The organism is Glycomyces albidus, assembly GCF_009451885.1.
Taxonomy (GTDB): Bacteria; Actinomycetota; Actinomycetes; order Mycobacteriales; family Micromonosporaceae; genus Glycomyces; species Glycomyces albidus.
Map to the genome: position 1 here is coordinate 1 of NZ_WIAO01000002.1, position 227,821 is coordinate 227,821.

The window sequence follows — 227,821 nt, forward strand, 5'->3', positions numbered from 1 at the left end:
GGCCCCACCCCATGGAGGGGGTGGGGAGGTGATCGGGCGGGGGATCGACCGGTCGGGATCACCCCGCCGGCGGCAGTGCTCCAACGAGGCACAAGTCCGGCAAGGCCATGGGAGACGACACTGACACAAGCACGACGGGCATGATCGGCACTCGCCTCGCGCCAGGGTCTGGCACGGGCATCGCCGGTAACCGACCGATGTCGCTGCTGCCCTTCACAACTCAATAGGGGATGCACCAACAAGCGCCGCAGGGTGCGCGCAGAGTGGATGCGCGCCGGGTGGATGCGAGCAGGGCTGCGCCGGGTCTGGTGCGAGGCCGGGGCGGTGATTCGCGCGAGCGTGCGCTCAGGCCGCACCGGATCGCCACAGGTGCTGAAGCGACCGGGACCCAGAGCAATTGGGGCCGGCGTTGCCGCAGTGCGTTTGTGGCTGGTGAGTCGGCGTCCGCCGGGGTCGGCGCGGGTGCAGCTGAGCTGGACGGGTCGCGGATCCCGGCCGAAACGGGTCTGGGTCGGTGCGGAAGCTGGTGCGCGAGCGTGCGCTGAAGTGCTGAGACCGAACCGCCGCGCCTGCCGAAGCGGCAGGGACGGAGCGGGATCGGTCCCGCGCCTCCCGAGTGCGCTGGGGCCAGGCGGCCGTGGTTCACAGGGACCACCCGAGGCGAGGGGCGATCGGAGCGATCGCCGCTCGCCAGTGCTGGCCGGTTCGGCGTCAGACTCGCTGCACGGACGCGGAACGCCAGGCGACACCAGTGCAGCGGACGAGTTGCGGGGATGACGAACGCGCGGGCCTGCCGTGAGGCGTTGCACGCTGCTCTGGCGCGATGTGAAGCGGTGCCGAGCAGTCAATGCCGAGCAAGGATTGCCGGGCCCGGTCACCTCGGGCCAGATCCGGCCAGGGCGCAAAGCGTGATCGTGCCAGCGGCGGACCGAACTCCGTTCGCAGGCGACCGCATCGCGGCCGGCCGAAGCGGACCCGGCCGCGGCAACGCTTCCGGGTGCGGGCGGCTCTCTCCGTCATCGGTGCTGTTGTGGACCTGTGATGGATCGGGACCAGAGTCCTGGAGCGCACCGCAACCGCACACGCATCCGGTCGTCGCCGCCCGATCGAACACCGGCACCGACGAGACCAGGGGTTGACCGGGCACCGGTTCACAGGCCGTGGATGGGGTTGGGCGCCGGCCGAAGCAGTGCCCGGCCACAGCGACGCGCCTTCGTCACGTGCGGCTGAACCCGTCGTCGGTGCCCGTGCGGACTTGGTACGGATCGCGACTCGAGGCTCGGAGCGCGTGCCCGCAGCCGCGCACGTACCCGGTCGTCGCCGTCCGAGCGGACACCGGCCACGACCGGACACTGCCACGGCAACGCCACACCTACAGGGCATGTCCGTGCTCCCGTTCGCACGCAATTGATGCAGTTACGCCGGCCCAGCCAGACCCGGCCACGGCAACCCGCCTCCGGTGCGTGCGGCTCGCTCCGTCATCGGTGCTTTTGGGGACCTGTTTTGGATCGGGACCCGAGCCCCGGCGTGCACCCGCATCACGCACCCACCTGCTCGTCGCCGCCTGATCGAACACCGGCCCCGACGCGACCCGATACGACGAACTCGTCGTCGGCTACCTCGCTACCACCGTCCACGTCGCCAGCCTCAGCAACTGACTCCACGACATCTCGACAGGGCCTGGCCTGGCTTGGCCTGGCCCCCTTGGCAACCGGGGTCCATCCCCGAGGGTCCGGGCGACGGTCGGCGTGCCCCGTCATTGCGGGGCCAGCACTTGGCTCCTGAAGGTGATCGGGGTCGTTCCCGTCCGCTGGGCGAAGAACTTGTTGAAGTTCGTCGGGCTCGAGAAGCCGAGGCGTTCGCCGATGCGGGCGGCCGGGATCGGGGAGCAGGCGAGCATCCGCTTGGCCTCCAGCACCACCCGCCGGTCGATGAACTCCTTCGCGGGCATCCCGACCGCCGCGATCGTGGCGCGCGAGAGCGTCCTGGGGGAGCAGGCGAGGGCCTCGGCATAGTCGCTGAGCGTGCGCGTGTTCGCGAAGTCGCGCTCCACCGCGTCGCGGAAGGCCAGATACACCTCGCCCTGCTCGGGGCCGGCGGGCACGCCCGGCAGGCTCGCGATGCGCAGCACGAGGACCGCGAGCAGGTGCCGCAGCACCTGCCGGCGCGTGTCGGGCGCGAGCCGGTCGGCCGAGTGCTCCCACTGGAGCTGCGTGGTCGCCGCGCGCAACAGCGCGTGGTCCTCGGCCGCGGGGGAGCGGAGCACCGGCGCGTGCGGGTCGTCCGCGCACACGCCGATCGCGGTGTCGGGGTCGAGGCAACCGGTCGTGAACCGGATGACGGTGCCCTCGGCGCGGTCGAGGTCGCCCCACTGCTGCACCTGTCCGGGCCGCGCCCACAGCCACTGCCCCGGGGCGACGGCGTGCTCGCGGAAGTCGACGGCGTGCCGCAGCGCGCCGGAGGTGAGCGTGATGAGGCAGTGCCGGTCGGGCCTGAAGGGCTGCGAGCGGCCGGCGCCGCCGGCGCGCAGCCGCGAGATCGTGACGATCTCGAGCGACGGGGCCGGGGCACCGAACGAGTCGGCGGGGCACTCCGCGGTGGTCGGGAATGCGCGGCCCGTTATGTCATCTTGTCGTGTATTCACCAGCATCGAGCGGTACTTTATCCGTTTTTCCGGTCTCGCGAGGCGACTCCCGGCCATCGGGACGCCCTGGGGACTAGTTCAAATTTGAAGTACGCTGGTGCCCATGACCGAATCCAAGACCGTAGACTTCTGGTTCGACCCCGCCTGCCCCTGGGCCTGGATGACCTCCCGCTGGATCATCGAGGCGTCCAAACTCCGCGACCTCGACGTGCGCTGGAACGTCATGAGCCTCTTCGTGCTCAACGAGCCGAACCTCGACGAGCTCCCCGAGTTCTACCAGGACCTCATGCCGAAGACCCTCCCCGCCGTCCGGGTGGCGACCGCCGTCGCCGAGCAGTACGACAACGAGACCCTCGGCCGCCTCTACACCGCCCTCGGCAACCGGATCCACCTCCGCAAGGAGAAGGACTCCGCGGTGTACATCGCCTCGGCCCTCGAGGCCGTCGGCCTTCCCGCCGAACTCGCCGGGGCCGCCAAGACCGAGGAATGGGACGAGGCCCTGCGCGCCTCGCACCAGCGCGGCATCGACCTGGTCGGCACCGACGTGGGGACCCCGGTCGTCGCGGTCGAGAACGACGAGGGCGTCAAGGTCGGCCTCTTCGGCCCGGTCGTGACCCCCGCCCCGCAGGGCGAGGCCGCGGCGAAGCTGTGGGACGGCGTCTACGCCGTGACCACGACGCCGGGCTTCTACGAGCTCAAGCGCTCGCGCACCGACGGCCCGAACTTCGACAACCTCGTCGACGACCTCTAGGCCGCCCGGCGGACTCCTGTCCAAAGCGGAACGCCCGCAACGCGATCGCGTTGCGGGCGTTCCGTTCGTCGTTCGTCCGGCCTCGGGCCTAGCTGACCTGGGAGAGCCAGGACTGCTCGGTGCCGCCGGAGGACTGCCGGTACGGCGCGAGTTCGCGCTCCCAGTCCAGGCCGAGGAGCTGGTCCAGTCCGGAGCGGAGCGCCTCGGCGCTCGTGGTGGTCGCCAGGAGCGCGCGGATGCGGTCCTCGGCGATCATGATGTCGCCGCTGGCGCTCATCGCGGCGCGGTAGGCGCCGCGGCCGGGGACGTGCATGATCCGCTCGCCGTCGACGCCCGCGCTCGGGTCCTCGGTGACCTCGAAGCGCAGCATCGGCCACTGCGCCAGGGCCTTCGCGAACTCGGCGCCCATGCCGGCGTAACCGGTCCAGGGGCGCTCGGCGCGCATGGTGCCCCGCTCGGCCTCCTGCGGGGACCAGCCCAGCTTCACCGTTCCCTGCCGCGAGGAGCCGCCGGAGCTCTCCAGGACACGCCCGATCGCCCACTCAACGTGCGGGCACACAGCCGGCGGGCTGGAGTGGATGTAGATCACGCCGCGTGTCTGCATCGCGCACCTCCTTGGCAATCGGCGTATCTGAGTACTGGCTCACTCCTTGTGGTCATTTGGCTACGACGTGAAGTCGCCCAACGGGTATCGGCCGGGCCGATGAAGGGATGAACTCGGACCCGGCGCGCTATTCCGCTCTGTTACATACTGACAGCTTCGAAAGCATCGCGCTAGGCTTAAACGGCTCCGGGCGCTCACTTTTTCGATCATTCGATGTGTCACACCTGGTGTATGTGCTAGTGGTCGCACGGCGCACCTGAGCTACACTTGCGCATGACCGGCATACTGTCGGTTTTCTTTTGTGGTCCAACCCAGGTTCAGTGCCAGTCCTTCGGCTGCTCTCTTCCTGCGTGAGGCCGAAAGTTCGTCTACACGACATGGTGAGGAGACCGGCGTGGCAGCCAACACTTCCAAGACAGCACGCGCTTCCGTCAAGGCCGGCCAGGGCAAGGGCACCGCGGGCCTCAGCGTCCTCGGCGAGTTCAAGTACCTGATCCCGCTCAACGGCGGCAAGCACGTCTACCTGCGCAACCTGACCACCGGCAAGACCCTGCACCTCGCCACCGGCTCCGAGGCGTTCACCGAGGCCCTCAAGGGCCTGGCCGCCGCCGGCCACGGTGAGAAGCTCAAGGCCGAGATCGAGGGCCTCGCGGCCAAGCTCCCCGAGCAGGGCTGGGACACCACCCTCAAGAACCTCGAAGAGGCCGGCGTCTTCTCCGCCGAGGCCGTCGCCGCTTAGGTTTCGCACCAGCGACAGCCGCGCTCCATGCCCCTCCGGGCGTGGGGCGCTTTTCTCATGCCCGCGGGAATTGGTCGATCAAATGTTCGACACCGCTTTTCGTCGGTCTTATCTGCAACTGCGGAATGCATTCCCCGATTGGGTACGCGGAGTGGAGCGGCTCACCCGATCGGCCGAACCGATCGGGCAATCGGTCAATCCCCGAGATCGCCGGTGCACACCGGTTCGGACATCGGCACCCGGTCCACCGACCAGAGCGCGCTCACCTGGAAGCAGTACTCCTGGTCCGGACTGAACCCGCCGGTCGTGAACTCGGTCTCGAGCGTGCCCTCGGTGTTGAGCGCCTCGGCCTTCTCGTCGCCCACGCGCTGCGCGAATACGATGTACCGCAACGTGTCCGTGGCGCCCTCGGGCGCGTCCCACGCGAGGGTCACCTCGCCCTCGTTCCACGACTCGATCGTCAGGCCCGTCGGCGCGCCCTGGCCGTCCGTGTTCGCCTGGTCGAGGTCGTCGCCGTCCTTGTTCGGCATGAGCAGCCACAGCCACAAGGTCATGACGAGTCCGAGCACGACCGAGATCGCCAGCCCCAGGTACACGTACCCCTTGAGGCTCCGCCCGTCCGCCTGCTTCGGCTGGGACGGCTTGGAGGGCTTGTACGCCTTGGTCTTGCGCTGCTTCGCGCCGTCCCGGCCGATCACCGGCGGCGCGAACACCTGCGGTTCGGGCTGCGCGGGCGCCGGCGGAGCCTGCTGCACCGCCCACGGGGACGGCGGCGGCTGCATGCTCACCGGCGCCTGCGGCGGCGCCGAGTACGGCGCCACCGACGCCGGGGCGCCGGAGAACGGGGCCGCTGACATCGGTGCGCCCGAGAACGGCGCCGCCGAGACCGGCGGCGCCCCCGTCTGCCCGTTCAACTGCGCGTAGCGCGGATCGACCGCATGCCCGAGCTGCGCACCGAACCCGCCCGTGCCGCCGCCGGTCATCCCTCCGGCGGTCGAACCGAGCGTGTTCCCGTACTCCGAGTGCGGCATCGGCGGCACGACGGGCGCGAACGGGTCGAGCGGCACCCGCGTCCCCCGCGAGGCCACCTCGGGCCGGTAGACCGTCTCCTCGTTCGAGACGTCCCCGATCACCGACGGGGCCGGGGCCTTGCCGATCCCGCCGCCGTACATCCCGCGCTGGAGCTCCTCGGCGAACGCCTCGCACGAGGCCGGGCGCCGCGCCGGATCCCGCGAGAGGCTCCGCACGAGCAGGTTCTCGAGCCACTCGGGGACGTCGTCGCGGGGGATCTTCGGCGGGGGCGCGTCGGAGGTGACCCGCTGGCGGTGCGTGTCGGGGTCGGTGCCGCCCTCGGGGTTCGCGAACGGCGCGAACCCGGCGAGGAGGTGCCACATGCTGGACGCGAGGCTGAACAGGTCGCTCGCGGGCGTCTGGGCCTGCCGCAGCAGCGCCTCCGGCGACGCGTGGAGCGGGGTGAGTTTGTCGATCGCGGCCGTCGCGGCGAGGGCCGCCGGGGTCCGCGCGATCCCGAAGTCGGCGAGCGCCGGACCGTACTGGCCGCGGAGGATGTTCTGGGGCTTCACGTCCCGGTGCAGGATGTCCGCCTGGTGGGCGGCCTGGAGCGCCTGGCCGATCTTGACGCCGACGTCGATGACGTCGGGGACCGGGAGCGGGCCGTTCGCCTTGAGGATCGCCGAGTACGAGCCGCCCTCGCAGTACTCCATGACGATGAACGGCTGCCCGGCGTCGGTGTGCCCGGTGTCGATGATCGAGACGATGTGCGGGTGGTTCGAGACCGCGACGGTCGCCTCGAGCTCCTTCTCGACCGAGTCGGCGGTGGTCATGTCGTCGTCGACGAGCAGGACCTTGACGGCCACGGTCCGGTCCAGCCGCTCCTGGACGGCGCGGTAGACGAACGCGGTCGACCCGTGCGCGACCATCTCGAAGTCGCGGAACCCGGGGATGGCCGGATGGAAGGAAGGAGTGGGGAGGCTCAAGGCGGGGGCTCTCTTCCGGGGACGGTGATCCCGTCCAGATTAGCCCCCGCCTTGAAACCTTCTCAGATGCGTCCGGCCTGCCCGTTCAGCAGGTTCGCGACCCGGATGAGGCCCAGGTGCGAGTACGCCTGCGGGTGGTTGCCCAGGCCGCGCTCGGCGATCGGGTCCCACTGCTCGGGCAGCAGCCCGGTCGGGCCCGCGCACGCGAGGATCTGCTCGAACAGCTCCTCGGCGTCCGTGCGGCGGTCGACCTGGAGGTACGCCTCGGCGAGCCACGCGGCGCAGATGATGAACCCGCCCTCGGTGCCCGGCAGGCCGTCGTCGCGGTGGTAGCGGTAGACCGTCGGGCCCGAGCGCAGGCCGGCCTCGATCTTGAGGACGGTGCGCAGGTACCGCGGGTCGTCGGGCGGGAGCAGGCCCGAGAGGCCGATCCACAGCGACGCGGCGTCGAGGTCGTCGTGCCCGTACGCGGCCGTGTAGGCCCCGATCTCGTCGTTCCAGCCCAGCTCGAGCACGTTCTTCGCGATCTGGTCGCGCAGCTCGGGCCACTCGGGCTTGTACTCCATGCCGAACTGCTCGGCGATCTTCAGCGCCCGGTCCACGGTCACCCAGCACATGACCTTCGAGTAGACGTGGTGCCGCGGGGCCTGGCGGGCCTCCCAGATGCCGTGGTCGGGCTCGTGCCAGCGCTTGGCGACGGCCTCGACCATGTTCGCCATGACCCGCTCCTCGAAGTCCGAGAGGTGCCCGCGGCGCTGGGCGACGGCCTCGATGAGCATCGCGACCGGGCCGAACACGTCGAGCTGGACCTGGTTCGACGCGGCGTTGTTGATGCGCACCGGCCGCGCCCCGGCGTACCCGGGCAGCGTGTCGATGATCGCCTCGGGGCTCGGCGGCTGGCCCTCGATGTCGTAGAGCGGCGCGAGGCGCTCGGGGTGCCCGGCGGTGCGCTCGATGATCCCGGCGACCCACGCGAAGTACGACTCGGCCTCCTGGAGCGAGCCGAGGTCGACGAGCGCGTTCGCGGTCATCGCGGCGTCGCGGATCCAGCAGAACCGGTAGTCCCAGTTACGGACGCCGCCGAGCTCCTCGGGCAGCGAGGTGGTGCCGGCGGCGAGGATCGCGCCGGTGGGCTGGTAGCACAGGGCCTTGAGCGTCAGGGCCGAGCGCGAGACCGTCTCGGACTCGATGCGCGGCAGCTTCAGCGAGTCCGACCAGTTGCGCCAGCCGGCCTCGGTGGTGCGGCGGCGCACGTGGACGGGCGGGCGCCACTCGCCGAGGTCGTCCATGCCGGCGCGCATCTCGAGCACCAGGGACCCGCCGATCTGGGCGAGGTCGACCGTGGCCACGGCCAGCGAGTGCTGGCCGTCGTACTCGATGTGCCATTCGACGCCCGGCGACCGCAGGCTGATCGGCTCGCGCCCGCCGAGGACCTTCAGGCCGTCGTCGCCGACGGGCTGGAGCTGCACGGGGAGCTGCCCGAACTCCGGGCGCGGCGCGAACGTGATCCTGACGGGGATCTCGCCGGTGATCTCGCGGACGAGCACCGTGGCGTTGAGGTCGCCGCGGCGGCGGGGCGTCGAGTCGAGCCAGTCGGTGACCGACAGGCCCGACCAGCGGGTCTCGACGGTCATCGTCCCGGCCACGTACCGCTGGCCGAGCGGGATGCCCGCGTTGACCGGCTGCACGGTGAAGTGGCCGGCGTGGTCGCCGCCGAGGAGGTCGGCGAAGACCGAGCCGGAGTCGGGCTTGGGGTGGCACATCCACGTGACGCGGCCGTCGGGGGTCAGCAGCGCGTGGTTGGCGCCGTCGGCGATCATCGCGTGCCGCTCGATGAGCTGCGCGGACTCGCCCTGGAGCCAGGCGCGGCGGGTGTCGACCAGGCGCGCGAGGAGCTTCGCGACCTCTTCGGGGTCGGAGATCCGGTAGGCGGCGCGGGTCGGGCCGGGCCCGACCCGGACGCCGACGTCGGGGCCGTGGAGGTGCGCGAACGCGTTCTCGTCGGTGACGTCGTCGCCCAGGAACAGGACTGCGGACGCGCCGAGCTGGTGCCGGAGCTGGTCCAGGGCGTCGCCCTTGTGGGTCGCGACCACCGACAGGTCGATGACCGCCTTGCCCTCGGTGGTCTGGACGCCGTCCCAGGTCGAGGGGCCTTCCCGGACGTCCTCGACGGCCTGGAGCGCGGCAGCCTCGGTGGCTTCGCGCACGTGCAGTGCGGCGCCGGCGGGTTTGGGCTCCACCCGGGCGCCCTCGTAGCGTTCGGCGATCGCGGACAGCTCGGCGACGAGCTTGTCGCGCAACCGCTGGTCCTCGCTGGAGAGCGCCCGGGTGAAGCCGATGTCGAACTCGGATCCGTGGGATCCGACCAGGTGCACTTCGGAAGGCAGGCGGGACAGGGCCGCCAGGTCGCGCAGGGCGCGACCCGAGATGACTGCGACCTTGGTCTGCGGCAGGTTCGCGAGCGTCCGCAGGGCCGACACCGATTCGGGGATCGGTTTGGCCTGCGAGGGATCGGTCACAATGGGAGCGAGCGTGCCGTCGTAGTCGCACGCGATCAGCAGCTGCGGAACGCGGGCGAGCAGAGTGAGGGCCGAGCGGAGCTCTTCAGAGGAGCCGGGGCCCTCTGGAGCACGGCCCTCTGGGCTTGGTGCGGTCATCGTGGCGTATCTCTCCAACACCGTCGTTGTGGAATCTGTGTGCCTACCGGCCCCTGCCTGCCGTTTTCAGTCGGCGGAGGGCAGGCTGCCCGGATCATACGCCGCGCTGCGCTCCGGAACACCCAGCGCCGTAAGGAAGCTGCGCGCCCAACGGGAGACATCGTGCTTGCGCAGGTACCGCCTCATGGCGCGCATTCTCTTCATCTTATCGTCGTCGGACGCGGTCGCCGCTGTCACGAATCCGTCTTTCAGGTCTGTCAGATCGTGCGGATTCACCAGGAACGCCTGCCGCAGATCCCCTGCGGCACCGGCGAACTCGCTGAGCACGAGCGCGCCCCGGTTGTCGATCCGGCTCGCGACGTACTCCTTCGCGACGAGGTTCATACCGTCGCGCAGCGGTGTCACGGCCATCACGTCGGCCGCCTGGTACAGGGCCGACAGCTCGAACCGGTCGAACGACTGGTGCAGGTAGTGCACGGCCGGGAGCCCGACCTGGCCGTACTCGCCGTTGATCCGCCCGACCTCCCGCTCGACCCGCTCGCGCAGGGCGATGTACTGGTCGACGCGCTCGCGGCTGGGGGTCGCGACCTGGATCATGACCACCCGCGGCACCTCGAACCGGCCGTCCTCCAAGAGCTCGCGGAACGCCTTCAGGCGCTGTTCGATGCCCTTGGTGTAGTCGAGCCGGTCGACGCCGAGGATGATCGTCTCCGGTTCGCCGAGTTCGGCCCTGATCTCCTTGGCGCGCTGGCGGACCCGCTCGGTGTTCGCCACTTCTTCGTTCGAGGCGGTGTCGATGGAGATGGGGAAGGCGTCGGCCCTGACGAGGCGGTTCGGGCGGGGGATCGACCGGTCGGGATCACCCCGCCGGCGGCAGTGCTCCAACGAGGCACAAGTCCGGCAAGGCCATGGGAGACGACACTGACACAAGCACGACGGGCATGATCGGCACTCGCCTCGCGCCAGGGTCTGGCACGGGCATCGCCGGTAACCGACCGATGTCGCTGCTGCCCTTCACAACTCAATAGGGGATGCACCAACAAGCGCCGCAGGGTGCGCGCAGAGTGGATGCGCGCCGGGTGGATGCGAGCAGGGCTGCGCCGGGTCTGGTGCGAGGCCGGGGCGGTGATTCGCGCGAGCGTGCGCTCAGGCCGCACCGGATCGCCACAGGTGCTGAAGCGACCGGGACCCAGAGCAATTGGGGCCGGCGTTGCCGCAGTGCGTTTGTGGCTGGTGAGTCGGCGTCCGCCGGGGTCGGCGCGGGTGCAGCTGAGCTGGACGGGTCGCGGATCCCGGCCGAAACGGGTCTGGGTCGGTGCGGAAGCTGGTGCGCGAGCGTGCGCTGAAGTGCTGAGACCGAACCGCCGCGCCTGCCGAAGCGGCAGGGACGGAGCGGGATCGGTCCCGCGCCTCCCGAGTGCGCTGGGGCCAGGCGGCCGTGGTTCACAGGGACCACCCGAGGCGAGGGGCGATCGGAGCGATCGCCGCTCGCCAGTGCTGGCCGGTTCGGCGTCAGACTCGCTGCACGGACGCGGAACGCCAGGCGACACCAGTGCAGCGGACGAGTTGCGGGGATGACGAACGCGCGGGCCTGCCGTGAGGCGTTGCACGCTGCTCTGGCGCGATGTGAAGCGGTGCCGAGCAGTCAATGCCGAGCAAGGATTGCCGGGCCCGGTCACCTCGGGCCAGATCCGGCCAGGGCGCAAAGCGTGATCGTGCCAGCGGCGGACCGAACTCCGTTCGCAGGCGACCGCATCGCGGCCGGCCGAAGCGGACCCGGCCGCGGCAACGCTTCCGGGTGCGGGCGGCTCTCTCCGTCATCGGTGCTGTTGTGGACCTGTGATGGATCGGGACCAGAGTCCTGGAGCGCACCGCAACCGCACACGCATCCGGTCGTCGCCGCCCGATCGAACACCGGCACCGACGAGACCAGGGGTTGACCGGGCACCGGTTCACAGGCCGTGGATGGGGTTGGGCGCCGGCCGAAGCAGTGCCCGGCCACAGCGACGCGCCTTCGTCACGTGCGGCTGAACCCGTCGTCGGTGCCCGTGCGGACTTGGTACGGATCGCGACTCGAGGCTCGGAGCGCGTGCCCGCAGCCGCGCACGTACCCGGTCGTCGCCGTCCGAGCGGACACCGGCCACGACCGGACACTGCCACGGCAACGCCACACCTACAGGGCATGTCCGTGCTCCCGTTCGCACGCAATTGATGCAGTTACGCCGGCCCAGCCAGACCCGGCCACGGCAACCCGCCTCCGGTGCGTGCGGCTCGCTCCGTCATCGGTGCTTTTGGGGACCTGTTTTGGATCGGGACCCGAGCCCCGGCGTGCACCCGCATCACGCACCCACCTGCTCGTCGCCGCCTGATCGAACACCGGCCCCGACGCGACCCGATACGACGAACTCGTCGTCGGCTACCTCGCTACCACCGTCCACGTCGCCAGCCTCAGCAACTGACTCCACGACATCTCGACAGGGCCTGGCCTGGCTTGGCCTGGCCCCCTTGGCAACCGGGGTCCATCCCCGAGGGTCCGGGCGACGGTCGGCGTGCCCCGTCATTGCGGGGCCAGCACTTGGCTCCTGAAGGTGATCGGGGTCGTTCCCGTCCGCTGGGCGAAGAACTTGTTGAAGTTCGTCGGGCTCGAGAAGCCGAGGCGTTCGCCGATGCGGGCGGCCGGGATCGGGGAGCAGGCGAGCATCCGCTTGGCCTCCAGCACCACCCGCCGGTCGATGAACTCCTTCGCGGGCATCCCGACCGCCGCGATCGTGGCGCGCGAGAGCGTCCTGGGGGAGCAGGCGAGGGCCTCGGCATAGTCGCTGAGCGTGCGCGTGTTCGCGAAGTCGCGCTCCACCGCGTCGCGGAAGGCCAGATACACCTCGCCCTGCTCGGGGCCGGCGGGCACGCCCGGCAGGCTCGCGATGCGCAGCACGAGGACCGCGAGCAGGTGCCGCAGCACCTGCCGGCGCGTGTCGGGCGCGAGCCGGTCGGCCGAGTGCTCCCACTGGAGCTGCGTGGTCGCCGCGCGCAACAGCGCGTGGTCCTCGGCCGCGGGGGAGCGGAGCACCGGCGCGTGCGGGTCGTCCGCGCACACGCCGATCGCGGTGTCGGGGTCGAGGCAACCGGTCGTGAACCGGATGACGGTGCCCTCGGCGCGGTCGAGGTCGCCCCACTGCTGCACCTGTCCGGGCCGCGCCCACAGCCACTGCCCCGGGGCGACGGCGTGCTCGCGGAAGTCGACGGCGTGCCGCAGCGCGCCGGAGGTGAGCGTGATGAGGCAGTGCCGGTCGGGCCTGAAGGGCTGCGAGCGGCCGGCGCCGCCGGCGCGCAGCCGCGAGATCGTGACGATCTCGAGCGACGGGGCCGGGGCACCGAACGAGTCGGCGGGGCACTCCGCGGTGGTCGGGAATGCGCGGCCCGTTATGTCATCTTGTCGTGTATTCACCAGCATCGAGCGGTACTTTATCCGTTTTTCCGGTCTCGCGAGGCGACTCCCGGCCATCGGGACGCCCTGGGGACTAGTTCAAATTTGAAGTACGCTGGTGCCCATGACCGAATCCAAGACCGTAGACTTCTGGTTCGACCCCGCCTGCCCCTGGGCCTGGATGACCTCCCGCTGGATCATCGAGGCGTCCAAACTCCGCGACCTCGACGTGCGCTGGAACGTCATGAGCCTCTTCGTGCTCAACGAGCCGAACCTCGACGAGCTCCCCGAGTTCTACCAGGACCTCATGCCGAAGACCCTCCCCGCCGTCCGGGTGGCGACCGCCGTCGCCGAGCAGTACGACAACGAGACCCTCGGCCGCCTCTACACCGCCCTCGGCAACCGGATCCACCTCCGCAAGGAGAAGGACTCCGCGGTGTACATCGCCTCGGCCCTCGAGGCCGTCGGCCTTCCCGCCGAACTCGCCGGGGCCGCCAAGACCGAGGAATGGGACGAGGCCCTGCGCGCCTCGCACCAGCGCGGCATCGACCTGGTCGGCACCGACGTGGGGACCCCGGTCGTCGCGGTCGAGAACGACGAGGGCGTCAAGGTCGGCCTCTTCGGCCCGGTCGTGACCCCCGCCCCGCAGGGCGAGGCCGCGGCGAAGCTGTGGGACGGCGTCTACGCCGTGACCACGACGCCGGGCTTCTACGAGCTCAAGCGCTCGCGCACCGACGGCCCGAACTTCGACAACCTCGTCGACGACCTCTAGGCCGCCCGGCGGACTCCTGTCCAAAGCGGAACGCCCGCAACGCGATCGCGTTGCGGGCGTTCCGTTCGTCGTTCGTCCGGCCTCGGGCCTAGCTGACCTGGGAGAGCCAGGACTGCTCGGTGCCGCCGGAGGACTGCCGGTACGGCGCGAGTTCGCGCTCCCAGTCCAGGCCGAGGAGCTGGTCCAGTCCGGAGCGGAGCGCCTCGGCGCTCGTGGTGGTCGCCAGGAGCGCGCGGATGCGGTCCTCGGCGATCATGATGTCGCCGCTGGCGCTCATCGCGGCGCGGTAGGCGCCGCGGCCGGGGACGTGCATGATCCGCTCGCCGTCGACGCCCGCGCTCGGGTCCTCGGTGACCTCGAAGCGCAGCATCGGCCACTGCGCCAGGGCCTTCGCGAACTCGGCGCCCATGCCGGCGTAACCGGTCCAGGGGCGCTCGGCGCGCATGGTGCCCCGCTCGGCCTCCTGCGGGGACCAGCCCAGCTTCACCGTTCCCTGCCGCGAGGAGCCGCCGGAGCTCTCCAGGACACGCCCGATCGCCCACTCAACGTGCGGGCACACAGCCGGCGGGCTGGAGTGGATGTAGATCACGCCGCGTGTCTGCATCGCGCACCTCCTTGGCAATCGGCGTATCTGAGTACTGGCTCACTCCTTGTGGTCATTTGGCTACGACGTGAAGTCGCCCAACGGGTATCGGCCGGGCCGATGAAGGGATGAACTCGGACCCGGCGCGCTATTCCGCTCTGTTACATACTGACAGCTTCGAAAGCATCGCGCTAGGCTTAAACGGCTCCGGGCGCTCACTTTTTCGATCATTCGATGTGTCACACCTGGTGTATGTGCTAGTGGTCGCACGGCGCACCTGAGCTACACTTGCGCATGACCGGCATACTGTCGGTTTTCTTTTGTGGTCCAACCCAGGTTCAGTGCCAGTCCTTCGGCTGCTCTCTTCCTGCGTGAGGCCGAAAGTTCGTCTACACGACATGGTGAGGAGACCGGCGTGGCAGCCAACACTTCCAAGACAGCACGCGCTTCCGTCAAGGCCGGCCAGGGCAAGGGCACCGCGGGCCTCAGCGTCCTCGGCGAGTTCAAGTACCTGATCCCGCTCAACGGCGGCAAGCACGTCTACCTGCGCAACCTGACCACCGGCAAGACCCTGCACCTCGCCACCGGCTCCGAGGCGTTCACCGAGGCCCTCAAGGGCCTGGCCGCCGCCGGCCACGGTGAGAAGCTCAAGGCCGAGATCGAGGGCCTCGCGGCCAAGCTCCCCGAGCAGGGCTGGGACACCACCCTCAAGAACCTCGAAGAGGCCGGCGTCTTCTCCGCCGAGGCCGTCGCCGCTTAGGTTTCGCACCAGCGACAGCCGCGCTCCATGCCCCTCCGGGCGTGGGGCGCTTTTCTCATGCCCGCGGGAATTGGTCGATCAAATGTTCGACACCGCTTTTCGTCGGTCTTATCTGCAACTGCGGAATGCATTCCCCGATTGGGTACGCGGAGTGGAGCGGCTCACCCGATCGGCCGAACCGATCGGGCAATCGGTCAATCCCCGAGATCGCCGGTGCACACCGGTTCGGACATCGGCACCCGGTCCACCGACCAGAGCGCGCTCACCTGGAAGCAGTACTCCTGGTCCGGACTGAACCCGCCGGTCGTGAACTCGGTCTCGAGCGTGCCCTCGGTGTTGAGCGCCTCGGCCTTCTCGTCGCCCACGCGCTGCGCGAATACGATGTACCGCAACGTGTCCGTGGCGCCCTCGGGCGCGTCCCACGCGAGGGTCACCTCGCCCTCGTTCCACGACTCGATCGTCAGGCCCGTCGGCGCGCCCTGGCCGTCCGTGTTCGCCTGGTCGAGGTCGTCGCCGTCCTTGTTCGGCATGAGCAGCCACAGCCACAAGGTCATGACGAGTCCGAGCACGACCGAGATCGCCAGCCCCAGGTACACGTACCCCTTGAGGCTCCGCCCGTCCGCCTGCTTCGGCTGGGACGGCTTGGAGGGCTTGTACGCCTTGGTCTTGCGCTGCTTCGCGCCGTCCCGGCCGATCACCGGCGGCGCGAACACCTGCGGTTCGGGCTGCGCGGGCGCCGGCGGAGCCTGCTGCACCGCCCACGGGGACGGCGGCGGCTGCATGCTCACCGGCGCCTGCGGCGGCGCCGAGTACGGCGCCACCGACGCCGGGGCGCCGGAGAACGGGGCCGCTGACATCGGTGCGCCCGAGAACGGCGCCGCCGAGACCGGCGGCGCCCCCGTCTGCCCGTTCAACTGCGCGTAGCGCGGATCGACCGCATGCCCGAGCTGCGCACCGAACCCGCCCGTGCCGCCGCCGGTCATCCCTCCGGCGGTCGAACCGAGCGTGTTCCCGTACTCCGAGTGCGGCATCGGCGGCACGACGGGCGCGAACGGGTCGAGCGGCACCCGCGTCCCCCGCGAGGCCACCTCGGGCCGGTAGACCGTCTCCTCGTTCGAGACGTCCCCGATCACCGACGGGGCCGGGGCCTTGCCGATCCCGCCGCCGTACATCCCGCGCTGGAGCTCCTCGGCGAACGCCTCGCACGAGGCCGGGCGCCGCGCCGGATCCCGCGAGAGGCTCCGCACGAGCAGGTTCTCGAGCCACTCGGGGACGTCGTCGCGGGGGATCTTCGGCGGGGGCGCGTCGGAGGTGACCCGCTGGCGGTGCGTGTCGGGGTCGGTGCCGCCCTCGGGGTTCGCGAACGGCGCGAACCCGGCGAGGAGGTGCCACATGCTGGACGCGAGGCTGAACAGGTCGCTCGCGGGCGTCTGGGCCTGCCGCAGCAGCGCCTCCGGCGACGCGTGGAGCGGGGTGAGTTTGTCGATCGCGGCCGTCGCGGCGAGGGCCGCCGGGGTCCGCGCGATCCCGAAGTCGGCGAGCGCCGGACCGTACTGGCCGCGGAGGATGTTCTGGGGCTTCACGTCCCGGTGCAGGATGTCCGCCTGGTGGGCGGCCTGGAGCGCCTGGCCGATCTTGACGCCGACGTCGATGACGTCGGGGACCGGGAGCGGGCCGTTCGCCTTGAGGATCGCCGAGTACGAGCCGCCCTCGCAGTACTCCATGACGATGAACGGCTGCCCGGCGTCGGTGTGCCCGGTGTCGATGATCGAGACGATGTGCGGGTGGTTCGAGACCGCGACGGTCGCCTCGAGCTCCTTCTCGACCGAGTCGGCGGTGGTCATGTCGTCGTCGACGAGCAGGACCTTGACGGCCACGGTCCGGTCCAGCCGCTCCTGGACGGCGCGGTAGACGAACGCGGTCGACCCGTGCGCGACCATCTCGAAGTCGCGGAACCCGGGGATGGCCGGATGGAAGGAAGGAGTGGGGAGGCTCAAGGCGGGGGCTCTCTTCCGGGGACGGTGATCCCGTCCAGATTAGCCCCCGCCTTGAAACCTTCTCAGATGCGTCCGGCCTGCCCGTTCAGCAGGTTCGCGACCCGGATGAGGCCCAGGTGCGAGTACGCCTGCGGGTGGTTGCCCAGGCCGCGCTCGGCGATCGGGTCCCACTGCTCGGGCAGCAGCCCGGTCGGGCCCGCGCACGCGAGGATCTGCTCGAACAGCTCCTCGGCGTCCGTGCGGCGGTCGACCTGGAGGTACGCCTCGGCGAGCCACGCGGCGCAGATGATGAACCCGCCCTCGGTGCCCGGCAGGCCGTCGTCGCGGTGGTAGCGGTAGACCGTCGGGCCCGAGCGCAGGCCGGCCTCGATCTTGAGGACGGTGCGCAGGTACCGCGGGTCGTCGGGCGGGAGCAGGCCCGAGAGGCCGATCCACAGCGACGCGGCGTCGAGGTCGTCGTGCCCGTACGCGGCCGTGTAGGCCCCGATCTCGTCGTTCCAGCCCAGCTCGAGCACGTTCTTCGCGATCTGGTCGCGCAGCTCGGGCCACTCGGGCTTGTACTCCATGCCGAACTGCTCGGCGATCTTCAGCGCCCGGTCCACGGTCACCCAGCACATGACCTTCGAGTAGACGTGGTGCCGCGGGGCCTGGCGGGCCTCCCAGATGCCGTGGTCGGGCTCGTGCCAGCGCTTGGCGACGGCCTCGACCATGTTCGCCATGACCCGCTCCTCGAAGTCCGAGAGGTGCCCGCGGCGCTGGGCGACGGCCTCGATGAGCATCGCGACCGGGCCGAACACGTCGAGCTGGACCTGGTTCGACGCGGCGTTGTTGATGCGCACCGGCCGCGCCCCGGCGTACCCGGGCAGCGTGTCGATGATCGCCTCGGGGCTCGGCGGCTGGCCCTCGATGTCGTAGAGCGGCGCGAGGCGCTCGGGGTGCCCGGCGGTGCGCTCGATGATCCCGGCGACCCACGCGAAGTACGACTCGGCCTCCTGGAGCGAGCCGAGGTCGACGAGCGCGTTCGCGGTCATCGCGGCGTCGCGGATCCAGCAGAACCGGTAGTCCCAGTTACGGACGCCGCCGAGCTCCTCGGGCAGCGAGGTGGTGCCGGCGGCGAGGATCGCGCCGGTGGGCTGGTAGCACAGGGCCTTGAGCGTCAGGGCCGAGCGCGAGACCGTCTCGGACTCGATGCGCGGCAGCTTCAGCGAGTCCGACCAGTTGCGCCAGCCGGCCTCGGTGGTGCGGCGGCGCACGTGGACGGGCGGGCGCCACTCGCCGAGGTCGTCCATGCCGGCGCGCATCTCGAGCACCAGGGACCCGCCGATCTGGGCGAGGTCGACCGTGGCCACGGCCAGCGAGTGCTGGCCGTCGTACTCGATGTGCCATTCGACGCCCGGCGACCGCAGGCTGATCGGCTCGCGCCCGCCGAGGACCTTCAGGCCGTCGTCGCCGACGGGCTGGAGCTGCACGGGGAGCTGCCCGAACTCCGGGCGCGGCGCGAACGTGATCCTGACGGGGATCTCGCCGGTGATCTCGCGGACGAGCACCGTGGCGTTGAGGTCGCCGCGGCGGCGGGGCGTCGAGTCGAGCCAGTCGGTGACCGACAGGCCCGACCAGCGGGTCTCGACGGTCATCGTCCCGGCCACGTACCGCTGGCCGAGCGGGATGCCCGCGTTGACCGGCTGCACGGTGAAGTGGCCGGCGTGGTCGCCGCCGAGGAGGTCGGCGAAGACCGAGCCGGAGTCGGGCTTGGGGTGGCACATCCACGTGACGCGGCCGTCGGGGGTCAGCAGCGCGTGGTTGGCGCCGTCGGCGATCATCGCGTGCCGCTCGATGAGCTGCGCGGACTCGCCCTGGAGCCAGGCGCGGCGGGTGTCGACCAGGCGCGCGAGGAGCTTCGCGACCTCTTCGGGGTCGGAGATCCGGTAGGCGGCGCGGGTCGGGCCGGGCCCGACCCGGACGCCGACGTCGGGGCCGTGGAGGTGCGCGAACGCGTTCTCGTCGGTGACGTCGTCGCCCAGGAACAGGACTGCGGACGCGCCGAGCTGGTGCCGGAGCTGGTCCAGGGCGTCGCCCTTGTGGGTCGCGACCACCGACAGGTCGATGACCGCCTTGCCCTCGGTGGTCTGGACGCCGTCCCAGGTCGAGGGGCCTTCCCGGACGTCCTCGACGGCCTGGAGCGCGGCAGCCTCGGTGGCTTCGCGCACGTGCAGTGCGGCGCCGGCGGGTTTGGGCTCCACCCGGGCGCCCTCGTAGCGTTCGGCGATCGCGGACAGCTCGGCGACGAGCTTGTCGCGCAACCGCTGGTCCTCGCTGGAGAGCGCCCGGGTGAAGCCGATGTCGAACTCGGATCCGTGGGATCCGACCAGGTGCACTTCGGAAGGCAGGCGGGACAGGGCCGCCAGGTCGCGCAGGGCGCGACCCGAGATGACTGCGACCTTGGTCTGCGGCAGGTTCGCGAGCGTCCGCAGGGCCGACACCGATTCGGGGATCGGTTTGGCCTGCGAGGGATCGGTCACAATGGGAGCGAGCGTGCCGTCGTAGTCGCACGCGATCAGCAGCTGCGGAACGCGGGCGAGCAGAGTGAGGGCCGAGCGGAGCTCTTCAGAGGAGCCGGGGCCCTCTGGAGCACGGCCCTCTGGGCTTGGTGCGGTCATCGTGGCGTATCTCTCCAACACCGTCGTTGTGGAATCTGTGTGCCTACCGGCCCCTGCCTGCCGTTTTCAGTCGGCGGAGGGCAGGCTGCCCGGATCATACGCCGCGCTGCGCTCCGGAACACCCAGCGCCGTAAGGAAGCTGCGCGCCCAACGGGAGACATCGTGCTTGCGCAGGTACCGCCTCATGGCGCGCATTCTCTTCATCTTATCGTCGTCGGACGCGGTCGCCGCTGTCACGAATCCGTCTTTCAGGTCTGTCAGATCGTGCGGATTCACCAGGAACGCCTGCCGCAGATCCCCTGCGGCACCGGCGAACTCGCTGAGCACGAGCGCGCCCCGGTTGTCGATCCGGCTCGCGACGTACTCCTTCGCGACGAGGTTCATACCGTCGCGCAGCGGTGTCACGGCCATCACGTCGGCCGCCTGGTACAGGGCCGACAGCTCGAACCGGTCGAACGACTGGTGCAGGTAGTGCACGGCCGGGAGCCCGACCTGGCCGTACTCGCCGTTGATCCGCCCGACCTCCCGCTCGACCCGCTCGCGCAGGGCGATGTACTGGTCGACGCGCTCGCGGCTGGGGGTCGCGACCTGGATCATGACCACCCGCGGCACCTCGAACCGGCCGTCCTCCAAGAGCTCGCGGAACGCCTTCAGGCGCTGTTCGATGCCCTTGGTGTAGTCGAGCCGGTCGACGCCGAGGATGATCGTCTCCGGTTCGCCGAGTTCGGCCCTGATCTCCTTGGCGCGCTGGCGGACCCGCTCGGTGTTCGCCACTTCTTCGTTCGAGGCGGTGTCGATGGAGATGGGGAAGGCGTCGGCCCTGACGAGGCGGTCGTCGACGTTGACGTAGTGCCCCCTCGGCCGGTAGCCGAGCAGGTGCCGGGTGAGCGCGAGGAAGTTCTGCGCCGCGAGCGGGCGCTGGAAGCCGACCAGGTCGGCGCCCAGGAGCCCCTTGAGGATCTCCATGCGGTGGGGGAGCTGCATGAACAGTTCGACCGGCGGGAACGGGATGTGCAGGAAGAACCCGATCCGCAGGTCGGGGCGGCGCTCGCGGAGCATGCCGGGGACGAGCTGGAGCTGGTAGTCCTGGACCCACACGACCGCGCCGGGGGCGGCTTCGGCGGCGCACACCTCGGCGAACCGCTCGTTGACCTCGTAGTAGGACTTCCACCAGGAGCGGCGGAAGACGCGGGGCTCGACCGCGTCGTGGTAGAGCGGCCACAGCGAGGCGTTCGAGAACCCCTCGTAGTAGCGGTGGATCTCGTCCTTGCTGAGCTCGACCGGCAGCAGGGTGACGCCGTCGGACGTGAAGCGCTCGGGGGCGGCGCCGGGGATGCCGGCCCAGCCGATCCAGGTGCCCTGGTTGGCCTGGAGAACGGGTTCGAGGGCGGTGACGAGGCCGCCAGGGGATCGGCGCCAGGTTCGGTTTCCCTCTTCATCGACGACTGCGTCGACGGGGAGGCGGTTGGCCACGACGATGAACGATGCGTTGCTCAATTCGTTTTCCTCCTTTCCGCAAGCCTAGCGGGGGAGGGGTTTCCGGTGGCGGTGGTGACGCACACGCGCCCGGCGAGGCCCGATTGGCGGAACGCCCAGCGCACTTGACATCATTGGTACCGGTCAGTTCAGTACAGCTCGTCGCAAAGCGAAGGATCAGCGTGGCGCAGTTCATCTACACCCTGGAAAAGGCGCGCAAGGCGCACGGTGACAAGGTCGTCCTCGACGACGTCACCCTGTACTTCAACCCGGGTGCGAAGATCGGCGTGGTCGGCCCCAACGGCGCCGGCAAGTCGAGCCTGCTCCGGATCATGGCCGGGATCGACCACGTCTCGAACGGCGACGCCAAGCTGGCGAACGGCGCGACCGTGGGCCTGCTGGCCCAGGAGCCGCCGCTGACCGAGGGCAAGACGGTCATGGAGAACGTCCAGGAGGCCGTCGCGCCGATCCAGGCGAAGCTCGACCGGTTCAACGAGGTCGCCATGGAGATGGCCACCGACTACACCGACGAGCTCATGGCCGAGATGGGCCGCCTCCAGGAGGAGCTCGACGCCGCCAACGCCTGGGAGCTGGACTCGAAGCTCGAACAGGCCATGGACGCCCTGCGCTGCCCGCCCGGCGACGAGACCGTCGACCACCTCTCCGGCGGTGAGCGCCGCCGCGTCGCGCTGTGCAAGCTCCTCCTCGAAGAGCCCGACCTGCTCCTGCTCGACGAGCCCACCAACCACCTCGACGCCGAGTCGGTCCTGTGGCTGGAGCGCCACCTGGCGTCCTACCCGGGCGCCGTCGTCGCGATCACCCACGACCGGTACTTCCTCGACAACGTCGCCGAGTGGATCCTCGAGCTCGACCGCGGCCGCACCTACCCGTACGAGGGCAACTACTCCACCTACCTGGAGAAGAAGGCCGAGCGCATGAAGGTGGAGGGCCGAAAGGACTCCAAGCTCCAGAAGCGCCTCAAGGACGAGCTGGAGTGGGTCCGCTCGAACGCGAAGGCCCGCCAGACCAAGTCCAAGGCCCGCCTGGGCCGGTACGAGGAGATGGCGGCCGAGGCCGACAAGACCCGCAAGCTCGACTTCGAGGAGATCCAGATCCCGCCGGGGCCGCGCCTGGGCTCGACGGTGATCGAGGTCAAGGACCTGTACAAGGGGTTCGACGGCAACACCCTCATCAACGGCCTGAGCTTCAGCCTGCCGCGCAACGGCATCGTGGGCATCATCGGCCCCAACGGCGTCGGCAAGACCACGCTGTTCAAGACCATCGTCGGCCTCGAGAAGCCCGACGCGGGCGAGGTCGTCGTCGGCGGCACCGTCCAGCTCTCCTATGTGGACCAGAACCGGGCCGGCCTGGACGGCGACAAGTCGGTGTGGGAGGTCGTCTCCGACGGCCTCGACTACCTCATGGTCGGCAAGGTCGAGATGCCCAGCCGCGCCTACATCGCCGCGTTCGGCTTCAAGGGCCCCGACCAGCAGAAGCCCGTCAAGGTCCTCTCCGGCGGCGAGCGCAACCGGCTCAACCTGGCGCTGACCCTCAAGGAGGGCGGCAACGTGCTCCTGCTCGACGAGCCCACGAACGACCTCGACGTCGAGACGCTCTCCAGCCTCGAGAACGCCCTCCTGGAGTTCCCCGGCTGCGCCGTGGTCATCTCCCACGACCGGGCCTTCCTCGACAAGGTCGCCACCCACATCCTCGCGTGGGAGGGCGACCCGGCGACCGGTGCTCCCGCCTGGTTCTGGTTCGAGGGCAACTTCGAGTCCTACGAGAAGAACAAGGTCGAGCGCCTCGGCGTGGAGGCGGCCAAGCCGCACCGCGTCACCCACCGGAAGCTCACCCGGGACTAGCAGTGGCCCGCTTCACGGTCGACGTCGCCCTGCGCTGGTCCGACATGGACGCGTTCGGGCACGTCAACAACAACCAGTTCATGGTGCTGCTCGAAGAGGCCCGTGTGGCGATGACGTTCGGCGTCGCCGCCGACGCCGGCCTCGTCGGCTTCCGCGAGGGCATCGTCGTCGCCCGGCACGAGGTCGACTACCTCCTGCCGGTGACGGTGCCCGCCGAGGTCCGCGTCGAGCTCTGGGTCGAGCGGATCGGGAACTCCTCGTTCACGTTCGCGTACGAGCTCTTCGCGAACGACAAGCTCGCGCTGAAGGCCAGGTCGGTCATGGTCCCGTTCAACACCGAGACCCAGCGGCCCCGGCGCGTCACCGGGCCCGAGCGGGCCTTCCTCGAGCAATGGACCGACTGAGCGCCGGCGACGGCCCCGCCTTCGCCGCCCGCGTCGCCCGCCTCGACCCCGACGCGCCCGTGCTCGTCCGCGAGGGCCGCCTGTGGGCCACCCTGCCCATCGGCGTCCTCGCGGTCCGCACCGCCGACGGCGACCTCGCCGAGGGGGTCTACCGCGCCGCCGACCTCGCCGCCGGCACCCCCGCCGCGCAGCCCGAGGCCGCCTGGCGCGGCCGTCTCCCGCAGCGGCCCTGGACGACCGTCGAGACCGTCCCGGCCGCCGACATCGCCGACATCGACCGCAAGGCGGCAGCGGCCCTCAGGGAGCGCCGCGGCGCGGGCGTCGGCGACCGCCGCCTCCGCGACGCCATGCTCGACCACGTGGCCCTCACCGTCGAGCGCGACGGCAGGCTCTACCCGGTCCAGGTCCGCCTCGTCGCGGCGCTGTGCCGCATGGGCTTCCTCGGCGACGACCCGGTCAGGGTCCTCCGCGCCGGCCGCCGTCTGGGCCTCTCGGGCACCTACGGCGCCGTCTGGGAACGGGACCGCGGCTTGCCGCTCCTGTGACACCGTCGACGGTCACGCCGTTCAGTGACTGATTTCCGACGTCCGGAGGATGGGACGGCGCTTCCGACTCTGATACATATGAAACCCGTGACAGTACCCCGCGCATGCCTGCGAACAAACGCGCGACGGTTCATACTTTTGGTCAGGATTGGCTGACGGTTGTGCCAAGTCGTACCGAGTCCCTAGTCTGCTCACGGGAACCCGACGTAACTTGGCTGTGCCCCCGCGAAGCACAACCATTCACAACCAATGGCACGGTCCAACAGGAATGCCAACGAAGTACCCAAGCAATGCCAGTGATTCGCATTTGGGTGGGAAGGCGGACAACACCATGGCATGGTGGCGCAGCAGAAAACGCGACGCGCAAGACGACAACCCGGTGACCGAGGCGGTCGCGGAACCCGACAGCGAGCTCGGCGGCGCAGCCGAGCGCGCGCAGGCCCGCGGCAGCCAGCCCAGTGCGGTCCCGACTCCGCGCGCCGAGCGGCGCGAGGAGGCCCCGGGCGGGCTCGAATTCGAGCTCGACCTGCACCGCGAGCTCACCGCCGAGCAGCTCCTCCTCGGTCCCGAAGAGGAGCAGATCTCCGAGGTCGAGCGCTGGCACCTCATCAAGCAGGACCTCGCCGAGATCGACCCCGAGTTCATCTCCGACCTCGAGCAGATCGCCGCCGACGCACGCGACGAGGCCGCCCCGCTGGCCTCCGACCGCATCATCGCGGCCCTGAAGAACCTCGACATCCGCTACCTCGTCGACGAGAACGGCGGCATCGTGGCCCTCTGGGAGCGCCACATCGTCCAGGTCCGCGCCGAAGGCCCCGACGCCGACATCCTGGTCCTGCGCGCCCGCGCCTACCAGACCGTCCCCCGCGAGTGGGCCGAGCGCGGCTACGCGGCCATGAACGAGTGGAACCGCACCCGGCGCTTCCTCAAGGCCTACCTCGGCGAACCCACCGAGTCCGGCGCGCTCCCCGTGTTCGGCGAGATCCAGGTCCCCGTCCGCCCCGGCATCACCACCGCGCTCCTCGAGGAGCTCATCGACTGCGGTACCGCCATCTCGGGCACGTTCGTGGAGTGGCTCGAAGGCGAGCTCCTCTAACCCCCCGGCAGTACACGAAACGGGGCCGGAACGCATCAGCGTTCCGGCCCCGATCTCGTTGTCCTGCTAGGAGTTCCGCATGTCGGTTGCGCTCTTGCTCGTTCCGCATGCCGTTCCGTCTGTCATGCGTTCCGCACGCCGTCCATCCGTCACGCGTTCCGCATGAAGTCAGCAGCGCGCTCCATGTACTCCCACATCACCTGGTCGTACTCGGGCGCCAGCGCCACCTCGTCCATCGCGTGCCGCATGCACTTGAGCCAGGCGTCGCGCTCGCGCTCGCCGATCACGTACGGCGCGTGGCGCATCCGCAGGCGCGGGTGGCCCCGCTCCTCCGAATACGTCTTCGGGCCGCCCCAGTACTGCTCCAGGAACATCTTCAGGCGGCGCGCCGCCGGGCGGAGGTCCTCCTCGGGGTACATCGGCCGCATGATCGGGTCCTCGGCCACCTGCGCGTAGAACGCGGTCACCAGGCGCTCGAAGGTCTCCTCGCCGCCCACCGCCTCGTAGAAGGACTGCGTGGGCGCCGGCTGTCCAGTCGGCGTGAGGGGCACCACGGCCCGCGGGCTGTCAGTAGGCATACGCCAATCGTGCCAACCGCGGCGCGCCCTGGAAAGGCGATCCGGCACGCGTCACACCGAATGGGCGGCATATCACGTATGGGAGCCGCACGTCCGGGCTGCTATGCGGTCGTCCCCGCGGCTCCCGCCGCGCCGGCCGCCCCGGCCGCCCCGGCGGCGCGGTTCGCCACCGTGCGCGGCACGTAGATCCTCCCGGCCGCCGCCAGGTCGATGATCCCGGCCTCCCGGAGCGCCTCCGTGACGCGCCGCCGCAGCTCGCGCCCGGCCGCCCACTGCTGGTCCGAGGTCGTCCGCACTCCCAGGCGGACCTTGATCTCGTCGATCGTCATCTCGATCGGGCCGAGGTACTCCGGCTCCTTGAGGATGTGGTCGCTCCACTCGTCGTCCTCGGCGAACGACGTCGCGACGTCGGCGATGATCTCCCCGGCCCGGTCGATGTCCGCCGTCGGCGGCAGCGGCGTGTCCACCACCACGTACGCCCAGCTCTGGCTGGAGTTGCCGACCCGCAGGATCTGGCCGTTGCGCACGTACCACAGCGTCCCGTCGAGGGACCGGAGCGTGGTCACCCGCAGGCCCATGTCGACCACGGTGCCGGTGGCGTCGCCCACGTCGACGTTGTCGCCGACGCCGTACTGGTCCTCGAGGAGGATGAAGATCCCGGCCAGGTAGTCCTGGACGAGGTTCTGCGCGCCGAAGCCGATCGCGATGCCGGCGATGCCCGCGCTGGCGAGGATCGGCGCCAGGTTGACGCTGAAGGCGCTGAGGACGAGCATGAACGCCACGCTGTAGATGACGATGCCGGCGACGTGCTGGAGCACGCCGGTGAGGGTCTCGGCCCGCTTCTCGGAGCGGTCGCCGAGCAGCTCCTCCCGGCGGGAGTTCGAGGAGCCGAGCTTGTCGGCGAGCTCGGCGATCGACTGCGGGCCCTTGATGGTGGTGACCTGCTTGATGATCCGCGCGATGGCGCGGTTGACGATCCAGCGCAGCAGGGCCGCCGCGAGGACGATCAGGAGCACCTGGCCGATCTTGTCGAGGACGACGCCCGCGTCGACCGAGAACTCCTCGCTCCCGGTCATCTTGAACAGCATCGTGCAGGCGTTGAACCCCGCGTCGCAGGGCGAGGCCGACTCGGCGGCAGCAAGCTCTTCCACGTTCATCCTTCTCAGCTTCCGCCCCTGGTCGGAGGGCGCCGGGACCGCACCATCGGACGCCACCGGGGGTTCGATCAGACGATATTCGTTCGTCATTCAAGATCCCACGGAACCAGGGTGCAATTTTCTGAGATATAGGTCAAACTTGACGGGACCGATGGCTTGGAGGTACGTCACCGTGATAGGTCCTCGACATAGGAGCACGCTCGACAGCGATGACCCTTCCCCAGGGGTGCATCCCAATCTCTTCACGCACAGCGTCGGTCTCGGATCGGCGCTGGTGCTCAACCAGAGCTACGAGCCGCTGTGCGTGATACCGGTGAAGCGGGCGGCGGTGCTGCTGCTCACTCGCAAGGCTGAGACCGTCACTCCCGGTGACGGTTTTCTGCGCTCCGAAACCATGCACATCCCCGTCCCCTCGGTGGTCCGGTTGAACCGCTACGTGGCGATCCCCCGCCAGGTGGGCGCCAGCCCGTCGCGGCGCGGCGTGTTCACCCGCGACGACTGGCGCTGCGTGTACTGCGGGAAGTCCGCCGAGACCATCGACCACGTGGTGCCGCGCTCGCGCGGCGGGACCCACACGTGGGACAACGTGGTGGCGGCGTGCGCGCCCTGCAACCACCGCAAGAGCGACAAGACGCTCGCCGAGCTCGGCTGGCGGCTGCCGCGCGTCCCCCGGCCCCCCTCCGGCTGGCAGCTCCGCGGGTTCCGCGGCCAGCGCCGCCCGGACCCGGCCTGGGAGGCATGGCTGCCGCGCCACGGGAAGGAGCGCGCCCGCCTCTCATAGCGCTCTCCATCGGACGGGCGGGGCCCGCCGGCCAGGTCCTCGGACCGCCGGCGGGCCCTCCCCGTATCCGATGCCCGTCCCCCCTTGGGAACCGGGGCCGCACGCGTCCCGCGGCGCCGACCTCCCACCTGCGGGGATGTGAGGGGCGCAATTGGATTAGGCTGAGAGCCGGTCACAGCGCCCGCCTGCCAGCTGTAGATTGGCGCGGTCACCCTGTCTCTGCAACTAGGGGAGCAACAACAATGACATTCCAGGACTGGCTGATCCTGTTCGGCGCCCCGATCCTGGTCGTGGTCGCCGTCTTCGCCGTGGTCTTCCTGCGGCACCCGCGGCCGCAGTCCCGCTACCGCGCGGGCCGCCCCTACGACTTCAAGCCGGTTTGGTTCGTCGCCCGCAACGGAGCGGTGCCCGGCGACTCCGGTTCGCACGCGGCCGAGCTCGAAGCCGCCCACGGCGAGGCCGTCGCCAGTGGACCCAAGGGAGGCTCCCATGGCAAGTGGTAACCAGGTCGCCGTCGGCACCATCGTCGAAGGCGTCGACCGCAGCCCCGAGCACGTGCGCCAGCCGATGCTCGAAGGGCCCTTCGACGTGAAGGAGCTCCTGCACCTCGACGAGGCCCTGTCCGTCGCCGAGCGCGACGGCGGCGGCCTGCACTACAGCGTCTACGTCGGCCCGCTGCACGACCCGGTGCGGGGCGCGGCCGAGGCGCTGCACGACAAGCTCGCCGACCCGGACCGGTCCGTGCTCGTCGCCGTCTCGCCCGAGCAGCGGCAGCTCGAGATCGTCACGGGCCGGATCGCCCGCGAGAAGATCCCGGACCGCTCCGCGGCCCTCGTGGTCTTCTCGATGGAGGCCGCGTTCGGCGCCGGCCAGCTCGCCGGCGGGATCATCACCGGCCTGCGGATGCTCGCCGAGACCGCGCAGCAGCACTAGCGCCCGTACACGCAACGGCGGCCGGGGTGCCCAGCACCCCGGCCGCCGTTCTGCGCGTCTCAGTCGCGGTGCTCGGGGAGCCGCCGCTCGAGGAGCGCGTCGGCGTCGGTGAGTTCGAGCTTGCCGATGAACTCGACCCAGGAGAGGGTGTCGGCGACGGTCTCGCGGATCGACAGGATCGTCGTCCCGGGGATGCGCATGGTCAGGGTCGCGGGGGTCCCGATCTGCTTCTGCGCCAGGACGGCCTCGGTCGGGTGGCCGCCGAGGCCCTTCGCGAGCTCGAACACCGCGGACTCGTTCTCCTCGGCCTTCGGCACCCATTCCATGTCGCGCTTGAGCATCAGGGCCGCGCCGATCGGCTTGCCGTCGGCTTCGCCGTTGTAGGTGAGGATGATCCGGTTGGCGTCGCCGCGCGCTCCGGTGAGGTTCCAGGCCGCGTCGGTGACGTCGACGAGCTGGCCTTGGAAGCGCCGCACCGAGGTCCGCACCTGCTTGGCCTGGCGGCGTTCGGCGACGGGCTTGGCGATGATCCGGAAGAACACGACGAGCGCGACGAGCACGAGCAGGCCGATGCCGGCGGCGGCGAGTTCGTGGAGGCCCGCGTCGATGCTGCCGATGATCGCCATCGGCACGAGGACGCCCGAGGCGAAGCCCAGGAGCGGTTTGAGCCAGAACGGCCCGGATCCGCCGGGGAGGCGCAGCGGCGCCATGAGCCCGACGACCGCGGCCACGACCAGGGCGACGCCGGTGAGTTCGGGGGCGGGGGCGTCGTAGCGGCGCAGCCATTCCACGGCCCACCACGACAGGAACACCGAGCCGATGGCGACGGTGGGGATGAGCAGGATGACCGCGAAGATCAGCTGCTGGGGCTGCGGGCGGGTCCGCGAGGCGAGGACCGGTCCCAGGAGCAGGAGCGGCAGGACGACGCCGAACAGCGCGACCAGGGTGGCGCTGAGGACGACCACCGGCAAAAGCGCGGACAAGACTGCTCTCTCCATTCATCCCCAGGACGGGCGCGCCGCGGCTGCCGCCGCGACACGGCGAGCTTACCAACGCCGTGAGGAGCGCTCGGGGCTCCGGGACCGTCCGCTCAGCGGACGGTCCCGGAGCCCCGAGCGGCTTGCTACGAACGCGAGTCGAGCTCCTGGCCCTTGAGGGCCCGGGCGAGGTCGGCGCGGCCTTCGGCGACGCCGCGCTTGATCGGCGCGGGTCGGTCCTCGGCGAGCCACGCGTCGAGCACCGCGAGGGTCTCGGCGTCGATCAGGTTCGACGGGAACGCGTACTTCGAGTACTCGACGGCCTGCTGGGCGCCGAGCTTCTCCCACAGCTCCGGCACCGCGTCCAGGTACCGCCGCAGGTACGGGCGCACGAGTTCGGCCTGGTCGAGCGGGGCGAACCCGAGCATCGAGGAGCGGCGGACCCAGTTCTCGGAGTTCGGGTCGGTGATCCGCTCCCAGGCGCGCGCCTTGGCCTCGGCGGTGGGGACCACCGCGCGGGCCATGAACGACAGGCGCTGCCCGTCGGCGGTCGAGTCGCGGTCGAGCTCGGCGTCGACGGCGTCCTCGTCCGCGGCGCCGTTGGCGACCAGGACGGTGAGCAGCGCCCACCGCAGGTCGGCGTCGACGGCCAGGCCCTCGGGGACGTCGCGCCCCTCGAGCCAGCCGCTGATGCGGGCCAGGTCGGCCTCGGAGCGGGAGGCCGACGCGTACGCCTTCGCCCAGGACCGCTGCGGGTCGGAGCCGGGCGCGGCCGCCTCCATGGCGGTCCTCGCGGCCTGGGCCCACCGCTCGCGCAGTTCGGCCCGGCGGGACGGGTCGGCGTAGGCGAGCGCCCCGCCGACCTGCCGCTGCGCGACGGTGACGATGTTGATGTCGTCCTCGGCGGTCAGGCTGCGGCAGCCCAGCTCGATGAACTGCGACGCGGGCAGCTCGGCGTCGCGGAGCATGTCCCAGGCCGCGGCCCAGATCAGCGCCCGCGCGAGCGAGTCCTCCAGCGCCGAGGTGTGCGCGACCGCGGTGGCGAGGCTCCGCTCGTCCAGGCGCAGCTTCGCGTACGTGAGGTCGTCGTCGTTGAGCAGCAGCAGGTCCGGCTGCTTGACGCCCGCGAGCTCGGGGATCGCGGTGGCCTCGCCGGCCACGTCCACTTCGATCCGGTCGCGGCGCTTGAGCACGCCGTCCTCGAGGTCGTACAGGCCGATCGCGATCCGGTGGGTCCGGTGCGTCGGGTGCTCGGCCGGGACCTCCTGGAGGACCGTGACGCTCGTGTAGTTCCCGTCGGTGTCGACGGCCACGTCCGGGCGCAGGGTCGAGACCCCGGCGGTGCGCAGCCACGTGTCGGCGAAGTCCTTGAGCGGCTTGCCGGACGCGGCCTCGAGTTCACCGAGCAGGTCCGAGAAGACCGCGTTCGCGAACTGGTGCTTCTGGAAATACGCGCGCAGGCCCGCCAGGAACGGGTCGATGCCGACGTACGCGACGAGCTGCTTGAGGATCGAGGCGCCCTTGGAGTAGGTGATCCCGTCGAAGTTCGCCTGGATCTCCTCGGTGTCGCCCGCGTCGGTGTACACCGGGTGCGTCGTCGGCTGCTGGTCGGCGCCGTAGCCCCAGTTCTTGCGCGCCGACAGGAACGTCGTCCACGCCCCGTCGAACCGCGTCGCCTCCACGTTCGCCCAGTGGCTGGCCCACTCGGCGAACGACTCGTTCAGCCACAGGTCGTCCCACCAGCGCATGGTGACCAGGTCGCCGAACCACATGTGCGCCATCTCGTGCAGGATCACGTTCGCGCGCTGCTCCAGCTCGAAGTCGGTGACCTGCGAGCGGAACAGGAACGACGCCTCGGCGATGGTGATGCAGCCGAAGTTCTCCATGGCCCCGAAGTTGTACTCCGGCGCGAACACCTGGTCGTACTTCGGCAGCGGGTAGCGCACCCCGAACTTGTCGTGGAAGTGGTCGAAGCCCTGGCGGGTCACCTCGAAGACCCCGTCGGGGTCGAGGTACTCCTTCATGGACTGGCGGCAGTACAGGCCCAGGTCGATCCCGTCGTGGACCTCGTGCACCCCGAAGTACGGGCCCGCGCAGATCGCGGTGATGTACGGGCTCATCCGCACCGAGGTCTCGAACAGCGTGACCTTCGTCGCGATCGCCTCGACGACGGTCTCGGTGGCCGCCGGCATGTTCGAGATCACGGTCCAGTGCTCGGGCGTGCGCACCTGGAACGTGAAGGACGCCTTCAGGTCCGGCTGGTCGAAGCACGCGTACACGCGCTGCGCGTCGGCCACCTCGAACTGCGAGTACAGGTACGTCTCCTTGTCGACCGGGTCGACCATCCGGTGCAGGCCCTGGCCGTCGGTCGAGTACGCGCAGACCGCGTTCACCACCAGCTCGTTCTCCGCGGCCAGGTTCGTGATCCGCAGGCCGGCCTTCGGGTCGTAGCCGGAGATGTCGACGGGCTCGCCGTTCAGGTACGCGTCCTCGATCCGCTCGGCGGCGATCTCGATGAACGTCTCCGCGCCCGGTTCGGCGCATTGGAAGACCACCGCGGTCCGCGAGCCGAAGGTGTCGCCCCGCTCGTGCCCGGTCAGGTCGAGCTCCACGGTGTAGGAGTCGACGGTGAGCAGCTCGGCGCGCCGCTCGGCCTCGTCTCTGGTGAGAATGTGCGTAGCCGGCACGATGCCTCCAGTCTCAAGGGTCGGATTATGAAAGAAGTGTGTCACATCGCGAGAGTTCACTCGGCGGCCACGGGAGCCGCGAACACGGTCGATTACGCTCGGGGCGTGACTGCTGCACACCCGATCGATCTGGCCTGGCTCTCCACCGGAGGCACGGGCGCGAAGAACTACGACGAGTTCCCCGACGAATCCGAGATCACGCGGATCATCGAGGCGAACCCGGCGTCCATGCTGGGCGTCGAGATGCCCGCCCACACTCCCGAGGCGGTGGCCGCGGGGCTGTCGTTCGAGGAGGCACTGCCGGCCGCGGCCGAGCGGCTCGCCGCGCTCAAGGACGCCGGCCGCTTCGCCGCGTTCGGCGACGTGGCCGTGGCCTACCGGATCTCCGGCGGCGAGGAGCCGGTGGCGTACGGCGTGTACTGCCTCGTCGACACCGCCGAGATCTCCTCCTCCGCCGAGGAGCCCGGCAAGGTCATCCGCAACGAAGACGTCTTCATCGAGAAGGTCAAGCAGCGCAACGAGCTCAACCAGCGCCTGCGCCACCTGCTCAGCCCCGTCCTGCTGCTCCAGTCCTCCAAGGGCGACGAGCTGCACGCCGCGATCGAGGCCGCCATCGCCGGCGCCGGCGAGCCCGTCGCCGCCGACACCGACGAGTCCGGCCGCGCCCACGAGATCTGGGCCGTCGGCGGCGAAGCGGGCGAGGCGCTGGCCGCGCTCGCCGGGGACGGCGACCTCATTGTCGCCGACGGCAACCACCGCTCGCTCGCGGCGCAGGTCGGCGGGCTCGAGCGGTTCCTGGCCGTCATCACCACGCCCCAGTCGGTCGTGATCCGCCCCTACCACCGGCTCGTGAAGGGACTGCCGGGCTCCGCGTCGCAGCTCGTCGAGCAGATCGGCCAGATCGGCGCCTCGGTGACCGAGGTCGACGGGCCGCCCGAGACGCCCGCCGAAGGCGGCACGGTCGTCATGTACGGCCAGGGCCGCACCTGGGAGGTCGCCTTCGGCGACGTCGAGGGCTCCGTGGTCGACCGGCTCGACCACACGCGGGTCGAGAACGAGGTCTTCACCGCGCTCCTGGGCTGGGACGCGGGGGACAAGCGCATCACCTACGTCGGCGGCGACTACCCGGCCTCGTGGCTCGCGGCGCAGGTCGACGAGGGCAAGGCCGACCTGGCGATCCTCATCGCGCCGGTCACCGTGCCCGACTTCATCGACGTGAACCTGCAGCGGCTGAAGATGCCGCGCAAGTCGACCTGGTTCGTGCCCAAGGCCCGCGCCGGTCTCGCCATCGCCGAGCTCCCGAAGGGTTAAGGTCTGTCATCGTGCGCATCTATCTCGGCTCCGACCACGCGGGCCTCGAACTCAAGGACCACCTGGTCAAGCACCTGTCCGGCCGCGGCTTCGAGGTCGTCGACGTGGGTCCGCACCAGTACGACCCGGACGACGACTACCCGCCGTTCTGCCTCCACGCGGCCTCCAAGGTCGTCGCGGACCCCGGCAGCCTCGGCATCGTCGTCGGCGGCTCGGGCAACGGCGAGCAGATCGCCGCGAACAAGGTCCCCGGCTGCCGAGCGGCCCTGGCGTGGAGCGTCGAGACCGCCAAGCTCGGCCGCCAGCACAACGACGCGAACGTCGTCGCCATCGGCGGGCGGATGCACTCGCTGGAGGAGGCGACGGCCTTCGCCGACGCGTTCGTCGACGAGCCCTTCTCGGGCTCGGAGCGCCACCAGCGGCGCATCGACATGCTCACCGAGTGGGAGTCCACCCACGAGCTCCCCGAGCTTCCTTAGACGGCAAGGCTTCCGAACGGCCCGGGCTCCGGCCCGGGCCGTCGCGCGTCCGCCGCGGGCGCCCGCGTGAAAACCAGGAGCATTCGGAAGATCGCACCTGGAGTTATTGGACGCGTGTCGGTATCGTCAATCCATGTCTAAGGGTTTTCGCGTGCTCCTCCAGATCTTCCAGGTCATCGGACTGCTGGGGACGCTGCTGTTCCTGGCCTCCTCGCTCGCCTGGTACATCGCCGACTTCGACCTGACCGGCCTCGCCGAGGACGCGCCGATCGAGCAGTGGGCGATCGGCTTCGGCGTCCTCACCCTCGCGCTCTCGCCGGCCCTGTGGTCGCTCGGCCGCACCGGCGGCGCCGCCGCGACCGCCGGCGCCCCGGCCGGCTCCTTCGACCGGGCCCCGTTCGAGCCCGTCGTCTCGCCCCAGCCGCAGTCGCCGAAGCCCGGCGGCGTCTTCGAACCGATGAACCCCTCCGCCGCCCCCGCCCCGCCGGCCAGCTCGTACGGCCAGCCGTCCGCCGGGTTCGGCTCCTCCCAGCAGGGCGACAGCCCGTGGGGATCCGGGCGCTGACGCCGGGTTGCCTCCCAAGCGTTGCTGAGATGATGCGAACAGCGGGCCCTCCGGGGACCGCGAAGGGTGGATTCCGGGCGTTACGCTAAGGGCTCAGCCTGAATTCGCGAAGGACCACTCAATGTCGAACGCCACCGTTGACCTCGTCTGCGGCCCGGCCGACCCCCTCCCGGGGTCAGAGCAGAGCTACCGGCTCACCGGTCTGCTCGGCTCGGGCGGCCAGGCCGACGTGTACCAGGCGGTGCGCGTGTCGGCCGGCGTCTCCTCCGCGCCCCTGACCGTCAAGGTCTTCCGGCCCAACCCGCAGGACACCCGCGAGCACCAGTTCCGCTCGTGGGACAAGGGCGACGCCGTCCTCATGGACCTCCACTCGCGGGGTGTCGGCTCGATCTGCCGCCGCATCGACGCCTTCTACGGCCGCGCCCCCCACCCGGCCGGGCGGCCCCCGCAGGGCGACCCGATGCCGTTCCAGGTCCTCGAGTACCTTCCCGGGCACGACCTGCGGCAGCTCCTGTCGCAGCGGCTCGGCCGCGTCGACGCCGCCCGGACCCTCCGCTCGGTCGTCGAGGTCATGAACGCGATGCACCACCCGCCAGTCGGCGCCCACCCGGTCCTGCACATGGACCTCAAGCCCGCCAACGTGATCATCGGCCCCGACGGGTCCGCGAAGGTCATCGACTTCACCGGCGCCCGCTACTACACGCCCGCGCACCTGACGACGATCGCGTACACCCGCGAGACCGCCGGGCCCGAGGCCCACCAGGGCACCGTCGGCCCCGCCTACGACGTGCACGGCTTCGGCTCGATCGCGTTCTACCTCGTCACGGGCGCGACCGCCCGCACGGACTCGCCCGGGCACGAGCAGAGCGTCCCGTGGGCGCGCCTGCGCCGCCACCCCGTCCTCGAGTCGAACCCGCGCCTGCGCGACCTGCTCACGGCCCCGCTCGACGACAACCCCGAGAACCGGCCCCGCACCGAAGAGCTGCCGCGCTGGATCAACGAGCTCGTCTCGGTGGTGTCCCGCTCGAACCTGCCCGACCTCGGCGTCGACTGGGTCCCCGTCGGCAGCGCCGCGGCGGCGGACGCGACGCGGCGCATCGGCGCGCCCGCCGACGACCGGACCCGCCGCATGGTCCCGGCCGCGATGCCCCCGATCCCGCAGACCCAGGTCGTCCCGCAGCCGCCGGTGAACGGCACCCGCGTCATGGACGCCTCCGCCGCGCCGGCGCCGGGCCCGGACAAGCCGATCGCCGGCCGCGTCCGCGTCCCCGAGCAGGGTGCGTTCTCGCCGGGCCGCTCCGCCGGCCCCGAGGAGCCGCGCGGCCCGCTGCCGCGGCTGCGCCTCGCCACCGACCCCGAGGAGCCCAGCGAGCGCGACCTCGAGAAGCAGCACCGGGCCCCGCTGCTCGGCCCGCCCGGATCGCTCGCCAAGGGCTTCGAGCTGTCGGTGATCGGCGGCCTGTTCTCGCTCATCATGTGGCTGCTGCGGACCGTCACCTCCGGGATGCAGTCGCTCGACACCCAGGTCCTGAGCTACCTGTTCGTGCTCGCCGTCGCCGTCGGCCTGTTCTTCCTGGTCCGCATCTCCGGCGGCATCCTGTGGGGCCGCTGGCTGCACGCCAAGCGCAAGACCGCCCGCCTGGCCCACCTCGCCGTCGGCATCTTCCTGTTCATGGTCGGCATCGACTACCTCGGGGAGCTCAACTGGAGCTTCCTCGATTTCGACTTCAGCTGGTTCGACGGCATTTCAGACTTCTTCGGACAGTGACACCCCGTCCGAATAGCGATGAAACCGGCCGAATTCTTGTAGTTCTCCATTGATCTTCGAGAATTTCTCCAGCGCTCTCGAACCGATCCCACCTACGATTCCGGTAATCAGTGCCGCCGAAGCTTGCCTGAGCTTTCCGAATTCGGCGGTGCAACCAACTCGGGCGGACGACGCGTCTAGCTGACGACAGATCCCCCTGGATACCGGAAAGGCATTGAGATGACCGCAGTGACATCGGTCGGTGCCGCAGCTCTCAGTCCTGAGCAGCGAGAAGCCTTCGATCGGGACGGCTACATCATGATCCGCGGCGCCCTCGACGCCGACGAGATCAAGCGGTGCTCGGACGCCCTCGACAGGGTCTACGAAATCGAGAAGGCGGCAGGGCGGCTCAGCCCCGAAGGTGCGATGCACCGCCTCGACGCCGTCACTTCCTGCCCGGAACTCGCGTTCCTCCTCAACCATCCCCGGACCTTCCACTATGTGTGGTCGATCCTCGGATGGAACTTCCACGTCTACCACTCCCACGTGGACAAGCACCCGCCCATCGAGGGCAAGCGGCCGTTCCGCTTCGAATGGCACCAGGACGGCGGCCGCCAGAACCGCGAGACCGAGACCGACCCGCGCCCGCGCCTGTCGGTCAAGCTCGCCTACTTCTTCACCGACCTTTCCGAGGAGGGCCGTGGCAACACCAAGATCGTGCCCGGCTCCCACAAGTGGAACCGCATCGACGGGCCGCCGCGCCGCGACATGGAGTGGCCCGACCCCGAAGGCGCCATCGAGGTCACCGGCAACGCCGGCGACGTCTTGTTCTTCGACCGCCGCATCTGGCACGCCCGCAGCGACAACTACTCGGACCTGACCCGCAAGGTCGCGTTCTTCGGGTTCACGCCGCGCTGGATCCGCGCCCGCGACCTCGTCGACGACCTGCCGAACCAGCCGTGGTGGAACGACCTCGACCCGGTCCAGCAGCAGATGCTCGGCGGGCACATGCCCACCGGCGACCACGGCTGGGGCCACTATCCGAAGGAGACGCCGCTGTACAACTGGCTGGCCGAGCGTGACCTCCTCGACCCGTCGTACCCGCCGCTGCGCCCGTAACGGCCCGGACATGGCAGTCTGATCGCATGAGTCACGACGACCTCGCCCGCGACATCTTCAACCGCTCGCACCTGACCGGGGAGTTCACGCTCCGGTCCGGGGTGGTCGCGCACGAGTACTTCGACAAGTACCTGTTCGAGTCCGACCCGGTCCTGCTGCGGCGCATCGCCGAGGCGCTCGCGCCGCTGGTGCCCGCGCACGGCGTGGACGCGCTGGCGGGCCTGGAGACCGGCGGCATCCCGATCGCGGTGATGCTGTCGCAGGTGACGGGCCTGCCGGCCCTGTTCGTGCGCAAGGAGGCCAAGACGTACGGCACGTGCCGGCTGGCCGAGGGCGGCGAGGTCGACGGCCGGCGGCTGTTCATCGTGGAGGACGTCGTCACCTCGGGCGGCGCGGTCCTCGACGCGGTCGGCGAGCTGCGCACCCGCGGCGCGATCGTCGAGCGGGGCGTGTGCGTCATCGACCGCGAGTCGGGCGGGTTGAAGAACCTGGCCGACATCGGGATCGAGCTCCAGGCCCTGTTCACCATGACGGAGCTGAAGGCCGCCGGAGCGAAGTAGACGGCGAGCGGAGGGGCCGGGCGCGTCAGCGCCCGGCCCCTCCGGCGTCTCATGCGGCCCGGCTCACCCGGCCCGCCTCACTGGCTCGCCTCACTGGCCCGCCTCGCTGGCCCGTCTCACCTTGCCCAGAGCCAGATCTCGGAGCCCTTCGGGTGCTCGCTGCCGGCGTCCAGGGACTGGTCGAACACCGTCCCGGTGAACCAGATCTGCGCGGTCTTCACCGTGAACCCGAGGGATTCGAGCTCCTCGGTGGCCTCCTCGATGTCCATGCCGACCACGTCGGGGACCTCGACCGGCTCGGGCCCGTCGCTGACGACGAGGCCGACCTCGTCGCCCGGCCCGGCCGGCGCGGCGGCCGCCGGGTCCTGCTCGATGACCGACCCTTCGGGGATCGTGTCGCTGTGCCGGCGCGTCACGTCGCCGACGACGAGGCCCTCGGCCTCCAAGGCGGCGGCCGCGTCGGCTTCGGAGAGCCCGACCACGTCGGGGACGTTCAGCGGCGGGAACCCGTCGGAGACGTACACGGTCACCGGCGTCCCGGCCTTGACCTCCTCGCCCGCGGGCGGGTCGGTCCGGGTCACCTGGCCGGCGCCGAAGTCGACGCTGTACTCGTGCACGACGGTGACCTCGGCGTCGAAGGCCGCGAGCGCCGCCCGCGCGTCCTCCTCGCTCTTCCCGGCGAGCTCGGGCACCGGGTACCGCTCGGGCCCCAGCGAGACCACCACGGTGATGGTCGCGCCCTGCCGGATCCGGTCGCCCACCTCGGGGTCCTGCGAGACGACCTCGCCGATCGGCACCGAGGCGCTGTAGTCCTCGACGAGCTCGACGTCGAAGCCCCGCTCCTCGGCGTACGCCTCGACGGTCTCGGCCGTCTGGTCGAGCAGCGACGGCGTCGAGGTGTACCGGCCGATCCCGATCCACCAGCCGGCGGCCGCGACGGAGACGAAGAGGGCCGCGAGCGCCGCGAGCGTGGCCAGCGCCTTCCAGTTCCGCCTCGGCTTCGGGTGGTCGACGACCATCGTGGTCTGGACGGCCCGGGTCGGCCGCGGCACCTGCCCGGTGGTGCCGGGGACGTGCCGCAGGTCGACGGCCTGGAGCCGCCGCAGGAACGCGCCGGCGTCGACCGGCCGCGCGCCGGGGCGCCGGGCGGCCGCGGACGCGACCAGCTCGGCCAGGCCCTCCGGCACGTCAGGGGCCTTGAGCTGCGGGGACGGGACATCCTCTTCGACGTGCCGCCGCGCGACCGCGGCCGCGTCGGGGCCGTCGAAGGGGACTTCGCCGGTGAGCAGCTCGTACAGCAGGATCGCGGTCGAGTAGACGTCGCTGGCGGTCGTCGCGGGCTTGCCGCCGACGAGCTCGGGGGCGACGTAGGCGGCGGTGGCGACGAGCGGCCCGGCGGTGTCGCGGTCGCCGTGGACGGCCTCGGCGAGGCCGAAGTCCACCACTTTGACGCGGTCGCCCCGGCCGCCGTTCTTGAGCAGGATGTTCTCGGGCTTGATGTCGCGGTGGACCAGGCCGGCGTCGTGGGCGGCCTGGAGGCCGTCGAGGAGCTGCGCGCACAGCTCCACGGCCTCCTCGATGCGCAGGCGCCGGCGCCGGTTGAGCAGGTCCCGCAGGGTCGTCCCGGGCACGTACTCCATGACGACGTACGGCAGCCCGTTGTAGATGCCCTGGTCGAAGACGGCCACGATGTTCGGGTGGGAGAGCCGGGCGATGGTGCGGGCCTCGTGCGTGAACGCCGTGAGGTCGAACCCGTGCGCGCGCCCGGCGGTGATCATCTTCACCGCGACGGTGCGGTCGAGCCGCTCGTCGTCGGCTTCGTAGACGTCCGCCATGCCGCCTTGGGCGATCAGCCGCTTGAGCCGGTAGCGCCCGTCGACGAGCGCACCGGTCAGGTCCCCGGTCGTCGTTGTCAACCCGCACCTCCTCCACACACCTGGTGACAGTGTAGGAGCACCGGGCCTGGTTTTCGGCCCGCAAGCCCGCCGAGTGCGCGCGCCTACAGGACGGGCCCTACAGGACTTCGGCGCCGGGGAAGACCGGCTTGTCGGGGGCGACGACGCCGAGCCGCTTCGTGGCTCGCGTGAGCGCCACGTACAGGTTCCGCAGCCCGGTGGCGGCGACCGCGTCCGGGTCGACCACGATGACGCTGTCGAACTCGAGCCCCTTGGCCTGCTTGACGGTGAGCACCGACGCGTCGGCGATCCCGGCCAGGCCCGCGGCCCGCTCGGCGGTCGTCACGACGGCGACCGAGCCCTCGCCGACGATCCGCTTCTCGGCCGCGACCTGCTCTTCCACGACCTCCTCGAGGTGCTCTCCGGCGACCTCGAGCCACGGCTCGTGGCCGGACTCGCGCACCGAGCGCGGCCGGGCCGCGTCGACGCCGATCGCGTCGAGCACGCGCACCGCGACGTTCATGATCTCCTTCGGCGTCCGGTAGGAGACCGTGAGCTGCTCGGCCCGCCAGTCCAGGCCCCAGCCGCCGAAGACCTCGGCCCAGCTCGAGGGCGCGGCCGGGCCCGCGGCCTGCGCGAGGTCGCCGGCCACCGTGAACGACCGGGTGACGCAGCGGCGCAGCAGCGCCCGCCACTCCATCGGCGACAGCTCCTGCGCCTCGTCGACGATGACGTGCCCGAAGATCCACCGGCGGTCCGCCGCGGCCCGCTCGGCCACCGACACGAACCGCTCGTCGACCTGCCGCTCGCCGAGCCAGAACTCGTCGATGACGTCGGTCGCCTGGAGCAGCTCGGACTCCTCGTCCTCGAAGTCGAACGACGCCGAGCCCTGGGCGATGGTGAGCACGTCCTGCGCGTAGGCGATCTGCTCGGCGCTGGGGCCGCCGGCGCGCTGGCCGCGCTCGATCTCGCCGAGGTGCTCGGCGGCCTCGTCGAGCAGCGCCACGTCCGCCTCGCTCCAGCCGCCCGGCTTCCGGTGCAGGAGCGCGCGCTCCTCGGGCTTGAGCACGGCCGCGGCGGAGGCGATCCGCTCAGGCGAGGCGAACAGGTCCTCCAGCAGCTCCTCGGCCGTCAGTTCGGGCCACAGTTCCTCGATCTGGCGCCGGATGACCGGGTCGGAGGCGATCTCGACCGCGAAGTGGGCGCGGTCCTCCAGGCCCATGAGGTTCTCGCCGCCGAGCGGGTCTTCGCCGATGATGTCGGCGTACTGGGTCGCGAGGTCGGCGATGACCCGCTTGTGGAAGGTCTCGCGGGCTTCGTTGTGGGTCAGGCCGGTCTCGCGGGCGACGTCGCGCGCGGCGGTGATCTTCTCGGGCCGCAGCCACAGCTCCTGGCCCTCGAAGTCGACCGGCAGCGGCTCGCGCGGCACGACCTGGCGGTCGGCGACGGCGCTGGCGATGACCCCGGCCATGACGGCGCGGCCCTTGAGCGCCGCGGCGGCCTCGGTCTCGGGCCGGTCGGCGACGATCCCGGGCACGAGCTGGGAGGGCGTGCGCAGCAGGACGTCGGTCTCGGCGAGCCCGGGCAGGACCTCGGAGATGTACCGCAGGAACTGCTTGCCGGGGCCGATGATGAGCACGCCCTGGCGCTTGAGCCGCTCGCGGTGCTCGTACAGCAGGTAGGCGGCGCGGTGGAGCGCGACGGCGGTCTTGCCGGTGCCGGGGGCGCCGTCGACGATCATGACGCCCTCCAGGGGCGCCCGGATGATCCGGTCCTGCTCGGCCTGGATCGTGGCGACGATGTCCTTCATCGCGCCGGTCCGGGCCGCGTCGAGGGCCGCCATGAGCGCGCCTTCGGATCCGATCGTGGAACCGGAGTCGGCGGCCGCGTCGAGGTCGAGGACCTCGTCGTTCACCGAGCGGATGCGGCGGCCCTTGGTGTGCAGGTGGCGCCGGCGGCGCACGCCCGCGGGGGCCGCGGCGGTCGCCAGGTAGAACCGGCGGCCGGCGTCGCTGCGCCAGTCGACCAGGAGCTGCTCGCCGCCTTCGGCGTGGACGCCGATGCGCCCCAGGTACATCGGGGGTTCGCCGGCGTCGATGTAGTCGAGCCGCCCGAAGCACAGGCCCTCTTCGACCGCGTCGAGGAGGGCGATGCGGCGGCGGTACAGGAGCGTCTCGGCGTCCCGCTGCGAGCGCTCCTGGTCGTTCTCGACGTGCTTGCGGCCGGTCTCGGCGAGCCGCTCGGCGGCTTCGTCGCGGAGCCGGTCGACGCGGGCGTAGAGCCCGTCGAGGCGGATCTGCTCGGCCTTGACGGCCGGGGTGATGGCAGCGGACACGGCTCTCCTCGGATACGGAGCGGATGGATTGGGGGCGCAGACGGCGCGCCGAGCGTCGCGCACTGCCGATGGACGGCTCGCTGATCCGCCGAGCGGTGCCGATCGCAGTGGAACTGATCAACCTTACCGCCGCCCGGGCGCCTCCGTCTCGTCCTGGAACCGGACCCGGTCTCGGTCACGCCTCTGCAACGGTCATTTGACCAGCTCTATGCACGCCACTATGGTTAGCCCGAAATGTGCCCGAACACTGCGTGACTGGAGCGAACGATCCATGGTGAGAGAGAACTGGGGGTCGAGGCTGGGGTTCATCCTCGCCGCCATCGGCTCGGCGGTCGGACTCGGCAACATCTGGCGCTTCCCCGGCGTCGCTTACGAGAACGGCGGCGGGGCGTTCCTCGTGCCCTACCTCGTGGCCCTGACGACCGCGGGCATCCCGCTGCTGATCATGGAGTTCACGATCGGCCGCCGCTACAAGGGGTCCGCCCCGGTCGCGTTCCGGCGGGTGAACCGGAACGCCGAGGCGATCGGCTGGTGGCAGGTGGCGATCTCGATCGTCATCGCCGTCTACTACGCCGCGATCATCGCCTGGGCCGGCTGGTACGGCTGGTTCTCGATCTCGCAGCAGTGGGGCGAGGACCCGAGCACCTTCCTCATCGCCGACTTCCTGCAGGACAGCGGCGGCTTCGGCGACTTCGGCTCGTGGCTGCCCGACATCGGCATCGCCATGCTCGCGGTCTGGGCGTTCACGCTCGTGGTCATCGGCGCGGGCGTCAAGAAGGGCATCGAGACCACCAGCAAGGTGTTCATCCCGCTGCTGCTGGTCATGTTCGGCATCCTGGTCGTCCAGGCGCTCACCCTCGACGGCGCGGTGGAGGGGCTGAACGCCTTCTTCACGCCCGACTGGGAGGCCGTGCGCGAACCGGGCGTCTGGCTCGCCGCCTACGGCCAGATCTTCTTCTCGCTGTCGATCGGCTTCGGCATCATGATCACGTACGCCTCCTACCTCAAGCACAAGTCGGACATCACGACGTCGGCGTTCACGGTCGGCTTCGCGAACTCCTCGTTCGAGATCCTCGCGGGCATCGGCGTGTTCGCGGCGCTGGGCTTCATCGCGTTCGAGTCCGGCGTGCCCATCGCCGAGCAGTCGTACGCGGGCGTGGGCCTGGCGTTCATCGCCTTCCCGACGATCATCAACACGCTGCCGTACCTCGCCGGCCTGTTCGGCGTGCTGTTCTTCGCCTCGCTGGTGGTGGCCGGGTGGACCTCGATGGTGAGCATCGTGCAGGTCCCGGTGGCGGCCATGGAGGACCGCTTCGGCTGGGGCCGGGTCAAGGCCACCGCCGTCGTCGGCGGCGCCATGGCCGTCGTCTCGCTGGTCCTCCTGCCGACCGCGAGCGGCCTGATGTTCCTCGACGTCACCGACTACTTCATCAACCAGTTCGGCATCGTCGTGGCGGCACTGGTGAGCATCGTCGTGACCGTCTGGGTGCTGTGGCGCTGGAAGGAGCTGCGCGACGACGCGAACGCGACCTCGACGTTCAAGGTCGGCCCGATCTGGTTCGTGTGCCTCGGCGTCATCACGCCGGTGATGCTGGCGGGCATCCTGTACCTCAACGTCCGCGACCTGCTGGACGCCGTGCCGGGCCGCGAGGTCTACAACCAGTACCAGGCGTTCGGCTGGGCGCTCGCCGGAGGCGCCCTCGCGTTCGGCGTCGTGATGGCGCTGATCCTGCGCCGCAGGGACGTCCCGGCGATCGAGACCGAAGAGGAAGCGGAAGAAGTGGAGGCGACCCGATGAGCGCGAGTGCGATCACCATGATGATCATCGCGATCCTGGTCATCGGCGGGGGACTGCTCGTCTCCGCGACGGTGCTCATGACGCATCCGGACGAACCCGAGGACGACTGACCGTCCCGTTCCCGCGGCCGCACACGTTTCGTGTGCGGCCGCGGTCGTTCGTGTGCCGTTTCGTGCGAAACCGTGACGCTCTTCGGAAAAGGCCGGAAAACCGCGGCCGAGGCCCTTGTGTCGGTCGACACAAACTGTTAGGTTACTTTTTAATTGATGTCGTCGCAGGTAGGAAGTGTTGCGACATCGATGACAATCGCTACCGACCCGATCGACCCGACTTCGATGGGAGACGACGATGCGCACGTCGCGCAAGCTCATCCTGTCCATCGCCGGCGCCGCGACCCTCGCGGTCTCGGCCTCCATGGCCGCACTGGCCTGGGGGCACGGCTACACCTCCGACCCGCCCTCCCGCTCCGCGCTCTGCGCCGACGGCGAGGTCACGAACTGCGGGGCCATCTCCTATGAGCCCCAGAGCGTCGAGGGCCCCAAGGGCTTCCCCGCCGCCGGACCCGCCGACGGCGAGATCTGCTCCGCCGGCCACGACTCCTTCGCCGAACTCGACGACCCGCGCGGCGGCAACTGGCCCACCACCCCGGTGAGCGCCGGACCGAAGACCTTCACCTGGACCATGACCGCCAGGCACGCCACCGCCACGTTCGACTACTACATCACCAACGCGAACTACGACCCGGCGCAGCCGCTCACCCGCGACGACCTCGGGCTCACCCCGATCGCGTCGTTCCGCATGGGCGGCGCCCAACCCGACCACACCATGACCCACACCGTGACGCTCCCGGCCCGCACCGGGCAGCACCTGGTCCTCTCGGTGTGGAACATCGCCGACACCGCGAACGCCTTCTACTCCTGCATCGACGTCGACTTCGGCGGCGACGGCTCCGGGGACCCGACCGACCCGCCGACCTCAGGCGACCCCGGCGGCACCGGCTGCGACGCCCCCGCCTGGTCCTCCGGCTCGGTCTACACCGCCGGCGACGAGGTCACCCACGGCGCCGCCGCCTACCGCGCCGCCTGGTGGACGCAGGGCGAAACGCCCGGCACCACCGGCGAATGGGGAGTCTGGAGGCGGACCGCCACCTGCTGACCCTCCGCACAAGTCCACGGGCCGCCCGGCTCCTTCCCATCCCGGCGAAGTCTCCATGCTCCGCTTCGCCGAGCGGCCGGGCGGCCCGTGGCGCGCGTCTCCCTTGACAGCCGATCCGGAGCGCGGCTACCGTTGTCCCCGTCCTTGTTCCCGACGTTAGGCACTCACTTGAAGCTCTAGGTCGTAGACATCGCGCCAGCACGTCTCTGCGCACGTGCCCGGTGTGTCTTCGATCAAGAGGGTGCCCATTCCCGGGGAAATCGGGATATCCCCTTCTCGCCGCCCAGGCGCGATGTCTCTCATGTCGGTCCAGTTCCGCATCGCACCTGAGAGAAGGTCTCATGACCACCTTTATCAACGTCCAGCAGCTCCGCTTCGCCTGGCCCGAAGGCGAACGCGTCTTCGACGGCGTGGACGTCGTCTTCTCCGACGGGCGCACCGCCCTCGTCGGCGACAACGGCACCGGCAAGTCGACCCTGATGCGCCTGGTCGCCGGGGCCCTCGCCCCCGAGTCCGGGTCGATCACCGCGTCGGGCCTCATCGAGTACCTGCCGCAGGAGCTCCCGCTGCGCCTCGGGGACACCGTCGCCGACCTGCTCGGCATCGCCGAGAAGCAGCGGGCGCTGGCGGCCATCGAGGCCGGCGACCCGGGGGAGGAGCACTTCGCCGCCATCGGCGACGACTGGGACTTCCTCGACCGCTCGCGCGTCGCCCTGGACGAGCTCGGCCTCGACCACGTGGGCTTCGACCGGACCGTCGCGACCCTGTCCGGCGGTGAGTCGATGCTCGTGGGCCTGGCCGGCCGGCTCGTGCGCCGCCCGGACGTGCTCCTGCTCGACGAGCCGTCGAACAACCTCGACGCCTCCGCGCGCGCCCGCCTGTACCAGGCGATCCGCCGCTTCAACGGCACGCTCGTGGTCGTCAGCCACGACCGGGCGCTCCTGGAGCACGTCGACGCGGTCGCCGAGCTCTACAAGGGACGCATCCGCGTCTTCGACGGCGCCTACGGCTCCTACGAGGCGGTCATCGCCGCCGAGCAGGAGGCCGCGGCCCGCGCCGTGCGCGACGCCAAGCAGGACCTCACCCGCCAGCGGAAGGAGCTGGTCTCGACCCGCATCCAGAACGACAAGGGGGCGGCCGCGTGGAAGCGCGAGCGCGACCGCGGCGGGACGCCGAAGATCCTGCTCAACGGCAAGAAGAACGCCGGCGAGGTCTCGTCGGCGAAGATCCTGCTCGCGAAGCAGGAGGACGTCGCCGAGGCGCGCGAGCGGCTCGACGCGGCCGAGGAGGCCGTCCGCGACGACGGCGCGATCTCCGTGGACCTGCCCGAGACGAGCGTCTCGACGCACCGCGAGATCGCGGTCCTCAAGGGGCTCAAGGCGGGCGACCTGTACGGCGAGGGGCTGGGCCTGCACCTGCGCGGGCCCGAGCGGGTCGCGGTCACCGGCGACAACGGCTCGGGCAAGACCACGCTGCTGCGCGCGATCGCCGACGCGGCGCGCGTCCCGCACGGGTTCCTCACGCAGCGGCTGGAACTGCTCGACGAGGACGCGAGCGTCCTCGACAACGTCCGCGCCGCGGCCCCGGAGGCCGAGCAGTCGGTGCTGCGGACCCGCCTGGCCCGCTTCGGGATGCGGCGCGACGCGGTGTTCCAGCGGGTCGGCACGCTCTCGGGCGGCCAGCGGCTGCGGGCGGCGCTCGCCACCGTCCTCTCCTCGCAGCCCGCGCCGCAACTGCTCCTGCTCGACGAGCCGACGAACAACCTCGACATGTCCTCGATCCGCCAGCTCCAGCAGGCGCTGACGGCCTTTCAGGGCGCGCTCGTGGTCGTCAGCCACGACGAGGCGTTCCTCGACGGCCTCGGCCTGACCCGCCGGGTGGAGCTGGTGCGCGGCGAGGGCATCGTGACGGACGTGCCGGTGGCGGCCGCGGTCTGAGGCGGCGGTGAGCGGCCGGGTTCCGGACCTCCGGAGGCCGGCCGCTCACCCGTCGAGCCGCTGCGCCGGGCTCGGCCGTTCACCGGGTTCGCGGCGGCCCGCCGAGCAGCCGAGCCGCCGCGCGACCGACCGGGCCTGCCGTGCATTCAGCGGGCCTTCGGAGCCGGCACCCGTGGCGTGCTCGGCGGGGGGACACACGGGCGGGCGCCGGAATCCCGGCCGTGCGGCCGCGGCGGGCCGATACTGGGCGGGTTCGAGCGATCAACGAAGGAGCGCCAATGCCGTCCCACCGCGCCGCCGCCGTCGCGTCCGCAGCCGTCCTGCTGTTCCTGTCCGGTTGCGGGAGTGAGGAAGAGGACCCCGCCGACGCCTCCGGCGGCACGTGGACCGCGACGCTCGACCTCACCCCCGGATGGAGCGCGGCCGACCCGCGCGCCACAGGATCGGTCGACATCACCTCGACCGGTGAGACCTCGGTCCGCGTCACCGCCACGGGCCTGCGCCCGAGCACCGAGTACATGGCGCACGTCCACGACGGCGAGTGCGACGAGAACCCGCCCGGCGGCGGCCACTGGCTCGCCGACCCCGGCGGCGAGGACGCGGCCGGGAACATCATCGAGCTGTCCTTCACGACCTCCGAGTCCGGCGTCGGCTCGGCGACGGTCGGCAGCGACCTCGTCCTCGACGACCGCGCCGAGAGCTTCGTCGTCCACGCCCCCGACGCGCTGACCGCGGCCGAGGGCATCGCCGACAACCGGGTCCTCTGCGGCGACCTCGACGACGACTGACCCGCCCGAGGGGGCGGCTCGGCCACAGCGGCCGTTAATCCATGGCGCGGAGGGGAGGCGTCCGCGTATCCTTGCCTATCGTCATGCCCAGCAGCGCCTCGAAATCCCGTCCCAGCCTGCGCGAGCGCGTCTCCGCGCTGCGCACGGCCGATCAGCGCGCCCTGAACCGGCGCATGCGCGAGGCCCGCGACCTCGAGGGGCAGGCCCGCAGCGACGCCTACGCGAAGATCGAAGCGGACGTCGAGGCGAAGGAGGCCGCGCTCGCTGCCCGCGCCGCGGGAGTGCCGAAGATCGTCTACCCCGAAGAGCTGCCCGTATCGCAGCGCAAGGACGACATCCTCGAGGCGATCCGCGACAACCAGGTCGTCATCATCGCCGGCGAGACCGGTTCGGGCAAGACCACCCAGATCCCGAAGATCTGCCTCGAACTCGGCCGCGGCGTCCGGGGCATGATCGGGCACACGCAGCCGCGCCGCATCGCGGCCCGCGCAGTCGCCGAGCGCATCGCCGACGAGCTCGGCTCGCCGCTCGGCGAGGCCGTCGGCTGGAAGGTCCGCTTCACCGACCAGGTCTCCGACGCCAGCTACATCAAGCTGATGACCGACGGCATCCTGCTCACCGAGATCCAGCACGACCGGCTCCTGAGCGCCTACGACACGATCATCATCGACGAGGCCCACGAGCGCAGCCTCAACATCGACTTCATCCTCGGGTGCCTGCGCCAGATCCTCCCCAAGCGCCCGGACCTCAAGGTCATCGTCACCTCCGCGACCATCGACCCCGAGCGGTTCGCGAACCACTTCGGCAGCCCCGGCAGGCCCGCCCCGATCCTCGAGGTCTCCGGCCGCACCTACCCCGTCGAGATCCGCTACCGGCCCCTCCGCGACGAGGAGGGCGACGAGGACCGCGACCAGATCGACGGGATCCTCGACGCCGTCAACGAGCTCTCGCGCGAAGGCGACGGCGACATCCTCGTCTTCCTCTCCGGCGAGCAGGAGATCCGCGACACCGCGGACGCCCTCGAGAAGGCCAGGCTCCGCCACACCGAGATCCTGCCGCTGTACGCGCGGCTCTCGGCGCAGGAGCAGCACCGCGTGTTCTCCTCGCACACCGGCCGCCGGATCATCCTGTCCACCAACGTCGCCGAGACGTCCCTGACGGTGCCGGGCATCCGCTACGTGATCGACGCCGGGTACGCGCGCATCTCCCGCTACTCGGCCCGCACGAAGGTCCAGCGACTCCCGATCGAGCCGATCAGCCAGGCCAGCGCCAACCAGCGCGCCGGGCGCTGCGGCCGCGTCGCCGACGGCATCTGCATCCGCCTGTACTCCGAAGACGACTTCAACGCCCGCCCGGAGTTCACCGACGCCGAGATCCTCCGCACCAACCTCGCGTCCGTCATCCTCCAGATGACCGCCGCGAAGCTCGGCCGGGTCGAGACGTTCCCGTTCGTCGACGCCCCCGACTCGCGGAACATCAAGGACGGCATGGACCTCCTGGTCGAGCTCGGCGCCCTCGAGGACGTCCGGTCGGGGGAGCGGCGCCTGACGAAGGCCGGCCGCGACATCGCGCGCCTGCCGATCGACCCGCGCCTGGCCCGGATGATCCTCCAGGCCCGCGAAGAGGGCTGCGTGCACGCGGTCGCGGTCATCACCGCCGCCATGTCCATTCAGGACCCGAAGGAGCGGCCGGCCGACAAGCGGGCCCAGGCCGACCAGTCCCATGCGCGCTTCAACGACCCCGACTCCGACTTCTCGGCGTTCCTGAACCTGTGGCGCTACCTCGAGGACGAGCGGCGCTCGCGCTCCTCGAGCGCGTTCCGGCGCATGTGCAAGCAGGAGTACCTGCACTACCTGCGCATCCGCGAATGGCAGGACCTGGTCCGGCAGATCCTCGGGGTCCTCAAGAGCCTGAAGATCCCGATCGAGCCGGCCGGCACCACCCCCGACCCCAAGCGCGTCCACACCGCGCTCCTCGCCGGGCTGCTCTCGCACATCGGCGTCAAGGAGGCCGACACCCGCGAGTACCTCGGCGGCCGCAACGCCAAGTTCGCGATCTTCCCCGGCTCGGGGCTCGCCAAGAAGCAGCCGCGCTGGGTCGTCGCCGGCGAGCTGGTCGAGACCAGCCGCCTGTGGGGCCGCGTGTGCGCCAAGATCGAACCCGAGTGGGTCGAGCCGCTCGCGCAGCACCTCGTCAAGCGCACCTACTCCGAGCCGCACTGGTCCAAGAAGGCCGGCGCCGTGCTCGCGTTCGAGCGCGTCACGCTCTACGGCGTCCCGATCGTGGCCCGCCGCAAGGTCAACTTCGGACGCATCGACCCCGAGACGAGCCGGGAGCTGTTCATCCGGCACGCGCTCGTCCAGGGCGAGTGGGAGACCCACCACAAGTTCCTGGCGCGGAACCTCGCGAAGATCAGCGAGGTCGAGGAGCTCGAGAACCGGGTCCGGCAGCGGGGCCTCCTCGCCGACGAGCAGACCCTCTTCGACTTCTACGACGAGCGCCTCCCCGCCGGCATCGTCTCGGGCCGCCACTTCGACTCCTGGTGGAAGAAGGAGTCCGACAAGACGCTGCTCGACTTCGACGAAGCCCTGCTCCTCGGCGACCGCGCGGAGGCCGTCGCCGCCGACGCCTACCCCGAGGTGTGGACCTCCGAAGGCGCCGACCTCGACCTCGACTACGAGTTCGAGCCCGGTTCGGCCCGCGACGGCGTCACCGTCGCCGTGCCGCTCCCGGCCCTCCAGCAGCTCGACCAGGACGCCTTCACCTGGCAGGTCCCGGGACTGCGCGCCGAGTTCGCCGAGGCGCTCATCAAGAGCCTCCCGAAGTCGCTGCGCCGCAGCTTCGTCCCGGCCCCCGACTTCGCGAAGGCCGCCGTCGCCCGCATGGCCCCCGCCCCGGGCCGGCCCATGATGGCCGCGCTCGCCGACACCCTCAAGGCCATGACGAACGTCCACGTCCCCGAGGACGCCTTCGACCTCACGAAGGTCCCCGGGCACCTGCTCATGACGTTCCAGGTCAAGGACGAGGCCGGCGAGGTCCTCGCCGAGGGCAAGGAGCTCGGCGCGCTCCAGCGGCAGCTCGCCCCCAAGACGCAGGAGGCCGCGGCCGAGGCGTTCGACCTCGAGCGCACCGGGCTCACCTCCTGGGACTTCGACGAGCTGCCGAAACTCCACGAGACCCCGCGCAAGGGCTACACCGCGAAGGCGTACCCGGCGCTGACCGACGAGGGCGCGACCGTCGGGATCAAGGCGTTCCCGGACCCGGGCTCGCAGGCGGCGAACATGTGGGCGGGGACGCGTCGCCTGCTGCGCCTGAACTGCCCCGACCCGCACCTGAAGGAAGTCCTCACCCGCAACGAGCAGCTCGCGCTCGCCACGGGCCCGTACGCGAACGTCGACGCGCTCCTGGCCGACTGCGTCCGCACCGTCCTCGACAAGGTCCTCATCGAAGGCGGTGGCCCCGCCTGGGACCGCGCCGGATTCGAGGCGCTCCTCAAGCGCGCCCGCCCCGAGGTCGCCGGCGAGTCCGCCGCCGTGGCCCGCAAGGCCGCCGCGGTCCTCACCGCGGCCCGCGAGGCCGCGCGCCTGCTCGAAGGCAAGTTCGACTTCCGCCTGCTCGAAGCCATGAGCGACATGCGCCGCCAGCTCGAAGGGCTCGTGGGCGCCGACGGGTTCGTGGGCGCGACCGGCTGGTGGCGCCTGGACGACCTGCACCGCTACGTCGAGGGCATCGCCTACCGCGCCAAGCGCGTGGTCGCCGACGTCAACGGCGACAAGGGAAAGATGGACGTGATCCACTCCCTCGAAGCCGAACGCGACTCGCTCGCGCGCACCCGCCCCGCCGCGCTGCGCTCCGGCGAGGGCCGCGAAGTCCGCTGGATGCTCGAGGAGCTGCGCATCAGCTTCTTCGCGCAGCAGCTCGGCACCCGCTACCAGGTCTCCGAGAAGCGCATCAGGAAGCTCCTGCAGTCCCTCTGACCTCCGCTTGCGACAACTGTTCGCAGAACCGGCGCCCGATGTCGGACCCCGGGTGCATGATCGAGTTGCTACGACCCTCGCATGAGCGCGAAATACCGCGCTGGGGTGATGCCAATTGGGCGTCAATCTGACATCATGTGTGGTGGCCCATCTTCGACATCGGCCACCACGAAACCAAAGCCTTGAACCACTGCGAACGCTTCCCAAGGAGACGACGTGTCGCATCCCGGAACCACCACCGACTACGCCATAGAGACCGAGGGGATCACCAAGCACTTCGGCGACCTCGTGGCCGTCGACCGCATCGACCTGAACGCCCGCATCGGCACCGTGCTCGGCGTCCTCGGCCCCAACGGCGCCGGCAAGACCACCCTGGTCCGCATGCTCGCCACCCTCTCGCAGCCCACGGCCGGCACGGCCCGCGTCGGCGGCTACGACATCGTCCGCGACGCCCCCGAGGTCCGGTCCCTCATCGGGCTCACCGGCCAGTTCGCCGGCATCGACGAACTCCTCACCGGCGAGGAGAACCTCCGGTTCATCGGACGCCTCCTCGGCATGCCCACCCGGGACGCCAAGGCCCGCGCCCGCGAGCTCCTCGCCCAGTTCAACCTGTCCGACGCCGCCGACAAGGCCGCGAAGGCGTACTCCGGCGGCATGCGCCGCCGACTCGACCTCGCCGCCAGCCTCGTCGGCCGGCCCCGCATCCTCTTCCTCGACGAGCCCACCACCGGACTCGACCCCAGGGCCCGCGGAGAGCTCTGGGAACTCGTCCGCGGCCTCGTCGCCGACGGCACCACCGTCCTGCTCACCACCCAATACCTCGAAGAGGCCGACCAGCTCGCCCACGAGATCGCCGTCATCGACCACGGCAAGGTCATCGCCACCGGCACCCCGACCCAGCTCAAGGCCAAGATCGGCGGCCAGACCCTCCGCATCCAGCCCGAGGACCACGGCCGCCTCGACGACCTTCGCGCCCTCGTCACCGAGCGGTTCCCCGACCTCGACCCCGTCGTCTCGGCCGGCGCCGTCACCATCGGCGTCAACGACGACGGCATCATGCCGGGCCTCGCCGCCGAACTCCGCGACCGCGGCATCGCGCTGACCGATTTCCACCTCGGCCTCTCCAGCCTCGACGAGGTCTTCCTGACCCTCACCGGGCACCGCACCGAAGCCGACACCGACACCGACCAGACCGAGGAGGCCGCCCGATGACCGCCGCCACGATCGAAGCCCCCGCGCTCGGCCGCCCCGGCTTCGGCGCCACCGTCAGCCAGATCCTCTCCATGGCCTGGCGCCAGATGGTCCGCATCAAGCACAACCCGTTCGAACTCGTCGACCTGAGCCTCAGCCCGATCATGTTCCTGCTGCTGTTCGTCTACGTCTTCGGCGGCCAGATGGCCGGCTCCACAGCGGACTACCTCCAGTACGTCCTCGGCGGCCTCATCGCCCAGAACGCCATCTTCCTCACCATGTACACCGGCACCGGCATCAACGCCGACCTGCGCAAAGGCGTCTACGACCGCTTCCGGTCCCTCCCGATCGCCCGCTCCGCGCCGCTGGCCGGGAAGATCTTCGCCGACATGTTCAAGCAGGTCTGGTCGATCCTGATCATGGTCGGGCTCGGCCTGCTCATGGGCTTCGAGCTCCGCAGCATCGGCTACGCCGTCCTCGCGACCGTCGTGCTCGTCGTCTTCGCGCTGGCGATCTCGTGGGTCTCGGTGCTCATGGGGGTGGTCGCGGACTCCGAGGAGAAGGTCCAGATCTACGCCTTCGTGATCATCATGCCGCTGACGTTCACCTCCAGCGCGTTCGTCGACATCAACACCATGCCCGGCTTCATGCAGGCGTGGGCCAAGGTCAACCCGGTCACCCACCTCGCCGACGCCATGCGCGGCCTGCTGTCGGCCGGACCCATTGCCGAACCGCTCATGTGGACGTTCGCCTGGGCCGCGGTCATCCTCGCGGTCACCGCCCCGCTCGCGATGCGCGCCTACCGGCGAAAAATGGTCTGACCCTCGCGTGTCGCATCCGCTCACGTTCGTGGCGCTGGCGATCGAGCACGGGCTCACGATCGCCAGCGCCGGTGTCGGATTCGGCGCTTTCGACGGCGTTCGCTGGACGGACCCGACTCGGAGTTGAGGCGTTCACGACCGGTCTACGGTGCCGCCTTCGGCGCTCCAGGGCATCAGGCCGCGCTGGTGGTGCGTCGCCGGCGGCGCTCGTGCCCGCCTTCTAGTCGGCCACGGTGAAGCGGCCCCTGCGGTGCTCGGGCCGCTCCAGTTCGTCGATGACGGCTACGGCGAGGTCTTCGACGGAGATCCGCGAGACGCCGGCCGCATCGGTGATGAGCTCGTCGGTGCCCTTGCGGTACTTGCCGGTCCGCTTTCCGGGAGCGAGGATCGCGGGCGGGCTGAGGTAGGTCCAGTCGGCCTCGGCGTCCTCGACGCACCGGTGGTGCTGGGCGGCGCTGGCCTCGGCGGCCGCCCGCCATTCGTCGGAGACGTACCGGGGGTCGTCGAGAACCAGCCCGCCGCCGTCCGGCACTCGCAGTGTGGCGGCGCCGCCGACGATGAGCAGTCGGATGCCGGTCTTCGCGGCGCCTCTGAGGAGGGCGTCGGTGGCTTCGAGCTGCCGACCGCCGTCGGCGCGGACCGCGCTCACGGCTGCATCGTGGCCTTCGGTCAGTCGGATGACACTGTCGGGGTCGGCGGCGTCGCCGACGGCGACGGTGGCCCCTCGGGGCAGTTCGCGGTCGGGGGAGCGGACGACGGCGGTGACTCGGTGGCCTCGGCTGAGGGCCTCGGCGGCGGTGCGGTAGCCGACGCTGCCGGCGGCTCCGAAGACGATGATGCGCATGGTTCTCTCTGATCTTCAGGCGTGGACGAGGGTCTTGGGTTCGGCGGTCTCGACCGGCGGCAGCGGCTTCGGCTTGTTCTGGAGCTGGGCCAGCAGGGTGGCGCCGAGGGCGGCGGCGAAGCCGACGGTCTGGAGGACGGTGAACGTCTCGCCGGCGAGCAGCCAGCCGACGGTGGCGGCGGTGAGCGGCGAGAGCAGTCCGAGGAAGCTCAAGGGCACCACGGAGAGCCGGCCGATGCCGCGGAACCACAGCCAGTAGCCCAGGGCGGTGTTGACCAGGCCGAGGTAGAGGTATCCGAGGACGTTGGCGCCCGTCAGGGTCGGGATGCCGCCTTCGGCGAGGAACGCGAGCGGGGCGAGCATCAGGCCGCCGGCGGTGAGCTGCCAGCCGGCGAGGGCCGCGGGTCCGGTGCCTTCGGGCAGGCCCCACTTCTTGGTGAGGACCACGGCGGTCGCCATCGAGATCGCGCCGCCGACGCCGGCGAGGGCGCCGACCAGGTCGAGCCGCGCCTCGGCGGTGAGGACGACCATCGCGACGCCGGAGACGCCGGTGATGCCGAGCAGCCACGTCCGCAGCGGGACGGCGGTGTGCAGCACCAGGATCGTCAGTCCGGCGGTGACGAGCGGGCCGACCGCGCCGAGGACGGCGGCGACGCCGCCGGGCAGCCGGTACGTGGCCATGAACAGGAACGCGAAGAACACCGCGATGTTCAGCAGCCCGATGACACCGGCCTTCCACCACCACGAGCCCTTCGGGAGCCTTCGTGACAGGAGTACGAGCAGGAGGCCCGCAGGGAGCGCCCGGAGGAGCGCGGTGAGGAAGGGCCGGTCGGCCGGGAGGAACTCGGTGGTGACGAAGTAGGTGGTGCCCCACATGACCGGCGCGAGGGCGGTGAGGAGCAGGTCCTTGGTGCTGCGGTTCACGACGACTCCTTGAAGTAGCTTGTCACTGATTAGCTTACATCAGAGTAGCTTGAAGTCAAGATACTTGAGTCTGAGTAAGATGGCCGGCAGGTACTTTCGCGGTCGCACCGTAGGGGAGAATGTCGCCATGACCGAGGACACCGTCGACCGCATCATCGCGCAGTGGCGCCGCGAGATGCCCGAACTCGAGGGGCTGGAGTCGATGGCGCTCTTCGGGCGGATCCACCGGATCTCCCAGAAGCTCGGCGCCCGCCTCCACGAGCTGCGCGCGCGAAAAGGACTGGGGCGCAACGAGTTCGACGTCCTCGCGACGATCCGCCGCTCCGGCGAGCCGTACACGCTCTCGCCCAAGGAGATCAGCGCCGCCATGATGCTCAGCTCGGGCGGGCTCACCGGGCGGCTCGACAAGCTCGAGGCCGCCGGGTTCGTCGAGCGCCTGCCCGACCCCGGGGACCGCCGCGGCCTGAAGGTCCGCATGACCGACCTCGGCCGGGAGGTCATCGAGGACTCGGTCCGCATCGGGATCGAGGCGCAGGAGGAGGCCCTGTCCGTCCTCACCCGCGAGGAGCAGGCGCGGCTCAACGAGCTGCTGCGCAAGCTCCACGCCGGCTTCGAGGACCAGCCCTTCGACTAGGACCGGCCGCTAGTTGCCGGTGAGGTCGACGCTGTAGTCGAAGAAGTCGTAGACGACGACCGGCGGCGGGAGCGTCCGCGCCGGCTCCGGCTGCGGCGCGGGCTCCGGAGGCGGCGGCGTCAGCTCCTTCCAGCGCGCGATCGCGGTCCGCATGGTGCCGGGCGGGAACGGCCCGTGCTCGGCCGCCTCGTCCTCGGTCAGGAACCCCTGGGCGACCTCGGCGCAGAGCCGCGCGACCTCGGCCAGGTCCCGCGCCTGCGACCGGGCCCACCAGTAGTCGCCCGGCTCGCCGTGGCCGGGCACGACGATCCGCGGCTTCCAGCTCAGCAGGTACTCGACCGCCTGCGGCCACTCGATCGGGAACGCCGAGTCGTACGAGGGCGGCGCGCCCTGCTCCAGCAGGTCCCCTGCGAACAGCACGCCCGCGTCGGGGACCTCCACGACCATGTCGTTGTCGCTGTGCGCGGGCCCGACCTGCCGCAGGACCACGGTCCGGCCGCCGAGGTCGAGCCCGACCGCCCCCTGGACGCGGCAGTTCGGCGGCACCAGCCGCGAGGCCGCGATCCGCCGGGCGTCCTGCTCGCGCCCGTCGAGCCGGTACTTCGCGGCCCACTTCCGGCGCTGCTCGTCGCCGAAGCGCACGTAGTGCGCCCCGTCGGCGACCGCCCAGACGGCCGACTCGCCGAACGCCGCGGTGCCGAACCAGTGGTCGAAGTGGTCGTGCGTGTAGGCCACCTGCCACGGCAGGTCGGTCAGTTCGCGGATCGCGGTCGCGTACGCGAACCCCGCGTCCGCGCTGACGCCGGTGTCGAGCACCAGGCAGCTCTCGTCGCCGACGACCAGGCCCAGGGACTGGTCGAGCTCCTCCAGCCGCCGCACCCACACCCGGTCGGCCACTTCGATCCAACGGTCGTTCATGTCCGCAATGGTATGCGGGCGGCTCCCGGGGCCCGATGCCGGAAGCGACGGGCCTCGCTCGGGGGAGGGGGCGCCGCCGACCGTCCCGAAGGGCCGTTCTACCTTCGGTTCGGATCATTTCCGATTCGTTCGCGCGGTCGATGCAACCGTTCGAAATGCGGGTCGTAATATGGCTCTGGTCCTGATTTCTCCCCAGTTCAGGACACGGATTGATCACGGAAAGACCCAGTTGTCGGGGGTTTCGCACGTGTTAGTTTCGGGGGTGATACGAACCCCTCTCGTGTACGAAGGAGTACCACCCTTATGCACCTCAGTCGTCGTGGCCTGCTGTACGGATCGGCGGGCGCTGCAGCGGTGTCGCTCGCCGGATGCGGAGTCGGCGGTGAAGAGGAACGCAACCTGACCGGCTTCACCGGCATCTCGATGCCCACGGACACGTCCGAGCGCTGGGTGATCGAGGGCCAGGCGCTGGAGGAGAACCTCACGAACCTCGGCTACGAGGTCATCCACCAGAACGCCAAGGACGTCGTCGAGGACCAGATCGCGCAGATCCAGTCGATGGTCGCCGAGGGCGTGGAGTTCCTCGTCATCGCCGCGATCGACAACAAGTCCCTCGGCCAGGTCCTCGCCGACGCCAAGGACCAGGGCGTCACGATCATCGCCTACGACCGCCTCATCCTCGAGACGCCCGACGTCGACTACTACGCCTCGTTCAACAACTACCAGGTCGGCGTCCTCCAGGCCACGCACATCATCGAGCGGCTCGGCATGCGCGACAACCCGGGCCCGTTCAACATCGAGCTGTTCTCGGGCGACCTGGGCGACAACAACTCCCAGTACTTCTTCATGGGAGGCCTCGACACCTTCGAGAGCTTCATCTACGAAGGCCGCGTCCACGTCCCCTCGGGCCAGACCGAGCAGGAGCCGACCGCGACCCAGGGCTGGAGCGGCGACGTCGCCCAGGCCCGCATGACCCAGCTCCTCGAGGACTACTACTCCGACGACCTCGAAATCCACGCCGTCCTCTCGCCCTACGACGGCATCAGCCGCGGCGTGGTCGCGGCCCTGGTCGAAGCCGGCTACGAACCCGGGGCCGACGACTTCCCGGTCGTCACCGGGCAGGACGCCGAGGCCGCGTCGGTCAAGGCCATCAAGGACGGCACCGGCCAGACCGAGACCGTCTTCAAGGACACCCGCCAGCTCGCCTCCACCGTCACCGGGATGGTCCAGGCCATCGTCGAAGGCGGCGAACCGGAGGTCAACGACCTCGGCACCTACGACAACGGCTTCAAGTTCGTGCCCTCGCTCCTGCTCGACCCGGTCGACGTGACCGCCGAGAACTACCAGGAGGTCATCGTCGAGAGCGAGTACCTCACCGAAGAGCAGATCGACGCCGGAGAGGCGTAGCCGACCCGTCGCGCGACGGCCGCGGCCGGTTCGACCCGATCCGCCGGGACTGCGCACGGCGCTGCGAATCCCATGCGTCGCACCGGGTGACGGCAGTCCCGTTACGAGATCGTTATGCGACCCTTCTTCGGGTCGCGGCGTGTCTCATTTGGTACGGTGCCCGGGCCGGTCGGACTAACCCCCCGATCGCCGGCGCCCCCCTAATCCCCCCAACCCAACAGTCATCTACTTAGGAGAGACATGAACCGTACCCTCAAGCGGGTGCTCGGACTGGCCGGCAGCGCCGTCCTGGGCCTCGCCGGAGCGGTCACCTTCGCCTCCGCAGCCCAGGCCCACCACGTCGAGTTCGAGGGCACCGCCGTCTGCGTCGACGAGAGCACCTGGACCGTGACCTGGGAAGCCACCGACTGGGAAGGCAAGCCCGCCGACATCGGCGCCGGCTTCATCGAGTCCTACTCGGTCAACGCCGGCGAACTGACCGGCGACCTCGCCGTCCCCAACGCGGTCCTCCCCGAGTTCGGCGCCTCCCCGATCACCGGCGTCCAGACCCTGAGCACCGACGAGACGTCCGCGACCCTCACCCTGAACGCGGCCTGGCCGAACGGCCAGAAGAACACCGGTTCCTCCACTGTTTCCCAGCCCGAAGGCGGCTGCGCCGAGGAGCCCGAGGAGCCCGAGCCCTCGTACGAGTACGGCGGCTTCTACGAGTGCACCAGCGTCTACGCCTGGGGCGAGAACTACTCCGAGGACGCGCTGGCCGAGTTCACCTTCGTGTCGAGCGACGGCGAAGAGATCTCCGGCACCCCTGAGGTCGGCGACTGGATCGACTACACCTTCTTCGTCCAGGACTTCGAGGCCGGCCTCTCGGTCGACATCCTCGTCGACGGCGAGCTGGTGGACACGATCACCTGGGAGCCCAACGAGCTCTGCGCGTACATCTCGGTCGAGAACGACTGCGACAGCCTGACCTTCACGCTGTCCTCCCCTGAGGACGGCGAGGACGCGTACTTCGAGGTGTGGACCAACCTCACCGAGGACGAGTGGACCTTCGACCTCGCCCCGGGCGAGTCCGAGACCATCGACATCCCCGGCCAGGAGGGCCTCCAGGTCTACTACTACATCGAGACCCAGAAGGACGCCATCACGGGCGAGGTCCGCTGGACCCCGTGCCCGCCGGAGACCCCCAGCGAGTCGCCTTCGCCGAAGCCCGAGCTGCCCAAGACCGGTAGCTCGCTGACGATCATGGTCTCCTCCGCCGCCGCGCTCATCGTGGCCGCGGGCGTGATCTTCTTCCTGATGCGTCGCCGCCGCGCCGCGCAGGACTGGTAGCCGAACCCTGAGGGGTACGGACTCCAGTAGAGCTGAATAGGTGAGGGCCGCGCAGCGCGAGCTGCGCGGCCCTTCGGCGTGTCAGGCCACCCCCGCGAGCCGCAGCAGTGCGGTCGTGCCCGCCGCGGCGACGACGACGAGCGCGAGCGGCGCCTTCCGCCACGCCAGGACGCCGCCGACGAGGACGCCGGCGGGGAGCGCCCAGCCGGCCCAGGCGCCGTCGACGAGGACCGCCGAGGTCGCCACGAGCGCCGCGAGCACGACGGTGGCGCTGCGCCGCAGGATCGTCTCGACCCGGTCGGTGACCTCGACCCGGCCGCGCAGGAACGGGCCCGAGAGCCGGATCAGGAACGTGCCGACCGCGAGCGCGGCCACTTCGAGCCAGCTCACCGCTGCGCCTCTTCCGGTTCCTTCGGCGGCCAGGCGAAGGCGAGCCCGGCCAGGGCGAGCAGCACCGGGAGGCCTCCGGTCAGGAACGGGCTGGTCGCGAGGGCGATCGCCGCGCCGACGGCGCAGGCGAGCAATGTGGACCGGTCCCGCAGCGCGGGCAGGACGAGCGCGAGGATGATCGCGGGGAGGGCCGCGTCGAGCCCGAACGCCTCGGGCGAGGCGATCTGCCTCCCTGCGGCGATGCCGGCGAGGTTGCCGGCGATCCACGCGATCGCGTTCCCGGCCCCGGTGGTCCAGTAGGCGATCTTGGCGCGCCGCAGGTCGTCGCCTTCGGCGAGCGCGAACGCGGTGGTCGTGTCGAGCAGGTTCTGGGTCCCGAGCAGCCGGGTCCACCAGCGGTCCCAGTACAGGTGCCCGACCGACAGGCCGTAGGGGACGTGCCTGAGGTTGAGCACGAGGCCGGTGGCGACGACGGCGAGCGGCCCGCCTCCGGAGGCGGCGACGCCGAGGGCGGCGAACTGGGCGGTGCCGGCGTAGACGAGGACCGACACGGCCATCGTCGTCCACCACTGGAGGCCCTGCGCGGTCGCGAGCGCCCCGAACGAGGCGCCCGCGACGGCGATCCCGACGCTGTAGGCGATCGTGTCGCGCAGGAGGTCGCGGCCGACGAGACCGGTGAGCCGAGCGAACATCGGCGCGGGGTACCCGGCGCGCGCGGCCTCAACCGGTCGTTCGCGGTGCGGGTCAGTCGATCCCGGCGAGGCGGAGCAGGGCGGTCGTCGCAGCCGCGGCGACCACGACGAGCGCGAGCGGCGCCCGGCGCCAGGCGAGGACGCCGCCGACGAGGACGCCGGCGGGGAGCGCCCAGCCGGCCCAGGCGCCGTCGACGACGATCGCCGAGGTGGCGACCAGGGCCAGGAGCACGACGGTGGCCCCGGCCTTGAGGACCGCTTCGGCGTGCGCCGAGAGGCTGATGCGCTCGCGCAGCAGCGGCCCGGAGAGCCGGATCAGGAACGTCCCCGCGGCGAGCACGAGGATCGCGATGAGCATCTTCACGCCGCCTCCTCCTTCGGTGCCGCGCCCTTCCACATGACGACCAGGCCGACGAGGGCCAGCAGCACCGGCAGGCCCGCGGGCAGGAGGAAACTCGCGGCGAGGGCGACGGCGGTCCCCAGGAGGCCCGCTGCGAGCGTCCGCCGGTCCTTGAGGCTCGGCATGACGAGGGCGAGCAGGATCGCCGGGAGCGCGGCGTCCAGGCCCAGGACGGCGGGGTCGGCGATGAGCTGCCCGGCGAACGCGCCGATGACGGTGCCGGCGTTCCAGACCAGGAAGAGGCTGATCGCGACGGTCCAGTACGTGTGCCTGGCCTTGCGGGCGTCGTCGCCGGCGGCGAGGGCGAACGCCGTCGACTGGTCGGTGAGCAGATGGGTGCCGATGATCTTGGCGCGCAGGCTGGTCCAGTAGACGCCGCCGACGGCCATGCCGTAGGGGACGTGCCGCAGGTTGAGGATCAGGCCGGCCGCGACGCCCGCGACGAGGCCGCCCCCGGCGGTCATGATCCCCATCGTCGCGAACTGCGAGGCGCCCGCGAACACGAACACGGACATCGCCGTCGACTGCCACCACGGGACGCCTTGCGCGGAGGCGATGGCGCCGAAGGAGAGGCCGACGATGAAGATCCCCGCGGCGAGCGCGGCGATGTCGCGCAGCAGCGCCCGGTCGAGGTGCTTGAAGGCTGGAGGCACCGCACGAGTATGACGCGGACCCGCGGGCCTGAACAAACGCTCAAGGGCGCGGCCGCCGCGTTCGCGGGCTCGCGAGAGCCCTGGCGAACACGGCGGCCGCGCCCTCGGACGCGCGGTCTCACCGGGCGGTCGGACCCGGTGGGACGGCTCGCACCTGGAGGCTGCGCCTTCGGTGCTCCTCGTCGCCCCTGGCCGGGCCGCGCGGTCGGTCCTCCTCGCTACACCTCGTAGTACAGGTCGAACTCGTGCGGGGTCGGGCGGAGGCGGATCGGGTCGATCTCGTTCTCGCGCTTGTACTGGATCCAGGTCTCGATCAGGTCGGGGGTGAACACCCCGCCCTCGGTGAGGAAGTCGTGGTCGGCCTCGAGGTTGTCGAGCACCCTGTCGAGCGAGCCGGGGACCTGCTCGATGTCGCCGTACTCGTCCGGGCCGAGCTCGTACAGGTCCTTGTCGACCGGCGCCGGCGGTTCGATCTTGTTCTTGACGCCGTCGAGGCCGGCCATGAGCATGGCCGAGAACGCCAGGTACGGGTTGCTCGACGGGTCCGGCACGCGGAACTCGACGCGCTTGGCCTTGGCGTTGGAGCCGGTGACCGGGATGCGGGTGCAGGCGGAGCGGTTGCGCTGCGAGTACACCAGGTTCACGGGGGCCTCGAAGCCCGGCACGAGGCGGCGGTAGGAGTTCACGGACGGGTTGGTGAACGCCAGCAGGCTCGGGGCGTGCTTGAGCAGGCCGCCGATGTAGTGGCGCGCGGTGTCCGACAGGCCCGCGTAGCCGGTCTCGTCGTAGAACAGCGGCTCGCCGTTCGCCCACAGCGACTGGTGGGTGTGCATGCCCGAGCCGTTGTCGCCGAACAGCGGCTTCGGCATGAACGTGACGGTCTTGCCGGCCTGGGTGGCGGTGTTCTTGATGATGTACTTGAACTTCTGGACGTCGTCGCCGGAGTGCAGCAGCGTCGAGAAGCGGTAGTTGATCTCGGACTGGCCCGCGGTGCCGACCTCGTGGTGGGCCCGCTCGATGGTCAGGCCGGCCTCGATGAGGTTGGTGACCATGCGGTCGCGCAGGTCCGCGAAGTGGTCGACCGGTCCGACCGGGAAGTACCCGCCCTTGTGGCGCGGCTTGTAGCCGAGGTTGGCGCCGTTCTCCTCGGCGCCGGTGTTCCAGGCGCCCTCGACCGACCCGATGTGGTAGTAGCCCTCGTGGGCGTTCTGGTCGAACCGGATCGAGTCGAAGATGTAGAACTCGGCCTCGGCCCCGAAGTACGCGGTGTCGGCGATGCCGGAGCCGGCCAGGTACTGCTCGGCCTTCTTCGCGATGTTGCGGGGGTCGCGGCTGTAGGCCTCGCGGGTGAAGGGGTCGTGGATGAAGAAGTTCAGGGCGAGCGTCTTCTGCTCGCGGAAGGGGTCGATGAAGGCGGTGGCCACGTCCGGGAGGAGCAGCATGTCCGATTCGTGGATCTGCTGGAAGCCGCGGATCGACGATCCGTCGAACGCCAGGCCCTCCTCGAGGAGGTCGTTGTCGAAGGACTCGGCCGGGATGTTGAAGTGCTGCATGACGCCGGGCAGGTCGCAGAAGCGGACGTCGATGAACTTCACGTCGTTGTCGCGGACGTAGCCGAGGAGCTCTTCAGGGCTGGAGAACACGAAGGTATTCCTCTCGGTAGGTGAGGTGCCGGGAGGACCGTGGCGCGGCCCCGCCCAGCGGGTCCCGGATCGTCGAAAACCCGACCCGGTCGGGCCGACCTCGCTGTCGACGCCTTAGCTTATTAGGCGAAACGCTAACCGCGATCAATTGCCTCACCGTAAATCAATTGTTTCGCCCGTGTTACTTGCAAGATGCGTGCCTGTTCACAACCGATTGAATTCACTGCTCACGAAGGTGAGGACGGCGCCTCCGCGAACGCGCCGTACACTCGCGCCATGACGAGCGACCGCCGCGCGAACACCCCCGAGGCCACCGGCTCCGGCCAGGACCTCGCCCCACTCAGCGCGCGGTTCGTCGCGCTGGTCATCGACTGGTCGGCCTGCGTGCTCCTGGCGTACGGGCTCCAGTGGGCCGGGGTGCTCGGTCCCGACCCGTTCGGCCTCAACCTGGCGATCGCCCTGCTGTTCCTGGTCTACTACGCCTGCTGCCTGGCCGCGGGCACGCAGAGCCTCGGCATGGCGCTGATGCGGATCGCCTGCGTGTCGGCCCGCGACGGCGGCCGGCTCGGGCCGGTCCCGTCGCTCGTCCGGGCGGTCCTGCTCTCGCTCATGGTCCCGGCGCTGACGGCGTTCTTCCACCCCTACAACCGCGGCCTCCACGACCTCGCCGCCCGCTCGGTCATGCTGAGGGTCCCCGGGAAGTAGGCGCTACCCGCGCTGGATCCACCTGACGAGGATCGGCGACGGCACCGGGTAGGCGCCTTCGCGCCGCACCCGGTCGGCGACCTCCTGGTCGGAGGACACGACGATCACGGGCCGGCCCTCGGGCTCGACCCGGGCCAGCTCGACCACGACGTCGTCGGCGATCTGGCCCTTGGCGCTGAACAGCACCCGCACGCCCCGGGCCGACGGCTTCGCGCCGAAGATCGCGTCGGCGCCGTCGAACACCACCGTGATCTCGGCGTTCGTCTGCGCCGCGACCGCGCCCAGGCCCTGCACGAGCCGGTTGCGCTGCTGCTCGAGCGTGAGCGTCTCGCCCCACGCCGCGATGGTGACGTTGTAGCCGTCCACGATGAGGTGCGGGTTCGGCATCCCCAGGAGGTGGTCGAGGCGCTGCGGGTCGGTCTGCTCCAGGCCGCGCGAGCCCTCGAACGCCCGCTCCTCGGGGTCGTCGCAGTACTCCTCGGCGATGTAGTCGGCGGGCCGGTCGTCGACCGGTTCGAGACCGAGCTCGCGGCGCAGCCCGGTGGCCGCGCCGGTGAGGGTCTCCATGAGCAGCCACAGCCGCGCCGACGCGAGCCGCTCGTGTTCGCGGTCGGCCTTGCGGGCCCGGTCGAGCCGGCCCCGCAGCGACTCCACTTCGGACTCCAGGCGGCGCCGCTCGGACCGCCGCTCGGCATCGGCGTGCCGGAGCCGGCCCTTCTCGGCGGCGAGGTCCCCGGCGGTCTTCGCGGCCCGCTCCTCGGCCTCCTTGAGGTCGCGGCGGGCCCGCCGCAGCTCCTCCTGGAGCGCCGCGGCGGCCGCGCGCTGGTCGGCGAGGGCGCCGCGGAGCTTCCCGTTCTCCTTCTCCAAGGCCGCCAGGCGCTTTCGGCTCGCCTCGTCGGGGCCGGCCGGCGCCTGCGGCGGCTCGGGGGCCTCGGGGATCGCGTCGACGGCGGAGGCGATCAGGTCGCGCCAGCCGTCCGGGCGGATGAGGTAGGTGAGCGCGGCGACCTCGACCGGGTCGGCCATCGGCGACACCGCGTCACCGGCGGCGATGGCCTTGACCAGCGGCGAGTCGGTGGAGGCGAGCACGTCGGCGAGCCCGGACCGGAACGGCTCGTCCCGGTCGAGGGCCGCCGCGAGGTCGCCTTTGGCGAGTTTGGCGCGCTTGGACGGGGAGAACTTGAGGAATCGGCGCAGCCGGGCCGGGACCCGTCCCGGCGGCAGCCCCGACATGGCGACCGCGGCGACCTCGACGGCCCTGCGCCGCACCGGTTCGGTGAGGAACACCATCGGGCCGGGGTCGGATTGTTCGGAGGGGTCCCCCTCGGTCGAGCCGTCGCCGCCGGCCTCCCCGGAGGCGTGCGCCTCCGGACGGCCGGCGTCGGGCCCTGCGCCGCTGGTCTCGTCGCCGCTGCTCATGTGCACCAGTGTGCCATCGCAGTCACACCCCGGGTCTGCCGACCGCTGCTCTTCACTCCCCGGTCATCCGGGAACGCCTCGCCCGTGCGCCCGCCGTGGCAGACTGGTTCGATCATCAAGGGGGTCATGATGAGCCGAACACTGCTGGTGACCAACGACTTCCCGCCCCGCCGGGGCGGCATCCAGACCTTCGTGCACGGGATGGCGCTGCGCCTGCCCTCCGACGACCTGGTCGTCTACACCTCGACGTCGCCCGGCTGGGCCGAGTTCGACGCCGCCCAGCCGTTCACGGTCGTCCGCGACCGCACCTCCATGCTCCTCCCCACGCCCCGCGTCGCCCGCGCCGTCACGGCCCTCGCCCTCGAGCACCGCTGCGACCGGGTCTGGTTCGGCGCGGCCGCCCCGCTCGGCCTCCTCGCCGCAGAGCTGAAGCAGCGCACCGGCATCGAGCGCGCGATCGCCCTCACCCACGGGCACGAGGTCGGCTGGGCCGCGATGCCCGGCACCCGGGGCCTGCTGCGCCGGATCGCCGCCTCGCTCGACGTCATGACCTACCTCGGCGACTACACGTACCGGCGCATCGCGCCCGTCGCCGCCCCCTACACGCGCCTCGAGCAGCTCACCTTCGGCATCGACACCGAGACGTTCCACCCGGGCGTCGACGGGACGCCCGTGCGCGCCCGCCACGGCCTCGGCGACCTCCCGGTCATCGTGTGCGTCTCGCGCCTGGTGCCCCGCAAGGGCCAGGACATGCTCATCGCCGCCCTCCCGCACGTGCGCGAGCAGGTGGGGAAGGACGTGCGGCTCCTCATCGTCGGCCAGGGCCCCTACGAGGCGCGGCTGCGCGCCGACGCCCGCCGCCACGGCGTGGAGGACAAGGTGGTGTTCACCGGCGGCGTCCCCGAGCACGAGCTGGCCGCGCACTTCGCGGCCGGGAACGTCTTCGCGATGCCCTGCCGGACCCGCCGCCGCGGCCTCGACGTGGAGGGCCTCGGCGCGGTGTTCCTGGAGGCCGCCGCCTGCGGCCTCCCGGTGATCGCCGGGGACTCCGGCGGCGCCCCCGACACGGTCCTGCACGACCGGTCCGGATGGGTCGTCGACGGCCGCGACCTCGGCGAGATCGCCTACCGCCTCACCCAGGTCCTCGCCGACCCGGCGCTCGCGCGCCGGCTCGGCACGGCCAGCCGCGAGTGGGCCCTCGGCGAGTGGACCTGGGAGCGGCAGGCCGAGCGCCTCGAGGGCATGCTCTACGGCGAGACCGTCTGAGCCTCGGCGGCGCCGTCCCGGTACGGACCGCTAGAACTTCGGCTGGTCGGGGGCTTCGAGCAGACCGAGCTTCAGGGCCGTCATGAGCGCCTGCGCGCGGTTGCCGGCGCCGAGCTTCTCGTACAGCTTCGAGATGTGGGTCTTCGCCGTGGACTCGGAGACGTAGAGCTGCTTGGCGATCCCGGCGACCGAGAGGCCGTCGGCGAGGAGCTTCAGGACCTGCGACTCGCGCGGGGAGAGCTGCGGCCCGGTCGGGGTGAGGCGCCGCTGCATCGCCTCGGCGAGGTCGGCGGCGCTGAACGCGGTCGGGTTCGCGGCGGCGTGGCGCGCCGCGGAGACGACGTCGTTCGCGGGGGCCGACTTCGGCACGAACGCCGAGGCGCCCGCGTCGAGCGCGCCGAAGAGCTGGTCGTCGCCGGCGTACATCGTCAGCACCACGATCCCCATGTTCGGGTGGGCCTTGCGGAGCTTGCGGGTCGCGTCGAGACCGGAGCCGTCGGGCAGGCGCAGGTCCATGATCACCACGGACGGCATGAGGGACGCGGCCTGGCGGAGGGCGTCGGCCGCGGTGTCGGCCTCGCCGACCACCTCGAACTCGGGGTCGCGGTCGAAGGCATGCCGGAGGCCCTTGCGGATCAGATCGTGGTCGTCGACGATCAGGACGGTCGTCTGACCGGTCGTCTCCAGCGCGTCAGCGTTCATGCGTGCTCTCTCCTCATTGGCGCCCACGGCCACCACCGTGGTCAGGCCGTCGGGCCGGCTGTTCAGTTCTGGCGCGGTCGGCGGCCGCCCAGGCCTCCGACCCGGGGCGGAGCGTCTCGGCCCTCGGGGTGGGCCGGGCGCCCGCGTTGAGCACCACCGCGACGGTCGTCCCGTGCGGCTGGTGCGGTCGGATCTCCAGCGAGCCGCGGATGCGCTCGGCCCGCTCGCTCATGATCGCCAGGCCGTACCGCCCCTCGGACGCCTCGCCCGAGAGCCCCTGGCCGTCGTCGGTCACCTCGATGCGGGTGTAAGGCGGGTCGACCTCACACGTCACCCACAGGTTCTCGGCCCTGGCGTGCTTGCGGGCGTTCGTGATCGCCTCCTGTGCGATCCGCAGCAGCTCGGCTTCGGTGCTCGCGGGCAGCCGCGCTCCGCCTTCGTCCAGGGACAAGTGGACCCGCAGTCCGGCGGAGGCGCCCACAGTACGAGCATAGTCCGCGATCGCGGACGCCAGTCCACCCTGACGGTCGACGTTCGAACGCAGCTCGAACAGGGAGAACCGCAGCTCGGTGACGAGCCGCGTCACCTCCGAGCGCAGGTCCTCGAGCTCGCCCTTGGCCTCCCCGGCCTCGGGCGGGAGGATCGCCATGGCGTTGTCGATGCCGTAGCCGAGCATCGCCAGCTCCTGGGCGATGCCGTCGTGGATCTCGCGCGCGAGGCGCTGGCGCTCCTCGGTGGTCGCCATGGACCTGACGTCCTCGAACAGCAGCGCGGTCTCCAGTCGCAGGGCGGCGCCCTTGGTGCGGTCTTCGGCGGCGGTGATGGCCTCGGGCCCGAACGCGGCGGGGTCGTCGGACTCGATCGCGACGAGCCCGACGGTGCGGCCCTCGGCGACCAGCGGGATCACGAGTGACGCGACGGGACCCTGCGTGGAGCGCGACAGCGGGACCTGCCCGGCCTGGGGCTTCTGCCCGGCCCAGGCGTCGGCGAGGAGCGAGTTGAGCTGCGGCGAGGTCTCCCAGTCGACGCGCTCGTCGGCGTGCTCGGCGAGGACGACCAGGCGCCGCCCGGAGGCGGCCGAGAGGACGGCGGCGCGTTCGACGCCGGGGATGCGCGCGGCGGTGTCGACGATCTCGGTGGCGATCCCGCCCGGGTCCAGCGTGGACCCCGGGAGCTGCCTGGCGACGACGCGGAGCTGCGTGAGCAGGGCCGCGGCCTCGGCGTACGGGAGCTGCGAGTGGTGCATGTCGGAGGACCGGGACCGGCGCAGCCACCAGGCGCCGACCGCCGAGGCGAGGCCGAACGCGAGGGCGACGGCTGCGGTGGAGACGTAGGTGCCGCGGTTGAACTCGGCGACGCGGGGCGCCTGGGCGATCAGCCCGACCGCCGCCAGGGCGACGAGGGCGGGCGGGCCCCAGGTGCGCAGCCAGGCGCCGCGGTCGCCGTCCTCGCGGTCGTCGGAGGGCGGCGCCGCGGCGTCGAACGCGGCGGCCGCGAACGGCGCGATCAGGTACGGGAGCATCCAGGCGGGGAGCCCGCCGGTGGCGAGGGTGCCGAGGACGACGACGGCGACCTCGGCGAGCCGCCCGGCGGGCGCGAGGAGCCGGTGCCGGGGGAGGACCACGCCGGGGAGCGCGGCCAGGGCGAGGATCCCGCACCAGGTCGCGGCTTCGGCGAGGCCGACCGTGGCCCAGCCGAAGACCGCGACGAGTGCGAACAGGGCCCCTCGCAGCGCTACGGCGGGCAGTCGCCACTGGCGCTCCAGCACCGCCTCTTCGCCCACAGGGCCCCCTCGCCGACTAGCTCTTCTGCCGCGCTTCCTCGTACAGCGCATTGACCTCGCTTGAGTATTTTTCCATGACGACGTGTCGTTTGACCTTGACCGAGGGAGTGATTTCCCCGGCGTCCTCGCTCAATTCGACCGGAATGACCCGGAATCGCTTGATCTGCTCTGCTTTGGAGACCGTCGCATTGGCCTCGTCGACCTTCTCCTGGAGCTCGGCCAGGAGCTCCGGATCGCCGGTGAGGTCGGCGATCGGGGTCGCCGGGTCCTTGCCGTGACGCGAGAGCCAGTCGGGGAGGATGTCGCCGTCGATCGAGATCAGGCACCCGATGTAGGGCCGGCCCTCGCCCACGACCAGCGCGTACGCGATCAGCGGGTGGGAGTCGAGGATCTTCTCCAGCGGCCCGGGGGCGACGTTCTTGCCGCCGGCGGTGACGATGATGTCCTTCTTGCGGCCGGTGATCGTCACGTACCCGTCGTCGTCGATCTCGGCGATGTCACCGGTCTTGAACCAGCCGTCGGCGTCGAGGACCTCGGCGGTCGCGGCGTCGTTGTTCCAGTAGCCGGGGAAGACCTGGAGGCCCTTGGCCTCGAGCTCGCCGTCGTCGGCCACGCGCAGCGCGGTGCCGGGGATGGGCCGGCCGATGGAGCCGACCTTGATCGCGGTCTCGAGGTTCAGCGAGAGCACCGGCGAGGTCTCGGTGAGCCCGTAGCCCTCGAAGATGGTGATGCCGACGCCGCGGAAGAAGTGGCCCAGCTCGGGGCCGAGCGCGGCGCCGCCGGAGACCGCGGTCGTGCACTCGCCGCCGACCGCGGCGCGGATCTTCTTGTAGACCAGCACGTCCCACAGCTTGTGCCGCAGCTTCAGGCCCAGGCCCGGCCCGCCGGGCTTGTCGAGGGCGCGGCTGTACTCCTTCGCGCAGGCCGCGGCCTTCTCGAACAGGTGGCCCTTGCCGCCGTCGACGGCCTTCTGGTACGCCCCGGCGTAGACCTTCTCGAACACGCGGGGGATCGCCAGCAGCGTCGTGGGCTTGACGACCGGCATGATCGCGGTCAGCTTGGTGCGGTCGGCGTGCGCGATGGTCGTGCGCGACTCCATCCCCGCGATCTGCAGGATCCGGGCGAGCACGTGCGCGAGGGAGAGGAACAGCAGCATCCGGGCGCCGTCGTAGAGGACGCCGGGGACCTCGGGGATGATGTTGCGGATGTCGGCCAGCAGGTTCCGGTGCGTCAGCATGCAGCCCTTGGGGCGGCCGGTGGTGCCGGAGGTGTAGACGATCGTGGCCAGGTCCTCGGCACGGCGGGAGGTGCGGCGCTCCTCGATGTCCACGTCGGCGCCCTCGCCGAGCGCGTTCAGGGCGTCCAGGCCGCCGGCGTCCAGGGTCCACACGTGCTTGACCTGGGTCCCGAGGCCCTCGATCATCGCGGTCATCTCGGGCGTCTCGGCGATCACCGCGGTCGCGCCGGAGTCCTCCAGGATCCATTTCGCCTGGTCGGCCGAGGACGTCTCGTAGATCGTCACGGTCACCGCCCCCGCGGCCCAGATCGCGTAGTCCAGCAGGGTCCACTCGTACCTGGTGGCGGACATGATGGCCACGCGGTCGCCGGGCTGCACGCCCGCCGCGGCCAGGCCCTTCGCCGCCGCGACCACCTCGTCCCGGAACTGCACCGAGGTGACGTCGTGCCAGGTCGCGCCCTCGTCGAACGAGCGCATGTACAGGATGGAGGCGGGGTGGTTCTCGGCCGCGTCCCACAGCGCGGTGAGGGTGTTGTCTTCGTCGGGCACTGTCACCACAGGGGGGACGGCGAACTCGCGCATTAATGGCTCCGTTCAACGCGCCGTGGTTACGGCGTTGTAAAGAAGGCGGTCGACACGTATTGGGCACAACTTACCGGTGAGTTAACTCACTTGGCAAGTCAGGTTGAATTCCGATGCTAGAGCAACGGGAACGAGTTCGAAAGTCGCTGCGGTGATACCTTCGCCGAAGGGGATGGAACAGCCGATTTCCTCGGGAATTAATCGTGCCGTAAAGTCTGTCGGTGGCCCGCAGCGTCGCGTGGCAGCCATCGCCTCAATTCCGTGAACCGCTGGAGGGACAGCTGTGAGTCTGACTATCGGAGTCGACATCGGGGGCACCAAAGTCGGCGGCGGGCTCGTCGACGAGAACGGCAACGTCCTCGGCACGGCCCGGCGTCCCACTCCCGCCGACGACCAGGCCGGCGTCATCCAGGCGGTCAAAGAGGTCGTCGACGAGCTGCGCGCGGGCCACGAGATCGAAGCGGTCGGCATCGGCGCCGCCGGCTGGATCTCCTCCGACCGTTCCACGGTCATGCTGGCCCCCAACGTCTCCTGGAAGAACGAGCCCCTCCGCGACAAGGTCACCGCGGTCATCGACCTCCCGGTCGTGGTCGAGAACGACGCGAACGTCGCCATCTGGGGCGAGCACCGCTTCGGCGCCGCCAAGGCCCACCGCTCCTCCGTGCTCTACACGATCGGCACCGGCGTCGGCGGCGGCATCGTCGTCAAGGACAACCTCCTCCGCGGCACCCACGGCGTGGCCGCCGAGATCGGCCACATCCGCTCGGTCATGCCCGGCGGCCGCGAATGCGGGTGCGGGCGCACCGGCTGCCTCGAGCAGTACGCCTCCGGCCGGGCCCTGACCCGCGCCGCCCGCGACGGCGCCGCCGAGACCCCCGCCAAGGCCCCCGTCCTCCTCAAGCTCGCCGGCGGCGACCCCGACGCGATCACCGGCCGCCAGGTCACCGAGGCCGCCCGCGAGGGCGACGAGGTCGCCCTGGCCGCGTTCGACTCGATCGGCTTCTACCTCGGCAACTCCGCCGCCGACATGGTCAACCTCATCGACCCCGGCGTCATCCTCATCGCCGGCGGCGTCGTCGACGCCGGCGACCTGCTCCTCGACCCCATCCGCAGGCACTACACGGAGGCGCTGGCGAACCGGGCCCTCGTCCCGGTCGCCGAGGTCCGCGCGGCCGAGCTCGGCTCGAAGGCCGGCGTCATCGGCGCGGCCGACCTCGCCCGCCACCGCGACATCGTCCCCTAGCGGTCCCTCAAACCAGACACGGCGAAAGGGCCGGAGCGGTCGCTCCGGCCCTTTCCCTTTGCGCTTTGCCTCAGCACACGTTCACGGAGGCGTTGCCGCTGATCGTCCAGTTGGTGTTCTCGCCGCACGGCGATTCGCGCACCGAGGTGTTGTTCACCGTCATGGTGATCCAGATGTCCCGGTTGTTGGCGAACTCGGTGCGGGCCGCGAGGCGGACCTCGCCGCCGCCGTTGACGGTGCCGCCCCGGATCGAGACGTTGTAGCAGTTCTCGATCAGCACCGAGTTGTTGCCGTTGCTCGCCAGGTCGACGTTCTTGATGACCACGCCGCCGGACTGCGAGACGCAGAAGATGCCGCGCCCGCCGCCGCGGGAGATCACGTTGTCGACCCAGATGTTGGTGCTGTACGAGCCGCTCGCCAGGCGCCCGTTGGTGTTCGCCATGCGGAACGTGGCGTAGCCGGTCCCGGTGGCGACGTTGTTGCCGTCGACGGTCCCGACCCAGCCGTTCCTGGAGTTCTGGATGAGCAGGCCGGACTCGCCGACGTTGCGGGCGGTCACCCTCGTGATGTTGAACCCGTCGATGTTCCACGTCTCCACCGCGTGCGAGCCGGCGCCGGAGACGTAGATGTCGTTCATCGTGACGTTGTAGTTCCAGGCCGCGTCGCGGTCGAACCGGATGCCGAGGCCGCCGCTGAGGGTCAGGTCGATGTCGCCGAGCTTCAGGCCGTTGGTCCCGGAGAACCGGAGGCCGAAGTACGGGTTGCCGCTCATCTTCAGGTAGGCGATGTTGACGTTCGTGGTGTTGATCGCCTCGATCGCGCCGCGCCCGGAGCGGTTGCCGACGGTGATCATGCCGCAGCCTTCGAACGTCTTGCCGCTCTGGATGGTGATCGTGCTGGCGCCGATGTTGCCGGAGGCCATCACGGCGACGCGCTGGCCGCTGGAGATGGTGTCGACGCCGGCCTGGACCGCCGCGCGGTAGTCGGAGCCGGAGTAGACGGTGGTGCTGCCTTCGCGGGTGACGTAGGCGCCCGAGGACCCGGTGACGGTGGCGTGCGGTGTGCCGGCCCCGCACCCCTGCGCCAGGGCGGCCTCGGGGACGGCCACCGCGCCGAGTGCGCCGGCGAGCGCCGCGGCGGCGGCCGCGAGGACGAGGCGGAGTCTTCGTTTCGGTGTGACGGAGAGGGACATCGTTGTGCTCCTTGGAGTTCCATCGATTCGAACGTTTCAATCCAGATATTGAAATGAATCGATTTAATGGGATCATAGCGGGCGAACCGCGGAATGGAAAGCGCTCCCCACCCGGAGATCGCCACGAAGGGGTGACTTCCCTGCCGCGGGCCCCCGGTTTTGTCGGACCCCCGGGCAATGCTGGGCGCTACGGTCCCCTCAGGGTGGGTGGGGGCTGTGGACGGTAACTGCGGCGATCGCGAGCGACCCGCACGACCGATCGCGGCGGGGCACGCGTCCACGAGGAGAGGCGGCCGGCATGCGCCGACCGCCCCGATCCCGTTCAGATGCGGCTCAGAAGCTCAGTCCCGCTTGTAGCCGACGACCAGCTCGCCCGCGAGCTGCTCGCAGAACAGGCCGATGTCGGTGATGACGCCGATCGCCTGGGCCGAGCCCCGGTCGGCGAGCTTCGTGACCGTCGCCGGGTTGATGTCGACGCTCACCAGCGGCACCTTCGCGGGCAGGAGGTTCCCGGTCGCGATCGAGTGCAGCATGGTCGCGACCATGATCGCGAAGCCGACCCCCGGCAGGGCCGCGCGCATGGCGCGCTGGCCCTCGATGACGTCGGTGTAGACATCGGGGAGCGGCCCGTCGTCGCGGACGGAGCCGACGAGGACGAACTGCTTGCCGTTCTTGACCAGCGCGTGCATGATGCCGCCCTTGAGGACGCCCTGCTCGACGGCCTCGGCGATGGAGCCGCAGGTGCGGATCTTGTTGATCGCGCGGATGTGGTGCTCGTGGCCGTGCGGGACGCCGTGGCCCTTGTCGAGGTCGACGCCGAGCGAGGTGCCGAACAGGTTCGACTCGATGTCGTGGGCGGCGAGGGCGTTCCCGGCGAAGACGACGTCGGCGTAGCCCTCGTTGATGAGCGCCTCGAGCGCCTTCCCGGCTCCGGTGTGGACGATCGCGGGGCCGCCGACCCAGAGGATCTTCTCGCCGCGGGCCTTGACCTCGCGCATGTGCTGGGCGATCTGGCGGACCTGGAGCGCCTGGGGCCGCTCGGAGGAGACGCCGCCGCTCATGAACTCGAAGTTCGAGGACTCGGGGCTGCGGCGCGCGGGCTCGGGCAGCGGGAGGACCTTGACGCCCTCGCCGCCGCAGACGACGAGCTCGCCGGCGCGCACGTCCGACACCGGGAGGGTCCAGGCGCGCTTGCGGTCCTCGGAGACGATGATGCCGCAGTCCATCTCGGAGTTCTCGACGTTCATCCAGCCGCCGTTGAGGCGGATCTGGGTGTCGAAGTTGGTGGTGGAGTAGAAGTCCTCGGGGAAGACGCCGTCGCGCGGGGCCGGTTTGAGCGTGGCGATGCCGGGTTCGAGCGGGTTCGCGCCGTGGGTCTGGAGGCGCATGATGATCCGCTCGAGGAGCTCCGGCGTCTCGGCCGAGACGGTGAGCTGCGCGTACGACTCGTCGGTGTGGTGCCGCCCCACGTCGAAGCGGTCGATCGAATAGGCCCCCGAGTACTCCAGCACGTCGTCCATGACGCGGGCGAAGACGCCCTGGTCGATGAGGTGCCCGCGCAGCTCGATGGTCATTGCGTGTTCCACGTTGGTGCTCCTGTCGCGTCCGGCGCCGCGGCCCGGCACGGGCGGCGCCGGATCGAGCCTAGCTCCCGGCCGGCCGGTGCTCCGCCGCCAGGGGCCGGACGGTCAGGACGCGGCCGGCTGCGGCGGTGCGCTCGCGGCCTTCGCGGCGGCGATCTCCTCGCTGCTCGGCCAGCCGCGGGTGATGAGCGCGTGGATCGCGAATCCGACGAGCCCCCAGACGCCGACGACGTACGGCACGGGCACGCCGAGTTCGGCGACGAGGCCGACGGCGGCGATGGCGGCGCCCTGGCTGAGCTGGAGCCCGGAGTTGACGGCGGCGACGACGCGGCCGCGCCAGCCCTCGGGGATGCACTGCGCGAGCGTGGCGTTCATCGGGGCCATGATCATGTTCGCGACGCCGGCGCCGACCGCGATGACGAGCACGCCGGCGAGGGGCGGGTCGAGGAGCGCCGAGGCCAGCACGATCGGCCCGAGGAACGCGAGGGGCCGGATGAGCCGGTCCCGGACCGAGGGCCGCACGAACCGCGTGAACACGAGGGTCGCGACGACCGCGCCGGCGGCGTCGACGGCCATGATGAGGCCCTGGGTCGTGGAGTCCCCGTGCAGGTGCGCGGCCCACAGCACCGCGACGCCCTCGGGGACCGCGGTCAATGCGAACAGGCCCCAGATCCCGAACGAGACCGTGCGCAGGACCTTGCTGTCGCGCAGCATCCGCAGCCCGTCCGCGGTCTCGGACAGGACGTGGCGGCGCTCTTCGCGCTTGTTGGCGCTGGGCCGGAACCGGACCAGGGCGGCCACGGCGACGGCGCTGACGGCGAACAGGACCGCGTTGACCGTGAGCGCCGTGTACGGGTCGATCGACGAGAGGAGGCCGCCCGCGAGGTACCCGACGATCTGGGCGACGGCGGCGACGCTGAAGGTCAGCGCGATGGCGGTGGAGAGCCGGTCGCCGGTGAGGATCTGGGCGAGGGTCGCGGTGCGCGCGGCGTTGTACGCGGGCTGGACGGCGGCGACCGCGAACACGACGGCCATCATCGCCGGGACCGGCATGCCGGGGATGAGCAGGAGGGCGATGAGGGCCGCGCGCAGGATGTCGCAGGCCACCATGACGTTGCGGTAGGCGTAGCGGTCGACGACGGCGCCGAGGACCTGGGCGAGGCCGAGGTAGGGGGCGAAGCTGATCGCGAAGGAGGCGACCGCGAGCGCCGAGGAGTCGGTTCGCTCCCACACGAGGTAGGTGACGGCGACCCGGTTGAGCATGGCGCCGGCGTTGGACAGGCAGAACGCCCCCAGGTACGCGGCGGCCTCCCGGTCGCCGAAGACGTCGGAGAACCGGGGGCGGCGGTCGGCCTCAGGCGGGTCGCCGACCGGACCGGCGGCCTTGGTGTTCTCGTCAGACACGGGGCCTTCCCTGCCATTCCACGTTCCGAGCGCCCGCGTCGGCGACGGCGGCTCGGCTCGGTCGGCGGAGCGGGCGGGGCCCGCGCACCGTGAGTGTCGCCGGGGGGTGCGATACCTGAAGGGGCGGTAAGTGACAATCCTCCGCGATTGCCGCAAGTGTCACCAGTCTGCCGGTGGCGCTGGAGGTTGTCAAGCGTCGCACTGTGTTCAAAGTGTAAAAACTCGGACGGACGCGGGGGGTTCGGGCCGACCTCGCAAATCCGCGCTCAGCGTAGTCCCGCTCCTTGAGGAGGGGCGCGCCGGGCCTCGGCCGGATAACAGTGGATGGCCCGAATCCGGCGAACCCTCGACGGTATCCTCCAATGGTCTTTGTAGGAACCCAATAAAGGAGACCTCGATGTCCGCCAGTGCCTCCTGGATCGCCAGGGACGCCGCCGCCGTCTGGCATCCCTTCACCCAGCACGCCACCTGGACCGCCGACGACCCCACGGTCGTCGAGCGCGCCGAGGGGCCCTGGCTCATCGACGTCGACGGCCGCCGCCACCTCGACGGCGTCTCCTCACTGTGGACGACCACGCTCGGGCACGGCCACCCCGAGATCAACGCCGCGATCGCCGCCCAGCTCGCGAAGCTCGACCACTCGACGTTCCTCGGCACCACCCACACGCCCGGCATCGAGCTCTCCGAAGCCCTCATCGCCCTGGCCCCCAAGAGCGACGACCCGGAGCTCACGAAGGTCTTCTACGCCGGGGACGGCTCCTCGGCGGTGGAGGCCGCTCTCAAGATCGCCTACCAGTACTCGGCCCAGACCGGGCACCCCCGGTCGAGGTTCGTGCGCCTCGAGCACGCCTACCACGGCGACACCCTCGGCGCCGTCGCCGTGGGCGGCCACGAGCTCTTCCACGAGGCGTACCGGCCGCTGCTGCTGGAGACCATCGGCGTCCCCTCGCCCGGCGACCGCGCCCTCGGACCCGACCGCGGCGCCGTCGCGGACGCCCGGCTGCGCTCGGTCATGGGCGAGCACGGCGACCAGGTGTGCGCGATCATCGTCGAGCCGATGGTCCAGGGCGCCGCCGGGATGCTCGACTACGACGCCGAATTCCTGCGCACCGCAAGGGAACTCGCGTACGCCACCGGCGCGCTCCTGATTTTCGACGAGGTCGCCACCGGCTTCGGCCGCACCGGCCGCATGTGGGCCGCCGAGCACGCCGGCGTCGTCCCCGACCTCCTCGTCTGCGGCAAGGGCATCACCGGCGGGTACCTGCCCCTGTCGGCGGTCCTCGCCGCCGAGCACGTCTACGAGGCGTTCCTGAGCCGCCCCGGCGACCGGGCCCCCCGCACGTTCTTCCACGGCCACACCTACACCGCGAACCCGCTGTGCTGCGCCGCCGCGCTCGCGAACCTGCGCGTCATGGGGGAGCAGGACGTCGTCGGCCAGGCCGCGCGCCTCGGCGAGCGCCTCGGGAAGCTGCTCGAACCGGTCGCCGCGAAGGACGGGGTCGTCGAGGTCCGCCGCCTCGGCACGATGATCGGCGTCGAGGTCGCCCCGGTCGGCGACCGCACCGGCTTCCGCGTCTGCCAGGCCGCCCGCGACCGCGGCGTCTGGCTGCGCCCCCTGAGCGATACCGTCGTCCTCATGCCCCCGCTGACGTTGGGCGAGACCGAGACCGAGTTCCTCGTCGACGCCCTCGACGCCGCGATCGACGAGGTCTGCGCATGACCCCGGAACCGGAGCCGACCGCCGCGCCGCGGCCGATCGCGCCGCCGGGCGCGACCGAGCCGCGCGCGGAGCCGCATCCAGCGCCGCATGCAACGCCACAGTGGGAGCTGCAGTCGGAACCGCGGCCGGGCGGTTCGCCGCAGGCGCGGGCCGCGCTCGCCGAGCGCCTCGCACGGCGCCCCGCCTTCACGGCCGCCTCCCCTCCCCCCGGGTCGGAGCCGCAGGCGCCGCCGCCGCAACCCGCGCGGACCCCGGCAGTGCCGCAGGCGGAGCCGCAACCCGCGCGGACCCCGGCAGCGCCGCCGGCGGCCCCGGCCGTACCCGCCGTCTGGGACCGGTTGGCGCGCAAGGCGGACCTGCGGGCCAAGGCCGGGCTCACCCGGACCGCCCGGGTCCGTGCGGACGCCGTCGACCTCGCGGGGAACGACTATCTCGGGCTCTCCCGCCACCCCGACGTCCTCGGCGCCGCGGCCGCCGCGCTCGCCGAGCACGGGCTCGGCGCGGGCGGGTCGCGGGTCGTGCGCGGGACCACCCCGCTCCACGAAGCGTTCGAAGCGGACTTCGCCCGCCACACCGGCACCGAGACCGCCGTCCTCTACTCCTCCGGGTACCTCGCCAACCTCGGCGCGGTCGCGGCGCTCGCGGCCGGGCCGGTGCTCCTCGACGCCCACGCGCACGCCTCGCTCCACGACGCCGCACGACTCGCCGGCCGCCGCGCCGAGACCTTCGCGCACAACGACCTCGACGACCTCGAACACCGGCTCCGCACCCTCAGACCGGCGCTCGTCGCCGTCGAATCGGTCTACTCCGTCCTCGGCGACGCCGCACCGCTCCGCGAGCTCCTCGCCCTCGCCGGCGCCCACGGCGCGCTCCTCCTCGTCGACGAAGCCCACGCCGTCGGCACCGTCGGCCCGCACGGCGCCGGAGGCGTCGCCGCCGCCGGGCTCGCCGGGGACCCCGGCATCGTCGTCACCGCGACCCTCTCCAAAGCCCTCGGCGCCGCCGGCGGAATCGTCGCCGGCCCCGCCGTCCTGCGCCGCCACCTCCACGACACCGGCCGCACCTTCATCTACGACACCGCCCCGCCGCCCGCAGTGATCGCCGGCGCCGCCGCGGCGCTCGCGGTCGCCCGCGAATCCGACAGCGCCCGAACCGAACTCGCCCGCCGCGCCGCCCTCGCCGCCGCGTCCTGGACGCCCCCGCGCCCGCGGCCGGCGTGTGCTCGCCGCCCGCCGGGGACGCCCGCGCCGCCACCGAATGGGCCGCGCGATGCGCCGCCCGCGGCGTCGCCGTCGGCTGCTTCCGGCCCCCGTCCACCCCCGACCACCGCTCCCGCCTGCGCATCACCGTCAACACCGGCGTCCCCGCGGCCGAGTTCGCGGCCGCCCTCGACACCGTCCTGGAGGCACGTCCGTGATCCCGTTCCAAGGCCCGGTCCTGGTGACCGGCACCGACACCGGCGTCGGCAAGACCGTCACCGCCGCCGCCCTCGCGGCCGCGCTCATCCGGCAGGGCCGCAGCGTCGACGTCATCAAGATCGCCCAGACCGGCGACGATGACGACGCCGCCGAGATCACGCGCCTCTCCGGCGCCCCCGCCCGCGCGCTCGCCTCGTACCCGGACCCGCTGGCGCCCTTCGCGGCCGCCCGCCGCAGCGGCCTGCCGCTCCTCAAACTCGCCGAAGCCGTCGACGCCGCGTTCGACTCCCCGGCCGAAGTGGTCCTCCTCGAAGGCGCCGGCGGCCTCCTGGTCCAACTCGGACAGGACGGCTGGACCGCCCGCGACCTCGCCGTCGAACTCGGCTGCCCCGCGGTCGTGGTCGCCCGCGCCGGCCTCGGCACCCTCAACCACACCGCGCTCACCCTCGAAGCCCTCGCCCGCCGCAGCGTCGACGCCGCCGTCGTCCTCGGCGCCTGGCCGCTCAACCCCGGCATCGCCGAGTACGAGAACCTCATCGACCTCCCCGGGCCGCGCCTCGGCTGGATCCCCGACGGCGCCGCCGCCCTCGCGCCCGAAGTGTTCCGCCTCGCCGCCGGCGAATGGTTCGACCTGCCCGAACCGGACCCGCGGCCCTGACCGGCCCCCGACTGCCGCCGTGAGCCGACCGCTGCTCGATCCGTCCCGCCCTTCGCAAGGCGCGCAACCCGGCGCACTCCGGCAGCGGAGTTGCCGGACTCCGCTACATTTGTCAGCGATATGACCCAATGGGCCATATCAACGCGATGCGGGCGCCCCTACCCCCGGCGCTCGCATCGCCGCCCGGTGCAAGACCTTCCGCAGTCCCGCCGCTCTATGCCGGCACCCGGGCCGCGAGCTCCCCGAACGCCGCGAACCTCGGCACCGCGAACCCGAGCAGCCAGTCCAGGCCCCAGTCGATGCCCGACGCCTCGACCGGCCGGAACTCGCAGCGCATGCGCAGCCCGTCGTCGCCGTCACCGGTCTCGACGACCGTGTGGTCCCACGCCGCCCGCGGGTCCTCAGTGGCCATCCACGAGTAGGTGGTCACCTGGTAGTCGTGATCGCGCCACTCCGGCACGGCCATCAGCTTGCTGCCGATCACCTCGCCGAACACGAGGCCCCGGACGCCGGTCTCCTCGACCGCTTCGCGCATCGCCGTCTCACCGGGCGTCTCGCCCGGCCGCGCGCCGCCCCCCGGGATCTGGACGCCGGCCTCCGGCTGGTCCCGGTGGAGCATCACGAGGACCTCGATTCCGGCCCGTTCGGGCGATCGGCGGAGGACGTAGGCGGCGCCGCGCTGGCGGAACTCCAGGATTTCAGGCATGCCGACAGCCTTGCAGCCGAACGCTTGCGCGGCAACCGATTACGAGCGGGCAGCGGCGGCGCCGGTCCGGTGGGCGCCCGACACGGACGACCGCCGGCGCCCGTGAGCACCGCCTGACGCCTCAGCGCAGCCGCACCACGAGCGGGCTCGGCATCCGGAACGACAGGTTCGGATCGCTCACCGGCGCCGCCACCACCACGCAGCGGGGGAGCAGCGGCGCCAGTTCGGCCACCACGACCTCCGCCTCCAGCCGCGAGAGCTGGCTGCCGAGGCAGCGGTGCGCGCCGGCGCCGAACGCCAGGTGGCGGCGGGAGCCGCGCTGTCCCGGGACCATCGCCGCGGGGCACTCGGCCACGCCCTCGTCCGCGCCGGCCGCCGCCAGCCACACCAGCACCGAGTCGCCCGCCCGGACCGGTACGCCGCCGAGTTCGGTGTCGCGCAAGGCGACCCGCCGCCACGACGTGATCGGCGGCAGCAGCCGCAGCCCCTCCTCGACGATCAGGCCAGGCGCGGACTCGAGCAGCCCCGGCTCCTCCACCAGGCGGTGCAGCAGCAGCGTGAGGAACTGCGACGTCGTCTCCTGGCCCGCGACCAGCAGGAAGAACAGTGCGGCCGTCGCCGCGTCCTCGCCGTACGCCTCCAGGACGTCCCCGGTGGCGCCGGTCGACTCGGCCGCCCAGCCGCGCAGCAGCGCATGGAACGGGCCGACGGTCGCGGCCAGCTCGCGCTGGCGCTCGGGGCCCGGGTCGCCCCAGAACAGCTCCAGGGCCGCGCGGCTGAACCGCTTGACCTCGGCCGTCGCGGCGGAGTCGTGGAGGTCCATCAACCGTGCGAGCGCCGCGAGCGGGATCTCCGAGGAGACCGCCGCGTCCAGGTCGACCGCCTCGCCGGCGCGCAGCCGGAACGCCACGCCGGCCGCGGTTCGGCGGGCCAGGCCGGTCAGCCACGGCCGCAGGGCCGCCACGCGCGCGGGCGCGAAGACCTCCCCGTAGCGCTCGCGGATCGGCGCGTGCGAGGCGGTGTCGTTGTTGGCCAGGGTGGCCGGGAGCCGGAAGCGGTGGGAGGCGAGCACGCGCAGGGACGCGGCCCGGATCGGGACGACGGCGTCGAGGGCGTTCGCCGCGGAGAACCGCTCCCGGTCGGCGAGGACCTCGCGGGCGAGGCGGTGCGAGGCGACCACGACCTGCCCGTCGCGCCGGAACACCGGGACGGCGGGCCGCGGATGTTTCCACAGCTCCAAGAGCACGGGCGCAGCCTACCTCCCCCGAAAGTACGAGGTCCGCTCACGGTAATCTGCTCTCAGCCTTTCGGCGCCTTGTACCCCGGACAGCGATGCCTGTCGGCGAGCCGCGCCGATGGCTCGTCCGGCAAGAGCAATGCCCACAGAAGGAGACCGTTCCCTTGCAGGAGTACTCCTCCCAGGCCGCGTACGACCGCGGCGAGGCCGTCTGCGTGATCGGCGCCGGAGCGTCGGGCCTCATCGCGGTCAAGAACCTCCGCGAGAACGGCTTCGAAGTGGACTGCTACGAGCGGGACACCGTCCTCGGCGGCCTGTGGAACCCGCAGAACCAGCACAGCCCGCTCTACCCGAACACGCACCTGGTCACCTCCCGGTCCCAGACCGAGATCCCCGACTTCCCGATGCCCGACGACTGGCCCGACTACCCGTCCGCGGCCCAGATGCTCGCCTACCTGACCTCGTACGCCAAGCACTTCGGACTGTCCGAGCACATCTGGTACGGCTCCGAGATCTCCCACGTCGAACCCGTCGAGGGCTCCCGCTTCGAGGTGGTCGTCAAGCCCGCCGCGGGGAACGCCGCCCGCCGGCTGCGCTACGCCGCGGTCATCATCGCCACCGGACACCACTGGGCCCCGAACCTGCCGTCGTACCCGGGCCTCGACCAGTTCCGCGGCACGGTCCTCCACTCCTCGCAGCTGAAGGACCCGTCGCGCCTGCGCGGCAAGCACGTCCTCGTCGTCGGCGGCGGCAACTCGGGCGCCGACATCGCCTGCGAGGCCGCCGTGAACGCCGCGAGCTGCGTCCACTCTGTCCGCCGCGGCTCCTGGCACCTGCCGAAGTACCTCGGCGGCGAGCCTGCGGACTACGCGCTCGCACGGTTGAACTCGCGCCCGAAGTACCTGCGCCGCTTCCTGACCGACCGACTCCTCAAAGGACCGGCGCGGCTCGCAGCCCGCATGGGCGTGGCCGCCGATGGGAGTCCGTCCGAAGAGGAGCCGGTGCGCAACGGCCGGTACATGGAGCACGTCGGCGACGGGTCCATCCAGCGCCGCGGCGAGATCGCCCGCTTCGACGGCTTCGACGCGGTCTTCGTCGACGGCAGCGAGATGCGCCCCGACCTGGTCGTCCTCGCCACCGGCTACCGGCCGAAGTTCACGTCGGTGGAGCCGCGCCTGCTCGGCATCGAGGGCGACTCGCCGTACCCGAAGCTGTACGCGCGCATGTTCTCTCCGCGAATGGAGACGCTCGCCGTCGCCGGGCTCGTCGAACCCGGTGTCGGGGTCCTGCCGATCGTCCACTGGCAGACCCACGCCATCGCCCACTGGCTCCTGGTGCGCAAGAGCGACCCCGAGCGCGCGGCGAACTTCCGCCTCCAGGTGCGCAGCGAGGCCGAGCAGGACACGGCCCGGCCCGCCGGGTCCTCGCCGCGGCACCAGCTCGCCGTGGACGCGGAGGAGTACCTCGCCAGCCTCGGCCGCATCATCGACACCCTCGAACAGGAGCCCGCCAAATGAGCCTCGCCGCCTGGGTCCGGCGCGCCCGCACTCCCGCGCCCGCCCCCGTCAAGCGCGAGTACGCGTTCTTCGAGCCCGCCGACCTCTTCGACATGGACGTCAAGGACGACCCCGAGGCCAGCCCGGTGCTGTGCTGCACCGGCGACCCGGCCGGCGCTTCCGCGTTCAACGCCTTGTGGCTCAAGCGGATCGCGACCACCGGCCGGTACGCGGCCGCGGTGAGCGTGCGCGGCCAGGGCGGCACGCCGGCCGCCGAGGGCGGCCTCGAGGCCCGCGCCCACGACCTCGTGCAGGCGGCGGTCACAGTGCCCCGCCAGACGGTCCTCATCGGACACAAGGAGGGCGCGGCCTGGGCCGCGCTCGCCGCCGGCCGCTACCCGGCCGCCGGGCTGGTCCTGGTGTCCCCGCAGAAGGTCCCGAAGCAGCCCCCGACCCCGGTCGGCGGCCCGCCGGTCCTCATCGTCGTCGCCGAGTCTGAGACCCAGTCGAAGGAGGTCCAGGCCGTCGCCGCCGCCTACGGCACCGCGCCCCTGACCTTCGCCGGATCCCCCGACGACGTCTTCAAAGGCGCCGGCGCCGAAGGGCTCCTCGACGCGATCCTCTCCTGGCTCGCCAGGAAGGACTGACCCCGGCGCACACCGAAGGCCCGCCGGAGCCCTGGGGAAGGGCCCCCGGTTGCAACGCTAGCGTGCGGCACCTGAAGCGGAGCTGAAGCGGCCGCTGACCGGTGTGCACGCTGAAGGCGCGTCGGGGCGTCGGGAAAGGGCCTCCGGTTTCCAAGCTAGCGCGGTGAACCTGAAGCGGAGCTGAAGCGCCGCAAGGTCAGACGACGGCGCCGTCGTCGGTGTCGTCCGCGTCCTTGTCCGGGCGGAGGCGGCTGATGAGGAGCCACACGCCCATCAGGAACCCGACGAAACCGACCAGGCGGCCCGGATTCGTCCCCAGCGGGGCGATGCCCGGGTTCACCAGCAGCGCCAGACCCGCGATGATGAGCAGCACTCCGCCCACGGCGGGCAGGCTCGGCCACGGCACCGGCGGCGGTTCCGGCGGGTCGTAATCGTCCTCTTCGTCGTCGGGCAGCTCGGCGTCCCACAGCTCCAGCAGCGTCGGTTCCTCATCGGACGGCGACGACGCCGGGGGAGTCGCCGGCGCGGCGTCCGCCGCGCGCTCCTCCGCGTCAAGGCCCTTCGACAGGCCGACGCCCTGCTCCTCGAGGCCCTTGACGAGCTCGTTGAACCGCCGGTCGACGTCCTCCGGCAGGAGCTCGCCCTCCCGGCCGTCCTCCTGCTCGCTGCGCTCCGGCTCCTCGCCACGGTCAGTCATGGACGCTCCGCGCCTTCGCAAGCTGCCGGTCCATGAACGCGACGCTTCCGGAGAAGATCGTCTGCGCGTCGTAGTCGAGCGTCGCCACATGGAAGCTGCGCGGCAGCACTGTCGACTCCACGTCCTTCGAGCGCACCCCGGCCCGGATCACCGCGCTGTTGCGCGGGCTCACCACGTGGTCCTCGGCGCTCGTGAAGATCCGCAGCGGCACGGTCACGCGCGCCAGCTCCGGCCGCGTCACCTTCCACAGCCGCCGCAGCGACGCGTACGCCGCCACCGGCGTCCGGGACGTCGTCTTCTCCCGCGCGTCGGGCTTGTTCAAGTCGGAGCCGATCGCCGACACACTCGGCATCACGTACCGCAGCACCGGCGCCAGGAACCCGTGCGGCTTGTCGTCGAAGATCGCCGGATTCACCAGCACCAGTCCGGCGAGGTCCCCGCCGCGCTGCTCGGCCAGCCGCAGCGTCAGCGACCCGCCCATCGACAACCCGCCCGCGAACACCGGCAGCCCCAGGGCGAGCGCCTCGTCGAGCGCCTCCTCCAGCCGGGCGTACCACTGCTGCCACGTCGCCTTCGCCAGCACCTGCCACGTGTCGCCGTGGCCGGGCAGGAGGGGAGCGATGACGTTGAAGCCCTCGTCCCGCAGATACTCGCCCCACGGCCGCATCGACGCCGGATCCGACGTGAATCCGTGGCACAGCAGCATCGTCGCCTTGGCGTCGGGGCCGAGGTCGAACCTGAACTCCTCGGAATCGATCGGCACGCGGCCTCCAGGATCGCTGAGTGACGGGCGGGCGCGGGCCGGTCCCGCCGCGGCACCGATGCCGCAACCGGGGAGGTCCCTTTTCGCGCTGCGTGCCCATTCTCGCACGCGCCCGCGCCGCGATGCCACCGCTCGCGGGCCCGTCGCTCCGCGCGCAGGCCCACGCCATGGGCTGAATTGACCGATGCCGATACGCTTGAACGCGTGATCATGTGGTGGTTCTTGAAGGCGACACTGGGGTCGCTGCTGTGGGTGGTCTACCGCCCGAAGGTCGAAGGGCTCGAGCACGTGCCCGAGGAGGGTCCGGCGATCCTCGCCTCGAACCACCTCGCCGTGACCGACTCCTTCTTCATGCCCCTGGTCGTGAAGCGGCGCCGGGTCACCTTCATCGCGAAAGAGGAGTACTTCACGGGCACCGGCTTCAAGGGCTGGTTCGTGCGGACGTTCATGAACGCCGTCGGCGCCATCCCCGTCGACCGCGCCGGCGGCGAAGCCGCCAACGTCTCCCTCGACACCGGTAAGCGGGTCCTCTCCGAGGGCCGCCTCTTCGGCATCTATCCGGAAGGCACGCGTTCCCCCGACGGGCGCCTGTACCGCGGCAAGACCGGCGTCGCCCGCCTCGCCCTCCAGACCGGCGCCCCGGTCGTGCCCGTCGCCATGCTCAACACCGGCGAGCTCCAGCCCATCGGACGCCGCATCCCCCGCATCGGCCGCGTCCGCATCAAGTTCGGCGCCCCGCTCGACTTCAACCGCTACCGCGGCCTCGTCGGCGACCGGTTCATCGAGCGCGCCGTCACCGACGAGGTGATGGACGCCCTTCGCGAACTCTCCGGCCAGGACTACGTCGACGAGTACGCCGCGAAGATCAAAGAACGCGGACAGAAGGGGTGACCCGCCGCCCGCGCCGCGCCTGAGTTCTCAACCGATCCGATCCGCTCCCGCTGTACTTCTATTCGGGCTCCCCGCCGTGCCTTCTATTCGGGTCCCCCGCCGTGCCTTCTATTCGGGTCCCCCGCCGTGCCTTCTATTCGGGTCCCCCGAAGCCTGCCCGCCTTCGCAGCGCCGGCAGATCCACGACCACGATCTTGCGGCCCTCCGTCCGCAGCCAGCCGCGGTTCGCGAAGATCCCTATCGCCTGGTTGACGCTCTGGCGCGAGCCGCCGGCCATCTCGGCGAGCTGCGTCTGGTTCAGCTCGATCGTCGTCATCGGCGAGGAATGCTGCTCCGCCAAACGCACCAGGGTCTTCGCCACCCGTCCCGGCAGGTCCAGGAACACATGGTCGGACGACTGCTCCGTCAGGCGCCGCACGATCATGCCCATCGACCGCAGCACCGCGTCGAGCATCTTCGGGTTGCCGTGCACCAGCTCCAGGAACGACGAGCGCGCCAGCGCCAGCGCCGACGTGTCCTCCAGCGCCTCCGCGCTGGCCGACCGGGGCGATCCGTCCAGGAGGGAGACCTCGCCGAGGACTTCGGGGGCGCGCGCGACGTGGAGCATCGCCCGTTCGCCGGTGGCCGCGGTCCTGAAGACGCTGACGGCGCCCGAGCGGATCATGATGAGCGACTCGCCCGGCTCGCCTTCGAAGAACAGCAGGTGCCCGCGCCGGTAGTGGCGCTGTACCGCCACCCCCGCGATCTGCCGCCTGGCCTGCGGGTCGAGGCCGGCGAACATGGCGACGCCTGCAAGCGGGTCTTCAGATGGGCTGACACCCATAGTTCTCCCCCTTCGGTGGGTCCCGGGTCCGCGGGTTCCCTCCGATGATCGCTGTCTTTTCCGTCGTTGTACAGGGCCCAGTGTCGGAAACTTCACGCTCCGTTGGGTGGTGTGTCCAGACGGTGCACTTGTCGCTCGGCCGAGCGTACGATCGAGTCTACGTGCTTTAGCGTTGATTGTCCGGTATCAGCGTTCTCGTATGGAGGTTGCGAGGTCAGATTCCGGCTGCCTGATCGTATGGCGTAGCGTCGACTCGAGTCCGGCGACATACGGGCGGGTCCCAAGATGGTCCGAACAGCCCGCCCGTGATCATACGAAAGGCCGATGCGTGGCGTACCGCTACTTCTACGACACCGAGTTCATCGAGGACGGTCGCACCATCGACCTGGTCTCGATCGCCGTGGTGGACGAGCGCGGCCGCGAGTACTACGCCGTGTCGACCGAGTTCGACCCGTCGCGGGCGATCGAGTGGGTGCGCCGCAACGTCCTCGACAAGCTCCCGGCCCCCTCGAGTCACCTGTGGAAGGACCGGGCCACGATCCGCGACGAGCTGTACGAGTTCCTCGTAGCGCCGGTGCGCCGCAAGACCGGCAGCCACCCGGGGGAGCGCATCGAGCTGTGGGCGTGGATCGGCGCGTACGACCACGTCGTGTTCGCGCAGCTCTGGGGCACGATGCCCGAGCTGCCGCGGGCGCTGCCGCGGATGACGAAGGACCTGCGCCAGCGCTGGGAGGACCTGGGCCGCCCCGAGCTGCCCGTGACCCCCGACGCCGACATGCACGACGCCCTGACCGACGCGAAGCTCAACCTGGCCCGCTGGAAGGCGCTCGAGGCGGCCCGCGGCGACCGTGCGGGCGCGGTCGAGTCCCACCGCTGATCGCGTCCCGGAACCCCTGGTCGCCGCTCCCGGGCCCCGATATATGGTGGGCGGTGTTTCGGCAATGAGGCCGCCCAGTTAAGTCCTCACTACTAGGGAGTTAGACGCATGCGCATTGGCGTGCTCACCGGCGGCGGCGACTGCCCCGGTCTCAACGCGGTCATCCGAGCCGCGGTCCGCAAGGGCACCAAGGAATACGGCCACGAGTTCGTGGGCTTCCGCTACGGCTGGAGGGGCCCGATCGAGGGCATCACGCAGCCGCTGGACTGGGACGTGGTCGAGGGCATCCTCGACCAGGGCGGCACCATCCTCCACTCCTCCCGCACGAACCCTTACAAGATCGAGGGCGGCGTCGAGGCCATCAAGAAGAACATGGCCGCGCTGGGCGTCGACGCGCTCATCGCGATCGGCGGCGAGGACACCCTGGGTGTGGCCACGAAGCTGACCGCCGACGGCGTCAACTGCGTCGGCGTGCCGAAGACCATCGACAACGACCTGTCGGGCACGGACTACACGTTCGGTTTCGACACGGCCGTGAACATCGCGACCGAGGCGATCGACCGGCTGTGGACGACCGCCGACTCGCACGACCGCTGCATCGTCGTGGAGATCATGGGCCGCCACGCCGGCTGGATGACCCTGCACGCGGGCATCGCCGGCGGCGCGAACGTGGTCCTCATCCCCGAGGTCGCGTTCGACATCGAGAAGGTCGCGAACTTCGTCAAGGAGCGCAAGGAGGCCGGCAAGGCCACCATCGTCGCGGTCTCCGAGGGCGCGCACGCCGAGACCGGCATGGTGCTCAAGGACGGCGAGGTTGACGCGTTCGGCCACGTCAAGCTCGGCGGCGTCGGCGACTGGGTCGCGGCGGAGATCAAGGAGCGCGCGGAGATCGAGACCCGTGCGATCATCCTCGGCCACCTGCAGCGCGGCGGCACCCCGACCGCGTTCGACCGCGTGCTGGCGACCCGTCTCGGCCTCGAGGCCGCCGACGCGGTCAACGAGGGCGACTTCGGCAAGATGATGGCGCTCCAGGGCACCAACGTCGTGCGCATCCCGATCCACGAGGGCACCGACGTGCTCAAGACCGTGCCGGTCGAGCGCTACGCCGACGCCGAGGTCTTCTTCGGCGTGTAGCGCACGCCGAACGCCGGTCTGGGCGGAGGGCCCCCGGTTTCGACCGTAGCTCGGTGATCCTGAAGGGGAGCTGAAGCGACGTGTCGGGCCAGGGCACGGCGAGAGCCGTTCGATGCCGCGGGGAAGGCCCCCGGTTTCGGCCCTGGCCCGGGGTTCCTGAAGGGGAGCTGAAGGCGGACCGGCCACAAAGTACTGCGAATGCGCAACCACGGGCACGCCCGGTCGTTAGACCCGGTGTGCCCGTGGCTTATGCAGAGGCGGAACCTCTGAAGGAAATCGGCGAGATCCCGCATCTCGCCGACTTCACATTTCGGAAGACCCTCGTGGACGTCGACTTCGGCGGCGTGCCCGTGCCGGGTCTCGACGCCGACTTCTACCGGCGCCCGGCCGGGGACCGGCTGCTCAGCGTCGGCGTGTACCGGTTCGGCGGGGCCGAGACCCACCGGGCCTGGGGCTGGGTCGGCGACGCGCACTGCTCGTGGCACGCCTACCGGGACCCCGGCACGGGCGGGTTCGACGGCCCCTTCGGAGGCTGCCCGCTGCTGCGGGTGCTCCTCGACGGCGACCGGGCCTGCGGGTTCGAGCTGGGCTCGGGCACGTCGGCCCGGCGGTACCTCGTGGATCCTGATCGAGTTGTGACGGGCGCGGTCACCGCGCGCCCGGTCGGAGCGGGCTCTGCCGATCCGGCCGCTCCCGGGCCGGGCTCAGTCGCCTTCCGCGGCTAGAGCCTTCGCCTGGGCGCTCTCCAGGCGCGCGGCCCGCCGCGTGTAGACGATCGCCGCGACCGTGATCGCCAGCCCCAGGAACAGGCCGCTGCCCGCGAAGAGGGCCGACGCCCCCGGTGTGAAGCCGAGGACCGCCACCGGCACCTGTACGACGGCGATCAGGCCCGCCAGCAGCCACTTGCTCCGGCCCCGCCCCCACAGCAGCGCCGTCCAGATCGGCGCGACCACGATGGCGAGGGTCGCGATGTCGAGCGCCCAGTGGACGACGGGGTTGTGGACCCTGTCGTGCTGGAACGCCATCGCCGGGCTCGACACCGCCAGGATCATGGCGGCGACGGTCGCCACGAAGGCGAGACGACGTGTCATTCGGGACCTCCTTTGCATGGGAGGACTTAACGCTACGTGCGCTCGTCGCTCCTGTCTGTCGGGTATCCGCCACTTGGGCGATATTTCCCGAGGCCGGGGCGGGGGCCGGACCGGACGCGCCCACCACGCGCGGCGCCGCGATCCACTCGCAAGGCACCCGGCACGGCGGGAGCGGCCCCCGGCCGCGCGGATTGCGGAAGGCGAACCGGACGTCGGCTTCGAGCCGCGCCGGGCGACGGCGGACGTCCCCGACCGCGGGGCCGACCCGGCGAGCTGCCGAGCGGACCGCTAGCGCCGCCGGCACCGGCGGACCTGCCGTCCGGATACGCGAACCGCCGGCCGCCCGTCTCGGGCCGCCGGCGGTTCACCGTGCAGTGCAGCGGTTACGGATGCGTCTTCGAGAGCTCCGCCGCTTCGATCGTGTGGCGCAGCAGGAGCGCCGTCGTCACCGGGCCGACCCCGCCGGGAACCGGCGTCAAGCGCCCGGCCACCGCCGAGACCGCCGCGTAGTCGACGTCGCCGACCAGGCCGCCGTCGTCGGTCGGGTTGGTGCCCACGTCGATGACCGTCGCACCCGGCTTGACGAAGTCGGCGCCGATCATGCCCGCGCGGCCCACCGCCGCCACCAGGACGTCGGCCTCGCGGCAGACCGCCGCGAGGTCCTTCGTCCGCGAGTGGCACACGGTCACGGTCGCGGACTCGTTGAGCAGCAGCAGCGCCGCGGGCTTCCCGACCACAGTGGATCGCCCGACGACCACGGCCCGCGCGCCCGAGAGCGTCAGGTCCTCGTGCTTGAGCAGCTCCAGGACCGCCGCGGCCGTCGCCGGAGCCCACGTCCGCAGGCCCGCCGCGAGGCGGCCCAGGTTCGTCGCGTTCGCGCCGTCGATGTCCTTCAACGGGCTGATGTGCCCGCCGACCTCGGCCAGCGTCACCCCTTCGGGAAGCGGCGTCTGGCAGATGACCCCGTGCACGTCAGGGTCCGCCGACAGCTCCTGGAGCTTCGCGACGATCTCGTCGCGGCCCGGCGCGTCGAGCTGCTCGACCCGGCAGTCGACGCCCTCCTTCTCGGCGGCCTTCTTGATCGACCGCACGTACCAGGCCGTGCCCTCGTCGTCGGTCGGCACGACCACCGCGAGGGTCGGCGCGGTCCCGTCGGCCCGCAGCTTCGCCGCCGCCGCGGCCACCTCCGCGCGGATCTGCTTGGCGACCGCGCGCCCGTCGATGTCGCTCATGCCCGGATCCGCTTCGCCACGGCCTGCATGATCGCCTCGGCCTGCACCTTCGCCTGGAGCGACTCGTTGAGCGCCTCCGCAAGCCGCTCGCGCTCGGCCGGGTCCTTGATCGACACCAGGTTGATGTCCACGTTCAGCGCCGCCGACTCCAGCGCCGACTTCGCCGCCGACGCCGCGACCGCGACATCCGACAGCACGTTCGGGTTCGAGCCCTCCAGGATCCGGCCCGACAGCTTGATCACCGCGGCCGCGACCTTCGCCACCGCGAGCGGCACCGCCGCCGCCTCGACCAGGCCCGCCTGGATCGCCGCGGTCCGCGCCGCCTTCTCCTCGTCCGAGGACTTCGGCAGCTTGTAGGCCGCGACCACGCCCGAGAACGCCTCCGCGTCGTCCTCCGCCAGCTGGAGCGCCTCCAGCCGCAGCCGCTCGGCCTCGGCCAGGACCTCCCGCATCACCGCCTCGTGCTCCGCGAACCTCGGCTTCCCGATCGTCAGGTTGCACACCATGGAGACCAGGGCCGCGCCCATGGCCGCGTTCACCCCCGCCGCGGCGCCCCCACCGGGCGCCGGCCGCTCCGACGCGAGGTCGGACAGCCACTCTTCAATCGTCGTCTTGCGCACCCGACCAGCCTAGACTCGCCGCCAAAGGTGGGATGTCTCCGCGCTGGCCAGTGTGTCGCGCCACCTCGCGCCCCGCATGTCCGACACATGGGACTTCAAGGTCGCCCCGCCCCCGCGGTCCGCGTACGATATCGGCGTGAACCGCCAATGGCATGACCTGCGAAACCCCGGCCTCGTCCCCGTCGTCGCCGACGAGGCCGAAGCCGAGCGCTATCAGCTCGACGCCTGGCGGGACCTGCCCCGAGAGCAGGTTCCACCGTGGCCCGATTACGCCGAGGTCGAAGACGTCGCCGGCGTCCTCGCCGGGGTCCCGCCGATCGTGGCCCCCTACGAGGTCGAGCACCTGCGCTCCCTCCTCGCCGAGGTCTGCGAAGGCCGCGCCTTCCTCATGCAGGGCGGCGACTGCGCCGAGACCTTCATCGACAACACCGAGCACCACGTCCTCGCCAACATGCGCACGCTCCTCCAGATGGCGGTCGTACTCACCTACGGCGCGTCCCTGCCGGTCGTCAAGGTCGGCCGCGTCGCCGGCCAGTACTCCAAGCCGCGCTCGGCCGCGAAGGACTCGCTCGGCCTGCCCGTCTACCGCGGCGACATGTTCAACTCGCTCGAAGCGACCGAAGAGGCCCGCGTCTGCGACCCGCAGCGCATGATCCGCGCCTACGCCAACTCCGCCGCGACCATGAACATGCTCCGCGCCTACCTGCGCGGCGGCCTCGCCGACCTCATGGCCGTCCACGACTGGAACAAGGACTTCGTCCGCACCTCCCCGGCCGGAGAACGCTACGAGGCCATCGGCCGCGAGATCGACCGCGCCGTCCGCTTCATGGCCGCCTGCGGCGTCGAGGACGAGAACCTCCACACCGCCGAGGTCTTCGCCTCCCACGAGATGCTCGCCATCGAATACGACCGGGCGCTCACCCGCATCTTCAACGGCAAGGCCTACGCCCTCTCCGGGCACATGCTCTGGAACGGCGAGCGCACCCGCCAGCTCGGCGGCGCCCACATCGACTTCCTCTCCCGCGTCGCGAACCCGGTCGGCTGCAAGATCGGCCCCACCGCCACGCCCGAAGGCGTCGTCGAGATGTGCCAGAAGCTCAACCCGGACAACATCTCCGGGAAGCTCGTCGTCATCACCCGCATGGGCCACAAGAACGTCCGCACCGTCCTGCCCCCGATCATCGAGAAGGTGCAGGCCGCCGGATGCAAGGTCGTATGGCAGTGCGACCCCATGCACGGCAACACGTACGAATCCGCCTCCGGGTACAAGACCCGCGCGTTCGACCAGGTCGTCGACGAAGTCCTCGGCTTCTTCGAAGTCCACCGCCGCACCGGGACCCACCCCGGCGGCATCCACATCGAACTCACCGGCGAAGACGTCACCGAATGCGTCGGCGGCGCCCAGGAGATCCGCGACGACCAGCTCTCCGACCGCTACGAGACCGCCTGCGACCCCCGCCTGAACACCCAGCAGTCGCTCGAACTCGCCTTCCTCGTCGCGGAGATGCTGCGCCACTAGCCCATAGAGTGGTGTGCATGAGTGCACACGACGTGTTCCTGCTCGGCGGAGTCTTCCCCGGTACCGCACCGGCCGAAGCACTCCGCCGAGTCGTCTCCTACGCGCGCCACGCGGAAGCATCAGGGCTCGACGGCGTCTGGACCGCCGAGCACCACTTCATCGAGTACGGCGCCAGCCCCTCCGCGACCCTCATGGCCGCCCACCTCCTCGCCGCCACCGAACGGATCCAGATCGGCACCGCCGTCGCCGTCCTCTCCAACCGCCACCCCGTGGCCCTCGGCGAGGAGGCCGCCACCCTCCACGCCCTCGCACCCGGCCGCTTCCGACTCGGCGTCGGCCGCGGCGGCCCCTGGATCGACCTCGACGTCTTCGGCTCCGGCCTCGACCGGTACGAGCACGGCTTCGACGAGGGCCTGCGCCTCCTCGCGCACTGGCTCTCCGGCGACACCGAGGTCGCCCACTCGGGCGAATTCTTCGACGTCCTCCCCGTCCGCGTCATGCCCCCCGGCACCGGCGCGCCCATCTGGGTCGCCGCCACCGGCGAAGGCACCGCCCGCCTCGCCGGACGACTCGGCCTCCCGCTCCTGCTCGGCATGCACGCCCCCGACGAGGACCACCTCGCCCTCCTCCGCGCCTGGCGCACCGAAGCCGAGGCCGCCGGCCACGACCCCGACACGGCCGAGCACGTCTCGACCCACCTCGCCCAGATCGCCGACACGCCCGCCCAGACCGACCGGCTCCGCGCGTCCCTCACCGAACTGCTCACCCGCGGCGTCGGCCAGTACGTGTCCCTCAAGCCCGGCCGCGCCCAGCGCGACCACGGCGCCTACGTCGGCTGGATGACCGAGCGCCACGCCGTCGGACCCGCATCGCACGTGGCCGAACGCCTCGCGGCCTCAGCGGAGAAGACCGGCGTCGCCCGCCAGCTCCTCCTCGTCGAGGGTCTCGGCGACCCCGAAGCCGTGCGCGACAACATCGCCGCGCTCGGCGCGGCCCTCAATACGGCCGGTACTGGGGCGCCGGCGCCGGCATCCCCTTGAGCGGGTCGCGGCCGCGCTGGCGGAACCACTGGTTCGCCGAGCCCGTGAACAGGCACAGGAGCGTCACCAGCGGCATCGACAGGCCCAGCAGCGTCCAGATCAGCCGCGACCCGTCCACCGCCGCGCCGGCCTCGTCCTCGGTCCGGAACCCGGCGTAGAGGCCGAAGAAGCCGATCACGATGGACGCCAGCATGATCAGGATCGTGACGACCTGCGCCCAGCGCCGGCCGGCCCCGATCTTGACCGCGAGGATCCCGTAGAGGACCACGACCGCGATCGTGGCGACGATGACGACGGTGACGAGCGCGGCGAGGTCCTCGATGCCCCCGGTGAGGTCCTGGTCGAACGCGAAGTCGGAGAAATCCACCGACGTCCAGAACAGCCCGACCAGTCCCGTCCCGGCCCCGCAGCAGATCAGGAACGAGAACTGGAGCCACAGCATCACCTGCGCGGCGGTGACGGTGCCGGGCTTGCGGAGCAGCAGATCAGGAGGCAACGGCGTCGAGGGCGGCGTGGCAGGCGGCGTGTACATGGGCGGGTCCTCCGGGTGGGCGGTCACCAAAGTCTAAGGCTCGCGAGCGAACGGCTCATGACCGGCGAAACCACGGCCAGCCGGGTTGGTATCGCGCACTACGGTCTCCGCTCGTCCAGGTACGACTCGCATTCGCGAAACCACTGCTCCGTCGGTTCGACGTGGGTGCACATCCAGGCGAACGACTGGAGTAGGACCGAGGGCAGCGCCGAGACGACGGCGAGTCTGATTCCGCCGTGTTCGTTCACCCACATCAGCAGAGCACCGGCAACGGCGAGAGCGATGAGGACCGCCAGTCCGGCGCCGACCCAGGTCCGGCTTCGGCGGTCGCCGTTGCCGAGTCTCATGATGGTGACGACCGCATAGGCGGCGGCACCGATCGGCACGATCGCCATTGCGATCCAGAGCCATGAATCTCCTCCGCCGACGACGGGCAGGAAATAAACGACGGCCGCCATGAAAGCGGGCCACCAGAAGAACACAGGCAGTATGCCGCAGCAGACGAGCGCCACCGCTTGGAGGCCGACGAACACCTGGGCGGCGATTAGAGTGCCGGGTCTGTCGGGGACCATGAGGGGACGGCCATGATCGTGCCTTCGTTTCGTGGAAATTCGGTCGAGGATGGGGGAAGAAGCCGGCGGTTCGGGACCCAGGGCGGCCTCCTTCGGCTCGGCGTCGGGTTCCACTGGGTCCGGTGAAGGCATCGTCATTTCTTCCCCGCTGTCCAGCCCGCGCCGGGAGCGTCTTCCGATGGGGCGTCGGGATTCGCGAACCAGGCTTTCGCTGAGGGAGTGCACAGGCAGACGGCTATGGCCCCTTCGTAGCCGACGGCGAGGATCGGCTGGACGAAGTCGAGTGGCGCGATGAGGGCGATGAACCCGAGCGCGATCCAAACGGAGTTGAATACGAGCGTTGCGGTCCTCGCCCAGCGGCGGCCTCGGAGCAGCTTGACGGCGAGGACGCCGACCAAGGTCAGTACTGCTGCAGTGATGAGCAGGGCACCGAGGCTCGCGATCAGCATGGCAGTCCCCTCGTCCTCCGTGATCGGGCCGCTTTCGACATCGGCCATGCGGAGAAGCGTGACGACTGCGATCGCGGCGAGCATGCAGGGAACAACGGCGAAGTGCAGCCACATGAGCACCTGTGCGGCGATGACCGTGCCGGGTACGAGCTGCCTGGCGGGTGCGGGGATCGGGGCGGGATTCGGGGTGGGGGGTGAGGGTTCCATGGGGCTCCGTTCATGGGAGCTAGTTGAACATGTTCAAGATTGAACATGTTCAACTTAGCTTGCATCGCCCCCGGACGGGAAGAGCGGATCCGTGTGAGCTGCGTCCGTTTCCGGTGCGCCAACGAAAAACGGCCACGCGTATGGGCGGGGCCGTTCAGGTGGTGAAAGGGTCAGTCGCGGAGGGCGTACCTCAGGGCCTCGAACACCGTCTCGTCCTGGTACTGGAAGTCGTTGGCCTGCAGTACTCCCGGCTTGATCCTGGCGCCGCGCAGCATCTCGATCGCGGCCTCGCCCGCGACGATCTTGACCGCCCAACCCGGGATGACCCAGGGCGTGGGGCGGTGGACCACCGCCCCCAGGGCCTTGGTGAACTCGCGGTTCGTCGCCGGCGTGGGGCCGACCATGTTGACCGGGCCGCGCACTGATCCGTCCTCGATCGCGGTCACGGCCGCGCTCACCCAGTCCCGCAAGGAGATCCACGGCATGTACTGCCTGCCGCTGCCGAAGCGCCCGCCGAGGAAGCACTTCCAGGCCGGCACGAACCGGTCGAGCAGGACGCTCTCGGGCCCCAGCACGTGGCCGGTCCGCAGCTTGACGACGCGTGCGCCCGACTCCTCCGCTGCGGCGGTCGCCGACTCCCACTTCAGGCAGAGCCGCCCGAGGAAGTCGGCCGCGGCCGGGGTGGACTCGTCCACTTCGACGTCGGCGCGGTCGCCGTACCAGCCGGCCGCGGACGCGTTCACCATCACCGGGACCTTCGCCGCCGCCACCGCCTCGGCCAGGACCTCGGTCGGGACCACCCGGCTGGTCTCGATGCGCTGCTTGTACGCGGCGTTCCAGCGCCGACCGCCTACGTTCACCCCGCACAGGTTGACGACCGCGTCGACGCCGTCGAGGATCTGCGGGTCGAGGGCCCCTTTGTAGGGGTCCCAGACGATCTCGTTCTCCTCGTCGGGGCGGTGGCGCACCAGCCGCACGAGGTCGTGGCCTTCGCCCAGTCCTTCAAGGGCCTCCATCAGGGGCTTGCCGAGATAGCCGCTCGACCCGGCGATGACGATCCGCATACGGACAGCCTATGGCCTCGGTTCGCGGTACCAGTCTTGAACCTGGGCGCGCAGACCGGGGGCCTGGAGTTCGGCGTTCTGCTGGATCGCGGCGAGGGTCTGCGCCGCGAGGGCCCGCCGCCATTCGAGTTCGGCGGTGCGCATCGCGGTGTCGATCGCGCACGGGGCGCGGAACACCGACGCGGGTTCGTCGGCCCAGACGCCGTGCTGCCGGATCTCGGCGCACTGGAACGCCTCCTCGGGGCCCTCGATCGCGGTGAGGACGTCCATGAGGGTGATGTCCCGCAGGCGCCTCGCGAGCCGGAAGCCGCCCTTCTTGCCCGCGGTGGAGGTGAGGATGCCGGCCTTGACGAGCGGTTGGAGCTGCTTGTTGAGATAGGCCGGCGGCAGGCCGTAGCCGGCCGCGAGCCTGGCGGTGGAGACGGGCTCGGCCGTCTCCGGGTCGCCCATGCCCATCCAGTCGAGCAGCAGGCAGCAGTGCGCGGCCCATTCGACGCCTTCGCTGATTCGCATAACCACGATGATAGCCGTCCGGGTTCCCTTTGGATGTGCTGTGGAGCACGGTCATTGACATCCGTTATCTAGATAAGTAATATCTAGATATGAGTTCCGGCAGGGGCCGGAACCGCGACTGGAGGCCCAATGAGCACCATCCTGAAGCCCGTCATCGCCCGCGCCGCCGCCGCCGAGCGCCTCGCCCACGCGCAGCGCTCGGTCATGACCCTGCTCGCCGACTCCTCCGCGACCGGCGGCGCCCTCTCGGTGACCCGCTCGACCTTCCCCGACGGCGGCGACGGCGCGCCCTCGCACTTCCACACGAAGACCAGCGAGTCCGTGTTCGTCATCGAAGGCCGGCTCCAGGTCCTCACCGGCGACGAGGTGATCGTCCTCGAAGCGGGGGACTTCGTCTCGATCCCGGCGGGCCTGCCGCACGCATTCGGGGCCGCCCGCGGCTTCGACGCCGACGTGCTCGCGGTCTTCACCCCCGCGGCCGACCGGTTCGACTACTACCGCCTGCTCGAACGCGTCGCGGCCGGCGAGGCCGACCCGGCCGAGATCCCCGCCTCGGGGGAGCGGTACGACAACCACTACGTCGCCAGCGAGGCGTGGCAGCGCGCCCGCGCGTAGGGCGAATACGGCGACGGCCGCCTCAGCGGAGCGAGGCGGCCGTGCGGGAGGTCAGAGCCCCAGCCGGGCGAGGTCCAGGCGTCCGAAGCGGTTGCGCCACTGCACGTCCGCCTTGAGCCCGGCCAGGACCGACCGCTGGAGCGTGTTGTCCTGCGGCAGCTCCGCGACCGGGGTGTCCTCGGGCCGGCCGAACACGAAGCGCCACAGGTCGGAGCGGTTCCCGGCCGGGTCGCCCTCGCCTTCGAGCGTGAACAGCGCCGCGAAGCCGGGGATGTTCGACTTCTCCGGGAGCCAGTCCCGAAGCTGCGGGTCGAGCAGCCACGAGTCGCACACGAACACCAGGTCCTCGGGCCCGGCGTACCGCTCGGGGAACACCGCGGGCAGGAACTCCAGGGCCCATTCGACCGAGTCGCGGACGGCGTCGAGCGTGAGCGGCCCGCCCTCGCCGCGGATGTGCAGCCCCGCGAACGGCTTCGGGTCGGGGCCCTCGACGCAGAACTGGAGCCGGCCGAGCTGGTACAGCGCGCCGCGCACGTGCCCGGTGAACCAGTGGGCGACGTCGAGCCCGGCCCGGCCGTAGATCCGGCGGTTGAGCCGCAGCTTCTCGCCGACATCGCCGAGGACCCGCCGCGACAGGTCCTCGTCGACGCCGCGGTCGGTGTGGAACGCGAGCATGTCCGGGACGGCCGCGAGGATCGGGAAGAGGCCCACGAGCGGGTGGTCGGCGGGCGGCTTGGGCCAGGAGAGCCACTTCTTGCCGCCCATGTCGGCGGCGATGCTCTGGTAGAGCCGGTCGGCCAGCTCGCGCGCGGCATCGTCGAGGGCGCCGAGGGCGCGCACCGCGTCGGCGGCGTCCTCGGGATCGGCGCCGCACCAGTCGAGCAGGAGCTCGCGGACGGCGGCGGCGTCGGGGCCGGGGTAGGGCCGCACGGCGCCTGCCTGGGGAAGGTCCTGGGTCATTCGATCTCCTGGTGATGGCCCCTTCAACGGGGGCTCGGGGCACGCGGCCCAAGTCTTACACGGCGTCCGTCCTCGCTTACAATGCCTTCCGTGCGAACCGCGTACAAATGCCGGTTGTATCCCGACCCCGATCAGCAGGCGATGCTCTCCCGCACATTCGGGTGCGTCCGCTTGGTCTGGAACAAGGCGCTTGCTGAGCGAAATCGCACTTGGGAGGCGGAAGGAAAGCAGACCACCTATGGTGAGGCCAGTGCGGCCTTGACGAGGTGGAAGCGGACCCAGGATTTCGCATTTCTGAAAGAAGTGCCGAGTGTGCCGCTTCAGCAGGCGCTTCGGCATCAGCAAGCCGCATTCGCCAACTTCTTCTCCGGGCGGGCCGAGCGCCCGCGGTTCAAGAGCCGATCCGGCCGCCAGACCGCGCACTTCGCGCGTTCAGCGTTTCGCCTGAACAACGGAGAGCTCGGCCTGGCGCGGATCGTTTCGCCGCTTAAGTTCGTGTGGTCCTTTGAAGGTGTCGATCTCGCTTCGCTTGAGCCGTCGATGGTCGTCGTCTCCCGTGACCCGGACGGCCGCTGGTTCGTGACCTTCGCCGCCGACACCGCGGACCCCGACCCCGAGCCGGCGATCGGCCGGAGTGTCGGCATCGATCTGGGTGTCAAGGACTTCGCCGTCACCAGCGACGGCCAGCGCATCACCGGCCCGCGCCATCTGGATCGCAAAGCCCGCAATCTCGCCCGCTACCAGCGGCGCATGGCCCGCTGCCAGAAGGGCTCGGCCAACCGCATCAAGGCGAAGGCCAAGGTCGCCCGCGCCCACCGCAAGATCCGCAATGCACGCGCCGACTTCCTCCATAAGACAAGCACCCGCATCGTCCGCGATAACGATCTCATCGCCATCGAGGACCTCGCGGTGGCGAACATGGTGAAGAACCGCAGGCTGGCGAAGCGGATCAGCGACGCTGCCTGGGGCGAGTTCCGGCGCATGATCGAGTACAAGGCTGAACGGGCCGGACGGACCCTCGCCGTGGTCGACCGCTGGTATCCGTCCTCCAAGACCTGCTCGCACTGCGGGCACCTGCTCGACAGACTCGACCTGTCGACCCGGGCATGGAGATGCCCGACCTGCCGCACCTGGCACGACCGGGATATCAACGCGGCCAAGAACATCCTTGCGGCTGGTCGAGTCGCAGCCGGGCAACCGCCCGGCGAGGCCTGCGGAGCCGATGTCAGACGGCAAGGGTCCTCCCTTCCGCAATCGGCGATGAAACAGGAACCACCCCGGGCGCGAGCCCAGGGAGTTCCCGCTCATTGAGCGGGGATGGAAGTCAAGTCACCACGGGAGGCCCCCCGGGGGCAACATCGGGTCGGTCACCATACTCTGGGGCGATGCGGTCTGGTGCGGTGCGACGCCTGCTGACGCCCCCATGGATCGTCCTCCACTGCTTCGCCGTGGTGCTGACGATCGGCTTCGGCCTGCTCGGGTGGTGGCAGCTCACCCGCGCCCAGGGCGGCAACGCCATCAGCTGGGGATACGCCCTCGAGTGGCCGCTGTTCGCGGTCTTCACGGTGGCGCTGTGGATCCGGCAGATGCGCCTGGAGCTGCGCAAGGACCGCCCCGAAGGCGAGGCGCCGCGCCGCGGCCGCCCCGAGCCGCCCCCGATGACCTCCCCGTTCGAGGAGTCGATCCTGCGGGCGCGCCGGTCACCGTCCGATTCCTCCCAGGGGAGCCACGCATGAACGCCGCCCTGAAACGCTTCCGCATCGTCGCCTGGATCGTCGGCACGTTCCTCATCGCCCTCATGTTCGTCGCCATGCCGCTCAAGTACTTCGGCGGCGACGACACGCTCGTGACGGTGATCAGCCCGATCCACGGCCTGTGCTACATGGTCTACCTGGTGCTCGGCTTCCACCTGGCCCAGCAGGCCGGCTGGAGGTTCTGGCCCCAGACCGTCGGGCTCCTGCTCGGCGGGACCGTCCCGGTCGCCTCGTTCTTCGTGGAGCGCTGGGCGCACCGCCGCATCCTCGAGGAGCACCCGCAGGCCGCCGACCCGAAGGTCCGCACCGAAGAGCCCGTCTAGGAACGGCGAGGGGCCCGACGGCAGCCGCCGGGCCCGCACTCGAGTCTGCTCTCAAGACTCGATTACGCCTCGAGGTACGACCCGGCCTTGAACGTCTCCCAGTCCAGCGACCAGGCGGTGAAGCCGTCGCCCTGCGGGACGTCGACGCCGGTGTTCATGACGACGACCGGGTCGCCCCAGCGCACGAAGTTGTAGATCCACTCGCCCATCTCGTCGGAGACGTTGATGCAGCCGTGGGACCCGTTCTCCCGGCCGAGGCGGTCGGCCGCCCACGGGGCGCCGTGGATGAACTGCCCGGAGAACGTCAGGCGCATCGCCCATTTGACGTCGGTCTCGTAGTCGTAGAGGTCGGAGACGAACGTCGACTCCTCCTCGCGGCTCATGATCGTCATGGTGCCGGAGAAGGACCGGGCGTCGTTCCCGTCGATCGGCTCGTCGGAGCCCAGCGAGATCGGGATGGTCTGGACGACGGTGCCGTCCAGGTAGGCCCGCATCTGCTTGGTGTCGTTGTCGGCCTCCAGGAGCCGCGCCTCGGAGTCGATGGCGAAGGACGTCTCCTGGTCGTACTCGCCGTACCGGCCGTCGCCGAGGTCGAGGCCGCCGAGGCCGAGCCGGACGGTGACCTTCGTGTTCGGCTGCCAGTACTCCATCGGCCGGTATTCGAGCGCGCGGCCGGTGATCCAGTGCCACGAGCCCTCCTGCGCCGGCTCGGAGGTGACGAACAGCCGCCGCTCGACCGAGGCGCGCAGGTCCTCGGGGATCTCGTAGTCGGTGAAGCGGAACGCGAGGATCGCGCCGACCCCGACCGTGGAGTCCTGCCCGGGCAGGTAGTTCTCGATGCTCACCCGGTTCCCGGGCGAGGCGATGACGGTGAACGTCGAGGTCGCGGTGGCGGTGATGCCCGCCTCGTCGACGGCGGTGACCGTGGCCGTGTACGTGCCCTCCCATTCGAGGGGGCTGGCGGGGACCCAGGTGGTCCCGTCCGGGTGCATTGCGCCCTCGACGGCGGCGCCGGAGGCGTCGGTCAGCGTGAACTCCTGAAACTCGCCGCTTTCGACGGTCCAGGCGATCTCGGTGGCCGCGGTCGCGTCGGCGGCGCCGTCGGCGGGGGTGATCGTCACTTTGGCGGCGCTCTGGGGCGCCTCGGAGGAGGCGCCCTCCGAGATTGTCCCGCTCTCGTCGCTGCAGGCCGCGGCCAGGCCGAGGGCGGCCGCCGAGCCGGCGGCGGCGAGGGCGCCGCGGCGGGTCAGAGAGGATCGTCCGAAGGTCATTGCCCCACGGTACACACGCGAGGCGAGCGCGTGTCCCCAGTGAACCTGTGAATTGCACGGCCCAAACGGGAACGCGTCAGCGCATGCTCAGGTGCACGTGGTTGGTGTGGTCGGAGGAGGGGTCGCCGTAGGCGCCGGAGTAGGACTTCCAGCCGCTCCCGGGGAACCAGATCTGGCGGTACCAGATGATGTACTGCACGCCGAGCGCGTCGGAGTTCTCGATGAGCCAGCCGGCGAGGTTCTGCCCGTAGTCGTAGTCCTCGCCGCCGGCGTCGCCGCCGAAGCCGCCCGGTTCGGAGGAGAAGTCGCAGGCCCGGCCCTTGGGGTGCTCACCGGAGCCGGAGGGGCGGTAGCAGGCGACGTACCGGGTGAACCCGGCGATCTGGGCCTGTTCGAGCGCGTGCAGGGTCCGCGGGGTGAGGCAGCCGCCGGTGGTCGGGTCGTCCTCGGTGCAGCCGCCGCCGTCGCCTTCGAACGGTTCGGCGGCGGGGGCGTCGGAGACGGTCGGGCCGTCGGCGGCGTCGCCGCCGGCGGCCGCGAGTTCGCGGGCGGCCTCGTCGCGGGCGGCCTCCATGTCCTCGGCGACCTCGGCCTGCTCGGCGATGTTGTCGTCGAGGGTCTGCTGCAGGGCCTGGATCTCCTGGAGGCGGGTGATGAGCTCGTTGAGCCGGTCGGCGCGGGACTCGCCGAGGAACTGGAGCATCTCCATGGCTGCGATGGCGTCCTGCGGGTCGCCGGAGGCGAGGAGCGCGGCGGTCGACTGGTAGTCGGAGGTGGTGGAGGCGACGTACGCGTAGTCCTCGAGCTCGGCCTGGAGCGCGGCCTGCTCCTCGGTGGAGGCGGCGAGCTCCGCGGCGAGGTCCTCTTCCTGCTGCTCGAGGGAGGCGAGCTCGTCCCTGGCGTTGAGGTAGTCCTCGATGGCCTGGCTGAGCTCCGCCGAGGCGCCCTCCGACTCCTCCTGCGCGTTCGACTGCGAGGCGGGCGACACCAGGAGCACCACGGCCGCGACGGCGACGACGGGGAAGGTGAGGAGTCGCTTCGCCCCGCGGAAGGGGCGGGCGGCGCGCCTGGCGATGGTTCCGGCGTTCAAGGCTTGCGGTCCTTCGGTTGCTCGGGGCCGAACGGGGGAGGTGGTCGGGCCCCAGCCTAGAACGGGAGGATTCTTCGATCCGAACCGGGCCAGTGGGCATAACCCCTGGTGGTCGCGAGACGACCAGGGTGTGGCGTCGCCGACTCGAGGACCGTAAGACCCCTCACCCGCTGATAGGATTGTTCGATATTGAACCAGCCGTCCCGGCTGGTCCGCACGCGACGAGAGGAGGAACCGATGGGCGCGGGCGACTTCGAGAGCCGCTGGCTCCGACCCGACGTGAACGCCGTCTGGACGCGGTTCCTCCAGGTCACGCACCGCCTGGAGCACCACATCGACCGGCGCCTCCAGGGCAACCACGGGATCACGCACACCCAGTACGAGATCCTCGTGCGCCTCGCCGACGGCGAGGAGCAGGCCATGCGCATGAGCGAGCTCGCCGATCAGATCGTGACCGCCAAGAGCGCCGTCACCTACCAGGTCAACAAGCTCTCCGAGATGGGCCTGGTCGAGCGGCACAAGTGCGAGTGGGACAACCGCGGGACCTGGGTCAAGCTGACCCCGGCCGGGCTCGAGCGCCTCGAGCAGGCCGCGCCGTGCATCCTCTCCCTGGTCCGCGAGCTGTTCCTCGACGACCTCAACTGCGACCAGGCCGCCGAGCTCGACAAGCTCCTGGGCACCTGGTCGGACAACCTCGACGCGCACGACCGCAACCCGGTCGACCACCCCGAGCACTGACCCCACCCCTCCGGTGTACGGCCTGCGGACCGTCGGTGCCGGTGTAGGGTCAGGCCGTGCCGACCTTTCCACGTCCCCACCAGACCGTCCCGTACCGAATCGACGGCCTCGCCGACCTCCTGCCCGGGGCCGGGGACCTGGACCTCGCGGTCACCGGCGTCAGCCTCGCCGCCGGCGCGGTCGAGCCGGGCGACCTCTTCGCGGCCCTGCCCGGGGCCCGCCGCCACGGCGCCGAGTTCGCCGCCCAGGCCGCCGAGCGCGGCGCGGTCGCGGTCCTCACCGACGCCCGCGGCGCGGAGCTGGTGAACGGGCTCCTGCCGGTCCTCGTCGCCGCGGACCCGCGCACGCTGACGGGCGAGATCGCCGCCCGCGTCTGGGGCCGGCCGGCCGAACGGCTCAACCTCATCGGCATCACCGGCACCAACGGCAAGACCTCCACCGCGTACCTTGTCGAGGCCGGCCTCGCCCACGCCGGGCGCACCACCGGCATCATCGGCACGGTCGAGACCCGCATCGCCGGGGACCGCATCGACTCCGAGCGCACCACCCCCGAGGCCCCGGAGCTCCAGGCGCTCCTGGCGACCGCCCTCGAACGCGGCGTCACCGACGTGGTCATGGAGGTCTCCAGCCACGCGCTCGTGCTCGGCCGCGTCGAAGGCTGCCGGTTCAAGGCCGCCGGGTTCACCATGTTCGGCACCGACCACCTCGACTTCCACGCCGACCTCGACGACTACTTCGCCGCGAAGGCCCGCCTCTTCGACGGCCGCGCCGAGGTCGAGGTGCTCAACGCCGACGACGCGCGCGTCGCGACCCTCGCCGACGGCGCGAGCCGCACCTTCTCGCTCAAGGACCCGGCCGCGGACTACTACGCCCGCGACATCGCCGGCGACGGCTTCACCCAGACGTTCCACCTCGCCGGCCCCCACGGCAAGGGCGAAGGCCGCGTGAACATGCCCGGGCGCCACAACGTCGCCAACGCCGTCCTCGCCGTCGCTCTCCTCGAGGCCGTCGGCGTCGACACCGACACCGCGCTCGCCGGCGTCGCCTCCTGCACCGGCGTGCCCGGCCGCATGGAGCTCGTCTCCGGCGACGCGGCCGTGCGCGGCGTCGTCGACTACGCGCACAAGCCCGAGGCGATCACCGCCGTGATCGAAGCGCTCCGCGAGTCCACCCCCGGGCGGGTCATCGCGGTCCTCGGCGCCGGAGGCGACCGCGACCGGTCCAAGCGCCCGCTCATGGGCGCGGCCGCGGCCGCGGCCGACCTGGTCATCGTCACCGACGACAACCCGCGCACCGAGGACCCGGCGCGCATCCGGGACGAGGTGGCCGCCGCCGTCCAGGGCACGCCCTGCCGTAATATTCCCGGGCGGGAAGCCGCCGTCCGCGAGGCCGCCGCCCTGGCCGAGCCAGGCGACGCCGTCGCCCTCCTCGGCAAGGGGCACGAGACGTACACCGAGACCGCCGACGGCCCGGTGGCGAGCGACGACCGCCTGCTCCTGGCCCGCGCGCTCCGGGACGCGGGGTGGGTGAAACCGGCACCGCACGCTGAAGCGTGATAGTTCGACAAGCACAACAGCAGGAGGAGTCCGCCGCGTGATCCCCATGAGCCTGGCCCAGGTCGCCGCCGCCACCGGCGGCAAGCTCAGCGAGACGGCCGACCCGGAGGCCGTCGTCACCGGCGGCGTCGAGTTCGACTCCCGCAAGGCCGGGCCGGGCGGCCTGTTCCTGGCCATCCCCGGCGCCAAGGTCGACGGTCACGACTTCGCCGCCCAGGCCCACGCGCAGGGCGTCGTCGCGACCATCGCGACCCGCCCGATCGACACGCCCGCGATCTACGTCGACGACGCCGTCGAGGCGCTCACCCGGCTCGCGTCGCACATCGCCGCCGTGTCGAAGGCGACCGTCATCGGCGTCACCGGCTCCAACGGCAAGACCTCCACGAAGGACCTGCTCGGGCAGCTCTGCGCCCGGCTCGGCCCCACCGTCGCCACCGAAGGCAACTTCAACAACGAGCTCGGCCACCCGTACACGGTCTGCCGGGTCGAACCCGACACCGAGTACCTGGTCCTCGAGCTCGCCGCGCGCGGGCTCGGCCACATCACGAGCCTGTGCGAGATCGCCCCGCCCTCGATCGGCGCCGTCCTCAACGTCGGCATCTCGCACCTCGACGGCTTCGGCTCCATCGAGACGACCGCCGAGGCCAAGTCCGAACTGCCGCGGTTCCTCGCCCCCGAGGGCACCGCCGTCCTCAACGCCGACGACCCGCGCGTCGCCGCCATGGCCGACCGCACCCGCGCTCGGGTCCTCGCCTTCGGCATCCGCGAGGACGCCGAGATCCGCGCGGCCGACGTCGAACCCGGCGACGGCCGCCACGCGTTCACCCTCGTCACCCCCGGCGGTGAAGCGCGCGTCCAGTTGCGGCTGTGGGGCGACCACCACGTCTACAACGCCCTCGCCGCCGCCGCCGTCATGTGGCGGCTCGGCGCGTCCCCCGACCAGATCGCCGCGGGCCTCGGCGAGGCCGGGCGCCTCTCCGAGCGCCGCATGGACGTCTTCACCCGCCCCGACGGCACCGTCGTCATCGACGACTCCTACAACGCCAACCCCGCCTCGATGGCCGCGGCCGTCCGCGCCCTCGGGCGGGTCCCGACCGAGGGGCGGCGCATCGCCGTCCTCGGACTCATGGCCGACCTCGAAGAGCTCGAAGAGGAATGCCACCGGCGCCTCGGCGAGCAGGCCCGCGACGCCGGCGTCGACGAGATCATCGCCGTCGGCGAAGGCACTGAACCCATCGTTGAAGGCGCAGCCGGAAACGGCCGTGCGCACAGCATCGACGGTGCCGACGGCGTCACCGCCACCCATGTCCCCGATCAAGCCGCGGCCATCGCGCTGCTCGAAAACCGGCTGCGCCCCGGCGACGCCGTCCTGGTGAAAGGCTCCCGATACCGGACCTGGGACGTCGCCGACCACCTGCGCGCCAAGGAGGAAACCGACCAGTGAGAGCAGTCATCGTCGCCGCGTTCGTGGCGTTCGCGCTCACCATGGCGCTGACGCCCCTCGCGGCCAAGCTGTTCCGCCGCCTCAAGGCCGGACAGCCCATCCGCTCCGACGGACCCCAGACCCACCTCGCGAAGGCCGGCACCCCCACCATGGGCGGCGTCGTCTTCATCTTCACGACCGTGCTCGCCTACATCGCCGGCCACCTCGTCCTCATGGCCCTGCCCGAGGCCGACACCGAGATGTTCTCCCGCCCCACCGGCTTCACCGCCACCGGCATCGTCCTCATCGGACTCTTCGTCTCCTGCGGCTTCGTCGGCTTCATCGACGACTGGCTCAAGATCCGCCGCAAGCACTCCGGCGGCATCTCCGGGCGCGCCAAGGTCATCGGCCTCACCATCGCCGCCACCGTCTTCGGCATCGTCGCCGTCTACTACCAGGGCTCGATCGTCACCTCCGAGATCTCCGAGACCGTCGCCACCCCCTTCGTCTCCCTCTCCGGCGCCACCGGCTCGTTCAACGTCACCGAGATCGGCATGGTCGTCGTCATCGTCCTGCTCGTCAACGCCACCGCCAACGGCGTCAACCTCACCGACGGCCTCGACGGCCTCGCCACAGGCGCCTCCATGATGGCCTTCATGGCATTCCTCATCATCGGCTTCTGGCAGTACCGCCACTGGTGCGGCGGCGCCCAGCCCGCCGATGACCTCTGCTACGACGTCCGCGACCCGCTCGAGATCGCCCTCATCGCCGGCGCCGCCGCCGGCGCCATGTTCGGCTTCCTGTGGTGGAACACCTCGCCCGCCCAGATCTTCATGGGCGACTCCGGCTCCCTCAGCCTCGGCGCGCTCATCGCCGGGCTCGCCATCGCCTCCAAGACGATCCTGCTCCTGCCGATCGTCGGCGCGCTCTTCGTCATCACGACCGCCAGCGTCATGATCCAGGTGACCTCGTTCAAGCTCACCGGCAGACGCGTGTTCCGGATGTCCCCGATCCAGCACCACTTCGAGCTCGCCGGCTGGTCCGAAGTGACCATCGTGGTCCGGTTCTGGATCATCGCGGGCATCGGCGTCGCCATCGCGCTCGGCTTCTTCTTCGCCGACTTCCTCCGGATCGCGGGGTAGCCCGTGGCAGGCATCGCCAGGAACGTCCTCGTCGCAGGCGCCCGCGTGGCCGGGACCGCCTGCTCCGAGGTCCTCCTCGACCGGGGCGCCGCGGTCACCGTGTACGACCGCGACGACTCCGAGCGGCTCCGCGCGCTCGCCGCCCGCGGCGCCCGGACCGCCACCGGCGAGTTCGACCCGGCCCTCCTGGACGGGATCGAGCAGGTGGTCCTCTCGCCGGGGTTCCCGCCGCACCACCCGATCGCCGTCGCCGCCCGCGACGCCGGGATCGAGACGTTCTCCGAACCCGAACTCGCCTGGCGCCTGCGCGAACCGGGCGCGGCCCGCTGGCTCGCCGTCACCGGCACCAACGGCAAGACGACCACCACGACGATGCTCGCCGCGATGCTCGAGGCCGCGGGCCTGCGCACCGCGGCCCTCGGCAACATCGGCGTCCCGCTGGTCCACGCCGCCAACGGCCCGTACGACGTCATCGCCGTCGAGCTCTCCAGCTACCAGCTCCACTGGTCGGCGTCGCTCGCCCCGACGGCCGGGGCCGTCCTCAACCTCGCCCCCGACCACCTCGACTGGCACGGCGGCTTCGACGCCTACAGCGAGGCCAAGGCCGCCGTCTGGCGCGGCGGCCGGGCCGTCGCCAACCTCGACGACCCCGCGGTCGTCGCCCTCGCCAAGCACACCGACGCCCACGTCACCGGCTTCACCCTGAACCAGCCCGAACCGGGCCAGTTCGGGGTGGCCCTGGGCTACCTCGTCGACTACACCGGCGGCGAGCCCGTCCAGATCTGCTCGGTCGACCTCGTCCGCCCCGCCGGGTGGCACAACGTGGCCAACGCCCTCGCGGCCGCCGCGCTCGCCCGCGAGGCCGGCGTCGGCCACGCCGAGATCGCCGAGGCCATCCGCAAGTACACGCCCGAACCGCACCGCAACGTCGCCTTCACCGAGCACGAGGGCGTGACCTGGGTCGACGACTCCAAGGCCACCAACCCGCACGCCGCCGCCGCGGCGCTCGCCGCCTACGACTCGGTCGTGTGGGTCGCCGGCGGCCAGCTCAAAGGCGTCGACGTCGACTCCCTCGTCGCCGAGTACGCCCACAAGCTCCGCGCGGCCGTCCTCATCGGACAGGACCGGGCGCTGATCGCCGACGCGCTCGCGCGACACGCCCCGGACCTCCCCGTCGCCGTCCTCGACGGCGGCGACGATGCGGTCATGACCGACGTCGCCGCCCGCGCCGCGGGCTTCGCGCAGCCCGGCGACACGGTGCTGCTCTCGCCCGCCGCGGCCTCCTACGACATGTTCCGCTCCTATGCCCACCGCGGCGACGCGTTCGCGGACGCGGTGCGGCGGCTGCTGGGGGAGGACGCCGGGTGAGAAGCGGGTTCACCGAGATGCTCCGCGGCCTCCTCGACCGGCCGCTCGCCTCGTACTACCTGCTGCTCTCCTCCGCGGGCCTCCTGCTCACCATCGGCCTGGTGATGGTCTTCTCCGCCACCATGGTCGAGTCCTACGAGGCCACGGGCAACGCGTTCGCCGTCATCCTCCAGCAGGTCATCTGGGCCGTCGTCGGCCTGGTCTGCTTCTGGATCGCCCAGCGCCTGCCCGCGCGCACCTACCGGGCGGTGGCCCGACCGCTCCTGGTCATCGCCATCCTCCTCGGCCTGTTCCTGGTCGTCATGTCGATCGCCCAGAACGGCTCCGGCGGCGACTCGGGCGGCATCGCCACCGACAACCTGTGGATCCACATAGGACCGGTCCAGTTCCAGCCCGCCGAGATCGCCAAGTTCGCGCTCCTGCTGTGGGCCGCGGACTCGCTGGTGCGGCTGGGCCCGCGCATCGCGTCCTGGCGCGACCTGGCGATCCCCATGTTCCCGATCGCGGGCTCGCTGATGCTCATCATCGGGTACGCCGACCTCGGCACGATGCTCATCATCGTGGCGATGTTCATCGGCCTGCTGTGGGCCTCGGGCGTGCCGCTGCGGATCCTCGGCGTCCTCTTCGGCACCGCGCTCGCCGGCTCGGTCCTCCTCATCGCCTTCGAGGGCTACCGGATGGAGCGCATCATCTCCTTCTCGCGGCCCGAGGACTTCGCCGACACCTGGGGCTACCAGGCCATCCAGGGCTACTACGCGATCGCCGACGGCGGCTGGTTCGGCCTCGGCCTCGGCGAGAGCCGCCAGAAGTGGGACTGGCTCCCCAACGGCCACAACGACTTCATCTTCGCGCTCATCGCCGAGGAGCTCGGCGTCGTCGGCTGCCTGGTGATCCTCGCGCTGTTCGCGGTCTTCGTCTACACCGGCTTCCGCATCGCCCGCCGCTCCGACGACGCGTTCCGGTCCCTGGTGGCCGCGGGCGTCACGATCTGGATCGCCGGGCAGGCGTTCATCAACATCGGCGGCGTCCTCGGCCTCATCCCGATGACCGGCGTCCCGCTCCCGTTCATCTCCGACGGCGGCACCGCCCTCGTGGTGGTCCTCGCGGCGGTCGGGATGCTCGCCGGATTCGCGCGTGCCGAACCCGACGCGGCCCAGGCACTCCGGGCGCGCAACCCCTCTCGTCTCGTACGCTTGCTCTGGGCCCCCCTGCCGCCCGCGCCCCGCACGGAGTCGGAGCCCGACTCCGCGAAGTCCGACCCTACGACCAGAAAGACATGACGTTGGCACAGCTTCGATCGGTCGTCCTCGCCGGCGGCGGCACCGGCGGCCACATCTACCCGCTCCTGGCCTTCGCCGACTGCCTGCGCCGCCACGACCCCCACGTGCGCGTCACCTGCCTCGGGACCGAGAAGGGCCTCGAGAACGACCTCATCCCCAAGGCCGGGTACGACCTCCGCAACGTCCCGGCCCACCAGCTCCCGCGCAAGGTCAACCTCGACCTGCTGCTGACGGCGCCGCGCATGCTCAAGGCCATGAAGGCCACCCGCGAGATCCTCGACGAGGTCCAGGCCGACGTCGTGGTCGGCTTCGGCGGGTACGTCGCCGTCCCCGCCTACCTCGCCGCCTGGCGCCGCAAGATGCCCATGGTCATCTTCGAGTTCAACGACCCGCCCGGCGTCGCCAACAAGCTCGCGCTCAAGTTCAGCGACAATCTCGCGCTCGGCTTCCCGCACCTGCCGCAGGCGTCGCCGCTCCTGGCCGACGGCACCATCACCGGCGTCCCGCTGCGGCCCGCGATCGCCCACCTGGACCGCAACGCCATGCGCGTCCAGGCGTGCCAGTACTTCGGGCTCGACCCGCGCCGCCCAGTCCTGTTCGTGTACGGCGGCTCCCAGGGCGCGGCCTCGATCAACAACGCCGTCTCCGGCGCGGCCCAGATGCTCGCGCACCGCGGCGTCCAGGTCCTCCACATCACCGGCGCCCGCCGCGACGAGCCGATCCACATCCCCGAGGGCCTGCCGGTCCCGTACCGGACCCTGCCGTACCTCGACCGCATGGACCTCGGCTACGCCGCGTGCGACATGGTCCTGGCCCGCGGCGGCTCCATGACCGTCGCCGAGGTCAGCGCGCTGGGCATCCCCACGGTGTTCGTCCCCATGCCGTGGGGCAACAAGGAGCAGTACCGCAACGCCGGGCCGGTCGTCGCCGCCGGCGGCGCCATGTTCTGCGACGACGAGAACCTCAGCCCCGGATGGATCGCCGAGAACCTCATCCCGGTCATCACCGACCGGAACCGCGTCCTCCAGATGTCGCAGGCCGCGGCCGCCTTCGGGTCCCGCACCGGCGACGAGGCGCTCCGCAACTACACGCTGAAGGTGGTCTCGCAGGCATGACCGATCCCAACGACCTGACCAGCCCGATCGACGAGGGCGTCACCGCCGAGGACCTCGGGCGCGTCCTGTTCATCGGCGTCGGCGGCGTCGGCATGAACGGCCTCACCCGCCTGTACGCGACGCGCGGCCTCCCCGTGTCCGGCTCCGAGCTGAAGGACTGGCCGAGCCTGCCCGAGCTCGAGCGCCTCGGCGTCACGCTCCACCGCGAGCACACCGAGGCCAACCTCGACGGCGTCGACACCGTGGTCCGCTCCACCGCGCACAACGACGAGCACCTCGAGGTCGCCGAGGCCCGCCGCCGCGGCATCCGGGTCTACCACCGCTCCGAGGCGCTCGCCGCCGCCATGACCGGCCGCCGCTCGGTCGTCGTCACCGGCACCCACGGCAAGACCACCACGACCGCGATCATCACCCAGATGCTCGAGCACGCCGGACTCGCACCGTCCTATGTGAACGGAGGCGAGATCATCGGCGCGTTCACCGGCGCGCACGGCGACGGCGACCTGTTCGTGGCCGAGGCCGACGAGTCCGACCGCTCGTTCCTGCGCTACCGCCCCGAGATCGGCGTCGTCACCAACATCGACGTCGACCACCTGAACACCTACGGCGACATGGAGTCCCTCACCGAGGCGTTCGAGCGGTTCTGCCGCAACACCGACAAGGACGGCCTCCTGGTCCTCTGCGCCGACAACCCGGGCACGCTCGCGCTCGCGAAGAAGCTCCGCGCCGAGGGCCGCACGGTCGCCACCTACGGCTTCAGCGACGGCGCCGACGTCCAGCTCGGCGACGTCGAGTCCGACAAGGACGGCGTCGACTACACGGTCCTCTACGAGCGCCAGGTCCTCGGCCGCTTCCACCTGCCGATGCCCGGCCGGCACATCGCCCTCAACTCGGCCGCCGCGGTCGCGGTCGGGCTCTACCTCGGCCTCGAACCCGAGGACATCGCCGCCGGCATCGCCTCCTTCGGCGGGGTCAAGCGCCGGTTCGAGAAGCGCGGCGAGATCGACGGGTACGCCGTCTTCGACGAGTACGCCTACCACCCGACCGCGATGACCGAGGCCGTCAAGACCCTCAAGGAGGTCGCCGGCGACGGCCGCCTCATCGTGGTCTTCCAGCCCTACCGCGTCTACCGCACCATCGCCATGCGCGACGACATCGCCGAAGCGCTCTCGCTCGCCGACCGGGTCGTCGTCATGGAGATCTTCGGCCCCGGCGAGGACATCCCCGAAGGCGAAGGCGGGCAAGCGCTCCGCGACGCCATTGCCCTCCCCGAGGAGGACAAGGTCTTCGTCGCCGAATGGGACGACGTCCCCGCCGCCGTCAAGGCGCTCGCCGCCGAAGGCGACGTCGTCGTCACCATGGGCGCCCCGCCCGTCTCCCTCATGCCCGACGACCTGCTGCGCTGAACCGCGACGGGCCCGCGCGAGCGGGCCCGTCCCCCGTTGGGCGGCAACACGATCGCGACGCCCCGGCGGCTGCGGCCGGGCGGTAGCATGGCGCGTGACAGCACTGTCACGAACCGCCATCACATTCCGAACCCGGTGGGTGAACCCCCTGCGATGCCACTGAGAAGGCTGCTCTCCGACGCCGGCCAGCCCGACGAGCACGGCCGGCTCCCCACGAGCCTCGACCTCTCGCGCCAGAACCTCAGAGCCGTCCCGCCGGCCGTGCGCACGATGACGCACCTGCGGTACCTCGACCTCTCGGTCAACAGCATCACCCGCCTCCCCGACTGGATCGGCGAACTCGAGCGGCTCACCCATCTCAACCTGTTCCAGAACCGGCTCTCCTCCGTCCCCGAGTCGATCGGGCGGCTCCAGGAGCTCACCGAACTCAACCTCGGCGACAACCAGCTCACCTCGCTCCCCGCCTCCATCGGCCGCCTCGCCTCCCTGATCCGGCTCGACCTCGACGTCAACCGGATCACCGCGCTCCCCGGCTCGATCGGCGGCCTCGACCGGCTCGTCAAGCTCACGCTCTTCCGCAACCGCCTCACCGACCTGCCCGCCTCGATCGCCCGCCTGAGCGCCCTCACCTGGCTCGACGTGAGCGACAACCGGTTCGGGGCCTTCCCCGAGCCCGTCACCGAGCTGACCGGGCTCACCCGCCTCGAACTCACCCGGGCCGGCCTCACCGACCTCCCCGACTCGATCGGCCGCCTCGTCAACCTGGTCGAGCTCCGGCTCGACGCCAACCGCCTCACCCGCCTCCCGCGCTCGATCACCGCGCTCACCAGCCTGCGCCGCCTCAACCTCAACGGCAACAAGTTCGCCGAGCTCCCCGAGTACCTCAGCGCCCTCACCGAGCTCAGCCGCCTCGACGCCGAGTACAACGGCCTGCGCAGCCTGCCCCGCTCCCTCCTCAAGCTCGACAAGCTCGAACTGCTCCACCTCGAAGGGAACCTCCTCCCGCCCGAGCAGCGCGCCGCGGCGGTCGCCGGCCTGCCCGCGCTCCGCGAGTTCATGGAGGGCCTCGACACCGGCAGCGCCGACTTCCGCGAGGCCAAGCTCGTCCTGGTCGGCGAAGGCGAGGTCGGCAAGAGCTCGCTCCTGGCCGCCATGCGCGGCGAGCCGTTCGACCCCGACCGCGGCTCGACCCACGGCATCGAGGTGAAGACCCTCGACCTGACCGGCCCCGGCGGCGACCCGTCCGAGGCGATCACCATGAACGCCTGGGACTTCGGCGGCCAGAAGGCGTACCGCCCCACCCACCAGCTCTTCTTCACCGCCCCCGCCGTGTACGTCGTGGTCTGGAAGGCGCGCACCGGATCCATGCAGGGCTTCGTCGACTACTGGATCGACCTGATCCGCCGCCGCACCAGCGACGACGACATCAAGATCCACATCGTCGCCACCCACGTCGACGGCCAGCACCCCCGCATCGACCAGGCCGGCCTGATGCAGCGCCACGGCGACCTCATCGGCGGCTTCCACTTCGTCGACAGCAGGACCGGGTTCGGCATCGACGACCTCCGGGCGGCCCTGTGGGAGTCCGCCGCCGCGATCCCGCAACTCAACCGCGAGGTGCCCGCAGGCTGGAAGGACCTGCGCCGCTCGCTCGTCCAGAGCGGCGAGTCCTTCCTCGAGTACCCCGACTACCTGCGCCGCGCCGAGACCTTCGGCCTCGACGAGGACGCCGCCGGCGCGCTCGCGGCCATCGCCACCCGCCTGGGGTACTGGATCCACTACCCGGAGATCCCCGGCCTCAAGGAGATCGTGGTCCTCAAAGGCGACTGGCTCAGCACCGCCGTCAGCCACATCGTCGACGACGCCGAGACCGCCGCCCGGCACGGCCTTGTCGAGCACCGCCGCCTGGTCCACCTGTGGAACAACCCCGACAAGCCCCCGAACGAGCGGTACGACCCGAAGTTCCACCCGGCGCTCCTCCAGCTCATGGAGAAGTACGACCTCTCGTACCGCATCGCCGAGGCCGAGGGCCGCCCGCCCAGCAGCCTCATCGCGCAGCTCGTCGACGAGGTGCCGCCGCCGCTCGAGGAGGTCTGGGACGGGTTCGGCCCGCACCTGCGCGAGGACTCCCAGTTGTGCGAGTTCCTCGACACCAGGGGCGTCAAGGGCGTCCCCGAGGGCCTGGTGCACCAGCTCATCGTGCGCTGGCACCGCCACTCGCTCGGCCGCGAGCGCTTCGAGGACAGCGTCCACTGGCACAGCGGCTTCGTGATCCAGCCCGGCCCGTACGCGCGCGCCCTGGTCCGCCTGGAGGGGCAGCGGCTCCGCGTCACCGTGAAGGCCGCCTACCCCGAGCAGTTCCTCCAGGAGTTCATCAAGGACCTCGAGGACTACGCCGGCGAGCTGTGGCCCGGCTTCCGGCTCAAGCGGCTCGTGCCCTGCGGCAACGAGTGCGTCGACCCCGACGGCTCCCGGACCGGCCTGTTCGGCCTGGAGCGGCTCCTGACCCGCCGCAGCATCGGCAAGAAGACCGCCGAGTGCCGCCGCTGCTGGGAGGACATGCCGATCGACCGGCTCATCCACCGCCCGCCCGAGGACGAGGACGACGAGCCCGTCCGTCCCGCCTTCCCGGCGCCGCCCGAGGCGCGGGGTCGCGGGAGCGGCGAGGCGCAGCGCAGCGAAGCGGAGGCCCTGGCGCGCATCGAGGCGGAGATCGGGAAGCTCAAGGACCTGTTCACCGACGAGGCGGTGAACGGGCCCCGGTTCTACACGGTCGAACTGCTCGACCGGCGGTCCTGGAGCAGGCGGCTCATGCACGTCCGGGTCCGGGTGGTCCTGTGGTGCGAGCACTCGCGCCTGCCGCTGTACGTCCTCGACGGCGATCCCGACAGCGGCGTCTTCGAGATCGACGTGCCCCGCACCTGGCTGGTGAAGTCCGCGCCCTGGATCAAGCGCACCCTCAAGGTGCTCTGGTCCACGGTCCTGCCCGGCGGCTCGGTCGCCCTCGACCTGTTCGTGCCGTCCTTCGACCCGGCCGCGATCGAGAACCACCTCGAACTCGCCGAGGAGTCCTTCAAGATCCTCTCCGAGGTCGGCGAGGACGCGATCGACGCCGACAGCCAGCCGCCGTGGGAGGTGCGCGACGGCCGCTCCGGCGCGCAGCTCCGCCGCCTCCACGCCTTCCTCCAGAGCGCCGACCCCGGCTTCGGCGGCCTGGAACGGGTCCAGGACCGCGGCAAGTTCCTGTGGGTCCACCGCGACTTCGTCAGCGAGTACGAGCCCGGCCCGCCCGACTTCTGAGCCGGAACGAAGAGAGAGCCGGAACGGCGAGTGAGCCGGAACGGCGAGTGAGCCGAAACGACGAGTCAGCCGAAACGACGAGGGGCGGGCGCCCGGGGGCCCCCGCGGCCGCCCCACGCCGGTCCCCGTGAGTCCCCCGGCCACCCGGTGCGCCAGTAGCCCATGAAGGCCCCGGACTCCTTCGGCAGGCCCAGTTCCCTGCGGAGCGTGAAGCGCAGGGCCTTGACCACGCCGGTCTCGGCGGCGATCCAGGCGTACGCGCCGCTGGATACCACCTCCTGCGGTGCGTCCCAGATCATCTCGGCCGCGTCCCCTTCGAGCGCGTCCTCCTCGAACCCCCCGCCGGCGGCGAAGTCCATGGCGCGGGCGGCGGCGGTGACGGCCGGGACGAGCCGGTCCCCCCAGACCGCGCCCTCGCGCGGCAGCCAGTGCACCTCGACCTCGGCCGGCGCGTCCAGCTCCAGGACGTCGGCGGCGGTCGGGACCTCGATGAAGACCTTGCCCCGCGCGGTGACCGGGAGGTCTTCGAGGATCGCGGCGATCGCCGGGGCCGCGGTCTCGTCGCCGGCGATGAGGAGCTCGGCGCCGTCGGGGGCGTTGAAGTCGACGCCGCCGTGCGGGCCGTCGAAGCGGGCGTCCGGGCCGAGCAGCAGGAGCTCGTCGCCGACCTTCGCGCGCTGGATCCAGCGCAGGGCGGGGCCGCAGACCTCGTCGGCGTGCGCCTCGTGGACCACCATGTCGACGTCGACCTCGCCGAGCTCGGGCCGGACGTCGCGCACCGTGTAGGTGCGGACGCCGCACTGCTCCTCCTCAGGGAGGGTCCGCAGCTCGGAGTACCAGCGCTCGGTGCGCGGCATCTTGTCGAAGCCGCACGCCGGGGCCGGGAAGATGAGTTTGAACCGCTGGTCGAACCCGTTGTCCGCGAAGTGCGCCAGCGTCTCGCCGGCGAACGTCACCCGGAGGAACGACGGGCTCAGGCGCCGCAGCGCCCGCACTTCAGCGGGGAAGAGGTCGAACGGCCGAACCGCGGGAGCCGTCTCGGTCTTGGCCTGGGTCTGCGTCGCCACGCGCTGCTCCTCCTAGAGAATAAGGTTTGCCTAACCTTATCGGAGTGCGCGGCGTGCCGCCACCGCCCGGTGGCCCGCGCGTGCCATGATCGACCCATGCGCGGCTCCGAACCTCCCACCGAGCCCGGGCCCTGGCGGCTCGTCCACGTGGTGCGCCGGGGCCTGCCCGACAAGCGGCTGCGGCTCGCCGTGGCCGGCGGCCTCGCCCTGCTCCTGGCGGTGTTCACGGTCCTGTGGACCGTCCCGTGGTTCGAGGTGCGGCGCATCGAGGTCACCGGCACGGCCGTGCTCGACCCGGCCGAGGTGGAATCGCTCGGCCAAGGGGCCCTTGGGGATCCGCTCCTCGGTGCCGACCTCGACGCGCTCGCCGCGTCCGTCGCCGAGCTCGCGCCGGTCGAATCCGTGGACGTCTCGCGCTCGTGGCCCGACGCGCTGCGCGTGGACGTGACCGAGCGAAAGCCGTATATGGCCGTTCCCACCGGAGACGAGACTTTTCTCATGGTCGATTCCGGCGGTGTGGTATTCGACGAGTCCGATTCGGCTCCCGGATCTATTTGGATAGTCGAACTCGACGATCCGTCACCGGACGACCTCGCCACGATCGAGACGCTCGCCGTGCTCGAAGCGGTCCCGCCGAACCTCGCCGACGAGGTCGAACACGTGGAGTCCCCGTCCCCCGCAGGGGTCACCCTCTTCCTCGAAGGTGGACGGACGATCACGTGGGGCGACGGTTCCCAAGGCGAGCAGAAGGCGGAGGTGGCGGACCGATTGCTGGCCGTAGGGTACGAACATGTCGATGTCAGCGCACCAGATGCCCCAACTGTGAGTTAGCGTTAAGGGGAGAGCGGGGGTGCACGCACGTCCCGCTCGTCGCACCCAGGGCCGCGAAGGGGAAGGAAGGCAGCCGCGATGACACCACCGCACAACTACCTCGCCGTCATCAAAGTCGTTGGAGTCGGAGGCGGCGGCGTCAATGCTGTCAACCGGATGATCGAGGCGGGCCTCAAGGGCGTCGAGTTCATCGCCATCAACACCGACGCGCAGGCGCTCCTGATGAGCGACGCCGACGTCAAGCTCGACGTCGGACGCGAACTGACCCGGGGCCTCGGCGCCGGCGCGAACCCCGAAGTGGGCGCGAAGGCCTGCGAGGACCACCGCGACGAGATCGAAGAGGTCCTCAAGGGAGCCGACATGGTCTTCGTGACCTGCGGCGAGGGCGGCGGCACCGGCACCGGCGGCGCTCCGGTCATCGCGAACATCGCCCGCAAGCTCGGGGCGCTCACGATCGGCGTGGTCACCCGGCCGTTCGCCTTCGAGGGCAAGCGCCGCCAGAACCAGGCGGTCTCGGGAATAGAGGATCTGCGCAACGAGTGCGACACGCTGATCGTCATCCCCAACGACCGGCTGCTGCACCTCGGCGACCGCACCATCTCCATGATGGACGCCTTCCGCCTCGCCGACCAGGTGCTGCTCTCCGGTGTCCAGGGCATCACCGACCTGATCACCACGCCCGGCCTGATCAACCTCGACTTCGCCGACGTCAAGAGCGTGATGAGCGGCGCCGGATCGGCGCTCATGGGCATCGGGTCGGCCCGCGGTGAGAACCGCGCGGTCGAAGCGGCCCGCGCCGCGATCGAGTCGCCGCTGCTGGAGCAGAACATGGAGGGCGCCCGCGGCGTGCTCCTGTCCATCGCGGGCGGCTCGGACCTCGGCCTGTTCGAGATCAACGACGCGGCCGAGCTGGTCTCGGACTGCGCGCACACCGACGCGAACATCATCTTCGGCGCCGTCATCGACGACGCCCTCGGCGAAGAGGCCCGGGTGACCGTGATCGCCGCCGGCTTCGACGTGGAGGACACCGAGTTCGAACTGGCGCAGCCGACCCGGATCTCCACGCTGCCCGAGCAGAAGCCGGAGCCGATCCGCGAGGCGGCCAAGCCCGAGCCGGAGCGCGAGCCCGGCGGCGGCAAGGTCCTCTTCGACGACGTCGATGTCCCCTCGTTCCTGAAAGAGGGCTTCTAGCGGCGGCGCTCCGTCGGGTCGGAACCGACTCGGCGGACCGCCGCCCGCCAGCCCGCCGCACGCCCCGACGCGGACGCCGAACCGCGCAACCACTCGCCGAGGACCGCCTTGACCGCACCAGCGCGCCGAATTCAATTGCAGGAGAACCTGAACCGGACGCGCGACGCCATCGCCGCCGCTTGCGCCGACGCCGGCCGCGACCCCGGATCGGTCCGCCTCATCGTCGTCACCAAGACCTTTCCGGCCGCCGACGCCGCCGCCCTCGTCGAACTCGGCCAGGCCGACCTGGGGGAGAACCGCCACCAGGAGGCCGCGCCGAAGGCCGCCGCCCTCGCCGAACTCGGCCTGGAACCGGTGTGGCACTTCGTCGGGCAGCTCCAGCGCAACAAGGTCCCGTCGGCCGTCGAGTACGCCGACTGGGTGCATTCGGTCGACCGCCCCAAGCTCGCCGCGGCCCTCGAGCACGCTCGGAAGATGAGCCTGCGCGTCGGGAACTTGAACGTCCTCCTCCAGGTGAGCCTCGACGGGGACACCTCCCGCGGCGGTGCGCCGATCGCGGAGCTCGAACCCCTCGCCGAGCAGATCGCCGGCTACCACTGCCTCGACCTCAAAGGCGTCATGGCCGTCGCCCCCCTCGGCTGGGAGCCCGCCAAAGCCTTTGCGCTGCTGCGCGAGTGCTCGGAGGCGGTGCGCCGCGTCGACCCGGCCGCGACGGAGATCTCCGCGGGCATGAGCGGCGACTTCCGCGAGGCGGTGGCCTGCGGGGCCACAATGGTCAGACTCGGGAGAAACGTCCTCGGCGAACGTGAAGCGATGGCGTAAGGTATACGGCAGTAAAGGGATCTATGCCGCGGCCGTTCACTGGTGAACCGCGGAAAAACACATCCGTGTAAGGAGTCGGCGCTAGGATGAGACCGCGTACCTGACTCACCAGGGGCGGCCCGAGGAGGGAGCACGATCGATGGGCGCGATGCGGAAGGCAGGCATCTGGCTCGGCCTCATCGAGGACGAGGAGGACCGCGGATACAACGGCTTCGAAGAGACCGACGAGTTCGCCGAGGAGCCGGCGCCGACGCGTGTGCGCGGATCGCAGCGGACCACCGGCCGGGTCGGCCGCCCCGCCGACGACCGCAGCCCGGTCCGCCAGCTCAACCGCGGCTCCGGTTCGGTCACCCCGCTGTCCCGCGACAACCTGACGCGGGACAACCTCGCGCTCGCCGAGCCCGCGCCCGTCCGGCCGGTCCCGGCCGAGGAGGAGTCGCACGCGAACTACCGGATCACGACGCTGCACCCCACCACGTACAACGAGGCGCGCACCATCGGCGAGCGCTACCGCGACGGCACCCCGGTCATCATGAACCTCTCGGAGATGGAGGAGGCCGACGCGAAGCGCCTGGTCGACTTCGCCGCGGGGCTGATCTTCGGCACCCGGGGCTCGTTCGAGCGGGTGACCAACCGTGTGTTCCTCCTCTCCCCGCCCCACGTCCAGGTGACGGCGGAGGACAAGGCGAAGATCGCCGAAGGCGGCTTCTTCAACCAGTCGTGACCGGGCGGATAGACTCCGTATCGTGAACCTGGCACTGCAGCTCGTCTACTTGGCGCTCTTCGCCTTCTACCTGTTCCTGCTGGCTCGCCTGGTGTGCAGCGTGGTGGTCCAGTTCTCGCGCCGCTGGGAGCCGGGCCCGCGGGCCGCGGCCCTGCTCGAGACGGTCTACAGCGTGACCGACCCTCCCCTGAAGGGGTTGAGGAAGGTGATACCCCCTCTCAGGCTTGGTAGTGTATCGATTGATCTGGCGTTCCTGGCGCTGCTCTTGGGCGTGTGGATCCTGATGGACATCGTCATCAAGGGATTCCTCACCTGAGCGGTTCCGGGGCAGGGGTGCGCGATGCGGTTATTGTGTCGAGTGGCCTTGTGCGCCAGGCGAACAGCTGAGAAGGAGTTTCGAATGCCGCTGACCCCAGCAGACGTTCACAACGTCACGTTCAAGAAACCCATGCTCGGAAAGCGCGGATACGACGAGGACGAGGTCGACGGTTTCCTCGACGAGGTCGAGCGCGAACTCGCTCGCCTCAGCGATGAGAACGGCGAACTTCGCGCGCAACTCGACAGCCTTCGCGCCGGTGCTCCCCCCGGGGCCGCCGACCACGCCGAGATGGCCGCCGCACTCGACCGGGTGCAGCGCGAGAAGCACGCCCTGGAGCAGCAGCTTCAGGAGCTCGACGCCGAGCTGCACGAGATGCACCAGCAGATGGTGGCCGCGCAGCAGCAGGCGCAGCAGCTCCAGCAGGAACTGGCCCAGCGCCCGCAGCAGGACGCGTCCTCGCCCTCGGGCGGCGCCGGCGGCGAGCAGGAGGCCCTGCGCCTCCTCATGGTCGCCCAGCGCACCGCGGACGAGCACCTGGAGGACTCCCGCCGGGAGGCCGACACGCTCCTGTCCGAGGCGCAGCGCGAGGCGCAGACGATGGTCGCCGAGGCCCAGCGCGAGGCGCAGACGATGGTCAGCCAGGCTCAGCGCGAGTCCAAGACCATGGTCTCCGAGGCCCAGCGCGACGCCGACACGATGGTCACCGAGGCCCGCACGCAGGCCGAGGACCTGGTCGGCCAGGCCCGCGACAAGGCCGAGCGCATGGAGATGGAAGCCGAGGAGGAGCGCCAGAAGGTCATCGGCCAGCTGGAGGAGTCCCGGACGTCGCTGCTGCACAACATCGAGGAGCTCAAGACCTTCGAGCGCGAGTACCGCACCCGCCTCAAGCTCTACCTCGAGAGCCAGCTCCGCGACCTGAACGGCCAGCAGAGCCGCTCGCAGGACGAGCCCTTCGAGGAGCCGCAGCGCGAGACCGGCAACGACCGCTCCGGCGGCCGGTCGGCCTTCGTGATGCAGGGCGGCCGAGGCTGACGCTCCCCGGCGTGCCGAGGCAGGGTCGCGGAGGCGACATTGGCACGCCCGCGGGCATAACCTGAACGGGGATCGCCTCGTTAGCAATGATGAGCGGGTGAGGGCGCCGGCGTTCTTCACGAGCGCTGCCTTCCGAGGCGCGGCCGCCCTCACCGCCGCTCCATCATGCGTTAACGATCCGCGGTCCCCTCGGGCCGCATAGGACCGCGTGCCGGGACCGCTGCCCGCACGCAGGGGAGGATACGACGTGATCGTCAGCAGCCTGCTGATCCTCGTCATTGCGGCGGTCTTGCTGGTCACCGGCATGATCACCGGAAACGACCAGATGCTGGTCTCATCGATCGCGGCGAGCCTCGCCGCCGGGGTCGCGCTCTACGTCGGCATCCGCGGGAGGGGCGCCAAGCGCCCGCGCATCGCGTCCCAGCGGACCCGTTCCGCCGCGGACGACGACACCCAGCAGTTCCGCCGGATCGTCGCGGACGACACGCCGACGACCGAGCTGCCGCTCCTCGAAGGGCGGATCTTCGAGCCCACGGACTACGCGGTCGACCGCGACCCCGAGATCCGCTTCGAGGAGCCGCCGCGCCAGGCCGCGCACCGCGCCCCCGAGTCGCTCGCCGACGAGCCGGCCGAGCAGCGCATGTCCAGTGTCGAAGCGGCCGCCCTCATGCGCCTGGACACCGAGGTCGCCGTGGTCGACGGCCGGCCCCGCTTCCACCACTCCGCGTGCATGCACCTGACGGGCCGCGAGCACGAGCCGCTCCCGGTCGCCGAGGCCCTGGAGCTCGGGTTCACCCCGTGCGGCATGTGCGAGCCCGTCTCGCGACTCCTGATGGCGCCGCTCGCGCGCCGGTGAACCCTGACGCACAGTCCGGAGCCAAGTTCCCGAAGTAATTGACCTCGTTGCAGGTCTTGCGTATCCTGTGTGCTTAATTGCGCGGCAGGTCCCCGCCTCGGCGGGGCCTGGCGCGCATTGTCCTCGTTTCGACGAGGTCGTCAGGAGTACGCCAACTCGGGAGCCGCGATGCCGAACGCCCGACGCAGGGCACAGCCGCGGCCCCGGCGTGCCCCGGCCCGACCGGAACCCGAGCCGACACACCCCTCCAGAGGCGCGTCATGAGTCCAGCCAAGAAGACCCAGCAGCAGGCCGCGAAGCCGGCGGTCACCAAGACCGCCGCAAAGAAGAGCGCGGTGAAGAAGGCGCCCGTCAAGAAGGCGGCGGTCAAGAAGACCGCCGCCGCCAACGCCGACTCGCCCGCGGCGAAGAAGACCGTCAAGAAGCAGGTGAAGAAGGCGAAGGCCACCGTGCCGGCACCGGCCGCGCCCGCGCCGCTCGAGACCGACCACGAGCCGCGCACCGAGAGCGAGCAGGCCGAACTGCGGGCCGCGCTCCAGGAGCGGCTCGACGAGCTCGTCGCCGAGCAGCAGCGGTACACCGACTCGATCGCCGCCGCCCAGCGCGAGCGCCTGAGCGACACCGCCGGGGACGACCAGATCGACTCCGGGTCCAAGACCGTCGAGCACGAGCACGAGGTCGCCGTGGCAGGGGCGATCTCCGAGCGCATCCGCCAGGTCAGCCACGCCCTCGAACGCATCGACGAGGGCGGATACGGCTTCTGTGAGAAGTGCGGTAAACCCATCCCGGCGGCTCGTCTGGCCGCCTTCCCGTCGGCTACCCTCTGCGTCAGTTGCAAACAGCTGGAGGAGCGACGCTGAGCGAGGACACCCAGCCCGAGGCCGCCGACGGCCCCGGGCCCGACGAGACCGCCCCGAAGCCGCAGGCCGCAGCGGCGAAGCCGAACCGCAGGCGGCCGGGCCTGACCCTGGCCGCCCTGCTCATCGCGGCGTTCGCCGTCGGCCTGGACCAGTGGACGAAGTTCCTGGCCGAGGCGAACCTGGACCCGCGGGAGCCCGTCCGCATCCTCGGCGGCCTCGTCCACCTGAGCCTGACGTGGAACTCCGGCGCGGCCTTCAGCCTCGGCACCGGCTACACCTGGATCTTCACGATCGTGGCCTCGGCGGTGGTGGTCTTCCTCATCGTCCTGTCCCGCAAGATCGTCTACCCGGCGTGGGCGGTCGCGATCGGCCTCGTGCTCGGCGGCGCGGCCGGGAACCTCGTGGACCGCTACTTCCGCGAGCCCGGCTTCGCGCACGGCCACGTCGTCGACTTCATCAGCGTGTTCAAGCCCTACGGCGAGGCGTTCCCCATCTTCAACATCGCCGACTCGGCCCTGTGCTGCGGCGTGGCCCTCATCGTGCTGCTCGAGCTCACCGGGCACGGGTTCTCGCCCGAGTCCCGCCGGAACGACGACCACGAGAAGGCCGAGGCGCCGGCATGAGCGACGTCGCCGCCCGCCAGACCCGGTCGCTGCCGGTCCCCGAAGGCTTCGAGGGCCAGCGGATCGACCAGGTCGTCTCCCGGCTCCTCGGGCTCTCGCGCACCGTCGCGGCCGAGCTCGTCGCCGCCGGGGACGTCACCGTCGACGGCGCGCCGTGCGCCACCAAGTCCGAGCGGGTCTCCGCCGGAGCCTGGCTCGAGGTCGTCCTCCCGCCGCCGCCCGAGGACGTGCGGGCCCGCATCGAGGAGCCCGTCCAGGGCCTCGAGGTCGTCTTCGACGACGACGACATCGTGGTGGTCTCCAAGCCCGTCGGCGTGGCCGCCCACCCGAGCCCGGGCTGGACCGGCCCCACCGTCACGGGCGGGCTCGCCGCCGCCGGCTACCGGCTCTCCACCCACGGCGCCGACGAGCGGCAGGGCATCGTCCACCGCCTCGACGTCGGCACCTCCGGCCTCATGGTCGTCGCCAAGAGCGAGACCGCCTACTCGGAGCTCAAGCGCGCCTTCAAGGAACGCAGAGTGTCCAAACGGTACCGGGCGGTGGCCCAAGGGCATCCCGATCCGCTCTCGGGCACGATCGACGCCCCGATCGGGCGGCACCCGCGCCACGACTACAAGTGGGCCGTGGTCGCCGACGGCAAGCCGAGCATCACCCACTACGACACGATCGAGGTCTTCCCGGGCGCGTCCCTGATGGACCTCGGCCTGGAGACCGGCCGCACCCACCAGATCCGGGTCCACTTCTCCGCGCTCGGCCACCCGCTGGTGGGCGATCTCACTTACGGCGCCGATCCGGTGCTGGCCGGGAAGCTCGGTCTGACCAGGCAGTGGCTCCACGCGTACCGCCTCGAGTTCGCGCACCCGGCCACCGGCCGCGCCGTCACCTTCACGAGTGATTACCCCGAAGACCTCGAGACCGCGCTGGCGCGGTTGCGAGCGGACCAATAGGAAGCCACTAGACTGGTCGCAACAGAGTCGTTGGTTCGGCTCGCAAGCACCGCCGGAGTCCGCCACATCGTCGAGGCGGGCGCAATGCACGCCTCACCCCGGGCCGGAGCGCCCGCGATTCGCAACGGGCCTTGAGGATTCGTTGTGTTCTAATAGTCGCGGGTGGTAACGGTGTCCGGTCGGGGCGGCGAGGGAACGCGGGCGGCGCTCGCGGACCGTCCACCGCATCGGTCGAGAGGAGGTCGCACGTGAACACGCCCGAAGCCTGGAGCAACGAGCGGAACGACGGCTCGCGCTGGCAGAAGCTGCTCGGCCGCGGCCGCGGTCGCGCCGGAGGCGCCCAGCAGACCCCCACGCCCCCGCCTCGCGAGACCTACCCGTCGCCGCCGGTGGGTCCACCGCCCGGCCAGGCGCACTACTCGGTGCCGACCGCGGGCCGGCGCCCGCCGGTCGCGACCCAGACCCCGCCGAGCGCGGCGCAGATGACCCAGCCGATCCGCCCCCAGCAGGGCCTCCCGCCCCAGCCCCGGCAGGCCCGGCCCCAGGTCGAACCCAGCCCGGTGGCGCTCCAGCGCCTCCGCCGCGACCTCGGCCGCAGCCAGGTCATCGCCTTCATCAACCCCAAGGGCGGCGTGCACAAGACCACCGCCACCGTCCTGTCGGCCGCGGCCATGGGCACCGCCCGCGGCGGCGGCGTGATCGCCTGGGACGACAACGAGCTGCGCGGCACCCTGGGCCTGCGCGCGGGCTCGGCCCGGCACGGGCGCACCATCCGCCACCTCGTGGAGCACCTCGACCAGGTCGAGGCCGCCGGCGTCCACCTGCCCGAGCACCTCGACGAGTTCCTGCGCCACTCCTCCGACGGCTCGTTCGACGTGCTCGCCGGCGACGAGGACCCGAAGCTGCAGCGCCGCCTCGACCCGACCACGGTCCTGCGCGTGCTCGACATCCTCACCCGCACCCACAACATCGTCTGCATCGACACCGGCAACAACGTCGAGTCCCCGAACTGGCGCACGGTCGTCTCCTCGGTCGACCGGCTCGTGGTCACCACGGTGCCCCGCGAGGACGCCGCGTTCTCCGCGGACTGGATGCTCGACCACCTCGAAGAGGGCGGCTACGGGCACCTCGTCAAGAACGCGGTGACGCTCCTGTCGATGCCCACGCCGAACCCGGGCCCGCTCCTGAACGACCTCCAGCGGCACTTCTCGCAGCGCACGCGCGCCTGCGCGATCGTCCCGTACGACCCGTCGCTGGAGCCGGGCGCGAAGATCGAGTTCTCGGCGCTGCGCCCGGAGACCCGCGCCGCGTGGTTCGAGGCCGCCGCCACGATCGTCGACGGCCTGTAACCGGTCCCTCTACAGCACATCGCGCGGGCCGCCGCGCCGGCTGTGGCAGGATTCCAGGCGTGACCGACGAACCGACCCCCCGGGCCGACCCGCGCACGGACCCCCATGTGTACGGCGGCCGCCGGCCCCGGTCCGAGCGGACCGTCGGCCGCGACCTGCTCGCCGCCGGCTTCCTCGCCGTGATCCTCACCGCTCTCGGATTCCCCTTCGCGATGCTGTGGCAGGCCGTCACCCCGCGCGTGGAGTTCGTGGTCGTGGAGGGCGGCTGGACCTCCGTCGAGACCTACCCGGACGGCTACATCGAAGGCGACCTCATGTTCGCGGGGATCGGGCTGGTCCTCGGGATCGTCGCCGCCGTCCTCGCCTGGGCCGGCATGCGCGAGCGCCGCGGCCCGATCCTCCTCCTCGGCCTGGTCATCGGCTCGGTCGCGTGCCAGGTCGTGGCCTGGAAGATCGGTGCGAACGAATGGCAGGCGTTCTGGGACGCCGTCGAGCGCGCCCCCGCCGGGGTGCACATGTGGCGGCCGCCGTCGGTGCTGTTCGTCCAGCTCGACCCCGGCGCCGCCTGGGACGCGCTGAGGGTCGGCGAATTCACAACGGCCCTGGAGTCGCTCCAGCTCGGCGCGCTCGGGGTGATGGCCCTCGCCGCGACCTTCACTTACACCGTCTGCGCCGGTTGGTCACGCCGTCCGAGCCTTCGAACGGACGCTCCCGAATAGCGGTATGCCTTTTGACCTGGAAATGCGGGTGACTACGCTTGGGGCGTGCTCAGACGCATCGACCTCATCGGAGCCGTATCCGACTACCCGGCCCGCGCCCTGCGCGAGCTGATGCCGCGCGCCGCGTTCGACGTGAACGAGGCGCTGCGGTCGGTCCAGCCGCTCCTCGACGACATCGCCCACCGCGGGACCGCCGCCGTGGTCGAGATCGTCGAGCGGTTCGACGGCGTGCATCTGGAGCACCTGCGCGTGCCCGAGGCCGCGATCAAGGCCGCCGCCGCGGAGCTCGACCCCGAGCTGCGCCGCGCCTACCGGACCTCGATCGACCGCGTCCGCGCCGCGCACGAGGCCCAGCGCCTCCCCGACGTCGTCACCGAGGTCGCCCCGGGCGGCACGATCACCGAGCGGTACCTGCCGGTCGGCCGCGTCGGCCTCTACGCGCCCGGCGGCCTCGCCGTGCTCGCCTCCTCGGTGATCATGAACGCCGTGCCCGCGCAGATCGCCGGGGTCGGCTCCATCGCGCTCGCCTCCCCGGCCCAGAAGACCAACGGCGGCCGGCCCGACCAGGGCATCCTCGCCGTCGCCGGGCTCCTCGGCATCGACGAGGTCTACGCCGTCGGCGGCCCGGCCGCGATCGGCATGTTCACGTACGGCACTGAGGAGTGCGAGCCGGTCGACATGATCACCGGCCCGGGGAACATCTACGTCACCGCCGCCAAGCGCGCCGTGCGCGGCCTGGTCGGCATCGACGCCGAGGCCGGGACCACCGAGATCGCGGTCATCGCCGACGCCGGCGCCGACCCGGTCCACGTCGCCGTCGACCTCATCAGCCAGGCCGAGCACGACCCGGCCGCCGCGTCGGTGCTCATCACCGACTCCGCGGCGCTCGCCGACGCCGTCGACGCCGAGCTCGAGCGCCGCGCGCCCCAGACCCGCCACGCCGGGCGCATCACGACCGCGCTCGCGGGGGAGCAGTCCGGGACGATCCTCGTCGCCGACATCGACGAGGCCGTCGCCGTCGCCGACGCGTACGCCGCCGAGCACCTCGAGATCCAGACCGCGAACGCCCGCGAGGTCGCGATGCGCATCCGCAACGCCGGGGCGATCTTCATCGGCGCGTACTCGCCGGTGTCCCTCGGCGACTACTGCGCCGGCTCGAACCACGTCCTGCCGACGGGCGGCTGCGCCCGCCACTCGGCCGGGCTGTCCGTGCACACCTTCCTGCGCGGCGTCCACCTCATCGACTACTCGCGCGAGGCCCTCGAGGTCGTCGCCGCCGACGTCGTCGCCTTCGCGAACTCGGAGGACCTGCCGAGCCACGGCGAAGCGGTCTCGGCGCGATTCGAGGCCCGGGACGCGAGGGAGGAGGCACCGTGAGCGAGATCGAGAACCTGCTCCGCGAGGACCTGCGCGGGCAGTCGCCGTACGGCGCGCCGCAGCTCGACGTCCCGGTCCAGTTGAACACCAACGAGAACGCGTTCGCGATCCCCGAGGACGTGGCGGCCGTGGTCGCCGAGTTCATCGGCCGGGAGCTGCGCGGGCTCAACCGCTACCCGGACCGCGACGCGGTCGCGCTGCGCACCGACCTCGCGGCCTACCTCGGGCACGGCCTCACCGCCGACCACGTGTGGGCCGCCAACGGCTCCAACGAGATCCTCCAGCAGCTCCTCCAGGCGTTCGGCGGCCCGGGGCGCACCGTGCTCGGCTTCATGCCGTCGTACTCGATGCACCCGCTGCTCGCCCGCGGCACCGGCACCGCGTTCGTCGACGCCGGACGCGAGGACGACTACACGCTCAGCCCGGCGTACGTGCGCGCGGCGATCGAGGAGCACGACCCGGGCCTGGTCTTCCTGGTCTCCCCGAACAACCCGACCGGGACGGCGCTCGCTCCCGAGGTCGTCGACGCCGCCTACGCGGCCGCCCGCGGCATCGTCGTCATCGACGAGGCCTACGCCGAGTTCGCCCGCGACCCGCACGCGACCGCCCTGAGCCGACTGGAGGGCCGGCCGCGCCTCGTGGTCACCCGCACCATGAGCAAGGCGTTCGCGTTCGCCGGCGCCCGCGTCGGCTACCTCGCCGCCGACCCCGAACTGGTCGAGAAGCTGCTCCTGGTGCGCCTGCCGTACCACCTCTCGAGCATCACCCAGGCCGCCGCGCGCGGCGCGCTCGCGTGCGCCCCGCAGCTCCAGGCCGAAGTGGACGAACTCAAGCACCAGCGCGACCGGATCGTGAAGAACCTGCGCGCCAAGGGACTCCCGGTCGCCGACTCCGACGCGAACTTCGTGCTCGTGGGCGGTCTCAGGGACGCCGCCGCCGTGTGGCGGGCGATCCTCGCCGAAGGCGTCCTCATCCGCGACGTCGGCCTCCCCGGCCGCCTCCGCATCACCGCCGGCACCGAGGAGGAGACCACCGCGCTCCTCGACGCCTTCGACGCCGCCATGGCGCGGCACCCCGAGGATTTCGCGACGCCTGCGGAGCGAACCGAAGCACAGCGAGGAGAGAGCCAGTGAGCCGCACCGCGCACATCGTCCGCACCACCGGTGAGACCAGCGTCGACGTGTACGTCGACCTCGACGGCAGCGAGAAGGTCGTCGACGTCTCCACCGGCGTCGGCTTCTACGACCACATGCTCCACCAGCTCGGCAAGCACGGCGGGTTCGACCTGAAGATCGCCGTCAAGGGCGACCTGCACATCGACGCCCACCACACCATGGAGGACACCGCGATCGCGCTCGGGCAGGCGTTCGCCGAGGCCCTGGGCGACAAGGCCGGCGTGGTCCGCTTCGCCGACGCCTCGGTGCCGCTCGACGAGGTGCTCGCGCGCGCCGTCGTCGATCTCTCGGGCCGCCCGTACATGGTCCACGAGGAGCCGATGGACATCGCCCCGACGATCAACACGGACTACCCGACCTCGATGACCCGGCACATCCTCGAGTCCTTCGCCTACCACGCCCGGATCTGCCTGCACGTGACCGTGCTCCGCGCCGCGAACCCGGGCCAGAAGCCGGACGCGCACCACGTGATCGAGGCCCAGTTCAAGGCCCTCGCCCGGGCGCTGAAGTACGCGACCCGCATCGAGGGCACGGACATCCCCTCCACCAAGGGGGTCCTGTGACCTGGGCCGGTCCGATCCTGCTCATGGCGCTCGCCGGGATCCTCCTGGGCGGGGCCGTGAGCCTGCGCCGGAACGAGCGGACCGCCGCCGCGGTCGTGACCGGGCTGCTCGCCGCCGCCGCCTTCGGCGGCGGCCTGTTCCTGATCTACGGGTAAGGGGGACAAGGTGACCAAGCCAACCGTAGCCCTGTTCGACTACGGCTCGGGGAACCTCCGATCGGCATTCCGCGCCCTCGAGCGCGCCGGGGGCGACGTCGCGCTCACCAGCGACCTCGACGCCGCCCGCCGCGCCGACGGGCTCGTCGTGCCCGGCGTGGGCGCGTACGCCGCCTGCATGGAGGGCGTCCTCAAGAGCGGCGTGGACGCCGTGATCCGCGAGCGCGTCGCCGCCGGGGCGCCCGTCCTCGGCATCTGCGTCGGCGAGCAGGTCCTGTTCGAGGAGGGCATCGAGCACGGCGTCACCACCCGCGGCGTCGGCGTCCTCGAAGGCCGCGTCGACCTCGTGAAGGCCGACCGCATCCCGCACATGGGCTGGAACACCGTCCGCGCCGACGAGGGCATGCGCCTGTTCCGCGGCATCGGCCCCGAGGAGCGGTTCTACTTCGTGCACTCCTACGCCGCCAAGGCGGTCCCGCCCGGCGCGAAGGCCGCGATCGCCGTGCACGGCGAGCCGTTCGTCGCCGCCGTCGAGCGCGGCCCGCTCGCGGCCACCCAGTTCCACCCCGAGAAGTCCGGCGACGCCGGGTACGCGCTGCTGACCAACTGGATCAGCGACCTCGCCTCCTGAAAGGGCCGACATGACCGAACTCCAACTGCTCCCCGCCGTCGACGTCACCGGCGGCAAGGCCGTCCAGCTCGTCCAGGGCGTCGCCGGTTCGGGCAAGCAGTACGGCGACCCGCTCGAAGCGGCCCTCGAATGGCAGCGCCAGGGCGCCGAGTGGCTGCACCTGGTGGACCTCGACGCGGCGTTCGGGCGCGGTTCGAACCACGAGCTGCTCGCGGAGGTCGCCTCGAAGGTCGACATGCAGGTGGAGGTCTCCGGCGGCATCCGCGACGACGAGACCCTCAAGCGGGCGCTGGACTCCGGGGCCCGCCGGGTCAACATCGGCACCGCGGCCCTCGAGGACCCGGAGTGGTGCGACCGGATCTGCGGAACGTTCGGCGACCGGGTCGCCATCGGCCTCGACGTCAAGGGCGGCCGCCTGGCCGCGCGCGGCTGGACCCGCGAGGGCGGCGAGCTGTTCGCGACCCTGGAGCGCCTGGAGCGCGCCGGGTGCGCCCGCTACGTGGTGACGGACGTGAACAGCGACGGGATGCTCTCGGGCCCGAACCTCGACCTGCTCCGCAGCGTCTGCGAGGCCACCGACAAGCCCGTGATCGCCTCCGGCGGCGTGTCCTCTCTGGACGATCTGCGGGCGCTGGCGGGCCTGACGGGCATCGGGGTCGAGGGCGCGATCGTGGGAACCGCGCTGTACGAGCGTAACTTCACGGTCGCTGAGGCGTTGAACCTGCTGAAGGGGCTGTAACCACGAGGGAGTCGCGCATGGCACTGGTCGAACGGGTACCGGAGACCGGGCCGTGGGCGCAGCTCTACGGGTATTCGCGCGCCGTGGCCGTGGGCCCGCTCGTGGTCACGAGCGCGTGCACCGCCGATGTCGAGGCGCGGCCGCACCTGAGCGGCGATCCGGCCGGGCAGGCCCGCGAGGCGTTCCGGACGGCGCTCGACGCGATGGTCCACGCGGGCGCCGGGGTCTCCGACGTCGTGCGCTCGCGCCTCTATGTGACCGACCCGGTCCACGCCGACCCGGTGGGCCGGGTCCACGGCGAGTTCTTCGGCGTCGTCCGGCCGACCGCCACCGTGGTGATCGTGACCGGCCTGTTCCACCCGGGCCAGCTCGTGGCCGTGGAGCTCGAGGCGTTCCGCGCCTGGCGCGACATCGACTAGCGCCGCGGCTGCGCCGGCGGTACCGCGATCGGCGGGTCCCGGGGTCCGAATTGCGAAGACGCTCCCGTATCGATGCGGCAAAATTCGAGGCGCCGCATGAGTGTGCGGCTTAACGACCGTTCAGTAGAATTGGCCCCGAGTCCGACCGGGGCTCGCCGCTACTTCGCCAAAAGTGAGGTGTCACCGTGGACGCTGAAGAGATCGCCGAAGGCCGCGAGCGCTGGGCCAAGCGCTACGCCACCGCCGCCAAGCGCGACGCCGACTTCACGACCCTCTCGGGCCTGGAGGTCGAGCCGGTCTACGGCCCGCCGGAAGGCGCCGGCGACCCCCGGATGGACCGGATCGGCTGGCCCGGCGAGTTCCCCTACACCCGCGGCCTCTACCCGACCGGCTACCGCGGCCGGCAGTGGACGATCCGCCAGTTCTCCGGCTTCGGCAACGCCGAGCAGACCAACGCCCGCTACAAGATGCTCCTGGGCGCGGGCGGCGGCGGCCTGTCGGTCGCGTTCGACATGCCGACGCTCATGGGCCGCGACTCCGACGAGCCGGCGTCCCTCGGCGAGGTCGGGCACTGCGGCGTCGCGATCGACTCGGCCGCCGACATGGACCGCCTCTTCGACGGCATCGACCTCGGCGCCGTCACCACCTCCATGACGATCTCGGGGCCCGCGATCCCGATCTTCTGCATGTACCTCGCCGCCGCCGAGCGCCAGGGGGTCGACCTGTCGACCCTCGACGGGACGCTCCAGACGGACATCCACAAGGAGTACATCGCGCAGAAGGAGTGGCTGTTCCCGCCCGAGCCGCACCTGCGGCTCATCGGCGACCTCATGGCCTACTGCGCCGAGAACATCCCGCGGTACAAGCCGCTGTCGGTCTCGGGCTACCACATCCGCGAGGCCGGTTCGACCGCCGCGCAGGAGCTCGCGTTCACGCTCGCGGACGGATTCTCCTACGTGGAGCTCGGCCGTTCCCGCGGGCTCGATGTGGACGTGTTCGCGCCGGGCCTGTCGTTCTTCTTCGACGCGCACATCGACTTCTTCGAGGAGATCGCGAAGTTCCGCGCCGCCCGGCGCATCTGGGCGAAGTGGCTGCGGGACGTGTACGGCGCCAAGACCGAGCGGGCCCAGTGGCTCCGCTTCCACACCCAGACCGCCGGGGTGTCCCTGACCGCGCAGCAGCCGTACAACAACGTGGTGCGCACCGCGGTGGAGGCGCTCGCGGCCGTCATGGGCGGCACGAACTCCCTGCACACCAACGCGCTCGACGAGACGCTCGCGCTGCCGACCGACCAGGCCGCCGAGATCGCGCTGCGCACGCAGGCGGTGCTGCGCGACGAGACCGGTGTGACCAATGTGGCCGATCCGCTCGGCGGCTCCTGGTACGTCGAGGCGCTCACCGACAAGATCGAGGCCGAGGCCGAGGACCTGTTCCTCCAGATCCTGGCCCTCGGCGGCGAGACGGGCGAGGACCCGGCCGCGGTCGCGCGCGACGCCGCCGGCCGCCACGAGATCGGCCCGGTCACCTCGGGCATCCTGCGCGGCATCGAGGACGGCTGGTTCAACGCCCAGATCGCCGAGGCCGCCTTCACGTACCAGCGGCAGCTCGAGGACGGCACCAAGCACATCGTCGGCGTCACCGAGCTCACGAACACCGTCACCGCCGACCTGGAGATCCTGCGGGTCTCCGGGGAGGTCGAGCAGGGCCAGAACGCGCTTCTGGCCGAGCGCCGCGCCGCCCGCGACGGCGCCGCCGTCGAGCGCGCCCTCGCCGACATCGTCACGGCCGCAAAGGGGTCGGCGAACCTCATCGAGCCGATCCTGGCCGCGGCCCGTGTCGAGGCGACCCTCGGCGAGATCTGCGGCGCGCTGCGCGAGGAGTGGGGCGAGTACCGTGAGAACGCCGCCATTTGACCTGAAAAGCGGATTATTCACGTTTCGTCATTGATCTTGACCCCTGTTCAGGCCTAGAATGAGGGGGTCAAGAACCTATATGGGGCAACATGCTTCAAACCGATGTCCATTAAGGACAGGAGGGCGATCGCATGGGAGACAAGAGCACCGAAGCCCGACAGGGCTCGGACGAATACGCGCACCTGGCGCCGCTGTTCCGGGAGATGGCCTCGCTCGACGAGGACGACCCGAGGAGGGCCGAGGTCAGGGAGCGCCTGGTGACCGGATACCTGCCGCTCGCCGAGCACATCGCGCAGCGGTTCTCGGGCAAGGGAATCGCGAAGGACGACCTGGTCCAGGTCGCCTCGGTCGGGCTGATCCACGCGGTCGACCGCTTCGATCCCGAACAGGGCACCGACTTCCTCTCCTACGCGGTCCCGACCGTGATGGGCGAGGTCCGGCGCCACTTCCGGGACACGAGCTGGCCGATGCGGGTGCCCAGGCGCCTGCAGGAGCTGCGGATCGCGCTGAACCGGGCCGGCGGCGAGCTGTCGCAGCGGCTGGGCCGGCCGCCGACCGACGCTGAACTGGCCGAGCACCTCGACATCACCCTCGAGGAGGTCCAGGAGGGCAACGAGGCCCGCCAGGCGTACCGGGCGGTCTCGCTCGACGAGGTGCCGTTCGGCGAGGAGGACGGCCCCCGACTGGCCGACACGGTCGGCGAGGAGGACGCGGCGATCGGACTGGTCGACGACCACGAGTCCCTCGTGCCGCTCATCCAGGAGCTGCCCGAGCGCGAGCAGAAGATCCTCGCGCTGCGCTACTACGGCGACATGACGCAGACGCAGATCGCCGAAGAGGTGGGGATCTCGCAGATGCACGTGTCGCGGCTCCTCCACCGCACGCTCGACGAGCTCCGCGAAGGGCTCGGCCGGCCGGGCGAGCCGATGTAGCGCCGACCGGGCCGGCGGCGCGCCATTCGATCCAGACAGCAGGGCGGCGGGTCCGATCGGACCCGCCGCCCCTGTTCACCCAGCGCGGAGCGTGCTCACACCTCACGGTGCGCGAGCGTGTCGCGGATGTGGTCGATGAACCCGACGCCGGGCCCGGTGATGAGGTTCGCGGGCGTCGTGTCGGGCGCGTGCGGGTGGGGCCGGGTCGGCGCGAACTCCTTGGCCGCCTGGACCTTGAACCCCAGGTCCTGGCGTTCTTCAGCGTCGCAGACCGCGGCCAGGCGGGGGAGGAGGCGCGCCTCCTCGTCGGCGATGTGCGCCCGCACGCCGGTGATGAGCCGCCGCAGGAGCGGCTCGAAGTCGGCGTCGGCGGGGCCGAGCGCCTCGAGGGCCTTCATGAGCTCCTCGGCCTCGGCGTTCGCGGCGACCTCCCGCTCGGCGAGGGAGTCCCCGTCGGGCAGGCGGTCGCGGATCACCGGGTGCACGAACTGCTCCTGGGCCACGGCGTGGCGGACGAGTTCGGCGGTGACGTGGTCGACGAGGGCCTTGCGGCCCACCGGTTCGCCGGCGGTCGCCTCGATCTCGTCGAAGGCCGCTTCGAAGGCGCGGTGGTCGGCCTCGACCACCCGGATCAGGTCGGTGTCCTGCTGCTCGATCTGGGGCATGGGTACTCCTTCGGGGGGTGAGGGGAGGGCGGCCGGTGTGCCGTCAGCGGCCCTCCCGGGGTTCCGGTCACGACCGGATGGACTCCACGAGTTCGCCGGTGACGGACTCCGGCATGCGGTGCGAGATGTCGGCGAGCGCGATCATGCCGACCAGCCGCCCGTTGTCGATCACGGGCACCCGGTTGACCTGGTGCTCCTTCATCTTCGCGATGGTGGTGTCGGCATCCTCGTTCGCGTCGGCGAGGATGAGGTGCCCCTGCGGGAGCCGGTCGACGGTGTAGGACTCGGCGTCCTCGCCGGCGGCCATGACGTGCAGGACCAGGTCCCGGTCGGTGACCATGCCCTTGAGCTTGTCGTCCGGGCCGCAGATCGGCAGTGCGCCGATGCCCAGTTCGGCCATGAGCCGCGCGGCGTTCCCCGCCGTGTCGGTGCTCTTGACGCAGGTGCAGCCGGCGTGCATGAGATCGCGCGCCTTGGCCATGCCGTTCGTTTGCTTCGACTTCATGAGCTTCTCCTTCCCGTCGCAGCGGGGTACCCGGTGGCCGACCGGCTATTCAGGCGATGAGCCGCTGCGCGGCCAGGACGATCGCGTCGGCGTCGATGCCGGCGGCCGCGAGCTGCTCGGTCGGCCCGGCCGAGCCGGGCATGCCGTGCACGGCGAGCTTCGCGAACCGCACGTCGGGCACCTTGCCGGCGACGGCGTCGAGGACGGCGTCGCCGAGGCCCCCGACGGGCCGGTGGTCTTCCACGGTGAGGATCCGGCCGGTGTCGGCGGCGGCCTGCCGCATGGCGGCGGCGTCGAGCGGCTTCACCGAGTAGGCGTCGATGACGCGGACGGGGACGCCGTCCTGCATGAGCTGCTCGGCGGCCTGGAGGCTCTCGGAGACGGTGATCCCGGCGGCGACGATCGCGAGCCGGTCGTGCTCGGAGGCCAGCAGGGTCTTTGAGCCGCCGACGGGGAACAGCTCGTCCTCCCGGTAGATCACCGGCGTCTCCTCGCGGGTGGTCCGCAGGTAGCTGATGCCCGGGAGGTCCGCCATCGTCGCGGTCAGGTGCGCGGCCTGGTTCGCGTCGCACGGGTAGAGGACGACGCTGCGCCATAGCGCCCGCATCATGGCGATGTCCTCGAGGCCCATCTGGCTGGGCCCGTCCCGGCCGATCGACACGCCCGCGTGCGAGCCGACGATCCGCAGGTCGGAGCCGCTGATCGCGGCCATCCGCAGGAAGTCGTGGGCGCGGGTCAGGAACGCCGCGAACGTCGCCGCGTACGGGACCCACCCCTGGGTCTGGAGGCCGACGGCCGCGCCGACGAGCTGCTGCTCGGCGATGTAGCACTCGACGAACCGGTTGGGGAACGCCTTCGCGAACCCGGCGGTGCGGGTCGAGTCGGCGACCTCCCCGTCGAGGACGACCACGTCCGGTTCGGCTTCGCCGACGGCCTCGAGCGCCTTCCCGAAGCCGTCGCGGGTGGCGGCCATGGTGCCGATCGGGAACGACGGCAGCACCAGCGGCATGGCCTGGCCGCGCTGGCGCGGCTCGGTCGAGCGGGGCGGGCTGACGCGGACGCGGGCCGAGCGGACGCCGCCGAGTTCGACGACGGCCTTCTCGGGCTCGGGGAGCGGCTTGCCGTGCAGGCCCTCCTTGTCCTCGGCGGCCGCGACGCCCTTGCCCTTCTTGGTCCGCGCGAGGATCGCCGTGGGCGTGTCCTCCGCTTCGGCCGCGGCGTAGGCCCGGTCGATCTCGGCCGGGTCGTGCCCGTCGATCTCGACGGTGTGCCAGCCGAAGGCGCCGATCCGCGCCGCATACGCGGCGGTGTCCCACTCGTACCGGGTGGGCCCGGTCTGGCCGAGGCGGTTCACGTCGACGATCACGCACAGGTTCCCCAGGCCGAGGTCGGCGGCGGCCGCGAACGCCTCCCACATGGACCCTTCGGCGAGTTCGCCGTCGCCGCACAGCACCCACACGCGCGCCGGGGAGCCGCCGAGCCGGGCGCCGAGCGCCATGCCCACGCCGACCGGCAGGCCCTGCCCGAGCGAGCCGGTGGCGACGTCGACCCACGGCAGCCGCGGCGTCGGGTGCCCTTCCAGGTCCGAGCCGAGCCGCCGGTACGTCATGAGGTGGTCGTCGTCGATCGCGCCGACGGCCCGGTACATCGCGTACAGCAGCGGCGACGCGTGCCCTTTGGAGAACACCAGCCGGTCGTTCCCGGCCCGGTGCGGGTGCTCGAAGTCGTAGTGCAGGTGCCCCGCCAGGAGGCCCGCCATCAGGTCGGCGGCCGACATGGACGAGGTCGGATGCCCCGACCCCGCCCGGGCCGAGGCCCGGATCGCGTCCACCCGCAGTTGCTGGCCCAGCTCCACCAGCCCGGAGATGCGTTCGTCGATGACGCCCATTGCATTCCCTCCGCTTCCCCTGCTCTGACGACCGGACTACCCGGCGTCCACGGGCCGAAACCGGGTGTCGCGCTGCGCCGAACGGGTATCCGGACGGTGCGGGCCGACGGGCCCGCGGCGCGCCGCTCCGCCCGGGCACCCGCCCATAGGACGGGCGGGGCGGTGCGCCCCTCCGGGGCCTGCGAAAGGGGAAGCAGCATGAACTCGCGACCGATGTCGACGACCGGCCGCCACTGGTGGGAGGCCGAGCGGCGGCGCACGACCGCCGTCCAGCAGGGCCTGAACGCCGTCTCCTGGGTCTTCCTCCTGATGGGGGTCATGGGCTTCATCCCCGCTCTCACGCCGGGGTTCGACGGCATCCGCTTCGCCGGGCCCGGCGACGACGCCGAGCTCTTCGGCGTGTTCGCCGTCTCGATCCTCACCAACCTGATCCACCTGGTGTACGGCGTGTTCGGCCTCATCATGTCGTGGATGGCGAAGTTCGCGAGGCGCACGCTCATCGGCGGGGGCGTGTTCTTCACCGTGCTCGGGCTGTACGGGCTCATCGTGGACTTGGTGAACGCGGGCGACTTCCTGCCCTCGACGTGGGCCACCGGCCTGCTCCACCTGGGCTTGGGCGTCCTCATGATCGTGCTCGGCTTCGTCCTGCACACCCGCCTCCCCAAGGAGAGCGAGGCCCGCGGCGAGGGCGACTTCGGCGAGACCAACCGCGGCGCCGCCCGGTGACCTGAGGTTTCCCGCGGGTGCGAGCGGGAACCCGGTCGACATCGGACCGGCCGAGATCCTTCTGGAGGTGAGACGGCCATGCCGCAGCAGTGGACCGATAAGGAAGAACGGAAGTACCGGCACATCCGGGACAGCGCCGAGGACCGCGGTGAGAGCGAGGACCGCGCCGAGGAGATCGCCGCCCGGACGGTGAACAAGCAGCGCGCGCGTGGGGGCAAGACCAAGACCGCCAGCCGCACCTCGCTCGAGGACATGTCCTCGTCGGAGCGGGGCGGGAAGCGCTCGCACTCGGGCCCGAAGGGCCGCACCAAAGAGCAGCTCTACCAAGAGGCGCGCCGCAAGAACATCAAGGGCCGTTCCACGATGAACAAGGCCGAGCTCCTTCGCGCCGTCGAGCGCAAACGCAAGTGAGCCGGCGGAGAGGTGAGTTGACATGGAGGTACGACACGACCCCGAGGCCCGCGCGATCAGGCAGGCCGAACGCGAGCAGACCGGCGACTGGGCGCCGTCCCGGCGGCGGCACGACCGCGACTGGGCGGCCCAGGACCGGTACGGCCACGAATCCGTGGGTGCGATCGTCGGCGACCTGACGTCCGAGGTGGCGCACCTGGCGCGCGTCGAGGCGCAGATGGCGGCCCGCGAGGTGGCCGAGAAGGCCAAGCGCGGCGCCGCGGGCGGCGGCATGTTCGCCGTGGCCGGCGTCTTCGCGGTGTACGGCGGGGCCGCGTTCGCCCTCGCGGCGGGCCTGGCGCTCGCCCTGGTGTGGCCGGCCTGGCTCGCCGCGCTCGTCGTGGGCGTCGTGCTGTTCGCGATCGCCGGGGCCGAGGCGATGATCGGCCGCTCGATGATCAAGCGGGCGATGCCGCCGGTTCCCGACGAGACCATGGAACGCGCCCGGGAGGACGCCGAGGCGCTGCGAGGAAGGATGCACCGATGACCACTGGATGGAACCCGCCCGGGGCGGCGGTGCCGCCCGGGGTCGGCCTCGCACCGCCGCCGTCGACGGGCATGCCGTATGAGCCCGAGGTCGGCGTCGTGCGCCGCGAGGAGGCCGCCGAACGCGAGCACCAGCACGAGTGGGCCGAGTACGACGCCGGCAACGCCGAACGGAAGGCGCAGGAGGCCGAGGGGAAGGCGCACGCCACGATGGACGACCTCAAGCGCGAGGCCGACGAGGCGCGCCGGCACATCAACGACGCCGTCGTCGAGCTGCGCGAGCGGCTCGGGCTCGATCCCGATGCGGCGCATGCGCACGGTCCGTTCGCGCCGGTGCGGCGCCACCCGTTCACGGTGGCCGTCGCCGCCGCGGGGGCCGTCACGGCGACGGTCGTGACCGTCGCGGTCACCCGCAGCCACAACCGGAGTGCGAAGCGGTCCGCCCGCGAGCACGCCCGGCTCGCCGCGGGGGAAGCCCTCAAGGCGTCCCGGCACGGCGGCAGGTCCGCCCGCAAGCAGCTCGACCGCGCGGCCGCCGCGGTCGGCTCGGCGGCGAACCGCCTGCGCCCGAAGCGGCGCTCCAAGCTCCGCCGTTTCCTGCACGTGTAGCGGCGGAATGAACGGTGCCCCGGCGGGCCATGGCCCGCCGGGGCACTTTCGCGCCCAGGGGCGCTGCGCCGCCGGACCCAGCGCCGGTGGGCGCCGCCTACCGGCGTCGCGGAATGCGAGCGGAGGGTCTGCGCAAATCGGACATCGACGGGCCCCCGGTTGCAACCCTGCCCCAGGGGTCCGACAGCCCGACCTCGAAGCGCAGCCGCCCTCCGTACGGGACGTCCGTCACACCCCGGCCCCGCGCACGCCCCGGGAGCGCTCCGGAACGGACCGTCCTGTCCGCTTTATTCGACGCAACGCCTGACCGCCACTGGTACCGAACGTGCGAATGCGTTAGGTTGTGGGGGATCCACCTGCGCGCAAGCGTCGAAGCCGCGCGCCCGCAGCGGGTCCACTGCGCTTCACCTGCGGAGAAATCCCTGCATGTGAACGGTCACTTCTGTTGAACGAGCATCCCCCAAGGAGGCTGCAAATGACTGGCAGCGACAACGGTGCCGTTGCTATCGGGATCGACTTCGGCACGCTCTCGGGCCGAGCCGTCGTCGCGTCGGTAGCCGACGGCCGCGAACTCGCCAGCGCCGAGCACGTCTACGCGCACGGCGCCATCGAGGAGGCCCTCCCCGGCTCCGGCGTCCCCCTGCCGCGCAGCTGGGCGCTCCAGTCCCCCCAGGACTGGGTCGACGTCATCAAGAACGCGGTGCCCGCCGCGCTGGCGGCCGCCGGCGTGAGCGCCGACCAGGTCGTCGGCATCGCCACCGACTTCACCGCGTGCACGATCCTGCCGACCACCGCCGACGGCACCCCGCTGTGCGAGCTCGACGAGTTCCGCGACCGCCCCCACGCGTGGCCGAAGCTGTGGAAGCACCACGCCGCCCAGGGCCAGGCCGACCGCATCAACGCGGTCGCGGCCGAGCGCGGCGAGTCGTGGCTGCCGCGCTACGGCGGCAAGATCTCCTCGGAGTGGGCCTACGCCAAGGGCCTCCAGCTCCTCGAGGAGGACCCCGAGCTGTACGCGCGCGCCGACCGCTGGATCGAGGCCGCGGACTGGATCATCTGGCAGCTCTGCGGCGAGGAGACCCGCAACTCCTGCACCGCCGGGTACAAGGGCATCGTCCAGGACGGTGAGCGCCCCTCCCGCGAGTACCTCGCGGCCCTGAACCCCGACTTCGCCGACTTCAACGCGAAGATGGAGCACCCCCTGTCGGCCCTCGGCGACAAGGCCGGCGGGCTCACCGAGCAGGCCGCTGCCTGGACCGGCCTGAACCCGGGCACCGTGGTCGCCGTCGGCAACGTGGACGCGCACGTCACCGCCGCCTCCGCCAAGGCCGTCGGCCCCGCCAAGATGGTCGCCATCATGGGCACGAGCACCTGCCACGTCGTCAACGGCGAAGAGCTCAAAGAGGTCCCGGGCATGTGCGGCGTGGTCCGCGACGGCATCACCAAGGGCCTGTGGGGCTACGAGGCCGGCCAGTCGGGCGTGGGCGACATCTTCGCGTGGTTCACCAAGAACAGCGTCCCGGCCGCCTACACCGAGGAGGCCGACCGGCGCGGGATCTCGATCCACGAGTACCTGACCGAGCTGGCCGCCGAGCAGCCCGTCGGCGCGCACGGCCTGGTCGCGCTCGACTGGCACTCGGGGAACCGCTCGGTCCTGGTCGACCACGACCTGCACGGCGTCATCGCCGGGCTGAGCCTGCTGACCAAGCCCGAGGAGGTGTACCGGGCGCTGGTGGAGGCCACCGCGTTCGGCACCCGCATGATCGTCGAGACGCTCGTGAACGCGGGCGTCCCGATCGACGAGTTCGTGGCCGCGGGCGGCCTGCTGAAGAACAAGTGGCTCATGCAGACTTACGCGGACGTGCTGCGCATGCCGATCACGGTCCTCACCTCCGAGCAGGGCCCGGCCCTGGGCTCGGCGATCCACGCGGCGGTCGCCGCGGGCGTGTACCCGGACATCCACGCGGCCTCGGAGGCGATGGGCAAGGTCGAGCGCGCCGCCTACGTCCCCGACCCGGCCCGCGCCGACGCCTACGACGAGCTGTACGCGGTGTACGTGGACCTGCACGACCACTTCGGCCGCGGCGGCTCTGACGCCCTGCACAAGCTGCACAAGATCGCTACGGAGGCAACCAAGTGAGCTACGTTTCGACGCCTGCGGTCCGGGAGATGCGCGAGCGCGTCTGCGCGCTCCACGCCGAGCTCCTGCGCTGGGGCCTGGTGACCTGGACCAGCGGGAACGTCTCGGGCCGCGTCCCGGGAACCGACCTGATCGTGATCAAGCCGAGCGGCGTCTCGTACGACGACCTCACCCCCGAGCTGATGGTCGTGACCGACCTCGAGGGCAAGGTCCTCGAGGGCGACCTCGCGCCGTCCTCGGACGCGGAGTCCCACAACGAGGTCTACCAGCGGATGCCGGAGGTCGGCGGGGTGGTGCACACGCACAGCCCGTACGCGACCGCGTGGGCGGCGCGGGCCGAGCCGATCCCGTGCGTGCTGACGGCGATGGCCGACGAGTTCGGCGGGGAGATCCCGCTGGGCCCGTTCGCGCTGATCGGCTCCGACGCGATCGGCAAGGGCATCGTGGAGACGCTGCGCGGCCACCGCTCCCCGGCGGTGATCATGCAGAACCACGGCGTCTTCACGATCGGCAAGGACCCGAAGGCGGCCGTGAAGGCCGCCGTCATGGCCGAGGACGTGGCCCGAACCGTCCACATCTCGCGCCAGCTCGGGGAGCCGGTCCCCATCCCCCAGGCCGACATCGACCGGCTCTACGACCGCTACCAGAACGTCTACGGCCAGCAGCCGGCCGCCCCGAAGGAGCAGTAGGAAAGCAATGGAAACCAAAGAACTCTGGTTCGTCACCGGCAGCCAGCACCTGTACGGGCCCGAGGCGATCGAGCAGGTCGCGCAGAACTCGGCGGACATCGTGGCCGGGCTGGACGGCGCCGCCGCGATCCCGGTGAAGGTGGTCGCGAAGCCGGTGCTGACCACGCCCGAGGAGATCCGCCGGGTCCTCCTGGAGGCGAACTCGGCCGACGAGTGCATCGGCGTGATCGCCTGGATGCACACGTTCTCGCCGTCGAAGATGTGGATCGCCGGGCTCGGGGCCCTGCAGAAGCCGCTGCTGCACCTGCACACCCAGCACAACCGCGACCTGCCGTGGGCCGACATCGACATGGACTTCATGAACCTGAACCAGGCCGCCCACGGCGACCGCGAGTTCGGGTACATGCTCACGCGCCTGCGTCACCGCCGCAAGACCGTGGTGGGGCACTGGGGCGACCCGAAGGTGCAGGAGCGCGTCGGCAACTGGGCGCGTGCGGCCTTGGGCTGGAACGAGGTCCAGAACCTGAAGCTGGTGCGCTTCGGCGACAACATGCGGTACGTGGGCGTCACGGAGGGCGACAAGGTCGAGGCGCAGATCCGGCTCGGCGTCGAGGTGAACACGTACGGCGTCAACGAGCTGGTCGAGCGTGTCGCGTCCATTGAGGACAAGGCCGTCGACGAGCTGGTGGCGGTCTACGAGGCCGACTACGACGTGGTGCCGGAGCTGCGCGCCGGCGGCGCCCGCCACGAGTCGCTGCGCGATGCGGCCCGCATCGAGCTGGGGCTGCGCTCGGTCCTGGAGGAGCACGGCGCGAAGGCGTTCACGGACACGTTCGAGGACCTCGGGAAGCTCAAGCAGCTCCCGGGCATCGCGGTGCAGCGTCTCATGGCCGACGGCTACGGCTTCGGCGGCGAGGGCGACTGGAAGACCGCGGTCCTGGTGCGGCTCATGAAGGTCATGGCGCAGGGGCTCCCCGGCGGCACGTCCTTCATGGAGGACTACACGTACAACCTCGGTTCGGAGACCCCGCAGATCCTCGGCGCGCACATGCTCGAGGTGTGCCCGACGATCGCGTCCGAGCGGCCGAAGGCGGAGATCCACCCGCTCGGCATCGGCGGCAAGGAGGACCCGGTCCGCCTGGTCTTCACCGCCCCGCCCGGCCCGGCCCTCATGGTCGGCCTGCTCGACCTGGGCACGCGGCTCCGCCTGGTGGCCAACGAGGTCGACGCGGTCGAGCCCGACGAGGACCTCCCGAACCTCCCGGTGGCCCGCGCCGTCTGGGTGCCCCGCCCGGACCTCCAGACCTCGGCCGAGGCCTGGCTGACGGCCGGCGGCCCGCACCATACCTCGTTCACGCAGGCGTTCGGCCGCGAGGTCATGGAGGACTTCGCCGAGATCGCCGGCGTCGAACTGGTGACCATCGACGCCGACACCAACGCCCGCGAGTTCAAGCAGGAACTGCGCTGGAACCAGGTGTACCACCACCTTGAGGGCGGCATTTAGCGACGCATGCAGCGAGGGGCGGGCCGGCACGGGCCCGCCCCTCGCTGCGTACGCGGTCAGCGCCAGGCGTCGACGAGGTCCTCGGCGGAGTAGACCGCGGACCACGGGCCGGGTTCGCTGCGGGCCCTGGAGACGCCGATGAGCGGGGTCTCCTCGGTGGCGCCGGGCACGCGGCCGGCGGCCGCGGCCAGGGCGGTGAAGTCCTTGCGGGCGAGCGGGGCGCTCTCGTGCCACTTGACGGATCCGAGGAAGCCGATGCGCTTGGCGATCGGCGCGCGGTCGGCGCCGACGAGGTCGATCTCGACGCTGTTGGTGCGGGTCCAGTATCCGCCGACTTCGGCCGACCAGTCCGGGTTCGCCCATGCGGCGTCCGGGGCCGTCCGCGCCAGCGACTCCCGCACCAGCGGTTCGACCGCCCGGCCGCGCCAGGCCGGCCAGCCCGTGAGGATCCGGCGGACGGCCCGGTCGCCGCGCCCGCGCTGCACCATGCCGAGGACCGGTTGGAGCAGGTGCAGCCAGAACCGCAGGTACGAGTCGGTGATCCGGTATCGGGTCTCCTTGGACGGCTTGACCGACAGGGGCACCTCGGCGGCGATCGCGCCCTTCTCGGCGAGCCGGTTGAGCGAGCGCGACAGCGTCATGCGGCTGACGTCGAGGTCGGCGAGGATCGACGTGAAGGTGCGCTCTCCGGAGGCGATCGCCGACAGCACCTGCGGCGCGTACGTCTCCGGCGGGAACTCGCCTGCGATGGCGAGCTCTCCGGCGGTCACGAACGGGTCCGCCGGGTCGGCGAGCGACTGCTCCAGGAACGCTTCGAGGTTCGCCCCGCGCCGCCACTGGAGGCACAGCCGCGGCATCCCGCCGGTCACCAGCCTGGCGTCGATCGCCTGGGCGGGGGGCAGGCCGGTCATCTCCTGTACGTCGGCCACGGTGAGCGGTTCGATGAGGACCGGGTTGCCCCGCTGGTAGAAGGGCCGCTCGTACGTGTTCAGCGCTTCCATGATGGACAGGTCGGAGCCGACCAGGAGCAGGAGCACGGGCTTGCGGGACATGGTCCGGTCCCAGACGGTCTGCAGGCTTCCTTCGAATCCCTCCACATGCTTGGCGAGGTAGGGGAGTTCGTCCAGGACGACGACGCTGGGGCGATCGGCGGGAAGCAGCTGCGCCAGCATGCGCAGCGCGTTGTCCCACGAGCCGGGGGCCGTGCTGAAGGACTCGGCCTCGGGGAGGTCCGAGGCGAGGACCGCCTGCGTGAAGTTCTCCAGCGCCTGGACGGCCGAGAGGTCGGAGGCGGTGAAGAACACCGAGGGCGCGTCCAGTCCGCGGACGAACTCCTCGATGAGGCGCGACTTGCCGACCCGGCGTCTGCCCCGGATGATGAGGCACTGCCCTGGCTGCCCGCCGCCGCGCGCGGCGGCCGCGTACCAGCGGGCCAGTGTGGCGAGCTCTCGCCGACGCCCGTAGAAGTCCATCGACCGCACCTCGGATCCGAAGAGTATATGACGTGGTACTCACATGATCGGTACTCTCTCACCAAAGAGTACCGCATCAGATACTCTCCCGATCCGAGTCCGTCCACCTCGCCGGAATCGGGGACGCCGGCGACGGCGCGATCAGCCCCGAGCGTCTCCGCAATCGGGCCGGCATCGGCTCCGGCGGCCGCTTCGGGGCCGGCCGGCTCAAGCGTCCTGGAGCCGCCTTCGCACCCATTCCTCGGTGAGGATCGCGTCCCAGGCGATCTCGGCGGCCCCCGTCAACGGGCCCGCCTCGCCGACCGTTCCCGCGACGATCCGGGGCGGGTCGGTGCGCCGGAACGCCATCAGGCCCTCGGCGCAGTGCGCCTCGATCACCTCGCGCCGCAGCCTGATCAGGTCCACGCCGAGCCCGGAGAGGCTGATCGCCTCCGGGTCGAGCGCGTTCGCCAAGGCGCCCAGGCCCCTTCCGAGCGCCGCCGCGTTCGCGTCGAGGGCGTCCGCCGCCTCGGTGTCGCCGTTCTCGGCCCGCCGCAGGATCTCCCGGGCCAGCTCCCGGCCCTCGCCGTAGCCGGGGCGGGCACCGAAGCGCCGTACGAGCGCGTTCGCGCCCACGTCGAGGCTCCAGCAGCCGCGCACGCCGCACATGCACTCGAGTGCGGACCCGGTGAGCGGCATGTGCCCGAACTCGCCGGCGATGTTGTGGGCGCCGCGCTGGGCGTCGCCGCCGATCAGAAGCGTTCCGCCGATGTCGAAGTCGATGTGGAAGTGCATCGCGGTGCCCCTGCCGCGCAGCGCGCCCCGGCGCGCTTCGGCGAGGCCCGCGAGCCGCGCGTCGTTGTCGATCACCGTCGTCGGCCAGTCGGCGCCGATGAGGCCGCCGAGTTCGACCTCGTCCCAGCCGAGGTGCGAGATGTGGAGGCGGTGCCCGTCGCGGATCGGCCCGGAGGTGGCGAAGCCGAGCACCGCGAGCCGGTCGGTCTCGTGCCGTGCGACGGCGGCGCGGATCTCGGCGAAGACGCGCGGCGTCCGGTCGTGTTCGCCGCCTTCGAGTTCGGTGGCCGCGCCGCCCAGCTCGACCGAGGCGAGGGTCCAGGTGTCCTCGCGGAAGTCGACCGCGAACGCCAGGGGCCCTTCGGGATGCGGGACCAGCATCGTCGTCGGCCGTCCGCGGCCGCCGGCCTCGGCGGGGACCTCGTGCAGCAGCCGCGCCTGCTCCAGTTCCGCGACGAGTGCGGCGGCGGTGTTGCGGCCGATGCCGAGCAGCCGGGCGGCCTCGGCCCGCGTGAACGGCGCGGCCGCGTCGTGGACGGCGCGCAGGAGCCGGACCAGGTTGCGGGCCCTCAGATCGGCGCTCGTCATCGTCTGCGACATGAAGGGATTATGGCAGCCCCGAAATTTTTGCGCACACCGCGAACATAATCGTTGACGGCGGACGCGAGCCCCTGTTATGTTCTCACTGAGAACAAAAACTTCGACCCGGAACCAGGACCCATGACTGACCCGACCGCGCTCCGCCGCGCCCGACTCGGCCTCCACGGCGCCTTCGCCACCTCCGGCTTCGTCATGGGCGCCTGGGCCGCCGCACTCCCCGGCATCGACGCCCGCCTCGACCTCGGTGAAGCCCGACTCGGCACCGCGCTCCTCCTCGTCCAGCTCGTCGGCCTCGGCGCCATGGCCGTCGCCGGACGCGTCGCCGACCGGATCACCAGCCGCCGCCTCCTCCTCTGGACCGCCCCCGCCACCCAGCTCATCCTCATCGCCCCCGCGATCGCCCCGAACTACACGACCCTCCTCGGCGCCGTCGTCCTCTACGGCATCGGCGTCGGCCTCATCGAAGTCGGCATCAACGCCCACTCCGTCGAACTCGAACAGCGCTACGGCCGCCCCATCATCTCCGCCTTCCACGGCCTCTGGAGCCTCGGCAGCGCCGCCGCCGGCGCCGCCACCTCGCTCCTCCTCGGCCTCGGCCTCGGCAACCAGGCCATCCTCATCGCCGTCGCGGTCGCCTCCACGATCCTGATGGCGCTCTGCACACGTCCGCTGCTGCCGCCACCGGGTCGAGACAACACCGGCGGCAGCAGCGGCACCCCGCTCGGCACCGCCCGCATCGGCGCCGTCCTGCTCACCGCCCTCTTCCTCCTCGGCGCCGGCGGCACCCTCGTCGAGTCCGGCGCCATGGACTGGGCGAACCTCCACGCCGCCAACGTCCTCCACGCCGACGACGCCCTCGCCCCCCTCTCCTTCACCGTGTTCGCCTGCGCCATGACCGTCTTCCGGCTCCTCGGCGACCCGATCCGCGCCCGACTCGGCCCCGGCCGCACCCTCGCCTGGGCCGGCGCGCTCGCCGTCGCCGGATTCGCCGGCGTCATCGCCTCCGGCACCGCCGGCGGCCTCGCCCTCGCCTGGACCGGCTGGATCCTCGCCGGCACCGGCATCGCCGTCATGGTCCCCGTCGTGTTCAGCGCCGTCGGCCAAGCCGGAGGCGCCCCCTCGGACGTCGCCCTCATGTCCATGTCCGGCTCCGCCGGCCTCCTCATCGGCCCCGCCGCCATCGGCTACCTCGCCGAAGGCACCAGCCTCACGATCGGACTCATCGTCCCCGCCGTCCTCGCCGTCTTCCTCACCGTCGGCGGCCCCCTCACCATGCGCCGCCTGGCGCGGCGAGCGCCACACCCCGAACCCGTCGCGGCCGGCGCCGGAGCGCACGTATAGTTGCCAGCGCAGAAGGGGAGTAGCTCCCAACGCTGCGGTCGACACACTGGCGCCCCCGGGCGCCCGGCCGCACGGCCTCGAACCCCGAGGCGAGCGAGACCTTCGACCAAGGCCGCACGGCCGGGTCGAGGTCCTGCCTACCCTCCTCCCGGCCGCAACACTGGGAGGATCACCCTCAATGGAACCACTGCTCATCGCCGCCGCCGTCGCGTTCGGCGGGGTCTTCGTCGGCGAACTCGGCGACAAGAGCCAGCTCATGGCCCTCACCTTCGCCACCAAGTACCGGCTCCGCACCGTCGTCCTCGGACTCGTCATCGCCATCGGCGCGCTCATCGGCCTCTCCGTCGGCGTCGGCGCCGCCGTCGGCAACCTGCTCCCCACCGACTGGATCCGCCTCGCCGCCGCCGTCATGTTCATCGGCTTCGGCCTGTGGGGCCTGCGCGGCGGCGGCGAAGACGACGACGACGAAGGCCCCGTCAAAGAGCGCCGCACCGGCCTCCTCACCGTCGTCGCCGCCATGTTCCTCGCCGAGTTCGGCGACAAGACCATGATCATCGCGATGGGCATGGGCGCCAGCTACAACCCGTGGGGCGTCTGGATCGGCGGCACCCTCGGCATGCTCGCCGCCGACCTCCTCGCCGTCTTCGCCGGCGCCTGGGTCGCCGCCCGCATCCCCGAGAAGGTCGTCCGCTACGTCTCCTCCGGCCTGTTCCTCGTCATCGGCGTCCTCCTGGGCGTCGAGGCCGTGACGGCGCTGGCGGGATAAGCTGGCGGTCATGCCGAAAACGGACGAGATCGTGGACACCGCCGTCATCTACACCGACGGGGCCTGCTCCGGCAACCCCGGCCCCGGCGGATGGGGCGTGTACTTCAAATGGGGCGAGCTGGAGAAGGACCTGTATGGCTCCGACCCGGCCACCACCAACAACCGCATGGAGCTCATGGCCGCCATCCAGGCCCTCGAGACCCTCAAGCGGCCCATGCGCGTCGTGCTCTACACCGACTCGTCGTACGTCCGCAACGGCATCATGACCTGGATGAACGGCTGGAAGCGCAACGGCTGGGTCAACGCCAAGAAGGAACCGGTCAAGAACGCCGACCTGTGGCGGCGCCTCGACGAGGCCGCCGCCCGCCACGAGGTCGACTGGCGCTGGGTCAAGGGCCACGCCGGCGACCCCGGCAACGAACGCGCCGACAAGCTCGCCTGCCAGGGACGCGACGAGGCCGCCGGCCGCCGCTGACGACCTGCCGCACGGCCCACACCGTCCCGGGCCGCGCCGCCGATCCACGATGAGAATGGAACAATCACCACCATGAGCGACCAGGTACCGTCACGATTCTCCGGAGGCGTCGACCTCAGCACCCTCGCCGCCGCCGCCCAGGCCCAGCAGGCCGCCCAGGGCGCGTCCGGCGACCCGGGCGTCGTCGCGATCGACGTCACCGACGCCACGGTCCAGAGCGAAGTCCTCGAACGCTCCCTCGAAGCGCTCGTCGTCGTCGCCTTCTGGGCCGACCAGGTCCCCGAGAGCCTCCAGGTCCGCGACGCCCTCCAGAAGCTCGCGAACGAGGCCGGCGGCGCCTGGGTCTACGCCCGCGCCGACGTCCTCCAGAACCAGCAGCTCGCCGCCGCGCTCCAGCTCCAGGCGCTCCCGGCCGTCGTCGCCCTCGCCCAGGGCCGGCCGCTCGACCTGCTCCAGGGCCCGCAGACCGAGCAGGGCCTGCGCCAGTGGATCGGCCGCATCACCCAGGCCGCCGGCATCGACGTCCCGCAGCCGGTCGACCCCGAACTCGCCAACGCCGAGAACCTCATGGTCAACGGCGAACTCGACGCCGCCGAGGCCGCATACGACAAGTACCTCAAGAACCACCCGGCCTCCGGCGAGGCCGAGGCCGGGATCGCGCAGGTGCGGATGCTCCGCCGCGTCGGGGCCCTCCCCGACAACGCCGTGGCCCTCGCCGACGCCGACCCCGACAACATCGAGATGGCGCTCGCCGCGGCCGACCTCCAGCTCCTGTCGGGGCAGGCCGCGGCCGCCTACGATCGGCTGATCACGCTCGTGGCCAAGAACACCGGCGACGAGCGCGAACGGATCCGCAAGCGCCTGATCGAACTGTTCACCGTGGCCGGCACCGACGACCCGGACGTGGCGAAGGCCCGCCGCAAACTCAGCGCCGTCCTCTTCTAGACCCGAACCGCAAGGGCCCCAAGCGCCTTCGAAACCTCCACGGCACCGCGGTGCCGTGGAGGTTCGGCTGTTCGGAGGAGGTAGATCACCTGGTGCCGCGGCGTCTGCTGTGCCAAGCTAGCGGAACAGCGAACGGTGGGGGAGGTGAACGGTGCCGGCGACTCGGACGAGACGCGTGGCCGTCCTCGACGCGCCCTCGAATCTCGGCCTCCGGCCGCCCACCCCGCACACCGTCCCCGGCTGCGCGAAAGCCCCCGGGGCCCTTCGCGACCACCGCCTCGTCGCACGCCTCAACGCGCTCGACGCCGGGTGCCTGACACCGCCGCGCTTCGACGCCTCCCCGTGGCGCCCCGGCGACGGCGTCGGCCAGGCCAAGGCGATCGCCGAGTACACGCGCCGGCTCGCCGACCGGGTCGAGCGCCTGTGGCAGGAGCGGCGCTTCCCGCTCGTGCTCGGCGGCGACTGCTCGATCCTGCTCGGGCCCGCGCTCGCGGCCCGGCGCCGCACCGAACGCGACCGCAAGCCCCGCGGCCTGGTGTTCATCGACGCGCACTCCGACTTCCGGCACCCGGGGAACTCCCAGTACGTCGGCGCGGCGGCCGCCGAGGAGCTCGCGCTCGCCACCGGGCGGGGCCAGCCCGACCTCACCGACATCGGCGGACTGCGGCCCTATGTGGACACCGATCATCTGGTGATGCTCGGCCTGCGCTCGGACGACCCGCACCGGGTCGAACTAGAGGCGACGGGCATCGCGCTGCGCACGGTCCCGGCCCTGCGCGCCGGCGGCGTCGGCCGCAGCGCCGAGTGGGCGCTCGACGCGCTCGGCGACGTCGCGACCTTCTGGCTCCACGTCGACGCCGACGTCCTCGACCCGTCGGTGATGCCCGCGGTCGACGGCCCGGCGCCGGGCGGCATCTCCCTGGGCGAACTCAGCCAGATCGTCGCCACCTGCGCCGCCGACGACCGCTGCGCCGGCATGGACCTGACGGTCTTCGACCCCGACTACGACCCCGACGGCGAGTACGCGAAGGCCCTCACGGACCTCCTGGTCGAGGCGCTCCAGTAGGCGCGACTCGTTCATCCTCATCCGCGTCGGCCTACTGAATCGTCTTCGGCTGAATAGAGCCCAGCCACGCCGCCCGGACTTCACTGCTGCGGAGCCGCGCCCTTCGTACCTCGACACTTTTCTCAGTCCTGCCCATCAGCTTTGCCGCCTCGGCCACCGAATGGGTTCGGATCAGTTCGTCTTCCTCAGGCGTCCATTGTTTTCGGACGATGTTGTAGCGGTAGGCGTTCGCCGGATCAGGGGTCCACGCGGCGACTTGTGTCGCCGCACGAAGCTTCCGACCGATGCTGACAGTATCGGGCGAGTGCCACGCCCACGCGGCAAGAGCTGCAGCTGCGAGGTTGAGCACCAGGATGTTCGCGACGCCATCGCGCTGGTTCAGCCTGGGGCTCCGCGTAACGCCGCAGACCTCTTGGACCACTTCGCAGTAAAACTCGGCCATCGGCTTGCTCGCGGTCACGAAGCTTACGAACGGCGCGCCCTTGCCCGTGAATCCGACGGCGCCATCGCCATCGAGCAGACCTCGCACGTAGTCGGCCTTCGCGAACGGTGGTTTCAGCGGCTCTATGATTCGCGACTTACGGCCCGGTGGCACACCGAAGTCAGCGATGGCTCGCCGTGTCGACTGGTCGTAGAAGGCGAGGGTCGCCGACGTGTACTCCTCCATGAAGTTTGTACTTCTAGTCCTTTGCCGAATCGACGAATAGCAGGGCAGGATCGCTGCGAGCTTGGGCAGCACATCCGCATCACGCACCGAAAGCTCCAACCGGACCTTGCCCTTCCCGTTAAGGGAGCCGTGATGCGATCCGTCCGTCTGCAGTAGGCCGATGAGGTACGCGATTTCTGGTTTCGTAACGCCAAACATGGAGCAACCGTAGAGTCGCCGGCGGACAGTCCAGGCGACGTAAGTTCGGCGTAAGTGATGGAGATCCCAACGGGTGCACGGGGAACCATCTGTCCCATCTCCGCCAGGTCGTCTGCGTCACGGGCTGATCGCCACCCGACGGGCCGGACGCCCGCGAGTCCGGCGCGCCGGGGTCGCTCGGCTGGACGGCCGGACATGGCGGACGTTCGGCTGCCTTTGACCACAAGGGGTTTCGGTTCGACCACTGCAGGTTTACAGTCGGTGGCCCGCCCGTCTTTCGATCTGAGAGTTGCCCCTCCATGAGCGATCCGTCCTTCAGCGACCCCGAGATCAACCGGACGCCCTCCGGCTTCACCGGCCCTGAGCAGCCGACGGCGCCCCAGTACCCGCCGCCTCCCCCGCCCGGCGACGGCACCGGCGCACAACCGGCGACCGGTGCTCAGTACCCGCCGCCCCCGGTCTACATCCCGCCCGCGCCGCAACCACCGTCCGCGCCGATGAGCCCGGCGAACGGGATGGGCCTGACCGCGCTCGTCCTGGGCATCTCGGGACTCGCGACGAGCTGGATCCCATTCCTCGGCTGCCTCGGCCTCATCGCGGGCGTCCTTGCGATCGTGTTCGGCGCCCTCGGCCTCGGCAAGGCCAACCGTGGCCAGGCCACGAACCGAAGCTCGGCCGTCGCCGGGCTCGCCACCGGCATCTTGGCCGTCGTCGTCAGCCTGGCGGCCGCGATGGCGTTCTGGAGCCTCGGCGATCCCGAACGCGTCGAATTCTCCGACGAGGGCGCTGGCGACACCGGTGAGTCCGATGTGGATGAAAGCGCGGACGGCGGCGAGCCCGCTGAAGCGGCCGAAGAACCCGAGGGGGTCGGCGACGGCCAGTGGGAGGTCGGCACCGAGATCCAGCCGGGCACGTACGTGACCACGGCCGACAGCATCCTCGGCTGCTACGTCGAGCGGCTCTCCGGATTCAGCGGCGAGTTCGAGGACATCATCGCCAACACCTTCATCGCGGACGACACGAGGGGCCGGTTCACGATCGCGGAGGACGACGCCGGCGTCGAGTTCTCCGGCGGATGCGAATGGGTGCCCGCGACCGAGGCCACGCTCGCGGCTCCCGGGGACGAGGTCGGCCCCGGTTTCTGGGAGGTGGGCACCGAGGTCCGGCCGGGAACGTACGTGACCCAGGCGGAGGAGGGCATCCTCGACGGCTGCTACGTCGCCAGGCTCGCCGGTTTCAGCCTGGAGGTCGACGACGTCCTGGCCAACGAGTTCATCGAAGGCGGCGCCCAGGGCCGCATCGAGATCGCCGACTCCGATGCCGGCGTCGAGTTCAGCGGCGACTGCGTCTGGACCCTCGAGTAGACGAATCGACCCGGTTCCGCACGAGGAAGGGGCGCTTCAGGGCGCCCCGAAGCACGTGACCTGTCGCCCGATGAATTCCGGGCCTGCGCCTCGTCTGCATCTATGCGGCCGCCTGGCCGCCTGATCGGGTGGAGGGTGCATGTCGGAGCGAGTGGAGCTCGGGGTCGAGGAATTCGGGGACGCGGGGGCGCCTTTGGTGCTGCTCGTGGGCGGGCCCACCATGCTGTCGTGGCCCGACCCCGTCTGCGCCGCGCTGGCGCGGGGCGGGCGGCGTGTGGTCCGGTGCGATCTTCGGGACTGCGGTGCGTCGACCACCGTCGATCCCGAGTCGCCGGCGTACACGCTGCGGGACCTCGCGGCCGACGTCGCCGAACTCGCCGGTCGGCTCGACGTGCGGCCGGCGCACCTGGCGGGCATCGGGGTCGGCGGGATGGTCGCCCAGGTCGCGGCGCTCGACCACCCGGAGGCGTTCTCGGCGCTCACACTCGTCGGGACGCGGCCGGTCGCCCCCGGGCCGGTCGATGCGGACCTGCCCGACCACGACGGCGCCACGATGCAGCGGCTGTTCGCGCGTCCGATGCCCGACTGGTCCGACCGCGACGCCGTGGCCGATTTCGCCGCCGCCGGCGCGGCGATCCTCGGCGACGACCCGGACGCGGCACGGGCGAGGGCCGAACGCATCTTCGACCGGGCCCGGGACACCACCCCCGCAGTCCAGGCGGCCAACCACCTCGGCATGGTCTTCGCCAAACTCGACTGCAGCCCGCGCTGGCGCGAGCGCCTGCCCGGACTCGCCGTGCCGACACTGGTCGTGCACGGCCGCCGCGACCCGTTCTTCCCGGTCGGCAACGGCGAAGCGCTCGCGCGCGAGATCCCCGGCGCTCGCCTGCTCGTGCTCGAACAGGCCGCGACCGCGATCCCAGAAGCGGCGGCGGACGAGGTCGCCGCCGCGATGCTCGCCCTGCAGGCCGGCGCGGACGCCTGATGCGGGCGCCCAGACATATGCCGGCGGTTCCACCGTCGAATCAGGATCGTCCGACATGACCGATGACGCTGAGGCGCTGGCCGAACGTGTTCGCGCGCTGGCCGACGGCCGACCCGGGGTGGTCGGGCTCGCGCTGCGGCCGGAGGACGACTGGGTGTCCGGGACGTTCGCGTTGACCGTCAACGAGCACCCGGCGGTCGTGGTGCTGTCGGACGGGGGACTCATGGTGCGGGTCGCGAAGGCCGATCACGCCGTGTTCGGGGCCGAGCCGGGGGTGCGGCCGAAGCCGTTGAATCCCAGAGGTGCGGGCGGCTGGCTCAGGGTCGCCGTCTCGGCCGACGCCTCGGATGCCGAACTGCGCGCGTGGGTCGAGCGCGGCCTCGCGTTCGCCGGCACCCTGCCGCACCCGGACGAGTACTCCTAGCGTGCCGGCCGTCGTTGCAGGCGCCGTCGCGGTGTCTACCGTGCTTCGGCGCCACCGCCTTCCAGCGTTTCGCGGTACGGCGCCATGATCGCGAGCACCTTGTCGAGCGATCCGGCGTCGAGCCAGAGGTCGTACCACTCGTTGTCGGCAGGGTCGTCGGTGACGCGCTTGAGCGTGCGGAGGGCGGTGGCGCGGAGGGCTTCGGCGTCGAACGGGTGGGCGTCGAGGACCTCGGTGGCGCGTTCGCCGGGGGAGGGCGCCCCGAGGCGCATCGCGGTGAGGACCGCGGCGCCCACGGCGCCTTGGCATTCGGGGCTCTCAAGGTACTCGGTCTCGTCGAGGACGTCGATCATGGCCGATCTGAGGTGCGCGGTGTTGGCGTCCGCGTCGTCGGTGAGCGCGTCGAGGCAGTCCCACGCGCCGTCGTTGTCGAACGGTCCGTAATCCCAGGCGCCCATGTGCCGCTCCTTCGGGGGTCGATGGTGGTGCGAGCGAGTGTAGGCGGCGGGTGCGACGACGGTACCCGGCTTCGCGGAGGCGGCGCTGCCGTTCGCGGCCAGCGCGTGCGGCGTTCGAGCCTTATGCTGAAGTTCCCGCTGTTCTATGAGGATTGCGCGATGACTGACCCCTTCACTGACCTTCCCATTGCCCCGCAAGGCGATCGGCCGCCGCAGAACGGCCTCGGCAACGCGTCGCTCGCTTTTGGTCTCGTGGCGCTCGCCACGACGTGGCTGCCGGCGCTGCTGGGCCTGATCGGGTTGATCACCGGTGTGCTCGCCGTCGTGTTCGGCGCGATCGGGCTCGCCTGGGCCCGCACCGGTCTGGCGACGAACCGGGGTACGGCGGCCGGCGGCCTGTTCAGCGGCCTTGGCGCACTGACCGTCATGGTCTTGATCTTCCTGATCGCGAGTTCCGGCGGCCCGTTCGGGGCGTGACGCCTCCGTCCGGGGCGCGGCCTCGCCGTCCGGTGCGCCCGCCGGTTAACCGCTGTCGTCGGAGCCGGTGCGGCGCTTATGCTCCACGGCGTGGAGTTCGAGGAGTTCGCCGGATTGGATCACCGCGGGGCCGCCGGGCGGCTGCTCGCGGCGGGATGGAACGTCTGCGGCATCGGGGACTGGGCCTTCGTGTGGCGCTCGCCGGACGGGCGGCTGGTGGCTCGGGTGTGCGCGTTCGAGCCGGGGTACGGGGTGTTCGTCGAGCTGTGCCGGGCGCTTCCCGGGCATTCCATGCTGCCGCGGATCCGGTTCGACGCCGAGTTGGCGGGCGGGGGCCGGTTGACCGTCATGGAGGCGCTTCGGCCTGCTTCCGCCGAGGAGCGCGAGTCCGTTCTGGCGCGGTGGGAGGCCGCCGCGCCGGATGATCCGGTGTCGGCGGTGCGGGCCGAGGCCGAGCGGTTGGATGCCGAAGCGGCCCAGCGCATTCCGTTCTGGGGCGGGCTCGACCGGAATCCCGGGAACGTCATGCGGCGCTCCGATGGCGGCCTGGTGCTGGTGGACCTGTTCTACGCCAACGGCCTGGAGATCTACCGGGCGCTGGTCGGCGACCCTGCGAAGGTCGCCGCCGCGTTCCCCGCCGAGAAGCGGGTCTTCATCTGCGACATCGCGGTCATCGCCCGCGAGTCGTCACCCGAGGAGATCGCCGCGCTTCGCGCCGCCGCGGCTTCGATCGCCTGAGCGCCGCTGGTCGAGCCGGGGGGCGGCGCCCTTGCTCCTCAATCGGCGGGCGTCGGCGGCGCGCTGATGAGCGGCAGCACGATCTGGTCCAGGAATTCGTCGATGACCTCGTCGTTGGCGGGTTCGGCGCGGGTCAGGAAGTAGTGGGTAAGAAGGGTCGGGGCGAGGTTCACCACGCGCGGGTTGAGCGCCTCGGGTCTGACGGTGCCGCGGGCGATGCCGTCTTCGTAGATCTTGGCGAAGATCCTGATGCGCGGCGTCTCGATGCTGGTGCGCAGTTCCTCGGACTCGGCGGAGGTGCTGCGGAGTTCGCCGACCCAGCCGCGGATCGCCTCGCCGAACGGCGTGGCCTGCTGGGCCGCGATGTGCCGCATGATCGCGCGGAGGTCGCCGCGGAGGTCGCCGCTGGGTTCGAAGTCGGGTTCGACCTCGGTGGCCTTGTGGCGTGCGGCGGCCTGGACGAGGTGGGCGCGGTCGGGCCAGCGCTTGTAGAGGGAGGCCTTGCCGGCTTTGGCGCGCGCGGCGACGGCTTCCATGCGGAGGTTGGCGTAGCCGACCTCGGCGAGTTCCGCGAGGGCGGCGTCGAAGATGGCTCGTTCCAGGTCGTCGCCGCGCCGGCGGGCCGGTGTGGATTCGCTCACCATGATCCTTCCGATAGTGAACGGTGCGTTCACTACATGCTAGCTTGAATAAGAGACGCCCCGTTCACTACTCGATGCGTCCCGGAAACCGCCACGTACCCGGCCGCCGAGCCCCAGCGCCCCCGGCCGTTCCTCCGAAACACCTTAGGAGGCCGTCCCTTGACCGCCGTATCCGACGCTCCACCGCAGGCGCCCATGACCCACCGCGACGTCCTCAGGGCCCTCTCGGGCCTCCTCATGGTCCTGTTCGCGGCGATGGTCTCCTCGACCGTCGTCTCCGTGGCCCTCCCGCAGATCGTGGGCGACCTCGGCGGCACCCAGTCCCAGTACACCTGGGTCGTCACCGCCACCCTCCTCGCGAGCACCGCCTCCACCCCCGTCTGGGGCAAGCTGGCCGACCTGTTCGACAAGAAGCGCCTGCTCCAGATCGCCATCCTCATCTTCGCCGCCGCCTCGCTCGCGTGCGGGCTCGTGCAGAACACCGAGCAGCTCATCGCCCTCCGCGCCGTCCAGGGCCTCGGCATGGGCGCCCTCCAAGTCCTCGTGCAGGTCATCATCGGCGCGATGGTCAGCCCCAAGGAACGCGGCCGCTACAACGGCTACCTCGGCGGCGTCATGGCCGTCTCCACCGTCGGCGGCCCGCTCCTGGGCGGCGCGATCACCGACGCGAGCTGGCTCGGCTGGCAGTGGTGCTTCTTCCTGGCCGTCCCGATCACGGTGATCGCCTTCGCGATGCTCTCCCGCACCCTGCACCTGGACGAGGCGAAGCGGACCGACACGAAGGTCGACTACCTCGGCGCGGTCCTCATCGCGGCCGGCGTCAGCCTGCTCCTCCTGTGGGTCACGTTCGTCGGCGACGACTTCGCGTGGATCTCCTGGCAGACCCTCGCCATGGCCGGCGGCGCGGCCGCCATCCTCGCCGCGGCGGCCGTCGTGGAGACCCGCGTGAGCCAGCCGGTGGTCCCGCTGCACGTCCTCAAGCGGCGCGACCCGGCGCTGGCGACGATCGCGAGCCTCGCGGTCGGCATGGCCATGTTCGGCGGGGCGGTGTTCCTGGGCCAGTACTTCCAGATCGCGCGCGGGTTCTCGCCGACCGAGGCGGGCCTGCTGACGATCCCGATGATGTTCGGCGTGCTGGTCGCGTCGGCGGTCGCGGGGCGGCTGGTGTCGAAGTCGGGGGGCGTGAAGCCGTACATCGTGGCGGGGACGCTGGTCCTGACCGCCGGTTTCGGGATGCTCGCGACGATCGACCACGAGACCTCCCTGGTGTTCATGGGCTTCGGGATGTTCGCGGTCGGCGTCGGCGTGGGCATGTCGATGCAGAACCTGGTCCTGGTGGTCCAGAACTCGGTGCCGCTGCGCGAGCTCGGCGCGGCTTCGGGCGCGATCACGTTCTTCCGCTCCCTGGGCGGCACGATCGGCGTCTCGGTCCTCGGCGCGGTGCTCGCGAACCAGGTCGCCGACAAGATCCGGGACGGCCTGGCCGCCTTGGGCATCGACGCGGCGGCCGCCGGCGGCGCCGGTTCGAGCCTCGACATGGACGCGATGCCTGAGCCGATCGCCGTGATCGTCCGCGCCGCCTACGGCGACGCGACCGGCCACCTGTTCCTCATCTCGGCGTGCATCGCGGCCGCAGGCTTCGTCGCCGCGCTGTTCCTGACGCCGGTCCGCCTGCGCGAGACCGTGGACCTCGTCGAAGAGATCGCGGTCGGCGAGGAGACCGTCCTGGGCGCCAAATAGCCCGGCCCCTACCGTTCCAGGTCGGGTCGCTCGGGCTGCGGGCAGGACCTGCGCACCTCGTCCCATTCCTCCGGCGTCACGAGCGCCACGACATCGGCGTAGGGGTCCCAGATCGCCGTCCCGGAGGACGCCAGCTCGGCGACGTAGGCCCCGCGGCTCGGCGGTGCGGAGATCGAATAGCCGAGGTCTTCGAGGCATCCGGCCGACGCCACCATGAGGTCGAAGAACGTTCCCGCGGTGTCCTCGTCCATCGGAGGCGGCGGCCGATCGAACCCGTGCTCGGCCCAGCAGGTCTCCAGGTCGCTCTGGTACCGGTCGGCCTGCTCCGCCGGATAATCGGACTCGATCTCACCGAACTCGTTGAGGTCGACCTCCCAGCCGAGGTCGGTCATGCACTGCCGCATGATCGCTCCGGCCTCCATGGTGGAGATGAGCGGCATGTACTCCTGTGCGGTCCCGTCACCCGGCTCCGGCTCGTCGGCGGAGCAGGCCGACACCAGCAGGAGCCCGCTGAGCAGGGCGGGAACCGCCCCGCTCAGCAGAGGATGAACGCCCGCTCTCACAGACAACGCGCCCCTGCGCGATCGAAGGCGTCCGCCACGACGCTCCACCTCGAGATCGAGTTGAAGGTCGTGCGGGTGTAGACGGTCGTCGGCGAGGTGGTCGCGCCGGAGCGCCGCACGGTGTCGTAGCCCCTTGCCACCAGGTGGGACCAGTCGCCGACCGTACCGGTGCTGTAGACGGCCACGGACTGGCCGGGCCCGCAGGTGACCGAGCCGCCGCCGGCCTCCTCGGCCTGGGCGGGGGACGCCATGGCGACGCTCAGGACGGCGGCCGCTCCGACGACGGCCGCGGCCGTGGCGAAGCGCCGCAGCCCGGCCGGTTTCCCGGTGGATTCGCGTGGATTTCGTGACATTCGATTGCCTTTCTCTCGATGGAACGGCGCGCCGGTCGCGACTGCGCCTCATGTGCCGGCGCCTTCTGAGTTGGGATCGGGTCTCTCGGTGAGACGGGTGTTCCAGTTGGCGAGCCGATTCCGTTGCGGTCAAGCGGTCTCAGCGCGAGCGCCGAGGAAGCCGCAGCTCACTTCTCGTAGCAGTTCGCGTAGGCGGTGTTGAAGTCCGCCGCGGTGACCTTCCAGTCGCGAACGGTCGACCATCCGAAACTGACGCGAATGGTCGCGGGTGACATGGCCAGTCCAGTGCGCGTGCGCGCAGAGCCGCTGCTCGGCCAGTGGGTGTGCGCGTAGTTGCCGACGGTCGAGGTGCTGATGGTGACGACCTTGTGCGTGCTGAAGCAGCTCGTCGGGTGTCCCTCGTACGTCTTGGCCTGGGCGGGAGCGGCCAGTGCCGCCGAAGCCGCCAATACCGCGCCGATGACCGTGGCGCGGACGGCCAGCCGGCGCACGATTCCGAGTCGCTTCGATGATTGCGGTGACATTCGATCGCCTTCCTGTTTCGGAGCCGGCGTCGCCGCGTGCCGTGCAAGCGCGTCGCGGCGACGCAGGTGGGTTCGCTCCCAACGATCGAGGCGGTCTGCACGGATGCCGCACGAGTCGCGCACGGCCCGTTGTGATCCCGGTCCGTCCCGACTCGAATGGCCGCAGGGGACGCGATCCAGCGTCGGGGCCGGCTCCCGCTGACCGAGACGGTGTGACTCGGCAAGGGCGCCGGTCCGCCCGCTCTGGCGGCGCGGCGGGCGCCACTGGCTCCTCGCCCGCCTTCGATCCCGAATCGGCCGACTCACAGCCCCTGTTTCATCGCCTACGGGCCGCGCCGCTCGAACTTGACCGACATGGCAGCGCCAGGATTCGCTGGAGATCGAGGAGCGCTACCAGCAGGCCAAGACCCTGCCGTCTCGACCAAGCAAGAACAACGCCAGGCCAGGCGAAAACACTAAATTCGACTGCATCGATGAGCCTGGCAGGCCCAAAGGTCCTTCGCGGATCCTGAATACCCCCACTGGAACACCGGCGACGCCAGTGCGACAGTGTGGTCTGAGAACTTGCGACTGCGGAAGCGATCATCGATCGTCTCTACCAGCTGACGCAGCTCTTGAGCCGAACGGCGGGGAAGCCGGTGGATGGCGATCTCCAACAGCTCTCGGGTCGATGGCCCCAGACAGCCGCACTCGCACGCGAAGTCCGGAGCCAGCAGAAAACGAGCCGGGCCACTTGCTCGACGCTGCCATCGCTTGAGCGCCGAAGCTACGGAACCAGTCCTGAACTGCGGATCCCGGTGTTCAAGACGCCGGATCGCGGCAGCAAGGGAACCAGAAACGCCAGACAATCGCGGCGGTGGATACAGGCCCCACTTGCCGGGGCGAGGGCGTTGAAGCGCGCGAACACGCGCCGGCGACCTACGCGGCATCGCCCTTTCTGCACGAGGTCAACATGCCGATCATTATGCGCCCTGCGCCGCTGAGGCCACGACCTCGCCTCCACCAATCCCAAATGCTGCAGCGGTACCAGGGCCTGTCCGGTGAATCCCGCCCGCCGCGTCGCCGAACGACCCGGCCATCACACCGGCGGCAGGGTCGCCAGGCGCTCTGCGGGCGAACAGCCGCGACCCGAATCGCCTTGCCGGACGGCCCTAGTCGCGGCCGACCCAGGTGGCGAGGTCGACCTCGTTGCCCTCCGGGTCGGCGAGCGTCCAGTGCATCGGCGCGAACCGGTCGGTGACGAGCGTGCCGCCGGCGGCGAGCGCCGCGGCGACCCGCGCCTCCGCCTGCTCGTGCGGGACACCGACATCGATGTGGATGCGGTTGCGGCCCTTCCGCATGACGTCCATCTGCTGCACGAAAACCGGCGGGTACAGCCCGTCGGGGTCGGCGATGTCGGAGTCGCCGACCATCTCGTAGCCGAGGACGGCGCACCAGAACGCCCGGACCTTGTCCACGTCGAGGGCGTCGATCGCGAACTCCCAGGTACGGGTGGAGCCGGGGTCTGCGTGGACGCCGAGCGCCGCGGCCGCCGCCGAGATCTGCCGCGCGAGTTCGAGATCGGCGTCCGTCAAGGACCAGTGCTCCTTGGTGACCAGCCGCACCTCGAGCACCGCGGAGCGCAGGTTGAGGTCGGGATGGTGCCCGGCCGCTTCGGCGAGCCGGCCGATCTCGTCGACGAGTCGCACGCCCGTCGCGAAATCGCCCGTGCGGTACAGCGCGAACGCCACGGACCACAGGACCCGCCAGTCGTCGACGCCGTCGGCTTCGTGGAACTGCTTCGGTGTGATGAAAGCTGTCATGGCGCGATCGTAGAAGCGCCGACCGACAGGCGAGGCCGTTCGCTCGACCTCGTTTCGGCATTACGGGCCGGTCCGAACGGCATTACGGGGCCGGTCCGACGACGCCTCAGCGCCCGAGCCGCCCTGCCGGGACCGGTCCCGTCCCGGTTCGCTTACGGTGGAACGGTGACCGCCGACAACGCCCCCGCCGACGACGCCGCATCGGGCAACGCCGCTTCCGGACCTGCATCAGACAGCGTCGAGCCCGGCCGTGTCGCGCCGGCCGGCTCCGCTTCCGGCGCCGCCTCCGACAGCGTCCCTTCTGGCCGTGCCGCCTCAGGCGACGCTGCTTCCGACGGTGCCGCATCGTCCACTGCCGCATCCGAGGGCGCCCGATCCGATTCCGACCCGACCGACCCGACCGACCCGACCGACCCGACCGACTCCGACAGCCTGGAACTGACCCCGCCTCCGCCGCCCGAGACCGGCGGCTCCAAGTGGATGCCGCTGGGCGTCGCGGCCGTCGCCGCCGGGCTGCTCGCGGTCGCGGTGGTCGTGTGGCAGCCCTGGGACCGGTACGGTTCGACCTGCTGGGAGTCCGATTCGAACCTCATCGACGACGAGGCGCGCCTCTGCTACACCATCCCCGAAGGCTGGGACCGCATGAGCGACAGCGAACTCGAGGACAGCGTGGCGTCTTCCGGCTTCGACGTGCCCTCCTCGGGCGTCCTGTACTCCGAGGACGGCGTGTTCGCGCAAGTCGAGGTGCACTCGCTCGACGCCTACTTCGGGGACGGCGAGATCGAAGGCGACTACGACCCCGACGAGGAGCTGCAGATCAAGGCCGAGCTGGTGACGGTCCGATCCCAGGCGATGTTCGAGGGGCACGACTCAGTCGAGTCCGACCCGCTGACCATCGACGGCTTCGAGGCCGCCACGGCGTCCGCCGACGCCCCCGACCCCTTCGGCACGGACATGCTGGCCGATTCGCCCGATGTGAGCATGTGGGTCCGCACCACGATCGTGGACCTCGGCGACGAGCAGTCGGTCCTGTACTCGATGGCGCTCGTCTCGGCCGCCGACCTCCGAGGCGAATCCGGAGCCATCGCGGAACTCAACGAGGTGCACGACTCGATCGAAGTGCTGGACTCCTAACCTCGTCGCGTTCGAAGCGGACGCGACGCCGCGACCCGTTTGCCGAAGAAATTCGCTTTGCGGCGCTGGGAAGATCGGGTCGTGCACCACGATCCACTGACGACCCGCGCCCGGACCCTCTGGCAGGCGCTCGCCGCCGCGCCCGTGGCCTTCCCGTCGAACGGCGGCCTGCAAGTGGTCGCCTCCCCGGGATCGATGATGTGCCCGCCCTCCTGGACCGGAATCGTGGCGCTCGGCGATGCCGCGATCGCGACCGTCCCGACCGATCGCGCGGCCGAACTCGTCCAGCGCGCACTGCGCCCCTTTGACGTCGAATCGCTCACCGACCCGACGGTCATGGCGAAGGCGCTGCCGGTCCGGGACGTGCTCGGCCCGGCGATGCTCGCGTACGTGTCGAGAGACGCGTTCACCCCGCCGCAGCCGGACACCGAGGTCGAACGGCTCCCGCCCGAGCACCCGGATCTCCAAGCGCTGCTGGACTCGGCCGGGGAGGACGACGCGGACGAAAGCGGCATCGCCGAGATCACCTCACCGGCGTTCGTCGTGCGCGAGCACGGGAGGGTCGTAGCGGCGTCCGGGTACCGGTTGTGGCCCGAGGCGACCGCGCACATGTGCGTCCTGACCGCCGAGGCCGAACGCGGTCGCGGCCTCGCGAAGCGGGTCGCCGGCGCCGCGGTGGCCCATGCGCTCGCCGCCGACCTGCTGCCGCAGTGGCGGGCGAGGCTGGAGGCCTCGCGCCGCGTCGCGCGAGCACTCGGTTTCCGGGAGTTGGGAGGCCAGTTGAGCGTCGACCTGGATCTCGATCGGTTCGAGGCGTCCGGCCCGGGCTGAGCCCGGGTCTGGGCCACGGGCGTCGATTCAGGCGACCGGATACCGGGGGAGCGCCGCGATCACAATGGCAAGGTCGTCTTTGCGGGCCGGCCAGGTCTTCACCGCCACTTGGACGCCGTTCGGCAGCGCCCGCATCAGGTCGCCGTCATTGAAGTAGATCCGCTCGCCGACCGGGCCGCCGTAGACGCGGTCCTTGATGCCGAAGATGTCGATCATGCGCAGCTCATCGGTCGCGGGGTCGTACACGAAGTAAGGCCGGGTGAATTCGAGGACGCCCATGATGGCCTGCAGGGCCCCGAAGACCAGGAACCCGATCCCGCCGACGTTGTCAAGGCCGAAGGTCAGGAACGAACCGCCCGTAATGACGAGCAGGCCGCAGGCGAACACGACCGAGGGCGAGAACGCGCGGCGCCGAACCGCGATCAGATGGGGTCGAGGGCCGGTCTGCATCTCGCTCCAATTGCCGCTGCGGTGAAGTATGAAGACGGCCCGAGCGTACACGCCCGGGCCTGTCGAGAAGTCGGTTGTCAGTCGCGCTCCGCGGCGCGGAGGAGGCTGGTGAAGTCGGTCCGCTCCAGATCGAAGACCGGGGAGGCATCACCGAGCTTGCTGTCCCGAACCTGGAAGCCAGATGAAGCGGGTCGGGCCTCGACACAGGCAGAGTCCTGTGCGCCGCTGCTTCTCCTGGACTTGCGCCAGGGCGCCACGCGGGCTTCAACGCAACCGGAATCCTGTGCGCCGCCGCTTCTGCTGGACTTGCGCCACCCGGCTTGGCTCATAGCTTGAACTCCTTAATCGACCTGGCCCGGTCTGCCACCGAGGCGAGCGCGTTTCGGTAGTACTTCACGGACTCTGCCTCCTCGAAGTATATGTAGGCGTTCTGCGCTTCGACGTAGACGATATCCGGATCGTCTTCGGCCGGAAAGGAGAGCAGGAAGAAGGGCAGGTGCATCAGCGGGGGCGGCCCTTCTGAGAAAGGCAGGTACCGCACCGTCGCGTGGTCGAGCGAGTCCGCCTCAATCAGTCTGTCGAGCTGCTCGGCGTCGCAGCCGAATCGCAGAGCCGCCTCGCTCAAGAGGAAATGATGCTCCGGGCCGTCGCCTCCCCAGAACGGCTGCTGGCTGCGAAGTCGTTCCTGGGTCTCCTGTTCGGCTTCCAGCTCGCTGAGATTGTGATTCCGCCCGAAAAGCATTCGCATGTGCTTCTCGGTCTGAAGCTGACCTGGGACGAAGGTCGACTCGAACTGGTGAACCACACTCGCGCGCAGTTGTAGTTCGCGGAAAGCCTTGAAGCCGAACAGGCTCCGCCCGCGCGGCTGAGTCCATGTGGTTGCCGGTCCCAGCCGCCATAGGCGCTCGAGCTCGAACTTCTCCTCCCTGGGCATCCCGTAGAGATCGCAGAGCGACCCGATGGCCGGGAACGTGATCGAGGTGGCTTCGCCGTCCTCCAATCGCTGCGCGGTGCGGGTCGATCCGACCCTCGCTGCGATCTCCGGGTGGCGCAGCGCGAGTCCCGCCTTCCTGCGCGCGAGCTTGAGCTTGCGGCCGATGAGTTTGCGCCGCATGGGAGTCTGTCGTGTCGCGTCGTTACGCATTCACTCAGTAAAGCAATGACTACGGATTTCGCAACCCTCATCGATGTCGCGTTTCGTGTGGCGTTCGGCCGTGGCGTGTGGGCGTACTCCACACGCCACGGCCACGTGCCGCGGCACCGGGGTGTACGCCGATTGCGACACTCTGACCTGCGGTTTTGCTCTTGAATCGGTGTTGATCGCGCCCTACTGTCGACACATCGCGAGTCGCTTCGCGGAATCTCGCGACCGGAGGACCAATCTGAAATGGAGGCAGTGATGTACCGAGCAGGAGCACAGGAGGTGCGACGGCCGGATCCGTTGGAGCGCGGGCGGTTCAGCGACGGTAGCCGCGAATACGTGGTGTGCGCGTCGAGCCTGAGCGCGCCGGACTCGTTCCAAGTCTGGGTGAGCGGGAACCGGGCCGACATCGTGATGGTCGTGTCGGGCCTCAACTCCCGGGACCTGCACGCCACTTGGGGCGAGGAGTGGCGCACCCGGTCGGTCGAATGGCGGGAGTGGGCGCGGACCTGCGCCTTCCACGTCTTCCACAACGGCAGCGTCACGACCAGGGCCGGGATCAGGCACTGCGATGGTTGAGACGCCGCCGGCGCCTCCCGCGGCCGATGACGGCTGGCTGGGCGACTTCCGCAGGGGCCCAGCGGTATTCGCGGTGTTCCGGGTCGGAGTGGAGCACGGCCGGCACCCGTTGAGTCCGCCGGAGTACCGCATCGAGTGCAACGACGGCGCCGGCCCGCGGGAGATCTGCCGGTTCGTCGACGAGCCGGAGGCCGTCGTCGAGTGGTTCGGCGCCTGGCAGGGCGACGACTGGTGCGACTGGATCCTGGCCGAAGCCTGGAAGACCATCCAGAACCCCGAGCGGTGAGCGGCATCGGCCGCCGCCCGCGCGGCAGCGCGACCGCGTAGAAGGGGACGGGGGCGGCGGGCATGGTGGAGTCCGCCGCCCCGCTCACTCATTCGAGGGATACGAGGCGCTGGTGCCGAGGATGGCAGGGCAAGACGATGGAACCGGTCGGCGGGAAGCACCTCGCGAACCCGGCCGCCGGCAACCCGGGCGCGCCGGTGCCGACGCTCGCAGGAGAGACGATCAAGTCGGTCGACGGGATGCTCCGGAAGTCCAGTCCCTGCGTAGAGAGAGCCGGCGGTGACCCCGGGTGGGCGGGGTGATTCCGAAGGGCCCCAATATGGGACCCTTGTCGAGGGCAGATCGCCTCCCCGGACTCCCAAGCGAAGCATGATGGACGACGACACCACCGATGCAGACTTCCTGTCCCCAGATCAACTCCAGAGCCTTCTCCCCGGATTCCGCCTCGATGCGAAGCCGCTGAGTTCGACGGCGATGAGCCGGGTGTACCTGGCGTCCGACACGCGGCTGCACGACCGGAAAGTGGTCGTCAAGATCATGGCCGCCTACCTGGCCGAGCTCCCCGGCTTCCGCAAACGGTTCCTGCGCGAGATCGAGCTCATGGCGGAGCTCGAACACCCCCACATCATGTACATCATCGCCGCCGCACGGAACCAGGACCGCCCGCTCTACTTCGTCATGCCGCGCGCCGAGACGGACCTGAAAGCCCGCCTCGCGGACGGCGCGCTCGACCCGCAGGAGACCGCGCGCGTCATCACTCAGGTCGCGAGCGCGCTCGACTTCGCTCACGACCGCGGAGTGTTCCACCGAGATGTGAAGCCCGCCAACGTCCTCTTCGGCACTGGAGGCCATGTCTACCTGAGCGATTTCGGGGTGGCGAAGCACGCCGCCGGCGAGGACCTGACCCGCGCCGGGGATTCGATCGGCACCCGCCGGTACACCGCACCGGAGGTCTACAGCGCCTCTCGCGCAAAGGATTCGGAGGCGAAACCGGACGGCCCGCTCGACCGGTTCGGCGACGTGTACTCGCTCGGGGCGGTGCTGTTCCACTGCCTTACCGGCAAGCGGCCGTTCGACGAGGCCGATGACATGACCGTCGCCGAACTGCACCGGAAAGGGGTGGTGCCCCGGATCGCCGAGGTGCGGCCCGACCTCCCGGCGGCGTTCGACGCGATCGCGGCCAAAGCGATGAGTTCCGAACCGGAACTGCGGTATGCGACCTGCGGGGAACTCGCGGAGGCATTCTCCAAGGCGGTCGCCCGCAGCGAGGCCGAGACGGTTGTCGGTCGCGATGCCGGCGAACGTGCGGCGCGCGTCGACCGCACCGGAGGCGATGCTGCGGCCGGTGCCGGTCGCGGCGGTGACTACCGGAAAGCCGGCGGCGGGCGGCGCAGCCCGGGCCTCGCCGTTGCGGCGCTGGTGGCGGGTCTGCTGGCCGGGGGAGCACTGTCGTACTTGGCGTTCGGCGCTGATGCGGGGACGTCTGCTCAGGGCGGGGTCGTCGAAGGGTCGGTCGATCCGACGGTCGAGCCGGTGACCGGCGACGACCAGGCTCACCGTGCGCCGGTGGTGGGGGAGTGCCTCACTGCGGACGAGGATTACGTGGTCGTCGCGTGCGATTCCGAGGCGGCGGCGCAGCGGGTCTACCGGATCGTCACCGACCCCGAAGACCCGAACCCCGAGCAGCCCAAGCACAATGACGCCGCCTTCGAGGTGTGCGGGTCGGACGCGTCCGTCGAATACGCCTACCGCTACTCCGACTCGGCGCTTCGGGAGGGCCGCGAATGGAATCCGGACACCGACCGGATCTACTACGTCATCTGCGTCCAGGAGCCGTGACGACTCAGCGATTCTTGAGCTGGGGCGCTGGCCGGAGCGCTGGCCGGGACGGGTGTTCGAGGCTCGCCAGGTCGGGTCGGGTCGGGACGGGTCGCGCTCGCGCCGAATGGGTCTGGGCTGGTGTTGGTAAAGCCTTGTGTCGGGCCCCGGCGGGCTGCGAGGCGGACACGATTCCGGGCGGGCTCGGTTGCGCACCGAGGGCGCGTGCGAGTTGCGGTCAGAGCGGCAGCGACGAGGGGCGGGAGTGCGTGCGGGCTTGATTGCGTGTTGCCGATTCACGCGGGTTGCGGTCAGGGCGGCAGCGACGAAGGGCGGGAGTCGGTGCGGCTCGGTTGCGTGTTGCCGGTTCGCCGAGGTTGAGGTCAGAGCGGCAGCGACAAGGGGTGGGAGTCGGCGCGGGCTCGGTGGCGCGTTCACGGTTCCTGTGGGTCACGGTCAGAGCGGCAGCGACGAGGGAGTGTCGGCCGGGTGAGTGTTCGAAGCTCTGGCCGGGGCGGGTGGCGCTCGCCGGGGGATTCGGATTCGTGCCAGATTGCTTGGGGCGCTTGGGGTCCGGTTCTTGAACGTGAGTGTTCTCCAGTCGTGTGGGTGATGACGGTGTCGCACAGGGGTGCGAGAATGGGGGTACGCACAGGGACAGGGAGTTCGGTGCAGGTGCAGGGCGGTGCAAGCAGACTGAGACAAGCCTCTGGCCGGCCGGTAGACCACACTGACTTCGAGGCAGGGCCCCCGACGCAAGCGGTCGGATCCGGGTCGATCTCATCCCTCACTGCGATCGGGACCCGCAGCAGTCAACCGGCCCCACCCCATGGAGGGGGTGGGGAGGTGATCGGGCGGGGGATCGACCGGTCGGGATCACCCCGCCGGCGGCAGTGCTCCAACGAGGCACAAGACCGGACCACCACAGGAGACGACGAGACTTGCAAGCACGACAAGGGACGATCCGGTGCTGCGCCCCGCGCGCACGGCCCGCCACGGGCATGACCGGTCACTGCCCGAGGTCGCTGCTGCCCTTCACAACTCAACAGGGGATACGCCGAGAAGCGCTGGCTCAGGGGTGCGCAACGGGTCTGGCACAAGGCCAGGGGTAGCGGTGAGTGTCGCGCGAGCGCGCGCTCAGGCCGCAGTCGTGAGCGCCGCAGGAGTGCGCACAGGTTCTGGCGCGAGGCCAAGGGAAGCGCGACGCGCGAGCGTGCACGCAGGCCGCAGCCGGACCGCCACAGGAGTGCGGACCGATCTGGCGAGAGGCCAAGGGAAGCGCGAGCGTGCGCTCAGGCCGCAGCCGGACCGCCGCAGAGTGCGGACAGTTCTGGCGAGAGGCCAAGGGAAGGGCCGCGCGAGCGTGCGCTCAGGCAGCGACCGGTCCACCACCGGTGCTGAAGCGACCGGAGCCCATGCCCAGAGCGATCGGAGCCGATGGTGCCGCGGTGCGTTTGCGGCTGATGAATCGGCGTCCGCCGGGGCCGGCTCGGTGTGCCTGGGCTGGACGGGAGCGGGACCGAAGTGGGCCCGGGGTCCGTGCAGAGGCTGGTGCGCGAGCGTGCTCTGACGCGCTGCGGCCGAACCGCCGCGCCTGCCGGAGCGGCGGGGCCGAGCAGGATCGGGTCCCGCGCCTCCCAGGGGCGCTGGGGTCGGCGCGGCCGTGGTCGACCCGGGCCGGTTCGGTGGCGGCGGATCGGCTGCACGAACGCGGACGGACCCGGCGGCGGGAGCGAAGCGGAGGGGATGCGGGGATGGCGCATGCGCGGTCCTGGCGTTGCGGTGCTGGAAGCGGCTCTGGCCTGGTGTGAAGCGGTGCCGGGCGGCCGAGGCGGCCAGGGCCGGGCATGCATCACCGAGCCGGGTCACTTAAGCGTTGTCCCGCAAGTGGTCGGTGGAAGCCTGGTCAGTTCGCTTCGGGGGCGTTTCCGGTGGCGCCAGCATCGCGCAGCGACTTCCCCAGCGACCCGGTGAGGATGCGGGGATACCGGCGCCACCACCACCAGTCGGGCTCACGGAGCTTATGAAAGTGGGAGAGCGCTGCTCCGTCGTCGGCGATGGTCGCGGCTGTGAAGCGGTTGTCCAGGGCCATCAGCCTCGGTGTCCAATCCTGGACTATGAAGTCATGGAGCAGCCCGGACGCCTCCCGGAGCCAGTTTCGGCTGTAGAGGTCGTTGGTGTAGTTGTAAATGTCGCCGTCGTAGCCTTGTTCGACCTCGCCCACCAGCCGCTCCCACTTGCCGACCATCTCAGCGATGGTGAACGCCTTCCGCCAGCCGTCCCGATACAGCCGCTCGCTCACCTCAGCCTCGCTATATGTACCCATCACGACAGATTCTCGCAGACATCCTGCGGATCAAACGGGTAGCTTGCGTGGCGAGCGTGCGACCGCTCGCTCATCTCGAGCCTCCCGCATCGGAAGCCGTTGGAGCGCAACAGATCATGATGTTGTGTCAGGGGTGATCACGGCGAAGGATGAGCTCATGGTGCCCCTGTTCAGCGGGCTGAGTCCTCGCCGGTTCGCCAAGCTGGTCCGCCAGCTTCGCCGCGAAGGCGCCGATCCTGTGCTCCGGGGTCGTCCTTGGAAACTTACCTTCGAGGATCGGGTGCTGCTGGTCGCAGCCTACTGGCGTACCAACCTCACGATGCGCCAGATCGCGGCGTTGTTCGGCACCTCGAAGTCGGCCGCTGACCGGATCATCGGCGACCTCGCGCCGAAACTGGCGCTCCGCCCAAGGCAGCGGTATGCGCCGGAGACGGTGCTGATCGTCGACGGCACACTGGTTCCTACCAGGGACCAGGCGTGGCGGCGAAGTCGAAGAACTACCGGTACTCGACCAACCATCAGGTGGTTATTCGCGCCGACACGCAGCTCGTGGTCGTGGTCGGGACACCGCTGCCGGGCAACCGCAACGACTCGGTCGCCGTCGCCGCTTCCGGCGTTGACAACGCCACCCGTACCGCGACAGTCATCGCCGACGGCGGCTACCAAGGCACCCGAGCCGGATCGGGTCCGAGCGGATCGGACGGAAGCGGACCCGGCCACGGCAACCTGCCTCCGTGGCGTGCCGCCCAACCCGGCATCGGTGCCCGTCCGGACCTGGCATCTGATCGCGACCCGAGCCCCGGAGCGCGCCCTAAACCATGCTCTCACCCGCTTGTCGCTGCCTGATCGAACACCGACCCCGACCAGACCCGAGCGCGACCGGGCACCGGTTCACAGGCCATTGCTGGGGGTTCGACGCCGGCCGAAGCGGACCCGGCCACGGCGACACGCCTTTGGTACGTGCGGCTCAACTGGGCATCGGTGCCTTGACGGGCCTCGCTCGGATTCGACTCGAGCCCCGGAGCGCACCCCCAACCACCCGCCCATCTCGTTGCCGCCCGATCGAACACCGGCCCTGACTCGACCAGGGGATGACCACTTTCCGGTTCGTAGGTCTTGGGTCATTGCTGGGGTTTCGAGGCCGGGCGAAGTGGGCCCGGCCGCGGCGACACGTCTTCGACACCTGCGACTCGACTCGTCATCGGTGCCTTGCGGACCTGGCGCGGAGCGCTAGCCGAGCCCCGGAGCGAACCCGCAACCACGCGCCCACCCGGTCGTCGTCGCCCGATTGAACACCGATTCCGCCGCGGCCATTGCTTGACCAGGTTCCTGAAGGATTGCGATCGGTTGTCGGTGCCCAAGTTCCGCAAGACTTGGAACCAGTACCTCAGTCCGATGAGGACTTCCGTGCCTGCGTTGGCGACCGGTGGGTCACAGGAGCATCCACAGTTGTTCGGCATCCCCGGAGTCGCAGTTCTGCAAGGCGACCGCGTCGCCCGACTCGGACGACGAGCTCTTGAGGACGGCCAGGCACAAGGTGTCGCTGGCGGCCGTGCGGAGCTGGTAGGCGCTGCCGGTCGGGAGGAGTTCCCAGGTCTGGGCGTCGAGGCCGTCGCAGCCGTCGAACCCGACGAGCATGCCGTCTTCGGTGCCGCCGTTGTCGGCGGTCATGCAGGGCGTCCAGTCGTCGAAGGCCATTTCGACGAAGTACGCGCCGCCGTCCTTGACCCAGGTCAGTTCCGGCTCGGTGCTGCCGCAGTCGCCCAGGACCAGCACGCTGCGGTCGCCGCCGGGCTCCTCGCCCCAGGTCATGCACAGGCCGCTGGCCTCCTGCCGCGCCCGATAGACGCCGGTCCCGGGCAGTGCGGTCGCGTTCTCGGCCGTGTCCGATGCGGACGCCGCAGTGGTCGTCTCCCCGGTCGGCTCCGCTTCGACGGACGGCGACCCGCTCTCCTGTCCCGTTCCGGCCGTTTCGCTCGGGCTGCCCGTGGGGCCCGAACCGGTCGCCGAACCGGGGTCGAATTCGGCGTACGCGACCGAATCGGCGTCGACCCCGGTCGTGTTGTCCGACATGGCCTTCCAGATGACGGCGGCGGTGAGGGCGAGGGCCACGGCCGCTGCGGAGGCGAGCGACTTGCGGGTGAGCACCTGCCGCCGGTCCGGGACCGGGAACGCGTCGAGCGGGCCGTCGGCGTCCCGCGCCGGCTCGGAGTTCTCGGTCTCCACGGGGTCAGTCACTGGGGGCGTCCTCGGGGTGGATTCGGTCGCGATGAGCGGGTTGATCCTACCCGGCGGGCCGTCAGCGCCCGGTGATGGCGGGCCCGTCCGGCGGCAGGGGGCGCTTACCGGGTTCGGTCGGGAGGGCCTGGATGAGGCGGGCGGCGTGGTCGCGGTTGGTGCCGACGAGGCTGACGCGGTGGCGGCTCCCGTCGGGGAGCTCGCGGATGATGCGCCTGCCGTCGAAGTAGACCCGCTCGCCCTGCTCGGCGCCGACGCCCTCCTTGCCGGGACCGATCGCCATGAACACGGTCAGGGCGCCGGTCGCCGGGTCGTACAGGTACCTGGGGCGGAACAGGGCCCCGAGCCCGGCGCCGAGGAGCGCCAGGCCGGTGAGGCCGATCGGGACCAGGACCGGCAGGAACGGCGTGAAGACCGAGACGGCCGCGCACGCCGTGAGGACGACGCCCATGCCGGTCATGAGCGCGGACGCCTTGCGGGAGTAGCCGACCTTGATCGGGCGGGGGCGGAGGGGATGAGGGGCGTCGGACGGCATCGCGTCTCCTGCGGGCGAGGGGCGGGCGGGCCTTCAGGATAGCGAGCGGAGGCTCGGCGGCCGGGTCAGTAGTTCCGCCACTCGGACTGCACGAGTTCGAGGATGACCGGGTGCATGAGCGTGGACGGCTGCATGTCCATCTCGGCCCGGTCGGGCGGGAAGACCTGGGCGGCTTCCAGGAGCTCGGGGGTCAAGGACCGGAACGGGCCGGCCGCGGGGTCCAGGCCCAGTTCCGGGACGGTCCCGTCGGCCTGGACGAGGTGGTAGCCCCAGTCGCCGAAGCTCGGCACCGACACCCAGTACGGGGCCGCGGCGTACCCGGCGTCATCGAGGGTGGCCTTGATGGTCCAGAAGGTCTTCGGCGCGAAGTACGGGGACCCGCTCTGGACGACCATGCGGCCCGCGTCGGTGAGGCGGTCGCCGGCGAGCGCGTAGAACTCGGTCGAGTAGAGCTTCGCGGTCTCGGTCGCGTCCGGGTCGGGCATGTCGACGATGATCGCGTCCCACCGGCCGGTCTGCGTGCGCAGCCAGGTGAAGGCGTCCTCGTTGACGACCGTGACGCGCGGGTCGTCGAGGGCGTCCCCGTTGAGCGCCACCAGGTCCTCGAAGTCCCGGGCGAGGTCGGTGACGGCGCCGTCGAGGTCGACCAGGGTCACCGACTCGACGTCCGGGTACTTCAGGATCTCGCGGACCGCGAGCCCGTCGCCGCCGCCGAGGACGAGGACGTTCGCGCGCGGGCCGTCCATCGCCGGGTGGACCAGCGCCTCGTGGTACCGGTATTCGTCCACCGAGGAGAACTGGAGGTCGCCGTTGAGGTACAGGCGCAGATCCTGCTCGCCGAACGGCGACAGCGACTCGGTCATCACGATCTGCTGGTACCGCGTGTCCTCGGTGTAGACGATCGGCGCCGAGTAGAGCGCCTGGCGCGCATCCGTCTCGAACTTGTCCGTGTACAGGAACGCCGCCACCAGCAGCACCGCCGTGCCCGCCGCGACCAGCGCCAGGAGCTGCTTCGCCATCGTCGACAGGTCGCCGCGGAACAGCAGGAACACCAGGAGCACGCCCGCGACCGCGTTCAGCGCCCCCACCAGGAGCGCCCCCTGGATCTGCCCGAACACCGGCAGCAGGATGAACGGGAACGCGAGCCCGCCGATGAGCCCGCCCAGGTAGTCCGCGGCGTTCAAGTCCGCGACCGCCGCGCCCGCCGCCTGCTCGCGGATGCGCTGCAGCAGCTCCATCAGCAGCGGGATCTCCGCCCCGATCAGCAGCCCGATCGCGGCCGCGACCACCACCAGCGGCAGCGAGTACAGGTCCGTCCACGCGAACGCCGCGTACAGCAGCATCACGCTGAAACCGCCCAGGAGCGCCAGCGCCAGCTCGACCGCGGCGAACGCCAGCGCCGGCCAGCGCCGCAGCGGCTTCGCCGCCAGAGCGCCCAGGCCCATCGCGCACACCATCACCGCCAGCACGATCGACGCCTGCTGCGCGGTGTTCCCCACCAGGTAGGAGCCGAGCGTGATGAGCGCCAGTTCGTACACGAGCCCGCACGCCGAGACCGCGAACGCGGTCGCGAGCAGGCCGAAGCGCGCCAGGCGGACCCGGCGCGCACTCAACGTCGTCTGCGGGGCGGTCGCAGCGGTCACGACCGCGGTCGCCTCGTGCTCGTCACGACAGCGCCATCGCGATCACGCCGCCGAGCGCGACGTGCATCGCCGCGTTCACCCACACCGCGGGCTGCAGCTCGTCGTCGGTCAGGATGTCGCCGAGCTTCCCAGGGGTGAGCAGGTCGAGGATGAGGAACGCGATCGCCATGGCGCCCAAGCCGATCACGCCGTACACGAACGTCGAGACGACGCCCCGGACCACGCCGCCCTCGGACGCCCAGATCGCGCCGACCACGATCAGGCCGACACCGAGGACGTTCGAGGTCAGCAGGACCGCGGCGTTCTTGTTCCGCTCGGTCCAGATCAGCTCGCCGAGCTTCCCGGGGGTGAGCCAGTCGGTGACCAGGTAGCCGAGCACCATGAGGACGATCCCCACGACGCTGTACGCGACGGCGCCGAGCAAGGGGTCGAGGACGTCGCGGCTGAGCTCTTCGAACATGTCAGGTGGCCGTGCCTTTCAGAATGCGCTTCATGACAACTGGGCTTACTTGCCGGAGCCGGGGCCGCCGCCCCGGAACGGCGACGGAGGCGAGGACGACCAGCCCCAGCCGCCGAGGATGAAGACCGACGAGTAGTGGTTGTAACCGGAGCGGTAGTCGTGCACCAGGATCTTCGAACCGCCCTGGTACGGCGACACCGCGACGATGTGCTTCGTGTACTGCAGGTAGTAGACGCCGCCCGAGGAGCGCTCGTCGACCGCCTCGGCGTCGTCGTCGATCTGGTCGGCCACGGTCGCGGGCGACAGGCTCGACGTGTAGGCCCTGCCGCCGCCCTCGTCCAGGTTCGCCGCCCGGGTGTAGTGGTCGCGGATCGTCCCGGTGGGGTTCGAGAAGTTCGAGTTCATCAAGAACACCCCGCCGCAGCACAGCGCCAGCACGACGATGATGGCCGTCCAGTGCTTCCAGTTCATGCCGCGCGACGCGGGGGTCGGAGGGGGCTGCTGCTGTCCGTTGGTCATTCGGCGTTCCTCGGTCGTCTCTCGGGGGTTCGGTCAGCTTACGGCTTCGACGCGACTGCTGGTGGTCACGACCTCGCCGTACTGCGGGTACGTGTGGACCGTGCGCCACGACAGCGGCTCGGTCCCGGTCACCTCCAGCGCCGTGAGCGCGTCCGGGTCGCCCCCGAACAGGCCCACGAGCAGGTCCGGTTCCGCAGTGCGCTGCACGGCCCGGTCGCGCAGGGCCCGCACGCGGCCGCGCAGCTCGGGGACCGTCAGCGTCTCGACGGTGCACTCGTACCGGTGCCGCCACGCGCCGACGCGCTGGCTGAAGGACTCCGGCAGGTCGGGGGCGACGTCGGAGCGGTACGCGAGGGTCTCGGCGATGAACCCGTCAGGGGTCGCCACGACGGCCTGGTGGCTGGCGCCCAGCAGCCGCAGGGACAGCCGCAGGGGCCCGGCGTCGCGGTCCATGCGGTCCAGGACCGGCATCGGCGGCGCGTCGGGCCGGAAGGTGAGCGAGGCGGCCGAGACGTCGGCGAACGGCACCTCGATATGCGCTATCAGCGTGTGCTCCGTGGGGGGATCGTCGTGCGGGCGGGCGGAGCGGTCAGGCTTCGCTCTGGTGGTAGATCGTGATCTGGTTCCGGTCGAGCGTGAGGCCCTTCGCGAGCTCCCACTTGCCCTCCTCGCCGAACCGCTCGAACGAGAGCTTCTGGCCGTCGGGGCCGGCGTAGTCGTGGTACTTGACCGAACCGGTCGGGGCGAGCCCGGTGGTGGCCTCGGACACGTACCGCGCGGTGCCCTTCTCGTCGGACCGGTACGAGACGCCCTCGTAGCTGAGCTCGCGGGGGCCCGGCTGCAGGTCGGAGTCGGTGATCTCCTCCCACATGACCACCTCGAGGTCGGGGTCGGCCTCGACCGACAGCCAGCGCTTCACGCCGGTGCCGGTGTCCAGGAAGTGCTCGGACCACTGGTAGTCGCCCTCGGACAGCCGCAGGCTGCCGCGGACGGCCAGGGTCTTGCCGTACAGCTCGACCAGGTCGGCGGCCTTGAGGCGGCGGGGGTCGCCGCGGAGGACGTCGGTGTCGGCGTCGGCGAACGGGTCCACCGGCCCGGGGGCCGGGACCGATTCGTCCTTGCGGGTGTTGTTCTTGCGCCACAGCCACCAGCCGAGGACGGCCAGGGCGATGAGGAGGAGGACGACCCAGATCATGGCGGTGCCTTCGCGTTTCGGGGGGTGCTCGGTGACGGGATGGTTTCCTGCTCTCACTCTACCGTCGCTTCGGCAACATCGGTGTCACCCGTGCGCCATGTGGGCAACCTAGGATCTAGCCTTGAGGCGGCGCACAACGATGTGGGCCGAACGTGATTCGGACTGGAGTATCGAGACGTGTTGGCGTTCATCGGAGACGAAGAGTTCCGCGAAACCCTCCCCGACCGGGAGGAACTGCTGACCGAGGCGGCCCGACTGGCCGGATCCGACGAATCCCTGGCGCGGCTGGTGGAGCTGTACTGGAGCCTCGTGTCGGACGACGACCTTGTCGGCCGCAGCGCCCAGCAGCTCCTGGAGACCACCGCCCACCACCGCCGCATGGCCGAGACGCGCTCCCCGGGGCAGGTCTGCCTGGAGATCGACTGCCCCGACGACGCCGAGGGCCCCGACGCGGCCTCCTCGACCCGCGTCGACCTCGTCTGCGACGACTCCCCGTTCCTGGTCGACTCGCTCACCGGCCTGTTCAACCGGCACGGGATCGACATCGCCGTGTTCGTCCACCCCATCGTCCCGGTCCGCCGCGACGCGGACGGGAACCTCGAAGAGGCGCCCGCCGACGACGGCCGCCCCGAATCCTGGATGCACATCGAGGTCCAGCGGCTCTCCGACCCCGACGAGATCGCCAAACTCGAGACCGAGATCGGCGTCGTCCTCGCCGACGTCGCCGCCTGCGTCGCCGACTGGCAGGCCATGCGCGCCAAAGCGCTCGAGATCGCCGACGGACTCGACGCCACCGCCACCGGCGCCGAAGGCACCACGCCGCTGCCCGTCCCGCCCAAGGACATCGACGACACCGTCGAACTCCTGCGCTGGCTCGCGGACGACAAGTTCACGTTCCTGGGGTTCCGGCAGTACAAGCTCACCGGCGAAGGCGAGGACCAGGCGCTCTCGCCGCTCGCCGAGACCGGCCTGGGCCTGCTGCGCAAGGCGCCCGCCGCGCCCCGGCCGCTGACCACGTTCAACGCCGACGCCCGCTCCCAGATCGGCACCAAGCGGCTCCTGGTCATCACCAAGTCGAACGCGCGCTCCACCGTCCACCGGACGTCCTTCATGGACTACATCGGGGTGAAGACCTTCGACACGAACGGCGAGCCCGACGGCGAGCTGCGCTTCCTCGGCCTGTTCACCTCCGCCGCGTACCTCTCCAGCGTCACCGAGCTGCCCGTCGTCAAGCGCAAGGTCGAGGAGGTCCTCGAACGCTCGGGCGTGACCCTCTCCTCCCACTCCGGGAAGGACCTCGTCACCGCCCTCGAGACGTACCCGCGCGACGAGCTGTTCCAGGCCCGCACCGACGACCTGTACTCGACCGCGATGGGCGTGCTGCGCCTCGCCGGGCGCCGCCGCCTGCGCCTGTTCGCCCGCCGCGACGTCTACGGCCGCTTCTACTCATGCCTGATCTACCTGCCCCGGGACCGGTACAACACCGAGAACCGGATCAAGATCGAGCAGATCCTGCGCCGCCGCCTCCACGGCAAGGCCGTCGACTACGACGCCCGCGTCACCGAGTCCGTGCTCGCCCGCCTCCACTTCGTCGTCCGCATCGACCCGTTCGCCGAGCACCCGCCCGTCGACGTCGAGTCGATCCAGGCCGAACTCGCCGACGCCACCCGCTCCTGGGACGCCGACCTCGCCCTCCAGCTCGACCACCACGTCGGCGAAGGCCAGGCCCGCACCCTCTACAAGACCTACGCGGCCGCGTACCCGCCCGCGTACAAGGCCGAGCACACGCCCATCGACGCCGCCAAGGACATCGCGAAGCTCGAACTGCTCCGCGACGACGGCGACATGGAGCTCCAGCTGTTCCGCCGCGGCGGCGACGACGCGAACGTGCACTTCAAGCTCTACTCGTTCAACCAGCCCGTCGGCCTCTCCGAGGCCCTCCCGGTGCTCCGCGACCTCGGCGTCCGCGTCGCCGAGGAGCGCCCGTACCACATCGAGCGCCCCGACGGCACCATCCACCTGCACGACTTCGGGCTCGAACTGCCCGGCCGGGCCGCCGAATCGATCCCGAAGCTGCGCATCCGCTTCGAGAACGCCTTCCGCGCCGCCTGGGCCGGCGAGGCCGAGTCGGACCGGCTCAACGAGCTCGTGATCGCCGCCGGCCTCACCTGGCGGCAGGTCGTCGTCCTCCGCGCCCTCGCGAAGTACCTGCGCCAGTGCGGGTTCGTGTTCTCCCAGGAGTTCATCGCCGCGACCCTCGGCGCCTACCCCGAGATCGCCGCGAACCTGGTGCGGCTCTTCGAAGCCCGCTTCGACCCGCGCGTGGGAGCCGACCGCGACGCCGCGGTCGCCCGCATCGACGACGCGCTCGCGGAGGGCCTCGCCGCCGTCCCGAGCCTCGACGCCGACCGGATCCTGCGGGCGTTCCTGACGCTCATCCGCTCGACCCTGCGGACCTCCTACTTCCAGCGCGGCGCCGCGGGCCGGCCCAAGGAGTACGTGGCGTTCAAGTTCGACGCCCGCTCGATCGACTTCCTGCCCCGCCCGCGCCCGCTGTTCGAGGTGTTCGTGTACTCCCCGAACTTCGAGGGCGTCCACATGCGGTACGGCAAGGTCGCGCGCGGCGGCCTGCGCTGGTCGGACCGGCGCGAGGACTTCCGCACCGAGATCCTCGGCCTGGTCAAGGCCCAGGAGGTCAAGAACACCGTCATCACGCCCGTGGGCGCGAAAGGCGGGTTCGTGCTCAAACGCGACGGGTTCGCCGACCGGGCCGCGTTCCAGGCCGAAGGCGTCGCCCGGTACCGCGAGTTCATCTCGGCGCTGCTCGACATCACCGACAACCGCGACGCCGACAACACCGTCGTCCCGCCGCCGAACGTGGTCCGCCACGACGGCGACGACCCGTACCTCGTCGTCGCCGCCGACAAGGGCACCGCGACGTTCTCCGACATCGCCAACGCCGTCGCCGCCGAGTACGGGTTCTGGCTCGGCGACGCGTTCGCCTCCGGCGGCTCGGTCGGCTACGACCACAAGAAGATGGGCATCACCGCGCGCGGCGCCTGGGAGTCCGTCAAGCGCCACTTCCGCGCCGAGGGCCTGGACACGCAGACGCAGGACTTCACCGTCGTCGGCATCGGCGACATGTCCGGCGACGTGTTCGGCAACGGGATGCTGCTGTCCGAGCACATCCGGCTCGTGGCCGCGTTCAACCACATGCACATCTTCATCGACCCGGACCCCGACGCGGCCGTCTCGTACGCCGAGCGGCGCCGCCTGTTCGACCTGCCGCGCTCGACCTGGGCCGACTACGACCCGGCGCTCATCTCAACCGGCGGCGGCGTGTGGGAACGCTCGGCGAAGTCCATCCCCGTCTCCGACGAGGTCCGGGCCGCGCTCGGCATCGACGCCGACGTCAAGGACCTCACCCCGCCCGAACTCATCCGGGCGATCCTCACCGCGCCGGTCGACCTGCTGTGGAACGGCGGCATCGGCACGTACGTGAAGTCCGCCGCGCAGACCGACGCCGACGCGGGCGACAAGTCCAACGACGCGGTCCGCGTCAACGGCGAGGACCTGCGCTGCCGCGTCGTCGGCGAAGGCGGCAACCTCGGGTTCACGCAGCTCGGGCGCATCGAGTACGCCCAGTCCGGCGGGCCCGAGGGGCGCGGCGGGCGCATGAACACCGACTTCATCGACAACTCCGCGGGCGTGGACACCTCCGACCACGAGGTCAACATCAAGATCCTGCTGCGCTCGGCGACGCTCACCGGCCGGTGCGACCCCGCCTCGCGCGACAAGCTGTTCATGGAGATGTCCGACGCCGTCGCGGACGCGGTCCTGGCCGACAACTACGGCCAGAACATGGCCCTGGCCAACGCGATCCGCCTCAACCGGCGCCTGCTTCCCGTCCACATCAGACTGATGAAGCACCTGGAGAAGACCGTCGGCCTCGACCGCGAGATCGAGGGCCTCCCCAGCGACAAGCAGCTCAAGGAGCGTGCCGCCGCCGGGACCGGGCTCACCGAGCCCGAGCTCTCGGTGCTCCTGTCGTACGTGAAGATCTGGGCCAAGCGCGCCGTCCTCGACTCCGACCTGCCCGACGAGGAGTGGACCGCGCCGGTGCTGCGCGAGTACTTCCCGGCGCCGCTGCGCGAGCCGTACGCCGACCTCATGGCCGAGCACCCGCTGCGCCGCGAGATCGTCACCACCGCGGTCGTCGGCGAGGCCGTCAACCGCGGCGGCACCACGTTCTTCTTCCGCATCGCCGACGAGACCGGCGCCGACGTCGTCGACGTCATCCGCGCGTACGTGATCATCCGCGACGCCTTCGGCCTGCCGGCCCTGTGGCGGCGCATCGAGGCCCTCGACAACCAGGTGCCGCAGGAGGCGCAGGTCGCGGCCATGCTCGTGATCCGGCGGCTCCTCGACCGGGGCGTGCGCTGGCTCGTGCAGCACCGCCGGGGGCACCTCGACGTGGCCGCCGAGATCGGGCGGCTCCGGCCGGGCCTGGCGGTGCTCCAGCCGATGCTGCCGGTGCTGCTCATCGACTCCGAGGCGGTCGGGTTCGAGCGGTTCGTGGACCAGCTCGAGGACCAGGGCATGCCCGCCGAGCTCGCACGCGAGGCTTCGGCGCCGATCTTCGGGTTCGGGCTCGTCGACGTCGTGGAGTGCGCGCGGCTGCTCGAGACCGACCTGGAGACGACCGCGAAGGTGTACTACGGGATCGCCGCCCGCGTGCACCTCGACGAGATCCTCAACCAGATCTCGGCCCTGCCGCGCACGAACCGGTGGCAGACGCTCGCGCGGTCGGCGCTGCGGTACGACCTGTACGGCGCGATGGCCGGCCTGACGGCGAGCGTGCTCGAGGCGAAGCCCGGCACCGACCCGGCCGAGGCCGTCGACTCGTGGGCCGAGCGCAACGCCGCCGAAATCGCGCGGATCCACGAGGCGACCGAGGAGGCCGGGCGCTCCGACGAGAAGCTCGCGGTCCTGTCGGTCTCGCTCAGGCAGATCCGCGGATTGGTGGACACCGACGGGGAGTGACCGGTTTTCGGGCAGCACAGGCGGGGTCGTCTTCCGGCCCCGCCTCGGTGATGCCGGGGCGCGATGCCGAGGGTCGTGAAGCGGCGCGGGCGATGTTCTGCCGCACGGGGTCCGGCGGTTTGGCGAGCTCGGGGAACTGAGACCGGTTCGCGGGCAGGGGCAGAGGCACTGAGGCCGGTTCGCAGGGCCCCCGGTTCAACACCCTGACACGAGGGTCCGACAAAACGCCTGGTTCGAGATTCCGAGACCGTTTTGCGGGCAGCGGCAGCGGCACTCAGGCCCGTTCGCAGGGCCCCCGGTCAATACCCTGGCACGAGGGTCTGACAGTTTGGTCCGGGCCGGGTGCTGCAATGGCGGCTTGCTCGGGGTTTATCGGTCACTCGCGGGCTCGTGCGCGCTAGTCGCAGCGGAACGCGAGTGCAGCCCGTGGATAATGTGGGCTCGGAGGAGAAGGAAGTACGAATGCCGAAGAGCCACACCCCCGGGGTGCCCAAGCTGCTGCGCGTCCTCAACGACCAGGCCGCGCTGAAGCTCCTGCTTGAAGACGGGCCCCAGACCCGCGCCCAGCTCGCCGAGCGGACCTCGATGTCGAAGGTCACCGCCTCGCAGATGATGGAGCGCCTCCAGACCCGCGGCCTCGTCGAGGTCGTCGGGTCCAAGTCGGGCGGGCGCGGCCCCAACGCGTCGCTGTACGCGGCGGTGCCCACGTTCACATACGTCGTCGGCGTCGAGGTCGGGCCCGTGACGACCAAGGGCGCGTGCGCGGACTTCACCGGCCGCATCGTCGGCCGCGCGGAGATCGACGTGGAGGGCTCGACCGACCCGGTGGCGGTCGTGCGCCGCGTCGTGACCGACTCGGTGGCCGACGCGGGCATCGAGATGGCGAAGGTCCAGCGGATCACGCTCGGCACCCCCGGCGTCATCGACCCCGCCAGCGGCGACATCGGCTTCTCCTGGAACCTCCCGGCCTGGCACCGCGGCCTGCGCACCGCCCTCAACGAGGAGTTCGCACCCGCGGTCGCGATCGAGAACGACGTCAACCTCGCGACCCTCGCCGAGCAGCGCTCCGGCGGCGCCGGCGGCGCCGCCGACTTCGTGTACGCGTGGTTCGGCGGCGGCCTCGGGCTCGGCGTCATCCTCAACGGGCAGCTCTACCGCGGCGCCTCTGGTGCGGCCGGTGAGATCGGCTTCCTCCCGGTGCCCGGCGGCGACCTGCCCACGGGCGGTGTCGTCACGCGGCTGTCGAAGGGCTCGTACCAGCGGGTCATCGGCGGGGACGCCGTGATCGACATCGGCGCGAAGCACGGCTTCGAGGCGGCCGAGCCCGAGGACGTGCTGACCGCGGCGCTCGCCGCGGGCGAGGCCGGCGTGCCGTGCCTCGAGGAGATCGCGCGCGGGATCGCCCTCGGCATCGTGGCCGTCTGCGTCCTCCTCGACCCGACGGTCGTGGTCCTCGGCGGCCCGGTCGGCTACGCCGGCGGCCTCGAACTCGCCGGCCGCGTCGCCGCCCAGACCTCGCAGCTCGCCCCGGTCAACCCGAGCGTGGTCGCGGGCACGGTCATCGAGGAGCCGATCATGCGCGGCGCGATCCTCCACGGCCTCGACGCGGTCCGAGAAAGCCTCTTCGACTGACCACATTCGACTGACGGCGGCCGGGCTTGCGGGCCGTTTCGCGGGCAGGGGCAGAGCCGTCGGGGGCCGTTTCTCGGGCCCCCGGTTCAACACCCTGACATGCGGGTCCGACAGGAACGGGCCCCAGGTGGCGGGGGATCCCCTGATCGGGTGCATTGGAAAAGGCGAAGGCCGCCCCGCCGCAAACGCGGCGGGGCGGCCGTTCGCATCAGGTTCCTACGCGGCGTCACGGCGTTTGAAGGACCAGGTCGCCAGGGCTCCGAAGAGGAGGACGATCGCGCCGAGCATCACACCCGCGTCGCCCCAGGTGATGACCATGACGTCGGGGTTCATGTCCATGCCGGACTCCTGCCAGTCGTACAGCTCGACCCGGCCGGTGATCCATGCGGTCACCCACGTGTACAGCGAGAGCCGCTCGGGGTACGGCACCGGCAGCGCCATCGTCGTCATCCGCACGACCAGGTCGCCGACGATGAGGTACCCCGCGATGACGCCTCCGGCGATCGCGGTGTGGCGCCCAAGCATCGCGAGCGACGCACCCAGCGTCGTCATGCCCAGCGCCAGGATGCCGCTCCGCAGGAGGTACTCGAGGGTCTCCTCCCACCACTGGGCGTCGAGATTGCCGACGTCGCCGCGGACCGCGGCCGTGAGTATCAGCAGACCGAACCCGAGCGCCGTCAGAGCGACCACCGCGGCCGCGCAGACCGCCAGGGCCGCACCGAGTTTCGCGGCCCAGAGCTGCATCCGGTTCGGGTGCCACACCATCAGGTTCGACATGCCGCCGCTCGACCACTCGGCGCCGATCGCCGAGGAGGCCAGCATCATCATGATGAGCCCGGCGACGACCACAGCGCCGATGAGCAGGAACGGGCCCTCCTCCTCGAAGCTGAACGTGTACGTCCAGATGTAGCTCTCGGCCGACATGCCGACGTACGTCTCGCAGCGCTCCACATGCGTCAGCTCGGCGTACTCGGGGTCATCGACGGCCCAGGTGTAGTACTCGCTCTCGGTGAAGTAGTCCGGGTCGTCGACGCAGTCCTGGAAGTCCGGGTTCTCCGCGTTCCAGGCGTCGGCCTCGGCCTGCGCCTCGGCGAGCGCGGCCTCGCTCGGGCCCGTGCTGGAGATCGCCCACATGATGCCGGCCATCGCGATCAGGCCCGCGAGCGCGAGGATCCCGAAGACCATGGTGAGCCGGCGGCGCAAGATGCGCCGCAGCTCGGCTTTGAACAGGTTCATCGCTGCGCCTCCTCGGCCTCGGGACGGCCGTCGACGGCGACGGTGACGGGGACCTCGATGGGCGCGGCCGTCTCCGGCACCGCCACCGAGCCGCCGATCTGGACGGTCTGGCCGGGCATCGGGGCCGTGCCCGTGAGCTCCAGGAACACCGACTCGAGGTTCTTGGTCTGGGTCACCAGTTCCGACAGGTAGATCCCGGCCTCGGCGAGGGTCTGCGTGACCCAGGCGGCCTCGGGCGCGCCGGTGACGATGAGGCGGTCGCGTTCGACGATCGCGCCGACGCCCGGCTTCGCCGCCGTGAGCGCTTCGGCCGCTTCGGAGAGCGACGCGATGTCCGGGAACCGGACGCTCAGGGACGCGCCGGAGTGGCCGGCGATGATCTCGGCGACCGAGCCGTCGACGATCCGCCGTCCCCTGGAGACGATCGTCATCGAGTCGCAGAGCTGCTGCACCTCGGACAGGAGGTGCGAGCTGACGACGACCGTGACGCCCTGCTCGTGGGCGAGCCACTGGAGCAGCTCGCGCATGTGGTGGATGCCCGCGGGGTCGAGGCCGTTCGCGGGCTCGTCCAGGATCAGCAACTGCGGCTGCTTGAGCAGCGCCTGCGCGACCGCGAGCCGCTGCCGCATGCCCAGCGAATAGCCCTTCACGGACGCCTTCGCGGCGTCGCGCAGGCCCACCTGCTCCAGGACCGCCTCCACGCGCTCCTTGGGGATCCCGGCGCTCTCGGCCAGGAGCTGGAGCGTCAGCCGCCCCGAGAAGTGCTTGAAGAACTGCGGCGACTCGACGACGGCGCCGATGCGCGACACGACCTGCGGGAGGCGGTGCGGCACCTCCTCGCCGAAGATCCGCATGGTCCCGCCGTCGACGCGGATGAGCCCGAGCAGGGCCCGCAGCGTCGTCGTCTTGCCGGACCCGTTGGGGCCCAGGAACCCGTGCACCTGGCCGGCGGCAACCTCGAGGTCGAGGCCGTCCAACGCGTTGTGCGGCTGGCGGAAGCTCCTTCTATAGGTCTTCCGCAGCCCCGATATCTCGATGATGGAGGGCATGAACTCATTTCCGTGTGAGACGAGGCCGGTCTGCGGTGACGGGCACCGGATGTGCTGCGGCGGACGCGGCGGAACTCATGTGACGTTACCTGTGAGACGCCACTCGAGCCCGTACCGTTGCACGGCGGCCGGTCCGCCCTCGGGCCGCCCAGGCGGGGGCTCGCCCGTGTGTCCTACTCCCACCGCGCCGCCCGCCCCCGACCGTACGGCCGGGGCGCGTGGTTTCATTGACCCGTGGCTCAGTCTGAACGCGTCCTCGACCTGTCCGGCGTCACCGTACGACGCGGCGGCAACCAGCTCCTCGACGGCGTCGACTGGCAAGTCGACGCCGACCAGCGGTGGGTCGTCCTCGGCCCCAACGGGGCGGGGAAGACGACGCTGCTCAACCTAGCGGCCGCGCGCAACCACCCCACCTCCGGCGTCGTCGAGATCCTCGGCGAGCGCCTCGGCCGCGTCGACGTGTTCGAGCTGCGCCCCCGCATCGGACTCACCACCACTCAGATCGCCGACGCGATCCCGAACGACGAGAAGGCGTTCGACGTCGTCCGCACCGCCGCCTGGGGCATGATGGGCCGCTGGCGCGAGCAGTACGACCCGCAGGACGACGAGCGCGCCGCCTCGCTCATGCGCTGGCTCGGCGTCGCCCAGCTCCGGGACCGGCTCTTCGGGACCCTCTCGGAAGGCGAGCGCAAGCGCGTCCTCATCGCCCGCGCGCTCATGACCGACCCTGAGCTGCTCCTCCTCGACGAGCCCGCCGCCGGCCTCGACCTCGGCGCCCGCGAAGCGCTCGTCGCGACCCTCGGCGGCCTCGCCCGCGACGAAGGCGCCCCGGCCCTGGTCCTGGTCACCCACCACGTCGAGGAGATCCCGCCGGGCTTCACCCACGCACTGGTCCTCTCGGGCGGCGGCGTCATCGCCGCGGGCCCGATCGCCGAGGCCCTCACCTCCGAGAGCCTCTCCAAGGCGTTCGGCCTCCCCCTGACCCTCACCGCCAACGGCAACCGCTTCACCGCCACCGCCGCCTGATTCACCCCGGCCGGGAGGCCCGCCCGGGCCGGTTCTGTCAGACCTGTCTGTCAGGGTGTTGAACCGGGGGCCCTGCGAACGGGCCCAAGTGCCTCTGACCGTGCCCGTGACACGGCCTTGGAATCCCGAACCGGCCGTTCCGTCGCACCCCCGTGTCAGGGTCTTGAACCGGGGGCCCTGCGAACGGGCCGCTGCGGCTCCGTCCCTGCCCTCCGACCCGTCTCACACGCGCAGCGGTCGTCGCGCCAGGCGTGGCTCGGCTACGCTGACCCGGTGAGATTCCGGTGGTGGCGTGCGACGGTCCTGACGGCCGTCGCCGCTTTGGCGCTCGTATACCTGGCCGGTCTGACCCGCCTCGGGGAAGCCGAGGCCGAGCAGCTCCACGAGGTCCCCGCGCTCGCGGCCGACCCGACGGCCGAACTCGCCGCAATGCGCGAGGCCGCCCCCGTCGGCGGCGACGACCCGGCCGCCGCGCTCGACGCCGCGCTGGCCGACTCCGAGACCGCGGCCGACCTCGTGGCCGCCGTCCCCACCGCCGACACCGGTGAACTCGGCGCGGCCCTCGCGGCCCTGTACGAGGCCGGCGGCGGGCTCGACCCGATCGAGGTCACCGACTTCTTCGCCGACCTCGGCGAGGAGCCGACCGCGTGGCTCGCGGTCCTCTACCCCTCGGTGATCGCCGAGATGCCCGGTGCGCCATTCGACGCCCGCATGGCCGCCAACCAGCTCGTCCTCGAAGCCACCACCGCCGCCTCCGCCTCGTACGACAGCCCCGAGCGCCCCTGGACCGACGAGGCCGCGCGGCCCCCGCGCGCCGAGCTCGACCAGCTCATAGGCACCGACCGCCGCTTCCTCTACCTCGACCCGTACAACAACGCGGGCGACGGCTCCTGGATCGAGGTCGTCGGCGACCTCGACACCGCGGCGAACGTCGCGGTCCTCGTCCCCGGCGGCTCGGCCGTGCTCTCCAGCGCGAACTTCGACCTCTACTACAACCGCGCGAAGTCCTTCGTGGACGCCTCCGATGGCGAGCTCGCCGTCGTCGTCTGGGCCGCCGCCTCGTGGCCCTCCGGCTGGATCGAGGAGTCCTGGGCCTCGTGGTCGCAGGTCGCCGCCGAGAGCCTCGCGTCGTTCACGTTCGACCTGCGCAACCAGATCGGCGACGACGTCCCCCTGACCTTGGCCGGCCACTCGTACGGCGGCGCGGTCATCGGCTACGCCGAGACCTACGACCTCGAAGGCGACCAGGTCCTCCACATCGCGTCCGCGGGCATGGGCAACGACGTCTACAGCCCCGAGGACTACACCGAGCCGTGCCGCGACCGGTTCTCGATCACCGCGCCCGGCGACCCGATCTCCTACGTCCAGGGCATGCCGTACGTCCCGCTCCTGGGCCACGGCGCCGACCCCGACGACTTCCCCGGCGTGCGCAACCTCGCCACCGGCAGCCTTCCCGACGACCCGGACGCGGTCGACGACTACGGCGTCAGCCTCGCCGAGCAGGGCATCTCCGGTAAGACCGTCGAAGGGGTCCACTCGCACTCGGAGATCTTCTACCCCGAGTCCGACGCCTGGAACAACATCCTCAAGGTCCTTCTCAACGAGGAGCCCGAGCTCGCCGACGAGCAGCCCGAGGCCAACGACGCCTGCTGACACGCGAACGGGCGCGGCTCCGGCCGCGCCCGTTCGCCGTCTCGACTAGTCCCGCTCGAGCAGCAGCCCGAGGTGCTTCTCGACGACCGGGAGGACCTCCTCGACCGTGACGTCCCGGCCCAGCTCCTGCGAGAGGCTCGTGACGTCGGCGTCGGTGATCGCGCACGGCGCGATCCGGTCCCAGTAGGTCATGTCCGGGTCGCAGTTGAGCGCGAACCCGTGCATGGTCGTCGCCCAGCGGACCCGCACGCCGATCGCGCAGATCTTCCGCTCCGGGCCCTTCTCGTCCTCCGGCAGCCACACCCCGGTCCGGTCGCGCAGCCGCCCGCGCGCCGAGGTCACGCCGAACTCGTGGACCACGGCCGTGATCATGTCCTCGACCCGGCGCACGTAGCCGACCACATCGACCTTGTTGCGCATCTTCATGATCGGGTACCCGACGAGCTGGCCGGGCCCGTGCCAGGTGATCTGGCCGCCGCGGTCGGTCGTGACGACCGGGGTGCCGTCCTGCGGCAGCGCCCACGTCTCGGTGCGCCGGCCCGCGGTGTACACGCTCGGGTGCTGGAGCAGGAGCACGGTGTCGCCGATCTCGTCGTCGATCCGCCGCTGCTGGAGCTCCTTCTGGTAGTCCCACGCCTCCTGGTAGTCCATGAGGCCGCGCTTCTCGACCGTGATGCCCTCCACGGTCGTGGTCGCTACAGGAGCGGTCTCGATCGGCGCGGTCTCCACGGGGCCGCCGGCGCTGCCGATGCCGGTGCCGTGCTTCGCGGTGCTGTCGACGGTGATGCCGCGGGCGCCCGCGGTCCCCACTGGTGCGGTCATGGTTCGACCCTAGACCTCCGCGCGCCCCGGCGGCCACCGTACGACGGCTGCGTCACGGACGTTCCACGCGTGCCTCACGCCCGTAATGTGCAGGTCTTCTTTATGAGGCCGTTACTTAATTGCCGACTAGTTGCTGCCGTCGGCCGCCCCGGTGACCGCGCGTGAGCTGTCACACTACTATTCCTAAGGTATTTAAAGCCCAATCCGCTCGCCCCGCGCCAGTCGAGGGTTGCACACGACCACAGGGATACGAATGGAAGCAACGCCGAAGGCTCCGATGGTCACCATCTCCGGAGTAAACAAGCACTTCGGGAACCTCCACGCGCTCAAGGACATCGACCTGACCGTGGACGACGGGGAGGTCGTGGTCCTCATCGGACCCTCCGGATCAGGCAAGTCGACGCTGTGCCGCACCATCAACCGGCTCGAGACCGTCGACTCCGGCTCGATCACCGTGAACGGCAAGCCCCTCCCCGCCGAAGGCCGCGCCCTCGCGAACCTCCGCGCCGACGTCGGCATGGTCTTCCAGCACTTCAACCTCTTCGCCCACCTCACGGTCCTCCAGAACATCACCCTCGGGCCGATCAAGGTGCGCCGCACCCCCAAGGCCCAGGCCGAGACCCGCGCCCGCCAGCTCCTCGAACGCGTGGGCCTGGCCGAGAAGGCCGACGCCTACCCCTCCCAGCTCTCGGGCGGCCAGCAGCAGCGCGTCGCCATCGCCCGCGGCCTGGCCATGGACCCCAAGCTCATGATGTTCGACGAGCCGACCTCCGCGCTCGACCCCGAGATGATCAACGAGGTCCTCGACGTCATGCAGGACCTCGCCCGCGAGGGCATGACCATGGTCGTCGTGACCCACGAGATGGGCTTCGCGCGCCGCGCCGCCAACCGCGTCGTCTTCATGGCCGACGGCCAGATCGTCGAGGTCGCCCCGCCCGACGAGTTCTTCGACGACCCGAAGACCGAGCGCGCCCAGGACTTCCTGTCCAAGGTCATGACCCACTAGGCCACCCGAACACCGCACCGTCAGCCCCACCATAAGGAAGGAAACAGCTATGCGCGCATTCCGCAAGGCCGCCGCCGCGATCGCGGCCGCCGGCCTCATGACCCTGGCCGCCTGCTCCGGCGAGGCCAGCCAGGACGCCGAAGAGCAGGAGTCGCGGGAGGAGTCCGTAGGCGAGTACTCGCTCGAGCAGGCCTCCGAGGTCCCCGCGGGCTACATCCAGGACATCAAGGACAAGGGCTACATCACCGTCGGCATCAAGTACGACCAGCCGCTGGCCGGGCAGATGAACACCGCCACCGGCGAGGTCGAGGGCTTCGACGCCGAGATGGCCCGCCTGCTCGCCACCTACATCTTCGGCGAGGTCACCGAGGGCGAGGAGGGCAACCTCCGGTTCGTCGAGACCACCTCGCAGAACCGCGAGACGTACATCAACGACGGCACCGTCGACGTGGTCATCGCGACCTACTCGATGTACCCCGAGCGCCTGAGCCAGTTCGACTTCGCCGGCCCGTACTTCGAGACCGGCCAGAACGTCATGGTCGCGGCCGACAACACCGACATCAACTCGGTGGCCGACCTCGCCGGCAAGGACGTGTGCATCGCCGAGGGCTCCGGCTCCATCGCGAACCTCCAGGCAGAGAACCCTGAGGCCACGATCACGCCGCTCGCCGACTACGCCGCCTGCGCCCAGGCGCTCGAGAACGGCCAGACCGACGCCGTGAGCACCGACGAGACCATCCTCTACGGCTTCACCGTGGACCGTCCGGACGCCTTCCGCGTCCTCGACTCGTCGAACATCTTCACCGAAGAGCCCTACGGCATCGCCATGCCGCTCGGCGAGACCGACGCCCGCAACTTCGTCAACGACATGATCGACGAGATCCTCGCCAACGGCGACTGGGAGAAGGCCTTCGACCTGACCTACGGCGGCGCCGGAATGCCGCTGCCGGAAACGCTTCCGGCCCCCAACCGCTACTAGGCCCGCAACCGTTCGGTGAGGCGGCGGCGGCCGCGTGAGACGGCCGCCGCCGCCCGCCTTATGGAGGAGTCCGCTTGTTCGACAACTTCGAATTGATGGCCGAGGCGCTCCTGGAGGGCGCCCGCGTCACCGTCGTGGTGACCCTCGCCAGCTACGCGATCGCCCTGGCGATCGGGATGCTCCTGGTCGTCATGAGTGTCAGCCCCGCCGCCCCCGCCCGCTGGGCCGCCAACGCCTACACGCAGCTGTTCCGCAACATCCCGCTGCTGGCCGTCCTGTTCGTCATGTACTTCGGCCTGCCGTCGATCGGCATCGAGACCACGAGCTGGGGCGTCGGCCTCGTCGGCCTCGGCATGTACACCGGCGCGTTCGTCGGCGAGACCCTGCGCAGCGGCATCAACTCGATCCCGCTCGGCCAGGCCGAAGCGGCCCGCTCGATCGGCCTCACCTTCGGCCAGTCGCTCCAGACCGTGATCCTGCCGCAGGCCGTCCGGGTCGTCATCCCGCCGCTCGGCTCGCTCCTGATCGCACTGGTCAAGAACAGCGCCCTGGTGCTCGCGGTCGGCGTCACCGAGCTGACCGCCATGTCGCGGCGCCTCATCGAGGACGACCAGTCCCGGTTCGACCTGTGGGGCGTCATCATCGGCGTGACCGTCAGCTACCTGGTCATCGCCTTCGTCCTCAGCTACCTGGTGCGGCTCGCCGAGCGGCGCGCCGCGTTCGTCCGATGAAGGCAGGTGACTCATGACCAGACAGAACGAGAGCACGGTCCTGTTCGACGCGCTCGGCCCCAAGGGCCGCCGGCGCTCGCTGATCGCCTCCATCATCTCCGGCGTCGTCATCCTCGGCCTCCTGGCCTGGGCCGCCTTCGGGCTCGCCGGGAACGGCTTCTTCGAGGCGAGCCGCTGGGTCAACCCCCTGGACGTCCTCGTCATCGAGACGACCTGGATCCCCGCGATCCTCGCCACCCTCGAGGCGTTCGCGCTCGGCTCGCTGGTGGCGATCGTCCTCGGCGTCGTCATCGGCTTCGGGCGCATCTCCCGGTTCATGCCCACACGGGCGGCCTCCACGGTCTACGTGCAGTTCTTCCGCTCGCTGCCGCTGGTGCTGCTCATCTGGATCTCCTTCACCATCGACGGGCACTTCGGCTTCACCTCCGAGGTCCTCGGCTGGGACGGCGACGCGCGCCGGCTCACGTTCCTGGTGCTGGGCCTGGGCATCTACAACGGCGCGATCCTCGCGGAGATCCTCCGCGCCGGCGTCGCGGCCCTCCCGCCCGGCCAGGCCATGGCCGGGTACGCGGTCGGCCTGAGCCACGGCCAGGTGCAGCGCCTCATCGTGCTGCCGCAGGTGCTGCGGAACATGCTCCCGGCGGTCCTCGCCCAGCTCGTGATCCTGCTCAAGGACACCTCGCTCGGATACGTGATCACCTACCCCGAGCTGCTGCACTCGGCCAACATCATCGGCCGCGACTACGGCAACTCGTTCCTCCAGGCGCTCGTGATCGCCGCGCTCATCTACTTCGCGCTGGCGTACACGCTGTCGAAGCTGGTGGTCTACGCGGAGCGCCGCCTGCGCAAGAAGACCGCGACTCCGGCGAAGGCGGTCGAGCGGATCGAGATGGCGGTCAGCAACCAGATCGCCACGTAGTTCCGCGCACCACCGCGCCACCGCACGACCTCGGCCCCGCCGGCATTCGCCGGCGGGGCCCTTCGCATATGAGCGAACGTCGGTTTCATGGCCTGATACCCTCCTTTTGATATCAACAACCATTTTCAATTGGTGGGGGAACCGAAACCATGAAACTCGCCTTCGTCGGCAAGGGCGGCTCGGGCAAGACCACGATGGCCTCGCTGTTCGCCCGGCGCGCCGCCGCGCTCGGCCACCCGGTGATGGCCGTCGACGCCGACATCAACCAGCACCTGGCGGCCGCGCTCGGCCTCGACGCCGAGGCCGCCGCGATGGGCCCGGTGCTCGGGGAGCACCTGGCCGACATCAAGGACTACCTGCGCGGGACGAACCCGCTCGTGCCCTCGGCCGACCTCATGCTCAAGACCACGCCGCCGGGGCCCGGCTCGCGCCTGGTGACCGTGCGCGAGTCGAACCCGCTGTTCGACAAGCTGTTCACCGAACACGACGGCATCCGCTTCGCGGCCACCGGCGGCTTCGTCGAGGACGACCTCGGCGTCTCCTGCTACCACTCCAAGGTCGGAGCGGTCGAGCTGCTGCTCAACCACCTCGTCGACGGCCGGGACGAGTTCGTCGTGGTCGACATGGTCGCCGGCGCCGAAGCGTTCGCCTCGGGCATGTTCACCCGCTTCGACCACACGTTCCTGGTCTGCGAGCCGACGCTGCGCAGCGTCGGCGTCTACAAGCAGTACCTGGGGTACGCCGAGGACTACGACGTGCGGATCTCGGTGATCGGCAACAAGATCGACGACGAGGACGACGTCGCGTTCCTGCGCGAGCACGTCGGGGACGCGCTCCTGGGCTGGTGCTCGCGCTCGAAGTACGTCAAGGCCGCCGAGCGCGGCAGCGTCGGCCCGGTCGCCGACCTCGAACCCGAGAACCTCGCCGTGGTCGACGCCGCCCGGGAGCGGGCCGTCGCCGCCGGCAAGGACTGGGCCAAGTTCACCAGGCAGGCCCACGAGTTCCACCGCAAGGCCGCCCTGGCCTGGGGCAACGACCGCGCGGGCGTGGACCTCGCCGACCAGATCGTCCCCGACTTCGTCCTCGGCGAGCACCTCCTGAACGCGCCCGCCCACTAGCGCCCGCCCGCGGGCGCCTGGACGCTCGGGGCGCGCGGACCCGTCTGCGTCGACTACCCGACAGCGGACGGTGAGCACCGCAAGCACAATGAACCGATTCGAACCGAGAGGAGTACGCATGTCCCTTGACGTCTCTGAAGACCTGCTCACCAAGGCCGAAGCGGGGGAGGTGTCCGACGCCGAGTTCGTCGACTGCGTCAAGCAGTCGCTGCCGTTCGCGTGGGACCTCATCGCGAAGGTCGTGGACGACCTGAAGCACGGGGTCGTCTCGTCCACCGGCTCCACCCAGTTCGCGGACAACACCACGCCGCCGCCGGACGAGCGCGCGCGCGGGCAGCTCCTGCGGGTCCTCGCCTCGGACTCGATGCGGGGCGCGCTCGAACGCCACCACGGCGTCAAGCTCGCCTTCCAGAACTGCCACCGCGTCGCGGCGTTCCCGGTCTCCGAGGTCGACTCGGACACCTACCGCAAGTTCATCTCGCCGCGCGGGCAGCTCCTCAACCAGTCGCCCGAACTGCGGGACTGCTGAAGGAACCCACTGCGCCGCAAGGCATGCACGTCGCACCGCCGAAGGGCCGCTCGGACAACGGAGTCCGGCCGGCCCTTCGGGCTATCCGGGCCGGCGCGTGATCAGGAAGTCCCGGACCAGCTCCTCGAACTGCTTCACCAAGGGGCGCAGGATCTTCAGCCGCGAGAGGGCCACGCCCCGGGCCGCCAGCGGCGCCGTGCGCCGCGCGAGCTCGCGGGACTTCTCCTGCCCCGGCGAGGCGTCGTACACCCAGTAGAGGACCACGACCATCTGGTGCAGCCACAGCATCTCGGGGAGGATGTCGGCCATGTCCTTGGGCACCTTGGTCTTCGAGCCCTCCAGCACCTCCCGGTAGAGGGCGATGTCGCGGTCGCGGCTCTCGGTCGAGTCCTCCGAGAACGGGCTCAGCGGGCTCGACGGGTCGGCCGCGTTGCGGAAGAACTGGCCCGCGAACGCGTGGTAGGGCCCGGCGATGTCGAGCCAGGCCAGCAGCGCGGCCTCGATCCGCTCGGCCAGGGTCTCCTTGCCTTCGAGCATCGTCGGCGCCAGCTCGGCGTGGCGGTTCGTCGCCTGCTCGTAGAAGCCCTGGATCAGGTGCTCTTTGGACTTGAAGTAGTAGTACGCGTTCCCCACGGACACGCCGGCCTCGGCCGCGATCGCGCGCATGGTGGTCTTGTCGTAGCCGCGCTCGGCGAACATGTCGAGCGCGGTGTCGATGATGTGCTGGCGCGTCCGCTCGCCCTTGCTCGAAGGGCGGGCGGACGCGGCGTCATCGGATCCGGAAGCAGCAGCGCTCACAAAGGCGATCCTACTGTGGCTGCGGCCCGTACGCCTGGGGCCGCGGGTGCGGGGGCTCGAGGGTCGCGAGCGTGCGGGCGTCGACGTGGCCGCGCTTGCGGAAGCCGTTGAGCACGAGGATGTTGAGCACGTGCAGGACCCCGAGGACCAGGAGCACCGCGCCGATCTTGACGGCGACGGTCTCGAAGACCTCCCGGGCGGTGCCGATCTGGTCGCCGGTGCGCAGCCACAGCGCCACGAACCCGAAGTTGAGGAGGTAGAAGCCGACTTGGAGGAGCCGGTTGACGGCCTGGGCGAGCTGCTCGTCGCCGGCGAAGACGTCCTTGATGAAGTGGAAGCCGTTGGCGCCGAGGGTCCGGGCGACCCACACGGTGAGCGGGACGGCGACGAGCAGGTAGGCGGTGTAGGCGACGACCGTCATGTCCATGACAGTGCTCCGTTCTGAAAGGGGGATTCCCGAGTTGAACATGTTCAACTCCTGACTTCACGCTACGCAGATTCTTGAACATGTTCAAGACTCGGGGTCCGAACTATCGCCCACGACACACGTCTCGTCCCGCGCCGCTCGATAGAGTTGGGGCATGAGTGTGGCTGTGCGTGTGATCCCCTGCCTGGACGTGGACGCCGGGCGGGTGGTCAAGGGTGTGAACTTCGAGAACCTGCGGGACGCGGGGGACCCGGTCGAGCTGGCCGCGGCCTACGACGCGGCCGGGGCCGACGAGCTCACCTTCCTCGACGTGACCGCCTCCTCCGACGACCGGGGCACCATGATGGACGTCGTCGCGCGCACCGCCGAGCAGGTCTTCATCCCCCTCACCGTCGGCGGCGGCGTCCGGACCGCCGACGAGGTCGACCGGTTGCTGCGCGCCGGCGCCGACAAGGTCGGCGTCAACACCGCCGCCATCGCGCGGCCCGAGGTCATCGCCGAGATCGCCGACCGCTTCGGCAACCAGGTCCTCGTGCTCTCCGCCGACGTCGCCAGCGGCGCCGACACCCAGTCCGGTTGGGAGGTCACCACCCACGGCGGGCGGCGCCGCACCGGGATCGACGCCGTCGAGTGGTGCGCGAAGGCCGCCGGGCTCGGCGCGGGGGAGATCCTCCTCAACTCGATCGACGCCGACGGCACCAAGGCCGGCTTCGACCTCCCGCTCATCGCCGCGGTCCGCGCCGCGGTCGACGTGCCCCTCATCGCCTCCGGCGGCGCCGGTGAGGCGGCTCACTTCCCGCCCGCTGTGGCGGCGGGCGCCGACGCGGTCCTCGCCGCGTCGATCTTCCACTTCGGCGACGTCGCGATCGGCGAGGTCAAGCAGGAGCTCAAGAACGCCGGGTACCCGATCCGGTAGCCGCCGGCGCGCCTGCCGCGCCCGTGATCTCGACTTGCGCAGGCTCCCTCGGTGCTCGGTGCTCGGTGCTCGGTGCTCGGTGCTCGGTGCTCGGTGCTCGGTGTCCCCGGTCCCCGGTGACCTGATGTGCATCGCGCCGGGTCGGCGGCCGCGCGTCGCGGCTTTGGGCGTTCATGACCCGCCGCCGAACGTGTTGTCCCCCTTCGGGTGACAGGAGGTCGCGCGGGGCCGGTTCTTGTCGCACCTGCGGGCAAGGATTGGGGGCACAGTCCCCCTCTGGGTGGGCGGGGGATAGGGATGGGGAATACGGTCCGGGCCCTCAATGCGCCTGCACGTGACCGACGAGTTCGGCAAACGGGTTGGCGACCGTCGCCGGGGCGAGGCATGATTGCAAGCGGTCGCTTGCCGAGCGGCTAGGACCCCGCCCGGACACACCCACCTGACCGGAGAACCAATGACGCTGCCCACCGGCACCGCCGCCGATCCCGACGACCTCGCCGCAGGCGCAGACGAGCGCATCCTCCGCCGCGGCCTTCGCAACATCGGCGACATGATCCGGATCAAGCCCAAGCCCTTCGCCATCGGCGCCGCCGGCGCCATGATCAACACCACCGCGGCCCTCTTCCTCTCCTACGTCGTCGGCTGGGTCGTCGCCCGCATCGCCGTCCCCGCGTACGAGAACGGCGAAGTCGTCATCGGCACGGTGCTCCTCGGCGTCGCCGCGCTCGTGGCCACCTCGCTCGTCCGCTTCTCCTCCATGTGCGCCAGGCGCATCGGCGCGGGCGTCATGCAGTTCGGCGTCCAGGCCCACTGGCGCCGCCTCATCACCCGCCGCTACCTCGCCCTCCCCGTCTCCTGGCACCAGAAGCACCCCACCGGGACGCTCCTGTCCAACGCGAACGCCGACGTCGAGGCCGCCGCCCGGCCGCTCGCGCCGCTGCCGTTCGCGTGCGGCACGCTCTTCATGGTCGTCGTCGCCATGGGCGCGTTCTTCACCATCGACTGGGCGATCGCCCTCGTCGCCCTCGGCATGTTCCCGGCCCTGTTCATCCTCAACGCCGTCTTCGCCACCAAGATGGCCCCCCGCGCCAAACGCGCCCAGGAACTGCGCGCCGAAGTCTCCGCCGTCGGCCACGAGTCCTTCGACGGCGCCCTCGTCGTCAAGGCCATGGGCCAGGAGGCCGCCGAGACCGAGCGGTTCAGCGCCTCCGCCACCGACCTGCGCGACGCCATGATCGGCGTCGGCCGCCTCCGCGCCGCGTTCGAGCCGGCCATCTCCGGGCTCCCCGAGATCGCCGTCCTGGTCGCCCTCCTCGTCGGCCTCGCCCGCTACGAAGCCGGCGCGATCAACCTCGAGCAGCTCGTCACCGTCTCGGTCATGTTCTCCATCCTCGCCTTCCCCGTCCGCGCCATCGGCTGGGTCCTCGGCGACCTGCCCTCCTCCGTCGTCGGCCGCACCCGCATCGACCACGTCCTCTCCGCCACCGGCGACATGACCTACGGCGACAAGCGGCTTCCGGCGAGCGACACCCCCGCGCGCCTCGAATTCGACGCCGTCGCCTACGCCTACCCCGACGGCCACGAAGCCCTCCACGAAGTCACCTTCACCGTCGAGCCCGGCACCACCGTCGCCCTCGTCGGCGCCACCGGCTCCGGCAAGTCCACCCTCGCCCACCTCGCCGCCCGCCTCGTCGACCCGACCCGCGGCACCGTCCGCCTCGACGGCGAGGACCTCCGCGGCCTCGACCACGCCAGCATCGCCCGCGCCACCGCACTCGTCCAGCAGGTCCCGTTCATCTTCGACGACACCGTCCGCAACAACATCGCCCTCGACCGCGACGGCATCGACGACGACCGCATCTGGGACGCCCTCGTCGCCGCCGGCGCCGAGAAGTTCACCGCCAACCTCGACCAGGGCCTCGACACCGAGGTCGGCGAGCGCGGCACCAGTCTCTCCGGCGGCCAGCGCCAGCGGCTCACCCTCGCCCGCGCCCTCGCCGGCCGGCCCCGCCTGCTCGTCCTCGACGACGCCACCAGCGCCGTCGATCCCAAGGTCGAATCCCAGATCCTCGCCGGCCTCAAGGACTCCTCCACCGCCGCGAGCGTCCTCGTGGTCGCCTACCGGCGCGCCACCATCGCGCTCGCCGACGAGGTCGTCTTCCTCGAAGGCGGCCGCATCACCGCCCGCGGCCCGCACACGGAGCTGCTGCGGACCCACCAGCCCTACGCCGACCTCGTCACCGCCTACGAGCGGGCCGAGGCCGAGCGCGAATTCGATGAGGAGGGTGCGGCGTGACCGCACAGGAGACCCCGACCCAGCCCGGCCCGTGGGAGACCGTCAAACGCGGCCTCCAGCTCTCGCCCGAACTGCGCCGCGGCATCGAGTTCACACTGTTCCTCGCGGCCGTCACCGCCCTCGGCCGCCTGGTCGTGCCGGTCGGCGCGCAGAAGATCCTCGACGACGGCCTCCTCGGCGAAGGCGGCCCCGACCTCCCGTACGTGTTCACCGTCGCCGCGCTCGGCACCGCCGCGCTGCTGCTGACGACCCTCGCGAACTACGTCATGAACCGCCGCCTGTTCGTCGTCTCCGAGCACGCGCTCGCGAACCTGCGCCGCAGGACGTTCCGGCACATCCACGACCTGTCGATGCTGCACCAGCAGTCGGAGCGGCGCGGCGCCCTGACCGCGCGCGTCACGACCGACATCGACCAGATCAGCCAGTTCCTCCAGCAGGGAGGCATGGTCCTGGTGACCTCGACGGCGCAGATCATCGTCGCCACCGTCGTCATGGTCGTCTACTCGTGGCAGCTCGCGATCGCCGTGTGGATCGTGTTCATCCCGGTGACCTGGCTGATCAAATGGCTCCAGCAGCACCTGGCGTCGGCGTACACGAGCGTGCGCCGGAGCGTCTCGGCGATGCTGTCGGCGGTCGCCGAGTCCGTCGTCGGCGCCGGCACCGTCCGCGCCTACGGGGTCGGGGCCCGCACCAGCGAGCGCCTGGACGCCTCCATCGAGGAGCACCGGCGCGACCAGACCCGCGCCATCAGCCGCTCCGCGCTGTCCTTCGGCGCGGGCGAGCTCGTCTACCTGGGCGTCAACGTGGTCGTGGTCGTCCTCGGCGCGTTCCTCGTCGCGGGCGGTTCGATGACCGTCGGCGAGCTGACGGCGTTCCTGTTCCTCGTCGTGCTGTTCACCCAGCCCGTGGTCATCGGCACCGAGACCCTGAACGAGGCGCAGAACGCGGTCTCGGGCTGGCGGCGCGTCCTCGACATCATCGACACCGCCCCCGACGTGGCCGACCCGGTCGACGGCAAGGAGCTTCCCGAAGGGCCCCTGGGGATCCGCTTCGAAGGCGTCCGGTTCGCCTACCCGGGCGGCCCGGAGGTCCTGCACGGCATCGACGTCGAGATCCGGCCCCACGCGAAGGTGGCCGTGGTCGGCGAGACCGGCTCGGGCAAGACCACCTTCGCGAAGCTGCTGGTCCGCCTCATGGACCCGACCTCGGGCCGGGTGCTGCTCGGCGGCTCGCCCCTCGACGAGATCACGTTCGCGTCGCTGCGGCGGCGGGTCACGATGGTCCCGCAGGAGGGCTTCCTGTTCAACGGGACGCTCGCGCGGAACGTCCGCTTCGCGCGGCCGGAGCTGACCGACGCCGAGATCTACGTGGCCTTCGCCGAACTGGGCCTCACCGACTGGATCGAGACCCTCCCGGCGGGCCTGGAGACCGAACTGGGGGAGAGCGGCGCGAACCTCTCGGTCGGCGAGCGCCAGCTCGTGTCGCTGGTGCGCGCGTACGTGACCGACCCGGACCTGCTCGTCCTCGACGAGGCCACGAGCGCGGTCGACCCGGCCACGGAGCTGCGGCTCTCGGCGGCGCTCGACGCCGTCACCCGCGGCCGCACCACCGTGATCATCGCCCACCGGCTCTCGACCGCCGAGACCTCCGACGAGGTCCTCGTCTTCGACGCCGGCGAGCTCGTCCAGCAGGGCCCGCACCACGAGCTCGCCGCCGATCCCGGCTCGGTGTACGCGGGCCTGCACGGCTCGTGGATCGAGCAGACCCGTTCGAGCTGACGCCGGCCGGGCCCGCTCGAACCGGGCGGGCCCGACCGGTCACGCCGCGCGGCCCAGGCGGCCGCGCGGCATCCGCCAGTTCGCGGCGAGCGTCGACTCGCGCAGGTTCCGCGCCTCGCCGAAGTAGTCGCAGAACTTCATGATGAGCGGGTCCCACGCGACCGGGTCGACGTACGCGGTGCCCGGCACCAGCACCGATTCGTCCACATGGGATTGAAGGATTTCGGCCTCGAACGCGGTGCAGCCCTTCCCGAACGGGTGCGCCGCGACGATGCGGCACTCGAGCTGGATCGGGCACTCGGCCACCCGGGGCGCCCCGGTCGCCTCACCGGGGACCTCGGTGAGCCCGGCTGCCCCGAACTTGTCGGGCTCGAACCGGTACCCCTTGGCGGCCTTGGTCTGCGGGACCGGGTCGACCGCGGTCAGGTCCGCGAGCCGGTCCACCGCGTCGGCGAGGCCGCTCGGGACGAGGTTGAGCGTGCACTCCCGGGTGGCGCGCAGGTTCTGCGCGGTCTTGGACCTGTCGCCCATGCCGAGCATGGCCGACTGCCCGAGCCACCACGCCGACGACATCGGCGCGAGGTTCGCCCGCCCCTCCTCGTCGCGGGTGCCGAGGAGCACGACGACGCTCCCGTAGTAGTGGACTTTCAGCGGCGTCTGGACGTGCACGGCGGCTCCTTCGCGGATCGGATCGGACCATGCAATCCAATCCGCTCCGGACCCGCCGTGCTGGCCGCTGCGCGACACGGCGTTCGCCGCCGGTCGGTCCCGGTCGGCAGCGCATCCCGACCGGCAGTGCATCCCGACCGCCGGGCATCTCGCCTGACGGTGCGCCGCAGCCGACAGCGCTTCAATCGACTGCTCGCCTCAGCCGCCGGTGCGGCTCAATCGACCGTGAGGACGATCTTCCCGGTGGTGCGGCCCGTCTGGAGCGACTCGTGGGCCTTCGCGACCTCCTCCAGCGGGTACGTCTCGGCGACGTGCGGCCGCAGCCGACCGGCCTCGATGAGCGCGGACAGGGCCCGCATTCCGCTCCAGTCGGGCTCCACCAGCACGAACCCGGCCCGCACCCGTTCCTGCTCGGCCGCCGGGAGGTCCCCGGGGATCACCGACATCAGGTACCCGCCGTCCTTGAGGACCGACGCCGACTTCGCCGCGTACTCGCCGCCGATGGGGTCGACCACGATGTCCAGGTCCGAGAGGACCGCCGCGAAGTCCTCCGACCGGTAGTCGATCGCCTCGTCGGCCCCGATGGACCGCAGGAACTCGTGCTTCCCGGCGCTGGCCGTGCCGATCACGTACGCGCCGTGGGCCTTCGCGATCTGGACCGCGAGGTGCCCGACCCCGCCCGCGGCGGCGTGGACGAGGACGCGCTGCCCGGCCCGCACGCCCGCGTTGTCGACCAGGGCCTGGTGCGCGGTCAGGCCGACCAGCGGCACCGCGGCGGCCTCCACGTGCGTCAGGGCCGCGGGCTTGAAGTCGAACTGCCGGGCGGGCGCGGTGACGTACTGGCCGTATCCGCCTGCGGCGTGCGGGAACCGGGGCATCCCGTAGACCTCGTCGCCCGGCTCGTAGAGGCGCACGCCCGCGCCGACGGCCTCGACGGTGCCCGAGACGTCCCACCCGAGCGTGAACGGCGGCTCGAGGCCGGTGAGGCCGCCGGACTCGCGGGACTTCCAGTCGGTCGGATTCACGCCCGCGGCGTGCACCCGCACCAGGATCTCGGTCGGACCCGGCTCCGGCCGCTCGACCTCCGCGACGCGGAGGACTTCCGGTCCGCCGAGCTCGTCCTGGATCACGGCTCGCATGGTGCTCATGTGGTCTCCCTTCTTCGGTTCCCTTGTACCGGACCCATTCTGTGCCCGCGCCGGGCCGCCGAACAGTGGCCCGGAGGCCACGATGTGAAAGAATCGGGCCATGACGCTTCCCGCCCGGCCGCACCGCGTGGCCGTCCTCGCCCTCGACGACGTGGTCCCCTTCGAGCTCGGGGTGCCCCACCGGATCTTCGCCGCCGCCGTGGACGACGCCCTCCGGCCCCGCTACGAGGTCCGCGTGTGCAGCGTCGACGGCGGCCCCGTCCGCGCCTCCGGCGGCTTCACGGTCGTCCCCGACCACGGCCCGGAGGCACTGGCCTGGGCCGACACGGTCATCGTGGCGACGATCGACCCCGACGGGCTCGTCTGCGACGTCCGCGACCTCCCCGCGGGCCTGCCCGAGGCGTTCGAGCGGGTGCGGCCCGAGGCGCGCATCGTGTCGTTCTGCTCGGCCGCGTTCGTCCTCGCCGAGCTCGGCCTCCTCGACGGGAGGTCCGCCACCACCCACTGGGTGCTCACCGACCGCATGCGCGAGCGCTACCCGAAGATCGATGTGGACCCCGACGTGCTGTTCGTGGACGAGGGCCGCATCCTCACCTCCGCGGGCGCCGGCGCGGCCGTCGACCTCTGCCTGCACCTGGTCCGGCTCGACCACGGCAGCGCAGCCGCGAACGCGGTGGCGCGCCGGTGCGTCGTCCCGCCCTGGCGCGACGGCGGCCAGGCCCAGTTCATCGAGCGGCCCGTCCCGGCCGAAGCGGACCTGAGCACCACCGAGGCCCGCGCCTGGGCGCTCGCGAACCTCGACCGCCCCATGTCGATCGACGACCTCGCCCGCCGGGCGAACATGAGCCGCCGCTCGTTCACCCGCCGGTTCCGCGAGGAGACCGGCCAGAGCCCGGCCCAGTGGCTCACGCGCCAGCGCGTCGAGCACGCCCGCCAGCTCCTGGAGTCCACGGACCTGACCGTGGACCAGATCGCGCACCGCTCGGGCCTGGGCACCGGCGTGTCGCTGCGCCAGCACCTGCGCGCGGTCCTCGGCGTCTCGCCTTCGGCCTACCGCAAGACGTTCCGCTCGGGCGCCGCCGTCGCCGGATGAACGGCCGCCGCACTCAGGCGGCGGCCCGCACCGGCGCTCCGGCGCGCCTCCGGGCCGGCCGCCGCGCGGCGGCCTTTCGGCCGAGCTATGGACACGGCGTCGCACCGGCTCCGGCCGCCGCGCCGTTCCGGGCGCGGCCGCTAGGGGATGAGCAGGAGCTTCGCGGTGGTCTTGCGCGCCTGGAGGGCCTCGTGCGCTTCGGGGGCCTCTTCGAGTCGGAAGGTCTCGCCGACGCGGACGAGGAGGTTGTCGTCCTCGATCATCTGGAACACGTCGGCGGCGCGGGCGAGGTACTCCTCGCGGGTCAGCGTGAAGTCGCCGAGGGTGGGGCGGGTGAGGACGAGCGAGCCGCCGCGGTGCAGCCGCTGCGGGTCGACCGGCGGGACCGGGCCGCTCGCCTGCCCGAACAGGGCCATGACGCCGCGGGGGCGCAGCGCGTCAAGGCCCTCGTCGAACGTGGTCTTGCCGACCCCGTCGAAGACCGCGGCGACGCCCTCGCCGCCGGTGATCTCGCGGGCCTTGGCGCCGAAGCCCTCGTACCGCAGCACGTGGTCGGTGCCGTTCTGCCGCGCCAGCTCCGCCTTCGCGTCGGTGGAGACCGTCCCGATGACCTTGCCGCCCTTGTACTTCACCATCTGAGTCAGGAGCAGGCCGACGCCGCCGGCGGCGGCGTGGACGATGACCGTGTCGCCCTCGCGGACGTCGTACACGCTGTTGCACAGGTAGTGCGCGGTCAGGCCCTGGAGCATCACCGCGGCCGCGGTCTCGACCGCGACCTTCTCGGGGACGGGCACGAACTGGTCCACGTCGCCGACGACCACGTCCGCATAGGACCCCGGGACGCTCTTCCACGCGACCTCGTCGCCGATCGCGAACTCGGTGACGCCCTCGCCGACGGCCGCGACGTACCCGCCGCCCTCGAGCCCCGGCGTGAACGGCAGCGGCAGCCCGTAGGCGCCGGTGCGCTGGTAGACGTCGATGTAGTTGACGCCCGCCGCGGCCACCCGGACGGCGATCTGGCCCGGCCGCGGGCCCGGGTCCTCGCCCTCCAGGACCGTCATGACGCCCGGCCCGCCGGTCCGCTCGACCACGATCGCCTTCATGAGGACTCCTTCCGCCGCAGGTTCACTGACCAACGACCAACCTAGCGGCTCCGGGTCCTATTCCTCCGTGCCGGTCCGGCGTCCGCCGCCGACCCCGAACTTCATGCGGCCCCGGACCCACGGGTTCTTCGGCGCCGTGCGCGTCTCGACCTCCTCGCCGACGATCCGGCGGATCGCGTCGCGGAAGCCCTTCTGCCGCATGTGGTGCCGCAGCACGTTCGCGGCCGGGTCGGTCATGAGCTCCTTCATGAGCGCCACGCACAGCGCCAGCATGACGATCACGAACGGCAGCGCCACGATGATCGTCGCGTTCTTGAGCCCCTCGAGCCCGCCCGACAGCAGCAGCACCGCCGCGACTCCGCCGATCGTCACGCCCCAGAACACCACCAGCGGCTTCTTCGGCGCCAGCGAGCCGCGGCTCGACAGCGACCCGAGCACGAGCGACGCCGAGTCGGCGCCGGTCACGAAGTAGATCGCCACCAGGACCATCGACAGCCCCGACAGGAGCCCGTACAGCGGCAGCGAGTCCAGCAGCGCGAACAGCGCGTGCTCCTCGCCCTGCGCCAGCGACGCCTCGTAGTCCGCGCTTCCCTTGCCCTGCTTCCACAGTGCGGTCCCGCCGAGGATCGCGAACCACATCGTCGAGGCCGCCGACGGGATGAGCAGCACCCCGACGATGAACTGCCGGATCGTGCGGCCCCGCGAGATCCGCGCGATGAAGGTCCCCACGAACGGCGCCCACGACAGCCACCACGCCCAGTAGAAGATCGTCCACGCCGCCATCCAGTCGGCGCCGCCGAACGCGCCCGTGACGCTCGAGAGGTTCGTCAGGCTCGACAGGTACCCGCCGACCGCGTTCGGCCACGCGTCCAGGATGAACAGGGTCGGGCCCGCGAAGAACACGAACACGATCAGGAACAGCGCCAGCACCACGTTCGTCGTCGACAGCCACTTCACGCCCCGGTGCACGCCCGAGAACGCCGACGCCACGAATGCGGCCGTCAGAGCGCAGATCACGATGATCTCCAGGAACCGCGAATCCTCCACCCCGGCGACGATCTCCAGGCCCACCGCCACCTGCAGCGCCCCCAGACCCAGGCTCGCGGCCGTCCCGAACACGGTCGCGAACACCGCCAGCAGGTCGATCGCCTTCCCCGTCGCCGGGCCCCAGCGCCGCCCGCCGGTGAGCGGCTCGAACGCGTCGCTCAGGTTGTTCCCGCGCTGCCTGCGGAACGTCGAGTAGCCGAGCGCGAGCCCGGCGACCGCGTAGATCGCCCACGGGTGCAGTCCCCAGTGGAAGTACGAGTAGACCAGCGCGCCCTCCTGCAACTGGTCCTCGTAATAGGGCGACGCCGGATTCAGGTGGAGCGGCGGCGGCGCGTCGAAGTAGTGCGAGAGCGGCTCGGCCACCCCGTAGAACATGAGGCCGATGCCCATGCCTGCGGCGAACATCATCGAGATCCACGGCAGCGTCCCGAACTCCGGCTCCTCGTCGGCGCTCACCCCGAGCTTGATGTTCCCGTACCGGCTCGCGGCGATGTAGACCGCCAGCACCAGGAAGATGTTCCCGGCGATGATGAACAGCCACCCGAAGTTCGCGATCACCCAGTTCAGCGCCGCCGTCGAGCCGTCCTCGAACAGCTCGGGGAACACCGCGCCGAACACGATCACCGCGACGATGACGACCGCGCTGGTCCAGAACACGGGCCGGTCCACCGGCAGCGTCGCCTGCCGCTCCTCGGCCTCCAGCGGCCGCTCCGGCGGCGGCGCCTCCGCCGGCGGGCCCTCGTGCGGTTCGGCGGGCGGCTCGCTGGCGGCCATGGCGCGCTCCTCTCCGTCGGGTGCATCGGTTCGCAGGGGGACTGAAGCACACCATAAAGGACTGAACGCCGCAATCCGGCCGATCCGCCCGGACCGCTCAGTCGCGCCGGTACACCAGCAGCGCGATCGACCCGAGCGCCCGCGTCTCCACCAGCCGCAGCGGCCGCTCCGGCGACTGCGGGAACGACGCCGGGTACACGAACCGGGCCCCGCCGCGCTCCCCGAGCAGGAACGGCGCCACCGCCAGGTGCACCTCGTCGACCAGGTCCGCCGACAGGAACGCCGTGTGCACGACCCCGCCGCCCTCCACCAGCAGCCGGCGCACCCCGCGCGCCGACAGGTCCGCCAGCGCCCGCTCCAGGTCCACCTCCCGCTCGGCCGTCGCCACCACCTCCGGCCCGACCGGGCACGACGCGGCCCCCACCTCCGAGGTGTACACGATGACCGGGTCGGCGGTCGCGAACAGCCGCGCCCGCGGATCCAGGTCGCCCGAGGGGGAGAACACCACCCGCAGCGGCGAGGCCCGCTCGCCCTTCGCGAGCCGCCTCCTGCGCCGCTCCTCCGAGCGGACCAGCAGCCTCGGGTCGTCCGCCCGCACCGTCCCGGCGCCGACCGCGATCGCGTCGACGCCCGCGCGGACCGCGTCGACCCGGTCGAAGTCGGCGGCGTTCGAGAGCGCGAGCCGCTCGGACGAGTCGTCGTCGAGGAACCCGTCGAGGCTCACGGCGGCGGAAACGATGACATAAGGGCGCTCCATGGTCCCGAGAATCCCACGATTCACTCCCGGGCGGGCCCGGGTGGCGGGCCGCGGCGCGCTGCGATCACAATCGGTACTCGTGGAAGGTCGAGAAGCGGTCCCAGCGAACCTGACGTACAACGCCGACGGGCTCGTGCCCGCCATCGCGCAGCAGCACGACACCGGCGAAGTGCTCATGCTCGCGTGGATGGACGAGGAGGCGCTGCGGCGCACCCTCGCCACCGGCAAGGCCACGTACTGGTCGCGCAGCCGCGGCGAGTACTGGGTCAAGGGCGAGACCTCCGGGCACCACCAGGCGGTCGTCTCGGTCGCCGTCGACTGCGACGGCGACACCGTGCTCCTCCAGGTGGACCAGACCGGCCCCGCGTGCCACACCGGCACCCGCACCTGCTTCACCGGGAGGGAGATCGCATGAGCGACGACGGCACCGACCGCACCGGCACCGCCGCTGACGGCACCGACGGCGCCGCCGACGCCCGCCCGAGCGGCGACCGCGCCGTTCCCGCCGGCGCCCGCGCCGCCGAGCGCACCCGCGTGCTCCTCGCCGGGACCGTCACCGCCGCGGTCGCGGCCTTCGCCGCCTCCCGCGGCTGGAGCTCGACCGCCGAGACCGGCCACGCCGGGATCACCGCCACCACCGTCCAGTCCGGGACCGACCTCGCCTCGTGGGCGCTGCCGTGCGCGCTCGCCGGCGGGGCCGCGTTCCTGGCGATGCTCGCCACCGGCAACCGCGGCCGCCGCGTCCTCGGCGTCGTCGCCGCCCTCGCGGGCCTCGCGGCCGCCGCCGGCGGCCTCCTCCACCTCACGTCCGGGGCGTGGCCGATCACGCTCGCCGCCGCCGCGCTGGCCCTCGCCGGCGCCGGCGCGTGGACGACCGCCCGGGCCGGCGGCTGGCCCGCCACGGACCGGTACGAGGCGTCCCCTTCAGGGGCCGCCGCCATAGCAGAGGACCCGGTGTCGCTGTGGAACGCCCTCGACTCGGGCCAGGACCCCTCGTCGCCTACTATCACGGCATCGGCGCAGGAGAAAGGACCGCTCAGGTGAACGTACTGGAGCAGATCATCACCGAAGTCCGAGTCGATCTCGAGCGGCGCCAGACCGAGACCCCCATCGAAGTGATCCGCGAGCGCGCCGCGGCCGCGCGCCCGCCGCTCGACGGGTACGCCGCCCTCTCCGGCGGCGGTGTGAGCGTCATCGCGGAAGTGAAGCGGGCCTCGCCCTCGAAGGGCGCGCTCGCCGAGATCCCCGACCCGGCCGTGCTCGCCGCCGAGTACGCCGCCGGCGGCGCCTCGGTCATCAGCGTGCTCACCGAGCAGTCGTACTTCAAAGGCAGCCTGGACGACCTCGACGCCGTGCGCGCGAAGGTCCAGATCCCGGTGCTGCGCAAGGACTTCGTGGTCTCCCCCTACCAGGTCCTGGAGGCGCGCGCCCACGGCGCGGACCTCGTCCTCCTCATCGTGGCCGCGCTCGACCAGGACACGCTCGTGTCCCTGCACGAGCGGATCGAAGGGCTCGGCATGACCGCGCTCGTCGAGGTCCACACCGAGTACGAGGCCGACCGGGCCATGCGCGCAGGCGCCAAAGTCATTGGCGTCAACGCCCGCGACCTGACTACGCTCCAGGTGGACCGCTCGGTGTTCGAGCGGATCGCGCCGGGCCTGCCCCGGGACGTCGTGAAGGTCGCCGAGTCCGGCGTCCGCGGCACCCGCGACCTCATCCGCTACGCGAGCGCCGGCGCCGACGCCGTGCTCGTCGGCGAGGGCGTCGTCAAGCAGAAGAGCCCGCGCGACGCCGTCGCGGAGCTGGTCACCGCCGGGTCGCACCCGGCGACGCCGCGGCCGATCTAGGGCGCGGCCACCGCGCCGTCGAGGCCCGAGCCCGGGCCGAGCGAGTCGAAGAAGGGGAGCGAACCACCGTGCCTAATCCAGATGCCGCCGGCCACTGGGGCGAATTCGGGGGGCGGTTCGTCCCCGAAGCGCTCATCGCCGCCCTCGACGAGCTCGAGGCCGCCCACGCCGCCGCCCTGGCCGACCCCGGGTTCCTCGCGGAGCTCGACCGGCTCGGCCGCGAGTACGGGAACCTGCCGTCGCCGCTGTACTTCGCCGAGCGCCTCTCCGAGGAGGCCGGCGTCGAGGTCTGGCTCAAGCGCGAGGACCTCAACCACACCGGCGCGCACAAGATCCGCAACGTCCTCGGCCAGGCGCTCCTGACCCGGCGCATGGGCAAGTCCCGGATCATCGCCGAGACCGGCGCGGGCCAGCACGGGGTCGCCTCCGCGACCGCCGCGGCCTACTTCGGGCTCGAGTGCACCGTGTACATGGGCGAGGAGGACACCCGCCGGCAGGCCCTGAACGTGGCCCGCATGCGGCTGCTCGGCGCCGAGGTCGTCCCGGTCACGACCGGTTCGCGGACCCTCAAGGACGCGATGAACGAGGCCCTGCGCGAATGGGTCGCCACGGTCGACGACACCCACTACCTGATCGGCTCGGTCGGCGGCCCGCACCCGTTCCCGATGCTCGTGCGCGACTACTGCCGCGGCATCGGCGACGAGGCCCGCGCCCAGTTCCTCGACCGCACCGGGGCCCTCCCCGACGTCGTCGCCGCGTGCGTCGGCGGCGGCTCGAACGCGATGGGCATCTTCACCGCGTTCCTCGACGACCCGTCCGTGAAGCTGTACGGCTTCGAGGCCGGCGGCGACGGGTACGACACCGGCCGCCACGCCGCGACCATCACCGCCGGGCAGATCGGCGTCCTCCACGGCGCCCGCACCTTCGTCCTCCAGAACGAGGACGGCCAGACCATCGAGTCCCACTCGATCTCGGCCGGCCTCGACTACCCGGGCGTCGGCCCCGAGCACGCGCACCTGGCCGCGTCGGGCCGGGCCGCGTACGAGCCGGTCGACGACGCCGAGGCCATGGCCGCCCTGGAGAAGCTCGCCCGCACCGAGGGCATCATCTGCGCGATCGAGTCCGCGCACGGCCTCGCCGGGGCGCTGCGCCTGGCCAAGTCCCTGGAGCCGGGCGCGCGCGTCCTGGTGAACCTCTCGGGCCGCGGCGACAAGGACATGGGCAACGTCGTCGAGTACTACGGGTTCGAGAAGGGCGAGTAGGGCATGAGAGCTGCTGCAGCGTTCGCGAAGACGAAGGCCGAGGGCCGCGCCGCGCTCGTCGGCTACCTCCCGGCCGGGTTCCCGACCCTCGCCGACTCGATCAAGGCCGTCGACATCATGATCGACCACGGCGCCGACATCATCGAGCTCGGCCTGCCGTACTCCGACCCGGTCATGGACGGCCCCGCGATCCAGCGCGCCGCCGACCAGGCGCTCGCGGCCGGGTTCCGCACCAAGCAGGTCTTCGAGGTCACCGAGGCCGTCTCCGGCCGCGTCCCGATCCTCGTGATGACCTACTGGAACCTGGTGGAGCGGTACGGCGTCGACCGGTTCGCGCGCGACTTCAAGGCCGCCGGCGGGGCCGGGCTCATCACGCCCGACCTCATCCCGGACGAGGCCGGCGAGTGGATCGACGCCTCCGACGCGCACGACCTCGACCGGGTGTTCCTCGTCGCCCCGTCGTCCACTGAGGAGCGGATCGCGTCGACCACGGCGGCCTGCCGCGGCTTCGTGTACGCGCAGTCGGTCATGGGCGTCACCGGCGCCCGAGCCGCCACCTCGGCGGTCGCGCCGGAGCTGGTGCGCCGCACGCGGGCCCACACCGACCTGCCGATCGGCGTCGGCCTCGGCGTCCGCTCGGGCGACCAGGCCGCCGAGATCGCGTCCTACGGCGACGCCGTCATCGTCGGATCCGCGATCGTCAACTGCTACCTGGACTCCGAGGACGTCCCGTCGGGCCACCAGCGCCTCGCCGAGCTGACCGCGGACCTCGCCGAAGGCGTCCGCCGCTAAGCCCACCGCCGCCGTCGGGCGGACCGCAGACCCCTGTCCCCCAAAGGGTTCCGCGGTCCGCCGACCGCCGCTGCCGGGCCGTTCCGGCGCGACCCGTTCGGGGCCGTGCCCCGCCGCGGTTGCGCACCCATTAGGTTTATGCCCGTGGACCTTGCTTCAATCCCGAGCCCGTCCGAGTCGGTCTGGCACCTCGGCCCCCTCCCGATCCGCGCCTACGCGCTCTGCTTGATCGCCGGCATCGTCGCCGCCTGCTGGATCGCCGAAGCGCGCATGCGCCGCCGCGGCGCCCCCCAGTGGGCCGTGCTCGACATCGCGGTGTGGGCGGTGCCGTTCGGTATCGCCGGCGGCCGCATCTACCACGTGTTCACCAGTCCCGACGCGTACTTCGGCCCCGACGGCGACCCCTGGCAGGCCCTCGCGGTCTGGAACGGCGGCCTCGGCATCCCCGGCGCGATCCTCCTCGGCGGCGTCGGCGTGTGGCTCGGCTGCCGCCAGCTGAAGCTCCCGTTCACGATGGTCGCCGACGCGATCGTCCCCGGCATCCCCGTCGCCCAGGCGATCGGCCGGCTCGGGAACTGGTTCAACCAGGAGCTGTACGGCAAGCCGCTCGAAGCCTGGTGGGCGCTCCAGATCGACGCCGACATCGTCCGCCGCCACACCCCCGAGTACATCGGGTACACGACCTTCCACCCCGCGTTCCTGTACGAGCTGCTGTGGAACCTCGGGGTGGCGCTCGTCGTCTGGCTCGCCGACCGCCGCGTCAAGTTCGGGGCGGGCCGCGCGGTCGCCCTCTACGTCGTCCTCTACGGCATCGGCCGGTTCTGGATCGAGGGCCTGCGCATCGACGACGCCCAGGCGTTCATGGGGCTGCGCCTCAACCAGTGGACGAGCATCATCGTGGTCGTCCTCGCCGTCGCCTACCTCCTCATCGTCCGCGGCACCCGCCAGGTGTTCGTCCTCGAAGGCGGCGAGCGCATCGCCGTCGCCTGGGACTCCGAGGCCGCCAAGGCCGCCGGGTACGTCGACGGCGCCCTCCCCAAGGGCGTCGAGCTGACCGAGGCCGAGGACGCCGGGAGCGGCGGCACCGAGCACTCCCGTCCCGAAGAGGACGGCGTCGCCGACGAACCGGGCGGCGAACCGGCCGAAGAGACGCGGCCGGGCGCGGGCACGACCCGCGACGACGGCTGACCGACACCGCTTCCCCCCGGGCAGGTGCAGATGCATAACCGTAGAGCCGTAGTCGTCGGCGCCGGCGTCGCCGGGCTCGCCAGCGCGATCGTCCTGGCGAAGCTCGGCTGGCGGGTGGCGCTGCTGGAGCGGCGCGAGCGCCTCAAGGGCGACGACCTCGGCATGATTCTGTGGGCCTCGGGCGTGCGCGCGCTGCGCGCGCTCGGGGTCGACGCGACCCTCGACGCCGCGGGGATCCCCATCGAGCGCTTCGAGATCCGCAACGAGGAGCGCCTGTCCAGCTCGTTCGGCGGCGCCATGCTCGGCGCCGACGACGGCACCCCGTCCGTCATGGTGCACACCGCGATGCTCTACGAGGCGCTGGTGTCGCGCCTGGGCGACCGCGTCGAGGTCCACCCGGCGACGCAGGTCGACCGGATCGACATGGTCGACCTCGCCGCGGGTGACGCGTTCCGCCGCTGGGACGCCGATCTCGTCGTCGCCGCCGACGGCATCGACTCGCCGACCCGCCACCTCATCGCCCCCGGATCGCCCACAGTGGACGCCGGGGTGGTGGCGTTCCGCGGCATCGTCCCCGCCCACCGCGCGCCCGAGCGCAGCGCCGAGGCCGTCGAGATCTACGGCCCCGACCGCCGCCGCTTCGGCTACGGCGACCTCGGCCACGCCGGCGCCTGCTGGTGGGCCACCGTCCCCGGCGGCATGCGCCCCGAATCCCCCCAGATCCAGCACGAGCTCATCAACCGCTGGTTCGCCGACTGGCCCGCCCCCGTCGGCAAGTACATCGCCGCCACCCGCCCCTCCGAACTCACCCAGCAGTCCGTCCGGTACGTCTGGCCCCTGCCCGCACGGCTCAACCAGGCCGTCGGCAACGGCGGGATCGTCCTCATGGGCGACGCCGCCCACGGCGTCGCCCCCGTCCTCGCCCAAGGCGGCAGCCTCGCCCTCGAAGACGCCGTCACCCTCGGCTGGGCCCTGCGCCGCACCCCCGAATCCCTCCCCGAAGCCCTCGCCTCCTACGACCGCGCCCGCCTGCCGCGCCTCAAACGCGTCGCCCGGCTCTCCCGCCGCGTCCACACCATCGCCTCCGGCGGCCGCGGCGTCACCCGCGGCCTCCTCCGCGCCGTCCCCGACTCCTGGGTCCAGAGCCAGGCCGCGTCCCTCGCCGACTGGCAGCCGCCCCGCTGACCCGATACCGTTCACTCCATGCGCATCCGCGACTCCCGCCCCGACGACTGGCCCGCAGTGTGGGCCTTCGCGAAGCCCGTGATCGAGTCCGGCGAGCACTTCGTGTGGGAGCCGGGCACCCCCGAGGACCTCCTGCGCGAGCACTGGATCGGCGAGCGCGAAGCACCCTCCTCCTCATTCGTGGCCGAAGTGGACGGACGCGTCTGCGGCGTCGCCGAGATCCACCCCAACCAGAAGGGACGCGGATCCCACATCGCCAACGCCGGCTTCATGGTCGACCCCGAGGCCCGCGGCAAGGGCATCGGCCGCGCCCTCGGCGAAGCCGCCATCGCCCGCGCCAAAGCCGACGGCTTCACGGCCATGCAGTTCAACGCCGTCGTCGCCACCAACACCGCCGCCGTCGCCCTCTGGCACTCACTCGGCTTCCGGACCCTCGCGCTCCTCCCCGCGACCTTCCGCCACCCCACCGAGGGCCTGGTCGACATGCACCTGATGTTCCGAGAACTCTGAACCGACGGGCACGCCCCTGCCGAGGAACCCCCACCCCGCCCCGCCCGGTCCACGGACCCCCGACCTTGAAGCACCCGAGTAGCATCGCCCTCACCATGAACGAACTGCGCGAGTCGATCCGCTCCCTGGGCGTCGCCGACCCGGAGGCCGCCGTCGCCGTCCACGCCGTCACCGGCGCCGACCCCGCCCTCCTCCCCGCCGGCGGCCTGCCGAAACGGTTCGAGGACATCGCCCCCTGGCTCCGGGCCGAATACCTCACCCCCGGCAGCCCCCACCTCGAACCCGCCGCCGGCCGCGCCGCCGCCCTCCTCGGCGAACCGGTCGACACCGCCGCCGACGACGTCCTCGCCCTCGTCGTCGTCCGCCCCCGCACCCTCCACGACCTGCGCACCGGCACCCGCCTGAGCGAAGCCGACCTCACCGCGCTCCTCCCGCGCCTCGAAGCCGCCGGACTCATCGCCCCCGGACCCAACCCCCTCGAACCCGACAACCCGTTCTGGACCTTCACCGACCGGCTCGCCCGCTTCCACTACGCCGTCCTCCGGCCCCACCTGCCGCGCTGGCGGCGCGGGTACATCACCGAGAAGCTGTGGACGATGAACCGCGCCCGCTTCGACCGGTACGTGGCCCGCCCCGAATTCCTGAACCTCGCCCGCGAATGGGCCCGCGACGCCACCGGCGCCGCCGCGACCACCCGCGTCGTCGTCCCCGACCCCCGGTTCCGGCAGCTCCGGACCCTCGAACTCGCCGCCTGGGACGACCAGGGCGCCCCCGTCGCCCTCGGCACCGTCCGCTGGCGGTTCCGGATGGTCGAGCGCCAGCTCAAACGCCTCCGCTACGTCAAGCGCCTCCTCGGCGACCCGGACGTGCGCCTCTACTGCGTCGCCTCCCGCTTCGAACCGGCCATCACCGCCGACCCCGACCCGGCCCTGACAGCCGTCACCCCCGAGCGGCTCCTCGAGCACGCCCCCGAACCGGCCGCCGGGACAAAGCCGGAAACCGCGCCTGAGCGTGACTTACACCCCATTTCCCGGCTGGTGGGCGGGGAAACGCGACGGGTAGGCTGAAGACCTTCTTCCCCGTACCCGGAATTCGAGGAGTGACGATGGCGGCAAGCGTGGACGCGGTAGTGGCGGGAGCCGGTGGATTCATCGGCGGACACCTGGTGGCGAGCCTCCTCGCCGAAGGCAAGACCGTCCGGGCCGTCGACGTGAAGCCCCTCGACGAGTGGTACCAGGTCCACCCCGAGACCGAGAACCTCCAGCGCGACCTCGCCGACCTCGCCAACTGCCGCGAAGCCGTCGGCGACGGCGCCGCCGAGGTCTACAACCTCGCCTGCAACATGGGCGGCATGGGCTTCATCGAGAACAACAAGGCCCTGTGCATGCTCTCGGTCCTCCCCTCCACCCACATGCTCCAGGCCGCCAACGACGCCGAGGTCGGCCGGTTCTTCTACTCGTCCTCCGCGTGCGTCTACGCCGGGTACAAGCAGACCGAGGCGAACATCGCCCCCCTCAAGGAAGAGGACGCCTACCCCGCCGACGCCGAGGACGGCTACGGCTGGGAGAAGCTGTTCTCCGAGCGCATGTGCCGCCACTTCCGCGAGGACTTCGGCCTCGAGACCCGCATCGCCCGCTACCACAACATCTACGGGCCCGTCGGCACCTGGGACGGCGGCCGCGAGAAGGCCCCCGCCGCCACCTGCCGCAAGATCGCGGTCGCCGCGCTCACCGGCCAGAAGGAAGTCGAGATCTGGGGCGACGGCGAGCAGACCCGCTCGTTCACCTACATCGACGACTGCGTCCACGGCACCAAGATGCTCACCCGCGGCGACGTCACCGAGCCGCTCAACCTCGGCTCCTCCGAGCTGACCACCATCAACAACCTGTACTACCTGGTCGCCGACATCGCCGGCATCGACATCGAGCTCAAGCACGTCGAAGGCGCGCTGGGCGTGCGCGGCCGCAACTCCGACAACACCCTCATCCAGAAGTACTACGGCTGGGAGCCGTCGATCTCCCTCCGCGAAGGCATGGCGAAGACCTACGCGTGGGTCTACGACCAGGTCAAGGCCAAGTACAACCTCTGATGGCCGACCCGAAGCTCCGCCGCGTCGACGTCCTCGGCGTCGGCGTCTCCACCGTCGACCAGCCGATGGCCCTCGCCGAGATCACCCGCTGGGTCGAGACCGGCGAGCGCCACTACGTGTGCGTCACCGGCGTCCACGGCGTCATGGAGTCCCAGCGCGACCCCGAACTCCTCGCCATCCACAACGCCTCCGGGCTCACCACGCCCGACGGCATGCCGATGGTGTGGGCCGGCCGCAAAGCCGGCGCCGAGTGGATGGACCGCGTCTACGGACCCGACCTGATGCTCAACGTCCTCACTCGCGCCGCCGAACGCGGCTGGTCCTCGTTCCTCTACGGCGGCAAGGAAGGCGTACCCGAGCTCCTCGCCGAGAAGCTCGCCGAGCGCATCCCCGGCGTCAAGTTCGCCGGCATGTACTCGCCGCCGTTCCGGCCCCTCACCGAGGCCGAGGACGCCGAGATCGTCAAGCGCATCAACGACTCCGGCGCGCAGCTCGTCTGGGTCGGCCTGTCGACCCCCAAGCAGGAGCGGTGGATGGCCGCCCACCGCGACCGCCTCGACGCCCCCGCCCTGTTCGGCGTCGGCGCCGCCTTCGACTTCCACGCCGGACTCGTCCCGCAGGCCCCGCCCTGGATGCAGCGCAACGGCCTCGAATGGTTCTACCGGCTCACGAAGGAGCCCAAGCGCCTGTGGCGCCGCTACTTCCGGAACAACCCGGCGTACCTGCGCGAGATCCGCAAACGCCCCCCGTTCCTGCGCGATTGAGCGAATCCTTCGAGCGCCGCCCGGCCCCTCAGGGGACCCGGGCGGCGCTTCGGTGTCGTACCCCGCTGTCAGGGTTGGAACCGGGGGCCCGTCGATGTCCGATTTGCAGGGAACCTCCGTTCACCTTCCCGCCCGCTCCGCTCGCCGCCCTCCTGGCCCGTCCTGCGCAGCGGCGCTAGGCTGTGCCGCATGGTCGACAACATGCCCAAAGAGAGCGCCAAGACGCACCGCCACCCCCGCGTCGCCGTCGTGTGGTCCGTCCTGTCGGCCGAGATCGAACGCTTCGCCGCCGGCCGGGGCGCGACCATGCGCATCCTCGACGTCGGCGGCGGCTCCGGCGGCTTCGCCGTCCCCCTCGCCGAACTCGGCCACGACGTCACCGTCGTCGAACCCAGCGCCGACGCCCTCGCCTCCCTGCGCCGCCGCGCCGCCGACGCCGGCGTCACCGACCGCGTCACGGCCGTCCAGGCCGACGCCGACGAACTCCCCGACGTCGCCGAACCCGGCTCCGCCGACCTCGTCCTGTGCCACTCCGTCCTCGAGATGGTCGACTACCCCGACATCGCCCTCGACGCGCTCGCGAAGGTCTGCGCGCCCGGCGGCGCCGTCAGCGTCCTCGTCGCCAACCGCATCGCCGCCGTCCTCGCCAAGGCCCTCTCCGGCCAGTTCACGACCGCGCTCGACCTGCTCCACCACGTCGACGGCGTCGCCGAAGGCCGCGACACCATCAAGCGCCGCTTCGAGACCGCCACCCTCACCGCACTCGTCGGCGGCTCCGGCCTGGTCACCGAGCAGGTCCACGGCGTCGGCGTCGTCGGCGACCTCATCCAGAACCCCGAGACCGCCGGCGGCGAGGCCCTCCGCGAGTTCGAACTCGCCACCGCCTCCCGCGTCCCCTTCCGCGACATGGCCACCAACATCCACCTCCTCGCCCGCAAACCCATGCGCTGACGGCCCCCTGACCGGCGCGTACGTCGAGGAGCGTAGACCCGATTACGCCGCCGGGCCTACGCCGCCGCCGCCCCCGGACCGTAGCCTTGAGCGCGTGAGCACCACATACGCGACCCGGCGCCGCCTCCCGGCACCCGTCTTCGACATCGGCCTGGCGGCCCTCCTCGCCCTGGCCGCCTCCGGCGGGACCGTCGGCGCCAACGACGGCGTCGCACCCGAACCGGTCGCGTTCGCGCTCATCTGGGCCATGGCCGCGTTCCTCGCCGTCAGGCGCCTCTCACCCGAGGCCGCGCTCGCCGGCACCATGGCCGCCCTCTCCGCCTACCTGTACCTCGACCAGCCCCCCGGACCGGTCTTCATGCTCCCGGCCGTCGCCGTGTTCTTCTACGCGTTCACCCGGTCCGTCCGCACCACCGCGATCGTCCTCGCCGCCGTGTACGTCTACACCCTCGCGTTCCACCAGCTCATCGGCGACGGCATGCACCTGTGGTTCGCGGCGGGCGTCGCCCTCGTCTGGCTCGGCGTCCCCGCCGCGGGCGGCCGGATCGTCCGCGAGGCCCGCCGGGCCCGCGCCCGCGAACGCGAAGCCGAACGCGAACGCTACCGCGCCGACGAGCGCGTCGAGATGGCCCGCGAGATCCACGACGTCGTCGGCCACAGCCTCGCCGTCGTCTCCATGAACGCCGGCGTCGCCCTCCACATGGCCGAGAAGCACCCCGGCACCCCCGACGCGGTCGTCGAGAACCTCAGGGCCATCCGCGAAGCTTCCAACCGGGCTCTCCAGGACCTGCGCGCCACCCTCGCACCGCTGCGCCAGGGCCAGCCGCCCGAACTGCGGCCCACCGGCGCCGTCGCCGACATCGCCGCGCTCGTCGACGGCGTCCGCAAAGGCGGCCTCGCCGTCGAGTACACCCTCAGCGGCGACCCCGACCTCGTCCCCGTCAACGTCGCCGCCACCGCCTACCGGGTCGTCCAGGAGTCCCTCACCAACGTCATCCGCCACGCCGAGGCCGCGAAAGCCACCGTGCAGGTCGCCTGCGACCCCGCCGCGCTGCGCGTCACGGTCCTCGACGACGGACGCGGCGGCCCCCTCGACCCCGACCGGATGGGCCAGGGCGTCACCGGCATGATGGAGCGGGTCCAAGCCGGCGGCGGCACCTTCACGGCCGCCCCACGGCCCGGCGGCGGCTTCGCCGTCAAAGCCCACATCCCTTACGACCGTAAGGAAGCAAGCCGATGATCGACCTCGTGATCGCCGACGACCAGAGCCTCATCAGAATGGCCCTGCGCAACCTCTACAAGGACGAGGACGACATCCGCGTCGCCGCCGAGGCCGCCGACGGCCGCGAAGCATGGGAGGTCATCCGCCGCATCAAACCCGACGTCGCCCTCCTCGACATCCGCATGCCCGGTCTCGACGGCCTCGAAGTGCTCCGCCGCATCGGCAAAGACCCGTCGCTCGCCGGCACCCGCGTCGTCATGATCACCACGTTCGAGATCGACGAGTACATCTTCGAGGCCCTCTCCGGCGGCGCGGCCGGGTTCATCATGAAGGACGCCCCGCCCGAAGACCTCCTGCGCGCCGTCCGCCTCGCCGCCGCCGGCGACTCCCTCCTCAGCCCCGACGTCACCCGCAAGGTCATCGACGCCTACGCCGAACGCGGCACCGGCGCCGCCCGCCCCCACCCCAACCTCGGCGACCTCACCGAACGCGAGCAGGAGATCCTCCGCTGGGTCGCCACCGGCCTCACCAACGACGAGATCGGCGAGCGCCTGTTCATCAGCCCCGCCACCGTCCGCACCCATGTCGGCAAGCTCCTCGCCAAACTCGGCGCCCGCGACCGCGCCGGCCTCGTCGCCATCGCCTACCGCTCCGGCCTCGACATCCCCGAGACCTGACCCCGCCCCCGCACCAAGCGCCCCGAACCCGCCGCAAGGCGGATCCTCTGGCCGAAACGGCACGCCACCGGCTAGCCTCGGGCCATGCCTTCGAGCCCGTACCTGGCGGACGCCCGGCCCGCCTACGGCACCGGCACCCTCGCCGATGTCATGCCCACCGCCCTCGCGGCCCTGGGCGTCCCCCAGCGCGACGACAGCCCCGCGGTCCTCCTGCGCACGCTCGGAAGCCCGGGCGAACTCGACGGCGTCCGCCGCATCGCCGTCCTCCTCCTCGACGGCTTCGGCTACCACCTCCTCGGCCAGGCCGCCCAGGCCAGCGCCACCGTCGGCGCCGTCCACCACGGCGAACTCGGCACCCTCACCCCCATCACGGCGACCGTCCCGTCCTCCACCCCGATCAGCCTCGCCTCCCTCGCCTGCGGCCTCCCGCCCGGCCAGCACGGCATCATCGGCTTCACCGTCCGCGTCCCCGACACCGGCGACCTCGTCACCCACATCCGCTGGGACGGCTCCCGCCCCGACCCCGAGACCTGGCAGCCCGAGCCGACCGCGTTCGAACGCGCCACCGCCGACGGCGTCGCCTGCACGATCGTCTCGAACGGGGCCTTCCGCGACACCGGCCTCACCCGCGCGATCTACCGCGGCGCCGACTGGCTCCCGGCCACGAGCCCCCGCGAGGTCGCCGAAGGCACCGTCGCCGCGCTGGCCCGCGGCGACCGGAGCCTCGTGTACGCGTACCTGCCCGACGTGGACACCGCCGGGCACTTCCACGGCGTGGGCTCTCCGGACTGGCTCGAAGCGGTCGCCGAGGTCAGCGAGGCGCTCGACGGGATCCTCGCGGGCCTGCCGCGCGACGCGGCCCTGTTCGTGACCGCCGACCACGGCATGGTCAACGTGACCGACCGCCTGCACGTGGACCAGCGGCCCGACCTGCTCGAAGGGGTCGATTCGGTCGCCGGGGACGGGCGCATGCGGTACCTGTACGCGCTGCCGGGCGCGCTCGACGACGTGCGAGCGGCCTGGTCCGCCGCGGTCGGGGACCGCGCCGAGCTCATCGACCGCGACGAGGCGGTCGACCGCGGCTGGTTCGGCCCGAAGGTCACCGACGCCAGCCGCGAGCGCATCGGCGACCTGGTCGTGGCCTGCAAGGGCACCTTCGCGGTCGTGGGCGTCGAGGGCGAGCCGCCGCACGTGGCCCGCCTGATCGGCCAGCACGGCGGCCTGACGGCCGCGGAGATGGCCGTCCCGCTCTGGACCTACCGGGCTTGAGGGGGCCGCGGCCCCGGGGAGTGTCGGCTCCGGTGGATACGCTTCGCGTGTGAACGGGGATCTCAGCCGGTTCATCGGGCCCGACCTGCCCGATGAGGGAACCGACATCGCGCACGTCGACATGGACGCGTTCTTCGCGTCCGTCGAGGTCGCGCGCGACCCCTCGCTGCGTGGCAAGCCCGTGATCGTCGCCGGGCTCGGGCCGCGCGGGGTGGTCGCCGCCGCCTCGTACGAGGCCCGCGAGTACGGGGTGCACTCGGCGCTGCCGACGGCGATCGCGCGCCGCCGCTGCCCGCACGGCGTGTTCATGACCCCGACGACCTCCTACGGCGAGGTCTCGCGCCAGATCATGGCGATCTTCCGCGAGTACACCCCGCACGTCCAGCCGATCTCGGTCGACGAGGCGTTCCTCGACCTCGCCGGGGCCCGGCGCCTCATCGGATCGCCCGTCGAGATCGCCCGCGCCATCCGCGAGCGCGTCCGCGCCGAGCACGGCATCACCTGCACCGTCGGGATCGCCTCCACGAAATTCTTGGCGAAGCTCGCCTCCGAGGCGTCCAAGCCCGACGGCCTCGGCGTCGTCGCCCGCGCGACCGAGCTCGAATTCCTCCACCGCCTGCCGATCCGCGCGGTGTGGGGGATCGGCGAGAAGACCGCCGAGAAGCTCATGCGCCTCGGCATGCGCACCGTCGGCGATCTCGCACGCCTGGACGTCGACAGCCTCGCGGCCTCGGTCGGCACGGCCAGTGCCGAACACCTGTACGCGCTCTCGCGCAACATCGACCCCCGGCCGGTCCGGCCGGAGCGGGTCGAGAAGTCCATCAGCAACGAGACCACGTTCGGGCACGACGCGCCCGACGGCGCCGTGTGGGGGCCGGTGCTGCTGGAGCTGTCCCGGAAGGTCGCGTCCCGGGCCCGCGCGGCGGGCTGGGCCGGGCGCGGGGTCACCGTGAAGATCCGCTTCGGGGACTTCCGCACCATCACGCGCTCGCGGATGCTCGCCGCGCCCACCGACGTGGGCCGGGAGATCTACGAGGCGGCCCGGGAGATGGCCGACGCGGCCGCGACGGCGCCGGTCCGGCTCATCGGCGTGAAGCTCGACCACCTCGTGGAGTCGGCCGCGGTCGGCCGCCAGGTCGCCCTCGGGGAGCCTGAACACGGTTGGCGCGACATCGAAGCGGTGATGGACAAGGCCACGGAGAAGTTCGGGAAGGGGGCCGTCCGGTCGGCCGCGCGACTCGCCCGCCGGGACTCGCGTGTAGACACCCGCGATCCTGGGAACCCGGCCAGGTGAGCGCCGCCGCACTGAGGGTCCCCGCCTGGGGATCACGAGGCCAGAACGGACCGATTCAAGGACGAACTGCCTTCCGCCTCGGGCGAAAGCCTCGTAGACTTGGACTTACAACACCGGGCCTTGCAGGGGCCCGTCGAGACTAGTGCAGGAGGAGTGTCGTGCCGCTCTCCGACCACGAGCAACGTCTGTTCGAGCAAATCGAGCAGTCCTTGTCTGAAGACCCGCAGTTCGCCAATGCGGTGCGCGCCCACGACCCGGCGCATGTGACCCGGCGTCGGTTGATCCTGGCCGGGATCGTCACGGTCGTCGGGATCGCCGTCGTCATCGGCACGGTCATCGCCGGCGGCGACGCGGCGATGTGGGGCGCCCCGATCGGCGCCGTCCTCATGTTCGGCGGTCTCATCCTGGGCCTGTGGGCCCAGCGACGCGGCACGAACGTGAAGCTCAAGGCCGTCGACGGCAAGGCCACACGGACCACGGGGAGTGGTTCGAAGGGCGCCAAGCCCGGCGGCTTCACCTCTCGCATGGAGGAGCGGTGGCGCCGCCGCCGCGACAACGGCGACATCTTCTGACCTGCATCAGCGCACGCACGCGAGCGACGGGCCACGCCTGAACGGCGGGCCCGTCTTCGCATGCCCGCGGCACCGCCGCGACCGCGGCAAGGGCATTCCACGGCAAGGGCATTCCAATGTAGGGCGTTCCAACGGCCCGGCCGCGAAGCGGCTACCGCGATCCTGACGCGGACGCGGCCTCGATCAGCACGCGCAACGGCCCGGCGGGGAGTCCCGCCGGGCCGTTCGCCTGTCCTGCGCTTCCTAGCGTCCGCGGAGCATCGCGCGCCGGGCCGCGCGGCCCTGGTTGACGCTGGTCGGGATGGGGCCCTTCGGGATCGCCATGCCGACGCCGAGCGCGTCGAGGCGCTTGGCGATGTGGTTCGCGGTCTTGGAGTCGATGTTCTTCGGCAGCTTCATGAGGCGCTTGCGGACCTCGGTCACCGAGAAGTCGTCGCCCTGGCCCTCGCCGACCAGGAACGTGTACACCGGCGTCGACCCGACCACGCGGGCGATCCGCTTCTTCTCCTGGCCGAGCAGCTTGCGGGTCTTCCCGCCGCCCTCGCCCAGGAGGACCACGCCGGCCTTGCCGACCGCGCGGTGCACCATCTGGGTCTCCGAGAGGGCCGCGACGCCGGGCGTCACGGTCCAGCCGCGGATGCCGTCGATGAGCGCGTACGCCGCACCCGGCTTGCCGACCGCCTCCTGGTTCACCACCTTGCTCGTGCGCATGTTCAGTACGACCAGGCCGGCCAGCAGCGCCACGAACACGGCGGAGATGTACCACAGCAGCGAGAACCGCGCGAACACGACCAGCGCGGTGACGATGACGAACGGCAGCAGGATCGCGGCGGCCTCCAACGGCAGGAACAGCTTGTCCCGCTGGTTGGTGAACTTGATCGCCATCCCGATCGTCTTCAGGCGCGACCCGAACGTCTCTTTTTCCTGCTGCTTTGCCATGGGTTCGATTCTACCGGCGGGTTACGCGAGGGCGTCGCTCCGGGCTTCGATCGCCTGTCGGTACAGGCGCCCGGCCCGGTACGAGGAGCGCACGAGCGGGCCGCTCATGACCCCGGCGAAGCCGATCTCCTCGGCCTCGGCCGACAGCTCCACGAACTCCTCGGGCTTGACCCAGCGGTCCACCGGGTGGTGGCGCTTGGTCGGACGCAGGTACTGCGTGATCGTGATGAGCTCGCACCCGGCCGCGTGCAGGTCCTTCAGCGCCTGCGAGACCTCCTCGCGGGTCTCGCCCATGCCGAGGATCAGGTTCGACTTGGTGAC

210 protein-coding genes and 4 pseudogenes (1 of these 214 cut by a window edge) are annotated in these 227,821 nt (G+C 71.1%); 131 read left to right on the forward strand and 83 right to left on the reverse strand.

Features of this window, described 5'->3' with window-relative positions; all coding sequences use genetic code 11:
• Positions 1-1,756: 1,756 nt before the first annotated feature.
• A complete protein-coding gene (locus tag GFD30_RS01695; RefSeq protein WP_153023515.1) occupies positions 1,757-2,650 on the reverse strand; it encodes a helix-turn-helix domain-containing protein in 894 nt (297 codons plus the stop codon).
• A 97-nt stretch (positions 2,651-2,747) separates the two neighbouring features.
• On the opposite strand from GFD30_RS01695, the gene GFD30_RS01700 reads away from it, so the two are divergent.
• On the forward strand, positions 2,748-3,395 hold the full coding sequence (locus GFD30_RS01700; protein ID WP_153023516.1) for a mycothiol-dependent nitroreductase Rv2466c family protein: 648 nt from the start codon (positions 2,748-2,750) through the stop codon (positions 3,393-3,395).
• A gap of 88 nt (positions 3,396-3,483) precedes the next feature.
• Here GFD30_RS01700 and GFD30_RS01705 read toward each other — a convergent pair whose 3' ends face one another.
• Positions 3,484-3,999 (reverse strand): DUF3145 family protein, encoded by a 516-nt coding sequence (locus GFD30_RS01705; protein ID WP_153023517.1) that lies wholly within the window; start codon positions 3,997-3,999, stop codon positions 3,484-3,486.
• A 394-nt stretch (positions 4,000-4,393) separates the two neighbouring features.
• Between GFD30_RS01705 and GFD30_RS01710 the strand changes: the two genes are divergently transcribed.
• The gene (locus tag GFD30_RS01710; RefSeq protein ID WP_227995752.1) at positions 4,394-4,738 is read left to right on the forward strand and encodes a hypothetical protein; all 345 of its coding nucleotides are present in this window, start codon (positions 4,394-4,396) and stop codon (positions 4,736-4,738) included.
• Positions 4,739-4,932: 194 nt separating this feature from the next.
• Here the strand turns inward: GFD30_RS01710 and GFD30_RS01715 are convergent, their stop codons facing one another.
• The 4 genes and pseudogenes from GFD30_RS01715 to GFD30_RS01730 form a co-directional block, all read right to left on the reverse strand.
• Positions 4,933-6,735 (reverse strand): protein kinase domain-containing protein, encoded by a 1,803-nt coding sequence (locus tag GFD30_RS01715; protein WP_153023518.1) that lies wholly within the window; start codon positions 6,733-6,735, stop codon positions 4,933-4,935.
• A gap of 62 nt (positions 6,736-6,797) precedes the next feature.
• On the reverse strand, positions 6,798-9,392 hold the full coding sequence (gene otsB, locus GFD30_RS01720) for a trehalose-phosphatase (RefSeq protein ID WP_153023519.1): 2,595 nt from the start codon (positions 9,390-9,392) through the stop codon (positions 6,798-6,800).
• A gap of 66 nt (positions 9,393-9,458) precedes the next feature.
• Positions 9,459-10,244 (reverse strand): annotated as a pseudogene (locus GFD30_RS01725) (alpha,alpha-trehalose-phosphate synthase (UDP-forming)); the annotation flags it as partial.
• A gap of 1,705 nt (positions 10,245-11,949) precedes the next feature.
• Complete coding sequence (locus GFD30_RS01730; RefSeq protein ID WP_153023515.1) at positions 11,950-12,843, reverse strand: helix-turn-helix domain-containing protein; 894 nt, start codon at positions 12,841-12,843, stop codon at positions 11,950-11,952.
• Positions 12,844-12,940: 97 nt separating this feature from the next.
• Here GFD30_RS01730 and GFD30_RS01735 point away from each other — a divergent pair, with 97 nt between their 5' ends.
• A complete protein-coding gene (locus GFD30_RS01735) occupies positions 12,941-13,588 on the forward strand; it encodes a mycothiol-dependent nitroreductase Rv2466c family protein (protein ID WP_153023516.1) in 648 nt (215 codons plus the stop codon).
• 88 nt (positions 13,589-13,676) lie between these two features.
• On the opposite strand, the gene GFD30_RS01740 is transcribed toward GFD30_RS01735, so the two are convergent.
• Positions 13,677-14,192, reverse strand: a complete 516-nt coding sequence (locus GFD30_RS01740; protein WP_153023517.1) for a DUF3145 family protein — start codon at positions 14,190-14,192, stop codon at positions 13,677-13,679.
• Between the two features lie 394 nt (positions 14,193-14,586).
• On the opposite strand from GFD30_RS01740, the gene GFD30_RS01745 reads away from it, so the two are divergent.
• A complete protein-coding gene (locus GFD30_RS01745; protein WP_227995752.1) occupies positions 14,587-14,931 on the forward strand; it encodes a hypothetical protein in 345 nt (114 codons plus the stop codon).
• Positions 14,932-15,125: 194 nt separating this feature from the next.
• Here GFD30_RS01745 and GFD30_RS01750 read toward each other — a convergent pair whose 3' ends face one another.
• From GFD30_RS01750 to GFD30_RS01760, 3 genes are all read right to left on the reverse strand, one after another.
• Positions 15,126-16,928, reverse strand: a complete 1,803-nt coding sequence (locus GFD30_RS01750; protein ID WP_153023518.1) for a protein kinase domain-containing protein — start codon at positions 16,926-16,928, stop codon at positions 15,126-15,128.
• 62 nt (positions 16,929-16,990) lie between these two features.
• Positions 16,991-19,585: a trehalose-phosphatase gene (gene otsB / locus GFD30_RS01755; RefSeq protein WP_153023519.1), complete on the reverse strand. Its 2,595-nt coding sequence runs from the start codon at positions 19,583-19,585 to the stop codon at positions 16,991-16,993.
• Between the two features lie 66 nt (positions 19,586-19,651).
• Entirely contained in the window at positions 19,652-21,082 is a 1,431-nt protein-coding gene (locus GFD30_RS01760; RefSeq protein WP_153023521.1) for an alpha,alpha-trehalose-phosphate synthase (UDP-forming), read from the reverse strand.
• 161 nt (positions 21,083-21,243) lie between these two features.
• On the opposite strand from GFD30_RS01760, the gene ettA reads away from it, so the two are divergent.
• From ettA to GFD30_RS01780, 4 genes are all read left to right on the forward strand, one after another.
• A complete protein-coding gene (ettA, locus tag GFD30_RS01765) occupies positions 21,244-22,923 on the forward strand; it encodes an energy-dependent translational throttle protein EttA (RefSeq protein ID WP_322632829.1) in 1,680 nt (559 codons plus the stop codon).
• 2 nt (positions 22,924-22,925) lie between these two features.
• Positions 22,926-23,327 carry an acyl-CoA thioesterase gene (locus GFD30_RS01770; RefSeq protein WP_322632830.1) on the forward strand — a complete coding sequence of 134 codons (402 nt, stop codon included), beginning with the start codon at positions 22,926-22,928 and terminating at the stop codon, positions 23,325-23,327.
• On the forward strand, positions 23,315-23,872 hold the full coding sequence (locus GFD30_RS01775) for a hypothetical protein (RefSeq protein WP_153023523.1): 558 nt from the start codon (positions 23,315-23,317) through the stop codon (positions 23,870-23,872). The genes GFD30_RS01770 and GFD30_RS01775 overlap by 13 nt, the downstream gene beginning before the upstream one ends.
• 331 nt (positions 23,873-24,203) lie before the next feature.
• Complete coding sequence (locus GFD30_RS01780) at positions 24,204-24,968, forward strand: type III secretion system chaperone family protein (RefSeq protein WP_153023524.1); 765 nt, start codon at positions 24,204-24,206, stop codon at positions 24,966-24,968.
• Between the two features lie 149 nt (positions 24,969-25,117).
• Here the strand turns inward: GFD30_RS01780 and GFD30_RS01785 are convergent, their stop codons facing one another.
• Complete coding sequence (locus tag GFD30_RS01785; RefSeq protein WP_153023525.1) at positions 25,118-25,546, reverse strand: globin; 429 nt, start codon at positions 25,544-25,546, stop codon at positions 25,118-25,120.
• 101 nt (positions 25,547-25,647) lie between these two features.
• Positions 25,648-26,697: a mechanosensitive ion channel family protein gene (locus GFD30_RS01790; protein WP_194201814.1), complete on the reverse strand. Its 1,050-nt coding sequence runs from the start codon at positions 26,695-26,697 to the stop codon at positions 25,648-25,650.
• 232 nt (positions 26,698-26,929) lie between these two features.
• Between GFD30_RS01790 and GFD30_RS01795 the strand changes: the two genes are divergently transcribed.
• The 3 genes from GFD30_RS01795 (at position 26,930) to GFD30_RS01805 (ending at position 28,417) form a co-directional block, all read left to right on the forward strand.
• Complete coding sequence (locus GFD30_RS01795; protein ID WP_322632831.1) at positions 26,930-27,484, forward strand: HNH endonuclease; 555 nt, start codon at positions 26,930-26,932, stop codon at positions 27,482-27,484.
• Between the two features lie 242 nt (positions 27,485-27,726).
• A complete protein-coding gene (gene ctaJ / locus GFD30_RS01800; protein WP_153023528.1) occupies positions 27,727-27,987 on the forward strand; it encodes an aa3-type cytochrome oxidase subunit CtaJ in 261 nt (86 codons plus the stop codon).
• 64 nt (positions 27,988-28,051) lie between these two features.
• Positions 28,052-28,417 (forward strand): DUF5130 family protein, encoded by a 366-nt coding sequence (locus GFD30_RS01805; protein WP_407648953.1) that lies wholly within the window; start codon positions 28,052-28,054, stop codon positions 28,415-28,417.
• Positions 28,418-28,476: 59 nt separating this feature from the next.
• On the opposite strand, the gene GFD30_RS01810 is transcribed toward GFD30_RS01805, so the two are convergent.
• Positions 28,477-29,400: a hypothetical protein gene (locus GFD30_RS01810; RefSeq protein WP_153023530.1), complete on the reverse strand. Its 924-nt coding sequence runs from the start codon at positions 29,398-29,400 to the stop codon at positions 28,477-28,479.
• Between the two features lie 140 nt (positions 29,401-29,540).
• A complete protein-coding gene (gene pepN / locus GFD30_RS01815; protein ID WP_322632832.1) occupies positions 29,541-32,081 on the reverse strand; it encodes an aminopeptidase N in 2,541 nt (846 codons plus the stop codon).
• Positions 32,082-32,186: 105 nt separating this feature from the next.
• Here pepN and GFD30_RS01820 point away from each other — a divergent pair, with 105 nt between their 5' ends.
• The 6 genes from GFD30_RS01820 to pyrE all read left to right on the forward strand — a co-directional run bounded on the left by GFD30_RS01820 (position 32,187) and on the right by pyrE (position 37,862).
• A complete protein-coding gene (locus tag GFD30_RS01820; protein WP_322632833.1) occupies positions 32,187-33,392 on the forward strand; it encodes a DUF1015 family protein in 1,206 nt (401 codons plus the stop codon).
• A gap of 11 nt (positions 33,393-33,403) precedes the next feature.
• On the forward strand, positions 33,404-33,871 hold the full coding sequence (locus GFD30_RS01825; RefSeq protein ID WP_322632834.1) for a ribose-5-phosphate isomerase: 468 nt from the start codon (positions 33,404-33,406) through the stop codon (positions 33,869-33,871).
• A 133-nt stretch (positions 33,872-34,004) separates the two neighbouring features.
• Positions 34,005-34,436, forward strand: coding sequence for a hypothetical protein (locus tag GFD30_RS01830; RefSeq protein ID WP_153023532.1), 432 nt, complete (start codon positions 34,005-34,007; stop codon positions 34,434-34,436).
• Between the two features lie 121 nt (positions 34,437-34,557).
• A complete protein-coding gene (locus GFD30_RS01835; protein ID WP_153023533.1) occupies positions 34,558-36,204 on the forward strand; it encodes a serine/threonine protein kinase in 1,647 nt (548 codons plus the stop codon).
• 219 nt (positions 36,205-36,423) lie between these two features.
• A complete protein-coding gene (locus GFD30_RS01840; RefSeq protein WP_153023534.1) occupies positions 36,424-37,302 on the forward strand; it encodes a phytanoyl-CoA dioxygenase family protein in 879 nt (292 codons plus the stop codon).
• 26 nt (positions 37,303-37,328) lie between these two features.
• Positions 37,329-37,862, forward strand: coding sequence for an orotate phosphoribosyltransferase (pyrE, locus tag GFD30_RS01845; RefSeq protein WP_153023535.1), 534 nt, complete (start codon positions 37,329-37,331; stop codon positions 37,860-37,862).
• A 116-nt stretch (positions 37,863-37,978) separates the two neighbouring features.
• Here pyrE and GFD30_RS01850 read toward each other — a convergent pair whose 3' ends face one another.
• Both GFD30_RS01850 and GFD30_RS01855 read right to left on the reverse strand, forming a co-directional pair.
• Positions 37,979-39,778 carry a Stk1 family PASTA domain-containing Ser/Thr kinase gene (locus GFD30_RS01850; RefSeq protein WP_153023536.1) on the reverse strand — a complete coding sequence of 600 codons (1,800 nt, stop codon included), beginning with the start codon at positions 39,776-39,778 and terminating at the stop codon, positions 37,979-37,981.
• Between the two features lie 97 nt (positions 39,779-39,875).
• Positions 39,876-42,092, reverse strand: a complete 2,217-nt coding sequence (locus GFD30_RS01855) for a HelD family protein (protein ID WP_322632835.1) — start codon at positions 42,090-42,092, stop codon at positions 39,876-39,878.
• Positions 42,093-42,366: 274 nt separating this feature from the next.
• On the opposite strand from GFD30_RS01855, the gene GFD30_RS01860 reads away from it, so the two are divergent.
• From GFD30_RS01860 to GFD30_RS01895, 8 genes are all read left to right on the forward strand, one after another.
• Positions 42,367-43,890, forward strand: a complete 1,524-nt coding sequence (locus GFD30_RS01860; RefSeq protein WP_322632836.1) for a sodium-dependent transporter — start codon at positions 42,367-42,369, stop codon at positions 43,888-43,890.
• On the forward strand, positions 43,887-44,000 hold the full coding sequence (locus GFD30_RS01865) for a methionine/alanine import family NSS transporter small subunit (RefSeq protein ID WP_153023539.1): 114 nt from the start codon (positions 43,887-43,889) through the stop codon (positions 43,998-44,000). The genes GFD30_RS01860 and GFD30_RS01865 overlap by 4 nt, the downstream gene beginning before the upstream one ends.
• 238 nt (positions 44,001-44,238) lie before the next feature.
• Positions 44,239-45,045 (forward strand): lytic polysaccharide monooxygenase, encoded by an 807-nt coding sequence (locus GFD30_RS01870; protein ID WP_153023540.1) that lies wholly within the window; start codon positions 44,239-44,241, stop codon positions 45,043-45,045.
• A 341-nt stretch (positions 45,046-45,386) separates the two neighbouring features.
• Positions 45,387-46,982 carry an ABC-F family ATP-binding cassette domain-containing protein gene (locus GFD30_RS01875; RefSeq protein ID WP_153023541.1) on the forward strand — a complete coding sequence of 532 codons (1,596 nt, stop codon included), beginning with the start codon at positions 45,387-45,389 and terminating at the stop codon, positions 46,980-46,982.
• 278 nt (positions 46,983-47,260) lie between these two features.
• Positions 47,261-47,770, forward strand: a complete 510-nt coding sequence (locus GFD30_RS01880; protein ID WP_153023542.1) for a superoxide dismutase family protein — start codon at positions 47,261-47,263, stop codon at positions 47,768-47,770.
• Positions 47,771-47,853: 83 nt separating this feature from the next.
• Positions 47,854-51,747, forward strand: coding sequence for an ATP-dependent RNA helicase HrpA (gene hrpA, locus GFD30_RS01885; protein ID WP_153023543.1), 3,894 nt, complete (start codon positions 47,854-47,856; stop codon positions 51,745-51,747).
• 216 nt (positions 51,748-51,963) lie between these two features.
• Positions 51,964-52,959: an ATP-binding cassette domain-containing protein gene (locus GFD30_RS01890; protein ID WP_322632837.1), complete on the forward strand. Its 996-nt coding sequence runs from the start codon at positions 51,964-51,966 to the stop codon at positions 52,957-52,959.
• On the forward strand, positions 52,956-53,759 hold the full coding sequence (locus GFD30_RS01895; RefSeq protein WP_153023544.1) for an ABC transporter permease: 804 nt from the start codon (positions 52,956-52,958) through the stop codon (positions 53,757-53,759). Before GFD30_RS01890 ends, GFD30_RS01895 begins: the two co-directional genes overlap by 4 nt.
• 220 nt (positions 53,760-53,979) lie before the next feature.
• Here GFD30_RS01895 and GFD30_RS01900 read toward each other — a convergent pair whose 3' ends face one another.
• Complete coding sequence (locus tag GFD30_RS01900; protein WP_153023545.1) at positions 53,980-54,603, reverse strand: NAD(P)-dependent oxidoreductase; 624 nt, start codon at positions 54,601-54,603, stop codon at positions 53,980-53,982.
• A 15-nt stretch (positions 54,604-54,618) separates the two neighbouring features.
• Positions 54,619-55,527: an EamA family transporter gene (locus GFD30_RS01905; RefSeq protein ID WP_322632838.1), complete on the reverse strand. Its 909-nt coding sequence runs from the start codon at positions 55,525-55,527 to the stop codon at positions 54,619-54,621.
• A 127-nt stretch (positions 55,528-55,654) separates the two neighbouring features.
• Between GFD30_RS01905 and GFD30_RS01910 the strand changes: the two genes are divergently transcribed.
• Positions 55,655-56,161 (forward strand): MarR family winged helix-turn-helix transcriptional regulator, encoded by a 507-nt coding sequence (locus GFD30_RS01910; RefSeq protein WP_153023546.1) that lies wholly within the window; start codon positions 55,655-55,657, stop codon positions 56,159-56,161.
• Between the two features lie 9 nt (positions 56,162-56,170).
• Here the strand turns inward: GFD30_RS01910 and GFD30_RS01915 are convergent, their stop codons facing one another.
• Positions 56,171-57,079: an MBL fold metallo-hydrolase gene (locus tag GFD30_RS01915; protein WP_153023547.1), complete on the reverse strand. Its 909-nt coding sequence runs from the start codon at positions 57,077-57,079 to the stop codon at positions 56,171-56,173.
• A 303-nt stretch (positions 57,080-57,382) separates the two neighbouring features.
• Between GFD30_RS01915 and GFD30_RS01920 the strand changes: the two genes are divergently transcribed.
• Positions 57,383-58,486, forward strand: coding sequence for a substrate-binding domain-containing protein (locus tag GFD30_RS01920; RefSeq protein ID WP_153023548.1), 1,104 nt, complete (start codon positions 57,383-57,385; stop codon positions 58,484-58,486).
• A 240-nt stretch (positions 58,487-58,726) separates the two neighbouring features.
• Positions 58,727-59,815, forward strand: coding sequence for an LPXTG cell wall anchor domain-containing protein (locus GFD30_RS01925; protein ID WP_153023549.1), 1,089 nt, complete (start codon positions 58,727-58,729; stop codon positions 59,813-59,815).
• An 81-nt stretch (positions 59,816-59,896) separates the two neighbouring features.
• On the opposite strand, the gene GFD30_RS01930 is transcribed toward GFD30_RS01925, so the two are convergent.
• The 5 genes from GFD30_RS01930 to glnA all read right to left on the reverse strand — a co-directional run bounded on the left by GFD30_RS01930 (position 59,897) and on the right by glnA (position 63,593).
• On the reverse strand, positions 59,897-60,205 hold the full coding sequence (locus tag GFD30_RS01930; protein WP_322632839.1) for an AzlD domain-containing protein: 309 nt from the start codon (positions 60,203-60,205) through the stop codon (positions 59,897-59,899).
• Positions 60,202-60,897: an AzlC family ABC transporter permease gene (locus GFD30_RS01935; protein ID WP_153023550.1), complete on the reverse strand. Its 696-nt coding sequence runs from the start codon at positions 60,895-60,897 to the stop codon at positions 60,202-60,204. Before GFD30_RS01935 ends, GFD30_RS01930 begins: the two co-directional genes overlap by 4 nt.
• A 52-nt stretch (positions 60,898-60,949) precedes the next feature.
• Positions 60,950-61,255 carry an AzlD domain-containing protein gene (locus tag GFD30_RS01940; protein WP_153023764.1) on the reverse strand — a complete coding sequence of 102 codons (306 nt, stop codon included), beginning with the start codon at positions 61,253-61,255 and terminating at the stop codon, positions 60,950-60,952.
• Between the two features lie 2 nt (positions 61,256-61,257).
• On the reverse strand, positions 61,258-61,950 hold the full coding sequence (locus tag GFD30_RS01945; protein ID WP_322632840.1) for an AzlC family ABC transporter permease: 693 nt from the start codon (positions 61,948-61,950) through the stop codon (positions 61,258-61,260).
• Between the two features lie 218 nt (positions 61,951-62,168).
• On the reverse strand, positions 62,169-63,593 hold the full coding sequence (gene glnA, locus GFD30_RS01950; protein WP_322632841.1) for a type I glutamate--ammonia ligase: 1,425 nt from the start codon (positions 63,591-63,593) through the stop codon (positions 62,169-62,171).
• A gap of 276 nt (positions 63,594-63,869) precedes the next feature.
• Between glnA and GFD30_RS01955 the strand changes: the two genes are divergently transcribed.
• Positions 63,870-64,298 (forward strand): RDD family protein, encoded by a 429-nt coding sequence (locus GFD30_RS01955; RefSeq protein ID WP_194201815.1) that lies wholly within the window; start codon positions 63,870-63,872, stop codon positions 64,296-64,298.
• A 3-nt stretch (positions 64,299-64,301) separates the two neighbouring features.
• Here the strand turns inward: GFD30_RS01955 and GFD30_RS01960 are convergent, their stop codons facing one another.
• Positions 64,302-65,717 (reverse strand): NYN domain-containing protein, encoded by a 1,416-nt coding sequence (locus tag GFD30_RS01960; protein WP_153023553.1) that lies wholly within the window; start codon positions 65,715-65,717, stop codon positions 64,302-64,304.
• Between the two features lie 129 nt (positions 65,718-65,846).
• On the opposite strand from GFD30_RS01960, the gene GFD30_RS01965 reads away from it, so the two are divergent.
• Positions 65,847-66,983, forward strand: coding sequence for a glycosyltransferase family 4 protein (locus GFD30_RS01965; RefSeq protein ID WP_153023554.1), 1,137 nt, complete (start codon positions 65,847-65,849; stop codon positions 66,981-66,983).
• A 30-nt stretch (positions 66,984-67,013) separates the two neighbouring features.
• Here the strand turns inward: GFD30_RS01965 and GFD30_RS01970 are convergent, their stop codons facing one another.
• From GFD30_RS01970 to GFD30_RS01980, 3 genes are read right to left on the reverse strand one after another with little or no spacing between them, the layout of a single operon-like run.
• Entirely contained in the window at positions 67,014-67,685 is a 672-nt protein-coding gene (locus GFD30_RS01970) for a response regulator transcription factor (RefSeq protein WP_091043822.1), read from the reverse strand.
• Between the two features lie 13 nt (positions 67,686-67,698).
• The gene (locus GFD30_RS01975; protein ID WP_322632842.1) at positions 67,699-69,468 is read right to left on the reverse strand and encodes a GAF domain-containing sensor histidine kinase; all 1,770 of its coding nucleotides are present in this window, start codon (positions 69,466-69,468) and stop codon (positions 67,699-67,701) included.
• 16 nt (positions 69,469-69,484) lie between these two features.
• The gene (locus GFD30_RS01980) at positions 69,485-71,287 is read right to left on the reverse strand and encodes an AMP-dependent synthetase/ligase (protein WP_153023556.1); all 1,803 of its coding nucleotides are present in this window, start codon (positions 71,285-71,287) and stop codon (positions 69,485-69,487) included.
• Between the two features lie 283 nt (positions 71,288-71,570).
• Here GFD30_RS01980 and GFD30_RS01985 point away from each other — a divergent pair, with 283 nt between their 5' ends.
• The gene (locus tag GFD30_RS01985; RefSeq protein WP_322632843.1) at positions 71,571-72,530 is read left to right on the forward strand and encodes an ROK family glucokinase; all 960 of its coding nucleotides are present in this window, start codon (positions 71,571-71,573) and stop codon (positions 72,528-72,530) included.
• A gap of 70 nt (positions 72,531-72,600) precedes the next feature.
• On the opposite strand, the gene GFD30_RS01990 is transcribed toward GFD30_RS01985, so the two are convergent.
• The 3 genes from GFD30_RS01990 to GFD30_RS02000 form a co-directional block, all read right to left on the reverse strand.
• Entirely contained in the window at positions 72,601-73,722 is a 1,122-nt protein-coding gene (locus GFD30_RS01990) for a hypothetical protein (protein WP_153023557.1), read from the reverse strand.
• Between the two features lie 341 nt (positions 73,723-74,063).
• Entirely contained in the window at positions 74,064-75,308 is a 1,245-nt protein-coding gene (locus GFD30_RS01995) for an ornithine cyclodeaminase, nickel-pincer nucleotide-dependent (RefSeq protein WP_322632844.1), read from the reverse strand.
• Positions 75,309-75,410: 102 nt separating this feature from the next.
• Positions 75,411-76,709 carry an MFS transporter gene (locus tag GFD30_RS02000; protein WP_153023558.1) on the reverse strand — a complete coding sequence of 433 codons (1,299 nt, stop codon included), beginning with the start codon at positions 76,707-76,709 and terminating at the stop codon, positions 75,411-75,413.
• Positions 76,710-77,106: 397 nt separating this feature from the next.
• Here GFD30_RS02000 and bioA point away from each other — a divergent pair, with 397 nt between their 5' ends.
• The 3 genes and pseudogenes from bioA to bioD all read left to right on the forward strand — a co-directional run bounded on the left by bioA (position 77,107) and on the right by bioD (position 80,505).
• On the forward strand, positions 77,107-78,429 hold the full coding sequence (gene bioA, locus GFD30_RS02005; protein ID WP_153023559.1) for an adenosylmethionine--8-amino-7-oxononanoate transaminase: 1,323 nt from the start codon (positions 77,107-77,109) through the stop codon (positions 78,427-78,429).
• 338 nt (positions 78,430-78,767) lie between these two features.
• Positions 78,768-79,846, forward strand: a pseudogene (locus GFD30_RS27725) (aminotransferase class I/II-fold pyridoxal phosphate-dependent enzyme).
• 23 nt (positions 79,847-79,869) lie between these two features.
• Complete coding sequence (gene bioD, locus GFD30_RS02015) at positions 79,870-80,505, forward strand: dethiobiotin synthase (RefSeq protein ID WP_322632846.1); 636 nt, start codon at positions 79,870-79,872, stop codon at positions 80,503-80,505.
• 214 nt (positions 80,506-80,719) lie between these two features.
• Here the strand turns inward: bioD and GFD30_RS02020 are convergent, their stop codons facing one another.
• Together GFD30_RS02020 and GFD30_RS02025 are read right to left on the reverse strand one after the other, a co-directional pair.
• Positions 80,720-81,211 (reverse strand): NUDIX domain-containing protein, encoded by a 492-nt coding sequence (locus tag GFD30_RS02020; protein WP_153023562.1) that lies wholly within the window; start codon positions 81,209-81,211, stop codon positions 80,720-80,722.
• A gap of 121 nt (positions 81,212-81,332) precedes the next feature.
• Positions 81,333-82,457 (reverse strand): cytochrome P450, encoded by a 1,125-nt coding sequence (locus tag GFD30_RS02025; protein ID WP_322632847.1) that lies wholly within the window; start codon positions 82,455-82,457, stop codon positions 81,333-81,335.
• Positions 82,458-82,612: 155 nt separating this feature from the next.
• On the opposite strand from GFD30_RS02025, the gene GFD30_RS02030 reads away from it, so the two are divergent.
• Both GFD30_RS02030 and GFD30_RS02035 read left to right on the forward strand, forming a co-directional pair.
• Positions 82,613-83,965, forward strand: coding sequence for a flavin-containing monooxygenase (locus GFD30_RS02030; protein ID WP_227995755.1), 1,353 nt, complete (start codon positions 82,613-82,615; stop codon positions 83,963-83,965).
• On the forward strand, positions 83,962-84,591 hold the full coding sequence (locus GFD30_RS02035) for a hypothetical protein (RefSeq protein ID WP_153023564.1): 630 nt from the start codon (positions 83,962-83,964) through the stop codon (positions 84,589-84,591). The genes GFD30_RS02030 and GFD30_RS02035 overlap by 4 nt, the downstream gene beginning before the upstream one ends.
• Before the next feature lie 196 nt (positions 84,592-84,787).
• On the opposite strand, the gene GFD30_RS02040 is transcribed toward GFD30_RS02035, so the two are convergent.
• Complete coding sequence (locus GFD30_RS02040; protein ID WP_153023565.1) at positions 84,788-85,288, reverse strand: hypothetical protein; 501 nt, start codon at positions 85,286-85,288, stop codon at positions 84,788-84,790.
• Positions 85,281-86,051, reverse strand: coding sequence for an alpha/beta hydrolase (locus GFD30_RS02045; RefSeq protein WP_322632848.1), 771 nt, complete (start codon positions 86,049-86,051; stop codon positions 85,281-85,283). Before GFD30_RS02045 ends, GFD30_RS02040 begins: the two co-directional genes overlap by 8 nt.
• A 210-nt stretch (positions 86,052-86,261) precedes the next feature.
• Here GFD30_RS02045 and GFD30_RS02050 point away from each other — a divergent pair, with 210 nt between their 5' ends.
• On the forward strand, positions 86,262-86,942 hold the full coding sequence (locus GFD30_RS02050) for a lysophospholipid acyltransferase family protein (RefSeq protein WP_153023769.1): 681 nt from the start codon (positions 86,262-86,264) through the stop codon (positions 86,940-86,942).
• 133 nt (positions 86,943-87,075) lie between these two features.
• Here the strand turns inward: GFD30_RS02050 and GFD30_RS02055 are convergent, their stop codons facing one another.
• Positions 87,076-87,765: a Crp/Fnr family transcriptional regulator gene (locus GFD30_RS02055; RefSeq protein WP_198667126.1), complete on the reverse strand. Its 690-nt coding sequence runs from the start codon at positions 87,763-87,765 to the stop codon at positions 87,076-87,078.
• A 328-nt stretch (positions 87,766-88,093) separates the two neighbouring features.
• On the opposite strand from GFD30_RS02055, the gene GFD30_RS02060 reads away from it, so the two are divergent.
• From GFD30_RS02060 to GFD30_RS02070, 3 genes are all read left to right on the forward strand, one after another.
• Positions 88,094-88,642, forward strand: a complete 549-nt coding sequence (locus GFD30_RS02060) for a polyadenylate-specific 3'-exoribonuclease AS (RefSeq protein WP_322632849.1) — start codon at positions 88,094-88,096, stop codon at positions 88,640-88,642.
• Between the two features lie 108 nt (positions 88,643-88,750).
• Positions 88,751-89,776, forward strand: coding sequence for a 6-phosphofructokinase (locus GFD30_RS02065; RefSeq protein WP_153023567.1), 1,026 nt, complete (start codon positions 88,751-88,753; stop codon positions 89,774-89,776).
• Between the two features lie 242 nt (positions 89,777-90,018).
• On the forward strand, positions 90,019-90,501 hold the full coding sequence (locus tag GFD30_RS02070) for a hypothetical protein (protein ID WP_153023568.1): 483 nt from the start codon (positions 90,019-90,021) through the stop codon (positions 90,499-90,501).
• Here GFD30_RS02070 and GFD30_RS02075 read toward each other — a convergent pair.
• From GFD30_RS02075 to GFD30_RS02085, 3 genes are all read right to left on the reverse strand, one after another.
• Positions 90,481-90,867 carry a hypothetical protein gene (locus tag GFD30_RS02075; protein WP_153023569.1) on the reverse strand — a complete coding sequence of 129 codons (387 nt, stop codon included), beginning with the start codon at positions 90,865-90,867 and terminating at the stop codon, positions 90,481-90,483. The two genes, GFD30_RS02070 and GFD30_RS02075, sit on opposite strands and share 21 nt — an antisense overlap.
• A gap of 383 nt (positions 90,868-91,250) precedes the next feature.
• Positions 91,251-92,099 (reverse strand): bifunctional 5,10-methylenetetrahydrofolate dehydrogenase/5,10-methenyltetrahydrofolate cyclohydrolase, encoded by an 849-nt coding sequence (locus GFD30_RS02080; protein WP_153023570.1) that lies wholly within the window; start codon positions 92,097-92,099, stop codon positions 91,251-91,253.
• Entirely contained in the window at positions 92,096-92,719 is a 624-nt protein-coding gene (locus GFD30_RS02085) for a cyclodeaminase/cyclohydrolase family protein (RefSeq protein ID WP_322632850.1), read from the reverse strand. The genes GFD30_RS02080 and GFD30_RS02085 overlap by 4 nt, the downstream gene beginning before the upstream one ends.
• Positions 92,720-92,855: 136 nt before the next feature.
• On the opposite strand from GFD30_RS02085, the gene GFD30_RS02090 reads away from it, so the two are divergent.
• Together GFD30_RS02090 and GFD30_RS02095 are read left to right on the forward strand one after the other, a co-directional pair.
• Positions 92,856-94,238, forward strand: a complete 1,383-nt coding sequence (locus GFD30_RS02090; protein WP_322632851.1) for a class II 3-deoxy-7-phosphoheptulonate synthase — start codon at positions 92,856-92,858, stop codon at positions 94,236-94,238.
• A gap of 17 nt (positions 94,239-94,255) precedes the next feature.
• Positions 94,256-95,278, forward strand: a complete 1,023-nt coding sequence (locus GFD30_RS02095; protein ID WP_153023572.1) for an LLM class flavin-dependent oxidoreductase — start codon at positions 94,256-94,258, stop codon at positions 95,276-95,278.
• Here GFD30_RS02095 and GFD30_RS02100 read toward each other — a convergent pair.
• The 5 genes from GFD30_RS02100 to GFD30_RS02120 form a co-directional block, all read right to left on the reverse strand.
• Entirely contained in the window at positions 95,235-95,810 is a 576-nt protein-coding gene (locus GFD30_RS02100; protein ID WP_153023573.1) for a hypothetical protein, read from the reverse strand. The genes GFD30_RS02095 and GFD30_RS02100 overlap by 44 nt on opposite strands.
• Before the next feature lie 98 nt (positions 95,811-95,908).
• Entirely contained in the window at positions 95,909-96,496 is a 588-nt protein-coding gene (locus GFD30_RS02105) for a hypothetical protein (RefSeq protein ID WP_153023574.1), read from the reverse strand.
• Between the two features lie 20 nt (positions 96,497-96,516).
• Positions 96,517-96,945 (reverse strand): hypothetical protein, encoded by a 429-nt coding sequence (locus tag GFD30_RS02110; RefSeq protein WP_153023575.1) that lies wholly within the window; start codon positions 96,943-96,945, stop codon positions 96,517-96,519.
• 263 nt (positions 96,946-97,208) lie between these two features.
• Positions 97,209-98,102 carry a TIGR01777 family oxidoreductase gene (locus GFD30_RS02115; RefSeq protein ID WP_153023576.1) on the reverse strand — a complete coding sequence of 298 codons (894 nt, stop codon included), beginning with the start codon at positions 98,100-98,102 and terminating at the stop codon, positions 97,209-97,211.
• Positions 98,103-98,111: 9 nt separating this feature from the next.
• Complete coding sequence (locus GFD30_RS02120; RefSeq protein WP_153023577.1) at positions 98,112-98,615, reverse strand: RrF2 family transcriptional regulator; 504 nt, start codon at positions 98,613-98,615, stop codon at positions 98,112-98,114.
• Between the two features lie 129 nt (positions 98,616-98,744).
• On the opposite strand from GFD30_RS02120, the gene GFD30_RS02125 reads away from it, so the two are divergent.
• A complete protein-coding gene (locus GFD30_RS02125) occupies positions 98,745-99,230 on the forward strand; it encodes a cupin domain-containing protein (protein ID WP_153023578.1) in 486 nt (161 codons plus the stop codon).
• Between the two features lie 51 nt (positions 99,231-99,281).
• Here the strand turns inward: GFD30_RS02125 and GFD30_RS02130 are convergent, their stop codons facing one another.
• Positions 99,282-100,190 (reverse strand): acyltransferase domain-containing protein, encoded by a 909-nt coding sequence (locus tag GFD30_RS02130; RefSeq protein WP_153023579.1) that lies wholly within the window; start codon positions 100,188-100,190, stop codon positions 99,282-99,284.
• A gap of 90 nt (positions 100,191-100,280) precedes the next feature.
• On the opposite strand from GFD30_RS02130, the gene GFD30_RS02135 reads away from it, so the two are divergent.
• The 3 genes from GFD30_RS02135 to GFD30_RS02145 all read left to right on the forward strand — a co-directional run bounded on the left by GFD30_RS02135 (position 100,281) and on the right by GFD30_RS02145 (position 102,267).
• Positions 100,281-101,501 carry an RNA-guided endonuclease InsQ/TnpB family protein gene (locus tag GFD30_RS02135; RefSeq protein WP_322632852.1) on the forward strand — a complete coding sequence of 407 codons (1,221 nt, stop codon included), beginning with the start codon at positions 100,281-100,283 and terminating at the stop codon, positions 101,499-101,501.
• A 74-nt stretch (positions 101,502-101,575) separates the two neighbouring features.
• Positions 101,576-101,926 (forward strand): hypothetical protein, encoded by a 351-nt coding sequence (locus GFD30_RS02140; protein WP_153023581.1) that lies wholly within the window; start codon positions 101,576-101,578, stop codon positions 101,924-101,926.
• Positions 101,923-102,267 carry a DUF3817 domain-containing protein gene (locus GFD30_RS02145; RefSeq protein WP_153023582.1) on the forward strand — a complete coding sequence of 115 codons (345 nt, stop codon included), beginning with the start codon at positions 101,923-101,925 and terminating at the stop codon, positions 102,265-102,267. The genes GFD30_RS02140 and GFD30_RS02145 overlap by 4 nt, the downstream gene beginning before the upstream one ends.
• A gap of 62 nt (positions 102,268-102,329) precedes the next feature.
• On the opposite strand, the gene GFD30_RS02150 is transcribed toward GFD30_RS02145, so the two are convergent.
• Together GFD30_RS02150 and GFD30_RS02155 are read right to left on the reverse strand one after the other, a co-directional pair.
• Positions 102,330-103,538, reverse strand: a complete 1,209-nt coding sequence (locus GFD30_RS02150) for a L,D-transpeptidase (RefSeq protein WP_153023583.1) — start codon at positions 103,536-103,538, stop codon at positions 102,330-102,332.
• Positions 103,539-103,614: 76 nt separating this feature from the next.
• A complete protein-coding gene (locus GFD30_RS02155) occupies positions 103,615-104,628 on the reverse strand; it encodes a coiled-coil domain-containing protein (RefSeq protein WP_153023584.1) in 1,014 nt (337 codons plus the stop codon).
• A gap of 237 nt (positions 104,629-104,865) precedes the next feature.
• On the opposite strand from GFD30_RS02155, the gene GFD30_RS02160 reads away from it, so the two are divergent.
• From GFD30_RS02160 to GFD30_RS02200, 9 genes are all read left to right on the forward strand, one after another.
• Complete coding sequence (locus tag GFD30_RS02160; protein ID WP_153023585.1) at positions 104,866-105,366, forward strand: MarR family winged helix-turn-helix transcriptional regulator; 501 nt, start codon at positions 104,866-104,868, stop codon at positions 105,364-105,366.
• Between the two features lie 56 nt (positions 105,367-105,422).
• Positions 105,423-106,922 carry a UDP-N-acetylmuramoyl-L-alanyl-D-glutamate--2,6-diaminopimelate ligase gene (locus GFD30_RS02165; protein ID WP_322632853.1) on the forward strand — a complete coding sequence of 500 codons (1,500 nt, stop codon included), beginning with the start codon at positions 105,423-105,425 and terminating at the stop codon, positions 106,920-106,922.
• 37 nt (positions 106,923-106,959) lie between these two features.
• Complete coding sequence (locus GFD30_RS02170) at positions 106,960-108,366, forward strand: UDP-N-acetylmuramoyl-tripeptide--D-alanyl-D-alanine ligase (RefSeq protein ID WP_407648951.1); 1,407 nt, start codon at positions 106,960-106,962, stop codon at positions 108,364-108,366.
• Positions 108,363-109,487 (forward strand): phospho-N-acetylmuramoyl-pentapeptide-transferase, encoded by a 1,125-nt coding sequence (gene mraY / locus GFD30_RS02175; protein WP_322632854.1) that lies wholly within the window; start codon positions 108,363-108,365, stop codon positions 109,485-109,487. The genes GFD30_RS02170 and mraY overlap by 4 nt, the downstream gene beginning before the upstream one ends.
• Before the next feature lie 3 nt (positions 109,488-109,490).
• Positions 109,491-110,855 (forward strand): UDP-N-acetylmuramoyl-L-alanine--D-glutamate ligase, encoded by a 1,365-nt coding sequence (gene murD / locus GFD30_RS02180; protein ID WP_322632855.1) that lies wholly within the window; start codon positions 109,491-109,493, stop codon positions 110,853-110,855.
• Entirely contained in the window at positions 110,852-112,135 is a 1,284-nt protein-coding gene (gene ftsW, locus GFD30_RS02185) for a putative lipid II flippase FtsW (protein ID WP_322632856.1), read from the forward strand. The genes murD and ftsW overlap by 4 nt, the downstream gene beginning before the upstream one ends.
• Positions 112,136-112,137: 2 nt before the next feature.
• Positions 112,138-113,250 (forward strand): UDP-N-acetylglucosamine--N-acetylmuramyl-(pentapeptide) pyrophosphoryl-undecaprenol N-acetylglucosamine transferase, encoded by a 1,113-nt coding sequence (locus GFD30_RS02190; protein ID WP_153023775.1) that lies wholly within the window; start codon positions 112,138-112,140, stop codon positions 113,248-113,250.
• On the forward strand, positions 113,247-114,656 hold the full coding sequence (gene murC / locus GFD30_RS02195) for a UDP-N-acetylmuramate--L-alanine ligase (RefSeq protein ID WP_153023586.1): 1,410 nt from the start codon (positions 113,247-113,249) through the stop codon (positions 114,654-114,656). Before GFD30_RS02190 ends, murC begins: the two co-directional genes overlap by 4 nt.
• 153 nt (positions 114,657-114,809) lie before the next feature.
• Positions 114,810-117,956, forward strand: a complete 3,147-nt coding sequence (locus GFD30_RS02200; RefSeq protein ID WP_194201816.1) for a leucine-rich repeat domain-containing protein — start codon at positions 114,810-114,812, stop codon at positions 117,954-117,956.
• A gap of 65 nt (positions 117,957-118,021) precedes the next feature.
• On the opposite strand, the gene GFD30_RS02205 is transcribed toward GFD30_RS02200, so the two are convergent.
• Positions 118,022-119,023: a siderophore-interacting protein gene (locus tag GFD30_RS02205; RefSeq protein WP_322632857.1), complete on the reverse strand. Its 1,002-nt coding sequence runs from the start codon at positions 119,021-119,023 to the stop codon at positions 118,022-118,024.
• Positions 119,024-119,119: 96 nt separating this feature from the next.
• Between GFD30_RS02205 and GFD30_RS02210 the strand changes: the two genes are divergently transcribed.
• From GFD30_RS02210 to GFD30_RS02310, 21 genes and pseudogenes are all read left to right on the forward strand, one after another.
• Positions 119,120-119,854 carry a cell division protein FtsQ/DivIB gene (locus GFD30_RS02210; RefSeq protein ID WP_153023588.1) on the forward strand — a complete coding sequence of 245 codons (735 nt, stop codon included), beginning with the start codon at positions 119,120-119,122 and terminating at the stop codon, positions 119,852-119,854.
• 78 nt (positions 119,855-119,932) lie between these two features.
• The gene (ftsZ, locus tag GFD30_RS02215) at positions 119,933-121,045 is read left to right on the forward strand and encodes a cell division protein FtsZ (RefSeq protein WP_153023589.1); all 1,113 of its coding nucleotides are present in this window, start codon (positions 119,933-119,935) and stop codon (positions 121,043-121,045) included.
• A gap of 108 nt (positions 121,046-121,153) precedes the next feature.
• Complete coding sequence (locus tag GFD30_RS02220) at positions 121,154-121,867, forward strand: YggS family pyridoxal phosphate-dependent enzyme (RefSeq protein WP_153023590.1); 714 nt, start codon at positions 121,154-121,156, stop codon at positions 121,865-121,867.
• Between the two features lie 139 nt (positions 121,868-122,006).
• A complete protein-coding gene (locus tag GFD30_RS27730) occupies positions 122,007-122,591 on the forward strand; it encodes a cell division protein SepF (RefSeq protein ID WP_153023591.1) in 585 nt (194 codons plus the stop codon).
• 19 nt (positions 122,592-122,610) lie between these two features.
• Positions 122,611-122,907, forward strand: a complete 297-nt coding sequence (locus tag GFD30_RS02230; RefSeq protein WP_407648954.1) for a YggT family protein — start codon at positions 122,611-122,613, stop codon at positions 122,905-122,907.
• Positions 122,908-122,991: 84 nt separating this feature from the next.
• The gene (locus tag GFD30_RS27435) at positions 122,992-123,942 is read left to right on the forward strand and encodes a DivIVA domain-containing protein (RefSeq protein WP_153023592.1); all 951 of its coding nucleotides are present in this window, start codon (positions 122,992-122,994) and stop codon (positions 123,940-123,942) included.
• A 247-nt stretch (positions 123,943-124,189) separates the two neighbouring features.
• Positions 124,190-124,798 (forward strand): hypothetical protein, encoded by a 609-nt coding sequence (locus tag GFD30_RS02240; protein WP_153023593.1) that lies wholly within the window; start codon positions 124,190-124,192, stop codon positions 124,796-124,798.
• Between the two features lie 428 nt (positions 124,799-125,226).
• Positions 125,227-125,658 carry a TraR/DksA family transcriptional regulator gene (locus GFD30_RS02245; protein WP_407648955.1) on the forward strand — a complete coding sequence of 144 codons (432 nt, stop codon included), beginning with the start codon at positions 125,227-125,229 and terminating at the stop codon, positions 125,656-125,658.
• Positions 125,631-126,281, forward strand: a complete 651-nt coding sequence (lspA, locus tag GFD30_RS02250) for a signal peptidase II (protein ID WP_227995757.1) — start codon at positions 125,631-125,633, stop codon at positions 126,279-126,281. Before GFD30_RS02245 ends, lspA begins: the two co-directional genes overlap by 28 nt.
• Positions 126,278-127,228 carry an RluA family pseudouridine synthase gene (locus GFD30_RS02255; RefSeq protein WP_153023595.1) on the forward strand — a complete coding sequence of 317 codons (951 nt, stop codon included), beginning with the start codon at positions 126,278-126,280 and terminating at the stop codon, positions 127,226-127,228. The genes lspA and GFD30_RS02255 overlap by 4 nt, the downstream gene beginning before the upstream one ends.
• A 545-nt stretch (positions 127,229-127,773) precedes the next feature.
• A pseudogene (locus tag GFD30_RS02260) lies at positions 127,774-128,577 on the forward strand (chromosome partitioning ATPase); the annotation flags it as partial.
• A 59-nt stretch (positions 128,578-128,636) separates the two neighbouring features.
• Positions 128,637-129,296, forward strand: a complete 660-nt coding sequence (locus tag GFD30_RS02265; RefSeq protein ID WP_153023596.1) for a DUF2567 domain-containing protein — start codon at positions 128,637-128,639, stop codon at positions 129,294-129,296.
• Between the two features lie 45 nt (positions 129,297-129,341).
• Positions 129,342-130,673: a histidinol dehydrogenase gene (gene hisD, locus GFD30_RS02270; RefSeq protein WP_322632859.1), complete on the forward strand. Its 1,332-nt coding sequence runs from the start codon at positions 129,342-129,344 to the stop codon at positions 130,671-130,673.
• Positions 130,670-131,806: a histidinol-phosphate transaminase gene (locus tag GFD30_RS02275; RefSeq protein ID WP_322632860.1), complete on the forward strand. Its 1,137-nt coding sequence runs from the start codon at positions 130,670-130,672 to the stop codon at positions 131,804-131,806. Before hisD ends, GFD30_RS02275 begins: the two co-directional genes overlap by 4 nt.
• Positions 131,803-132,411: an imidazoleglycerol-phosphate dehydratase HisB gene (gene hisB, locus GFD30_RS02280; protein ID WP_322632861.1), complete on the forward strand. Its 609-nt coding sequence runs from the start codon at positions 131,803-131,805 to the stop codon at positions 132,409-132,411. The genes GFD30_RS02275 and hisB overlap by 4 nt, the downstream gene beginning before the upstream one ends.
• Positions 132,408-132,566, forward strand: coding sequence for a hypothetical protein (locus tag GFD30_RS02285; RefSeq protein ID WP_153023597.1), 159 nt, complete (start codon positions 132,408-132,410; stop codon positions 132,564-132,566). The genes hisB and GFD30_RS02285 overlap by 4 nt, the downstream gene beginning before the upstream one ends.
• 10 nt (positions 132,567-132,576) lie before the next feature.
• Complete coding sequence (hisH, locus tag GFD30_RS02290; RefSeq protein WP_322632862.1) at positions 132,577-133,197, forward strand: imidazole glycerol phosphate synthase subunit HisH; 621 nt, start codon at positions 132,577-132,579, stop codon at positions 133,195-133,197.
• A 10-nt stretch (positions 133,198-133,207) separates the two neighbouring features.
• Positions 133,208-133,936: a bifunctional 1-(5-phosphoribosyl)-5-((5-phosphoribosylamino)methylideneamino)imidazole-4-carboxamide isomerase/phosphoribosylanthranilate isomerase PriA gene (gene priA, locus GFD30_RS02295; protein WP_153023598.1), complete on the forward strand. Its 729-nt coding sequence runs from the start codon at positions 133,208-133,210 to the stop codon at positions 133,934-133,936.
• Between the two features lie 17 nt (positions 133,937-133,953).
• On the forward strand, positions 133,954-134,355 hold the full coding sequence (locus GFD30_RS02300) for a Rid family hydrolase (protein WP_153023599.1): 402 nt from the start codon (positions 133,954-133,956) through the stop codon (positions 134,353-134,355).
• Positions 134,356-134,540: 185 nt separating this feature from the next.
• Positions 134,541-136,268 carry an acyl-CoA mutase large subunit family protein gene (locus GFD30_RS02305; RefSeq protein ID WP_322632863.1) on the forward strand — a complete coding sequence of 576 codons (1,728 nt, stop codon included), beginning with the start codon at positions 134,541-134,543 and terminating at the stop codon, positions 136,266-136,268.
• A 131-nt stretch (positions 136,269-136,399) separates the two neighbouring features.
• A complete protein-coding gene (locus GFD30_RS02310) occupies positions 136,400-137,200 on the forward strand; it encodes an RNA polymerase sigma factor SigF (protein ID WP_153023600.1) in 801 nt (266 codons plus the stop codon).
• A gap of 95 nt (positions 137,201-137,295) precedes the next feature.
• Here the strand turns inward: GFD30_RS02310 and GFD30_RS02315 are convergent, their stop codons facing one another.
• The 3 genes from GFD30_RS02315 to GFD30_RS02325 all read right to left on the reverse strand — a co-directional run bounded on the left by GFD30_RS02315 (position 137,296) and on the right by GFD30_RS02325 (position 140,258).
• Positions 137,296-137,865, reverse strand: coding sequence for a hemerythrin domain-containing protein (locus GFD30_RS02315; protein WP_153023601.1), 570 nt, complete (start codon positions 137,863-137,865; stop codon positions 137,296-137,298).
• Positions 137,866-137,932: 67 nt separating this feature from the next.
• On the reverse strand, positions 137,933-138,370 hold the full coding sequence (locus GFD30_RS02320) for a CBS domain-containing protein (RefSeq protein WP_227995758.1): 438 nt from the start codon (positions 138,368-138,370) through the stop codon (positions 137,933-137,935).
• Between the two features lie 49 nt (positions 138,371-138,419).
• Positions 138,420-140,258 (reverse strand): transketolase, encoded by a 1,839-nt coding sequence (locus GFD30_RS02325; protein ID WP_153023602.1) that lies wholly within the window; start codon positions 140,256-140,258, stop codon positions 138,420-138,422.
• A 198-nt stretch (positions 140,259-140,456) separates the two neighbouring features.
• Here GFD30_RS02325 and GFD30_RS02330 point away from each other — a divergent pair, with 198 nt between their 5' ends.
• The 7 genes from GFD30_RS02330 to araA all read left to right on the forward strand — a co-directional run bounded on the left by GFD30_RS02330 (position 140,457) and on the right by araA (position 146,862).
• Positions 140,457-140,984, forward strand: a complete 528-nt coding sequence (locus tag GFD30_RS02330; RefSeq protein WP_227995759.1) for a DUF4383 domain-containing protein — start codon at positions 140,457-140,459, stop codon at positions 140,982-140,984.
• A gap of 78 nt (positions 140,985-141,062) precedes the next feature.
• Positions 141,063-141,395, forward strand: a complete 333-nt coding sequence (locus GFD30_RS02335) for a plasmid stabilization protein (protein WP_153023603.1) — start codon at positions 141,063-141,065, stop codon at positions 141,393-141,395.
• A gap of 22 nt (positions 141,396-141,417) precedes the next feature.
• On the forward strand, positions 141,418-141,921 hold the full coding sequence (locus GFD30_RS02340; protein WP_153023604.1) for a phage holin family protein: 504 nt from the start codon (positions 141,418-141,420) through the stop codon (positions 141,919-141,921).
• On the forward strand, positions 141,918-142,529 hold the full coding sequence (locus GFD30_RS02345; RefSeq protein ID WP_153023605.1) for a hypothetical protein: 612 nt from the start codon (positions 141,918-141,920) through the stop codon (positions 142,527-142,529). The genes GFD30_RS02340 and GFD30_RS02345 overlap by 4 nt, the downstream gene beginning before the upstream one ends.
• 475 nt (positions 142,530-143,004) lie before the next feature.
• Positions 143,005-144,669 (forward strand): ribulokinase, encoded by a 1,665-nt coding sequence (araB, locus tag GFD30_RS02350; protein ID WP_153023606.1) that lies wholly within the window; start codon positions 143,005-143,007, stop codon positions 144,667-144,669.
• A gap of 29 nt (positions 144,670-144,698) precedes the next feature.
• Positions 144,699-145,358 (forward strand): L-ribulose-5-phosphate 4-epimerase, encoded by a 660-nt coding sequence (locus GFD30_RS02355; RefSeq protein WP_153023785.1) that lies wholly within the window; start codon positions 144,699-144,701, stop codon positions 145,356-145,358.
• Between the two features lie 7 nt (positions 145,359-145,365).
• On the forward strand, positions 145,366-146,862 hold the full coding sequence (gene araA / locus GFD30_RS02360) for an L-arabinose isomerase (RefSeq protein ID WP_153023607.1): 1,497 nt from the start codon (positions 145,366-145,368) through the stop codon (positions 146,860-146,862).
• A gap of 56 nt (positions 146,863-146,918) precedes the next feature.
• Here the strand turns inward: araA and GFD30_RS02365 are convergent, their stop codons facing one another.
• A complete protein-coding gene (locus tag GFD30_RS02365) occupies positions 146,919-148,334 on the reverse strand; it encodes an ATP-binding protein (protein ID WP_153023608.1) in 1,416 nt (471 codons plus the stop codon).
• Between the two features lie 207 nt (positions 148,335-148,541).
• Entirely contained in the window at positions 148,542-149,708 is a 1,167-nt protein-coding gene (locus GFD30_RS02370) for an ROK family protein (protein ID WP_153023609.1), read from the reverse strand.
• Positions 149,709-149,828: 120 nt separating this feature from the next.
• Between GFD30_RS02370 and GFD30_RS02375 the strand changes: the two genes are divergently transcribed.
• From GFD30_RS02375 to GFD30_RS02395, 5 genes are all read left to right on the forward strand, one after another.
• On the forward strand, positions 149,829-151,049 hold the full coding sequence (locus GFD30_RS02375) for an MFS transporter (RefSeq protein WP_153023610.1): 1,221 nt from the start codon (positions 149,829-149,831) through the stop codon (positions 151,047-151,049).
• A gap of 178 nt (positions 151,050-151,227) precedes the next feature.
• Complete coding sequence (locus GFD30_RS02380) at positions 151,228-151,815, forward strand: TMEM165/GDT1 family protein (RefSeq protein ID WP_153023611.1); 588 nt, start codon at positions 151,228-151,230, stop codon at positions 151,813-151,815.
• 10 nt (positions 151,816-151,825) lie between these two features.
• Positions 151,826-152,290: a ribonuclease HI gene (rnhA, locus tag GFD30_RS02385; RefSeq protein ID WP_153023612.1), complete on the forward strand. Its 465-nt coding sequence runs from the start codon at positions 151,826-151,828 to the stop codon at positions 152,288-152,290.
• Between the two features lie 72 nt (positions 152,291-152,362).
• Complete coding sequence (locus GFD30_RS02390; RefSeq protein WP_153023613.1) at positions 152,363-153,235, forward strand: co-chaperone YbbN; 873 nt, start codon at positions 152,363-152,365, stop codon at positions 153,233-153,235.
• 175 nt (positions 153,236-153,410) lie between these two features.
• Positions 153,411-154,301 (forward strand): arginase family protein, encoded by an 891-nt coding sequence (locus GFD30_RS02395; protein ID WP_322632865.1) that lies wholly within the window; start codon positions 153,411-153,413, stop codon positions 154,299-154,301.
• Between the two features lie 31 nt (positions 154,302-154,332).
• On the opposite strand, the gene GFD30_RS02400 is transcribed toward GFD30_RS02395, so the two are convergent.
• Positions 154,333-155,166 carry a hypothetical protein gene (locus GFD30_RS02400; protein ID WP_153023614.1) on the reverse strand — a complete coding sequence of 278 codons (834 nt, stop codon included), beginning with the start codon at positions 155,164-155,166 and terminating at the stop codon, positions 154,333-154,335.
• Positions 155,167-155,465: 299 nt separating this feature from the next.
• Between GFD30_RS02400 and GFD30_RS26120 the strand changes: the two genes are divergently transcribed.
• From GFD30_RS26120 to GFD30_RS02415, 3 genes are all read left to right on the forward strand, one after another.
• Complete coding sequence (locus GFD30_RS26120; RefSeq protein WP_194201818.1) at positions 155,466-156,530, forward strand: DUF4190 domain-containing protein; 1,065 nt, start codon at positions 155,466-155,468, stop codon at positions 156,528-156,530.
• Positions 156,531-156,669: 139 nt separating this feature from the next.
• Positions 156,670-157,515: an alpha/beta fold hydrolase gene (locus GFD30_RS02410; protein WP_153023615.1), complete on the forward strand. Its 846-nt coding sequence runs from the start codon at positions 156,670-156,672 to the stop codon at positions 157,513-157,515.
• A gap of 55 nt (positions 157,516-157,570) precedes the next feature.
• Entirely contained in the window at positions 157,571-157,939 is a 369-nt protein-coding gene (locus GFD30_RS02415; protein ID WP_153023616.1) for an RNA methyltransferase, read from the forward strand.
• 35 nt (positions 157,940-157,974) lie between these two features.
• Here GFD30_RS02415 and GFD30_RS02420 read toward each other — a convergent pair whose 3' ends face one another.
• Positions 157,975-158,397, reverse strand: a complete 423-nt coding sequence (locus GFD30_RS02420; RefSeq protein ID WP_153023617.1) for a DUF4259 domain-containing protein — start codon at positions 158,395-158,397, stop codon at positions 157,975-157,977.
• A 159-nt stretch (positions 158,398-158,556) separates the two neighbouring features.
• On the opposite strand from GFD30_RS02420, the gene GFD30_RS02425 reads away from it, so the two are divergent.
• Both GFD30_RS02425 and GFD30_RS02430 read left to right on the forward strand, forming a co-directional pair.
• Positions 158,557-158,874: a hypothetical protein gene (locus GFD30_RS02425; protein ID WP_153023618.1), complete on the forward strand. Its 318-nt coding sequence runs from the start codon at positions 158,557-158,559 to the stop codon at positions 158,872-158,874.
• A gap of 90 nt (positions 158,875-158,964) precedes the next feature.
• Positions 158,965-159,612, forward strand: coding sequence for a hypothetical protein (locus GFD30_RS02430; protein WP_153023619.1), 648 nt, complete (start codon positions 158,965-158,967; stop codon positions 159,610-159,612).
• 38 nt (positions 159,613-159,650) lie between these two features.
• On the opposite strand, the gene GFD30_RS02435 is transcribed toward GFD30_RS02430, so the two are convergent.
• Positions 159,651-160,253 (reverse strand): TetR/AcrR family transcriptional regulator, encoded by a 603-nt coding sequence (locus GFD30_RS02435; RefSeq protein ID WP_194201819.1) that lies wholly within the window; start codon positions 160,251-160,253, stop codon positions 159,651-159,653.
• 195 nt (positions 160,254-160,448) lie between these two features.
• Between GFD30_RS02435 and GFD30_RS02440 the strand changes: the two genes are divergently transcribed.
• Positions 160,449-161,993: an MDR family MFS transporter gene (locus GFD30_RS02440; protein WP_153023786.1), complete on the forward strand. Its 1,545-nt coding sequence runs from the start codon at positions 160,449-160,451 to the stop codon at positions 161,991-161,993.
• Positions 161,994-162,001: 8 nt separating this feature from the next.
• Here GFD30_RS02440 and GFD30_RS02445 read toward each other — a convergent pair whose 3' ends face one another.
• The 4 genes from GFD30_RS02445 to GFD30_RS02460 form a co-directional block, all read right to left on the reverse strand.
• Positions 162,002-162,433 (reverse strand): hypothetical protein, encoded by a 432-nt coding sequence (locus tag GFD30_RS02445; RefSeq protein ID WP_153023621.1) that lies wholly within the window; start codon positions 162,431-162,433, stop codon positions 162,002-162,004.
• A gap of 119 nt (positions 162,434-162,552) precedes the next feature.
• Entirely contained in the window at positions 162,553-162,909 is a 357-nt protein-coding gene (locus tag GFD30_RS02450) for a hypothetical protein (protein ID WP_153023622.1), read from the reverse strand.
• Between the two features lie 167 nt (positions 162,910-163,076).
• A complete protein-coding gene (locus GFD30_RS02455; RefSeq protein ID WP_153023623.1) occupies positions 163,077-163,433 on the reverse strand; it encodes a hypothetical protein in 357 nt (118 codons plus the stop codon).
• 1,151 nt (positions 163,434-164,584) lie between these two features.
• Positions 164,585-165,235, reverse strand: coding sequence for a VOC family protein (locus GFD30_RS02460; protein WP_153023624.1), 651 nt, complete (start codon positions 165,233-165,235; stop codon positions 164,585-164,587).
• A 165-nt stretch (positions 165,236-165,400) separates the two neighbouring features.
• Here GFD30_RS02460 and GFD30_RS02465 point away from each other — a divergent pair, with 165 nt between their 5' ends.
• Entirely contained in the window at positions 165,401-166,369 is a 969-nt protein-coding gene (locus GFD30_RS02465; protein WP_153023625.1) for a hypothetical protein, read from the forward strand.
• 81 nt (positions 166,370-166,450) lie between these two features.
• Positions 166,451-167,200 carry a GNAT family N-acetyltransferase gene (locus tag GFD30_RS27735; RefSeq protein WP_322632866.1) on the forward strand — a complete coding sequence of 250 codons (750 nt, stop codon included), beginning with the start codon at positions 166,451-166,453 and terminating at the stop codon, positions 167,198-167,200.
• A gap of 27 nt (positions 167,201-167,227) precedes the next feature.
• Here GFD30_RS27735 and GFD30_RS02475 read toward each other — a convergent pair whose 3' ends face one another.
• The 3 genes from GFD30_RS02475 to GFD30_RS02485 all read right to left on the reverse strand — a co-directional run bounded on the left by GFD30_RS02475 (position 167,228) and on the right by GFD30_RS02485 (position 168,794).
• Positions 167,228-167,650, reverse strand: coding sequence for a hypothetical protein (locus tag GFD30_RS02475; RefSeq protein WP_153023627.1), 423 nt, complete (start codon positions 167,648-167,650; stop codon positions 167,228-167,230).
• 77 nt (positions 167,651-167,727) lie between these two features.
• On the reverse strand, positions 167,728-167,979 hold the full coding sequence (locus GFD30_RS02480; protein WP_153023628.1) for a DUF397 domain-containing protein: 252 nt from the start codon (positions 167,977-167,979) through the stop codon (positions 167,728-167,730).
• A complete protein-coding gene (locus tag GFD30_RS02485; protein WP_153023629.1) occupies positions 167,976-168,794 on the reverse strand; it encodes a helix-turn-helix domain-containing protein in 819 nt (272 codons plus the stop codon). Before GFD30_RS02485 ends, GFD30_RS02480 begins: the two co-directional genes overlap by 4 nt.
• 279 nt (positions 168,795-169,073) lie before the next feature.
• Here GFD30_RS02485 and GFD30_RS02490 point away from each other — a divergent pair, with 279 nt between their 5' ends.
• The 3 genes from GFD30_RS02490 (at position 169,074) to GFD30_RS02500 (ending at position 171,495) form a co-directional block, all read left to right on the forward strand.
• Positions 169,074-169,370: a hypothetical protein gene (locus tag GFD30_RS02490; protein WP_153023630.1), complete on the forward strand. Its 297-nt coding sequence runs from the start codon at positions 169,074-169,076 to the stop codon at positions 169,368-169,370.
• The gene (locus tag GFD30_RS02495) at positions 169,363-169,656 is read left to right on the forward strand and encodes a hypothetical protein (protein ID WP_153023631.1); all 294 of its coding nucleotides are present in this window, start codon (positions 169,363-169,365) and stop codon (positions 169,654-169,656) included. The genes GFD30_RS02490 and GFD30_RS02495 overlap by 8 nt, the downstream gene beginning before the upstream one ends.
• Before the next feature lie 474 nt (positions 169,657-170,130).
• A complete protein-coding gene (locus GFD30_RS02500) occupies positions 170,131-171,495 on the forward strand; it encodes a serine/threonine-protein kinase (RefSeq protein ID WP_227995785.1) in 1,365 nt (454 codons plus the stop codon).
• Between the two features lie 1,885 nt (positions 171,496-173,380).
• Here GFD30_RS02500 and GFD30_RS02505 read toward each other — a convergent pair.
• On the reverse strand, positions 173,381-173,776 hold the full coding sequence (locus GFD30_RS02505) for a hypothetical protein (protein ID WP_227995761.1): 396 nt from the start codon (positions 173,774-173,776) through the stop codon (positions 173,381-173,383).
• A gap of 148 nt (positions 173,777-173,924) precedes the next feature.
• Here GFD30_RS02505 and GFD30_RS02510 point away from each other — a divergent pair.
• Positions 173,925-174,472 (forward strand): annotated as a pseudogene (locus GFD30_RS02510) (transposase family protein); the annotation flags it as partial.
• Between the two features lie 759 nt (positions 174,473-175,231).
• Here GFD30_RS02510 and GFD30_RS27740 read toward each other — a convergent pair.
• The 7 genes from GFD30_RS27740 to GFD30_RS02545 form a co-directional block, all read right to left on the reverse strand.
• The gene (locus GFD30_RS27740) at positions 175,232-176,038 is read right to left on the reverse strand and encodes an RICIN domain-containing protein (RefSeq protein WP_153023634.1); all 807 of its coding nucleotides are present in this window, start codon (positions 176,036-176,038) and stop codon (positions 175,232-175,234) included.
• 61 nt (positions 176,039-176,099) lie between these two features.
• Positions 176,100-176,573 (reverse strand): hypothetical protein, encoded by a 474-nt coding sequence (locus tag GFD30_RS02520; RefSeq protein WP_153023635.1) that lies wholly within the window; start codon positions 176,571-176,573, stop codon positions 176,100-176,102.
• Between the two features lie 65 nt (positions 176,574-176,638).
• Complete coding sequence (locus GFD30_RS02525; RefSeq protein WP_322632867.1) at positions 176,639-178,216, reverse strand: polyamine aminopropyltransferase; 1,578 nt, start codon at positions 178,214-178,216, stop codon at positions 176,639-176,641.
• A gap of 22 nt (positions 178,217-178,238) precedes the next feature.
• On the reverse strand, positions 178,239-178,676 hold the full coding sequence (locus GFD30_RS02530; protein ID WP_153023636.1) for a DUF350 domain-containing protein: 438 nt from the start codon (positions 178,674-178,676) through the stop codon (positions 178,239-178,241).
• Positions 178,677-178,721: 45 nt separating this feature from the next.
• Entirely contained in the window at positions 178,722-179,195 is a 474-nt protein-coding gene (locus GFD30_RS02535) for a DUF4247 domain-containing protein (RefSeq protein ID WP_153023637.1), read from the reverse strand.
• Between the two features lie 33 nt (positions 179,196-179,228).
• Complete coding sequence (locus GFD30_RS02540; protein ID WP_194201821.1) at positions 179,229-179,723, reverse strand: DUF2617 family protein; 495 nt, start codon at positions 179,721-179,723, stop codon at positions 179,229-179,231.
• Positions 179,724-179,784: 61 nt separating this feature from the next.
• Entirely contained in the window at positions 179,785-180,390 is a 606-nt protein-coding gene (locus GFD30_RS02545; RefSeq protein WP_153023639.1) for a DUF4178 domain-containing protein, read from the reverse strand.
• 177 nt (positions 180,391-180,567) lie between these two features.
• Between GFD30_RS02545 and GFD30_RS02550 the strand changes: the two genes are divergently transcribed.
• Both GFD30_RS02550 and GFD30_RS02555 read left to right on the forward strand, forming a co-directional pair.
• Entirely contained in the window at positions 180,568-185,433 is a 4,866-nt protein-coding gene (locus GFD30_RS02550) for an NAD-glutamate dehydrogenase (RefSeq protein WP_322632868.1), read from the forward strand.
• 462 nt (positions 185,434-185,895) lie between these two features.
• Positions 185,896-187,065 (forward strand): ROK family transcriptional regulator, encoded by a 1,170-nt coding sequence (locus GFD30_RS02555; RefSeq protein WP_153023641.1) that lies wholly within the window; start codon positions 185,896-185,898, stop codon positions 187,063-187,065.
• A 216-nt stretch (positions 187,066-187,281) separates the two neighbouring features.
• On the opposite strand, the gene GFD30_RS02560 is transcribed toward GFD30_RS02555, so the two are convergent.
• On the reverse strand, positions 187,282-188,301 hold the full coding sequence (locus tag GFD30_RS02560; protein ID WP_153023642.1) for an ABC transporter permease subunit: 1,020 nt from the start codon (positions 188,299-188,301) through the stop codon (positions 187,282-187,284).
• Positions 188,298-189,350 (reverse strand): ABC transporter ATP-binding protein, encoded by a 1,053-nt coding sequence (locus GFD30_RS02565; RefSeq protein ID WP_153023643.1) that lies wholly within the window; start codon positions 189,348-189,350, stop codon positions 188,298-188,300. The genes GFD30_RS02560 and GFD30_RS02565 overlap by 4 nt, the downstream gene beginning before the upstream one ends.
• Positions 189,351-189,584: 234 nt before the next feature.
• Between GFD30_RS02565 and GFD30_RS02570 the strand changes: the two genes are divergently transcribed.
• Both GFD30_RS02570 and GFD30_RS02575 read left to right on the forward strand, forming a co-directional pair.
• Positions 189,585-190,376, forward strand: coding sequence for an ABC transporter ATP-binding protein (locus GFD30_RS02570; RefSeq protein WP_322632869.1), 792 nt, complete (start codon positions 189,585-189,587; stop codon positions 190,374-190,376).
• A 273-nt stretch (positions 190,377-190,649) separates the two neighbouring features.
• Entirely contained in the window at positions 190,650-192,029 is a 1,380-nt protein-coding gene (locus GFD30_RS02575; protein WP_153023644.1) for an alpha/beta hydrolase, read from the forward strand.
• Between the two features lie 45 nt (positions 192,030-192,074).
• On the opposite strand, the gene lipB is transcribed toward GFD30_RS02575, so the two are convergent.
• Positions 192,075-192,851 (reverse strand): lipoyl(octanoyl) transferase LipB, encoded by a 777-nt coding sequence (gene lipB, locus GFD30_RS02580; RefSeq protein ID WP_153023645.1) that lies wholly within the window; start codon positions 192,849-192,851, stop codon positions 192,075-192,077.
• A gap of 253 nt (positions 192,852-193,104) precedes the next feature.
• Between lipB and GFD30_RS02585 the strand changes: the two genes are divergently transcribed.
• The 6 genes from GFD30_RS02585 to GFD30_RS02610 all read left to right on the forward strand — a co-directional run bounded on the left by GFD30_RS02585 (position 193,105) and on the right by GFD30_RS02610 (position 198,133).
• The gene (locus GFD30_RS02585) at positions 193,105-193,857 is read left to right on the forward strand and encodes an amino acid ABC transporter ATP-binding protein (RefSeq protein ID WP_322632870.1); all 753 of its coding nucleotides are present in this window, start codon (positions 193,105-193,107) and stop codon (positions 193,855-193,857) included.
• A gap of 49 nt (positions 193,858-193,906) precedes the next feature.
• Positions 193,907-194,836 carry a glutamate ABC transporter substrate-binding protein gene (locus GFD30_RS02590; protein ID WP_153023646.1) on the forward strand — a complete coding sequence of 310 codons (930 nt, stop codon included), beginning with the start codon at positions 193,907-193,909 and terminating at the stop codon, positions 194,834-194,836.
• 74 nt (positions 194,837-194,910) lie between these two features.
• Entirely contained in the window at positions 194,911-195,567 is a 657-nt protein-coding gene (locus tag GFD30_RS02595; RefSeq protein WP_227995763.1) for an amino acid ABC transporter permease, read from the forward strand.
• Between the two features lie 13 nt (positions 195,568-195,580).
• The gene (locus tag GFD30_RS02600; RefSeq protein WP_153023647.1) at positions 195,581-196,486 is read left to right on the forward strand and encodes an amino acid ABC transporter permease; all 906 of its coding nucleotides are present in this window, start codon (positions 195,581-195,583) and stop codon (positions 196,484-196,486) included.
• Positions 196,487-196,635: 149 nt separating this feature from the next.
• Positions 196,636-197,604 carry an ATP-binding protein gene (locus GFD30_RS02605; RefSeq protein WP_153023648.1) on the forward strand — a complete coding sequence of 323 codons (969 nt, stop codon included), beginning with the start codon at positions 196,636-196,638 and terminating at the stop codon, positions 197,602-197,604.
• A 118-nt stretch (positions 197,605-197,722) separates the two neighbouring features.
• A complete protein-coding gene (locus GFD30_RS02610; RefSeq protein ID WP_153023649.1) occupies positions 197,723-198,133 on the forward strand; it encodes an SCO5389 family protein in 411 nt (136 codons plus the stop codon).
• A gap of 81 nt (positions 198,134-198,214) precedes the next feature.
• On the opposite strand, the gene GFD30_RS27745 is transcribed toward GFD30_RS02610, so the two are convergent.
• Both GFD30_RS27745 and GFD30_RS02620 read right to left on the reverse strand, forming a co-directional pair.
• Positions 198,215-198,931 (reverse strand): TetR/AcrR family transcriptional regulator, encoded by a 717-nt coding sequence (locus tag GFD30_RS27745; protein ID WP_322632871.1) that lies wholly within the window; start codon positions 198,929-198,931, stop codon positions 198,215-198,217.
• Positions 198,932-198,941: 10 nt separating this feature from the next.
• The gene (locus GFD30_RS02620; protein WP_153023650.1) at positions 198,942-199,358 is read right to left on the reverse strand and encodes a hypothetical protein; all 417 of its coding nucleotides are present in this window, start codon (positions 199,356-199,358) and stop codon (positions 198,942-198,944) included.
• Between the two features lie 154 nt (positions 199,359-199,512).
• Here GFD30_RS02620 and hisF point away from each other — a divergent pair, with 154 nt between their 5' ends.
• The 3 genes from hisF to GFD30_RS02635 all read left to right on the forward strand — a co-directional run bounded on the left by hisF (position 199,513) and on the right by GFD30_RS02635 (position 204,348).
• Positions 199,513-200,274 (forward strand): imidazole glycerol phosphate synthase subunit HisF, encoded by a 762-nt coding sequence (gene hisF / locus GFD30_RS02625; protein ID WP_153023651.1) that lies wholly within the window; start codon positions 199,513-199,515, stop codon positions 200,272-200,274.
• A gap of 454 nt (positions 200,275-200,728) precedes the next feature.
• Complete coding sequence (locus tag GFD30_RS02630) at positions 200,729-202,570, forward strand: ABC transporter ATP-binding protein (RefSeq protein ID WP_153023652.1); 1,842 nt, start codon at positions 200,729-200,731, stop codon at positions 202,568-202,570.
• Positions 202,567-204,348, forward strand: a complete 1,782-nt coding sequence (locus tag GFD30_RS02635) for an ABC transporter ATP-binding protein (RefSeq protein ID WP_322632872.1) — start codon at positions 202,567-202,569, stop codon at positions 204,346-204,348. The genes GFD30_RS02630 and GFD30_RS02635 overlap by 4 nt, the downstream gene beginning before the upstream one ends.
• A 39-nt stretch (positions 204,349-204,387) precedes the next feature.
• Here the strand turns inward: GFD30_RS02635 and GFD30_RS02640 are convergent, their stop codons facing one another.
• Positions 204,388-205,017 carry a flavin reductase family protein gene (locus GFD30_RS02640; protein WP_322632873.1) on the reverse strand — a complete coding sequence of 210 codons (630 nt, stop codon included), beginning with the start codon at positions 205,015-205,017 and terminating at the stop codon, positions 204,388-204,390.
• Between the two features lie 215 nt (positions 205,018-205,232).
• Positions 205,233-206,156 (reverse strand): NADP-dependent oxidoreductase, encoded by a 924-nt coding sequence (locus GFD30_RS02645; protein WP_153023793.1) that lies wholly within the window; start codon positions 206,154-206,156, stop codon positions 205,233-205,235.
• 109 nt (positions 206,157-206,265) lie between these two features.
• Between GFD30_RS02645 and GFD30_RS02650 the strand changes: the two genes are divergently transcribed.
• The gene (locus GFD30_RS02650) at positions 206,266-207,258 is read left to right on the forward strand and encodes a GlxA family transcriptional regulator (protein ID WP_153023654.1); all 993 of its coding nucleotides are present in this window, start codon (positions 206,266-206,268) and stop codon (positions 207,256-207,258) included.
• A gap of 140 nt (positions 207,259-207,398) precedes the next feature.
• Here the strand turns inward: GFD30_RS02650 and GFD30_RS02655 are convergent, their stop codons facing one another.
• From GFD30_RS02655 to GFD30_RS02665, 3 genes are all read right to left on the reverse strand, one after another.
• Positions 207,399-208,361, reverse strand: a complete 963-nt coding sequence (locus GFD30_RS02655; protein WP_153023655.1) for a quinone oxidoreductase family protein — start codon at positions 208,359-208,361, stop codon at positions 207,399-207,401.
• Between the two features lie 57 nt (positions 208,362-208,418).
• Entirely contained in the window at positions 208,419-210,182 is a 1,764-nt protein-coding gene (locus GFD30_RS02660; protein ID WP_153023656.1) for a BCCT family transporter, read from the reverse strand.
• Positions 210,183-210,279: 97 nt separating this feature from the next.
• Positions 210,280-210,939: a RibD family protein gene (locus GFD30_RS02665; protein ID WP_153023657.1), complete on the reverse strand. Its 660-nt coding sequence runs from the start codon at positions 210,937-210,939 to the stop codon at positions 210,280-210,282.
• A 79-nt stretch (positions 210,940-211,018) separates the two neighbouring features.
• Here GFD30_RS02665 and hisI point away from each other — a divergent pair, with 79 nt between their 5' ends.
• From hisI to GFD30_RS02750, 17 genes are all read left to right on the forward strand, one after another.
• Positions 211,019-211,354: a phosphoribosyl-AMP cyclohydrolase gene (hisI, locus tag GFD30_RS02670; RefSeq protein WP_322632874.1), complete on the forward strand. Its 336-nt coding sequence runs from the start codon at positions 211,019-211,021 to the stop codon at positions 211,352-211,354.
• On the forward strand, positions 211,351-211,983 hold the full coding sequence (locus GFD30_RS02675) for a Trp biosynthesis-associated membrane protein (protein WP_153023659.1): 633 nt from the start codon (positions 211,351-211,353) through the stop codon (positions 211,981-211,983). Before hisI ends, GFD30_RS02675 begins: the two co-directional genes overlap by 4 nt.
• A complete protein-coding gene (gene trpC / locus GFD30_RS02680) occupies positions 211,980-212,786 on the forward strand; it encodes an indole-3-glycerol phosphate synthase TrpC (protein ID WP_322632875.1) in 807 nt (268 codons plus the stop codon). The genes GFD30_RS02675 and trpC overlap by 4 nt, the downstream gene beginning before the upstream one ends.
• 68 nt (positions 212,787-212,854) lie before the next feature.
• Positions 212,855-214,048, forward strand: a complete 1,194-nt coding sequence (gene trpB, locus GFD30_RS02685) for a tryptophan synthase subunit beta (protein ID WP_322632876.1) — start codon at positions 212,855-212,857, stop codon at positions 214,046-214,048.
• A gap of 3 nt (positions 214,049-214,051) precedes the next feature.
• Positions 214,052-214,840, forward strand: a complete 789-nt coding sequence (trpA, locus tag GFD30_RS02690) for a tryptophan synthase subunit alpha (RefSeq protein WP_153023660.1) — start codon at positions 214,052-214,054, stop codon at positions 214,838-214,840.
• Between the two features lie 138 nt (positions 214,841-214,978).
• A complete protein-coding gene (gene lgt, locus GFD30_RS02695) occupies positions 214,979-216,028 on the forward strand; it encodes a prolipoprotein diacylglyceryl transferase (protein ID WP_153023661.1) in 1,050 nt (349 codons plus the stop codon).
• 30 nt (positions 216,029-216,058) lie between these two features.
• The gene (locus tag GFD30_RS02700; RefSeq protein ID WP_153023662.1) at positions 216,059-217,213 is read left to right on the forward strand and encodes an FAD-dependent oxidoreductase; all 1,155 of its coding nucleotides are present in this window, start codon (positions 216,059-216,061) and stop codon (positions 217,211-217,213) included.
• A gap of 18 nt (positions 217,214-217,231) precedes the next feature.
• Positions 217,232-217,723 carry a GNAT family N-acetyltransferase gene (locus GFD30_RS02705; protein ID WP_153023663.1) on the forward strand — a complete coding sequence of 164 codons (492 nt, stop codon included), beginning with the start codon at positions 217,232-217,234 and terminating at the stop codon, positions 217,721-217,723.
• Positions 217,724-217,818: 95 nt separating this feature from the next.
• Positions 217,819-218,790: a hypothetical protein gene (locus GFD30_RS02710; protein WP_153023664.1), complete on the forward strand. Its 972-nt coding sequence runs from the start codon at positions 217,819-217,821 to the stop codon at positions 218,788-218,790.
• Between the two features lie 38 nt (positions 218,791-218,828).
• Positions 218,829-219,812: an NAD-dependent epimerase/dehydratase family protein gene (locus tag GFD30_RS02715; protein WP_153023665.1), complete on the forward strand. Its 984-nt coding sequence runs from the start codon at positions 218,829-218,831 to the stop codon at positions 219,810-219,812.
• Positions 219,812-220,576: a WecB/TagA/CpsF family glycosyltransferase gene (locus tag GFD30_RS02720; protein ID WP_153023666.1), complete on the forward strand. Its 765-nt coding sequence runs from the start codon at positions 219,812-219,814 to the stop codon at positions 220,574-220,576. Before GFD30_RS02715 ends, GFD30_RS02720 begins: the two co-directional genes overlap by 1 nt.
• 189 nt (positions 220,577-220,765) lie before the next feature.
• On the forward strand, positions 220,766-221,527 hold the full coding sequence (locus tag GFD30_RS02725; protein ID WP_194201822.1) for a methyltransferase domain-containing protein: 762 nt from the start codon (positions 220,766-220,768) through the stop codon (positions 221,525-221,527).
• A gap of 94 nt (positions 221,528-221,621) precedes the next feature.
• A complete protein-coding gene (locus tag GFD30_RS27750) occupies positions 221,622-222,767 on the forward strand; it encodes a sensor histidine kinase (RefSeq protein WP_153023667.1) in 1,146 nt (381 codons plus the stop codon).
• Positions 222,764-223,426 carry a response regulator gene (locus tag GFD30_RS02735; protein WP_153023668.1) on the forward strand — a complete coding sequence of 221 codons (663 nt, stop codon included), beginning with the start codon at positions 222,764-222,766 and terminating at the stop codon, positions 223,424-223,426. Before GFD30_RS27750 ends, GFD30_RS02735 begins: the two co-directional genes overlap by 4 nt.
• A gap of 84 nt (positions 223,427-223,510) precedes the next feature.
• Positions 223,511-224,695, forward strand: a complete 1,185-nt coding sequence (locus GFD30_RS02740) for an alkaline phosphatase family protein (RefSeq protein ID WP_153023669.1) — start codon at positions 223,511-223,513, stop codon at positions 224,693-224,695.
• A gap of 49 nt (positions 224,696-224,744) precedes the next feature.
• Positions 224,745-225,989, forward strand: coding sequence for a DNA polymerase IV (gene dinB / locus GFD30_RS02745; protein WP_322632878.1), 1,245 nt, complete (start codon positions 224,745-224,747; stop codon positions 225,987-225,989).
• A gap of 158 nt (positions 225,990-226,147) precedes the next feature.
• Positions 226,148-226,561 (forward strand): DUF3040 domain-containing protein, encoded by a 414-nt coding sequence (locus GFD30_RS02750; RefSeq protein WP_322632879.1) that lies wholly within the window; start codon positions 226,148-226,150, stop codon positions 226,559-226,561.
• A 243-nt stretch (positions 226,562-226,804) separates the two neighbouring features.
• On the opposite strand, the gene GFD30_RS02755 is transcribed toward GFD30_RS02750, so the two are convergent.
• Positions 226,805-227,500, reverse strand: a complete 696-nt coding sequence (locus GFD30_RS02755; protein WP_153023670.1) for a DUF4191 family protein — start codon at positions 227,498-227,500, stop codon at positions 226,805-226,807.
• Between the two features lie 21 nt (positions 227,501-227,521).
• Positions 227,522-227,821: the end of a lipoyl synthase gene (gene lipA, locus GFD30_RS02760; protein WP_153023798.1), read on the reverse strand. It continues 609 nt past the right edge of the window; 300 of the gene's 909 nt are visible here — the last part of the coding sequence; its start codon lies beyond the right edge, outside the window — the gene reads right to left on this strand; the stop codon is at positions 227,522-227,524.

Coding starts and splice junctions, on each gene's coding strand:
- GFD30_RS01735 (WP_153023516.1), top strand. CDS start 12,941: ATGACCGAATCCAAGACCGTAGACTTCTGGTTCGACCCCGCCTGCCCC.
- araB (WP_153023606.1), top strand. CDS start 143,005: ATGACTGGCAGCGACAACGGTGCCGTTGCTATCGGGATCGACTTCGGC.
- GFD30_RS02315 (WP_153023601.1), bottom strand. CDS start 137,865: ATGCCCCAGATCGAGCAGCAGGACACCGACCTGATCCGGGTGGTCGAG.
- GFD30_RS02365 (WP_153023608.1), bottom strand. CDS start 148,334: ATGGACTTCTACGGGCGTCGGCGAGAGCTCGCCACACTGGCCCGCTGG.
- GFD30_RS02200 (WP_194201816.1), top strand. CDS start 114,810: ATGCCACTGAGAAGGCTGCTCTCCGACGCCGGCCAGCCCGACGAGCAC.
- araA (WP_153023607.1), top strand. CDS start 145,366: ATGGAAACCAAAGAACTCTGGTTCGTCACCGGCAGCCAGCACCTGTAC.
- GFD30_RS02660 (WP_153023656.1), bottom strand. CDS start 210,182: ATGGCCGCCAGCGAGCCGCCCGCCGAACCGCACGAGGGCCCGCCGGCG.
- GFD30_RS01955 (WP_194201815.1), top strand. CDS start 63,870: ATGACGAGCGACCGCCGCGCGAACACCCCCGAGGCCACCGGCTCCGGC.
- GFD30_RS02560 (WP_153023642.1), bottom strand. CDS start 188,301: ATGAACCTGTTCAAAGCCGAGCTGCGGCGCATCTTGCGCCGCCGGCTC.
- bioA (WP_153023559.1), top strand. CDS start 77,107: ATGTCCGCCAGTGCCTCCTGGATCGCCAGGGACGCCGCCGCCGTCTGG.
- GFD30_RS02475 (WP_153023627.1), bottom strand. CDS start 167,650: ATGCAGACCGGCCCTCGACCCCATCTGATCGCGGTTCGGCGCCGCGCG.
- GFD30_RS01695 (WP_153023515.1), bottom strand. CDS start 2,650: ATGCTGGTGAATACACGACAAGATGACATAACGGGCCGCGCATTCCCG.
- GFD30_RS01785 (WP_153023525.1), bottom strand. CDS start 25,546: ATGCCTACTGACAGCCCGCGGGCCGTGGTGCCCCTCACGCCGACTGGA.
- GFD30_RS02610 (WP_153023649.1), top strand. CDS start 197,723: ATGTCCCTTGACGTCTCTGAAGACCTGCTCACCAAGGCCGAAGCGGGG.
- GFD30_RS02100 (WP_153023573.1), bottom strand. CDS start 95,810: ATGTACACGCCGCCTGCCACGCCGCCCTCGACGCCGTTGCCTCCTGAT.
- GFD30_RS01730 (WP_153023515.1), bottom strand. CDS start 12,843: ATGCTGGTGAATACACGACAAGATGACATAACGGGCCGCGCATTCCCG.
- GFD30_RS02440 (WP_153023786.1), top strand. CDS start 160,449: ATGACCCACCGCGACGTCCTCAGGGCCCTCTCGGGCCTCCTCATGGTC.
- GFD30_RS01970 (WP_091043822.1), bottom strand. CDS start 67,685: ATGAACGCTGACGCGCTGGAGACGACCGGTCAGACGACCGTCCTGATC.
- GFD30_RS01910 (WP_153023546.1), top strand. CDS start 55,655: ATGACCGAGGACACCGTCGACCGCATCATCGCGCAGTGGCGCCGCGAG.
- GFD30_RS01865 (WP_153023539.1), top strand. CDS start 43,887: ATGAGCGCGAGTGCGATCACCATGATGATCATCGCGATCCTGGTCATC.
- GFD30_RS02325 (WP_153023602.1), bottom strand. CDS start 140,258: ATGGGCGTCATCGACGAACGCATCTCCGGGCTGGTGGAGCTGGGCCAG.
- GFD30_RS01990 (WP_153023557.1), bottom strand. CDS start 73,722: ATGTCCCTCTCCGTCACACCGAAACGAAGACTCCGCCTCGTCCTCGCG.
- GFD30_RS02300 (WP_153023599.1), top strand. CDS start 133,954: ATGGCACTGGTCGAACGGGTACCGGAGACCGGGCCGTGGGCGCAGCTC.
- GFD30_RS02390 (WP_153023613.1), top strand. CDS start 152,363: ATGAGCGACCAGGTACCGTCACGATTCTCCGGAGGCGTCGACCTCAGC.
- GFD30_RS02140 (WP_153023581.1), top strand. CDS start 101,576: ATGCGGTCTGGTGCGGTGCGACGCCTGCTGACGCCCCCATGGATCGTC.
- GFD30_RS02590 (WP_153023646.1), top strand. CDS start 193,907: ATGCGCGCATTCCGCAAGGCCGCCGCCGCGATCGCGGCCGCCGGCCTC.
- GFD30_RS01835 (WP_153023533.1), top strand. CDS start 34,558: ATGTCGAACGCCACCGTTGACCTCGTCTGCGGCCCGGCCGACCCCCTC.
- murC (WP_153023586.1), top strand. CDS start 113,247: ATGACCGATCCCAACGACCTGACCAGCCCGATCGACGAGGGCGTCACC.
- GFD30_RS27730 (WP_153023591.1), top strand. CDS start 122,007: ATGGGCGCGATGCGGAAGGCAGGCATCTGGCTCGGCCTCATCGAGGAC.
- GFD30_RS02335 (WP_153023603.1), top strand. CDS start 141,063: ATGCCGCAGCAGTGGACCGATAAGGAAGAACGGAAGTACCGGCACATC.
- GFD30_RS01880 (WP_153023542.1), top strand. CDS start 47,261: ATGCCGTCCCACCGCGCCGCCGCCGTCGCGTCCGCAGCCGTCCTGCTG.
- GFD30_RS02710 (WP_153023664.1), top strand. CDS start 217,819: ATGAACGAACTGCGCGAGTCGATCCGCTCCCTGGGCGTCGCCGACCCG.
- GFD30_RS02130 (WP_153023579.1), bottom strand. CDS start 100,190: ATGACCCAGGACCTTCCCCAGGCAGGCGCCGTGCGGCCCTACCCCGGC.
- GFD30_RS02500 (WP_227995785.1), top strand. CDS start 170,131: ATGAGCCGGGTGTACCTGGCGTCCGACACGCGGCTGCACGACCGGAAA.
- GFD30_RS02665 (WP_153023657.1), bottom strand. CDS start 210,939: ATGGAGCGCCCTTATGTCATCGTTTCCGCCGCCGTGAGCCTCGACGGG.
- otsB (WP_153023519.1), bottom strand. CDS start 9,392: ATGACCGCACCAAGCCCAGAGGGCCGTGCTCCAGAGGGCCCCGGCTCC.
- GFD30_RS01920 (WP_153023548.1), top strand. CDS start 57,383: ATGCACCTCAGTCGTCGTGGCCTGCTGTACGGATCGGCGGGCGCTGCA.
- GFD30_RS02320 (WP_227995758.1), bottom strand. CDS start 138,370: ATGAAGTCGAAGCAAACGAACGGCATGGCCAAGGCGCGCGATCTCATG.
- GFD30_RS02150 (WP_153023583.1), bottom strand. CDS start 103,538: ATGACCTTCGGACGATCCTCTCTGACCCGCCGCGGCGCCCTCGCCGCC.
- GFD30_RS02720 (WP_153023666.1), top strand. CDS start 219,812: ATGGCCGACCCGAAGCTCCGCCGCGTCGACGTCCTCGGCGTCGGCGTC.
- GFD30_RS01875 (WP_153023541.1), top strand. CDS start 45,387: ATGACCACCTTTATCAACGTCCAGCAGCTCCGCTTCGCCTGGCCCGAA.
- GFD30_RS02715 (WP_153023665.1), top strand. CDS start 218,829: ATGGCGGCAAGCGTGGACGCGGTAGTGGCGGGAGCCGGTGGATTCATC.
- GFD30_RS02480 (WP_153023628.1), bottom strand. CDS start 167,979: ATGAGCCAAGCCGGGTGGCGCAAGTCCAGCAGAAGCGGCGGCGCACAG.
- GFD30_RS01740 (WP_153023517.1), bottom strand. CDS start 14,192: ATGCAGACACGCGGCGTGATCTACATCCACTCCAGCCCGCCGGCTGTG.
- GFD30_RS02605 (WP_153023648.1), top strand. CDS start 196,636: ATGAAACTCGCCTTCGTCGGCAAGGGCGGCTCGGGCAAGACCACGATG.
- GFD30_RS02425 (WP_153023618.1), top strand. CDS start 158,557: ATGACTGACCCCTTCACTGACCTTCCCATTGCCCCGCAAGGCGATCGG.
- GFD30_RS01840 (WP_153023534.1), top strand. CDS start 36,424: ATGACCGCAGTGACATCGGTCGGTGCCGCAGCTCTCAGTCCTGAGCAG.
- GFD30_RS01925 (WP_153023549.1), top strand. CDS start 58,727: ATGAACCGTACCCTCAAGCGGGTGCTCGGACTGGCCGGCAGCGCCGTC.
- GFD30_RS02345 (WP_153023605.1), top strand. CDS start 141,918: ATGACCACTGGATGGAACCCGCCCGGGGCGGCGGTGCCGCCCGGGGTC.
- GFD30_RS02400 (WP_153023614.1), bottom strand. CDS start 155,166: ATGTTTGGCGTTACGAAACCAGAAATCGCGTACCTCATCGGCCTACTG.
- GFD30_RS02375 (WP_153023610.1), top strand. CDS start 149,829: ATGACTGACCCGACCGCGCTCCGCCGCGCCCGACTCGGCCTCCACGGC.
- GFD30_RS01980 (WP_153023556.1), bottom strand. CDS start 71,287: ATGCGCGAGTTCGCCGTCCCCCCTGTGGTGACAGTGCCCGACGAAGAC.
- GFD30_RS02040 (WP_153023565.1), bottom strand. CDS start 85,288: ATGACTGACCGTGGCGAGGAGCCGGAGCGCAGCGAGCAGGAGGACGGC.
- GFD30_RS02495 (WP_153023631.1), top strand. CDS start 169,363: ATGGTTGAGACGCCGCCGGCGCCTCCCGCGGCCGATGACGGCTGGCTG.
- GFD30_RS02650 (WP_153023654.1), top strand. CDS start 206,266: ATGACGCTTCCCGCCCGGCCGCACCGCGTGGCCGTCCTCGCCCTCGAC.
- GFD30_RS02530 (WP_153023636.1), bottom strand. CDS start 178,676: ATGTTCGAAGAGCTCAGCCGCGACGTCCTCGACCCCTTGCTCGGCGCC.
- GFD30_RS02585 (WP_322632870.1), top strand. CDS start 193,105: ATGGAAGCAACGCCGAAGGCTCCGATGGTCACCATCTCCGGAGTAAAC.
- rnhA (WP_153023612.1), top strand. CDS start 151,826: ATGCCGAAAACGGACGAGATCGTGGACACCGCCGTCATCTACACCGAC.
- GFD30_RS02210 (WP_153023588.1), top strand. CDS start 119,120: ATGCGCGGCTCCGAACCTCCCACCGAGCCCGGGCCCTGGCGGCTCGTC.
- GFD30_RS02065 (WP_153023567.1), top strand. CDS start 88,751: ATGCGCATTGGCGTGCTCACCGGCGGCGGCGACTGCCCCGGTCTCAAC.
- GFD30_RS02740 (WP_153023669.1), top strand. CDS start 223,511: ATGCCTTCGAGCCCGTACCTGGCGGACGCCCGGCCCGCCTACGGCACC.
- GFD30_RS01940 (WP_153023764.1), bottom strand. CDS start 61,255: ATGCTCATCGCGATCCTCGTGCTCGCCGCGGGGACGTTCCTGATCCGG.
- GFD30_RS02445 (WP_153023621.1), bottom strand. CDS start 162,433: ATGCCGCTCATCTCCACCATGGAGGCCGGAGCGATCATGCGGCAGTGC.
- GFD30_RS27435 (WP_153023592.1), top strand. CDS start 122,992: ATGCCGCTGACCCCAGCAGACGTTCACAACGTCACGTTCAAGAAACCC.
- GFD30_RS02630 (WP_153023652.1), top strand. CDS start 200,729: ATGACGCTGCCCACCGGCACCGCCGCCGATCCCGACGACCTCGCCGCA.
- GFD30_RS02415 (WP_153023616.1), top strand. CDS start 157,571: ATGACCGATGACGCTGAGGCGCTGGCCGAACGTGTTCGCGCGCTGGCC.
- GFD30_RS02420 (WP_153023617.1), bottom strand. CDS start 158,397: ATGGGCGCCTGGGATTACGGACCGTTCGACAACGACGGCGCGTGGGAC.
- GFD30_RS01830 (WP_153023532.1), top strand. CDS start 34,005: ATGTCTAAGGGTTTTCGCGTGCTCCTCCAGATCTTCCAGGTCATCGGA.
- GFD30_RS02160 (WP_153023585.1), top strand. CDS start 104,866: ATGGGCGCGGGCGACTTCGAGAGCCGCTGGCTCCGACCCGACGTGAAC.
- priA (WP_153023598.1), top strand. CDS start 133,208: ATGACCGAACTCCAACTGCTCCCCGCCGTCGACGTCACCGGCGGCAAG.
- GFD30_RS02410 (WP_153023615.1), top strand. CDS start 156,670: ATGTCGGAGCGAGTGGAGCTCGGGGTCGAGGAATTCGGGGACGCGGGG.
- GFD30_RS01705 (WP_153023517.1), bottom strand. CDS start 3,999: ATGCAGACACGCGGCGTGATCTACATCCACTCCAGCCCGCCGGCTGTG.
- hisF (WP_153023651.1), top strand. CDS start 199,513: ATGAGTGTGGCTGTGCGTGTGATCCCCTGCCTGGACGTGGACGCCGGG.
- GFD30_RS02145 (WP_153023582.1), top strand. CDS start 101,923: ATGAACGCCGCCCTGAAACGCTTCCGCATCGTCGCCTGGATCGTCGGC.
- GFD30_RS02330 (WP_227995759.1), top strand. CDS start 140,457: ATGAACTCGCGACCGATGTCGACGACCGGCCGCCACTGGTGGGAGGCC.
- GFD30_RS01915 (WP_153023547.1), bottom strand. CDS start 57,079: ATGAACGACCGTTGGATCGAAGTGGCCGACCGGGTGTGGGTGCGGCGG.
- trpA (WP_153023660.1), top strand. CDS start 214,052: ATGAGAGCTGCTGCAGCGTTCGCGAAGACGAAGGCCGAGGGCCGCGCC.
- GFD30_RS02535 (WP_153023637.1), bottom strand. CDS start 179,195: ATGACCAACGGACAGCAGCAGCCCCCTCCGACCCCCGCGTCGCGCGGC.
- pyrE (WP_153023535.1), top strand. CDS start 37,329: ATGAGTCACGACGACCTCGCCCGCGACATCTTCAACCGCTCGCACCTG.
- GFD30_RS02545 (WP_153023639.1), bottom strand. CDS start 180,390: ATGATCTGGGTCGTCCTCCTCCTCATCGCCCTGGCCGTCCTCGGCTGG.
- GFD30_RS02705 (WP_153023663.1), top strand. CDS start 217,232: ATGCGCATCCGCGACTCCCGCCCCGACGACTGGCCCGCAGTGTGGGCC.
- ctaJ (WP_153023528.1), top strand. CDS start 27,727: ATGACATTCCAGGACTGGCTGATCCTGTTCGGCGCCCCGATCCTGGTC.
- GFD30_RS02110 (WP_153023575.1), bottom strand. CDS start 96,945: ATGTGGCTGCACTTCGCCGTTGTTCCCTGCATGCTCGCCGCGATCGCA.
- GFD30_RS02675 (WP_153023659.1), top strand. CDS start 211,351: ATGAGCGACGACGGCACCGACCGCACCGGCACCGCCGCTGACGGCACC.
- GFD30_RS02055 (WP_198667126.1), bottom strand. CDS start 87,765: ATGGGTGTCAGCCCATCTGAAGACCCGCTTGCAGGCGTCGCCATGTTC.
- GFD30_RS02620 (WP_153023650.1), bottom strand. CDS start 199,358: ATGGACATGACGGTCGTCGCCTACACCGCCTACCTGCTCGTCGCCGTC.
- GFD30_RS02095 (WP_153023572.1), top strand. CDS start 94,256: ATGAGTGCACACGACGTGTTCCTGCTCGGCGGAGTCTTCCCCGGTACC.
- lgt (WP_153023661.1), top strand. CDS start 214,979: ATGCCCGTGGACCTTGCTTCAATCCCGAGCCCGTCCGAGTCGGTCTGG.
- GFD30_RS02080 (WP_153023570.1), bottom strand. CDS start 92,099: ATGAGCGACATCGACGGGCGCGCGGTCGCCAAGCAGATCCGCGCGGAG.
- GFD30_RS02645 (WP_153023793.1), bottom strand. CDS start 206,156: ATGCGAGCCGTGATCCAGGACGAGCTCGGCGGACCGGAAGTCCTCCGC.
- GFD30_RS02725 (WP_194201822.1), top strand. CDS start 220,766: ATGGTCGACAACATGCCCAAAGAGAGCGCCAAGACGCACCGCCACCCC.
- GFD30_RS01935 (WP_153023550.1), bottom strand. CDS start 60,897: ATGTTCGCTCGGCTCACCGGTCTCGTCGGCCGCGACCTCCTGCGCGAC.
- GFD30_RS02340 (WP_153023604.1), top strand. CDS start 141,418: ATGGAGGTACGACACGACCCCGAGGCCCGCGCGATCAGGCAGGCCGAA.
- ftsZ (WP_153023589.1), top strand. CDS start 119,933: ATGACACCACCGCACAACTACCTCGCCGTCATCAAAGTCGTTGGAGTC.
- GFD30_RS01900 (WP_153023545.1), bottom strand. CDS start 54,603: ATGCGCATCATCGTCTTCGGAGCCGCCGGCAGCGTCGGCTACCGCACC.
- lipB (WP_153023645.1), bottom strand. CDS start 192,851: ATGACCGCACCAGTGGGGACCGCGGGCGCCCGCGGCATCACCGTCGAC.
- GFD30_RS02700 (WP_153023662.1), top strand. CDS start 216,059: ATGCATAACCGTAGAGCCGTAGTCGTCGGCGCCGGCGTCGCCGGGCTC.
- GFD30_RS02115 (WP_153023576.1), bottom strand. CDS start 98,102: ATGCGGATCGTCATCGCCGGGTCGAGCGGCTATCTCGGCAAGCCCCTG.
- otsB (WP_153023519.1), bottom strand. CDS start 19,585: ATGACCGCACCAAGCCCAGAGGGCCGTGCTCCAGAGGGCCCCGGCTCC.
- GFD30_RS02655 (WP_153023655.1), bottom strand. CDS start 208,361: ATGAAGGCGATCGTGGTCGAGCGGACCGGCGGGCCGGGCGTCATGACG.
- GFD30_RS02755 (WP_153023670.1), bottom strand. CDS start 227,500: ATGGCAAAGCAGCAGGAAAAAGAGACGTTCGGGTCGCGCCTGAAGACG.
- GFD30_RS02380 (WP_153023611.1), top strand. CDS start 151,228: ATGGAACCACTGCTCATCGCCGCCGCCGTCGCGTTCGGCGGGGTCTTC.
- GFD30_RS02050 (WP_153023769.1), top strand. CDS start 86,262: ATGTGGTGGTTCTTGAAGGCGACACTGGGGTCGCTGCTGTGGGTGGTC.
- GFD30_RS02735 (WP_153023668.1), top strand. CDS start 222,764: ATGATCGACCTCGTGATCGCCGACGACCAGAGCCTCATCAGAATGGCC.
- GFD30_RS02355 (WP_153023785.1), top strand. CDS start 144,699: ATGCGCGAGCGCGTCTGCGCGCTCCACGCCGAGCTCCTGCGCTGGGGC.
- GFD30_RS02520 (WP_153023635.1), bottom strand. CDS start 176,573: ATGCCGTCCGACGCCCCTCATCCCCTCCGCCCCCGCCCGATCAAGGTC.
- GFD30_RS02255 (WP_153023595.1), top strand. CDS start 126,278: ATGAGCGACGTCGCCGCCCGCCAGACCCGGTCGCTGCCGGTCCCCGAA.
- GFD30_RS02120 (WP_153023577.1), bottom strand. CDS start 98,615: ATGCGAATCAGCGAAGGCGTCGAATGGGCCGCGCACTGCTGCCTGCTG.
- GFD30_RS02075 (WP_153023569.1), bottom strand. CDS start 90,867: ATGACACGTCGTCTCGCCTTCGTGGCGACCGTCGCCGCCATGATCCTG.
- GFD30_RS01805 (WP_407648953.1), top strand. CDS start 28,052: ATGCTCGAAGGGCCCTTCGACGTGAAGGAGCTCCTGCACCTCGACGAG.
- GFD30_RS26120 (WP_194201818.1), top strand. CDS start 155,466: ATGAGCGATCCGTCCTTCAGCGACCCCGAGATCAACCGGACGCCCTCC.
- GFD30_RS01700 (WP_153023516.1), top strand. CDS start 2,748: ATGACCGAATCCAAGACCGTAGACTTCTGGTTCGACCCCGCCTGCCCC.
- GFD30_RS02370 (WP_153023609.1), bottom strand. CDS start 149,708: ATGTCGCAGACGATGACGAGCGCCGATCTGAGGGCCCGCAACCTGGTC.
- GFD30_RS01780 (WP_153023524.1), top strand. CDS start 24,204: ATGGCATGGTGGCGCAGCAGAAAACGCGACGCGCAAGACGACAACCCG.
- GFD30_RS02020 (WP_153023562.1), bottom strand. CDS start 81,211: ATGCCTGAAATCCTGGAGTTCCGCCAGCGCGGCGCCGCCTACGTCCTC.
- GFD30_RS01870 (WP_153023540.1), top strand. CDS start 44,239: ATGCGCACGTCGCGCAAGCTCATCCTGTCCATCGCCGGCGCCGCGACC.
- GFD30_RS02125 (WP_153023578.1), top strand. CDS start 98,745: ATGAGCACCATCCTGAAGCCCGTCATCGCCCGCGCCGCCGCCGCCGAG.
- GFD30_RS02600 (WP_153023647.1), top strand. CDS start 195,581: ATGACCAGACAGAACGAGAGCACGGTCCTGTTCGACGCGCTCGGCCCC.
- GFD30_RS02565 (WP_153023643.1), bottom strand. CDS start 189,350: ATGCCCTCCATCATCGAGATATCGGGGCTGCGGAAGACCTATAGAAGG.
- GFD30_RS02555 (WP_153023641.1), top strand. CDS start 185,896: ATGCCGAAGAGCCACACCCCCGGGGTGCCCAAGCTGCTGCGCGTCCTC.
- GFD30_RS01965 (WP_153023554.1), top strand. CDS start 65,847: ATGAGCCGAACACTGCTGGTGACCAACGACTTCCCGCCCCGCCGGGGC.
- hrpA (WP_153023543.1), top strand. CDS start 47,854: ATGCCCAGCAGCGCCTCGAAATCCCGTCCCAGCCTGCGCGAGCGCGTC.
- GFD30_RS01775 (WP_153023523.1), top strand. CDS start 23,315: ATGGACCGACTGAGCGCCGGCGACGGCCCCGCCTTCGCCGCCCGCGTC.
- GFD30_RS02035 (WP_153023564.1), top strand. CDS start 83,962: ATGAGCCTCGCCGCCTGGGTCCGGCGCGCCCGCACTCCCGCGCCCGCC.
- GFD30_RS02310 (WP_153023600.1), top strand. CDS start 136,400: ATGGGAGACAAGAGCACCGAAGCCCGACAGGGCTCGGACGAATACGCG.
- GFD30_RS01895 (WP_153023544.1), top strand. CDS start 52,956: ATGACCGCCGCCACGATCGAAGCCCCCGCGCTCGGCCGCCCCGGCTTC.
- GFD30_RS02455 (WP_153023623.1), bottom strand. CDS start 163,433: ATGTCACCGCAATCATCGAAGCGACTCGGAATCGTGCGCCGGCTGGCC.
- GFD30_RS02485 (WP_153023629.1), bottom strand. CDS start 168,794: ATGCGTAACGACGCGACACGACAGACTCCCATGCGGCGCAAACTCATC.
- GFD30_RS02460 (WP_153023624.1), bottom strand. CDS start 165,235: ATGACAGCTTTCATCACACCGAAGCAGTTCCACGAAGCCGACGGCGTC.
- GFD30_RS02450 (WP_153023622.1), bottom strand. CDS start 162,909: ATGTCACGAAATCCACGCGAATCCACCGGGAAACCGGCCGGGCTGCGG.
- GFD30_RS01960 (WP_153023553.1), bottom strand. CDS start 65,717: ATGAGCAGCGGCGACGAGACCAGCGGCGCAGGGCCCGACGCCGGCCGT.